The organism is Sphingobacterium sp. xlx-130 (genome assembly GCF_011007405.1).
GTDB classification, from domain to species: domain Bacteria; phylum Bacteroidota; class Bacteroidia; order Sphingobacteriales; family Sphingobacteriaceae; genus Sphingobacterium; species Sphingobacterium luzhongxinii.
Genome location: NZ_WFKN01000001.1, coordinates 1 through 230,686, shown reverse-complemented (window position 1 = coordinate 230,686; position 230,686 = coordinate 1). Strand labels below are relative to the sequence as shown.

At 39.9% G+C, this 230,686-nt stretch carries 185 protein-coding genes, 1 tRNA gene and 2 pseudogenes (1 of these 188 cut by a window edge); 125 read left to right on the top strand and 63 right to left on the bottom strand.

The window, feature by feature from the left end; translation table 11 throughout:
- The 7 genes from G7B18_RS00925 to G7B18_RS00895 all read left to right on the top strand — a co-directional run.
- A protein-coding gene (locus G7B18_RS00925) for a DUF4843 domain-containing protein (protein WP_164121868.1) crosses the window boundary here: on the top strand, window positions 1–672 show its 3' portion. Its footprint begins 138 nt before the window's first position; the window shows 672 of its 810 coding nt (coding positions 139–810); its start codon lies off the left edge, out of view; it ends in the stop codon at window positions 670–672.
- A gap of 14 nt (window positions 673–686) precedes the next feature.
- On the top strand, window positions 687–2,198 hold the full coding sequence (locus G7B18_RS00920) for a PKD-like family lipoprotein (RefSeq protein ID WP_164121867.1): 1,512 nt from the start codon (window positions 687–689) through the stop codon (window positions 2,196–2,198).
- A gap of 89 nt (window positions 2,199–2,287) precedes the next feature.
- Window positions 2,288–2,731, top strand: a complete 444-nt coding sequence (locus G7B18_RS00915) for a TlpA family protein disulfide reductase (protein ID WP_164121866.1) — start codon at window positions 2,288–2,290, stop codon at window positions 2,729–2,731.
- A gap of 329 nt (window positions 2,732–3,060) precedes the next feature.
- Complete coding sequence (locus G7B18_RS00910; RefSeq protein ID WP_164121865.1) at window positions 3,061–4,197, top strand: TlpA family protein disulfide reductase; 1,137 nt, start codon at window positions 3,061–3,063, stop codon at window positions 4,195–4,197.
- 442 nt (window positions 4,198–4,639) lie between these two features.
- On the top strand, window positions 4,640–5,875 hold the full coding sequence (locus G7B18_RS00905) for a PQQ-binding-like beta-propeller repeat protein (protein WP_317164370.1): 1,236 nt from the start codon (window positions 4,640–4,642) through the stop codon (window positions 5,873–5,875).
- A gap of 386 nt (window positions 5,876–6,261) precedes the next feature.
- Complete coding sequence (locus tag G7B18_RS00900) at window positions 6,262–6,963, top strand: Crp/Fnr family transcriptional regulator (RefSeq protein ID WP_164121864.1); 702 nt, start codon at window positions 6,262–6,264, stop codon at window positions 6,961–6,963.
- Between the two features lie 8 nt (window positions 6,964–6,971).
- On the top strand, window positions 6,972–7,331 hold the full coding sequence (locus G7B18_RS00895) for a DUF2200 domain-containing protein (RefSeq protein ID WP_164111961.1): 360 nt from the start codon (window positions 6,972–6,974) through the stop codon (window positions 7,329–7,331).
- Window positions 7,332–7,374: 43 nt separating this feature from the next.
- On the opposite strand, the gene G7B18_RS00890 is transcribed toward G7B18_RS00895, so the two are convergent.
- The gene (locus G7B18_RS00890) at window positions 7,375–8,157 is read right to left on the bottom strand and encodes a leucyl/phenylalanyl-tRNA--protein transferase (RefSeq protein WP_164111960.1); all 783 of its coding nucleotides are present in this window, start codon (window positions 8,155–8,157) and stop codon (window positions 7,375–7,377) included.
- A gap of 307 nt (window positions 8,158–8,464) precedes the next feature.
- Between G7B18_RS00890 and G7B18_RS00885 the strand changes: the two genes are divergently transcribed.
- From G7B18_RS00885 to G7B18_RS00875, 3 genes are all read left to right on the top strand, one after another.
- Complete coding sequence (locus G7B18_RS00885) at window positions 8,465–11,809, top strand: SusC/RagA family TonB-linked outer membrane protein (RefSeq protein WP_164111959.1); 3,345 nt, start codon at window positions 8,465–8,467, stop codon at window positions 11,807–11,809.
- A gap of 48 nt (window positions 11,810–11,857) precedes the next feature.
- Window positions 11,858–13,489, top strand: coding sequence for a SusD/RagB family nutrient-binding outer membrane lipoprotein (locus G7B18_RS00880; RefSeq protein WP_164121863.1), 1,632 nt, complete (start codon window positions 11,858–11,860; stop codon window positions 13,487–13,489).
- A 292-nt stretch (window positions 13,490–13,781) separates the two neighbouring features.
- Window positions 13,782–16,217, top strand: coding sequence for a glycosyl hydrolase family 95 catalytic domain-containing protein (locus G7B18_RS00875; RefSeq protein ID WP_164121862.1), 2,436 nt, complete (start codon window positions 13,782–13,784; stop codon window positions 16,215–16,217).
- Between the two features lie 243 nt (window positions 16,218–16,460).
- On the opposite strand, the gene G7B18_RS00870 is transcribed toward G7B18_RS00875, so the two are convergent.
- Window positions 16,461–16,533, bottom strand: a tRNA-Lys gene (locus G7B18_RS00870).
- Window positions 16,534–16,690: 157 nt separating this feature from the next.
- On the bottom strand, window positions 16,691–17,557 hold the full coding sequence (prmC, locus tag G7B18_RS00865) for a peptide chain release factor N(5)-glutamine methyltransferase (RefSeq protein ID WP_164111956.1): 867 nt from the start codon (window positions 17,555–17,557) through the stop codon (window positions 16,691–16,693).
- A gap of 215 nt (window positions 17,558–17,772) precedes the next feature.
- Between prmC and ribD the strand changes: the two genes are divergently transcribed.
- Window positions 17,773–18,834: a bifunctional diaminohydroxyphosphoribosylaminopyrimidine deaminase/5-amino-6-(5-phosphoribosylamino)uracil reductase RibD gene (gene ribD, locus G7B18_RS00860; protein WP_164121861.1), complete on the top strand. Its 1,062-nt coding sequence runs from the start codon at window positions 17,773–17,775 to the stop codon at window positions 18,832–18,834.
- A gap of 67 nt (window positions 18,835–18,901) precedes the next feature.
- Window positions 18,902–20,185 carry a DUF2851 family protein gene (locus G7B18_RS00855; RefSeq protein WP_164121860.1) on the top strand — a complete coding sequence of 428 codons (1,284 nt, stop codon included), beginning with the start codon at window positions 18,902–18,904 and terminating at the stop codon, window positions 20,183–20,185.
- 2 nt (window positions 20,186–20,187) lie between these two features.
- Here the strand turns inward: G7B18_RS00855 and G7B18_RS00850 are convergent, their stop codons facing one another.
- Window positions 20,188–20,838 carry an ankyrin repeat domain-containing protein gene (locus tag G7B18_RS00850; protein WP_164121859.1) on the bottom strand — a complete coding sequence of 217 codons (651 nt, stop codon included), beginning with the start codon at window positions 20,836–20,838 and terminating at the stop codon, window positions 20,188–20,190.
- Between the two features lie 429 nt (window positions 20,839–21,267).
- Between G7B18_RS00850 and G7B18_RS00845 the strand changes: the two genes are divergently transcribed.
- The 9 genes from G7B18_RS00845 to G7B18_RS00805 all read left to right on the top strand — a co-directional run bounded on the left by G7B18_RS00845 (window position 21,268) and on the right by G7B18_RS00805 (window position 27,893).
- Entirely contained in the window at window positions 21,268–21,831 is a 564-nt protein-coding gene (locus G7B18_RS00845; protein ID WP_164111952.1) for a UbiX family flavin prenyltransferase, read from the top strand.
- Window positions 21,832–22,065: 234 nt separating this feature from the next.
- Window positions 22,066–23,331: a dihydroorotase gene (locus tag G7B18_RS00840; protein WP_164121858.1), complete on the top strand. Its 1,266-nt coding sequence runs from the start codon at window positions 22,066–22,068 to the stop codon at window positions 23,329–23,331.
- Between the two features lie 7 nt (window positions 23,332–23,338).
- Window positions 23,339–24,007: a hypothetical protein gene (locus G7B18_RS00835; RefSeq protein ID WP_164111950.1), complete on the top strand. Its 669-nt coding sequence runs from the start codon at window positions 23,339–23,341 to the stop codon at window positions 24,005–24,007.
- 9 nt (window positions 24,008–24,016) lie between these two features.
- Window positions 24,017–24,586, top strand: coding sequence for a DUF4199 domain-containing protein (locus G7B18_RS00830; protein ID WP_164111949.1), 570 nt, complete (start codon window positions 24,017–24,019; stop codon window positions 24,584–24,586).
- A gap of 15 nt (window positions 24,587–24,601) precedes the next feature.
- Window positions 24,602–25,552, top strand: coding sequence for a glycosyltransferase family 2 protein (locus G7B18_RS00825; protein ID WP_164111948.1), 951 nt, complete (start codon window positions 24,602–24,604; stop codon window positions 25,550–25,552).
- 2 nt (window positions 25,553–25,554) lie between these two features.
- Window positions 25,555–26,562, top strand: a complete 1,008-nt coding sequence (locus tag G7B18_RS00820) for a glycosyltransferase (protein WP_164111947.1) — start codon at window positions 25,555–25,557, stop codon at window positions 26,560–26,562.
- 51 nt (window positions 26,563–26,613) lie between these two features.
- On the top strand, window positions 26,614–26,880 hold the full coding sequence (locus tag G7B18_RS00815; protein WP_164111946.1) for a hypothetical protein: 267 nt from the start codon (window positions 26,614–26,616) through the stop codon (window positions 26,878–26,880).
- Window positions 26,881–26,883: 3 nt separating this feature from the next.
- Window positions 26,884–27,654 (top strand): MBL fold metallo-hydrolase, encoded by a 771-nt coding sequence (locus tag G7B18_RS00810; protein WP_164111945.1) that lies wholly within the window; start codon window positions 26,884–26,886, stop codon window positions 27,652–27,654.
- Window positions 27,655–27,740: 86 nt separating this feature from the next.
- Window positions 27,741–27,893 (top strand): lmo0937 family membrane protein, encoded by a 153-nt coding sequence (locus tag G7B18_RS00805; RefSeq protein ID WP_164111944.1) that lies wholly within the window; start codon window positions 27,741–27,743, stop codon window positions 27,891–27,893.
- A gap of 42 nt (window positions 27,894–27,935) precedes the next feature.
- Here the strand turns inward: G7B18_RS00805 and G7B18_RS00800 are convergent, their stop codons facing one another.
- The 4 genes from G7B18_RS00800 to G7B18_RS00785 form a co-directional block, all read right to left on the bottom strand.
- On the bottom strand, window positions 27,936–28,628 hold the full coding sequence (locus G7B18_RS00800; protein WP_164111943.1) for a 2-C-methyl-D-erythritol 4-phosphate cytidylyltransferase: 693 nt from the start codon (window positions 28,626–28,628) through the stop codon (window positions 27,936–27,938).
- Between the two features lie 65 nt (window positions 28,629–28,693).
- Window positions 28,694–29,743, bottom strand: coding sequence for a tRNA preQ1(34) S-adenosylmethionine ribosyltransferase-isomerase QueA (queA, locus tag G7B18_RS00795; RefSeq protein WP_164111942.1), 1,050 nt, complete (start codon window positions 29,741–29,743; stop codon window positions 28,694–28,696).
- 203 nt (window positions 29,744–29,946) lie between these two features.
- Entirely contained in the window at window positions 29,947–31,152 is a 1,206-nt protein-coding gene (locus G7B18_RS00790) for a pyridoxal phosphate-dependent aminotransferase (protein WP_240452731.1), read from the bottom strand.
- A gap of 151 nt (window positions 31,153–31,303) precedes the next feature.
- Entirely contained in the window at window positions 31,304–32,179 is an 876-nt protein-coding gene (locus G7B18_RS00785) for a PPK2 family polyphosphate kinase (protein WP_164111941.1), read from the bottom strand.
- Window positions 32,180–32,331: 152 nt separating this feature from the next.
- Here G7B18_RS00785 and G7B18_RS00780 point away from each other — a divergent pair, with 152 nt between their 5' ends.
- The 6 genes from G7B18_RS00780 to G7B18_RS00755 all read left to right on the top strand — a co-directional run bounded on the left by G7B18_RS00780 (window position 32,332) and on the right by G7B18_RS00755 (window position 36,384).
- Window positions 32,332–32,934: a hypothetical protein gene (locus G7B18_RS00780; protein ID WP_164111940.1), complete on the top strand. Its 603-nt coding sequence runs from the start codon at window positions 32,332–32,334 to the stop codon at window positions 32,932–32,934.
- The gene (locus G7B18_RS00775) at window positions 32,928–33,656 is read left to right on the top strand and encodes a DUF3307 domain-containing protein (RefSeq protein ID WP_164111939.1); all 729 of its coding nucleotides are present in this window, start codon (window positions 32,928–32,930) and stop codon (window positions 33,654–33,656) included. The genes G7B18_RS00780 and G7B18_RS00775 overlap by 7 nt, the downstream gene beginning before the upstream one ends.
- A gap of 73 nt (window positions 33,657–33,729) precedes the next feature.
- Window positions 33,730–34,857 carry a serine hydrolase domain-containing protein gene (locus G7B18_RS00770; RefSeq protein ID WP_164111938.1) on the top strand — a complete coding sequence of 376 codons (1,128 nt, stop codon included), beginning with the start codon at window positions 33,730–33,732 and terminating at the stop codon, window positions 34,855–34,857.
- Window positions 34,858–34,924: 67 nt separating this feature from the next.
- Window positions 34,925–35,425, top strand: a complete 501-nt coding sequence (locus G7B18_RS00765; RefSeq protein WP_164121857.1) for a hypothetical protein — start codon at window positions 34,925–34,927, stop codon at window positions 35,423–35,425.
- Window positions 35,426–35,437: 12 nt separating this feature from the next.
- The gene (locus tag G7B18_RS00760) at window positions 35,438–36,115 is read left to right on the top strand and encodes a head GIN domain-containing protein (RefSeq protein WP_164121856.1); all 678 of its coding nucleotides are present in this window, start codon (window positions 35,438–35,440) and stop codon (window positions 36,113–36,115) included.
- Between the two features lie 47 nt (window positions 36,116–36,162).
- Window positions 36,163–36,384 carry a hypothetical protein gene (locus tag G7B18_RS00755; RefSeq protein WP_164111935.1) on the top strand — a complete coding sequence of 74 codons (222 nt, stop codon included), beginning with the start codon at window positions 36,163–36,165 and terminating at the stop codon, window positions 36,382–36,384.
- Between the two features lies 1 nt (window position 36,385).
- Here the strand turns inward: G7B18_RS00755 and G7B18_RS00750 are convergent, their stop codons facing one another.
- On the bottom strand, window positions 36,386–36,859 hold the full coding sequence (locus G7B18_RS00750) for an OsmC family protein (protein WP_205600221.1): 474 nt from the start codon (window positions 36,857–36,859) through the stop codon (window positions 36,386–36,388).
- Window positions 36,860–37,112: 253 nt separating this feature from the next.
- On the opposite strand from G7B18_RS00750, the gene G7B18_RS19030 reads away from it, so the two are divergent.
- Together G7B18_RS19030 and G7B18_RS19025 are read left to right on the top strand one after the other, a co-directional pair.
- Complete coding sequence (locus G7B18_RS19030) at window positions 37,113–37,334, top strand: hypothetical protein (protein ID WP_240452730.1); 222 nt, start codon at window positions 37,113–37,115, stop codon at window positions 37,332–37,334.
- Between the two features lie 18 nt (window positions 37,335–37,352).
- The gene (locus G7B18_RS19025; RefSeq protein WP_240452729.1) at window positions 37,353–37,559 is read left to right on the top strand and encodes a GNAT family N-acetyltransferase; all 207 of its coding nucleotides are present in this window, start codon (window positions 37,353–37,355) and stop codon (window positions 37,557–37,559) included.
- Window positions 37,560–37,865: 306 nt separating this feature from the next.
- Here the strand turns inward: G7B18_RS19025 and G7B18_RS00740 are convergent, their stop codons facing one another.
- Complete coding sequence (locus G7B18_RS00740) at window positions 37,866–39,782, bottom strand: cation acetate symporter (RefSeq protein WP_164121855.1); 1,917 nt, start codon at window positions 39,780–39,782, stop codon at window positions 37,866–37,868.
- Window positions 39,779–40,075 carry a DUF485 domain-containing protein gene (locus G7B18_RS00735; RefSeq protein ID WP_164121854.1) on the bottom strand — a complete coding sequence of 99 codons (297 nt, stop codon included), beginning with the start codon at window positions 40,073–40,075 and terminating at the stop codon, window positions 39,779–39,781. The genes G7B18_RS00740 and G7B18_RS00735 overlap by 4 nt, the downstream gene beginning before the upstream one ends.
- Before the next feature lie 237 nt (window positions 40,076–40,312).
- Here G7B18_RS00735 and G7B18_RS00730 point away from each other — a divergent pair, with 237 nt between their 5' ends.
- Both G7B18_RS00730 and G7B18_RS00725 read left to right on the top strand, forming a co-directional pair.
- On the top strand, window positions 40,313–40,909 hold the full coding sequence (locus G7B18_RS00730; RefSeq protein ID WP_164121853.1) for a phosphatase PAP2 family protein: 597 nt from the start codon (window positions 40,313–40,315) through the stop codon (window positions 40,907–40,909).
- A 155-nt stretch (window positions 40,910–41,064) separates the two neighbouring features.
- On the top strand, window positions 41,065–42,288 hold the full coding sequence (locus tag G7B18_RS00725) for a hypothetical protein (RefSeq protein WP_164121852.1): 1,224 nt from the start codon (window positions 41,065–41,067) through the stop codon (window positions 42,286–42,288).
- Between the two features lie 27 nt (window positions 42,289–42,315).
- Here G7B18_RS00725 and G7B18_RS00720 read toward each other — a convergent pair whose 3' ends face one another.
- The 14 genes from G7B18_RS00720 to G7B18_RS00655 form a co-directional block, all read right to left on the bottom strand.
- A complete protein-coding gene (locus G7B18_RS00720) occupies window positions 42,316–42,990 on the bottom strand; it encodes an anaerobic ribonucleoside-triphosphate reductase activating protein (RefSeq protein ID WP_164121851.1) in 675 nt (224 codons plus the stop codon).
- Entirely contained in the window at window positions 42,971–43,156 is a 186-nt protein-coding gene (gene nrdD / locus G7B18_RS19175) for an anaerobic ribonucleoside-triphosphate reductase (RefSeq protein WP_164111928.1), read from the bottom strand. The genes G7B18_RS00720 and nrdD overlap by 20 nt, the downstream gene beginning before the upstream one ends.
- A complete protein-coding gene (locus G7B18_RS00710; protein ID WP_164111927.1) occupies window positions 43,153–45,258 on the bottom strand; it encodes a ribonucleoside triphosphate reductase in 2,106 nt (701 codons plus the stop codon). The genes nrdD and G7B18_RS00710 overlap by 4 nt, the downstream gene beginning before the upstream one ends.
- 105 nt (window positions 45,259–45,363) lie before the next feature.
- Window positions 45,364–45,693 carry a metal-sulfur cluster assembly factor gene (locus G7B18_RS00705; RefSeq protein WP_164121850.1) on the bottom strand — a complete coding sequence of 110 codons (330 nt, stop codon included), beginning with the start codon at window positions 45,691–45,693 and terminating at the stop codon, window positions 45,364–45,366.
- A complete protein-coding gene (locus tag G7B18_RS00700) occupies window positions 45,690–46,955 on the bottom strand; it encodes a hypothetical protein (protein WP_164121849.1) in 1,266 nt (421 codons plus the stop codon). Before G7B18_RS00700 ends, G7B18_RS00705 begins: the two co-directional genes overlap by 4 nt.
- A gap of 10 nt (window positions 46,956–46,965) precedes the next feature.
- On the bottom strand, window positions 46,966–47,805 hold the full coding sequence (locus tag G7B18_RS00695) for a DUF2249 domain-containing protein (protein WP_164121848.1): 840 nt from the start codon (window positions 47,803–47,805) through the stop codon (window positions 46,966–46,968).
- Between the two features lie 12 nt (window positions 47,806–47,817).
- Window positions 47,818–48,741 (bottom strand): iron-sulfur cluster repair di-iron protein, encoded by a 924-nt coding sequence (gene ric, locus G7B18_RS00690; protein ID WP_164111923.1) that lies wholly within the window; start codon window positions 48,739–48,741, stop codon window positions 47,818–47,820.
- 160 nt (window positions 48,742–48,901) lie between these two features.
- Window positions 48,902–49,669, bottom strand: a complete 768-nt coding sequence (locus tag G7B18_RS00685) for an ABC transporter permease subunit (RefSeq protein ID WP_164111922.1) — start codon at window positions 49,667–49,669, stop codon at window positions 48,902–48,904.
- A complete protein-coding gene (locus G7B18_RS00680) occupies window positions 49,662–50,387 on the bottom strand; it encodes an ABC transporter ATP-binding protein (protein ID WP_164111921.1) in 726 nt (241 codons plus the stop codon). The genes G7B18_RS00685 and G7B18_RS00680 overlap by 8 nt, the downstream gene beginning before the upstream one ends.
- The gene (locus tag G7B18_RS00675) at window positions 50,384–51,637 is read right to left on the bottom strand and encodes a nitrous oxide reductase family maturation protein NosD (RefSeq protein WP_164111920.1); all 1,254 of its coding nucleotides are present in this window, start codon (window positions 51,635–51,637) and stop codon (window positions 50,384–50,386) included. The genes G7B18_RS00680 and G7B18_RS00675 overlap by 4 nt, the downstream gene beginning before the upstream one ends.
- A gap of 4 nt (window positions 51,638–51,641) precedes the next feature.
- Window positions 51,642–52,094: a nitrous oxide reductase accessory protein NosL gene (locus G7B18_RS00670; RefSeq protein WP_164111919.1), complete on the bottom strand. Its 453-nt coding sequence runs from the start codon at window positions 52,092–52,094 to the stop codon at window positions 51,642–51,644.
- Window positions 52,094–52,684 carry a hypothetical protein gene (locus G7B18_RS00665; protein ID WP_164111918.1) on the bottom strand — a complete coding sequence of 197 codons (591 nt, stop codon included), beginning with the start codon at window positions 52,682–52,684 and terminating at the stop codon, window positions 52,094–52,096. Before G7B18_RS00665 ends, G7B18_RS00670 begins: the two co-directional genes overlap by 1 nt.
- A 7-nt stretch (window positions 52,685–52,691) precedes the next feature.
- Window positions 52,692–54,671 carry a Sec-dependent nitrous-oxide reductase gene (gene nosZ / locus G7B18_RS00660; protein ID WP_164111917.1) on the bottom strand — a complete coding sequence of 660 codons (1,980 nt, stop codon included), beginning with the start codon at window positions 54,669–54,671 and terminating at the stop codon, window positions 52,692–52,694.
- Window positions 54,672–54,721: 50 nt separating this feature from the next.
- Window positions 54,722–55,201, bottom strand: a complete 480-nt coding sequence (locus tag G7B18_RS00655) for a c-type cytochrome (RefSeq protein ID WP_164111916.1) — start codon at window positions 55,199–55,201, stop codon at window positions 54,722–54,724.
- 279 nt (window positions 55,202–55,480) lie between these two features.
- Between G7B18_RS00655 and G7B18_RS00650 the strand changes: the two genes are divergently transcribed.
- The 48 genes from G7B18_RS00650 to G7B18_RS00415 all read left to right on the top strand — a co-directional run bounded on the left by G7B18_RS00650 (window position 55,481) and on the right by G7B18_RS00415 (window position 127,465).
- Window positions 55,481–56,098 carry a Crp/Fnr family transcriptional regulator gene (locus tag G7B18_RS00650; protein ID WP_164111915.1) on the top strand — a complete coding sequence of 206 codons (618 nt, stop codon included), beginning with the start codon at window positions 55,481–55,483 and terminating at the stop codon, window positions 56,096–56,098.
- A gap of 9 nt (window positions 56,099–56,107) precedes the next feature.
- Entirely contained in the window at window positions 56,108–57,919 is a 1,812-nt protein-coding gene (locus G7B18_RS00645; RefSeq protein ID WP_164111914.1) for a hypothetical protein, read from the top strand.
- A gap of 873 nt (window positions 57,920–58,792) precedes the next feature.
- The gene (locus tag G7B18_RS00640) at window positions 58,793–59,395 is read left to right on the top strand and encodes an RNA polymerase sigma factor (protein ID WP_164111913.1); all 603 of its coding nucleotides are present in this window, start codon (window positions 58,793–58,795) and stop codon (window positions 59,393–59,395) included.
- A 69-nt stretch (window positions 59,396–59,464) separates the two neighbouring features.
- Window positions 59,465–60,658 carry a FecR family protein gene (locus tag G7B18_RS00635; protein ID WP_164121847.1) on the top strand — a complete coding sequence of 398 codons (1,194 nt, stop codon included), beginning with the start codon at window positions 59,465–59,467 and terminating at the stop codon, window positions 60,656–60,658.
- A gap of 42 nt (window positions 60,659–60,700) precedes the next feature.
- Window positions 60,701–64,300, top strand: a complete 3,600-nt coding sequence (locus G7B18_RS00630; protein ID WP_164111911.1) for a SusC/RagA family TonB-linked outer membrane protein — start codon at window positions 60,701–60,703, stop codon at window positions 64,298–64,300.
- A gap of 11 nt (window positions 64,301–64,311) precedes the next feature.
- On the top strand, window positions 64,312–65,736 hold the full coding sequence (locus G7B18_RS00625) for a RagB/SusD family nutrient uptake outer membrane protein (protein WP_164121846.1): 1,425 nt from the start codon (window positions 64,312–64,314) through the stop codon (window positions 65,734–65,736).
- Window positions 65,723–66,811, top strand: a complete 1,089-nt coding sequence (locus G7B18_RS00620) for a hypothetical protein (RefSeq protein WP_164111909.1) — start codon at window positions 65,723–65,725, stop codon at window positions 66,809–66,811. The genes G7B18_RS00625 and G7B18_RS00620 overlap by 14 nt, the downstream gene beginning before the upstream one ends.
- A gap of 5 nt (window positions 66,812–66,816) precedes the next feature.
- On the top strand, window positions 66,817–68,250 hold the full coding sequence (locus tag G7B18_RS00615) for a hypothetical protein (protein WP_164121845.1): 1,434 nt from the start codon (window positions 66,817–66,819) through the stop codon (window positions 68,248–68,250).
- An 89-nt stretch (window positions 68,251–68,339) separates the two neighbouring features.
- Window positions 68,340–69,665, top strand: a complete 1,326-nt coding sequence (locus tag G7B18_RS00610) for a thioredoxin family protein (RefSeq protein ID WP_164121844.1) — start codon at window positions 68,340–68,342, stop codon at window positions 69,663–69,665.
- Between the two features lie 4 nt (window positions 69,666–69,669).
- The gene (locus tag G7B18_RS00605; RefSeq protein ID WP_164121843.1) at window positions 69,670–70,974 is read left to right on the top strand and encodes a thioredoxin family protein; all 1,305 of its coding nucleotides are present in this window, start codon (window positions 69,670–69,672) and stop codon (window positions 70,972–70,974) included.
- Window positions 70,974–73,649 carry a M16 family metallopeptidase gene (locus G7B18_RS00600; RefSeq protein WP_164111905.1) on the top strand — a complete coding sequence of 892 codons (2,676 nt, stop codon included), beginning with the start codon at window positions 70,974–70,976 and terminating at the stop codon, window positions 73,647–73,649. Before G7B18_RS00605 ends, G7B18_RS00600 begins: the two co-directional genes overlap by 1 nt.
- A gap of 58 nt (window positions 73,650–73,707) precedes the next feature.
- Window positions 73,708–74,913 carry a thioredoxin family protein gene (locus G7B18_RS00595; RefSeq protein WP_164121842.1) on the top strand — a complete coding sequence of 402 codons (1,206 nt, stop codon included), beginning with the start codon at window positions 73,708–73,710 and terminating at the stop codon, window positions 74,911–74,913.
- A gap of 82 nt (window positions 74,914–74,995) precedes the next feature.
- Entirely contained in the window at window positions 74,996–77,734 is a 2,739-nt protein-coding gene (locus G7B18_RS00590; protein ID WP_164121841.1) for a prolyl oligopeptidase family serine peptidase, read from the top strand.
- Between the two features lie 170 nt (window positions 77,735–77,904).
- Entirely contained in the window at window positions 77,905–78,522 is a 618-nt protein-coding gene (locus tag G7B18_RS00585; protein WP_164111902.1) for an RNA polymerase sigma factor, read from the top strand.
- 55 nt (window positions 78,523–78,577) lie between these two features.
- On the top strand, window positions 78,578–79,696 hold the full coding sequence (locus G7B18_RS00580; RefSeq protein ID WP_164111901.1) for a FecR family protein: 1,119 nt from the start codon (window positions 78,578–78,580) through the stop codon (window positions 79,694–79,696).
- A 39-nt stretch (window positions 79,697–79,735) separates the two neighbouring features.
- On the top strand, window positions 79,736–83,065 hold the full coding sequence (locus G7B18_RS00575) for a SusC/RagA family TonB-linked outer membrane protein (RefSeq protein ID WP_164121840.1): 3,330 nt from the start codon (window positions 79,736–79,738) through the stop codon (window positions 83,063–83,065).
- Between the two features lie 101 nt (window positions 83,066–83,166).
- The gene (locus tag G7B18_RS00570) at window positions 83,167–84,573 is read left to right on the top strand and encodes a RagB/SusD family nutrient uptake outer membrane protein (RefSeq protein WP_164121839.1); all 1,407 of its coding nucleotides are present in this window, start codon (window positions 83,167–83,169) and stop codon (window positions 84,571–84,573) included.
- A gap of 2 nt (window positions 84,574–84,575) precedes the next feature.
- The gene (locus G7B18_RS00565) at window positions 84,576–85,280 is read left to right on the top strand and encodes a DUF4843 domain-containing protein (protein ID WP_164111898.1); all 705 of its coding nucleotides are present in this window, start codon (window positions 84,576–84,578) and stop codon (window positions 85,278–85,280) included.
- Window positions 85,281–85,291: 11 nt separating this feature from the next.
- Window positions 85,292–86,734 carry a PKD-like family lipoprotein gene (locus G7B18_RS00560; RefSeq protein WP_164111897.1) on the top strand — a complete coding sequence of 481 codons (1,443 nt, stop codon included), beginning with the start codon at window positions 85,292–85,294 and terminating at the stop codon, window positions 86,732–86,734.
- Window positions 86,735–86,754: 20 nt separating this feature from the next.
- Window positions 86,755–87,954 (top strand): thioredoxin family protein, encoded by a 1,200-nt coding sequence (locus tag G7B18_RS00555; RefSeq protein ID WP_164121838.1) that lies wholly within the window; start codon window positions 86,755–86,757, stop codon window positions 87,952–87,954.
- Window positions 87,955–88,809: 855 nt separating this feature from the next.
- Window positions 88,810–89,352, top strand: a complete 543-nt coding sequence (locus G7B18_RS00550; RefSeq protein WP_164111895.1) for an RNA polymerase sigma-70 factor — start codon at window positions 88,810–88,812, stop codon at window positions 89,350–89,352.
- A 105-nt stretch (window positions 89,353–89,457) separates the two neighbouring features.
- Window positions 89,458–90,675 (top strand): FecR family protein, encoded by a 1,218-nt coding sequence (locus G7B18_RS00545; protein WP_164111894.1) that lies wholly within the window; start codon window positions 89,458–89,460, stop codon window positions 90,673–90,675.
- Between the two features lie 283 nt (window positions 90,676–90,958).
- Window positions 90,959–94,855, top strand: coding sequence for a SusC/RagA family TonB-linked outer membrane protein (locus G7B18_RS00540; protein ID WP_164121837.1), 3,897 nt, complete (start codon window positions 90,959–90,961; stop codon window positions 94,853–94,855).
- A 13-nt stretch (window positions 94,856–94,868) separates the two neighbouring features.
- A complete protein-coding gene (locus tag G7B18_RS00535; RefSeq protein ID WP_164121836.1) occupies window positions 94,869–96,302 on the top strand; it encodes a RagB/SusD family nutrient uptake outer membrane protein in 1,434 nt (477 codons plus the stop codon).
- Window positions 96,303–96,309: 7 nt separating this feature from the next.
- Window positions 96,310–97,740, top strand: a complete 1,431-nt coding sequence (locus G7B18_RS00530) for a BT_3987 domain-containing protein (protein ID WP_164111891.1) — start codon at window positions 96,310–96,312, stop codon at window positions 97,738–97,740.
- A gap of 47 nt (window positions 97,741–97,787) precedes the next feature.
- Window positions 97,788–99,125: a TlpA family protein disulfide reductase gene (locus G7B18_RS00525; protein ID WP_164111890.1), complete on the top strand. Its 1,338-nt coding sequence runs from the start codon at window positions 97,788–97,790 to the stop codon at window positions 99,123–99,125.
- Between the two features lie 4 nt (window positions 99,126–99,129).
- Window positions 99,130–100,476 carry a TlpA family protein disulfide reductase gene (locus G7B18_RS00520; RefSeq protein WP_164121835.1) on the top strand — a complete coding sequence of 449 codons (1,347 nt, stop codon included), beginning with the start codon at window positions 99,130–99,132 and terminating at the stop codon, window positions 100,474–100,476.
- Between the two features lie 1,011 nt (window positions 100,477–101,487).
- Window positions 101,488–102,066: an RNA polymerase sigma factor gene (locus G7B18_RS00515; protein ID WP_164111888.1), complete on the top strand. Its 579-nt coding sequence runs from the start codon at window positions 101,488–101,490 to the stop codon at window positions 102,064–102,066.
- A gap of 148 nt (window positions 102,067–102,214) precedes the next feature.
- A complete protein-coding gene (locus G7B18_RS00510) occupies window positions 102,215–103,375 on the top strand; it encodes a FecR family protein (RefSeq protein WP_164121834.1) in 1,161 nt (386 codons plus the stop codon).
- Between the two features lie 183 nt (window positions 103,376–103,558).
- A complete protein-coding gene (locus G7B18_RS00505) occupies window positions 103,559–107,101 on the top strand; it encodes a SusC/RagA family TonB-linked outer membrane protein (RefSeq protein WP_164121833.1) in 3,543 nt (1,180 codons plus the stop codon).
- Window positions 107,102–107,113: 12 nt separating this feature from the next.
- On the top strand, window positions 107,114–108,496 hold the full coding sequence (locus G7B18_RS00500) for a RagB/SusD family nutrient uptake outer membrane protein (RefSeq protein ID WP_164121832.1): 1,383 nt from the start codon (window positions 107,114–107,116) through the stop codon (window positions 108,494–108,496).
- Window positions 108,497–108,618: 122 nt separating this feature from the next.
- Entirely contained in the window at window positions 108,619–109,881 is a 1,263-nt protein-coding gene (locus G7B18_RS00495; protein WP_164121831.1) for an FG-GAP repeat domain-containing protein, read from the top strand.
- Between the two features lie 5 nt (window positions 109,882–109,886).
- On the top strand, window positions 109,887–110,411 hold the full coding sequence (locus G7B18_RS00490) for a protein-disulfide reductase DsbD domain-containing protein (protein ID WP_164121830.1): 525 nt from the start codon (window positions 109,887–109,889) through the stop codon (window positions 110,409–110,411).
- A gap of 27 nt (window positions 110,412–110,438) precedes the next feature.
- Window positions 110,439–111,587 carry a TlpA disulfide reductase family protein gene (locus tag G7B18_RS00485; RefSeq protein ID WP_164121829.1) on the top strand — a complete coding sequence of 383 codons (1,149 nt, stop codon included), beginning with the start codon at window positions 110,439–110,441 and terminating at the stop codon, window positions 111,585–111,587.
- Between the two features lie 285 nt (window positions 111,588–111,872).
- Window positions 111,873–115,754 carry a carboxypeptidase-like regulatory domain-containing protein gene (locus G7B18_RS00480; protein ID WP_205601683.1) on the top strand — a complete coding sequence of 1,294 codons (3,882 nt, stop codon included), beginning with the start codon at window positions 111,873–111,875 and terminating at the stop codon, window positions 115,752–115,754.
- Window positions 115,755–115,764: 10 nt separating this feature from the next.
- Window positions 115,765–117,228, top strand: coding sequence for a RagB/SusD family nutrient uptake outer membrane protein (locus tag G7B18_RS00475; protein WP_164121827.1), 1,464 nt, complete (start codon window positions 115,765–115,767; stop codon window positions 117,226–117,228).
- Window positions 117,229–117,234: 6 nt separating this feature from the next.
- Window positions 117,235–118,659: a BT_3987 domain-containing protein gene (locus G7B18_RS00470; RefSeq protein WP_164121826.1), complete on the top strand. Its 1,425-nt coding sequence runs from the start codon at window positions 117,235–117,237 to the stop codon at window positions 118,657–118,659.
- Between the two features lie 91 nt (window positions 118,660–118,750).
- The gene (locus G7B18_RS00465; protein WP_164122006.1) at window positions 118,751–118,927 is read left to right on the top strand and encodes a transposase; all 177 of its coding nucleotides are present in this window, start codon (window positions 118,751–118,753) and stop codon (window positions 118,925–118,927) included.
- A 279-nt stretch (window positions 118,928–119,206) separates the two neighbouring features.
- Window positions 119,207–120,244, top strand: coding sequence for a sensor histidine kinase (locus G7B18_RS00460; protein ID WP_164111878.1), 1,038 nt, complete (start codon window positions 119,207–119,209; stop codon window positions 120,242–120,244).
- Between the two features lie 6 nt (window positions 120,245–120,250).
- Window positions 120,251–121,003 (top strand): LytR/AlgR family response regulator transcription factor, encoded by a 753-nt coding sequence (locus G7B18_RS00455; RefSeq protein ID WP_164111877.1) that lies wholly within the window; start codon window positions 120,251–120,253, stop codon window positions 121,001–121,003.
- A 103-nt stretch (window positions 121,004–121,106) separates the two neighbouring features.
- Window positions 121,107–121,613 (top strand): hypothetical protein, encoded by a 507-nt coding sequence (locus G7B18_RS00450; protein ID WP_164121825.1) that lies wholly within the window; start codon window positions 121,107–121,109, stop codon window positions 121,611–121,613.
- Window positions 121,614–121,623: 10 nt separating this feature from the next.
- Complete coding sequence (locus tag G7B18_RS00445; protein WP_164111875.1) at window positions 121,624–122,709, top strand: alpha/beta hydrolase; 1,086 nt, start codon at window positions 121,624–121,626, stop codon at window positions 122,707–122,709.
- A 19-nt stretch (window positions 122,710–122,728) separates the two neighbouring features.
- Window positions 122,729–123,358: a flavodoxin gene (locus G7B18_RS00440; protein WP_164111874.1), complete on the top strand. Its 630-nt coding sequence runs from the start codon at window positions 122,729–122,731 to the stop codon at window positions 123,356–123,358.
- A 44-nt stretch (window positions 123,359–123,402) separates the two neighbouring features.
- Window positions 123,403–124,260 (top strand): DUF4440 domain-containing protein, encoded by an 858-nt coding sequence (locus tag G7B18_RS19020; RefSeq protein WP_164121824.1) that lies wholly within the window; start codon window positions 123,403–123,405, stop codon window positions 124,258–124,260.
- The gene (locus G7B18_RS00430; protein WP_164111872.1) at window positions 124,253–124,972 is read left to right on the top strand and encodes a carboxymuconolactone decarboxylase family protein; all 720 of its coding nucleotides are present in this window, start codon (window positions 124,253–124,255) and stop codon (window positions 124,970–124,972) included. Before G7B18_RS19020 ends, G7B18_RS00430 begins: the two co-directional genes overlap by 8 nt.
- Before the next feature lie 39 nt (window positions 124,973–125,011).
- Window positions 125,012–125,863: an aldo/keto reductase gene (locus G7B18_RS00425; protein ID WP_164111871.1), complete on the top strand. Its 852-nt coding sequence runs from the start codon at window positions 125,012–125,014 to the stop codon at window positions 125,861–125,863.
- 64 nt (window positions 125,864–125,927) lie between these two features.
- On the top strand, window positions 125,928–126,986 hold the full coding sequence (locus G7B18_RS00420) for an alpha/beta hydrolase (RefSeq protein ID WP_164121823.1): 1,059 nt from the start codon (window positions 125,928–125,930) through the stop codon (window positions 126,984–126,986).
- A complete protein-coding gene (locus tag G7B18_RS00415; RefSeq protein WP_240452728.1) occupies window positions 126,986–127,465 on the top strand; it encodes a cupin domain-containing protein in 480 nt (159 codons plus the stop codon). Before G7B18_RS00420 ends, G7B18_RS00415 begins: the two co-directional genes overlap by 1 nt.
- A gap of 347 nt (window positions 127,466–127,812) precedes the next feature.
- Here G7B18_RS00415 and G7B18_RS00410 read toward each other — a convergent pair whose 3' ends face one another.
- On the bottom strand, window positions 127,813–129,939 hold the full coding sequence (locus G7B18_RS00410) for a catalase (protein ID WP_164121822.1): 2,127 nt from the start codon (window positions 129,937–129,939) through the stop codon (window positions 127,813–127,815).
- A gap of 498 nt (window positions 129,940–130,437) precedes the next feature.
- Here G7B18_RS00410 and G7B18_RS00405 point away from each other — a divergent pair, with 498 nt between their 5' ends.
- Window positions 130,438–131,142 carry a DUF1003 domain-containing protein gene (locus tag G7B18_RS00405; RefSeq protein WP_164111867.1) on the top strand — a complete coding sequence of 235 codons (705 nt, stop codon included), beginning with the start codon at window positions 130,438–130,440 and terminating at the stop codon, window positions 131,140–131,142.
- A 97-nt stretch (window positions 131,143–131,239) separates the two neighbouring features.
- Complete coding sequence (locus G7B18_RS00400) at window positions 131,240–131,788, top strand: class I SAM-dependent methyltransferase (protein WP_205600302.1); 549 nt, start codon at window positions 131,240–131,242, stop codon at window positions 131,786–131,788.
- A 525-nt stretch (window positions 131,789–132,313) separates the two neighbouring features.
- On the opposite strand, the gene G7B18_RS00395 is transcribed toward G7B18_RS00400, so the two are convergent.
- The 5 genes from G7B18_RS00395 to G7B18_RS00375 all read right to left on the bottom strand — a co-directional run bounded on the left by G7B18_RS00395 (window position 132,314) and on the right by G7B18_RS00375 (window position 135,574).
- Window positions 132,314–133,300 carry an aldo/keto reductase gene (locus G7B18_RS00395; RefSeq protein WP_164121821.1) on the bottom strand — a complete coding sequence of 329 codons (987 nt, stop codon included), beginning with the start codon at window positions 133,298–133,300 and terminating at the stop codon, window positions 132,314–132,316.
- 87 nt (window positions 133,301–133,387) lie between these two features.
- Window positions 133,388–134,002, bottom strand: coding sequence for a MarR family winged helix-turn-helix transcriptional regulator (locus tag G7B18_RS00390; protein ID WP_164111865.1), 615 nt, complete (start codon window positions 134,000–134,002; stop codon window positions 133,388–133,390).
- A gap of 13 nt (window positions 134,003–134,015) precedes the next feature.
- On the bottom strand, window positions 134,016–134,279 hold the full coding sequence (locus tag G7B18_RS00385; protein WP_164111864.1) for a DUF2024 family protein: 264 nt from the start codon (window positions 134,277–134,279) through the stop codon (window positions 134,016–134,018).
- Window positions 134,280–134,361: 82 nt separating this feature from the next.
- On the bottom strand, window positions 134,362–134,595 hold the full coding sequence (locus G7B18_RS00380) for a thioredoxin family protein (protein ID WP_164121820.1): 234 nt from the start codon (window positions 134,593–134,595) through the stop codon (window positions 134,362–134,364).
- Between the two features lie 193 nt (window positions 134,596–134,788).
- The gene (locus G7B18_RS00375; protein WP_164111862.1) at window positions 134,789–135,574 is read right to left on the bottom strand and encodes a DUF4382 domain-containing protein; all 786 of its coding nucleotides are present in this window, start codon (window positions 135,572–135,574) and stop codon (window positions 134,789–134,791) included.
- Window positions 135,575–136,312: 738 nt separating this feature from the next.
- On the opposite strand from G7B18_RS00375, the gene G7B18_RS00370 reads away from it, so the two are divergent.
- The 16 genes from G7B18_RS00370 to G7B18_RS00295 all read left to right on the top strand — a co-directional run bounded on the left by G7B18_RS00370 (window position 136,313) and on the right by G7B18_RS00295 (window position 151,024).
- Window positions 136,313–137,605, top strand: coding sequence for a TolC family protein (locus tag G7B18_RS00370; protein ID WP_164121819.1), 1,293 nt, complete (start codon window positions 136,313–136,315; stop codon window positions 137,603–137,605).
- Between the two features lie 16 nt (window positions 137,606–137,621).
- On the top strand, window positions 137,622–138,521 hold the full coding sequence (locus G7B18_RS00365; RefSeq protein WP_164121818.1) for an HlyD family secretion protein: 900 nt from the start codon (window positions 137,622–137,624) through the stop codon (window positions 138,519–138,521).
- Window positions 138,522–138,526: 5 nt separating this feature from the next.
- Entirely contained in the window at window positions 138,527–139,453 is a 927-nt protein-coding gene (locus G7B18_RS00360; protein WP_164111859.1) for an ABC transporter ATP-binding protein, read from the top strand.
- Window positions 139,443–140,189, top strand: coding sequence for an ABC transporter ATP-binding protein (locus tag G7B18_RS00355; protein WP_164111858.1), 747 nt, complete (start codon window positions 139,443–139,445; stop codon window positions 140,187–140,189). The genes G7B18_RS00360 and G7B18_RS00355 overlap by 11 nt, the downstream gene beginning before the upstream one ends.
- A gap of 3 nt (window positions 140,190–140,192) precedes the next feature.
- Window positions 140,193–141,299, top strand: coding sequence for an ABC transporter permease (locus G7B18_RS00350; protein WP_164111857.1), 1,107 nt, complete (start codon window positions 140,193–140,195; stop codon window positions 141,297–141,299).
- On the top strand, window positions 141,296–142,417 hold the full coding sequence (locus G7B18_RS00345) for an ABC-2 transporter permease (RefSeq protein ID WP_164111856.1): 1,122 nt from the start codon (window positions 141,296–141,298) through the stop codon (window positions 142,415–142,417). The genes G7B18_RS00350 and G7B18_RS00345 overlap by 4 nt, the downstream gene beginning before the upstream one ends.
- Before the next feature lie 294 nt (window positions 142,418–142,711).
- Window positions 142,712–143,146, top strand: coding sequence for a c-type cytochrome (locus G7B18_RS00340; RefSeq protein WP_164111855.1), 435 nt, complete (start codon window positions 142,712–142,714; stop codon window positions 143,144–143,146).
- Between the two features lie 15 nt (window positions 143,147–143,161).
- Window positions 143,162–144,499, top strand: a complete 1,338-nt coding sequence (locus tag G7B18_RS00335; RefSeq protein ID WP_164111854.1) for a cbb3-type cytochrome c oxidase subunit I — start codon at window positions 143,162–143,164, stop codon at window positions 144,497–144,499.
- Window positions 144,500–144,522: 23 nt separating this feature from the next.
- Window positions 144,523–145,311 (top strand): CbbQ/NirQ/NorQ/GpvN family protein, encoded by a 789-nt coding sequence (locus tag G7B18_RS00330; RefSeq protein WP_164111853.1) that lies wholly within the window; start codon window positions 144,523–144,525, stop codon window positions 145,309–145,311.
- 6 nt (window positions 145,312–145,317) lie between these two features.
- On the top strand, window positions 145,318–147,087 hold the full coding sequence (locus tag G7B18_RS00325; RefSeq protein ID WP_164111852.1) for a nitric oxide reductase activation protein NorD: 1,770 nt from the start codon (window positions 145,318–145,320) through the stop codon (window positions 147,085–147,087).
- A gap of 13 nt (window positions 147,088–147,100) precedes the next feature.
- Window positions 147,101–147,679 (top strand): cytochrome c oxidase subunit 3, encoded by a 579-nt coding sequence (locus G7B18_RS00320; protein ID WP_164121817.1) that lies wholly within the window; start codon window positions 147,101–147,103, stop codon window positions 147,677–147,679.
- A 2-nt stretch (window positions 147,680–147,681) separates the two neighbouring features.
- Window positions 147,682–147,927 (top strand): cytochrome C oxidase subunit IV family protein, encoded by a 246-nt coding sequence (locus G7B18_RS00315; RefSeq protein WP_164111850.1) that lies wholly within the window; start codon window positions 147,682–147,684, stop codon window positions 147,925–147,927.
- Between the two features lie 145 nt (window positions 147,928–148,072).
- A complete protein-coding gene (gene nirK, locus G7B18_RS00310) occupies window positions 148,073–149,107 on the top strand; it encodes a copper-containing nitrite reductase (RefSeq protein ID WP_164111849.1) in 1,035 nt (344 codons plus the stop codon).
- 27 nt (window positions 149,108–149,134) lie between these two features.
- Window positions 149,135–149,995 carry a formylglycine-generating enzyme family protein gene (locus G7B18_RS00305; protein ID WP_164121816.1) on the top strand — a complete coding sequence of 287 codons (861 nt, stop codon included), beginning with the start codon at window positions 149,135–149,137 and terminating at the stop codon, window positions 149,993–149,995.
- Between the two features lie 19 nt (window positions 149,996–150,014).
- Entirely contained in the window at window positions 150,015–150,596 is a 582-nt protein-coding gene (locus G7B18_RS00300) for an SCO family protein (RefSeq protein ID WP_205600219.1), read from the top strand.
- A 62-nt stretch (window positions 150,597–150,658) separates the two neighbouring features.
- Window positions 150,659–151,024 (top strand): group III truncated hemoglobin, encoded by a 366-nt coding sequence (locus G7B18_RS00295; RefSeq protein ID WP_164111847.1) that lies wholly within the window; start codon window positions 150,659–150,661, stop codon window positions 151,022–151,024.
- 2 nt (window positions 151,025–151,026) lie between these two features.
- Here G7B18_RS00295 and G7B18_RS00290 read toward each other — a convergent pair whose 3' ends face one another.
- From G7B18_RS00290 to G7B18_RS00200, 20 genes and pseudogenes are all read right to left on the bottom strand, one after another.
- Entirely contained in the window at window positions 151,027–151,620 is a 594-nt protein-coding gene (locus G7B18_RS00290; RefSeq protein ID WP_164111846.1) for a Crp/Fnr family transcriptional regulator, read from the bottom strand.
- Between the two features lie 63 nt (window positions 151,621–151,683).
- The gene (locus tag G7B18_RS00285; protein ID WP_164111845.1) at window positions 151,684–152,211 is read right to left on the bottom strand and encodes a plastocyanin/azurin family copper-binding protein; all 528 of its coding nucleotides are present in this window, start codon (window positions 152,209–152,211) and stop codon (window positions 151,684–151,686) included.
- A 625-nt stretch (window positions 152,212–152,836) separates the two neighbouring features.
- On the bottom strand, window positions 152,837–155,071 hold the full coding sequence (locus G7B18_RS00280) for a redoxin domain-containing protein (RefSeq protein ID WP_164121815.1): 2,235 nt from the start codon (window positions 155,069–155,071) through the stop codon (window positions 152,837–152,839).
- 11 nt (window positions 155,072–155,082) lie between these two features.
- On the bottom strand, window positions 155,083–156,258 hold the full coding sequence (locus tag G7B18_RS00275) for a hypothetical protein (RefSeq protein WP_164111843.1): 1,176 nt from the start codon (window positions 156,256–156,258) through the stop codon (window positions 155,083–155,085).
- Window positions 156,259–156,296: 38 nt separating this feature from the next.
- Complete coding sequence (locus G7B18_RS00270; protein ID WP_164111842.1) at window positions 156,297–157,778, bottom strand: RagB/SusD family nutrient uptake outer membrane protein; 1,482 nt, start codon at window positions 157,776–157,778, stop codon at window positions 156,297–156,299.
- A 31-nt stretch (window positions 157,779–157,809) separates the two neighbouring features.
- A complete protein-coding gene (locus G7B18_RS00265; RefSeq protein WP_164121814.1) occupies window positions 157,810–161,208 on the bottom strand; it encodes a SusC/RagA family TonB-linked outer membrane protein in 3,399 nt (1,132 codons plus the stop codon).
- Between the two features lie 218 nt (window positions 161,209–161,426).
- Complete coding sequence (locus tag G7B18_RS00260) at window positions 161,427–162,554, bottom strand: FecR family protein (protein WP_164111840.1); 1,128 nt, start codon at window positions 162,552–162,554, stop codon at window positions 161,427–161,429.
- 77 nt (window positions 162,555–162,631) lie between these two features.
- On the bottom strand, window positions 162,632–163,234 hold the full coding sequence (locus tag G7B18_RS00255; protein WP_164111839.1) for an RNA polymerase sigma factor: 603 nt from the start codon (window positions 163,232–163,234) through the stop codon (window positions 162,632–162,634).
- A gap of 289 nt (window positions 163,235–163,523) precedes the next feature.
- A complete protein-coding gene (locus G7B18_RS19335) occupies window positions 163,524–163,736 on the bottom strand; it encodes a PLDc N-terminal domain-containing protein (RefSeq protein ID WP_164111838.1) in 213 nt (70 codons plus the stop codon).
- A 283-nt stretch (window positions 163,737–164,019) separates the two neighbouring features.
- Window positions 164,020–165,009: pseudogene (locus G7B18_RS00245) on the bottom strand (SusD/RagB family nutrient-binding outer membrane lipoprotein).
- Window positions 164,981–165,208, bottom strand: coding sequence for a SusD/RagB family nutrient-binding outer membrane lipoprotein (locus G7B18_RS19170; protein ID WP_262886565.1), 228 nt, complete (start codon window positions 165,206–165,208; stop codon window positions 164,981–164,983). The pseudogene G7B18_RS00245 and the gene G7B18_RS19170 overlap by 29 nt, the downstream one beginning before the upstream one ends.
- 194 nt (window positions 165,209–165,402) lie before the next feature.
- The gene (locus G7B18_RS00240) at window positions 165,403–165,705 is read right to left on the bottom strand and encodes a hypothetical protein (protein ID WP_164121813.1); all 303 of its coding nucleotides are present in this window, start codon (window positions 165,703–165,705) and stop codon (window positions 165,403–165,405) included.
- Window positions 165,706–165,737: 32 nt separating this feature from the next.
- Window positions 165,738–166,148 carry a sigma-70 family RNA polymerase sigma factor gene (locus G7B18_RS00235; protein WP_240452749.1) on the bottom strand — a complete coding sequence of 137 codons (411 nt, stop codon included), beginning with the start codon at window positions 166,146–166,148 and terminating at the stop codon, window positions 165,738–165,740.
- A 446-nt stretch (window positions 166,149–166,594) separates the two neighbouring features.
- Window positions 166,595–166,993, bottom strand: coding sequence for a RidA family protein (locus G7B18_RS00230; protein WP_164121812.1), 399 nt, complete (start codon window positions 166,991–166,993; stop codon window positions 166,595–166,597).
- 99 nt (window positions 166,994–167,092) lie between these two features.
- On the bottom strand, window positions 167,093–167,887 hold the full coding sequence (locus G7B18_RS00225) for a helix-turn-helix domain-containing protein (protein ID WP_164111835.1): 795 nt from the start codon (window positions 167,885–167,887) through the stop codon (window positions 167,093–167,095).
- Window positions 167,888–167,997: 110 nt separating this feature from the next.
- Window positions 167,998–168,561 carry a biliverdin-producing heme oxygenase gene (locus G7B18_RS00220; RefSeq protein ID WP_164121811.1) on the bottom strand — a complete coding sequence of 188 codons (564 nt, stop codon included), beginning with the start codon at window positions 168,559–168,561 and terminating at the stop codon, window positions 167,998–168,000.
- Between the two features lie 173 nt (window positions 168,562–168,734).
- The gene (locus G7B18_RS00215) at window positions 168,735–169,055 is read right to left on the bottom strand and encodes a hypothetical protein (RefSeq protein WP_164121810.1); all 321 of its coding nucleotides are present in this window, start codon (window positions 169,053–169,055) and stop codon (window positions 168,735–168,737) included.
- A 39-nt stretch (window positions 169,056–169,094) separates the two neighbouring features.
- The gene (locus tag G7B18_RS00210; RefSeq protein ID WP_164111832.1) at window positions 169,095–169,319 is read right to left on the bottom strand and encodes a hypothetical protein; all 225 of its coding nucleotides are present in this window, start codon (window positions 169,317–169,319) and stop codon (window positions 169,095–169,097) included.
- Window positions 169,320–169,344: 25 nt separating this feature from the next.
- Window positions 169,345–170,100: an HmuY family protein gene (locus G7B18_RS00205; protein WP_164111831.1), complete on the bottom strand. Its 756-nt coding sequence runs from the start codon at window positions 170,098–170,100 to the stop codon at window positions 169,345–169,347.
- 46 nt (window positions 170,101–170,146) lie between these two features.
- Complete coding sequence (locus G7B18_RS00200; protein ID WP_240452727.1) at window positions 170,147–172,519, bottom strand: TonB-dependent receptor; 2,373 nt, start codon at window positions 172,517–172,519, stop codon at window positions 170,147–170,149.
- 330 nt (window positions 172,520–172,849) lie between these two features.
- On the opposite strand from G7B18_RS00200, the gene G7B18_RS00195 reads away from it, so the two are divergent.
- The 7 genes from G7B18_RS00195 (at window position 172,850) to bioB (ending at window position 180,674) form a co-directional block, all read left to right on the top strand.
- A complete protein-coding gene (locus tag G7B18_RS00195) occupies window positions 172,850–173,704 on the top strand; it encodes a hemin ABC transporter substrate-binding protein (protein ID WP_164111830.1) in 855 nt (284 codons plus the stop codon).
- Window positions 173,705–173,713: 9 nt separating this feature from the next.
- Window positions 173,714–174,745 (top strand): FecCD family ABC transporter permease, encoded by a 1,032-nt coding sequence (locus G7B18_RS00190; protein WP_240452726.1) that lies wholly within the window; start codon window positions 173,714–173,716, stop codon window positions 174,743–174,745.
- 15 nt (window positions 174,746–174,760) lie between these two features.
- Entirely contained in the window at window positions 174,761–176,476 is a 1,716-nt protein-coding gene (locus tag G7B18_RS00185; protein WP_164121809.1) for a heme ABC transporter ATP-binding protein, read from the top strand.
- 70 nt (window positions 176,477–176,546) lie between these two features.
- On the top strand, window positions 176,547–177,509 hold the full coding sequence (locus G7B18_RS00180; protein WP_164111828.1) for a helix-turn-helix transcriptional regulator: 963 nt from the start codon (window positions 176,547–176,549) through the stop codon (window positions 177,507–177,509).
- Window positions 177,510–177,757: 248 nt separating this feature from the next.
- A complete protein-coding gene (locus tag G7B18_RS00175) occupies window positions 177,758–177,970 on the top strand; it encodes a hypothetical protein (protein WP_164111827.1) in 213 nt (70 codons plus the stop codon).
- A gap of 254 nt (window positions 177,971–178,224) precedes the next feature.
- Complete coding sequence (locus G7B18_RS00170; RefSeq protein WP_240452725.1) at window positions 178,225–179,607, top strand: arylsulfatase; 1,383 nt, start codon at window positions 178,225–178,227, stop codon at window positions 179,605–179,607.
- Window positions 179,608–179,687: 80 nt separating this feature from the next.
- Window positions 179,688–180,674: a biotin synthase BioB gene (gene bioB / locus G7B18_RS00165; RefSeq protein WP_205600218.1), complete on the top strand. Its 987-nt coding sequence runs from the start codon at window positions 179,688–179,690 to the stop codon at window positions 180,672–180,674.
- Here the strand turns inward: bioB and G7B18_RS00160 are convergent.
- Together G7B18_RS00160 and G7B18_RS00155 are read right to left on the bottom strand one after the other, a co-directional pair.
- Window positions 180,667–181,227 carry a DUF4230 domain-containing protein gene (locus G7B18_RS00160; RefSeq protein WP_164121807.1) on the bottom strand — a complete coding sequence of 187 codons (561 nt, stop codon included), beginning with the start codon at window positions 181,225–181,227 and terminating at the stop codon, window positions 180,667–180,669. The genes bioB and G7B18_RS00160 overlap by 8 nt on opposite strands.
- A 126-nt stretch (window positions 181,228–181,353) precedes the next feature.
- Window positions 181,354–181,728 (bottom strand): annotated as a pseudogene (locus G7B18_RS00155) (hypothetical protein); the annotation flags it as partial.
- Between the two features lie 255 nt (window positions 181,729–181,983).
- On the opposite strand from G7B18_RS00155, the gene G7B18_RS19330 reads away from it, so the two are divergent.
- The 4 genes from G7B18_RS19330 to G7B18_RS00135 all read left to right on the top strand — a co-directional run bounded on the left by G7B18_RS19330 (window position 181,984) and on the right by G7B18_RS00135 (window position 190,222).
- Window positions 181,984–182,337 carry a DUF6660 family protein gene (locus G7B18_RS19330; protein WP_164121806.1) on the top strand — a complete coding sequence of 118 codons (354 nt, stop codon included), beginning with the start codon at window positions 181,984–181,986 and terminating at the stop codon, window positions 182,335–182,337.
- Between the two features lie 190 nt (window positions 182,338–182,527).
- Window positions 182,528–186,838, top strand: a complete 4,311-nt coding sequence (locus G7B18_RS00145; RefSeq protein WP_164111824.1) for a CusA/CzcA family heavy metal efflux RND transporter — start codon at window positions 182,528–182,530, stop codon at window positions 186,836–186,838.
- 8 nt (window positions 186,839–186,846) lie between these two features.
- A complete protein-coding gene (locus G7B18_RS00140) occupies window positions 186,847–188,130 on the top strand; it encodes an efflux RND transporter periplasmic adaptor subunit (protein ID WP_164111823.1) in 1,284 nt (427 codons plus the stop codon).
- A gap of 28 nt (window positions 188,131–188,158) precedes the next feature.
- Window positions 188,159–190,222, top strand: a complete 2,064-nt coding sequence (locus G7B18_RS00135) for a heavy metal translocating P-type ATPase (RefSeq protein WP_164111822.1) — start codon at window positions 188,159–188,161, stop codon at window positions 190,220–190,222.
- A 354-nt stretch (window positions 190,223–190,576) separates the two neighbouring features.
- Here G7B18_RS00135 and G7B18_RS19015 read toward each other — a convergent pair whose 3' ends face one another.
- The 6 genes from G7B18_RS19015 to G7B18_RS00110 form a co-directional block, all read right to left on the bottom strand.
- Window positions 190,577–191,053, bottom strand: coding sequence for an EamA family transporter (locus G7B18_RS19015; RefSeq protein WP_240452724.1), 477 nt, complete (start codon window positions 191,051–191,053; stop codon window positions 190,577–190,579).
- Window positions 191,007–191,282, bottom strand: a complete 276-nt coding sequence (locus G7B18_RS19010) for a hypothetical protein (RefSeq protein ID WP_240452723.1) — start codon at window positions 191,280–191,282, stop codon at window positions 191,007–191,009. The genes G7B18_RS19015 and G7B18_RS19010 overlap by 47 nt, the downstream gene beginning before the upstream one ends.
- 496 nt (window positions 191,283–191,778) lie before the next feature.
- The gene (locus tag G7B18_RS00125) at window positions 191,779–191,949 is read right to left on the bottom strand and encodes a hypothetical protein (protein WP_164111821.1); all 171 of its coding nucleotides are present in this window, start codon (window positions 191,947–191,949) and stop codon (window positions 191,779–191,781) included.
- Between the two features lie 99 nt (window positions 191,950–192,048).
- Window positions 192,049–192,747, bottom strand: a complete 699-nt coding sequence (locus tag G7B18_RS00120) for a DinB family protein (RefSeq protein ID WP_164111820.1) — start codon at window positions 192,745–192,747, stop codon at window positions 192,049–192,051.
- 83 nt (window positions 192,748–192,830) lie between these two features.
- Window positions 192,831–195,005, bottom strand: coding sequence for a S9 family peptidase (locus tag G7B18_RS00115; protein WP_164121805.1), 2,175 nt, complete (start codon window positions 195,003–195,005; stop codon window positions 192,831–192,833).
- Window positions 194,995–196,389, bottom strand: coding sequence for an aminopeptidase P family protein (locus G7B18_RS00110; protein WP_164121804.1), 1,395 nt, complete (start codon window positions 196,387–196,389; stop codon window positions 194,995–194,997). The genes G7B18_RS00115 and G7B18_RS00110 overlap by 11 nt, the downstream gene beginning before the upstream one ends.
- A 464-nt stretch (window positions 196,390–196,853) precedes the next feature.
- On the opposite strand from G7B18_RS00110, the gene G7B18_RS00105 reads away from it, so the two are divergent.
- The 14 genes from G7B18_RS00105 (at window position 196,854) to G7B18_RS00040 (ending at window position 223,939) form a co-directional block, all read left to right on the top strand.
- Window positions 196,854–197,315 carry a lipocalin family protein gene (locus G7B18_RS00105; protein ID WP_164121803.1) on the top strand — a complete coding sequence of 154 codons (462 nt, stop codon included), beginning with the start codon at window positions 196,854–196,856 and terminating at the stop codon, window positions 197,313–197,315.
- Window positions 197,316–197,783: 468 nt separating this feature from the next.
- Window positions 197,784–202,256, top strand: a complete 4,473-nt coding sequence (locus tag G7B18_RS00100; protein WP_164121802.1) for a hypothetical protein — start codon at window positions 197,784–197,786, stop codon at window positions 202,254–202,256.
- 6 nt (window positions 202,257–202,262) lie between these two features.
- Window positions 202,263–204,332: a fibronectin type III domain-containing protein gene (locus G7B18_RS00095; protein WP_164121801.1), complete on the top strand. Its 2,070-nt coding sequence runs from the start codon at window positions 202,263–202,265 to the stop codon at window positions 204,330–204,332.
- Window positions 204,333–204,337: 5 nt separating this feature from the next.
- Window positions 204,338–210,055 (top strand): SprB repeat-containing protein, encoded by a 5,718-nt coding sequence (locus G7B18_RS00090; protein WP_164121800.1) that lies wholly within the window; start codon window positions 204,338–204,340, stop codon window positions 210,053–210,055.
- Window positions 210,052–211,401, top strand: coding sequence for a PKD domain-containing protein (locus G7B18_RS00085; protein ID WP_164121799.1), 1,350 nt, complete (start codon window positions 210,052–210,054; stop codon window positions 211,399–211,401). The genes G7B18_RS00090 and G7B18_RS00085 overlap by 4 nt, the downstream gene beginning before the upstream one ends.
- A 5-nt stretch (window positions 211,402–211,406) precedes the next feature.
- Window positions 211,407–214,325 (top strand): brain acid soluble protein 1, encoded by a 2,919-nt coding sequence (locus tag G7B18_RS00080; RefSeq protein WP_164121798.1) that lies wholly within the window; start codon window positions 211,407–211,409, stop codon window positions 214,323–214,325.
- Window positions 214,322–215,401: a type IX secretion system outer membrane channel protein PorV gene (porV, locus tag G7B18_RS00075; RefSeq protein WP_164121797.1), complete on the top strand. Its 1,080-nt coding sequence runs from the start codon at window positions 214,322–214,324 to the stop codon at window positions 215,399–215,401. Before G7B18_RS00080 ends, porV begins: the two co-directional genes overlap by 4 nt.
- Before the next feature lie 40 nt (window positions 215,402–215,441).
- A complete protein-coding gene (locus tag G7B18_RS00070; RefSeq protein WP_164121796.1) occupies window positions 215,442–219,290 on the top strand; it encodes a fibronectin type III domain-containing protein in 3,849 nt (1,282 codons plus the stop codon).
- A gap of 1 nt (window position 219,291) precedes the next feature.
- A complete protein-coding gene (locus tag G7B18_RS00065) occupies window positions 219,292–220,251 on the top strand; it encodes a hypothetical protein (protein ID WP_164111814.1) in 960 nt (319 codons plus the stop codon).
- 275 nt (window positions 220,252–220,526) lie between these two features.
- Window positions 220,527–221,285, top strand: a complete 759-nt coding sequence (locus G7B18_RS00060; protein ID WP_164121795.1) for a hypothetical protein — start codon at window positions 220,527–220,529, stop codon at window positions 221,283–221,285.
- Window positions 221,286–221,779: 494 nt separating this feature from the next.
- Entirely contained in the window at window positions 221,780–222,166 is a 387-nt protein-coding gene (locus tag G7B18_RS00055) for a hypothetical protein (RefSeq protein ID WP_164121794.1), read from the top strand.
- Window positions 222,159–222,626: a hypothetical protein gene (locus G7B18_RS00050; protein ID WP_164121793.1), complete on the top strand. Its 468-nt coding sequence runs from the start codon at window positions 222,159–222,161 to the stop codon at window positions 222,624–222,626. The genes G7B18_RS00055 and G7B18_RS00050 overlap by 8 nt, the downstream gene beginning before the upstream one ends.
- A gap of 310 nt (window positions 222,627–222,936) precedes the next feature.
- Complete coding sequence (locus tag G7B18_RS00045; RefSeq protein WP_164121792.1) at window positions 222,937–223,500, top strand: hypothetical protein; 564 nt, start codon at window positions 222,937–222,939, stop codon at window positions 223,498–223,500.
- Between the two features lie 7 nt (window positions 223,501–223,507).
- Window positions 223,508–223,939 (top strand): hypothetical protein, encoded by a 432-nt coding sequence (locus G7B18_RS00040; RefSeq protein ID WP_164121791.1) that lies wholly within the window; start codon window positions 223,508–223,510, stop codon window positions 223,937–223,939.
- 173 nt (window positions 223,940–224,112) lie between these two features.
- Here the strand turns inward: G7B18_RS00040 and G7B18_RS00035 are convergent, their stop codons facing one another.
- From G7B18_RS00035 to G7B18_RS00025, 3 genes are all read right to left on the bottom strand, one after another.
- Entirely contained in the window at window positions 224,113–224,283 is a 171-nt protein-coding gene (locus G7B18_RS00035; protein WP_164121790.1) for a hypothetical protein, read from the bottom strand.
- A gap of 86 nt (window positions 224,284–224,369) precedes the next feature.
- Entirely contained in the window at window positions 224,370–224,618 is a 249-nt protein-coding gene (locus G7B18_RS19325; RefSeq protein ID WP_410528452.1) for a type II toxin-antitoxin system RelE/ParE family toxin, read from the bottom strand.
- Between the two features lie 24 nt (window positions 224,619–224,642).
- Window positions 224,643–224,873 (bottom strand): hypothetical protein, encoded by a 231-nt coding sequence (locus tag G7B18_RS00025; protein WP_164111816.1) that lies wholly within the window; start codon window positions 224,871–224,873, stop codon window positions 224,643–224,645.
- 323 nt (window positions 224,874–225,196) lie between these two features.
- Between G7B18_RS00025 and G7B18_RS00020 the strand changes: the two genes are divergently transcribed.
- Together G7B18_RS00020 and G7B18_RS00015 are read left to right on the top strand one after the other, a co-directional pair.
- Window positions 225,197–227,980 carry an AHH domain-containing protein gene (locus tag G7B18_RS00020; protein WP_164121788.1) on the top strand — a complete coding sequence of 928 codons (2,784 nt, stop codon included), beginning with the start codon at window positions 225,197–225,199 and terminating at the stop codon, window positions 227,978–227,980.
- 3 nt (window positions 227,981–227,983) lie between these two features.
- Complete coding sequence (locus tag G7B18_RS00015; RefSeq protein WP_164121787.1) at window positions 227,984–228,664, top strand: hypothetical protein; 681 nt, start codon at window positions 227,984–227,986, stop codon at window positions 228,662–228,664.
- Window positions 228,665–229,176: 512 nt separating this feature from the next.
- On the opposite strand, the gene G7B18_RS00010 is transcribed toward G7B18_RS00015, so the two are convergent.
- A complete protein-coding gene (locus G7B18_RS00010) occupies window positions 229,177–229,725 on the bottom strand; it encodes a hypothetical protein (RefSeq protein WP_164121786.1) in 549 nt (182 codons plus the stop codon).
- Between the two features lie 618 nt (window positions 229,726–230,343).
- Between G7B18_RS00010 and G7B18_RS00005 the strand changes: the two genes are divergently transcribed.
- Window positions 230,344–230,686 (top strand): hypothetical protein (locus G7B18_RS00005; RefSeq protein ID WP_164121785.1); only part of this gene is annotated, 343 nt, incomplete at its 3' end.

The window sequence follows — 230,686 nt, the reverse complement described above, 5'->3', positions numbered from 1 at the left end:
CCCTTTAGCGATTACTTTTATTCTTTTGGATACACCAATACAGAAATAAAAGTAGATACTTTCAATATTCATGTTATGGCGACCGGTGAAGTGAAAAATAGGGATAGAACGTACTTGATAGAATTTGATCCTGCGAGTACCCTTAAGGAAGGTAGGGATTACGAATTCGTGAATAAAGAGTTTGCGATAAAAGCCAACAAGGTGTCGGATACAGTACAGATTAGACTTTTGAGAAATAATGTAATGACAATGGAAGCCTTGAATTTGAAAATGCGCTTAAAGGCTAACGCTAATTTTGTTACAGATTTTCAACCGGAGGATATCGAAACCACAACTGCCTCTCCATCCACAACATTTAATGATTTTACCTTATATGTGGATGATATCGCTGGAGCACCTTTTTTCTGGGATAAAAAAATTAATCCAAGTGGCGCTCAAATAATGATCACGTATTTGGGAGAATATAGCTCTAAGAAATTTCAGCTACTGATTGATAGATATGATTTGGATATTCCAACAGTAACATCTCCTGGTTTTAGACCTAGTATTCCTATGGTTTTTTCTTGGGCTTTTGGAACTCAGGGGTACCTTAATGAAATGAAAGCGAAGGGGACGACGGTTTACGAAGCCGATGGCGTTACGGAGATGAGGATGGGACAAGCTGTAAAATAATAAATGATACGAAGATGAAAAATAAAATATTATACCTACTGTTAATGGTTCTTTCTGTATTTACTTCTTGCAGAAAAGATTTGGGTAATTATGAATATACAGAGTTGGATAGTTTGGTGATTTCTGGTGTTGAAGAAAGTTATACCGGTTATTTAGAGATCAACTTAGAAATTAATCCTGAACTTAATTTTGCAAACGGGAGAGATTTTAAAGATAAAGAGTACAGCTATGAATGGTTTACCATCGTTGGAGCGGATAAGAAAGTACTGGCCCAGACCCAAAAATTAAATAAAAAGTTGAACGAGCTGGAGCCGGGCAAACATGAATTGTACTTTCGAGTTACAGAATTAAGTACCAAACGGTTTTGGGAGATTTCGTCCGAACTGACTATAACGACCAGAATTGCCGATGGCTGGTTGGTGCTGAATAACATCAGCGATACGGCAAGATTAGATATGCTCCATTTTAATAGTACGACCAAAAATTATGAATATAATAAGAACATACTTGCTGAATGGAGTAAAATAGCATTAAAGGGAAAACCTAAATTGGTTTATTTCGTCTATAACTACGATCCATTTACATCAAAACCTACAGCACGGATCTATGTGGGTAGTGATCAGGAGACGTATAGCATTGACAACACCAACAGGGTCTGGACTTCATACCGCAATTTAAAAGAAGAAGTATTCAGACCCACAAAGGTAGGTTATCATGCACAAGTTATTCGAGGAATGGGAAGTAGCAATAGAGTGTATATGTTGGATAGTGATGGCGTGGTTGGATATGAATACCCAATAAATGGTTATACTTATGGTCCGACAATTAATCGATTGAATACGGGGGTACAGCTTAAAGTTTCAAAGTATATTGCTGAAAAATACACGAATACGAATCCGTATTTATTGATGTACGATACGGATAATAAGCGCTTTATTACCCATGAAGGAACTAATCGAGCTAGCTTGGTGCCTTCATCTTCATTGCCTGATGTTTTAAATCCAGCTAATGTCGGTGATGATCTGCTTTATATGGAATCCGTTCGTTTATCCAGTATTCAGTTTTATGCATTATTTCAAAATCCTACAACAAAAAAGTTGCGCTTGTTGCGTGCTACAAATCCAAGTAGCGGTGTTCTTAGACCATTAGCATTTGATGATGTGGAAAGTACGTTCGGTATTGAATCGGCCGACTTTTATGCGGTTGATCCAAATTATGGATATTTAATATTTGCTAAGGGGAACAAAGTCTTTCAATACGATCCTTTTAATAAGGTGTTTAAAACACTACTCGATGTAGGAAATCGCTCCATATCGCTAATTAAATTTCAACGTATATTACAGGTTTTCAATAATGTCCGTTACAATGAGTTCGGGTCTAAGTTAATGGTTTGTACTTACGATCAAGCTAATCCGAACAGCTCTGGAAAAATGGAGTTTTATAAAATTAATCTTTCGGACACTCCTGTATTGAATGAAGTATACGAAGGGTTTGGGAAGATTGTAGATGTATCTTATAGACAGTAAACAATTGAAATATCAACGAGTTTTGTACATAAAAACGAACGCATAAAGGCTAGCTATTTTATAGGAAAACTGAATCATACTATTCACAAATGAAAAAAGGTATTGAGATGTTAGAAGCAGAACTGGCCCTAATCAAGAATGATACATTAAAAGGTGATGCTTTGTTGTCGTATTTAAAGATGCAAAAAGAGTATCCCAATTATAAAATTGCACAAGATAAATATAAGCAGTACCTATTGACTGAAAGTCAGGTTAAGCAAAATAGGCATATACGAAACGAAATGGCTCAACTCCAACCAGGAGATCCAGGCTTGAATTTCAAATTTGCTGATCATAAGGGTAATGAAGTGCAATTTTCGGACTTGAAGGGGAAAGTGGTGTTGGTCAATGTATGGGCAACATACTATAAAATTACGGGGATTCCTAGATTTATGATTTTTGATAAAAAAGGCGAAATAGTGACGATCAACTCTCCACGTCCATCAAATCCTCAATTGAAGGAATTATTGGAAGAATTATTAAAAGAAGATTAGTCGTATGATGTACTCCTGTTTAGTGCGAAGCACAGGAACTCATGGGTACCACATATGACATTTAAGAACAAATAAAACTACATATGAAATATCCATGTAGCAGTAGCTGCACAAACACGAATAACCGCGGAGTAGCATGCCTACCTTTTCGTTATAAAAGCGTGCATAATATACTTTGGATATTCCATATGACAGATAAAAATCAAACCGAGCTTGCGAGCTCATGAAATAAATGCGAAGCATTCATGAGTTCCATCAAGAAAACAATTAAATGCACGAATAATTATACACATATGAAAAAATGCACAGATATTATTAAAGTTGTAATTATGATAATAGTATTGCCTTTTAATTTGTTGGGACAGACTGACAGCATTCTTGTAAAAGGCATATTGAAAGCACCAAAAGATGAACCAATAGTCAATGTGGTAATTTCTTTTATCGACTATAGCGGAAAACAACATAGCTACGTAGCCAAACCAGAGGTGGATAGGTTCGAAATTAAGGTACCCAAGCAAGAATTGGTAGTCGACGCTACTGTAAGGGCTATTGGAACAGATCGGACAAAAATTATGCAACAGCGGCCCTTGAATATATTTATTCAACATAGTAACATTTTTATCAAGGGCACCAGTGATGAACTACAGCTTGCCTTCGTAAAAGGGGGAGAGGAAAACAACCTTTACAATAAGTTGCGTAAATCTTATCGTAGGGCCACTCAAGAAATGGCTTATATTTATGCGGATCTTTTAAAAAATCCGAATCAGACAGACTCTCCAGTTTGGACAGAGCGCAATAAGAGGATGGTGAAGTTGAGAGACCAGGAAAGAATAGCGCAAAAGGAATTTATAGCTAAAAACCCCAAATCCTTCGTAAGTTTATTCTTGCTTCATCGGATGAAGAATTTGTATACCTCGGATGACTATGCACAAGCATTTTCAGATTTACAACTCCCTGATTTTGAAGGTACAAAAAAGTACTTGGAAATTAAAGCTATTGTTGCGAATGACCTTGTAACCGCCAAAGGTATGCAGGCTATCAATTTTGAGCGTACGACAGCTGATGGCAAGCCATTTACATTGAATGATCTGCGTGGTCGTGTTTTTTTGCTTGATTTTTGGGGAAGCTGGTGTGCCCCATGTAAGGCCTCAATGCCTCATTTGAAAGAACTTCGAGAGAAATATAAGGAAAAGGGCTTCGAAATTGTAGGGGTAGCACAGGAGTTTGGAAAGACAGAGGTTATTTCTAAAACGACCTGGTTAAAATCTATCGATGAATTGGGGATACATTGGATCAATGTATTAAATAATGAGAACAGTGCAAAATTGGATATTGTAAAGTCTTATAACGTGACTGGTTTTCCAACAAAAATCCTAATTGATGCAGAAGGAAAAGTAATTCTCCGTGTAGTTGCTTCGGCAACTGATGATATTGATATTGCTTTAAAAAAGATTTACGGATATTAGGGAGCAAATTGAAAACTAAAAACAAAGAAAGCGCTTCTTGATTATAGAAGCGCTTTTCTATTTTCTACCTTTTTTTACCACCATATTTTGGAGAGAAAAAAATCTCCATTACTCATGTGCGCAACCGCTTCCTTGTAATTTGCTTGATTCAACTCAGCTTCTTCGCTGGAGTATATCACACGTCTAGAATTTTGTCGATTAGTGGATGATGATGTTAATATTGGATTATTTATTGAGATAAGCCATAGACATTTAAGAGAGAGAAGGATTTATCGAGTGGACAAGATAGCTGGAATTTGAATATATTTCCGCTGTAAAAGAATCTAAAGGGATGAGGAGAACTCGAAATTCCATTTTATAGTACCTCTTTATATTACGTCACAATTGTATTGCGGGTAAAGGCGAATTTATGTAGGTTTGTGTTAATCAACGCCTTAATTATATGACCTTCAATTTGTTTATTTCAGCAATATGCCTAGTGATGATGCAACAGGCTGTCCTTGCAAGACCGTTGGAACGGGGCCATTCTGTATACCCAAAAGAGACGACGCATGAATTGCCGCTCAAATGGAAGGTACAGACTAAAGGCAAGGTATTCTCCTCGCCCGTAGTGCAGGATGGCATCCTGTATGTGGGCTCTTGTGATAGCTCGCTCTATGCGATAGAGGCAGCGCAGGGAAATGTGCTGTGGCAATACAGAACGGGAGGCGAGATCCGGTCTGCAGTGGCGGTCGGTGCCGGTCTAGTCTATGTATTGGCCACGGATGGCCATCTATATGCACTGGATGCAAAATCGGGCCTGCTCCGATGGAAGTACCAGACAGAGGGCGAGCAGGTCTACGATGCCTGGGACTATTATCTTTCTGCTCCAGTGCTGGATAGGGGCTTTGTTTACTTTGGCTCGGGCGATGGCCACGTGTACGCGCTCCATGCGCATGACGGTTCGCTGCACTGGCGCTATAAGACAGGCGGCATTGTACATGCCAGCCCGGTTGTGGCGGATGGGGCTATTTTTATTGGTAGTTTTGATGGTTTTTTTTATTGCCTGGAGCGGGACGGAAGCCTGCGCTGGAAGTTTGATACCCTGGGTGAATCGTATTTTCCTAAAGGTGAAGTGCAGTTCCATGCCGTAGTATCGGAGGGGAGGGTGTATTTTGGAGCTAGGGATTTTAATCTGTATGCCCTGAATACCAAAGACGGAACGGGCCACTGGGTGTATCATCAGCAGGGGAGCTGGATAAGTGTGCCGAATGTGTATAAAGACCGATTGGTAGTGACGATGTCGGACTCGTTCTCCGCATTGGTAGTCGATAAGGCGACGGGTAAGGTGCTGGCCGAACCTGCTGTACCCCTGAATGTGTTTGCTAGTCCCTCCCTAAGCGGAGACTTCGCTTATTTTGGTGCGATAGATGGTGTACTGTACCGATTGGCTATGGAAGGGCAGCAGCTGAAGCCTGTTTTTCAGACGGAATGGAGTAAAAGACACCGGTCCGATTTTTTTGGCGCCAATGGTGCCCAGAAAGAGGGACTGCTGTCGGATTATAACGGCGATATAAACCGGCTGTTTGATGCCTACCACGAGATGGGAAGTATTTTCTCTACGGTGTGCATAGAACAAGATAGGCTATATTTTGGCGCAAGCGACGGTATCATCTACGCGTTGCAGAAACTACAATAACTTTAATCTTTTTTACTGTTCATTATTTCCTGCGTAGGCTCTTGCAGTAAGGGGTATTGTCTAAATGATTTTACTTTATTGCCGAGATTTCTGCGGTCTTTGCCTGTGTAACTGCTTGTAGTACAGCTTCTTTTTTGTTGTTTTTTACATTGTCCCCTTTTTGTCCCTAGTGATAATAGCAGTTTTCATAGACGAATTTGTAACATTGTCTATCCAAAGACACCAAACAAAGACAAATATATGAACAAAGAATATTGTAAGACTGTGGTACAACACCGGTTGCCGCATTCGATTATGAGCTCATACATTTTTGCAAGAACAAGAACCGTAGGTGTATCTCATTCAAAATTAAAAGAGGAAAAACTTTTATCAGATACCGACTAATTATGCCTGCAACAACACACTACCGGACTACTGGATGTAAAGAAATTGTTCATTTCTTCAACAGGATAAATCCGGTATCGCCCGAAGCCGCCCTTTTCTTATTAAAAAATACAAAGTATGTATCCATCAAAAAGGGAAAGTTCATTCGAAGCCCTATAGACCAGCCCGATATGGTGCATTTTGTTGTCAAAGGACTCATCCGGAGGTTTTTCAAAGATGAAGGAGAGGAGGTTACCACCTGGATCAACGGGGAGAGCAATATTATAGGGAGTATCCGTAATCTGGATTTGGATGATGAGACCAATGAATATCTACAGACCTTAGAGGATACGCTGTTGATTGAGATTAGTCGTAAATCGCTCGAAACACTATATGAAAAATTCTATGAAGCAAATATCATCGGTCGTAGAATTCTCGAAATGTATTATAGAGATGCTGAGGAACGGGCTTTCCTATGTCGATTGCCTTCGGCAGAAAAACGCTATCGGAGATTTGAGATGACCTGTCCGGGGATGATCGGCCTGAGGAGGATAGCGCAGGCTAGGTTGATTAAGTGGTCCGAAAATGCTATATTAGGTTGTTGTTTGTTATTCAAACTGCTTGTTTTCCGTCTTTACGTCTGTCAGCCCGCGGACGTAAAGATAAAAATCAAACCGAGTGTAACGAGCTCTTTAATACAGATGAGATCAAATACGCTCAAATAATTAAATATATGAACAATTCCGATGCTCAGGACGAACGTATCGCAAAAATGGTATTCGCATCCGTTTATCCGCACTATGTAGCCAAAGTGGAGAAAAAGGGACGGACGGAGGAGGAGCTCCATCAAGTCATCACCTGGTTGACGGGGTTTGGTACCGCTGATTTGCAACGGTGCATAGCTGATCGCATTACCTTTGAAGAGTTTTTTGAGAAGGCGAGCCTCCATCCCAATGCAGGACTGATTACCGGTGTTATCTGCGGATACCGGGTAGAAAATATCGAAAACGTATTGACACAAAAGGTAAGATACCTGGACAAATTGGTGGATGAGCTGGCTAAAGGTAAGAAGATGGAGAAGATTTTGCGATGATGGTCGAAAGCCTGTCCCGGGGTAGGAACAGGCTTCTTGTAGGCTATAATGCTAGTTCCGGAATTCTGGTACTGAAAGTAACGGGGGAGGTGATGGCTGTAATCAGCTCCTTCTTAAAGTCTTCTTTTGACACGTTGACTGCCCCGAACTGTGTAAACCAACTGTCTGCTGCTCCGCTAATGTGCAGCTTAAACCCATCTTCTTTAAGTTTGGTCAATAGATAACAAAAAGCCACTTTACTCGCATTATCGATCGTTCTGAAGAGACTTAATGTCACGAAGTACCCGTTTAGAGATACCCCCAAAACACCACCGACAAGCTTGCCATTTTGGTAGGTTTCGACGCTATGGGCTATGCCCATGTCGTGAAGTTCTAACATCACCTTGATATATTCAGGCGTTATCCATGTTGTCGTTTTCTCTCCCCGGGGTTTGGCGCAGTTTCTTATGGTCTGTTCAAAATTCATGTTCAACCTGACTTCAAAGCGCTTGTCTTCGTCCTGTAGTCTGTCTTTTTTCAAACAACGTAACAGATCATTTCTTATCTTAAAATCGGCTATGGGGATAATACCCCGGGGATCGGGATCAAACCAGATAAACACCTTGTTGTTATCGACTTTAGGCATAGGAAATGTACCTTGTAAAAAGCCCTGAACCATGGTGTATGCTGTTAGTTTGGCCTGTGCATAGGCCCAGAACAAGGCTTCTTCTTCTCCGCCAGATACCTTTACCAAACCGCCGTGAAATGCTTTTTGAAATAGCCGGAGGGTAGAATTTTTATACTTTCCCGGGATAACAGATGACACTATCTTTCGAAATACTCCCATAATCCATGTTGTTAGTTAACGAATTGATTAGTTGTGTTTTACTCAAATTTAGCAGAATTTATTTAATAGAAGTGATAAAAGTTTACTACATACAGGTGATTTATCTTTCTATGGTTGTCATAATTGCATAATCAACCCGCAGAAATCAAATCGCTGCTATCGAAATAATCCATCTTAATTGTAAAATAATCCATTTTTGTAATAAGGTTCTATCTGTAGATTTATTATAACAATTATGTTGATCGATTTTTTTTGTCTTTTGGCTTGACTAGTTAGCATCGATTATTGCACACCTAAAAACTAATATATGAACTACACACAAATTATGTCAAAGAGAGAGAGAAGTTGGCTCTCGGAAAAACCAATGGGGATTGTGAAATTAACCGCTGTTATGATGTGCTTGTTCGGGCTGCATGCCAATGCAGAGGAAATGGCGCTTAAAAACGAATACCCAAAGTCAATAGAAGCATCAAATAAAATGCTTGTGGATATAAGGGGGCGAGTTGTAGACGAAGCCGGCCAACCTATATCGGGCGTTAGTGTTAAGATTAAGGGCACATCCTTAGTTACTCAAACCAATGAAAATGGAACATTTTCCATTCAAAATGCGGGTAGCGGAACTGTAGTTTTAGAGTTTGTTTTTATTGGTTACAATAGAGAGGAAGTTCGAACAGATGGTTCGGCTCCTGTCAACATTCGACTGACCCGAAGCACCTTAGAATTAACCGATGTTGTAGTAACTGCTTTAGGTATAAGCCGCCAAAAACGCTCATTAAGTTATGCTGTGAGTGATATTAAAGGCGAGGACATCGTGCATGCGGGTAGCAGTAATTTAGGTACATCCTTAATGGGAAAGCTTGCTGGGGTAGATGTTTCCAATATGTCTGGTGGACCAATGACGGGTACCCGTATCAACATAAGAGGTATCAATAGTTTGGATGGTAGCGCTCGTCCCTTAATTGTTTTAGACGGTATACCTGTAAATGATAACGATGATGGTTTTACTGGTCGTGGTGCCGGGGGGACAGCTAATGGATCTTTGTTGAATACGATAAATCCGGAGGATATCGCATCCCTAACTGTTTTACGTGGGGCCAATGCCGCAGCGCTTTATGGTTCACAAGCAATAAACGGAGCGATTGTGATTACAACTAAAAAAGGTGTTGTGAATAAAGGGATAGGAATTTCTTTTAACAGCAGCTACACTGTTGACCAGATAACAGGATTGCCAGAGTATCAGAATGAATATGGTAACGGTACTACACCTTATTTTACGACATTTGCTGCCGATGGCGTTACCCCAACTTATGTGAGTACGTCGACGCAAAACTTTGGTCCCAAACTGGAAGGTCAAACGGTACAGTGGTGGGACGGTGTGGCCCGCCCGTGGGTTGCTCAGCCCAATAACTTTAGAGATATCTTTAATGAAGGGTATACAAACAGCAATACATTGGGTATTTCTGGTGCTAACGAGAAAGGTAATTTTCGTTTATCAGCCACAAACTTTAATTATGGTGGCTTTTTGCCCAACATGAAACAGAAGCGTAATTCTATAAGTTTTGCTTCGGGGTATAATTTTACGGATAAATTAACAGTGGATGCACAGATTATATACAACAGCATCAATAACCAAAATCCTGCACAAAGGATTGATAGAGCATCCAATTATCCGATTCCTAGAAATGAAATCATTAGCTTATACGAAGATAACTACAAAAACAGTTTAGGTTATTACCTTACAGATGAAATAAGTACGATCTCAGGAAATTTTAGAGACAATATTTTACGTCCTTTATTTTGGGATCAAAGAGAGAACCGCTATACAAGTGATCAACAACAGTTTTTAGCGAGTATTACTGGTACCTATAAAGTCAGTGATTTATTAAGCTTTCGTATACGGGGGGGCACCGACAGGTATTTTAATTTAAATGAAACTAAAGAACGTTGGTTAGCATTCTCTAACCCGACTGATGCTTCGAGCTTACAAGGAAATTATTCAAGAGTTATTGGTCAAAGCTTTCGTAATTACGGTGAATTTTTGGCTTTATTCACTAAAGATATTAATCCGGATTTTAAACTTGGTGTAAATCTAGGTGCTTCAATTGATGATAGCTATGGATATTCCAACAATCTAGCGACAAGAGGACTACGCTTCAATGACGTGTTTAGTTTTAACAACAGTAAATCAACTGTAGGATTACCTAAACCTTCGGGTTCATCTGGTGGTGAACGTTATGATGCATTATTTGGTTCTGCTTCGTTATCTTTTAGAGATTACCTGTATTTAGATGTTACAGCCAGAAATGACTGGTCATCAAAATTGCCAAGCTACAGTCGGAGTTACTTTTATCCATCCGTCGGTTTAAGTTTAATTTTATCCGATGTAGTTAAAATGCCTGCTTTTATAAGCTATGCTAAGTTAAGAGGTTCTTATGCACAAGTCGGGAACACAGTACCAAGTAGATACTTCGCCAATTCGTCCTATGCTATTGGTTCCTATTTGCAAGGTAACGGAACGTCGGCTGTGACAAGCAGCATTCCTGCAAGTGTGCCACCAACCTCAATCAAGGCGGAGAAAAACTATTCCAATGAATATGGTTTAGAATTGTCGTTTTTGAAGAATAGGATTAATTTAGATGTAACTTATTATAACAATCGCGGGGTAGATCTAATTGCATCTACAAGTGTCGCGCCATCTAGCGGTGCTTCTAATTTAAGAATCAACTCAGGTAGTTTAGCAAACAAAGGTCTTGAAGTTTCATTAAGCGCAGATGCTGTAAGATCAGATGAATTTAGATGGCGTATAAGTGCCAATACCAGTATCGTAAAAAGAAAGGTTATCTCTTTATCAGAGGGAATTGAAGAGCGTATTCTAGGTAATCCGTTCAACACCGTATTTAAAGCTGTAGTGGGAGACTCTCCTTATGATATCTATATGTACAAATTGGCTCGTAATGAAGATGGTAAACTAATCGTTGATGCCAATGGGAATGTAACTTTCGAATCTGAATTGTCTAAAGTTGGAAATGCGTTGCCAAAGATGTATGGAGGTTTATTCAATACTTTTAGTTATAAAGGATTTGATCTGCAAGTTTCAATGAATTACCGCTTAGGGGGTAACATCGTTTCTTATACGAATCAATTCATGAAATCTTCGGGTGTTTCCAAAGAGACTTTGTTTGGCCGTGACGCAGAGCATGGGGGTATAGCATTTTATACGCAAGGAGGTAAAAATATTATTTTGAAGAATGGAGAAACGCCTCCTACAGGGGTAATTGTGAGGAATGATGGTATTTTGGTAGATGGCGTTAAAGCAGATGGCACACCAAATGAAAATGTAATTGCTGCAAACGTTTATTATGGAAATCGTTATGGTGGTTTTAGTACGGAAGATGCTGTTTATAAAAATAACTATTTATACTTAGGTGAATTATCGTTAAACTACAACGTGCCCAACAAATTTGTGGCAAATGCAGGTTTCACTGATCTTAAAATAGGACTAATAGGTCGTAATCTATTCTATATTTATAAATCATTGCCGAATGTATCTCCAAACTCAGCAATTGGTACTGGAGGTACCAATGCAGGCTATGAATATACAGCATATCCAACAGCAAGGAATATTGGTTTTTCTGTAACAGCTAAATTTTAACAGAAATTAAAGTAGCGCTTAATTAATTCACGAAAAATACTTACGACAATGAAAACAAGTAAAATATATATATCGGGTATTTGTGCGATAGCACTTTCCTTAACTTTAGCTTCTTGTGAGAAAAGGTTAGACGATTTATTTCAAAACCCAGAATCCAATACGGAGACAAAAATAGAATACCTTTTACCTACGGCAATAGATAAAACGCTACGTCAGGATTATTCGGATATTTATACTAATCACATGCCCGTTATTAGCCAGCTAGTACAGGTTTTAGGTTCGACGACTGATCACGTTACGAGTAATGTCTATACCTGGACAAATGCGGCAGATAAAGGTCGTTGGGGGGATTATTATACCGGTAAAATGGTCGACCTTAAAGGGATGGAGCAGTTATACAATTATACCTTAACTGATGCTCAAAAAGAAGAGTATAAACCTTATTATATGATGGCCAAAATCTTAATGGCTTACAATACTGCAAAGCAAACAGATCTGTTTGATGATATGCCTTATAGCGAAGCTTTCAAAGCACAAAACTCTTTATTTGGTCAGCCCGTGGTTCTGTATCCAAAGTATGATGATCAAAAGTCTATTTATTATGCTATTTTAGCAGATCTAAAAGAAGCTGCAAGTTCATTGGCCGCTACCACTTTACAACCAACATTGTACACCTCTCATGCCGCATTTCCACAACAGGATATTTTGTTTCAAGGAAATTTAAGTAAGTGGGTCAAATTTGCTAATTCACTAAGACTGCGTTATGCGATTCGTATCGCTGCTAAAGATGATGCCAAGACCAAGCTGGAGATTAATGATTTATTGAGTACAAATGCACCTTTGGTAACAACCAATGCTGATAATGTCTATTTATATTTAGGCGACCAGACGGCGGTGGCTGGTGGTGGTGGTAACACGCAAACGCGTGCATTTAATGAGCAATCTAATTTTAGCTTCGCACCAAAACTAATGGTCGATAAAATGGTAGCCGCTAATGACCCCCGGTTGCCGATATTTTTCAAAAAACCGGCAACAAATCCGATTTATGAAGGTATGCCAGCAGCTGAGGATGCCAAAGCTACATTAGGGTTGAATGCAACTACAATTCCTTTGCGTATTGCGCGCTTAGATTCGACAACTTTTGTAAGAAATACCAAGCTGCCGACCGGGGTAGGTATAACAGCTGCCGATGTTGATTTCTTGTTGGCCGAAGCAGCTTTGAAAGGATACATTACGGGGGGAGATTTTGCCATGGCCAAATCATATTATGATGAAGGTATTAAAAGGTCTATTGAAGCCTATTATGACATCTATATTAAAAGTGGTGCACCCACTAAAGTACCTAGCTTGGCTGTGCAACCAACGACAGCTGTAAAAGTAGCTTTGGTAAATTCGTCTACTTACACACTTAATCCAAGTACTGCATTAGAACAAATTGGTATTCAGAAATGGATGAACACTAATATATTAGAGAGTTATGAAACCTATGCTGAATATCGCAGGTTAGACTTTCCGGTATTACACCCCGATGTGCAAGATGGAATTCAGCTCAACACCGCTGATAAATTACCCGTGCGTTTACTTTATCCAGCTTCAGAAATTGCGAGTAATGGGACTAATTTTAATGCTGTTGCCCCTAAAAACAATCAAAATACAAAAGTTTGGTGGGATGTTAACTAAAAAAATATAGATCTGATGAACGATACCTCCTCGTGAATACGGGGAGGTAAGTTATTTAACAAGTACTGAAATTAGTCTGCAGTTTTCAACGGTTACATGCACGGTCAATTGAAATGAAACCAATTAATAGCAGGAAATAAAACACTACTAGTCTATTGATTCAGCTAAATAATCTATTTATTTGGCTGAATTGTTCATTGGCATAAGTTGATTTTAGGAATAGTTTCTTAAGTTAAACAAAGATTTCTTATTATAAATATCCGTTAGGAATAGGGTTGTAAACTGAAAAAGTATGAATAAGATTAAATTATGGGTTTGGTGTATCGGATTGCTGTTTGTAGGTTCCTTGCAATTGAAAGCACAGGAATCAAAAATAAATAAAATTTGGTTTAATAGCCCTGCTGATGCATTAGCCAAAGATAGGCCATATGTATGGGATAGTGATCCAGAATGGTTGAAGGCGCTTCCCATAGGCAATGGTTCATTAGGCGCTATGGTTTTCGGAGATGTTAATCAAGAGCGGATACAGCTTAATGAAATGACGCTATGGAGTGGGAGTAGGGATGATGAGGCAGATAATCCTGATGCTTCCCGTCACCTGGGAAAGATAAGAGAGCTGCTGTTTCAGGGTAAGTATAAAGAAGCTACTGAGTTGACAGTTCGTACTCAAATTACTAAAGGATTAGGTTCGGGAAGAGCCAATGGCGCCAATCTGCCTTTTGGATGTTTTCAGACCTTAGGAGACCTTCGGTTGGATTTTGGAACGAAAGCTACTTATGACGATTATTATCGAGAATTGGACTTAATGACTGGAGTTTCCTTGACTAGGTTCTCTCAAAATGGAGTTAATTTTATTAGAGAGGTGTTTGCAAGTCATCCTGACCAAGCGATTATTATTCGCCTGACTGCTGATAGGCCGGGGGCTATTAATGTGAGGCTAACGATGGATAGACCTGAGCGATTTAATACAGTTGCACTTAAAGATGAGCTCCGGATGGTTGGTCGCATGGATAATGGAAAGGGTGGGGATGGAATGCGGTATATGGCTCGGGTTATTCCTGTATTGGACGGAGGACAGATGGATAGTCAGGGAGAGTCAATTCAAATAAATGCTGCAAATGCCGTAACATTGGTTGTAGCTGCCAAAACTGATTATAAACAACAATATCCTGAATTTGTAAATCCAAACTTTGAAAAGGAGCTTGAAGCTGTTGTAAAAAAGGCTACTTCAAAAGCATATAATAAATTAAAAAGCCGACATGTGGAGGACTTTTCTTCGTTTATGAAAAGAGTGGATTTTCGCTTGGGGAATGGTTTAAATAATGTTCCTACAAATGAGCTGATGTTCAATAATCAACTATCAAGTGGTAATCAAGATTTGTACCCTTTATACTTCCAATACGGCAGGTATCTTCTTCTTTCTTCTTCCAGAGAAGGGGGATTACCAACGAATCTGCAAGGGATATGGGCGAATAAAATACAGACTCCTTGGAATGGCGATTATCATACAGATATCAATGTACAGATGAGTTATTGGCCAGCAGAAGTGACTAATTTATCAGAAACTCATAGACCACTTTTTGATCTTATGGCTTCACTGTCTATACCTGGCAAAAAGACAGCGGCGGTTCAATACCAAATGCAGGGATGGGTTTTACATCCGATTACTAACGTATGGGGCTATACGTCTCCAGGTGAAAGCGCAAGATGGGGAATGCATGTCGGGGGTGGAGGCTGGATTGCACAACATCTTTGGGAACACTATGCTTTTACTCAAAACAAGGCGCATTTGAATAGCGCATATCCTATGCTTAAGGAGGCTTGCTTATTCTATTTAGATTGGCTGGCAGAAGATCCCAAGACAGGTAAATTAGTTTCAGGTCCTTCTCCTTCACCAGAAAACTCCTTTAGAACTTCAGATGGATATGTGTCTCAGATTAGTATGGGGTCTTCACATGATCAACAAGTTATTTTTAATCTTTTTGAAAATACGCTCAATACGATAGCTGTTTTAGGGATTAATGATGCTGCTTTTAGGAAGAGGTTGCAGACTGCAAAAGATAAGTTAGCTCGGCCAAAGATAGGGAGTGATGGACGACTAATGGAGTGGGCAGAAGAGTTTGAGGAGGTAGAACCCACGCATAGGCATATGTCTCATTTATTTGCCATGTATCCTGGCAATGAAATTACGCTTTATAAAACGCCTGAATTAGCCAATGCTGTTCAGAAGTCGTTGGAGGTGAGAGGCGATAGTGGAGTTGGTTGGACATTTGGATGGAAGATGGGACTCTGGGCTAGGTTGCATAATGGTGATCGTGCGCTTAAACTTTTGGATAGGCAACTAAGACCAAAGTTTGACCATAGCAGCAAAACAAGTGGCGGCGGCGGCGGAACGTACTATAACTTGTTTAATGAAGGGCCTCCCTTTCAAATAGATGGAAATTTTGGAGTCGTTGCAGGTGTGGCAGAAATGTTGCTTCAAAGCCATGAAGAATTTATTGAATTGCTTCCTGCTTTACCAAAGAGCTGGAGCGATGGAGAAGTATCGGGCCTGGTAGCTCGGGGTGCAATGGAAATAGATATGAAATGGGAGGATGGAATATTGAAAGATGCATTTATTAAAGCTAAGTATAAAACACCGTGCAAAATAAAATATAATAACAAATTTATTGAACTGAAACTTTCTCCAGGAAAAAGAATTAACCTGAAAAAGGTTTTGGCTTCTTGAATCGAACCCTTGGGTTCGCCCCTAAAGGGCACAAAAAAAAGCCCAATCTTTCGATTGAGCTTTCTTTGTGATCCCGCTGGGATTTGTTCAGCCCCACATGGCCCGAACTCGACCCTGAACGAGGTAGTTGGCTCAGCCCCACATGGCCCGAACACCAAAGCCTGAGCCTTCTTGAATCGAACCCTTGTGTTCGCCCCTAAAGGGCACAAAAAAAAGCCCAATCTTTCGATTGAGCTTTCTTTGTGATCCCGCTGGGATTCGAACCCAGGACCCATACATTAAAAGTGTATTGCTCTACCAGCTGAGCTACGGAATCCTAATTCTTTATTTGAATTATCCTTCGTTGTTTGAAGTGATGCAAAGGTAGAAAAAACCTTGATACATGCCAAATCTTTGGTAGCTTATTTTGTGTGTTTGGTTTTAACCTGTTGTTTATCAGTAAAAAAAAGTGCATTTAAAGGGCTGTATATGCATCATGAAGGGGCATTGGCTCTGATCATGCGCTTTGCGCCGTTGATATCATGGAATAATTGAACGTTTTTAAATCCTTTTTTTGAAAGTAGGTCTGCTGTCTCTTCAGCGAGGTATTGATTGATTTCAAAATAGAGGTGTCCTGTGGAGGTTAAATGTTCTTTGGCAAAATCGCCTATGTAATCGTAAAATAGCAATGGTGCGCTGTCTTCAACGAATAAAGCGCTATGGGGTTCAAAAGCGAGCACATTTTGGTGCATTTCTTCTTTTTCAATCGTAGTGATGTATGGAGGATTGCTGACTATAACGTCAAACTTAAGTTCTGCTGCGAAAACTAAATCCCATTCTAAAATATCCATTTGTATAAACTGGATGTCGACCTCATTTTTTTGGGCATTGCGCTTCGCTACTTCGAGCGCCTCTTTGGATATATCGACCGCCCAGTAATTGTGCTGTGGCATACATTTGGCCAAGGAGATCGGTATACAGCCCGTCCCGGTGCCGATATCGATGCAGGATAGGTTGTTTTTGTTTTGATAATCTTGGCGGATAAGGTGTACGAGTTCTTCGGTTTCGGGGCGCGGAATTAAGGTGTGTTCGGACACTTCGAAGATATGGCCGTAGAAATGGGCATAACCCAATATATGCTGGATGGGTCTTCCGGTCTTGAGCTGGGCTAAAATGTTTTTAATTCCGGCTGAGGCCGCAACAGTAGGCCGCTCGTTTTTATGGAAAATAAATTGATTGCTTCTAATGCCGCTGAGGTGCTCTACCGATAGGGAAAACAGCACTTTGATTTCAGCGGAAGGATACAGTTCGCTCAGCTCGTTGTGGAATATTTCGGCTATCTCTTGCCAGGTATTGTTCATCGTACAAACATACATAAATTCGCTTTTATGCGGGATATAATAGCGTTGTAATATAAAACGGATTATTCATCATCGTATGCTTTCAAAGGTATTCATGAGCACTCCGTGGTTTATTTCGCTCTCCTCATCCATTCAGATTCTTTTATAGAGGAAATTTAGTGATTTTTTAAGTTTAGCTTGTCCGCTCTTTTTAGATAAAATGTTAAGTTTGTGGTATGACTGAAGATCAAAGGTTCATGAGTCGCTGTATTGCGTTGGCGCAATTGGGGGCCGGTACTACAAGTCCTAATCCCATGGTGGGGGCAGTGATTGTATATGAAGGAAAGATATTGGGTGAGGGCTATACGTCGCCTTACGGAGGGGCGCATGCGGAGGTGAATGCTGTAGAGGCGGTGAAGACTAATTATGGTGACGGGCAGGCCAACGAACTATTGAAGCAAAGTACGGTGTATGTTTCGCTGGAGCCTTGCGCGCATTATGGCAAGACGCCTCCATGTGCAGATATGCTCGTAAGACATGGTGTCCGTAGGGTTGTCGTAGGCTGTGAAGATCCTTTTGCGAAGGTCAATGGTTTAGGGATAGCCAAGTTGAGGGATGCTGGTATTGATGTGGAGGTCGGCGTGCTGGAGGAGGAATGCCGCTTTGTGAACCGTCGCTTCTTTACGCGTATAGGACAGCATCGTCCGTATGTTATCTTGAAATGGGCGGAAACAAAGGATGGGTATTTTGCGCCGATAGGAGACAGACAGGCATGGATAAGTAACCGGGCAAGCAGGCAGCTGTCGCACAAATGGCGTTCCGAAGAGGATGCTATTATGGTAGGTGCTGCTACTGCGCTGATAGATGATCCGATGCTGAATAATAGACTTTGGTCCGGTAAGTCTCCGAAGCGTGTGCTGATCGATCGAAATCTCGCGGTGCCCAAAACCGCTCGCTTGTTAATGGACGACAGCACGGATCTGATCATTTTTAATGAGGAGAAAGCTGCGTGGGATGGGCATTTGAAATATATTGCATTAGAAAATTATGACCTGTATCTGCCACATAACATTTTGTATCAACTCTATCTTATGGATGTGCAATCTCTGATTATCGAAGGGGGGGGCAAAACATTGAATCGGTTTATTGAGGCCGGTCTTTGGGATGAGGCTCGTGTTTTTGTAGGGGAATGTGTGTGGGGAGAGGGGATTGCAGCGCCGCGTATGGAGGGTGCAGTCGGTGAAGAGATCGCTGTGGCCTCAGATCGATTGAAACTGTACTATAAAGCGTCTTCTTAGTTTTCTCGTATTTCTTCTTTTTTTTGTAATCATTTGTTTTTCAGGATGTTGTTTTTTAATTTTAAAAATGGTTTATCCTGAAGAATTGTTGCATTTTATCTGGCGTTATAGATTATATGGACAAACAGACTTAAAGACGAGGGATGGAGAAGAGCTTAAGGTCATACATACAGGTGTTAATAATCATAACGCAGGGCCTGATTTTGAACTGGCTAAAATTCAGATCGGTAAAACTGTCTGGTCCGGTCATGTAGAAATACATTTTCGGGAAGACGATTGGTTCCAGCATAAGCATGATACCGATCCGGCGTATTGTGCTACGATATTGCATGTGGTCTGGGAAGAAGGGAGCAGGGCAGGCCAAAGACAGGACGAAACTCAAATACCCACACTTCGATTAAAAGATTATGTCGATCCGCAAATGCTGGCTCGTTATGCTTCATTAACGAAGCAACAGAAAGGTATTGCCTGTGAAGGGCGTATGAAAAAGGCTTGGGCAGCTATGGCACCGGGATGGCTGGAGCGCCTAGCTATAGAGCGTCTGCAGGATATGTACGGTCGATGTGAGGATTGGTTGGTACGGACCAACAAGGATTGGGAAGCGGTGTTTCTAATTAATCTAGGACGGGCGTTTGGGACCAATGTGAATGCGCAGGCTTTTGAAGAGTTGATGTGGAAAGTGCCTCCTCAATTGCTTTATCGGTATTATGGGGACTCCCAAAAAATATCCGCATTATTGTTCGGTACAGCAGGATTCTTAGAGGCTGATTGTACGGATGAGTACTTTGTTCGATTGAAAGGCGTATATCAACACCTCAAGAAATTACATGGTCTGGACCGTATGTCGGCAGTGAATTGGAAGTTTATGCGTATGCGCCCTCACAACTTTCCTACCTATAGACTTGCGCAGCTGTCTGCCCTGATCTCTACAACTGTTTATTGGTTTGACATGATTTGCAATGTATCGAGCTTGGATGCGCTGTTCGCTACGGTCAAAAAGGGGAGACTTGATGCCTACTGGCAGTCGCATTTTCATTTCGCCTCGGCGACGGAGCAACACGGTACAGGCTGGACAGATGCTCATCTCTATCATTTGGCCATAAATTGTTTTATTCCAATGTTGTTTTCCTATGGACAATTTATGGGCAGGGAGGATCTTAAAGAACGTGCATTGGGGTGGTTGGCACAAATTCCGGCTGAGAATAACCATGTGGTACGGTATTATAAACAGCAGGGTGTAGTATGCTATAATGCCGGTGATTCACAGGCGCTACTGGCCTTGAGAAGGAATTACTGTGATCCAAAGAAATGCTTGGATTGTGCTGTCGGCATGGAAGTTTTGAAAAGCTAAAACTATACCCTCAAAATGGTTGCAATTTCATTAAAACCTTTGTCGGCAGCGATATCCGAAGCTGACTGTCCTGCATTCGTACGTATCGTGATATCAGCACCTTGTTCCAGTAATGCGATGATGAGGTCTATATTGCCATGTCCTGCTGCCTGGTGTATAGGCGCAATACCTCCGTATTGTAGTACATTGACCTCGGCACCGGCTTCGATAAGCATTTTTGAAATGTCGCTGTGGTTGATCGCCAGTGCTGCATGTAATGGATAGGTACTGTATCCGTTTTGTGAACATATGTTGGGGTTGGCGTGGTGTAAAAGAAGTAGGCGTACAATCTCTTCTTTTCCAAAATGCGCAGCGATACCTAATGGTGTGAATCCATGATCAGATAACTCGTTGACGACGTCTTTTTTGTGTTCGATCATCATCTGTATGTGCGACGTCAGACCGGTGGCACATGCTTCATGTATGGTAATGGTTGAGATGAATTTTAAAATGACCTGTGTAATCTGAGGCTTCTGGTAGTAACATGATAAGAGAAGGGGAGAAATATCATGACTTGTCTTTTGATTTACTACGGAAGGGTCTTGACTTAATAATAACTCAAGATCTTGGTGGTTTCCGGTTTCGATATACTCTTCTATTATTGTCGAGTTCATATTGGGGGTAATTCGTTGTTACTGGTTTCGAAATAAATAAAAAAAAAGTGGAATCTTTCAAAATGTTAGTAATATTTCAAATGTTAATTAATTCAGACAAGGGAACTTACTCGAAAATAAAGTTGGCAAAACTCCCTAATAGGGCCGCTGAAAAAACCTTTGTAGTAGAACAACTACAAATAAATGAAAACTAGCTACAATAAGATGTACGGATCGATGCAAATCTACTTTCTCTTAGTACATTTGTAGTGCCCTCCCCAAGGGCATGTTTTTCATAGGTAGATGTAGGGTCGAATATTTCTTATTCGACCCTTTTTTATTTTTATGTCTTTTATGCTACTTTGGTGACTTTCGTTGGAAGCAGTTGCTGGAGAATTTAGTTAGATTTGTCGGATAAAATTAGGTCAGTTAAAAATAAGTTATACACATATGCAACGTAAAATAGTAGTAGCTGTAACCGGGGCTTCCGGATCATTATATGCTAAAGTATTATTGGATAAATTGAAAACCTTAGGGGATCAGGTGTCTCAGGTAGGCGTGGTGATGTCTGATAATGCAAAAGATGTATGGCGGTTTGAATTGCAGAATGAAGCTTATAATGAATACAAGGATTTTACTTTTTACTCAAAAAATGATTTTATGGCACCTTTTGCTTCCGGGTCGGCCAATTATGATACCATGATCGTATGCCCTTGTTCGATGGGGACACTGGCTCGTATAGCTAATGGTACTTCATCTGATCTGACCACGAGGGCTGCGGACGTCATTCTCAAAGAGCGAAGAAAACTTATCTTGGTGACCCGGGAAACGCCACTGAGCCTGATCCATATCAATAACATGTCCAGTGTGACACAGGCGGGGGGGATCATTTGCCCGGCCAGTCCGTCATTTTACAGCCTGCCTAAGACGATGGAGGACCTTGCGGCAACCGTGGTAGATCGGATATTATCCCTCGCAGATTTAAAAATCGACTCTTACCGATGGGGGGAGTAAATGAAATCTAAATGGATAAGGAGAGCTACAAAATTCGCTTTATGTTACCGCGCAATTATATTGCGTATAAAGGAGAATTTATGTAGGTTTGTCTTTTAATGAAGCGACTTATAGTATCATGCTACTTGATGATTTTATGTAGGGCAAGACTTATCTCCGCGCTCTTTTGCTTAGTTTTGGTCGTTTCACTCTCACTTGAATTTCTACAACAAATTAAATATTAGCAAAATATCCATGAATACAGTCTTAATTTCTTCAGCTAGGTTAATACTACCTAATCATCCACTGAACGGTCAGGAAATCGATATCTTGATCAAAGAAGGTAAAATTGCTGATCTAGGTAAGAAGCTAAAAGCTGCAGATTCCGATTTGCAAGTGATTTCGGCCAAAGGATGTATCGTAAGTCCGGGTTTTTTTGATTTGAATGCCAATATCGGAGAACCGGGCTATGAAACCAAAGAAGATATGAAGACGGGAACTGCTGCCGCTGCAGCCGGAGGCTTTACAGCGATTGCAGTTCATCCGAATACGAACCCTGCGGTACACAGTAGAGCTGAAGTGTCGCTATTGGTCAATCTTGCCAAAGGTAATCTCGTGGATGTTTATCCTGTCGGGGCGATATCTAAAAAGCGGGAGGGGCATGAAATGGCTGAGCTGTATGATATGAAATTGAATGGCGCAGTCGCTTTTTCGGATGGTAATCGCAGCGTGCAACAGGCGGGATTGATGGGAAGAGCACTATTGTATGCCAAAGGTTTTGAGGGGTTAATTATATCTTTTGCGCAGGATGAATCTATGGTTGGGGATAATCAGATGAATGAGGGGGTGATGAGCACTTATTTAGGTATGAAGGGAATCCCTAATCTGGCCGAATCATTGATGGTGTCCAGAGATCTTTTTCTCGCTGAATATAATGATGCTCCGATCCATTTTACGACGATCTCGACAGCAGAATCTGTAGATTTGATTAAAAAGGCAAAAAGCAAAGGTATTAAGGTGACTTGTGATGTGGCGGCACATCAGCTGGTATTTACCGATGAAAATATCGCAAGCTTTGATTCTAACTATAAAGTGAGTCCGCCGCTGCGTACAAATAAGGATGTAAAGGCTTTACTGAAAGGGATTAAAGATGGTGTAATTGATGCGATAGTTTCGCAGCACACACCGCAGGAAATTGAGTACAAAAATGTCGAATTTCACATAGCCAAGAATGGAATAACGGGATTTCAGACGGCGCTCCCTTTGGCGATAAGGTCTGGGATCACGGCGGAGGATATTGTCGAAAAGATGGCGGTAGGACCTAGAAGGGTATTGGGATTGGATATTCCGAAGTTTGAAATAGGAGAGTTGGCAAATCTTGTTGTTTTTGACATGGAGACAACCTGGACTTTCGATGCGCAGTCTAATAGATCGAAAGGGGCCAACAATCCATTAATGGGGCAGGAATTAACAGGGAAAGTAAATCTTGTTATAAATAATAATAAATTGATTATTAATTAATAATGGTATGGATGTTAAAGTAAAAAATGCGATAACTGCTGCGGCAAATACGTATGCAGGTATAGAAAATATAGATAGTCAAGAATTTTTAGACTCGTTGTCGGGTGTTTTTGATTTGGAGTTACCTTTTATGGATAAGGTAGAGCGTATGGATGCGGTTTTTGACGATTACCAAGGCTTTGAGGAGCTGCGTGAAATCAGCTTTGACCTGCTCATGATAAACTTCTTTGCGGAAGATGTGCAGAAACTCGAAGAGGATTACTTGGACTCCGAGGAATGGGAGCGCATTGAAGAAGAAACATTAGACCGTGGTACGGAATTGCTCAATGTATTTTTGTATTTGAGAGAATGTGCTGATGATGAGATCAAACCTTCACTGGAAGATTATTTGAAGGAGTTCTTATTGGTTGAAGAGGACGAGTTTCAGGATGAGTATAGTATTTATGAAAAGGTGATAGCAAACCAGATTCTGGTAGAAAGCGATTACTCGGAAATTGCAAAAGTATCCAAAACAATGAATACCCAAGACGAGTTGTTTGAGTTGTTCTATCCGTTGGTATCTTTCTTTTTCGAGCAGAATCCATCCGAAAGCCAGTTGCGCGAATTTGAAGATCATACTTCAAACAAGGCTTATGAAACTGCTGTATATCAAGTTATTGTCTATTTTAGTAAATAAGGGCTGAGTATGACAAATGAATTGACAAAGGTAGAGAAAAAGGACGCGCTGATTTATGGTGCTATCGCGGGTGCATTGACGATCGTATTTTCTATTATCGGTATCTATCACAGCCGTACGGTAGATAGCTATAGTACGCTATATATCGTGAGTATTGCTTTGAAACTTGTTGGATCTGTGTTGATACCTGTTGTAATGGTCTACTTTTTAAAGAAGAGAAATGGAACGGACTGGACCTTCAGCAGGGCATTGAAGACTATTTATATCTTTCTGGCAGCCAGTATCGTAGTAAGTGCTATAGGGCTTACGGTCTATCAAAAAATGATAATGGATAAGACTGTTTTGGAGGAAAGTTATCAAAATCTTATGAACTTAAAGATTGTGGATATGGAGAGCCGTGGTGCTACAGAGGATGAAATCGATCAACAGATGGAGATTATCGAACAGGATCGCGCTTTTGCATTTTCCGAAATATCGTTTCGAAGCACAGTACCCCCGACCTTTATTAGTTTGTTGGTCAATTTTGTTTTCGCGATGGTATTAGCGTTCTTGTTTCGTTCAAAAATTGTCAAAAAATAATCGATAGTATAGTATATGGATATTTCAGTTGTAGTCCCATTGTACAATGAAGCCGAGTCATTGCCCGAACTAACCGAATGGATCCGTCGTGTGATGGTAGCGCATAATTTCAGTTACGAGATTATTTTGGTAGACGATGGCAGTAAAGACGCATCTTGGTCTGTCCTGTTGGATCTGAAAAAGCAACATGATCAGATTTCTGGTATTAAGTTTAGGAGGAATTATGGGAAGTCTGCTGCACTAAATGTTGGCTTTGCGGCTGCTCAAGGGGATGTGGTCATCACCATGGATGCCGACCTGCAGGATAGCCCGGACGAAATCCCAGAGCTGTACGATCGTGTCAAGAATCAAGGCGCTGACCTGGTGTCGGGATGGAAGCAAAAACGTTACGATCCGATAACAAAAACACTACCCACCAAACTGTTTAATGCGGTAACACGAGGTATGTCTGGTATCAACAACCTGCACGACTTCAATTGCGGGCTTAAGGCCTATAGGAAGGACGTGGTCAAGAGCATTGAGGTCTACGGCGAAATGCATCGATATATACCTGTCATTGCTAAATGGGCGGGATTTTCGAATATACAGGAGCAGGTCGTACAGCATTATCCGAGAAAGTATGGTACGACCAAGTTTGGCGCAGGGCGGTTTGTGAAAGGATTTTTGGATCTGATGTCTATTTTCTTTGTCGGCAAGTTTGGTAAGCGGCCGATGCATTTTTTTGGACCTATTGGCGTAATTAGTTTTTTGATAGGCTTTTTTATCACCGTGTATTTAATTGCTGATAAGTTGATGAGCATTGCAAATGGTACGGTATATCGTAATGTCACCGATCAACCCTTGTTTTACCTATCATTGTTGGCTATTATGATCGGTACACAATTGTTTCTTACAGGATTTATTGCTGAGCTTCTATCGAGAAATAGTTCGGAGCGGAATAAGTATCATATTGAACAGGTCGTATAGCTATGTTGTTTTCCATCGTTATCCCTTTGTATAATAGGCCCGAAGAAATAAAGGAGCTTTTGCAGTCGCTGCAAAAGCAGTCTTTTAAAGAGTTCGAGGTTATCATTGTCGAAGATGGATCTTCATTACCTGCAGGGGGGATCGTAGAAGGGTTTAAGGATAGTCTGAATGTTCATTATTTCTCAAAGCGTAACGAAGGACAGGGATTTGCCCGAAACTATGGCTTTGCGCGTGCTAAAGGTGAATATTTTATTGTCTTTGACTCGGACGTTTTAGTACCCGAAAATTACCTGGAAATAGTAAAGGAAGCTATCGAACGGCATGGTTGGGATGCTTTTGGGGGGCCTGATGCAGCTCATGAGTCTTTTACGCCGATACAGAAAGCTATCAGTTACTCCATGACGAGTCCCTTTACGACGGGCGGGATACGGGGTAATAAAAATCATATCGGTGAATTCCACCCCCGTAGTTTCAATATGGGGATTTCTCGGGCGGTGTGGGAACGGACCGGAGGCTATAGGCTGTCAAGGCGATCTGAAGATATTGAATTCAGTATCCGGATGATCAACGAGGGTTTTCGGGTAGGGCTAATTCCGGACGCGTTTGTATTCCACAAGAGACGCACCAGTTTAAGCCAGTTTTATAAACAGATTTATAACTTTGGAAAAGGACGGATTGATATTTCATTGCTCTACCCTGGGGAATTAAAACCGGTACATGCATTGCCTGCAATATTTACAGTGGGCGTTTTGGGCTTAGTGGTATTGAATATTATGGATCTGCTGTTATTTAGCGATGTGATGCTATTGCACTACCTCGTGTGGTGTGGAGATATGGTTTTGTTTTCCTTTGCAACATTACTTTTATTGCACGCTATCTTTACGACCAATAGCCTTCGGGTAGGAGCTCTTGCTGTGCTTACTGCTTTTACGCAGTTGTTTGCATATGGTTTTGGTTTTATGCGCAACTACATTGATCGTATGCTATTGAAGAAGGATACATCGCATTAATGGCCGATATTTGGGGTGAATTTTGTTATATTAGAAATTTAGAATTCAATAGTGGTATCGAGTACACAATATAATCTAGATAAAATAGAAAATCTATTGGCTGATATAGGCTATAAGGTAAGGTATGAAAAAGGTAACTTTAAGACTGGAGCATGTGTGATCCAGAATTCGAAAGTTATCGTGGTGAATAAGTTCTCTAATCTGGAGATCAAAATAAATTCTTTGGTACAGCTTATTAAAGAGTTTGAATTTGAGAAGGAGCAGTTGGATGAGAAGCAATGGACATTTTATAAATCATTAATAAAACCAAACGATTAGAAATTGAAAGTTCATTTTTTAGGAACAGGGACATCGCAGGGCGTACCTGTCATCGCATGTAGGTGTCCGGTCTGTCAATCGACAGATCCCCGGGATAAGCGCTTGCGTACCTCCGTTCTTATAGAGATGGACAATGGGTATAATATTGCTATTGACACCGGTCCTGATTTTAGATACCAGATGCTGCGCGAGCAGGTCGATCATCTCGATGCGATATTAATGACGCACTCCCATAAAGATCATATAGCGGGTTTGGATGATGTGCGGGCCTTCAACTATCATCAACAACAGTCTATTTCTATCTATGCTGACGCAGCTACCTTAGAGGCGTTGCAACGGGAGTTTTATTACGCCTTCTCGGCGGTAAAGTATCCGGGCGTCCCGCAGTTGGACCTAGAGGAGATCAAGCCTGAGCTGGCTTTTGATCTATTCGATCAGGAGGTAATACCTTTTGAGGTGTTGCATTACAAAATGCCGGTGATGGGGTATCGTATAGGTGATTTCGCTTATATAACCGACGCAAAGACGGTTTCGAAGGAGAGTAGAAACTTGCTGGAGGGATTGGATGTATTGGTGGTCAATGCGTTGCAAGAAGCTCCCCATGTCTCGCACTTTACCTTACAGGAGGCTTTATCCTTTATAGCAGATGTAAAGCCTAAAAGAGCCTACCTTACCCACATAAGCCATAGATTCGGTAAACACGAATATATTGAATCCCTTCTCCCCGAGGGGGTCTTTGTCGCATATGACGAACTTGCTATTGAGGTAAAATAATTTATTGTGTTACAAAACTTTTTCGGATATACACTGTTCATATCTGTGAAATATTAGTGTTACATAAATAATTAAACTTTAAAGCTATGGGAAATTTACTTTATTTGATTGCAGTGATTTTGGTTATTATCTGGGCTATTAGTTTTTTAGGTGGATTTGCTACCGGAAGTATTATCCATGTGCTGTTGGTGATAGCCATAATCGTGGTTCTACTGCGTGTTATCAGGGGAAATGCTTAGGACGTGCGGTTTTCTATACGTTGCATTTTAGCGGAAAAAGAATCATGGCCTGGCTTTGAGGTGTGATAGGGCTATTTCGAAATCTTCGGCATAGGTAAGTTTGATGTTTCGAGCTGTACTTTCAAGAAGATGTATCGTATGCCCTTTCTGCTCGACCACAGAGGCATCATCTGTAAATGTAGGCAGTTCATCTTGTTCGAATGCTTCGATCAATAATGGAGCAGGAAACGATTGTGGGGTCTGTACCTGCCAGACACGGCTACGATCTACTGATGTAGAGCTGCACTTGTCTCCGATACGGATAGAGTCTGTACTCGGTACTGCAAGAACATTGCAATCGCCTGCCAGAGCCTTTTCAAACGAGTCGGATATAAGCTTTCGCTCTACCAGTGGTCGGGCCGCGTCATGTATAGCGATTGCTGTGGAGTGGTCCAAAGGATCTACCGCAGTACCGGTAATATGCCGTATGGCATTTTGGACACTTTGAAAGCGGCTGTCGCCGCCTGCTACCAACTCATGGGGGATAGCAAAATGATGTGTGGTACAGAGACTTTGCCAGGTTGGGATCATCTGAGCACTGAGGACGACAATAATACGATCCGCTATACCTACAAATGCTTGTATGGTATGCATGAGTACAGGCTTACCGTTAAGCAAAAGATATTGCTTGGGTAAGTCTGATCGAAGACGGGATCCGGAACCGCCTGCGGCTATGATAACAATCTTATTTGGCATAATGTGAAAAAAGCGTGGATTCAAGATATCCACGCTTCAAAAATATTGAAATATTATTACAATACTTAAATAATAAGCATGGCATCACCGTAGCTATAAAAACGGTATTTTTCTTTAACAGCTACTTCATACGCGTTCATTACATTTTCGTACCCTCCGAATGCTGCTATCATGACAAGTAATGTAGATTCGGGTGTGTGGAAGTTTGTAATCATTGAGTTCGCGATACTAAACTCGTATGGAGGATAGATAAACTTACTCGTCCAATCTGTACCTGCTTTTAAGTGCTTGTCTGCAGAGACAGACGATTCGATAGCACGCATCGATGTCGTACCGACTGAACATATACGGCGCTTATTATCAATGGCGCGATTGACTGTTTTTGCCGCCTCTTCTGTAATTATAAATTGTTCAGAGTCCATCTTATGTTTGGTAAGATCTTCCACTTCGACCGTACGGAATGTACCCAAACCTACGTGCAACGTGATCTCTGCGAAGTCGACACCTTTAAGCTCCAAACGCTTCATTAACTCTCTGGAGAAGTGAAGTCCTGCTGTAGGCGCAGCAACAGCACCTTCATTTTTAGCATATATTGTTTGGTAGCGGAATTTATCTTCGGGAGTCGCCTTACGCTTGATGTATTTTGGTAGAGGTGTCTCTCCTAAAATCTCGATGTTGCGACGGAATTCTTCGTCAGTACCTTCGAAAAGGAATCGGATTGTACGCCCTCTTGAAGTGGTGTTATCAACAACTTCGGCAACTAATAGATCGTCATCGCCAAAGTATAATTTATTGCCTACTCTGATTTTGCGTGCCGGGTCAACTAATACGTCCCATAATCTCAATTCTTTATTGAGTTCACGTAAAAGAAACACTTCGATAGTGGCTCCTGTTTTCTCCTTATTGCCATACATACGGGCAGGGAAAACTTTTGTATCGTTCAATATCATCACGTCTTTATCATCAAAATAATCTAAGACGTCTTTAAAGATTTTATGTTCAATCTCGCCAGTATCTTTATGTAAGACCATTAAACGTGATTCGTCACGTTGTTCAGAAGGCTCGGATGCCAAAAGAGATTCAGGTAAGTTGAATTTAAATTGTGATAATTTCATGTGCAATCAGTGTTTATGTTTTTTAACTGTCCTAAATAGGGCTAAAAAAGCACACAAAGGTATGCATTTTTATTCGAAATAGTGTTAAAATCTTTTAACAGTGCTTGATTTTGATACGGTGTCCCTTGTCTTTCTAACACTTCTTTTGGGGGTTGGATTTAATTAGAAAAGCTCCCTTTGCGGAAGGGAGCTTTTCTAAATTTTTAAACCAATTTGGCTAATGCTTCTTTAATTCTTCGAAGTGCTTCTTTTAAATTTTCGTCCGAAGCAGCATAAGACAAGCGGATGTACTTGTCATTTCCAAAGGAATTACCGTCTACAGTAGCTACATGACCTTGGTTTAGAAGGTATAGTGCTAGATCGCCGGAGTTATTAATGGTATTTCCTTCTTGATCTTTCTTGCCGAAAAACGAGCTTATCTCCGGGAAAAAGTAGAATGCACCTTCTGGAAGATTGGTTTTTACACCCGGGATATCGTTCAACAGGTCATAGACTAATTGACGACGGCGCGCAAAAGCCTCTTTCATTTTGTGGACGCTTTCTAAGCCTCCTTCATAGGCGGCAATTCCGGCACGCTGCGCAATGGAGCAGGTTCCGGATGTTGTCTGCCCTTGCATCTTATCGTTGGCAGCTGCTATTTCCTTGTTTGCGGCGATATAACCTAACCGCCAGCCCGTCATGGCAAAGGCCTTTGAGAAACCATTCACGATGATAACGCGGTCTTTTATTGCTGCAAACTGGGCAATAGATTCATGTTTGTCTACAAAATTGATGTGTTCGTAGATTTCGTCCGAAATAATGAAAATATTGGGATGTTTTTCAAATACTTTGGCCAGAGCTTCTAGTTCATCTTTGCTATACACGGATCCTGTAGGATTGCACGGAGATGAAAACATAAATACTTTTGTTTTCGGTGTTATAGCTGCTTCTAGTTGGGCTGGAGTGATTTTGAAATTGCTTTCAATATCGGTATCGATAAAAACTGATTTACCTTCTGCTAATACGACCATCTCCGAGTAGGATACCCAGTAGGGGGTAGGGATGATGACTTCATCGCCTGGATTGATCAATGTTAATATGACATTGGATAGGGACTGCTTAGCGCCTGTAGATACGACAATCTGAGAAATGTCATAGTCTAGTCCATTTTCATTTTTCAACTTCTCGACGATTGCTTTCCGCAACTCCGGATATCCGGGTACCGGGGTATAGCGTGTATAGTTTTCATCCAACGCCTTCTTGGCAGCATCCTTAACAAGATCTGGGGTGTTGAAATCCGGTTCTCCAACGCTTAAACTGATTACATTGATGCCTTTGGCTGCTAGCTCGCGACCTAGTTTGGTCATCTTTAGGGTAGCCGACTCAGAAAGGCTATTGATTCTATCTGATAAATATGATGTTGTGCTCATGGTGCTACAAATATATTATATATACTTCATTTTCAAACCTAATTTTTTGATAAATCCTGATGGAAATAGCATCAGGCTTATCAACTTGGTAATAATCTATAGTTTTTATTGGAATTGATGTTTATCAGACAGAGGCAGCCTTGTAGATGCGCTATTTTTCTTTTTCGAGTTCTCTGCGGTATAGCGCAAGATGCTTCTCGATCTCGGGAGAAAGATCAGGGTATTTTATATCCTTATATTTCTTGAGTTCTTCAAGTATAGTCTGCGCTACAAGGTATCGGGCTATGTCCTTATTGTCGGCAGGGACGACGTACCAGGGGGCATGGGGCTTGGATGTTTTTTGTATCGCTTCTTCGTAATAGGTCATATACTCGTCCCATCGTGTACGCTCTTTGAGGTCTCCTGGAGAAAATTTCCAATTATGGTCTCCTTTGTCTAGCCGCCGCAGTAATCTATTTTTTTGTTCGGACTTACTGAGGTGAAGGTAAAACTTCAAAATGATGGTGCCGTTCTCGTGGATATGGTTTTCGAAATCGATGATCTGTTGGTATCTTTTTTGCCAAAACTCGTTGGTTATATCTTTTACATCCTTTATACCAGGGATGTTTTCCTGTAATATGTATGCTGGATGTACCCGTGTGACCAATACATTTTCATAATGGGTGCGGTTAAATACGGAAAATTTACCTCTTTCAGGTAACGCTATGTAGTGACGCCATAAGTAGTCATGTTGTAGCTCTTCATAGGACGGTGTTTTGAAGCTCTCTACGACGACACCGCGCACATTAAAATCTTTAAATACTTCACGTATCAGAGAATCTTTACCTGCCGTATCCATACCTTGTAAACATATTAGTACGGAATACTTGTTGTGGGCATATAATACTTCTTGTATTTTAGCTATGTCCCGGCGTACGAGTTTCATCTCCCTTTTCGCTTCTTCTGGATTGATATTGTCCAGATATGTCGGGAAGTCGTTCAATTTGAATTTAGAATTTGCCCGGAGTTGCTTTTGAAATTTGCTCATATATCCAAAACCCGTTTATTTATAATTTTGTTTTAAAGCTATCTAATAAAAATTTAATTGGAACAAGAATGCATGATAAATTTGATTATCATCAATATTAGTGATAAATTTGATTATCACTCGATTTGATGATAAAATAAAAAGAAAGGAATATGCAATTACATGCAATTATTACAGGTGATATCGTAGACTCGCGCTCCAAAGACGTGAAGGAATGGATGCCGATTTTGGAATCTACCCTGACTGAATGTTCCGAAAAGTTTGATATCTTTAGAGGAGATAGCTTTCAGCTTATGGTAGACCTGGAACAAGCTATACGTAGCCTGTTTTATATCAAATCCCGTATGAAGACCATTAGTCAGCTTGATGTACGTATGGGGTTGGGGATCGGTACAGTGGATTATATGGACAACCATATTAAAAACTCATGGGGACAGGCTTTTGTTCGTTCTGGGGAGGTTTTTGAAAGTCTGCACAAAGAGCTGATTGCGGTAAGCTCGCCATGGCCGGATTGGGATGAAGCGACTAATATAATATTGGGGCTTTGTGTGGAGATTGCCAATAAATGGACTGTGAATATGGCGGAAACCGTTGCCGAGTCGTTACGACAGCCTAATGCTAATCAGCAGGAATTAGCGAAGGTATTGCAGCGAAAGCATCAGAGCCAGATCAGTACCGAACTGACAAAGGCCAACTGGAACAAGATTAATAAAGCAATAATATATAGTACAGAACAATTGTTGAAAAAATGCTAACATTATTTCTAAAGCTACTTCTAGCACATCTCGTAGGAGATTTTTTACTACAGCCAAAGAGTTGGATAGTCAAACGTAAAGACAATATATTATATCTATTGCTTCATATATTGGTCCATATGTTGATTCTAGCTATTGTATTCGCTCCAAAACTGACCGATTACTGGATCATGATACTTTCGATCGGGTGTGCACATCTTGCTATAGACAGCCTTAAGATCTGGTGGGAGAAACTGTGGCCCTGTAAGCCCGTTTTCCTGTTTACATTAGACCAATTTCTACATATAGGGGTATTAACAGGGATTACATTTTATCATTTTGGTATGCCCACCGGATTTTTGGACATTCTTTGTTCGGATCGGACGCTTCTATATGTCATTGCTTTCTTGCTTGTGGCCGTCGTAAGTCCGATTTTTTTAAAGATATTCTTTAGTAGGTGGAATCAGGAGAATGAATTCAATAGTAAGAGAAATGATACATTGATGGATGCAGGGATGCTCATCGGTATTATGGAAAGACTTGTTATCGTTTTGTTTATTCAGGTGGGATTTCTCTCCGGGATAGGATTTCTATTAGCAGCCAAATCAATATTCCGTTTTGGTGATTTGAGCAATGCGAAAGACACAAAATTTACAGAGTATATCTTAGTGGGCACATTGGCAAGCTTTGTCATTGCCATTGTGATCGGTTATCTATTACGGATAGGCCTTAAGCAAGTATAATCTCATTCTTATAAGGATATCCATCTAACAAAAACTGTACAAATACGAATGACTACCAGGTAATTAAATACATATGAAAAAAATAGTCTTGTTACTTTTTCTCGGGATCTGTACATCTGTATTCGCACAAGACCTGAAAAGGGAGATAGATGCTATTGCAAAGGCTTACAGTGCTGTAGGAGTAGCATATGCCGTTGTGAAAGAGGGAAAGATTATACACAGCGATGCTATCGGATATAAGGATTTAGCGCGGGATGTTAAACTGGATCCAGCAAATGACCTGTTTCGAATAGCCTCTATATCTAAATCATTTACTGCTACTGCACTCATGCAGCTAGTCTCTGATAAGAAGTTGTCGCTGGACACGGACTTTGGAACCTTAGTAGGATATCCTGTTCGTAATCCGAAATTTCCTGAAAAGATCATCACCTTAAGGATGGTACTCTCCCATACCTCCAGTATTAACGACCGCAATGGTTATTTCAATCTAGATGCCATCAATCCCCAGAAAAATCCTGAATGGTATAAAGGGTACAACGATTACGAACCAGGGACTAATTACGAATATTGTAACTTAAACTTTAATATGGCCGGAGCAGCTTTAGAACGTGCTGTGGGTGTGCGGTTTGATACCTATATAAAACAGCGCATTTTAGAACCCTTGGGCCTGAAAGGAGGGTACTGTGTCGATTCACTTGATCAAAAGGCATTTGCTCAGCTATATGTGTACGATAGTACAGCTGTGGGATTTGTCCCACAGCCTGCCGCATATGCGCCCCGGAGGGAGGAAATAAAGCATTATGTCATGGGGTATAGCACGCCTGTATTTTCTCCCACAGGAGGGATGAAAATTTCGGCAGAAGATCTGGCGCGTTATATGATCATGCATATGAATTACGGTCATTCGGATGGGGTGAAAATTATGGATAGAAAGGCTGCTAAAATGATGCAGACTCCGGTGAACAAAGAAGCGGGATATGGTTTGGCTCTTCGTGTAAGTAAGGACTTTGTGAACAACAGGGTGATGGTCGGTCATACCGGGTCGGCTTATGGATTGTATAGCGCTATGTTTTTTGAGCCTAAACAACGTTTTGGGATAGTGGTCATTACAAATGGATGCCGGCCTAAGTATCAAGATAATGAACCTACGATCTTAAGTGAAATAGCAAACAGCCTGTATGATCATTTGGTTAAAAAATAAATTTCCTTCTCGTACTTGGCTTGCTTTTTGTAATTTAATGACGGGTAACCATTGTAAGTATTTATTTATGAAAGGGATTTTGATTTGTATTGCCATTATTGGATTGGCCGTTGTAGCCAACGCACAGCAGCTAAATCTCCATGATGTCCGTAGAGACTTTAATAAAGGGGTAAAAGACCAGGATTTATGCGAAAAGCATTTGGAAGTGCTCGAGAAGCATGCTAAAACATCGGTAGAAAAAGGTTATGAAGCGGCTTTTCATATGTTTATGGCCAAACATACAGGGAATCCTATCAAGAAGATGAGTTATTTTAATGGAGGCAAAAAGATGCTTGAAAAGCAAATAGAGGTAGATCCCAATAATATTGAGCTTCGGTTTATCCGTTTATGTATTCAATATTATATTCCGTCCTATTTGGGGTATCGTGACGATATCGAACAGGACAAGGATTTCTTGGTCAGCAATCTTTACAAGCTTAATGATGAAAAAACCAAAGACGTCCTTTACAATTATCTGAAGGGGGCGAAGATGTATACAGAGCAGGAATTACTACAGTTAGGAAGATAGAAACATAGTTTTATGAAACAGGTATTTTTAGTGGTTTTTTTAGTGGCAGTTACTGTTTTACAAGTGCATGCCCAATTGTCCAGGACCTTGTCTCCGTTTAGAGAGCTTGATGTCACGGACAAGATACGGGTACGGCTTTTGGAAGGCAACGAAGATAAAATTGTGATCGAAGGAGAATTGGCCAATCAGATGGAATTAACACAGACCGGTGATGTATTGCGATTGAAAATGACAACTAATTATATCCTGCAGGGACATAAAGTGGATGTGAGTCTGTATACCACAAACCTGTCTAGTATCATAGCAAGAAAGGGAGCACAGGTAACTACAGATAGTTATGAAATTGATATGGATTCTATTTACGTCTCTGCCAATGAGGGCGCACGTATAGATCTACGTATACATACGGATGAGATCGAGGCCTGGACTACAGCGGGGGCAGTGATCCGTGTAGAAGGACAGGCACGAGATCAATCGGTAAATTGTACATTCGGAGGCTTTTATGAGGCCAAAGATCTGCTTTCCGATCATGCCTACGTACGGACAAATGCTGGTGGTAAATGTCAGGTTAATGTAGGTAAAAGCGTTGATGCCCAGACCCGGGCAGGTGGAGTGATCGAAATCTATGGAAACCCTCCTGAAAGAAAGCAAAGACGACTGGCAGGGGGGAAGATTAATTTTATGGAATAGTTAAACTAATTTGATCTGTATTTGTTTTAGTGGCAAAAGTAGAACTTATGAAAAGAGAACAAATACAGAAGTGGATCGATGAAGGCTACCATATTTTGAAAGATGGGCGGCCACAGGGCATCGAAGGGCAGCTATGGGATAATGTAGACCACTTAAACGATGAGGAACCTCAGGTTTATTTTTTATCAGACCTTTTAAATCGATCTGATGAAGAACTGGATCAATTACAGGGATTCACTGATGATCAGATACAAGCTATGGACAGCTGATTCATAGAGCCGCACAGGTCGGATAGTGATTTATGGGAAAGTTACAGGAATTTGCGATAAAGCAAAGCTGATTTGCGCTGTTGTGAAGTGATAGTGCTAGTTCTATTTTTGTCGGATCAGAAATTATTACCCGTGGATTTAAATTAGCCTCCACAAACCGTCCACTGCCCCCGGAAGTCGTCTCCAACAGCGCCTCGGCAGTATCCCTATACGAGATGACCTCAATATTATTTTGTGAACAGACATAGAGGTATGACATCATGTGGCAGGATGTCAAGCTACTCAATAGTAAGTCTTCTGGATTGTAAAGATTGGGATCTCCCTTGAATGCCTTTGCTGCTGACACCTGTATATCAGGCTTCCCTTCTATGCAGATACGATGGCTTTTATGGTATATCTGCGACGTGGCAGGCTTTGCTTCTTCGCTATTGCCCATCCAATTTAGCGTAGCTTTAAAAAGATGTTTAAAAATCATGCCTTTTATTTCATGTTATTTTATGATTGTCCTTTACGTTAACGTTTAGGGCTGGATCGATATTATAAATGTTGTCTGCTGACAGGAATGTCATACAGACGCGAATATCTGAAAATTTGCAGGCTTTTTAATATTATTTTACCTTTTGTGTTTGCGTTTTGAATGCTGGATCAGATAATATTTGAAATCTGGACCATAGACCTCCGTTAGATATGAAATACATTTGCGGCATTATACCAAACAATCAAAATACATGAGCTATATCATCAAGAAAGCAAGTTTAGAAGATCTAAATGAGACTGCAGAGTTGTTTAACCTTTACCGTATTTTCTATCGTCAGGAATCAGATCTGGAGAGCGGAAAGACATTTTTGAAAGAACGTTTTTTAAACGGAGAGTCAGAAGTTTTTTTGGCGATAGTAAATGGTAAAGCTGTGGGATTCGTACAGTTGTATAAACTCTTTCACTATACCTGATTACAAAAGCAATGGTTATTGAGTGATCTTTTTGTACATGCAGATTATAGAGGACAGGGGCTCTCGGTGGCCTTGATCAATCGCTGTAAACAGTGGAGTAAAGAGACAGGAGCCTGTGGTCTGATGCTGGAAACGGAGAAGACAAACGATATCGGAAATAGGCTTTACCCAAGATGTGACTTTGAGTACGATGGTTTGCACAATTATTACCACTGGTGGGGGTAAATGTATTTGGAGGCTAGTCGTGATAGACAGATGGGATTGTACCACATTTTTCAAAACATCTATTTTTTGTTTCAAGGTTGATGATTTCACATGCTTATGCACAAAGTATCGACGCTGTACCCACATCCAAATCTCGGTTTGAACTTGATTCGGAAGTAATAAAGTAGGTCGAAGTATATTTTTAGGAGTCGGACTTGGCTTGGATTTAGGAAAATAATCAATTGTTGTTACCACAAGCTGATTTATGGTCAGTATATTGACATAGCCATCAAAAATGGCTATGTCAATAAAAAAGTGCATTAGTGGTTACTGTGACAATAAGCTATTATCTTTTTTAGGGTACAATTTACTAAAGATATACACTGTCAGCACCGCCAGTGGAAATGATACTAACGCCGGGTTTTCCAGTTGATGTATCGCATTCGCAGCGCCCAACCCATATTTGTCCCACATGGTCGGCGAGGTCAGGATAATGGCAAGCGAGGCAACAATCCCAACAACTATCGAAGCAGATATTCCTGTAGCGGATGTTTTTTTCCAGAATAATAAAAATAAAATAGCCGGTAGATTTGCGGATGCGGCAATCGCAAATGCCCAACCAACTAAAAACGAAACGTTAATGCCTTGGAAAGCCATACCTAAGAGTATGGCCACAATTCCTACTATTACAGCGGCAATCTTCCCAACCTTAACTTTTTTGTCATCATCCAAGTTTTTCTTCAGGTATACATCTATAAAATCATGAGCAATCGCTCCTGACGACGCAACAATAAGTCCAGCTACAGTGCCCAACACGGTTGCAAACGCTACGGCAGATATAATAGAGAATAGTGCCGCACCGAAAGCTCTCGCTAGTAACGGCGCCGCCATATTACTGGATTCGACATCCATTACGCCATTAACACCGGCTCCAAGTCCAATAAACAAGGTTAAGATATAGAAGCCTCCGATAGCAGCAATCGCTAAAATTGTTGATTTTCTGGCATCTTTTGGTGTCTTCACCGTATAATATCGAATTAAGATATGGGGGAGTGCCGCGGTGCCCAAAAACAGAGCCAGCATAAGTGAAACAAAATCCATCTTACTCCAAAGATTTGCATCACTACCAATTTTATATTTTAGTCCGGGTAACATAAATTTAGACCCAGAGGTTACTTCCGGATAATAGATAGAAACTTGATCATTTCCATCAACCAATTTCACCTGGAGGAATCGAACTACCTCACTTTCTCGGATGGTCGATAAGAATTGAAACGGGCTGAGTGGACCAGTGCTTGAGACTTCCTTTCCATTAACTATAATTTTGCTTAGGTGACCTACCTGATAAAACTTCCTATTCTCTTTCGGTTCTCCGTTATAGAGCAACTCGCCATTGATTTTTTGGGTGATGCTTAGTGTTTCTTTCAATAAATTATTGTCACCTTCTTTTGTCCAGGCGAACCATCTTTCTATTCCGTTTTGTGCTAACTTGACAAATGTTTTATCCCCAACCTGCTGTTGCGTCACAATATTCCAGTTCTGCACAGAACTGATCTTATCCTCTTTTACCTGAGGTACCAGCACTATAAAGGAATGGTATTTATTCCCTTCAGCATCAGGCGGACTGGATAGACCGTTTTTTAGGATATAAAAGGTGAGCGCCAAAGATAGAATGATCAGCAATCCGCCTTTAAGAAACTGCACATAGGTTGTAGAGGCCATACCGGCACTTGCGACGATAGCTATAACAATAGCACCGACCAGTATTACCCCAGCCCAATGTGGCAATCCTAATAGGGGCATGACCAAGTCGCCTGCACCGACCATCTGCGGTATAAGGTAAAAAATAGAGATGATCAACGTACTTATAGAGGCTGTTAACGTAATTGCGCGCGAGTTGAATTTTGCATTCAAGGCATCTGTAAAGGTGTATTTTCCTAGCCGTTTGAAGGGTTCGGCAATGAGAAACAATGCTACAATCCATCCGGCTAAAAAGCCAATTGCATATAGGAAACCGTCGAATCCGGCAACGGCAATCATCCCGCATATTCCGAGAAAAGAAGCTGCCGAGAGATAATCTCCAGCGAAAGCAATCCCATTGACCGCCCAGTGTATCTGTCCTCCCGCAGCGTAGTATGACGATGAAGAGCTTTTTTTTCGACCAAAGTAAAAAGAAAGCCCTAATACCAATCCGACGAAAATGAAGAAAAATGCTAAAGCAGTGAAAGAAATATCATATATCATCTGTTATCTCCCTCCTTTAGATTTTCCTGTAGTTCAGCGTCGTCTTCATATTTCGTGCAGTAGTAGTTATAAATCACACCTAAGACCACCGCAAAAACGATCAGTCCTATGCCATAGGCTACCGCTAAATTTAGTCCTGCAAATACAGTAGTCGCTAATAATTCGTACTTGAATACGCCTAAAATAACAAAGCCGGCGTAGCAGATTAAATAAACAAAAAATAGGCGTACTCCCAATTTTGACTTCTGCTGAGTTACAATTTCTTTTTCTTCAGCTGTGTTGTTGACATGCATAAGTTGAAGGTTTACAAAATGTATAATTTGGTTTAAGTTTTTTAGAAATCGAAATCGATCCCACTACAATTCTACAAAAAAAAAAGAAATTTTAACTGAATATAGCCAAAATATAAAGTCTTTAATTTCAATTGACTTACATAAGGAAGACGGAGTGACCACAGCACCTAACAAAGGTTCTCCGAAAAATATAACATTGCCCTAAAATGTTTATATTTCAGCTCTAAATTGTCGATTATGCTTTGGAAGAGATTTTTTTTATTGTTTTTTTGTTGGGTAGCTTATTCCACTGGGACATTCGGACAGGAAGTTTTTCCGCAAGAAAATTTTGATATAACTACGCTAAGGAATATTGCCCGTACACGCAGCGATACAAAGAGCCATATGTTTCGAGCTATATCAGATGCCAATAATTACGTAAATATTGGAGTTCCCATCGGGTTGTTTGCTGTAGGGGCGATCAATGGCGACAAGACTATGCGTCAGAACGCCTTGTATATAGGTACCAGTACTGCAATTACGGCTGTGGTTAACTATGGCATAAAGCAGCTGTTTAAACGAAAAAGACCTTTTCGGAAATATAACAATTTTGTAGCGGTGACGCAGCCTAGCGGTTACGCATTCCCATCAGGACATACTTCTTCTGCGTTTTCTACTGCAGTCTCTTTATCAGGGGTATATCCAAAGTGGTATGTAATCGCCCCGGCTCTTGTGTGGTCCTCCAGCGTAGCTTATTCTAGAATGTATCTAGGGGTGCATTATCCTTCGGATATAGCCGCAGGAGCTTTGTTGGGGAGTGGCTTAGCGACTGGTGTTCATTTGATCCGTAAATAGAAAAAGGAAGGTATACTGTTGAAAATCGTCCAGCTGCGACTAAATAGATTGCTGAAAAGATATGATTTTCATAAGCACTGCACTACAATACATTCCTAGATGTTTGTGCGTTTGATCATAAAATTTTTGTATTCAGGAAGCTAATTTTGTCTCCCATGACAGGATACGGATGGACCACCACTGTAAAACAATGGGCAGGAATAGGACTTTTCAACCTGGGATTGGTTGCTTCTATGGGAATCTTGATGCGATTAAAATTCATCATCCCAATGTCCTTTATTAATTTAAAGTATATGCAACATGCGCATTCGCATTTCGCATTTGCTGGATGGGTTACTCAGACACTGATGTTATGTTTGGTGGTTGTGACCTTTCGACTTCAGAAGGTCGGCCGATTACCGCGACATTATGTGTGTATATTTTGGGCAAATCTCATCTGTTCTTTGGGTATGTTGTTTAGTTTTCTGTATCAGGGCTATGGGGGTATTTCGATTACATTTTCCAGTTTGAGTATTTTAGTGTCTTTCTGGTTTGTGGTGGCGTTATGGCGGGATATGGAAAAGCAGCAGTTGGATCAAAAGATTGCGCGCTGGTTTCGGTTGGCCATGATATTTCTGGCTCTCTCCGCTATCGGAACTTTCTACTTAGCATATATAATGTCTACGCATCAGGCCAATGTACAAAATCAATTAGCTTCAGTTTACTTCTATCTGCATTTTCAATATAATGGTTGGTTTTTCTTTGCCATATTGGGACTTGCTTGTCACGTACTGAAACAATACGGCGTTATATTGCCTTCGACGGACCTACTTTATAAAGTCCTTTCTATCGTGACGGTACCTTTATATCTGCTTTCTGTACTTTGGTGGGATATGGGGGATATAGTGTACATATTACTTGTTTTGGCAGCAATTGGGCAATGTTGTGTGTGGGGGTACTGGATGATCAGTCTCTATAAAGGAAATAGGAAATCTTCCATACCGATTCATGGCCGTATCAAAGTCATTTTGTGGTTGGTTTGTTGGGCGATATTGTTAAAAGTTCTTTTACAGAGCCTGTCTGTTATTCCTTCTTTAAGCCATTTCGTTTATGGTTTCCGTCCTGTCATCGTAGGTTACCTCCACTTAGTGCTTTTGTTGATTGTCTCCATTTTTATTTTAAGTTTTCTATATAAGGAATCTTTAATAGAGTATAATAGGTATGCGATGTTTTCTTTTAATATATTTATTTTGGGCGCAGTGATGAATGAGATTTTTTTAGCACTACAAGCTCTCCTTGCACTTGGCGGAACTTCACTTCCGTATGCTCATTTTTTGCTATTAGCGGCATCTATAGTGATAGGTATCGGCTTAACGGGCATGATGGCTCACCGATCATAATGATGATAAATTTATGAGGGCAATGAATTAACGAATTATGATGCGTATATCAGGAGACGTTAGCTGACTGAGGTCTAGATGTGTATTACTACGGGACAATTTGCTCAGCGTGGGTACTTCGTTGACAAATCGCTGTATATAATAATTACCTTTGTATTTTATTTTTTCAAGAAAATGTATCATTTCCTGGAGATCTTTGGTGTTAAGCAATTCACTATGCCAAGTAGTGCGTATTTCAAACTGAATTTGGGAATCTTGGATGATTTGTAGGCTTTGCGTAAAAGTAGTCCAGGTATCCGATTGGGTAATATCAGCATGCTTATGTGGTGGAGCCTTAAAATCCAATGCAATGTAATCCACCAGATTCTCTTGGAGTAACTTGTCTATACGGCGGGGCTGGGTCCCGTTGGTGTCAATTTTAACAAGATAATTTCTCTTTTTTGCTTCTCGTGCAAGCGTAACTATAGAAGGATGTAATGTACATTCTCCACCGCTGAGAACCACGGCTTCTAATAGTTGCTGTCTCGAATGTAAAAAAGCCACTGCACTATCAATAGTTAGTTTTCCTTTTCCAAGCACTATATCTGGATTATAGCAGTATTGGCAGCGCATATTACAGCCTGCAAACCATATGATGCAGGCTGTATGCTCCGGATAGTCTAGTAGCGTAAATGGTGTAATGTTATATATTGACCTTCGCATCTTCGTATCGAAAGTGGGCTCGTTGTTTATGTTCCCCCTTTTTGCCGATGTTAAAACTTTCAACAGGACGGTGATAGCCCATAACACGCGTGTATACTAAACATTTGCTTCGTTCTTCTTGATATTGCTTTAATATCAAATCATGATTTGTGGAATTTGTTGTCATAATGATGAAATTTGAGTGTGTTTAACGATAAGTATGTCATCACATTGCGGACAGTATTCGTGCTCTCCGGTAAGGTAGCCATGAATAGGGCAGATACTGAAAACTGGTGTAACCGTGATGTAAGGTAGTTTGAAGTTTGATAATACCGTCTTTACGAAGGATGAGCAGGCTTCCGCTGTCCCTATCCGCTCGTTCATATAGAGATGCAAGACGGTACCTCCCGTATATTTGCACTGTAATTTGTCTTGCAGTAAGAGTGCTTCAAATGGATCTTCGCAATAATCTACCTGGAGCTGGGAGCTGTTTGTGTAATAGATGTTTTCGCCAGATCCGGCTTGGAGTATTGTTGGAAATCTCTTTTTATCTTCTTTAGCGAATCGATAAGTAGTTCCCTCGGCAGGAGTAGCTTCGAGATTATAGAGATTACCTGTCGTTTCTTGAAAATTAATGAGTTTTAACCGGATGTGTTCGAGTATCTCCATTGCAAACTTAATGCCCCAAGGTGTCGAGATGTCTTCTTTGTCGCCGGTATAGTTGCGGATCATCTCATTGATTCCATTGACACCAATAGTAGAGAAATGATTACGGAAATGTGGCAGATAACGTTTGGTGTAAGGGTATAATCCACTGTCGTATCGTTCTTGAACAAATACACGTTTCTTTTCCAGCGTAGATTTGGCAATTTCCAGCCAGTAATCTAGCCGCTGGTAGAGTGCTTTTTTTTCAGCCTGAAAGAGAAATCCGAGCCTTGCCATGTTGATGGTTACTACCCCAATACTTCCTGTCATCTCCGCACTACCGAATAGTCCATTGCCTCGTTTTAATAATTCACGTAGATCTAACTGTAGACGACAGCACATACTTCGTACTGCATTGGGCTTGTACGCTTCTGGATTTTCAATCCGCTGCCCATCCTCATCTAATATGTATTGGCTGCCGATGAAGTTTTGAAAATAGGAAGATCCGATTTTTGCCGTATTCTCAAATAGAAGACGTGCATTTTCACTATGCCAATCAAAATCTTCAGTTATATTGACCGTCGGAATTGGAAAAGTAAAAGGTTGCCCATGTGCATCACCTTCGGTCATTACGGTATAATAAGCTTTATTGATCATATCCATTTCCGGTTGAAAATGGCAGTAACACAGATCTTGTAGTGTGTCTATACCCCTTTGTTTTGCTTTTGCTAATAACAAAGGGTTTTCCAGATCTTCAAATAGATGGCGTTGGTTTCGTGTAGGTGTTTGGTTTTTGAGATCTTCAGGGACGTTCCAGTCTAGCGTGATATTGGTAAACGGCGATTGCCCCCATCGGGCAGGTACATTGAGATTATAAACAAAACTTCGGATCGCTTTGAGCACATCTGTATAATGTAACTGATCTTTAAATACGTAAGGAGCAAGATATGTATCAAACGAACTGAAGGCCTGTGCACCCGCCCACTCGCTCTGCAAGATACCGAGAAAATTAGCCATTTGACCTAATGCTTCTCTAAAATGAGACGGGGGGCGGCTTTCAATACGGCCGCGAACCCCATTGAACCCCTCGTCCAACAGTACCCGTAGACTCCATCCTGCACAGTAGCCTGTGAGACAATCGAGATCGTGGATATGGATATCGGCATTTCGGTGGGCATATCCCTCTTCTTTGGTATAGACCTTATCCAACCAGTAGTTAGCGATGATCTTTCCAGCAGTATTGTTGACCAATCCAGCATTCGAAAATGAGGTGTTGGCGTTGGCGTTTATACGCCAGTCTGTCTGACGGATGTATTCTTCTACCGTCTGCGTGCTGTCGATGTAGGTCGTGTCATCTAATAGATGATCAACGTGTTCACGCTGCATTTTACGCGTATGGCGGTACAGCATAAAGGATTTCATTGACTCGAAGTATCCCGATTCATAAAATGAATGTTCTATAATGTTTTGAATATCTTCTACCGCCCAAGTATCTTGTTTGTCGAGCTCTTTAACAACATTATCGAGCACCTGCTCATCGATAGGATGTTGGGTACTCTGAAATCCCTTTTCGATAGCATCTTTTATTTTGAAAAATTGGAACGGTTCAAACTGACCATTTCTTTTGATAACATATTTCTCCATAGCATAACTTCTTTGTGTACAGTTTTTATTGAGGGGTTACGACAAATTTAAAGGCTAGTTTCTCCTTTTTTTATGATCTTAGGCATAATAAAATAATGATTTTTTTTAGGTTATACCTAGAGCTAACTTTCCTTCTTCCGTGATCATATCGTAGTTCCATTCAGGTTCCCATACGATCTTGATATCGATATGCCGTTCAGGGAAAGCTACAGAAAGGACATGGACGACTCCCTGTTGGATGGCATCTCCTAATGGACAGTGTGGTGTAGAGAAAGTCATCGTTACTACAATAGTCTCTACGTTTGAAAAGTCTAGTTCATATACTAAGCCCAGATCAATAATGTTGATACCTAGTTCTGGGTCAATAACCTGTAGCAATGCTGTCTGTGCTTTCATTTGCTCCTTTGCAAATGGACCATTTAAACTAATGTTCATTTCTCCAATTTTGATTGATGTAATACTACAGTGCCTACATTATAACAGTATAATAAAGCCAGTGCTATCCAGGATGCTGTTGCTACCTGCAATAGCCATTTTCGGTCGACTAACAGGGCTAAACACAGCAATAGTAGAGCAGTGATAAACAGAAATGTTTGGTACGTTACGAGCTTCTTACTATAGAGATTCTTGGGAAGAGGTATATTTGCATTACCATGGATATTTCTGTAAAGATTATTCCAGATGATGAATGGAAGTGTTTTAAAAGTTTTGCTGATAATTATACCTGTTATCCAACCTAGAAAGATGAGCGTACCGTAGAGGGTGATCCATTTGCTTTCGGTACTGATAAACGTAATCCCGAGCACAATTACTGCTAGTAATTTGATGTAGAGTGAATAAATAGCTTGTTTCATCAGCAAGTCTATTTTTTTTCGAATTCTTGTCTTTACAGCCTCCCAGATGTACCAACACCACAATAGTGTGCCGATAATAATTAGTGCAATATATATGGCGGCTACTAGGTCTATTTTTTTGAAAAAGGCATGTGTAATAAATAAAACGAGTCCCGTATTTTGAAGTATTAAGGCTGCATGTAACAAATAGGTCCTTTTGGCTTTCCCTAACAGAAACATAGGAATTAGTTTAGCTCCGACTCCACAGATTAATTGTAAAAACCAACCGACAATACCTGCGTGCGCATGAAGTTTGAGGAGGTCTAGATGATCTCTTGGAATAAAGTTGTAAACGAGATTGATAGCTAAAAGTAATCCGGCTGATGTGGTGAGCACCAACCATATAGCGGAGCTGATTATGAAATATTGATAAGGACTGCTCTTGGTCGCTTTGATAATGGTCGTGCAGATATTGAGCAGAAAACATAATGCCGAAAAAACAACAATACTTCCACCGATAATCAGGAGGGGCCCAATGTGGAATCTCCAAAAACAGTAGATTAGCATAGAACTGCCCATCAATAAAGTAAGATAAGAAAGAAAGGCTAGTTTACAGCTGTAAAGCTCGTTCTCGCATAATACGGGTAGTAATTGGTACACTGCTCCAAAAATTATCATGGTGCACCAGCCCAATACTAACCCATGTACAATAGCTAAAATATGGGGATTAAAATGATGGCCGGTCAGTTCTGCAGAGGAAATAAACAAAAGTATACTGCATCCTAAAAAGAAAACAGCTGCTGTTATGTAAAATGGGATGACAGCCAGCGATTTAGGGGCTCGGTGAACGAATAGATCAGCCATGTAGGATTATTTAATGTACCTCTTGATGGATGAGAAGTCGTATATCGTCTCGTCCAAACTCACAAATTCGGATTGCAAAGTCACTGTCTTCAAGTTCTTCCATCAAATGTAAGGGTACACGTTTGTGATAAACATAAAGTAATTCATCTTCATTTAATTCTGCCAGGGCTTGAAGAATAGTCTCCATGGGTAAAGGCATGGGCAAATGCCTGACATCCAGTGTTATTATCTGCTTTTTAGTGTGTTTTGACAAGATCGCTTCAAATTCTTGGGTGTCAAGCATATTAATGCTGCTACTATTATGGTTGTCAGTAATTGATCCTTGTAACTCTTTTTTTAAAAACCAGGTGTGATGGAGATCTGGAGATAAGGTTTCGACGTGATATTGAGCTCCCTTTTTGCCTATTACCGATATTAAAGGGTAAGGGATAAAGCTGTTTACAATGCACAACGCATGTCCCTCTGGTAGCGAATGATAATGTTGAAGTATCATCTTTAAAGGATCTTCACCATTATCAATTAATTCGCGTACATCAAATAGGTTTTGGGCATGAGGGGGGAGGTTCGTCAACCAATCCGGTCTCATGGTCGCTGCTTCCGCATGTTCATGTTTTATCGGTAATGTTTCAAAAACAAATCCGAGAGGAACCAACACACGTTCAAAGTCTGCAATTTCACAGCCTCCCATAGCAGCAGCTTCCGCAATAGTAACCCGCGAAGCTAGCAAACGCCGAAGAAGTGGGTTTTTAAGCTTATGTAATGGCTTGGCTAAAGATGCTATGGCTGTAATACTTTCTGGATTTGCTTTGATGATTGCGGCGATTTTGGTATGTTGGTTTACACTAATCATGATGTTTTGTTGTTAATTCAAGGCAAGCGCTTTTGGAAATAGTATGTTGTTTTCCAGATGTATATGTTGTAAAAGATCGTTTTCAAATTCTTTAATTTTTTCGAAAAGATAAGTGTAAGAATTGCACGCATTTTCCGGTAATTTGTAGTTATCTGTCCATGTTCTAAAAAGACTCAGATTTTCACCGGCTTGTTCGTGCTCTTCTTCCAGATACTGAATAGCACTTTCTAGCTCCTTTAAATCGATATCCGTACCAGAGCTTAGTTGCTTCACCACAGTGAAAATCTTTTGGTCTTCATGTAGGATATGTTTGTAGAGATCTTCCATAAAGTCATGTATACCGGTTGCTAACTTAAAGAGTTCTTTTCTTTCTGATCCATGTCTCATAGCTACTTTATTCGCCAACTGGGTTATAATCGGCCCTTGTTCACGGATATAGTGGTGGTGTACATTGGTGATGTAGTCAGCCAAAAAGCCAGGCTCCCAAGAGTTAAAATCATGCTGAATACCCGCTGAACTGCTCGATTTAGCATTCTCCAGTTCATACTGCAACTGTTCAGGATCCATGCCAATAGATTGCGCAGCTTCTTGTATTGTTTTCTTGCCACCACAACAAAAGTCAATTCCTAGTTTTTTGAACACTTCGACTTTTTTTATATCCTGTGCCGCGATTTCTCCCACAGTAGGATGATTTTTATCCTTTTTTATTGGTTTGTAAATACGCACACGCCACCATTCTGGCCCGTGTTCAAGATATTCCCAAGTAAAGATATTTCCACGTTCACCCAATAATTGATAGTACAATGGCTTAGGATCATGGTCATTCAAAATTTCGAATCCTTCTCCTTCTACTAGACTATCAAAATGCTCGAAAATTGTAGGATGCTTAAATCTCGGTTCAATAGTAGTTACATCCAGTGTTGTAGTCTTTATCATAATAATCAACTTTATTTAAAATGTTATTTTATCATATGTCACCGATTTCCCTTATTCGGTATAGTACAAATTTACCCCACTTAGAGTCGCTATTTTATGACTTTGCTCATAGCGTCCGTTAAAATTGTTAATGGATTGTCAGCATTTGGTATTCAGTGTGTTATAAGTCTTTTTTTGTGAAGTATCTTGTTGACAAAAGGAGAGGGAGAGCTATCCACAAAAAAGAAATGATTATCGTCAAAATCATTCCTCCGCCTGTACCGAAGAATTTTTGGAAAATCGCTCCGGTATAGCCCATCATGGCGGATAGATCCACTTGCAACAATATAATAATCCGTGTGATATCAATTGGATTGAGCATTGTGAATGCGACCATTGCGTTTTCAATCGGATAATCCGAAAATTGGAACATCACAAAGAGCACTATAGCATCGAATAACAAGGCAAAATATAACCATATCAAAATGGCTAAACCTATCCCTTTTGCTTTGTCTCGGATACGTACTGAAGTCCATAAGGCTACGGAAACAAAAATCATAGAAAGTGCAGCTCCACATGCCAATAAGAGTACACCCGAAGGTATCCAAGCGAAGATAATTATCGGTATACCTACACCTAATAAAAAGGCAAATGTAGTGGCGCCAGATAGCCCTAAGAAAATACTAGTCCATATTTTTGTGCGTTTTAACGGTTGGCTGACTAATAGTTCGATAAACTCTGCGCTATTGTAAAGATAGACCGTCGAAAAGATGATACTTACTAAAGGTACGACAAACAACACAATGTTCATTAAGCTCACTATCCCTTTTTCAGCATTGTTTTCCATCCCTAGTATACTAAAAGAGAGGGCAAAAAGGATCAAAGTGTATGCGATAATCGTTTTGCTACGTAGGATATCACTGATAACATATTTAATGATTTTATGCATAATCCTTGGTATTAGAAGATAACATGATTTGGGCAATAGCTTTTCCCAATTTTTCTGTTCCCGTTTCCTGCTTCAAAGCATCAATGTTTTTATGGAATCGAAGCTGGCCATCTTCCATATAAATAATCTCGGAGACTAACTCGTCCAAATCACTAAGAATGTGGGAGGTAATTATGATCAGTTTGTTGTTGTCCTGTTCTCTTCGTATTTTATCTTTGAGGATCTCCGTAGATATCGGGTCTAATCCTGCAGTAGGTTCGTCCAATATCAAGATCTGTGGTTTGAACATAAAGGCAATACAGGCACTCACCTTTTGTCGCGTCCCCCCAGATAATGTGCTCATTCTTTTCGTTAACAATTCTTCCATTTTGAATTCGCGGTAAAGCTCTGTGTCGCAATCCTGGTGGAGATCGGCACGTATGTCTTTCATCATATCCAATACTTGTCCGATAGTCATATTGTCTGGGTATCGGCCTATTTGGGGCATGTATCCAATGTCTTTACGGTATTCCCAAGCTTGTTTAATACTTTTGTTCTGGACTAGAATGGTACCCGATGAAGGTACGACCATACCCAATATCGATTTTATCAGTGTGGTTTTACCACAGCCATTGGGGCCTATTAATGCAATGCATTGCCCGCGGTCAAAATTTAGGTTTATCTCTTTTAGTACTTTTATTTTACCAAAACTTTTACAGATATTTTCAATTTTTATCATACGGCAATAGGTTTCATATGAGGGGTGTCGTCCTTTAATTTTTCTGGGGTAAGACTAGGCATTACCCGTTCTGTACGGTCCAGTAATTTAGACATGAAGCTCCGGAACAATAGCATGGCCATAGGGTATTGTTCTACGATGACAGAGAATAGACTTACTGGACGATAGGGGACATCGCCTATACCGTCCCTGTCCAGATCGTAACCTTCATATTTGTCCCAAAAATTAAGCTTGAAGGTGTTTTCCATCAACGTCATATTGTTCGTTGCTACGTCAAAAGTGTTGTTTATGAAGTTGTTGTTGATTAGCATATTATCTGTGCAGCTGGCCTGTATTTTTAAGGCCCATCCATTATGTTCGATTTGATTGTTTTCGATATGAATCCGGTTGCTGCCCTCCATGAAAATGGCAGTTGTGTTTTTACTGAATTTGTTGTGTTTGATTTCACTATCGGTGATGTCCTTTAGTAAGAGGCCATAGGCAGAATCACCCCAGTTTTCATTGAAAACATTGTATTCCATACGGACACGTTTCGTATACATCACTGCGACTCCTGCTCCGTTATGCGTAAATTCGTTTTGGATATAGGCATTATCATGTGAAAACATAAAATGTAGGCCGTATCTGATGTTATTTTTAGATAGATTTTTTTCTACATGTGTATGGGTTACAAATTCAAGGTATATGCCATCGCGATGCCCCAATATTTTATTGTGATAGATAGAGAGGCTGTCACTATTCCAGGCATGTATGCCGTTCCCGCTGAGCTGTTCTGTCGACCCATAGGCTGTGATCGAATTGTTCTCTGCTATACAGTTTTTTGAGGCTTGAAAATAAATTCCAAAATAGTTGTCTTCTAAAACATTGTTGCTTATGGTGACGCGTTCGGTATTATATACCTTGATGCCGGCAATATCCGTAAGCGAGGAGTGGCCAGAGGATTTGATCAGAAATCCTTTTACTATGACGTCAGGTGATTTTATCGAAATAGGTTCATATTTTTTTTCGCCATCAAGAGTTGGAAGATTATTCCCAATTAGAGTTAACGGCTTATCGATGGTGATATTCCCTTTGTACACACCTTTTTCGACGACGACAGTATCTCCTTGTTTAGCTATCTGGATAGCTTTCCGAATTGATTTTATAGACTCCTTGTTTCCTACCTTAATGGTGTCGGCATATAGATTGCCGCTCACCATTAGGTAGGTAAGTAAAAAAAAAAGTTGCTTAAGTAAATAGAAATTTCTCATTTCCTTATTTCCAGATTTCTTTCCAGGCCAGCTGTTTTCCTCCTAATTCTTTCTGTACGCGCTTTAAGTCAGCTTCATTTTTAAAAGCAGCAATATCTCCACGCATAGGGCTTTTCAGACTTTCACTCTTTAAGAAAAACATTTCGTTGGCTGGATATAACTTTTTGTCTTGGCTGTAATCCGGTACGTACAGGTTTTCGATATCTTGTTTTGAGACGGTACCTTCAGCAGCGAAAGCTACCATGCAAGATAAATCATCAAAATTATAGGTGCGGCCTTTTTTTGTTAGTAGCTGCGTCCCGAATCTAGCGTCAGAGATGGTCATTTTACAATACACACACTGATCTTTACCATAGTTTATGGGTTTTGGTCCGCTAGCGTTACAAGCTTGTAACCCCACGACCAACAAAACTAAAGTCCAGATCTTTGCTATATTTTTTTGTATAGGATTAGTCATTATATATTTTTTTTAGTTGATTTCCATTCTGCCCCTAAGCAATATAAAAGCACAACGCCGACCCCAACGATAATCCACCCACCAATATCCGGTATAGAGTAAGCCCCAAAATTTAACAATTGTTTAAATCCGATAAGGGGTGGTTGGTAAGCCATGCCAGGTACTTTGATAGCAGCGTTGGGATCTAGATCGTGCCCATAATTATATTCCCAGATCCAAAAATCCACCATGGCTATAATTCCAAATAGTACAAAGGCGGTGAAGAGTATTTTTAGAGCCTTCAGCTTGCCAAATATACCTACAGCGATGAAGGCCAAGGCGAACATCCCCAGTATATAAGGGAGAATGGTGAACTCAATAAAATCCGCTGCATGTAGCGTCTTCATTCCTATGTAATGGTTTAAACCATTAATTATGTCGACCTGTCCTGCCAGTTTATTACTGTAGATGAGTAGTTCTAGGCCTTCGGGATACTGAGCTGCATCCAGCTCGATTCTCCATATCGGGAAAAAAATGGTCGTAAAGAGCAGCAAACCTGATGAAACTAGGAGCACACGGTGGATTTTTTTAATTGAACCTGGATTTCTCACAATCTTGTTATTTAGTTGTCAATTTATCTCCTGTACCATATGAAATAGGAACATTACTGCCTTTAGGTGATACGCGTACATAGCCGGCCATCTCCTGGTGTAATGCACTACAAAAATCTGTACAGTAAATAGGGAATATTCCGGTGCGGTCTGGTACCCATTTTAACGTTTGAGTTTCTCCAGGCATAACCAGCAATTCACCATTACTGGCTCCTTTGATAGCAAAACCATGCGGCATATCCCAATCTTGCTCAATATTGGTAACGTGGAAAAGAACCTCATCTCCCAGTTTAACACCTTCGATTTTATCCGGTGTAAAATGAGATCGTATTGTAGTTAGATAAACATGAACTGTATTGCCTTTTCTTTCTACCCGGGCATCGGCCTCACCTTTAGCAAAGTTAGGATGCTTATTTGCCTCCAATTTGTAAATCTTGACCGATTTGTCTTTAATTTTTTCGGCTTTTATAGCTTGCGCATAGTGAGGTTCTCCGATGGTCGGAAAGTCGAGCAGCAACTGCATTTTATCTCCTGATATATCATATAACTGCGCACTGTGTGCCAGTTCAGGTCCAGTTGGTAAAAAACGATCTTTCGTAATTTTGTTATATGCCACTACATATTTTCCATCAGGCGATTTGGTGTCGCCTCCCGGAATCATCAAGTGACCTACGGAGTAAAAGGTAGGTGCCCTATCTAATATTTTAAGGTCTTTGATATTCCATTTTACTAATTCGGATGATACAAAGAACGAGGTAATTGCATTTCCTTTGCCATCAAATTCGGTATGTAATGGGCCTAAGCCGGGTTTCTCCACCTCTCCATACAAAGCCGACTCGTATTTGATAATCGGGATACCTTCAAATGTGCCTTCAAAAGATTTATCTTTAATAGCTTTCTGGATTTTAGTGAATGAAAATACAGGAATCAAGGCTGCTAATTTTCCACTTCCTACGATATACTCGCCCGTAGGATCCACGTCAACGCCGTGAGGAGATTTAGGGCATGGAATATAGTAGCACAATCCTTCTAATTCGGCAGAATTTAGTATCACTACCTCATTTTTAATCGTAGATTTTGAAGTGTGTGCGTGTTCGTCATATATATTGTGTGCATATTTTAGATTACTTACTTTTTTGCCCTTGCCGGCCTTTAAGTATTCTTCAGCTTTTTTCCAGTTTACGGCCAAAATAAAGTCCTTGTCATTTTTAGAAGCATTGACTTCCAGAAGTGTATTCGCCTGTTCGGTATTGTATGTCGAAAAGAAGAACCATCCATGTGAAGCTTCTTTTCCTGCTCTACTCAAATCGTAATTAACACCAGGTGTCTCAATTTGGAAAGCGATGTCCATATTTCCACTTTCCTTGTTCACACTTACAAAGCTCAATGTTCCTTTAAAGTTTTTCTTGTATGTATCTATAGAAACGTCGCTATTGGCACCATCCATAGGTACGCTGAACCTTGTGCCTGTTACTACATATTCTGTATTTTGTGTGATGAATGGCGAGGAGTGATTCCCTCCGCTATTGGGAAGTTCTAAAATTTCGGCCGTTCTAAAAGTAGTAAGATCCACACGGGCAATACGCGGGGTATTGTTGGCGTTGACAAACACCCACTTGCCGTCATATTCGCCATTGGTTTTTGACAACTGGACGTGGTGAAGATCGTCCCAAGGTACGCTGCCATGCGATGTTTCCAACATAGGTTTAGTTTCTTCGCTGTATCCCCATCCCTTTTCAGGATCTACAGAGAATACAGGTATGACACGAAACAATCTACCTGAAGGCAATCCATAGACAGACAATTGGCCGCTAAATCCACCTGAAGTAAACGTGTAGAATTCGTCGTATTTTCCTGGAGCTACATAAACTTTTTCTGCCGCATTTGCGCTAACAGCGTTTTCAGTACCCTTAGGCTTACAGGCCTGAAAGGATACTGTACCGGCTAAAATAGCCATGGCACATAAGAGTTGATTTTTAATCTTCATAACATATTGCTGATTAAACTTGTTAAGGTAATTTTGTTGTTGTTCTGCGTTTATTTAAGACCATCGTTTTTACGCATAAACTCCAGGATATCACGGGCATCTTTATCGGAAAGATTCTGGTTTGGCATGCGCACTAAACAAAGTTCTAGTTGAGCTTGTAGTTTTGGGTCTTTGTCGATCATAGGATCTGGGTTGGTTATAAAATTCATAATCCATTCAGGAGCATGTCTTTTAGACACTCCGGCCCAACCTGGACCTACCAATTTTTCATCAGAGTACTTATGACAACTAGCACATTTAAGATTTGCAATTGATTCTCCACTTGTTGCCATTTTCTGATCTAATTTTTCTTCTATTTCCACTTTCTCATACTTGCCCTCACCTCGTTTAGGGTCATAGCTTGATGTCGCTGCTGAAGTGTTTTCAGATTCTACTTCGTTTGAAGAGGTCTCGTTTTGGTTTTGGTTGTTGCTTTGTGAACATGCATATACAATGATGCAGATTGTAAATAGGTAAATTAGCTTTTTCATTTTCTTATGGATTAATTTTTCTACTCAATTATTTTTATCTTCTTGACAAATTTAGTGCTGTCCAGATTGGCATTTTATGCGTCAAATCATAAACATAAAATAGTTGAGCAAACATGAGATTATTTTATTTTGTAATCGCTTTTATATCAATCGGTTGGAGTGTTGTTTTGATAATTTATGATTCATATCATCTGAATTTGTGATGAATATCAATAATGGTTTGAGAATGAGGCGTTACCTTTGGATATCAAGATTCGCCGACTATAAAAACTTACAACGATGATCCCTTTAGAAATACTTTTAGAAAAAGGAGCTGTTTATAGGCAGGTATCTCCCGGAGAAGCTATTTTTCAGGTAGGAAGTCATGCTTCATTTTATTATCAATTGGTTTCAGGAAGAATTCGTTGGTGCAATGTTTTGGATGATGGAAAAGAAGTCCTTCATGAATTGGTTGAGCCTGGAGACGCATTTGGCGAACTCCCTTTGTTCGATAATCGGGTGTATGCCGCTACTGCTGTAGCAGAGACACCATCTGTAGTGCTTAGACTATGTGTATCTAGTTTCAATATTATTTTACAAGAATATAGTGATTTACATTTTGCCTTTACATCATCTATCGTGCAAAAGCTTCGATTTAAGTTTTTATTAACTGAATTACTGGCAAGTAACGATCCTGTGTATATTGTTTCGCAATTAATTACCTACTTCAATGATAATGGTAAGTTTATATGCGAGGATTGCCGACGATTGATGTTGACGCGACAACAGCTGGCAAATATGATTGGTTGTAGGGTCGAAACAGTGATCCGTGCCATACGCCAAATGCAAAAGGATGAACAATTGGATATTGTAAAAGGCAAGGTATTCATTCCTTCCGATGGTATTTTCCCACATTAAATTTAATTTATGCATCATAAATTTCACCTTCCGGTATTAGGATTAGCATTTTCAATAGATAGTCCGCTAAAAGTAGGCAAATATGGAATTTCTTCTGTCGTCTCCATTGTGGATGATGAGCTAATCGAAAATATCCGTAAGTACCATGCATTGTGTAATGGTGTAGAGTTCGAACGTATTAATAAGAGTAAAGACGATGCCAGAGCGCTGCGTATTACAGCCTATCTGAATTTGCTTAAAGATCTTTTAGATAAGCAAATATGTAGTTTGCGGGAAAGGGATCTTTATGCTGATCCTGAGGTTAAAAAATATTTTAACTTATTACCCTCTTCCGCTATAGCGAGACAGCTCTATGATCGTTTTGTCGATGAAAAAGATCCCAAAACGGCATCGGAACTGAGAGAGCTCGTCAAAAATCAGATCGTGGCGGGATCTATAGACGTGAACATTATGGCTAAGGTCGATAGAATGGTACAAGATACTAAAGGGAACGGTGCTGGCGGCTTATCTTCAGATGCCCTGTCTGCTTTGAGGGGCTTTGCTAATAGCAATTTATCTTCATCATTAGTACTTTCTGCTGGCTTAAATCCTAGACTTTATCAGTATCTAAGTGAACTTCCAGCTTTCTTTCCTGATTATAATGGTAATATCCAAAAGCAGGTAATTCTGAAAGTGAGCGACTATAGATCGGCTATGATCCAAGCAAAATACCTTGCTAAAAAGGGGGTTTGGGTGTCTGAATTTCGTGTCGAATCGGGCTTGAATTGTGGAGGTCACGCTTTTGCTACAGAAGGTTACTTATTAGGGCCTATTCTTGAAGAATTTAAAGAAAGAAGGGGCGGGCTGGAGCAAGAGTTGTTGGCCATTTATAAGCAGGCACTCGGCGAAAAAGGGATAGCCAAATACAATTTGCCTCAGCCGATTAGATTGACCGTTCAAGGTGGAATCGGGACAGCCGCCGAACAACAATTTTTAATGGAGTACTATCGAGTAGATGGTACAGGATGGGGTTCTCCATTTCTTTTAGTACCCGAAGCAACAACTGTGGATAAAGATACGTTAACCTTATTGGCGGGGGCTACAGCTTCCGATTTTTATATAAGCGATGCTTCACCTCTAGGCGTACCTTTTAACAACTTTAGGAAAAGTTCTGCTGAAAAAAATAGACTTGAGCGTATTGAAAAAGGTAGGCCAGGGGCGCCTTGTACCAAGAAATACCTCGTTTCTAATACTGAATTTACCAAAGAACCTATTTGCACAGCATCCCGTAAATATCAATCAAAAAAAATCAAAGAATTAGCCAATAGCCAATTGTCAGGGGATCAGCTTCAGAAGGCTTACGATTACGTTTTGGAAAAGACTTGTCTTTGTGAAGGTCTGGCTTCATCTGCTTATTTGAAATATGATATTGATGAATCCATTAAAGATTTATCTGTCGCCATATGTCCAGGTCCAAACCTTTCTTATTTTAACCGAATCTACAATTTAGAAGAAATGGTTTCCCATATCTATGGACGGCTTGATCTTTTGAAGGATGTGGAAAGGCCATCTATGTTTATTAATGAACTTCAACTGTATATACAATACATAGAAAAGCAGATTAAGGAAAGTGTTCAGGATATGAACATCAAGAAAAGTAAATACATTCAAAGTTTTGTTGATCAGGTTTTTACAGGTATAGAGTATTATAGTGACTTGACTAAGAGACTGGTTAGTTTTACTTTAACAAACAATGACGAATTTACGGCTAGTCTTCAGTCATTACGAGAGAAGTTACATTCTATTGCATGTAAATATAAAATAAAACCATACTATAGCTAAGGGCATTAACCTTTGGACACCATGTGCTAGCTCGCTTTTTTTATTTCTATGTTTCTGTTAATTATCGATGGACTATGGGTTCATGCTAGTTGACAGGAACATTTTTTGATTAACGTAATCTGTCCTATGTGATGTAGTGCTCGATGATTCCTTCAATGTTCTATAAATATGTTCCGCATTTTTCGATAAAAATGGTTCTTCAAAAATATAATTTTCCATTGGCTACACTTCCGGCAAATGTTTCATTTTTTTAACAAATTATGAGACTAGTTTTTTCCATACTGTTTCGGAGGTGATCGGAGGAGGCTCTGACCTACATTGGTCACTTATTCCAAGCCTTCCGTTTTCAATAGCTCTTAAGACCTCCTCTAGATAATAGTTAGTTTTTCGTCCAATGTTTTCACGGCCATATGTATACCGTAGTGCTGACTGGAAGCAGCAGCGCCTAGCAACGGGATTGCTTTTAGGATAGCTCGTATTTATTGTGGGACATTTTGGGTATAAAATCCTGTTTTCTGGGCGAAAAAAAATCTTGTGATGCTTTAATATAATGTAGCAAAAAATAGAAAAAACTATGATCTTTTAGTCGGTTTAGTCAGGGATGTCGCTTATCGGTTTATTTGAGACCGGGATAATTCAGCAACTGCCGGAGCTCTACCTGAAAGGTGGAATGGCTAAGTAGACTAGCGAATGTGTGCTTGTTAAAAAGTGCACAAATCTATTTGACGCTTCCGGAAGATATTATTATACACAATGGTTAGCTCTCTCAGCTTACTGTGAACCGCTGTATTGCTTGGCGTATTGTTGAAAAAAAACAGATTGTATTTTTGATTCTGCCCTTTATTTATAATCTTTGACTAAACAATACTGATCTTGAATACTACGACTAATAATGATGACAGCCAGCTTCTAGATCTGTTAAGATCGGGAGATCATCATGCATTTGAGATCCTTTATAACAAATACAGTTCTATGATATCTGGCAATATTTTCAAAATTGTAAAATCTGAAGAAATAGCCGCTGAAATTCTCCAACAGTTATTTGTGAAAATATGGGATAGTAGATCTACTATTGAATCCGATAAATCTTTTAAATCCTATTTATTTAGAGTGGCTCAAAATCTTGTGATGGATTATTTTAGAAAGGTCGCTATAGACACGAGATACAAAGAATATGCAATCAAAACATATTCTGATTTTTATGCGCATGTAGAAGAGAATATAATCGAAAAGCAATCAAAAGAAGAATTTTTACGATTATTGGAGAGGCTGCCAGAAAAGTGTAAAAATGTATATATACTTTCTAAAGTAGAGGGTTTTAGTCATAAAGAAATTAGCGAGAAGCTCGGGATTTCTCTACCTACGGTGAACAACCATCTTACTAAAGCTCATAAAATGCTCAAGGATTTAATAAAGAAGGGAGATGCTAATGGTTTGATATCGTTTGTTTTATGTCTTTCGTTAATAAATTGTTAAAAAAAAGTAAAATTAGATAGTTATTTCTTTGCCTTCAAAACGTATTAGCTCTAAACAAGAGAAATTGGTTTGAAGAATATTAATGATTTTAAAGTTTTATATAAAAAGTATCTAGCAGGGAATTGCTCGAATGCTGAGCTTCGTGTTTTACTTGAAGCATTGTCGGATAGCAAGTATATGGCTGCTTTGGAAGAACTGGTTGCGAACTCGCTGCAACAAGAAAAGCTTTCTATGGATGAATTAAATCATGGTAAGCAAATAGCTGAACAAACTGCATCCTCGATTTTTGCCATTACTCAACCTAAGCCCAAGATTCGTCTATTCAGTAGATCTTATTTAAGATATGCTGCAATATTGGTTTTATGCTTAGTTCCGTTGTTATGGTATGTCCGTCACTTCTATTTGGCTCCCGTCGATCAGGATCTGAAAACTTCAATCGTGAGCCCCAATAATATGGAGAGGTCGGATGTACCTACATTAGAATTGTCGAATGGAGAAATTGTATACTTGGATAAAGAAGGCCTTCAACGAGTCGAGCAGTATGAGGTGAACGCTGATCGAGATGAAATAACTATTCTTGAGTACCTTCCCAAACAAGAACAAATTGATGAACCACAGTTTCACACCATTCGTACGCCTAAGGGGCAACGTCTTAATTTGACATTACCTGATGGGAGCAAAGTACATCTTAGTGTAGGCAGTTCATTGCGGTATCCTACACGATTTGTCGGAAATAGGAGATCGGTAGAGCTGGAAGGGGAAGCTTTATTTGAAGTTGTGAAGGATCAAGCGCATAGTTCATTTACTGTTATCAGTGATCATCAAGAGGTGACTGTTCTCGGAACAGTGTTCAATGTAAAAGCCTATGCTGGAAACAAAAATATCATGACGACCTTGTTGGAGGGAAGCGTTCGTGTTTCTACAGCTTCTATGCAAACGGTTATCAAACCAGGGGAGCAATCCGTAGTGGACATCGTGTCAGGCAGGATTAAGAAAAGCACTGTGGATACGGATCGGATAACAGCTTGGCAACGCGATTATCTAGACTTCGACGGGTTGTCTGTTGAGTCCCTGCTGGATCTGTTGCGATGTTGGTATCCTGTTGAATTCCAATTAAATGATTTAGGGAGCGCTAATATTAAGCTTCAGGGAGGGGTGAGTTATGATAAGGATATCTGGAAAGTGTTAGGGATCCTCGAGCGTACAGGGGATATTTCCTTTGTAAAGAAGAATGATCAAGTAATAAAAGTAGTAGTAAAGTAGACTGCTAATCAATTTTTTAATTTAATAAAACCTAAAGAGTACATGAAAATCAGAATTAATCTAGGGATGGCTAGGTACTTCCTGTTGTTTTTCGTAGTCTGCATTAGTCATATGGCAAGGGTCTATGCGCAGCAAGAGAATCAGAAGAATAGCGTTACATTCAAACAAGCCTGTGAGCTGATCAAAAAGGACTTTAAGTGTGAAGTTATCTATAATGAAACGCTCACTAAAGGAAGTAAACAGATAAAATATGTGAAGAGCAGCACAGTAAATGCTACTGTCCAGAATATCATCAATCAATCTGGATTGGATCTCTCTTTTACATTTAAGGACAACACTGTTGTATTTCGAAAAGAAAACAAACCCATTGTCAAGTTTTATGAGGTTAATGGGACTGTGAAGGATACCCGTGGTTATCCAATTAGTGGTGTGTCTATTCGAGTGCTGCCAATGGGACGGCAAATTAGCACAGATAAAGAAGGTCGCTATAAGCTATATGTTGAAACGCTCAATTCTACACTTCAATATTCTTACATAGGCAAAGTGAATAAGCAGGTTAAATTCTCCAACCAGTCAAATATCGATGTCGTGTTGGATGATGATATGAATAATCTGGAAGAAGTGGTACTTACGGGATACCAAAAGATCGATAAGAGGGAGTTGACAAGTTCTATAGAAACGATCAAAGGTTCTGATTTAGATCGCGTTGGAGCATTGACTTTGGATCAGATGTTAGAAGGAAAGGCGAGTGGATTGATGGTCACTACATTGAGTACCACACCAGGAGCAGCTTCAAAAGTTCGTGTGCGCTCTGGTGGTACGTTCACAGGTTCCCGGGCCCCACTTTGGGTGGTTGATGGGGTTATATACGAAGATCCTGTCCCGCTTTCGGCCGATGATATCAATAGTTTTGATAAAGTAAATTTGATAGGTAATGCACTTACAGGTATCAATCCACAAGATATAGAAACTATTAATATTCTAAAAGATGCTTCGGCTACTGCTATCTATGGTGTCCGTGCTGCCAATGGTGTTATTGTGGTAACGACAAAGCGTGGAAAAAAAGAACGCGCAAATTTGTCCTATTCAGGTAGTAGCAGTGTTGTCGATAGACCAAGATATAGCAACTTCAATCTGATGAATTCGAAAGAACGAGTAGACGTTTCTAGAGAAATTGAACAAAAGAATTTAGGTTATCCCAATAGTATTTTTACGTATTTGGGGTATGAGAAGGCATTGTATGAATTTAGGAAAGGAATGATCACTTTTGAAGAATTTCAACGTCAAGTAAGTCAGGCGGAAACGCGGAATACAGACTGGTTTGGTGAGCTTTATCGTCCTGCTGTTAATACAGCCCACAACGTTAATCTTTCAGGAGGAACGGATAGTTTACGTTATTATTTTTCAGTAGGTTACAATGATAATAAGGGAACTGAAAAAGGAGTAGACCTTAATAGGATTACAGCTCGTAGTAATATAGACCTGAATCTTCGTAAGAATTTGCTGATATCCGTCAGTATGAGTGGTTCTATCCAAGAAGGAAAGTATAACCATTCTTCTATTAATCTTTTTAATACTGCCTATTACAATTCGCGTACTACGCCTTTTCGTAATGAGGATGGATCGTTGTTTTATGTTGATACCCGTTTAATGGAGCAGTCTGGCATTATCAATAAAGGTAAATATAATGTGATGCACGAGATGAATAACTCCCAAAAATCGGTGGATAATAAAGATTTGAATATCAGCGCACAATTGAATTGGGATATTTTTCGTGGTGTCAAGTTAAGGGCTTTTGCTTCGACAAGAAATACGACGAATCTTCAAGACGAATGGATTGCTGAAAACACAAATTTCATAGCTAATCTACGTACCTACGACGGCGTGGAGGATAAAATTGATGCATGGGTAAAGCAGTATGCAACTGTTCCGTTTGGTGGCGTATATTCTGCCGCTATGACACAGCAGAGTGCGAGTAGAGGGCAGTTACAGCTGAATTATACTAAAACCATAGCGCGACATGTCTTCAATGCTAATGTTGGGTATGAGTTGAATTCTATCAAGTATAAGGGATCCAGCGGTTGGGCTTCACCGGGCTATAGCCATGAGTACGGACGTAGTTTTATTCCGCTAAAGAATATTGTATATGCAACTGGTACCAATGAGATCGTGGGGTATGAATATGCTAATGCATTAAAGTGGATGACAGGGCAGGGGGGATATAGTATTTATCCAACCATTACGGATAGACTTAGTAATTCTGTTTCAGCTTTTTTAATTTTTAATTATTCTTACGACAATCGTTACATATTTAATTTTAATATGCGTAGTGATGGATCTAATAGTTTCGGGCAGTACGAAAGATATAAGTTCAAACCTACGTGGTCAGTATCTGGACGTTGGAATATCCACCAAGAGAAATTTTTCAATCTTGGTGACGCAGCAGATGAGTTAGCTTTGCGTGTTTCCTATGGGTTTCGGGGTAATCCTCCTTCGGCAACACCTTATATGGTATTGAGAAATTATCAGTATGATGCTGATTTTGGCGAAATGAGATCCAATATGGCCTCCTTCCCGAATGCTAGTCTAACTTGGGAAAAAACATCGACACTAAATATCGGTTTAAATCATTCCTGGTTGGAAGGACGCTTGAGTGGAGCGTTTGATTTTGCATATTCACACGGTTCGGACCTATTGCTGTCGAGACCTGTTTCCTTGGTCAATGGTCGCGCGACGCAGTTGTATAATGGTGGGGAGAAAAAAGATTACAGTTACGAAGCATCACTGCGTGGTGTTATCCTGAAGACGAAGAAATGGGGAGTTTCATTTGGTGGAAATGCAACCATGACCAGAGAAAAGGTGTTGGCTGGATATGAAGCGGAGTCGGCTGCCTTGAATGTCAATAACTATTTGGGAGGCAGCATTTATTTGACAGGCTTCCCGGTTGATGCATTTTATGCATATCAGTTTGATGGACTAGACAATAGTGGTCTGCCTAAATATAAAAACCTGGAGAAACGCTCGGAAACAATAGCCGGCTATTTTAATGAGGTTTTGAGTTATATGGGCCGCAGATCCCCACAGGTATATGGTGGCTTCAATACCGAAGTACGTTATAGTAGACTGACACTTCGTGCAGGCTTCTCTTACAAATTTGGTCATAAAGTGCGTTTGTTACCACTTTATAACGGTTCACAGAATATGCCAATGCCTGAGGAGAATATGAGTGCCGAATTTAACGATCGCTGGCGGAACCCTGGTGATGAGGCATGGGCTACGATACCTGGACTAAGTAATAATCGCCTGGTGATTAATAGTACCGGAAATAATGCACATTATACTGTTCAATATAGCAGCATTATTCCTCCGGGATCTAATGGCTACAATTTGTACGACCTAAGCGACCAACGTGTCGTAAGTGGTAATCATATACGTTGGCAGTCATTAAGTCTGAACTATAACCTTAACGATCGATTTACAAAACGTATAGGGCTGAGATCTACCAATGTAGGGTTTTCTGCTAATAGTTTGGGGGTATGGACCTTTGACCGCAGGTTAAAAGGGCAAGATCCTGAGCAGGTTACGGGCATAGGTATGCCGGCATTACCGACATATTCCTTTAGCTTAAGTTTCTCACTTTAACCTTTAGAATCATGAAAAAGATATTTATATATATATTGACTTTAAACTTATTCACAGGATGTTCCGGTTTTTTGGATGAAGTGGATAAAGATCAACTGATACCTACGAAGACGGAGCATTTTAGTTCGGTCTTGCTAAATGAGTTTAGTAAAGAGGTGGCTCGCTTTGGCGCTGTAGACTATATGGCAGACAATATAGTGGAGTACATCTATTCTTCAGAAAATACCCGAAGACCTTATAAGCCGATATATAGTTGGCAAAAGGAAATCGAATTGGATGAGAACGGCGTTCGTGCTACCAATAATAATAAAGCCTGGGAAGATATGTACAAGGATGTTGGTATTGCCAATTACGTAATAGAACTTGTGGAAGAGGCAGAAGGTGCTCAGTCTGAACGTGATTTTATAAAAGGTGAGGCTTATTTTGTACGTGCCTGGAGCTTTTTTAATTTGACCAATCTATATGCCAAGCCGTATTCTAAGGAAAATGCGAATGTCGAATTAGGTATTCCGTTGCGCATAGATAATGGCCTGGAACAGACTTATGATCGTGCAACCTTAAAGGAAAGTTACGAACAGATAATAGCCGATCTTCAAATGGCGCAGGATTTTTTGATGAAGAGTGGTATCACAAAGACTAAATATCATCCTACCGTGGATGCCTGTAATCTATTGTTTTCCAGAATATACTTGTATATGAATGATTGGGAAAATGCAGACGCCTATGCTTCAAAAGTTATCGCAAACAATCCTTTGTCAATGATGGTAGAAAGTGGCCCTTATGTTACGGAAGATCGTACAGACATATTGTATAGTTCAGGATTATTAGCACCGTCTATATCGGAGTCAGCTTTTGATGCGGGCTGGCAAGTGAATCCAGCTTTTATCAGGCTCTTCGATAAGACGAATGATTTACGTTTTAATGCTTTTTTTACCCGCATGGACAAAAAGATTGGCGAAGTTTATTACCCCCAAAAGCAAGGTTTATTTACGAAATTAGGTTTTGTAAACCTGCGGGTAGCGGAAGCCTATTTGAATCGTGCTGAGGCTCGCTATCATTTAGGAGGTGATGCTATGGCTGATTTAAATGCGTTAGTTGCTAAACGATATCGCGCACCTAGCGCGGTGCAAATCCCCGCTAGCGGACCTTCTCTGTTGGATTTTATTCTATTGGAGCGCCGTAAAGAACTTTGCTTTGAGGATCACCACCGCTGGTTTGACTTACGTCGTATGAAAAATAGACCAGCTATTGAGCACCGGTATACATTGACCGACGATGCGGGTAATAAGGTAGGTACAGAAAAATATGTGCTGTTGAGTAATGATCCCAACTACACGCTTCCTATCCCATTAAAGGAAAGAGATAATAATCCTTTGATACGAAACAATGAGCGCTATGAGAAATTGCCTGAAACGACAATTGATGATAATATTTAAAGATATGATGATGAAAAATATTGGATTATTATTTCTGCTTACTTTGTTGATACTATCGTGTAGCAAAGAAGAAAAGCTCCAACCGTCTTACAGTGAATCGGATAGATTAGCCGCACAGCTTGATCTTTCTAAACCATTGGTAAAGGAATATAAGGAAAAATACGGTGTAAACATATTATTGAACTTTAGTGACACTTTAGATTTCAAGTTTGGCATGTGGAAGAGTAGTACCCGCGACTTGTGGGCTAATTTTAACATAAGTCATATTGCAGCCGATGAGGCCGATGCTAATTTAGCTTTATTCGATGAATTGGTATTACAGTCGTTTAAGGATGAAATTACTACGCCAGCAAAGTTGGGTGCGAAGACCTACACATCGACTTTCAAGCGCGACTATTTTCCACATAAACTTCTGTTGGCCGACACGGTAACAACAGACGGTAATAAAAACAGTCCTGATCTTATTCTTGCAGAAGCAGAGGTGATGGCTGTTTCCGAAGATACTTGGTATGCGCTGTATAATGGTTATGAACAGTTGTTTGCCGTTAGTAAGCCGCAATACGATAGGTTGTCCACTACGAATAAAAGTAATGTTAGAAAACGTATGCTATTCGGTTTTTTAGTGAATATGATTCATGAGAACAATCTCTATAATGCTATTCCTGGAGAATTTTATGAACCTGCGGTAAGCCTTTACAATACAGATATCAATGCTTTGGCTGTGGCTGAAAAAGCACCTACGCATCCTTCGGATACGAGTGTAATTAACGCACAATGGTATATTGATAAGGGGATGGTACTTTCAAAACGGTCTCCTAGTGTAACGAGTTCAAGTTTTGCCTATAGATTAAACAAAGGAAGTTCTTTGTACTTTCCTTCCAAAATGGTAGATGTGCGCAACTTCTTAAACGTCATTATTTGTGAGAGTGCTACTAACAGTACCGGGCCAATACGCGGGTATTACTTAAAATCCCCATTGTTCAAAAAGAGGATGAAAATTATGATCGAGACCTTATACAGTTGGGGAATTGATGTATTTCAGATTAATCCAGTTATGGAAGAATTTTATAATTAATCGTTATGAAAAAGTTAAAATATTTAAGTCTATTCTTGCTTATGGCAGTCCTAATAGGCTCCTGCCGGAAAGAACCTCAATTTCCAGATCCTGGATTAGATGCAACTAAGGATGTCCGCGATACCGTGCGCAGAGACACGATAGACACATATCCTTTGTCTATGCATATTAAGGCACCCAATGGTGTCGCTCAGATACAAGTATTGGATGGTACTAGCTATGAACCGATTGCCTCATTCGACAATGAGTACAGGGGCCAGAAGGACTTTACATTTATCTATGATGCAGATTTAAAGTCAATCAACCGGGATACCACACTACATTTCATCGTCAAAGTAATAGACCAGAATCTCCGATCGTATAATAAGGGATTCTCATTGACAGTACTGGATTTTTCTAAACCTATCATCACGGTGGGAGGTATTTCAGGTGATGGCCGTATCTCTTTGACCAATAACTATATCATGTTTAAGGCGCGATTTGCTACAGGTATGAATACGGTAAAAAGTTATACGTTGAGTCTTGATGGAACAGTGTTTGATACACACACGTATGACCTACCTGCATCTGTCGTGGTACATAAGAAGGGGTATGTGTTGGAAGAAATGACGGTCAAAAATAAGGATTATACGCTGCGTGTAGAGCTGGAAGATAGTAAAGGCACCAAGGCTTACAAAGATATCATATTACGAATGGTAGATCTAGATAAACCTTACCGCGTGAAAATGAATTCGTATACCTCGAATTCACCTCAATTGACGCGTGAACTCAACTTTGTATATAATAGCTTAAATCCTGATCGTTTGGACGCCATAGACGGTGTGATGCATTATTACAACATCAACGGTGTATTGACTAGTAAGGAGAACTTCAGATATGATTTTAAGTATAACAATTTTGGGAAAGTATACGAGTTTAGTATGACTTGGAAAAACCCGGGTGCAGCACGAACTAATTTTAAATATGCATTGACTTATGATGCGCAGGGCAAATTATTGTCTTGGGCTGGCGGGCAGCTGAATCAAGAAAAAAGTTGGACCGTCACGGATTGGATAGATGGTGATCGCTTATTAGGTTTTCAAAGGGAGACCTCCGTTAATAAGTGGTTATGGTCTTACGAAGATGGTCTCTTTGCAGAATATGATCTTTCTGCATCCAGTGAGAGTAATCGGGTCAAAGCCGCTGGTGTTACCACTTGGGCTATTCCTACATTTTTGGAGGGTTTGCCACCGATTGAGTTTTACAATCCTGCCTTCAATTCGGATATACTTGAACTATTGATGTACAAAAATGGATTCGAACGACTTGTAAAAGGTACAACAGAAACTTCAATTTACGTATATACTTCGGATGAGAAAGGGAGACTGCAGAGTATGCGAAGAAGAACTAGCGTAACTGCTCCTGCAGGAAGAGAGTATATCTTTGAATACCGTAATTAATAACATACAAGAATCTCGTAGCTGATCAATATCGGCTACGGGATTTTTTTTCTTAATGAACCACCAAATAAAGAACTATAAATAATTATATGAAGTCAATATGTATAAGCGTTTTTTTGCTTTTATTAAATTTTGCGGCAACCTATGCCCAAGGGATTAAGTTTGACAAAATAAGTTTTGAAGAAGCAACAGAGCGCGCTAAAAAGGAAGGTAAAATAGTTTTTATAGATTTCTATACAGACTGGTGTGTACCCTGTAAGGTGTTAGATAAAGAAGTGTTCAGCCAGACTTTGGTTGGTGATTTCTTTAATGACAAATTTGTGTCCATAAAAATGGATGCAGAGAAAGAAGGAAAAGAATATGCACAAAGATTTAAAGTAGCGGCCTATCCAACAATGACTTTTACAAACGGTCAGGGGGAGTTGGTGAATAAGGTTGTAGGTTCTATCAAAGCAGAAAAATTATTGGATGAGGCACAGAAGTCTCTGGATATGCAAAATGATCCAAATAGTTATTTCAATCTGAAGAAGCAGTACGAAACAAAAAAGAACGATCCTGTCTTTCTACAAAATTATATCGCTAAAATGATCAGTTTTTCGGAGAGTCCAAGGGTTCAGATTGAGGATTTTCTTAAAAACCAACGGCATATAAAGGAAAAATCGGCCGATATGATGGAGTTTTTCTTAGCCTATTATAATCATATGACATGTGGTGGTGAAGCGGAAAGAATTTTAAATCAAAACTATGAGGAGTATATAGATATAGCTACTCGAAAAGAAGAACGTACTTTGAAATCTATGCCTGATCGCTTAATTCAGAATACCTATCGCGTGGCAGTAGCTAATCAAGATCCAAAATTGTTTGAAGTCTTTTTGGATAGATGGGTTAAAATGCCTGAGAAGCCCTACTATTCTGACTATAATGCTTATAAGTTAGAATTAATAGCTTTAAAAAAGGAGGATGGTCTTTATAAAAAAGAAGCCGTTAAATATTTAGATAGTTTGACTACACATAAATCAATCGCTGAAATAAAGCTTAAAGATTCTATCCGATACGCTGATTATGTAAAGGCTAATCCAGTTAGTGTTGGGTTTTATGCGGAAGCAAGCCGTTTGGCGCAGAAGGATTTGGACGCAGGAATATTGGTGCGTAATATGAATAAAGCCTTGGAAAAGTATGTTACTTTAATTACTAAAAAAGGCGAATTTAAAAACGTTGAGAAGTGGGCTAAATATGGTTTACAGTTGGTTCCTACAGATATTGCATTGACGAATTTTGCAGTGGAAGCATTGGTCAGACAAAATAAGAAAAAGGAGGCGATTCAGGTAAAAGAAAAACTTATAAAAGCCATGAATCCGAAGGATAAGGGGTATAATGATCAAGTGGTTGAATTAGAGAATCTTAAAAACAGTTAATGCTATGAAAAAGTTATGTATAATACTAGGGGTTCTATGCTGTTCATTGTCGGCTTTGGCTCAAGGTATAAATTTTGAGAAAGGAAATTTTGCTGAGGCTTTGGCTAAGGCATCTCGTGAAAATAAGATGTTGTTCGTCGATGCGTATGCCGTGTGGTGTGCGCCCTGTAAAAAAATGGACGCTACGGTGTTTAAAGATCCTGAAGTAGGAGCTTATTTTGATAAACATATTGTCGCCTTTAAGATGGACGTAGAACGTGGTGAAGGGATAGAACTTAAACGTAAATACGCTATTGAAGGCCTGCCGGGCTATGTTTTTTTAGATGGCGATGGAAATGTCGTATTTCGTGATCAAAGTGCCAAGCCTACAGCTGCGTTTATGGCAGTAGTAAAAAAGGCGTACCAGTCTATGTTAGATCCGAATAGTATCGGTAGATTGGCGGCTCGCTATGAAAAAGAAAAGACTAATGAGGATTTTTTAAGCTTATACCTGGATAAATTAAAGGAGAGTAAATCTAAAGGATACACGGATGTATTGGAGCAATATCTGCTTATTCAGAAAGGTGTAGCTGAGGAAAGTGCTGCAATGGCAAAATTAATTGATGACCATTGGACTGCGGTTATTTATGGCGGAAAGGCTGACGACATAATTATGAAGAATCTAAAATCAGATGCTTGGCAATCGTATGTACGTAAAGATGTGCGTGAACGATTCCAAGAGGCGAACAAGACGATGGCCGAAAATACTTCTGATTATGCTATTTTAAAACAAGATACTACTTATATCGACTTGGCTTTGCAGCGTGCAAAACAGGGGGGAATGAATGTCTCAGAGAATCAACGTAATTCCTTGTTAATGCACTATTATAAAAGTACATACATGGGGCCTTCATTTTTGAGGTTATTAGAGCCTGAGATAAACGCAATAGTAGAAAATATGGATATCGATGCGCTGTATAGATCTCACTTGTCCACCGTAAAAAAATATGAGAATGAGCCAAACACGCGTTTTCGTAGTAATGCGATGATACATTCTGATAAGTTGAAATTTATGATCAAAGATTATAGCCTGTTTGCTTCATCCGAACGTGAAGCTCAGAATGTAGTAAAATGGTCAAAGATGGTGTTTGAGCTGACGCAAGATTCTACGGATGCATTGAGTTTTTATGCAAATGCAGAATATATGTTTGGTGATCGCAATAAAGGTATCCGATTGAAGGAGGAAGTGTTAAAGAATATGAAAGGTTCTAATCCAGCTGTATCAGCTGACTTGGAATTGATGCGTAAAGGAGAGGATATTAGTTTATAATGAGAAATTTGTTGTTAGTTATTCTAGTAGCTATTTGTGGGACTTCTACTGGATATGCGCAAGGCGATTTTGCTGCCCGCAAGGATGCGACACAAGGTAAGTTAGCGAATGGAATACAATATTATACATTGTCGACTCCTTGGATAAAGGGAAAGATGGCGATTGGTATGATCGTTAAAACGGGGTCTTTATATGAGACGCAAGACGAGGTAGGTATTGCCCATTTTTTGGAACATTTGGTTTCTACTTCGGTACCCGGATTTGATCGCCGTAAGTCATTGGATTTGGTATATGACGGTGGGCTTAATCTGTTTCAAGACTGGCAGGCGTTTACATCTGAAGTGCGGACTATTTATAATTACACGTATTCAAAGGAGAATAAAGATACCGAAGATAAGTTGATTCAGTATATTCGAGGGGTTTTAGGGCATATGCAATTCACGCAGCGTGAAGTCGATATTGAAAGGCCGGCTATTTTGGCGGAGACTAAAACATCCTATTCCAGCGGGGGGCTTTCCAATTTGCGTGGTGGTTATTTTGAGAAACATACTATCTTAGGAGATTCGGCCCAGATTGCTGCAATAACACCGCAAAAGGTAGAAAATTTTTACCGTAAGTGGTATCGTCCTGAAAATATTGCATTGGTATTGATTGGTGATGCTGGTGCGATGGAGTTAGAACAAAAGCTGAAAAGTGCTTTCTCTGATGCCAAATGTGTTGTTGACTCGGCATTGCCACAAGCCTTCTTGCCGGTACACGAGGATAACGTTGCTTTGTTTAGTCCTTCGGAGGTAGAGGTCGATAAGCGTAAAGGATTTATGGGAAGATTGATTTATCGTTTTCCATTGATCGACCTGACACAACGTAAAGAGTTGCGAAAAGCAATAGCTGTGGAGTTAATTACGGATATCTTCAAAGGGATGTTGGAAGGCTATAAAACGGGTATGGAGGTCACTGCCGCTATTCCGTCAAATATGCCAACCGCTTCGGTACTCAATGTGAAATTTAATTTTCAGGACACGAGTGCGTTTCAAAATAGGTTAAAAGAAATAGGTGGTGCAATTTCGCATTTGCGGTATGGCGATGTTGATGTAGATTTTTTACAATCGCTATGGAAGTCTCGCTCTTCAGTCTATAAATATAAGGTAAAACTGTCCGACTCACACAGTCCTAGTGTAATATTGAATAGTATATATTCTAATTTTACGGCAAACCTGCCCATAGCAGATCCAACGGTTTTTGCGCAGGCATTGGACGAAGCAGCTGCGCAGCTTACTCCGGAAGATATCAGGGCTGCTGCAGAGATAGTATTCACGAATTCTAGGGCTTTTTTAGCAGGCTTGCCAGATTATGGTAAAGGATTTGAAGTACGCATGGTTAATTTGCTCGACGAATCTTCGAATCAGCCAGATGTCCGCATCGCTTATCAATTGCCAACGGCTCGTCATCGCATGGGATCTAAATCTTCGGGTGAAGTTAAAGCTTTGCTTCAAAGTGATCGTCCTCGGTACAAAAAATCTATGCTCCAACATCAAACTCTTCTTCCTAATGGGATGCAACTGTATCGTTTGAAAAATGGTATGGAAATTATCTGGAATAAGTCGGACCGACGTAATTCTATTTCTTTAGAAACAGACGCTGGTACGGTCCTATTGAAAAAGGAAGAACAACCATTTGCGAGTCAATTTAAAGAGATTCGTGATCCTGTTTTTGCCAACAAGTCTTTGTCAGAGCTTGATGCACTGAAAAGGGCTTGGGGTAGTCCTAGTTTGACACTGAAGTATCAAGGGTATAAATCAGGGGTAGAAACTACTTTTACAGCAGATAACTTTGAATTTGTGATCCAGTATCTAGCCAACTTATACAAGGGCTTTGCAATAGATGAGAAGACCTTTTCTAAGGAATTGGAAAAATTTAATAAGTCTAAAGAGGGAGCAAAAGGGGCTAATTCTGTTGTAATGGATAAAAACGAACTAGAGATTAAACTAAATAGTTTGCTTATTCCTGGCCAAACACGCCTCTTCATTCAAGGGGATATCGATATCGAACAAGTGATTGCTTATTTATCGGAGATTCCGGTAAAAGATAAATTGCGTTTTGTAGGCGTAACTGCAGATGATCAAGCAGAAGACACGATAGAACTCGCTGAAGCTCCGAAAGGACGTACTTATTTGGTTAATCGTATGACCAAAGATAATGTACAGGCCATTACGTTAAAACGCTATATCTTACAAGGTATGGTGGAAGAGTATATGAGTCGTAATATGTTACTACACCTGAGAAATGAGAAAGGGTTGATTTATGCATGGGGAACTACACCATCATTTGGTGTGCATCCTTCGCCACATGTATCGTTAAGTCTCCGCTTTCGTGTTATTCCTGAATTATTGGATACGGCATTGGTTGAATTCAATATGCTATGTGAAAAAGTGGCAAGAGAGGGGATTGATCAATCTAGTCTCAAGGGGTTGAAGCGTAGAGAATGGAACAGGTATGTCGATTATTATAATGATCCTGATCAGGTGATGTTGTTCGTATCAAATCAGCTTAAATGGACAGGTAAGGTCTGGAAGGAAAAGGAATTCAAAAATATAATTGAATCTATTACGTTAAATGAAGTAAACGCTTATATCAAGAGGTATATGGCCTTACCATCACATATTAAAACATATTAGTAATATATAATGGACTATTATTGGTTACTAAGAAAAACAAATATACAGTTATAAAACTATGAAAAATATACTATTATTAATAATGCTTCTGTTATCCTCGGTTGCTTCCAAAGCGCAAGGAATTGTCTTTAAAGATAACCAAAAATGGGATGAGGTGCTGGCTATCGCAGATAAGGAAAATAAACTGATTTTTATAGATTGCTATACAGAATGGTGTGGTCCTTGTAAAGGGTTGGAACGAAATATATTTCCACAGAAGGAAATGGGAGACTTTTATAATGAACACTTCATCAACGTGAAGTATGATATGGAAAAGGAGAATGGACTTGAATTGGACGCATTCTTCCCGGAACAAATCAAAAGGTATCCTACGTTATTGTATGTGGATCCCAAAAGTAAGCGTATCGTGCATAAGCTGATCGGTACCCGGAGTGTGGACGAGTTTGTTCAAGAAGCTAAAAAAGCTATTAAAGGGGTAGGTATAGTCACACAAAAAATAAAATATGAAGATGGAAATAGAGAGCTGCCATTTTTGACAGAATATGTTAAATCGCTTAACAATATCCTTGATAAAGAGGGGGTAGTAAAGGTAATAGATGATTACTTGACGGTAAATGGTTATGATCAGTTATTGCAAGAACCTGTTTGGGCTATGGTTGCTCCTTATATGTATGACTATGAATCCAAATATTTAAGATATGTGCTGGATAACAAGAGTAAATTTAGTCGTTTGAAATTTGTAGATCAGAATAATTTAGATGGACAATTGACGAATACTATAGGTTTGACCATTAGTAGAATGATACAGCTTCCTACGGATCTAACAACAATGGAGACAACGTTTGATGCACAAGAGGATACTTTTAATAAACTGAAAAAGGATATCAATCTGTTTTCAAGAAATCAAATTTTTCAGGAGTTCTCCTCTAAGCTCTATATTTATGAACAGTTGATGAATAGGAATTGGGAGGAGGCTTATAATGCTGTAACGTATGCGCAGAAGTTTGGTTTTAAATATACAGACAGGTTGAAGTTGGCTATGTCTAACTATATTATTCAAGAATCCAAAGATAAAAAAATGTTGGTTAGAATCTTGGGCGATTTAGAACTTGCACAACAGAATGGGCAGAAGCAGTTTACTAGTTTCAACTATTACCCGTATATGCGCCGTGCAGCTGAAAAATTAGGGCGACATAAAGTTGCAAAAGATTTTAATAACAAAGCTAAAGAAATACAAAGCAAAAAATCTTCAGCAAAGAAATAATTAAATCTTCTTCGATTAAATATTCTTATTTAGTTAAATAATGAAATTCTATTTTACATTATTCATAGCTATGTATATAGCTATGAATAATTATGCTCTAGCGCAAAATAAACAGGCTCTTAATTGGGATAATATTTCGTCATTGGTGCACGTGCGTACTGAGAAGACTGATTTTTCTGCAGATGGGCAGTGGTTTTCTTCGGTAATGGGACCTCTTAAGGGGAATCTCAAGCTTATCCTTCAACATACTTCAGATACCACCAAATATGTATATAATCTAGGTGGATATTATTCAGATTTAAAATTTTCTCCATCATCGGACTATGTTGGCTTTTATACTTTTCCGGATTTTAAGACTATGGAAAGCAATTCTAAAGCTAAGAAACCTAGTTATCCAAGATTATGGTTAATCAACTTGAAGGATTCTGCTAAAGTGTATTATGATTTAGTGTCAAATTTTGAATTTTCGAGCAATCCCAATAATCCGTGGGTGGCGATAAAAATAGTGGATGCTAATAAAAATACGAAAGTAGCAGGTGGGGGTAAGGGTAGTGACTTAATTCTCTATAATACAAAAACTAAGAAGCAGTATGCTATTGGTAATGTATCTACTTATTCATTTAGCGCTAAAGGCGATGTCATAGCTTATACAATAGATGCCAATGGTGCACAAGGTAACGGTTTGTATCTGATGCAATTGAATAATGGTGTAACTCATTCACTGGATGTAGGACGAGCGGAGTATTCTCATTTGAAATGGTCTGACGATGGGAGGGCATTGACGGGCATGAAGACGACCAAAGTCAAAAATATTGGAACTCAACATGACATTATTCTCGTACGTAATAATAAAGAATCGTTGTGGGAAGTTAGTGTATTGGTTAATATCGCTAAAGAATTAGGAAAGGGCAAGGCTATATCTCCGCATTTTATACCGTATCTTTCAAAAGATAAAAGATTTCTATTTTTTGGATGTATACCAAAAGCTTCTAGCAAGTCCACAGATAACATAGCGGCAAAGTCAACTGCTGCTGGAGCACAACCGCCAACCGCCCCTGCTGCTGCTGATGTGTCGAATGTTGTGATTTGGAATTGGCAAGATACCATTTTACAGTCACAACGTAAAGTGATGTTTGCAAAGGGGGATAAGAGATCTATATTGTATCGATATGATACCAATACCGCTAAATTGTCCGCAATAGGGGATACTACATTCAAGACTATATATTTGTCTCCCAATCAACAATTTGCTGTTGAGGTGGATAAGGGGCCGTATGATTATGAAGCTAGCATGTCTGGACAGTCTTATGCAGATATTTCTGTAATTGACTTGATAGGGGGTAAAACCCATCTTTTGAAACATAAGTATTATTTGACAGGGAGTGTTGGTATTAAGATTTCTCCTGTAGGATCTCATTTGGTTTATTATGAAAATGGTGATTATTTTTCTTATGATGTCAAAACTAAACATACGATTAATTTAACTTCAGCATTGTCTACTACTTTCGTAGATAACTCGCGTGATCATAACGTTCAGTCTCCACCTACGCCATTTATAGGTTGGTCGGCTGATGGTAGATTTGTTTTTATCAGGGATAATTATGACCTGTGGAAAGTTAATGTTAGTAATAGTAAAAGCCAAAGAATAACACCGAATTTTGAGGAAAGCAAGCTTAAAGTAGCGAGTTGGGAAAGTATTTATGTAGAAGATGTGGGTATTGATTTGTCAAAAGACCAATATTTTCTAGTGCGTGATGAAAGATCTAAAAAGAGCGGTGTGGCATTGTTACCTTCTGGTAGTGAGAAGCTCGAACTACTTTTTATGGATGATGCTAAGTACGGTAGTTTGAGGAAGTCAAAATTAACCAACCGTTATTTCCTGACGCGAGAAACCTCTACTGATCCACGGGATGTATATACCAGTGCTGATAGACGGTTGTCCGGATTAAAACGACTAACGCAAAATATACCCAATAGAAATAAGTTTGCATGGTCTGCGGGTGTTCGATTGATTGACTATGTGAGTGATCACGGAGATACACTTCAAGCTGCTTTGTTTTTGCCGGCTGGGTATAAAGAAGGACAATCGTATCCTACTATTACGTATATATATGAGCGTCTTTCTGATGGTATGAATGAATTCGCATTGCCTTATTATCCGGGTGGTGGATTTAATAGTTCTGTTTATACGAGTCAGGGGTATGCGGTACTGATGCCTGATATTAAATATCGTCTTGATGATCCCGGGAATTCGGCTGTGGCTTGTGTAGTACCAGCGGTGAAATCTGCAATAGCAACTGGAATTGTAGATGCTGATAATGTTGGATTACAAGGCCACTCTTGGGGTGGGTATCAAACTGCTTTTTTGATAACGCAGAGTAACCTTTTTAAAGCGGCATCTGCGGGAGCTCCTGTTACTAACCTTATTTCTATGTATAATTTGATTTATTGGAATACGGGAGGAAGTAATCAAGCTATTTTTGAAGCTAATCAAGCTAGACTAACTAAGCCTTATTGGCAGATGATGGACCCGTATTATAATAACTCGCCTGTATTTCATCTTGAAAAGATTAATACGCCATTGTTGCTGATGCATAATGATAAAGATGGTGCTGTTGATTATACCCAGGGTATTGAGCTTTATCAGGGGTTGAGGAAATTGAAAAAACCATCTGTCTTGCTCTCTTATCCTGGAGAAAATCATAATTTGGCTAAAGAAGTAAACCGAAAAGACTATGCCGAGCGTATGTTACAGTATTTTGATTATTTTCTGAAAGGAAAGCGTGCGCCTACATGGTGGAGTAAGGGATTGGAGGATTAGAAGACCATAGGTTAGGCTCTTTAACAATCTTTTTAACCTATCAGCAATAGTTTGGGTAGATCTACTATTTCATAACAATGCAATGGTTGATTTATCCAAACTATGCAATGAGTAGATGAAGACTTATCATGCTTGGTGATTTTTTATTTTTTACCTAATATTGCACTGATATGTATTCTTTTCCTAACCAAGAGAGCGCAGATTGTCTTGATACAGAGCTAGCGCGTAGGCTTTTTAAAGCGGATCATAGTGCCTATACTGCTATATATAATAAGTATAGTAAAGGCTTATATATTTTCGCCTTACGAAGACTAGGAGACGCTGAGGAATCCCAAGACATCATCCACGACGTTTTTTTATCGCTTTGGAATCGTAAGGAACAGGTAGATCTTACCGATAATTTATCCGGATATTTATTTCGTGCCGTCCGAAACAAAATAATAACCGCAATAGCTAAGCGAAAAGTAACGGAAGATTTTGTAAGCAGTTTTAATCAGTTTGTTGAAGAAAAAGTATATGATGCGGACCACATACTCCGTTACAAAGAACTCGCAGATATTATTCAAGAGGAAATAGATAAGCTCCCCAACAAGATGCGGATGGTTTTTGAACTTAGCAGGAAAGCTGAGCTCTCCCGGAAAGAAATAGCTATTCAACTGGGGCTATCTGAACAGACTGTAAAAAGTCACTTGCATCATGCTTTATCCATATTAAAGAAAAAGCTCGGATTGACCGCCCATATTATGATAGCATTTTTCTACATTGAAAAAATTTTCAAAAACTTTTAACCCCTACACCCCCTTTTCGAGATTGTATTCATGTTAAGCAGTGTAAGCCTATACAATGATGAACCGAAAAGAATTTGAAAAGTTACTGCAGCGATACCAAGACCAGCAATGTTCTGCCGATGAACAAAAGCTTGTAGAAGATTGGTTGACCTTTGGCAGTTTTCCTGAATTAGCGCGAAGTACCGAGCAAATAGAAGCAGATTTAAAAAGCATTAGTCGACGGTTGCCTATAAAACCTAAGATTAGTTCGATTAAGCGGTGGTCACTTATTGCCGCAGTCGCAGCAGTAGCCGTTTTGATCGGTTTTGTGATGACTCCGTATTTTGTCAATGACGAATCTCTATCTATGAAAGAAGCTGAAATTGGTGCGGGCAGCAATAAAGCAACGTTAAGGCTCAGCAGTGGGGAGCGAATAACACTTCGTGATCCTCAATCTGAAATAAAATGGGACGCATTGATACCTTCGTATTCGGATGGAACGGAGGTTTTGGAAGACGAGTCTATCTTAGAAATTAATAAAACCCAAGTCTTGGAAACGCCAAGAGGGGGGCAGTATAAAATGACACTGCAAGATGGCACAGAAGTATGGCTAAATGCCGCTTCGTCCTTGTCTTTTCCTGCTAGTTTTGAAGGACTTAGTGAGCGTAGGGTGTTTCTGGATGGCGAGGCCTATTTCGAAGTCAAAAAAGATGAACATAAAAGATTTATTGTAGCCACACGGGGACAGGAGGTTGAAGTTCACGGCACTAAATTCAACATTAAAAGCTATAAATCTTCAGTAGAAGAGCGAACCACTTTACTAGAAGGAGCTGTATCTGTCAACATCCCACACTCGGATGCGACATATCGATTGAAACCTGGGCAAGAAGCAATTATTCTTCATGATGGCGTACGGGTGAAGGATGGGAATACAAAAGGTGCAGCAGCTTGGAAAGATGGTTTGATCGTATTTCAAAACGAATTGTTAGTGAATGTGTTGGAAGATATTTCCAGGTGGTACGATATTCAAATAATTTACGAAGATGATATTTCTGATATTGCTCTTTACGGTAGATTGAGTAGAAATAAACCTCTATTGTCTGCAATAAAAGCGTTGGAACTTTCGGCCAAAGTACATCTACGCTTAAAAGACAGAAATCTTTACGTATCGAGACCGAAAAACACGAAGTACTAGCAAGCTATAATAAGTAATTAATAACTAACCAATAATTTTATGAAACACTATTATGCATCTCGAAAGAGGTGGCTTTATTTTGTTTGGACATTAGCTTTGATTGTAGCCTCAAAATTAGAGCTCCAAGCGCAAAATCTATTAAATATTCAGATGCGGGAAGCCCCGGTAGAGCTTATTTTGTCAAAGATAAGCGAACAGTCAAATTACGACTTTACAATTAACACGCAGTTGCTGAAGACTCTTCCTAAAAGAAATGTCAATATCAAGAATATGACGTTAGAGCAGGCTTTGGAATACTGTTTGAAAGATCTTCCCCTTGATTATGTCATTTCGGATAAGACCGTTATCATAAAAGAAAAGATAAAACGAGATAGCCCTACAAGTTATCGGCCCAACACGTATTCGATAACTGGAATTGTGAAAAATGAAAAAGGGAACAATTTAGCCGATGTGACAGTAAGGGTGAAAAATAATTCCTCTCGTGTGCTTACTAAAGCTAATGGATCGTTTGAAATAGTACTTCCTTCTAATGAGAAAGCCTTGATTTTTAATTGTATAGGTTATGAACCTTTAGAAGTAGAAGTAAGCAACTCCAATAAGGTATTAAGCATTACGATGAAAGAAATCCAAAATGAGATAGATGAGGTCGCGGTTACGGTTAACACGGGGTACTTTGAGAAATCTAAACAGACATTTACAGGGGCAGCTTCCTCCTTTTCAGGTGCAGAACTAAGAGCTGTTTCCAATCAGAATGTGCTAACTATGTTAAACATACTAGATCCTTCTTTTAAACTAATCGAGAATAACCAAATGGGGTCAAATCCCAATGAGATGCCTGATTTTCAAATCAGAGGATCAAGCAGTATAGCTAGCAATCTCGAAGAAAATTTTAAAGGGAAGCCTAATTTGCCCACTTTTATGTTGGATGGATTCGAAGTTAGTATCGAAAAAATATATGATCTGGATCCGCAACGTATCAGTGGAGTTACTATTCTGAAAGATGCTGCTGCTCTTGCAATATATGGCTCTCGAGGTGCCAATGGTGTGGTTGTCATTTCAACTTACCCGCCAAAAAGTGGGAAGATAAAAATAAACTACTCTGGGAGTGTGGATCTTGACTTTGCAGATTTATCGGGGTATAACCTGTTGAATGCGCGTGAGAAATTAGACTATGAGGTATTAGCCGGTATTTATAATCCCAATCCTTACATTTATATTGGCGAGCGGCATAGAGAGCTTTACAATGAACGGTTAAAAATGGTTCAGCAGGGGATAAATACAGATTGGATAAAAAAACCGGTCAAATCCCTTGGTATAAATTCGAAGCAATCCCTTACATTAGAGGGCGGAGATCAGGCTATTCGCTATGCCGTGGATTTATCTTATAACCCATCTGAGGGGGTGATGAAAGGTTCATCGCGTAACAGAAAAGGAATAGGCGTGAGATTGGCCTATAATTATAAGAATCTAAAATTTTCTAATAATCTAAGTTTTGACAATGTCACCTCCAAAAATTCTCCCTATGGGAGTTTTCAAAAATATGCATACCTGAATCCCTATTATTCCCCTTATGACGACGAGGGAAATGTCAAAAAAATATTATTTGTATTAGAATCGGTCAATTCACCTAAAGTGACTATTCCTAACCCTTTATATAATACAATATTAAATACAAGAGATGAAAGTGCTTATGATAATTTTATCAATAACTTCGGTTTGGAATGGCGCATAGGCAAAAGGATCAGGCTTTCTGGAGACTTCTCTTTAAATAAGAAAACACAGACTTCGGACGTTTTTAAGCCAGCTGATCATATAGATTTTATGAACGCTACAAAAAAGGGCAGCTATCAAAAAGTAACTTCACAAAATTTGCGTTATGAAGGACGGTTTGGCATAGCTTATACGGAATCTTTTGATAAGCATTTGATGGTTATGAATGCTAATTATAATATCCTGGAAGCTCGCTCTGATTCTTATACCATCTTAGCTTCAGGTTTTCCTAATGATCGAATGGACCATGTCGGAATGGGGTTAGAATATCTGGCCGGTTCTAAGCCAACAGGCGTTGAAGCTACGAGTAGACTTATCGGCGGATTAGCCAATATGAATTATAGCTATGACGGGAAATACCTTGCTGATTTTGCTTTTCGTCTAGATGGGTCTTCCCAATTCGGATCCAATAAGCGTTTTGGAACTTTTTGGTCATCAGGAATAGGGTGGAATCTGCATAACGAATCTTTTATAAAGAATTTTACATTTATCAATTTACTAAAGCTTAGAGGTTCGATCGGTTATACGGGCAGTCAAAACTTTTACCCGTATCAGGCACAGCTAACTTATGGGTACCTCACCGATGTAGTTTACGATGATTACATAGGTACGGTGGCCAAGTCTTATGGCAATACCGACCTACAATGGCAGAAAACTTATAAAAGAAATGTTGGGGTTGACTTTGAATTGGCCAGCGGAAGAATATCCGGATATTTTAACTATTATTCAGATTATTCCAAAGATGTGTTAACTGATGTCACCATGCCGCCATCGCTAGGGTTTAATACCTATAAAGCAAATTTAGGAGAGGTGCAGAACAAAGGCCTCGAGCTGTCACTACGCGGTTCAGTGTACAGAAATACGGAGAAGAAAATATTTGTTAATATCCAAGGTGTAGCTGTACGCAATGAGAATACACTAAAAAAGATTTCGAATGCTTTGCAAAGCTATAATAATACAGCCGATGCGAATGTAGGCAATAAACCAACGGTTAGATACTTTGAAGGACAATCCATGAATACACTTTGGGTCGTACGTTCTCAGGGAATCGATCCAGCCACAGGTCAGGAAGTATTTATGACCCGAGATGGTCGTTTAACTTCAATGTGGAGCGCAGCAGATTATATTCCTTTTGCAACTACCGATCCTACGCTAGAAGGAACATTTGGTTTAAATATGGGGTATAAAGGCTTGCAGGTGGGCTGTATTTTCAGGTATCAATTTGGCGGATATACGTATAACCAGACTTTGGTAGACCGTATTGAAAATGTAAATCCAAATGACAATGTGGATAGGAGAGTATTTTACGAAAGATGGAAGTATGAAGGTGATATAGCCGCTTTTAAAGCCGTGTCAAATACAACTACTACTAGACCTACTTCTAGGTTTGTTCAAAAAAATGATCTCGTAGAGTTAAAATCGCTAAATATATCTTATATCCTCAGAAGTGATAGACTCAAACAACGATATAAATTTGATAATATGAGGTTTAGTCTATTCGCAAACGATATCTTTCGTTCCTCAACGGTCAAGCTAGAGAGAGGGTTAGATTATCCATTTGCAAGGCACATTGCTTTTACTGTACAAGCCACTTTTTAGTAGGGATGTTTGATCTATCTATATAAAGTGTTTTGGAGCAAAGGCTAAAAAGTATAAATATGCCGTGAGCTATATGATCAATTAAAACTAAAATTATAAAAATGAAAATATTAAGTTCTTTACTATTAACATTACTACTGTTGATGACAGTATCTTGTGATAAGTGGCTGGATGTAACACCCAAATCGGAAATGAAAGCGGAGCAGCTTTTTTCGTCACAAGCTGGGTTCAGAGATGCGTTAATAGGTATTTATGCCCTAATGACGGATAAAAATTCCTATGGTGTCAATTTGACTTATGGTGCTGCCGATGTGTTGGCTCAGACCTACGATAATGTGCGTAGCACCTCTGGTCACAGTTATGAATTCTTTTCTAAATATGAGTATGACAATGCGAATGTGGAAAGTACATTGGCCGCAATATGGAAGCAACAGTATAGAGGTATTGTAAACGCTAATATAATACTGAGCCAGATTGATGAAAAGGAATCGGTATTTCGAGGCAACGGGTATCAAATTATAAAAGGCGAAACTTTGGCCTTACGCGCATTGTTGCATTTTGATCTATTGCGTTTGTTTAGTTTACCCCCCTCATTAGGCCTTGGAAGCCCTGGCATACCCTATGCGGATAAATATACCAATGTACCCTTCCCGCAAAGTACAGTAGAAGAAAACTTAAATCGAATTATTGCTGATCTGAAAAATGCGCAATCCTTACTTCGAGCGGTCGATCCATTTGGACCAAATGCTACAAACATTGATTTAGAAGACCAACTTTTGAAGAATCGGCATTATAGGCTTAATTACTATGCTGTCACCACTTTGTTAGCACGGGTATATTTGTACCAAGGAAATAACAATATGGCAGTAGAAGCAGCAAATGAAGTTATCAATTCGGGTTTTTTTAAGTTATTTGAAGCCACGGGAGGTATACCTAGCTCGCAATTCATATTTCCCCAAGAGCTTATGTTTTCTATACATATACCCGGTATTAAGACCAAATACTTAGATACTTATTTTCCAGAGATTACACAGACTACAAATGCAAAGTCCTTTACAATAAATAACAGTACGATAGATGCTATCTATCCCGCAGGATTGAATACCGATTTTCGTAAGTATTGGTTTGATATAGCCACGACTAATAGTATGCGTATCGTGAAATTTAATTATTCAAACCTCGTTCCTATTTTAAAGTTTTCAGAATGTTATTTGATAGCAGCAGAGTGTTCCATAGATCCTAAGCAGGGGGGCGAATATCTTAACACCCTACGGGCGCATAGAGGCAACGCTCCTTTGGCTATAGAAAATATAACTGCAGAAACATTGGACGCTGAAATACAAAAAGAGTACAGAAGAGAGTTTATTGGAGAAGGCCAATTATTTTTCACGTATAAAAGATTGGCCCTTTCAAAATTGCCTAATATACTGGCATTTGATGACCTCACCAAGATTTACAGTATGCCTATTCCACAGGTTGAAATTGAGTTTGGAAATATAAAAGAATGATCATGGTAAAGAAATATTATATGTTTGTTATTGTAGCATTTATGCTGATAACAAGTTGCAAAAATGAAAATCTAGACACCTATGTCGATGCAAGTCGGGTATATTTTGCGGCCTATTCAAGCAAGGATAGTTTGGTTCATTCCCTGATCTCAGCTGCCGGCAGTACAGATACCGTTTGGATTAAAGTTAATGTTCTGGGAAGAAAGTTGAATAAAATGGGGCAATTGCGGTTAAAGGTTGACCAGGGTCAATCAACGGCAGTAGAAGGAGTGCATTTTGAGCCACTAAAAGAGTTTTACGCCATTGAGGAAGGGCGATTTAGTGCTGAGGTCCCGCTGGTTCTAATCAAGAATGGTCCTGGTCTTTCAGATGGGTATAAAAGTGTACATCTCCAACTCGAGGAGACCTCTGATTTTAAATTGGGGTATTCAGACCGACTTTCTGCACGAATCTATTTTACAGATGAATATGTAAAACCCGAATATTGGGAATCTTTTTTGAAGAATTATTATGGTGAATACTCCTTGGTAAAACACAAGCGCTGTGTCCAAATTCAAAAGTTTGATTTTCCTCCAAAACGTTCCGATATAGCTAATAATCAAATCGGACTTTTTATGAGTTATGGTAGAATAGTATGTCAATATTATATCGATAATATCGAGTATGACGAGAACGGGAATCGTATTATGCCTTGGGCAGCATTTTAAAAATAATATCCATGAAAAAAATAGTAATAATAGTTTTTGCATTTATTAGCCTTTGCGTCCTAGGTTGCATTAAAGATAATTCAGTCCTGAAAGATTATGAAATAGGAGATGTTGTAATTACAGGGTTGGAGAACGGCTATACAATAGGTGTAGGCGATCGGTTGAATATTAACCCGGAATTGCAACTTTCTTCTTTGAAGGAAAGCGATCTTAAATTTATATGGTATGTATACACTACTAGAAGTACTTATATTGCCGATACCATATCATACGAGAGGAATTTATCCACTAATATAGCGCTTATTCCGGGCGAATATACATTAGTCCTAAAAGTTCAAGATAACGCTACTAAAGTGTTTTTTCGGAAAGAAGCTGGATTGGTTGTTACAGACGATTTTACACCGGGTTTTTTAATACTCTCTGAAAAAAATAAAAATGCGAGCTTGCAGTTTTATAATACGAACAACAATAAATTTATTGAGGATATTTACGAAATCGCAAATAATGAACAACAGATCGGTAAAAACCCGATAGACATCGCATTTTATCCAAGAAAATCATCCATGCCTTCCGAAATACTAATACTTTGTAAAGATCAGCAAGGCGGCGTAGTTTTGGATCCCTTGACAATGCAGCGGGCTCGCTTCCTAAAAGAGTCTTTTCTTGTGCCTTGGTCAGGCACCGGAGAGATGTCGATGCAGGCATATATACCGCGGTCTACTCTGGGTCTTCAGGATTATTTAATAATAGATGGACGTGCATATAACCGAGCTGCCAATTCAGGAGAGACGCTGTTTAAACCAGATATGATTGGTGATTATTATTTGAGTCCCTATTATTTTTATCATACGAGTGGAAGAGCGGCATTTTATGATAATAAAAACAAACGGTTTATGTGCCATAATACTACTTCTGGATCTCTAAACTTATTTTTAAAAGATGCAGCAACATTAAATATTATTGATCCTACGAATGTGGGATTGAAAATGCTTTATGGTGGGCATGTGAATGCAGGCAATTTTTTTGGACTATTTGAAGACGATAATTCAAAGAAGTATATATTACGCTATTTGATAAGCGCTCAAAGCCAGATTTTTAGAGCTACGGAAAAATATGCAATTAATGCCCCTGGGATAAATGAAGCGACTGTATTTACATCGGGCTCAGGCCTGCCGAACTATCTCTTTTATTCGGTTCAAAGTAAGATATACGCTTATAACATTTTAACAAAAGTTGGCGGCGAATTATTTTCTCTAGGTTCTGATAAGCGTGTCGATAAATTGATGATGGAAGGTACGCAACTTTTAGTCGGGTATTCTAGCGTCAATAGTGGAGCAAATACCGGCAGCTTTGCACTCTACAATTTTTCTACGACCGGAGGGCTGGCTGTGAGTGAAGTGTTTAAGAAAGAAAATTTCAGTGATAAAGTAGTGGATTTTAGCTACAAGTTTTAAATAATAAATATATTCTAAAAATGAAAAATAGTGGTTTAGGAATAATCTTCCTGATTTTTACAACCCTCTCAAGCTATGCGCAGGGAATAGCTTTTAAAGATTTGGATTACGAGACGGCACTTACTCTTGCAAAAAAGGAAAATAAAAATATTTTCGTAGATGTATATACATCTTGGTGTGGGCCTTGTAAAAAAATGACAGCTGATGTTTTTCCTTTAAAGGAAGTAGGCGATTACTTTAACCCTAACTTTATAAGCCTCAAATTGGATGCAGAGAAGCAAGCTTCACATGGTGTTTTCCAAAAGTTTAAACCTTCAGCTTATCCAACTTATTTTTGGATTGATAGTAACGGCAATTTGTTAGGTGTCGAAACAGGCATGATGTCCCCTAAAGGTTTAATTCAATCCAGTGAGCGTGCTGTTTTATCAAATATTTCTAATGAGTTGGCTGAATATGAAAAGCAATGGAATGCGGGAGATCGGAGCTATGCTTTAACTACGAAATATACCAGGCTTTTGGGGAAAACCGCCCCAGAGAAAGTGATGCCTATAATGGAAGAGTATCTTAAATCTTTAAGCGAAGAGGAAATACAGAAAAAAGAGGTAACATCTATATTAAGTGGATTTATGCGTACCCCTAAAAAAGGTATAGCGCTTGATTATATATTAAAGTATCCAGAGGCAATGGAAAAAAATATGACCTCAGCAACGTATAATACTTCGATGTATAGAATGATAATCCGGACTGGCAATGTTGCATTGAGCCAAAAAAATTTAGAGAGGTATAACAATCATATTGCACTGATGAAGGCTTCAGAATTGCCCAATAAACAAATGTATTTGGATCTGTTGGATGCTGAATACCAACTTAATAATGGACTGTACAGTCAAGGGTTTGATAATGTGGTTCAGATTCTTAATACCTATGGCGAAAAATTTCCTTATTTATACCGGGAATTGTATTACTCATTATTACCATCCGGTTTTTTGAGCAAATACGAAATCACCAAGAAGCAATCTGACGAGTTGATTGCTATGGCTAAAAATGCATTTAAATATGCACCTACTAAAGAAGCGATTACTTTTTTAGCTTCTGCATATGCAAAAGCTGGTGATTATAAGTTGGCATACGAGGTCTCGTCAACCAGCCAGTTTTATGAGGATCCCATTCTTCCAGGGATATTATTTAAACATATGAATTTGAAAACAAGAGTTAAATAGATATTGTTGCCATACCCCTAATGCAGAAAACGTTAGGGGTATTCATTATTTTAATAAGCAACAGACTTGTTGATATCCAGCCATCATTTGATCCCAATATACACAGCCGTTATTAGTTTGGTTGTACTTTGATGAGATGAGAATCTAGAAGGGATGGTTAGAGCTACATTTGAGACAGGAACTTATCCAGAACTTATTATTTCACTAGGCAGAAGATGTTATCTAAGAGTTCAGGGAGAATAAAAGCTCCAAGGTATTGAAATAAGGGTTGTATCGCTAGAGAAAGTCATGAGTAAATCTGCGAAGCTTTCTTACAGTTTGTACGCTAGTGCACTACCTTCCTGGAAAAAGATAACTGTCTACTTTCGAGTTTTTTGGTTTGTTCGTGCTGACCTATCCCTCCCTAATCAATAGTTGTGTTTTTTTCGTCTTTGCCTCAAGTTTCCCGATTCTGTAATAGTCGTCATTACCTTATAAAGTTTAGGCATCGTTTTTGGATTTCCTGTTGTCGCTATGTGGTGTCTTGCATGAGCTAAAAACAAAAAGTTTTAAAATTATCAAGATTGGATAAGGAAATGGAGGTGCAAAAAATATTAACCACCAATGAAAAATAGATATGCGTTGCCATTTTTTAATGCTGCGATCCAGAGATATGATATGAAGCAAAATGAGCGATAGAGGAGCGAGCAGTAACCACGGTCTTGGGATCTGATTTCCTAAATGGATCGAGTACAGTAGATGTGGTGATGTATTAAAATATGCGTAAAAATGGCTTGTTGTAAAGACTTATTCAAATAGCATAAATATTTTGTAGTTTTACTCCGAAAAGATTAAAGTACATCAATTGCTAACCGTGTGACCGACGAAAAATTCATACCTGATAACTTTGAAGAGCTTTTTCATAAAAACTATGAAAAGCTTTGTATGATCGCCGTACGGTACGTGCAGGATATAGATCTGGCTCGCGATTTGGTGCAGGAATTTTTTGTTTATGTCTGGAGCAGAAGAATGATTATTCAGCTTCAGTCTACATTTGAAGCTTATGCTGCCCGATCGATACGTAATATTTGTATCACCTATACGAAACGTCAAAAAAAACATGTCCTTTATTACGGTGATTCATTGCCTGATATTGGCTTTGATTTGCAGCAGAGCCAACAAGAACAGTCCGAGAGAGAAAAGATATACCAAGCACTTAACACGGCTATTCAGAAACTTCCAGAACAACGTCGAAAAATATTTCTGATGAGCAATCTAGAAGGATTGACCTACTTAGAAATAGCGCTGCGAAATAACATTTCCGTCAATACCGTTAAAGCGCAGATTAAAAAAGCATATGCTACTTTGCGGAGTGAATTGCCTAAAGGTATACTCGTTTTTATATTTTTAATGCGTTGATTTACTGTGTTTTTATTTTTATTTTATTTTTTTTTAATAAACCGATAACCCTATTTCCTGATTTGTGCTACTTAATAGTACATGACCAAGCATCATTCCCATAAAATGAATAGAGACAATAAATGGATTCAACAGCTTTTGGACGAACCAATGGCCGGAGGTGAGCCTTTAGATCTTAAGAAGACTGATGCGGAGATTGAAGCTGAAGAAGATGCACTATTAAGAGCGTCAGATGTGCGTGTGAAATATGGAGGGATATTTGATTCAATTACTGGATGGCAAGAGTTTAAGGACAAAGTGAATAGTCTTGAACCTCTAGAGACTAAGATTCTTCGCTGGAGAAGAACCTTTCGGTTGGCGGTGGCTTCAATTTTAGTAATTGGATTTACGACAAGTATCTATTTTTATTACTCTAAGTTAGCAACGGGGTGGGACGATAGACTAGTGAATACAGACGTATCTCCTGGAGGTAACCGTGCCACTCTTACATTAGCAAACGGGATAAGTATCGATTTAAGAGAGGGAAAGAATGGGATTGTGATAGGAGGAGATTCGATTTTATATAGTGATGGAAGTACTGTGACGGCGGATGAATCTTTTTCTGGTAAGCAGGCAAGTAGTCAAGTACTGGTGCTCACGACACCCAAGGGGGGGCAATATCAAGTCAGTCTATCCGATGGTACCAAAGTGTGGTTAAATGCCGGTTCGACCTTAAGGTACCCGACGCGCTTTGATGGCAAAAGTCGTAAAGTCCAGTTAGTTGGTGAAGCTTATTTTGAGGTTGCTAAAACTAGGTCAGAAAAGGGGAGTCAATCGTTAGTCCCTTTTGTGGTAGAGAGTGCGGGTCAGGAGGTTACCGTATTGGGGACACATTTTAACGTTAATGCCTATCCAGAGCCGGGAGAGATACGTACAACATTGATTGAGGGCTCTGTGCAAGTATCAGTGGTAGCCGAGGGTTCTAATCCTGGTACTGTTGTTAACAAAGTAATACTGAATCCTAATGAGCAGTCCATAGTTTCTGGTTCATTTTTGAAAGTAGAAGCTGTTGATGCGGAGTATAGCATGGCATGGAAAAATGGTGTTTTTATGTTTAATTATGAAAAAATCGAAGATATTATGACCGAAATTAGCCGTTGGTATGATATCGATGTGGTATACGAGGATAAGGAAATCAAACAAATTACCTTATTTGGGACTATCAGTAAGTTTGAAAATATTTCAAAAGTACTGGACATGTTTGAACGTACTGGCGTAGTGAAATTTCAACTAAAGGATAAGATACTAACCGTCCAATCTACTGTAAGTAAAACAAGAAAGTAGATAATTCCTTTAGTTATATATATACTTAATAAATGACCTAAATATGAAGCTATTAGAAGACGACTCTTGAGAAAGATTAGGATAAGATGAAAAAGGGCCTCGACGCCAATCGAAGCCCTCTAAGTCTGATTTTTTATGATTATAAACCAAAATTATTGAATAAAGCGCCTTGTCTAGTTCGACTAAAACGTACGTGGCGCTAAAAACCAGATAACAAATGTATAAAAAATTTATTGGATTTTTTTGTACGCCTTCAAGCTACATTTATAAATTTATTTTGCTTATGAAGCTCACGGCTATTTTGATTTGTCTTGCTCTTATGCAGGTGAGTGCCAGTACCTTTGGGCAAAAAGTTACCCTGAGAAAAAGTAATATCACATTAGAGAAACTTTTTTGGGAACTGCGAAAGCAAACCGGTTATGATATATTGCTTACAACGTCAAAAGCTAAAAACTCGCAAACGCTGACGGTAGATTTTAAGGATACTCCAATTGATCAAGTCATGGCACAAATTGCCGAGGACAGTTCTTTATCGTATACGATAGGAGAAAAAAACGTCGTTGTTAAAGAAAAGGTAGAGGCGGTTGCGAAGGATATTTTCAATAAGGAGCATATTGCTGTCGCGGCTATCGATGTTCGGGGAAAGATAACGGACAGTCATGGACATCCCATTAGGGGAGCCAGTATAAAACTAAAAGGATCAAAGCGTTCGACAGTAACACGCGAAGGTGGACTTTTCTTATTTAGACAGCTCAAAGAAGGAAGTATCTTGTTGATTTCCTGTATTGGTTTTGAGGAAAGAGAAGTTAAGGCTAAGTCGGATATGGGTACGATTATATTGCACGCTAGTCAGTCCAGCTTGGAGGAGGTTGATATTTTTTTTAAAAAGAAATTGGGAACTCAGGTGGATTTGAAACATAAATTTCATCTCAATCTAGGACAGGTGCTAGAGGGAGGTGTACCTGGACTGACTTTGAAACCAGCGATTACTACTAAGGAGGGGGAAGTAGAGTATTTATCTCCTTTGTGGGAAGGCTCAACGGCAAAGAATTTGCGTGAAGAGTATGAGCGTATAATTAATGGCCCCGGTGCACAAGAGTTTTTAAGTCGTTATCCTACCTATGAAGATTGGGAGAAAAGTACGAATTGGCTAAGTATGTCTAATGCCACAAAGGGAGCATCAAAGACTGTTGATGGTGGCTTGGTGCCAGAATTACAAGGGGCTAGTAACTTTGGTGCTGCAACATCTGGTATGTTGATTGTCATTGATGGATTTCCGCAAGAGAATTTTCCGAGTGACTATCCTATGAATAATGTGGAATCTGTCGAAGTGGTAAGTGATCCTGAAGAATGTCTAAAGTGGGGCCCAAAGGCTGCCGGAGGTATTGTTTTTATCACTACCAAACGGGGACAATCGGGTAAAATTCAGGTAAATTACACATCAAACTTGTATTTTTCTACACCTCCCGATAATAGTGCAGAGAAATTGCAATTGGCTTCTAGTGCTGATATATTAAGTTATTACAAAGAGGTGTATGATCGAGGTTTTGCGAAATATGATCCACGTACGATGCCTGAAAAACCTGGAACACTCCGTCCGGCCGAGTCATTGTTATTTGATTTAGGTAAAAAGAAGTTATCTCAAGAGGAGTTTCAATCAAAATGGGACTCACTCGGGAGAATTTCCAATCGAAGTCAGTTGCGTTCTTTGCAACAAAATATTTTCAACCAAAATCACTCTTTGCAATTATCAGGAGGTAGCTCGGCCTATCAGTTTTCTGTTAATGGATTGTATCGTAAAAATATGACTACAGATTTGGGGTCAAATAATCAAGAGTTTGGGTTAGGAATTCGTAATAACTTGCGGGTTTTGGAGGGTAAACTTAACGCTCGTTGGTTGATTAATCTCTCTAGAAGTTCTAATTATAGAGGTGATCTAAAGACGGCAGATTTAGATCCCTATCAGCTGTTGTTTGATGATGGTGGAGAGTATGTTTATTTTCAACGGGACGCCCAACTTAATGATCAAATGATGAATGTTGGCTATTATAATAACGGACTAAATCTATATGAAGACTTGATATCTAGTTATACAGAGCGAAAGGCTAATAGGATTGATGGTAATTTCGATGCCGATTATCAAGTGTTGAAGGGGTTAAAGTGGTCAACTGCAATAAAGTTTTCAAAGTCTAAATCAGTGGATGAAAGATTAACAGGAGCGCAATCTAGTACAGCTCGTCAATTGTTTAATGAGTATGGTGTGCCTAGCGTGGATGGCTCTGAAGTGACGTTTTATGTGCCGATAGGAGATTTGTATAAAAAAACACAATCAAGTGCATTAGAGTACCGTATCACTACAGGGCTGAAGTTCAATCATTCTTTTGACAATTACCATGATATTGCGGGTAGTTTAGATATGGGAATCGGAAGTGCCGAGTCAAAAAATAATCCGTTTGCTACGATATATGGATATAGTAGAGCCTTGGGAGTTGGTTTACCTTTGTTGGCAACACAGTCGACTGATTTGAAAAATTATAATGCTAATACGCTTGATTTTAATAAGCTTTTTGTACCAGGGATAAATGTAGAACGGTATGATCGTAATATAAATCTGAATGGTAATTTTTTGTATAGTTTCAAGAAAAAGTATGACTTAAACGTACAATACCTGTCCAGTTACATGCCAAAATATGGTTATGTGCCTGCATATGCTGCTACAGTCAGCAAATTAGCTGGAGTTTCATGGCATGTAGGTCGTGAGAATTTCTTCCGTGACCGATTATCTTTTATAGATGAAATGAAGCTTACGGTATCAGCAAATGAGGTCGGTATCCCAAAACTTTCAGCCAGTCAGGTGTCTGGAAATCGTTTTGAACAACCTGTTTGGGGCAATTCTATGATTTTTATCAGCAGCTTTAATTTTGCACAACAAAGTGGGCAAAAGAATAGAAGTATTTCGGGAGGTATTGATACGCGCTTGTTTGAAAATAAATTCGTGATGAGCTTGAAGTATAATAGGAATACATTGGGCAGTAGCGGATGGAACGGCAGAGTATCGTATGATATAGCTAGTTCGTCGTATTTTAACTCCTCTTGGATTAATATGCTTCGAGTCGGTATGGTATTTCAAAGTTTGAATCCATTTCAAGGAATGGGAATAATGTTGGGGGCGAATTCGGTGACAAATGGTGGAGGTGGAAGTGTACCTATTGGTGGTGCACAAGGGTTGTTGCCGCCTAGTAAAATTAATAAAGAAGCGACTATGGATCTTGGTTTTATGGCCAATAGATATACTCTTTCGGTTAGGTATTATAATAATACTACAGAAGGTCTGGCTCAAGGACTTCTCCCAACTGATCCGTCAACAGGTTTGCAATCTAGACTCAATTACAGTAAAATATCTAACCAAGGTTTTAATATAGGTTTTAGCGCTGCTCTATTCCGAAATATTGATTTTGAGTGGCGTGTCATGATAAATGGAGCTTACAATGTTAATAAGGCATTGGAAGTTCCAAAAGAAGCTTTCTCTTTGAGACCTAGTTATTTGACAGCAGCTAGGAGTGGTTATACCACGGATAATCTTTGGAGCTTTAATTGGGCAGGTTTAGACACGTTGGGCAACCCGCAATATTTTAGAGAAGATGGTTCTGTGGTATCACGACCTGATGAGATGACTTTGGTTTACAGTGGAAAGACTAGAGCTCCTATTTCAGGAGGCGTTTTCAATAATTGGCAGTATAAGAGCGTATTTGTTGGAGCGAGACTCATGTTTAATTTTGGTCATATTATGAGACGATATACGCCTAGTATGACACCTGATATTGATAAGAGTATATGGATAGCCGACCGATGGAGAAAACCAGGAGACGAGAACCTTACGGATATACCTGCAATAGCCAAACATGATGCAACGCGTTCATTTGGACTTCAAAACGCTAGTCATACGATTATGTCTGCTGACAATATTCGTCTGCGAGAAATTCAACTAGGGTGGGAGGTTCCTCCGTCATTTTTACAATCCACCTTTTTGAAACGTTTGACGGTGTCTGGACAGGTAGAAAATGTGGCTCTGTGGACACGTAACAGCATGGATATAGACCCTGATGCGGTAAGTAACAATGGAACTGTCGGGCTTTCTCGACCAACTAACTTTGTTCTCAGCGTCAATATTGGTTTTTAAAAAAAAATGAATTATGAAGAATCTGTTTAAATTATTTTTTCTATTACCAATTGTTATCTTTTCGGGATGCGAAAAGTTTTTGGATGTTCGACCTAATAATACGGGGGCTATAAACCCGAGAACTGTAACTGACTTTGAGGAGATACTGAATAATGCTCAATTAGCCGAGGGTAATTATTTTCTTGCGGATTTAGTCAGTGATGATGTTCATCTGACTGATGGAATTCGTGATAAAGCGGGTAATAATTCTTATCATCTTAACACGTACATGTGGAATGATAAAGTGTGGGATGCTACGGACGAGGATTTGATGTATAATGATACGTATAAATATATTTTGCAAGTAAATATTGTTCTAGATAATATTATGGCTGCGATAGATGGATCTGAAGAACGTAAAGCAATAGCACAAGCACAAGCCTATATTCATAGAGCTTACTATTACAGTCAGTTGGCAGGTATATATGGGCGAGAATATAATCTGTCTACTGCCGATCAAGACTTATCCGTCCCGTTAATTTTACATCCAGATGCGAATGAATTACCTGAGAGGGCTACCGTTAAACAAGTATATAATCAGATTCTGTCGGACTTAAAAAATGCATTGGAAGCAAAAGAATTACCTGATTTTGGTGTGGATATTTTACATCCAGGAAAAGCGGCTGCATATGCACTATTAGCACGAATACATCTTATGATGGGGCATTTTGATGAAGCTTTATTACATGCCGAATCGGCTTTATCCATTAGAGATACGTTGCTAGATTACCGCTTGTTTTCGTTTGTAAATCCTTCAAAGCCGGCTTTGGGAGTGAAAGGGAAATTGACTACACTCGAAGAACAGAAAACCAATCCCGAGTTATTGTTCGGAAAAGTAACTATGGATACTGAATTTTACAATAAATTCACTGAAAATCTAGAGATAAGTAAAGGTTTGCTGGAACTCTATCAGCCTAAAGATCTTAGGTTGGCATATAACTTTGTATATACGGCAACGAATCAAAAAGCGGTTTATCCATTTTTCTCAAAATCCAATACGTGGTATACACCTTTTAACTACAGTATAGGTGTTCCAGAAATGATGCTCATAAAAGCCGAATGTTTAGCACGGACCGGACGGGAAGACGAAGCAATAGCAGTCATAAACCATCTTCGTAAATACCGTTTTAAAACAGTAGATTTTATGGAGATACAAGTTGGTGTTGAAGACCCCTTGAAGCTCGTTTTTGAAGAAAGAAGACGGGAGTTATACTTGAAAGGGGGACTACGTCTGTTCGATCTCAAAAGATTAAATAGGGAAGGAAAATACGTGACGACAATGGAGCGATTAGGAGGGACTCCCCAAACAGTAATCAAAACCTTACCGGCATTATCACCTCGTTATCTAATGCCATTTGCACCAAAATTGATTGCGAATAATAATTTAATTATCCAGAATAATAGATAAGATAGATATGAAAATAAATAAACTGAAATCATTACGATTATCTTTCTACATATTCGTTGGGGTTCTAATTCTGGGTTGCAAAAAAGAAGGAGATCCCAGTAGCCTGATAGAATATGTGAGTAAGAATATGTCTGCATATAAATATATCCCTACCAATAGTGGGGACAACGTTATTATCAATATGAATATTATTGATTTAGGTGCTCAGGAGGCAGGTTTTCGGGTACTTCTAAAAGAAAAGTATACTAGAGATGTTTTCGTTAGTGCTAGGATAGATAACAATCGGGATTTAATTGATGCCTACGATATGCTATATAATTATAAATCCCCTGTATTCGAGTCCGACTTGTTTGAGATTGTCGAACCAGAACTTATGATAAAAGCGGGCGAGGTTCAATCTTCCGATTCGGTTAAAGTTCGATTAAAAGATGTCTCAAGCTTGCCTGTCGGGCAGATGGTTTTTGTGATACCTATTAAACTGGAGAGTAAGGATAGTGGTGTGCAACTCAAAAGTGAACTCATGTTTATACGATTTAATGTTAGTGCTATAAATTTAACTGCATCATTATCGGGCATAAAGGGGGAGTCTGATATGCAGATTTTTGTGAGCAATGGCGATAGTGAAGTTCTTCCTTTACAGGTAAAGCTTAGCCAAGCCATTAATCGTCCGGCCGATGTGTTGGTAGATGATGAGGGGAGGGACGAGCTGGTCGCTGCTTATAATCTTCAACATAACACGAATTATCTCCCTTTTCCGGCAGAGTCTTACAAGCTGTATAACACGGCAACAGTCAAAGCCAATGAGACGGTATCCGCTACAGGTATTCGAGTTGAAATAGTTAACAGCGCACTGTTTAAGTCTCCCAATTTGTACATGGTACCGATAAAAGTGAATTCAAGCGACCCGAAAAATGTACTTGCCGATCCGGAGAAGGATAGGGTTAACATATTTCTGTTTGTTAGCAACATACTTAAAGGAGCTGTCCACGAATTGGTAGGAGATGTTGTCGATCGTAGTATATGGAAGATTAAAGCAGCTTATTCCGCATCGGCTACTTTCTCAATTGAAAAAATATTAGATGGCAAAAATAGCACCTACTGGCTAGGTGATACGAAGAAAGATTTGGGAGTATTTGAGATCGACATGGGAGGCACAGAAACCATTAAAGGATTCAAAATAACGCCGAGTTATGGACCATTCCAAACTTCCAATGTCTTAGAAATGGATATTTTTTCCAGTGAGGATGGCGTCAATTGGAAACAAGAAGGACGATATTTTGGAAGTCCTACCTCCCCTACAACTAATGTAAACAATCCCGATGTTAAGGTGGTAAAGTTTACTAATGCAGTGACAGCACGATACTTTAAGTGTAAAGTGCTAAAAACAACATTTTCAGCAGGACTAACCAGTATTGCAGAGTTTAATGCGATCAAATAGTTTTATTATTAATAATATACAATCATTTTAACAAAAGACAAATTTCTATGAAATACATACTCACCATACTAATGTCTATGATATTGATGGTCAATGCAAAAACACCCTATTCCACTGTAAAGGGGTCTTATAGGCATGAAACAGCCAAGCAGATAAAGTTATTTACTGTGCTCAACGGGGATATGGTTGAATATGCCTCTACGTCTCTTGGTCCAGATGGTTCGTTTGCATTTACACTTATTCCAAATGATTATGGGTTTTATTATATAGGCGATGAAAAGACTTATTTTAGGGTTTACTTGATACCGGATCAGATACTTTCTGTTAAGATCGATTCCGAATCAAATGATATAGCGTTAGTTGGGACGAGCAACCCTGAAAATATACTTGTCAATCAATGGTTTCATATTTTGAAAAAGATGGACAACATGGCAACCAAATCCAAAGGTATACTCACGACTTATATTGATTTTTATCCTGAATTAGAGAAAGTCGTTATTGATTATGGGAAGTATTTGGATCAGATAAAAACCGCAAATATCAAGTTCAATGAGGAAATGAATTACTTGGCTCAAAGTGATATTCGGTTTTTTGCATTAGCCTTCTTGGCATCCGGGCGGACAAAACATCCTGAGAAAGGAAATATTACTTCATTTCATAAAAAGGTCTTAGATGAAAAACCACTTAATTCCCAAATCTTACGACTTCCGTACGCTTGGGAATATTTAAAAGCTTATTCTTCTGTAAAGAGAACCCATATGTCAAAAAATATCGAAGGAAATTATACCGATTATCTTTTAGAACAAATAGATGGTGATGATTTAAAAAGTAGATATTTATTAAAAGAGTTAGCAAAGCAAAAAACGGCAGATAAATACAATGCATTTATGAAGATGTATGGTAGTTATTTTCAATCAGCAGATCAGAAAAACGCTGCTCAAAATTTTGGAGCTCCCTTGATGTCGACATCAAAAGGTAGCCCGGCGATTAATTTCATTTACCCCGATATTACAGGGAAAATGGTGTCGCTAAGTGATTTTGTGGGGAAGGTTGTGGTGGTAGATGTCTGGGCGACTTGGTGTGGGCCATGCATAGGAGAAATCCCTTCTCTTCAGAAATTAGAGCATGAGTTTGAAGGTAAAGATGTTGTTTTTATGAGTGTATCTGTTGATAATATGAAACATAAATGGGAAGAGTATCTTAAAAAGAACAAACTGACCGGCGTACAGCTGTTGGGTGATCAGGCTATCAGGGACAATTACAAGATTACAGGTATCCCCAGATTCATGCTGTTCGATAAGAAAGGCAATATAGTATCGGTCGATGCCCCCAGGCCTTCCAACCGCTTGCTAGGAATAATGATTAATGAAGAACTAAATAAATAAAAAAATGAAAAAAATATTGTGTATCCTAATTGTGATCTTTGCTTTTGCTAATACTTTCGCTCAAGTCAAGATCAGCGGACAATTACCGGGTAAAGGAGTTTTGGCTGTTATCTCTTTTAGCAAAAATAAGCCTTCCCTAGTAGCCAAATCAAACGTAGTCGAAGGTAAATTTGAATTCGATATAAAAAAGGAGATCGAAGCAGGTTTCTATTACATATATACAGATAATCCTCGTGTAAGATGGTATAATATACTTTACCTAAAGCCAGATGACCAGATAGTTTTAAAATTTGAAGATTACAATTCTTCTATGCGATTTGAGGGACTATTATCGAAAGAGAATAAAGCAATCGACGACTGGTATAAGTTGATTAATACGAGCAGAAGTGCAGTTTTGGATGCTACAAAGTCGTTGAATGAGATATTTCCTATACTTAGCGACACGTATCCAAAAATGCAGGAATACATCACACATTACAATAGGACAGGTAATCAATCGTTTGATGATTTCTTTAGCTATTTTATGGCTTTAGAATCCGAATATTACCTGCTACATGCCACCATTTCGGCACGTGCCAATAAAAAAGGAGAAACTATTAATTTTCCAGCGTTTTATGAGACACTTGGTAATGAAAAACTGTATAACGATATAAAACTGTTAGACATTCCTTGGGGGCTAAGATCTATTAACTCTTATTATGGTGCTATGGCTAGGTTGAAACGTAAAGACCTCCAGAATTCGTACAAAATGCCTATGTTATCATTTGTTAACAATAAAAGCATACAGAGTTATTTCCTGATTGACAGAATAATCGAATCCAAAAGTTATGATGAGGTTAATGGGTTTAAAGAAAGATTTAGTACGTTTCTTCTTCCCCAGCATCACGAACTTCTTGCTGAAAAGTTGCTGAAAATAAAAGGCTCAGGATTGTTTAAAGGTGCTGAAGCGAAAGAAATCGTTGGCGAATTAATAGATGGCAGCACAAAAAAACTATCCGATTACCTAGGTAAGCTTGTATTGGTAGATGTTTGGGCAACCTGGTGTGGACCTTGTAAACAGGAAATGCCTTATTTTGAAACATTGGCCCAAGAGATGAAAGGCAAAGATGTCGTGTTTTTATCTGTATCTATTGATAGAAATAAGTCCAAGTGGGAGGAGTACGTCCGAGATTACAAAGGGCTCAGCACCCAAGTGAGGGATGTGAAGAATCAAATTTCTACCGATTACCAGATCGAAGGTATCCCCCGTTTTATGCTTTTTGACAAACAAGGTAAAATAGTCTCTACATACGCACCTCGACCATCTGACCCAGCATTGAAACTGTTGTTGGAGAAGCAGTTGACAAAATGATGTAGAAAATAGCGGTATTTTTGAGAGCGGAGAATAAATGTATTATTCTCCGCTCTTTTATTGTAACAGTAGGCCGTTACATCTAGAAGATCTTTCCGAAGCATGGTCTTCGCTCGCTACTGAGATCTGAGTTTTTGTCAGTGAAAAAGTTGATATTATTCGTTTTAAACGTAACGTGTCAACAAAATACTTTTTTTAACAGTATGTTCATCTTTCCATAACAAACTATTTTTAGCTTTGGTCATTATTAATCCTAACTGGATGAATCGAAAATTAGATATTCAGTCTGCGGATTCGTCACGTTTAGTCAAGAGAGATTTTGATTCATTGTATGATCCACTTTAAAATATGTCAAAAATACATAGACATTCTGTGTCAGATTCGCTAAGATCAAGAATCCAACTCTATTATTGCCATAATAACATTGCGCCATAACACGATCGGATGTACCGCTCAAATAGCTGGACACGTATACGAGAAAGATTACAAAAAAAATAGAATAATGCCAGTTAATCTTAGGAATGTGTATTTCTTTGGCCTGTTATCCTGACATAATTTAGCAAAAGGAATCGTGGTCAATGCATCCAGTCCAATTAGATAGAGATACCAGCGGATATATTCGGGATGACCTTCAAGATTTAGAAAAGAGTTTAGAGGTCGTTTGGAACGGGATAAAAAGAAGACAAGGCCAATTATTCTAAAGCCATACCAAACGGTTTGACCGGCTAATTTTTGATCTGCTAATTGTTACCAAAAGAAGAGAAATTTCAAAGACGAATTTAAGTAATTAAAACGGACTTTATAAGTATCTTACGCGTATTGTCATCATAGATATAGCAGACAAGAGTATCTACATAGAGTTTTTTGATCATTTGAACAACGTTTTTTTTACAATTGACAAACTGTAAACCGCTAAATTACTAATTTGCAATAGCGTCAAAATTCGTGGTAAATACTTGTTTGTAAATCGATTTTTTAATTCTTAATTTTGATAACTCAATTATTTAACCAATGCCAGATTATTCAACACTTTCGGATATGGACCTAGTTGCCCTAGTCAAAGAAGGCAACCAATCGAGCTTTACCGAGATTTTTGAGCGGTACAAATTTGTATTACACTACCACGCTTGCAAAAAAATGGGTAATCGAGAAGATACAAAAGATATTATCCAAGAGGTTTTTGTGAATTTTTGGGAAAAGCGGAAGACCATAACCTGTAACAGTAATCTTTCTGGCTATCTGTATACCTCTTTAAGGAATAGTATACTAAATCATTTTGCACATCAAAAAGTACGGACTAAGTATGTAGATTCGATGATAGAATTTGCTGATGTAAGCACGGTTTTTACGGATCATCTGGTAAGAGAAAGACAATTTTCTGAAATCATAGAGGCTGAAATCGCTGCACTTCCCGATAAGATGAGACTCGTATTTGAGATGAGCAGAAAGTTAAATCTTAGTCATCAGGAAATTGCTGCAGAGTTGGGAATAACGGAGTCTACCGTAAATAGACAAATTTCCAATGCATTAAAGATCCTACGTACTAAACTGGGACTATTTACATATCTTCTATTTCTTATCCAAAGCTAGCTTTTAACCAAAGCCCTATACTTTCTTTTTTAATTTAAATAGCATATTTACAGCTTTTTATAATATTTTTTGTTTTTCATCTACATGTTAGGTCATTGCTTCTTGTCTTGTATACAGTATCGGGTACAAATACCGATCGCCAATAATTATGAAAAGAGAAGAAATAGACCTAATACTGGATAAATATAAGGAAGGTACATGTACGCCTGAAGAAATTGCCTTTATTGAAAGTTGGTACATGGCGTATCGGGATGGAGATTTGCAGGAGTCAATGTCTTTAGCAGAGAGTACGGAAGATCTCGATTTAGTATGGGCTGATATACAAGAGAAATTATTCATGGAGCAATCCGTAAGGCCCAATCGTCAGCTGCTCTCCTGGAGTAGGATTGCTGTAGCGGCATCTGTTTTTGTGTGCGTCAGTATAGGGCTTTACTTTTACCTAGCTGTTAAAAAAGAACTCTCATCTAGCAATGTCCAAGAAATAGTAGCAGATGATATTGCGCCTGTAGGTAATGGTGCATTACTAACACTAGCCGATGGAACTGTTATCAACTTAAATGAGAACCAAGAAGGAATTATCATCGGTTCAGATTCTATTGTTTATACCGATGGCACGGGAGTGCTAGCACATTCGGATGCGATCTCTTCAGCGCAACAAAAGGAACAAATACTCACGCTAAGCACACCAAGGGGGGGGCAATACCAAATTACATTGCCCGATGGTACTAAGGTGTGGCTTAATGCCGCAACGACTATTAAATACCCTTCCCGCTTTACGCAACAGGAACGACGTGTAGAATTGGATGGCGAAGCTTATTTTGAAGTAGCTAAAAAGGAAAAGCAAATGTTTGTGGTAAGTAGTCACGAGCAAGAGATCAAAGTCCTTGGGACACACTTCAATGTAAGCGCATATAGGGAGGATCAGCTCGTGAAGACTACTTTATTGGAAGGGTCGGTTCGGGTTCGCAATAATTATACAAATCAATCTATAAAGCTTTCTCCAGGACAACAAACAATCTTACAAAAGGTAAATGAAAATTTCGAAGTGTGTAAAATTGATCCTTTAACTGCTTTGGAATGGAAAAATGGCTTTTTTAGTTTTAACCAAGCCGATATTCGAACTGTAATGAGGCATTTTGAGCGATGGTATGATGTAGACGTAATTTACAAAGATGTGAACTTAAAGACTACCTTTTCCGGTAAAATTCATAGAAGTGGGAAGATTGAAAAAGTATACGCACTACTTGATTTTTATAGGATTGATTATAAAATAGTAGGCCGAAGTATTATAATCAAGGGGAGAAAATAAACTACATATTCATTAATATTAAAAGTAAAAAGTATGTAAAAGAAGTGCTTTATGTTATTGCGTTTAAAAAAACGCAGAAGTGGTTCGAAGCACTTCTGCGGCATTAGCTAGGCTAATTATAACGCACGGGCAATCTTAAAAAGATGTTTTGATCAATTTTTTACCCTTACAAAACCAAATTAAATGAATTTAATTAAACTTTCCAAAATAGACCGCCAGTATGATGGCTTTCAGACAAGTTATTTGGAAAAGAAAAAGAAGATTATTATGCAAATTAATCTCATTTCACTGTTCGTATTACTTGCATTAATGCAAGTTTACGGTAAAGGTCATAGTCAAGTTAGCCTTCGCGAAAAAAATACTTCATTGGAAAAAATTTTTCGCTCAATAGAAAATCAGAGTGGATATGTGTTTTTTTATAACGATGAAGATGTGAAAAATGCTAGAGTAAGCGTCTTGGTAAACAATGTAACTATTGAAAAGGCACTACAAGAAATATTTAAAGATTTATCGCTAACCTTTAAAATAAATCAAAGAGATATTTTAATCGGTAAGACAGACGAAAAGGCTGTCGTAAGCTATCGCCAACGAATACTTGTTGAAGGAATTGTAATGGATGATTTTAATCGACCATTAGTAGGTGCCACTATTAAAGTAAAAGGAACAAATATCACTACACTAACTAATAATATTGGTGAATTTTCATTGAAAGATATAAATGAAAATGCAGTTTTAGTGGTGTCATTTATGGGATATGAGACAGCTGAAGTTGCAGTATCTAATAAAGTGAAAAAAATTATATTGAAAGCTTTGACTTCACAATTGGATCAAGTTGAGGTAGTGAATACTGGTTATCAGAAATTGCCCAAGGAGCGGTTGACAGGTTCGTTTGGGGTATTGAATTCCCAAGAAATTAATAGAACTCTAACCCCTGACTTTATCTCAAGAATTGAAGGTAAAATTGCAGGAGTTCAAGTTAGGGGGGGGGCAATTACCATTCGCGGAGAAGGTTCAATTATATCTAACACAAGCCCTCTTGTGGTTGTTGATGGGTTTCCAATTGAGGGAGGACTATCTACTGTAAACCCCGATGACATCGAGAATGTGACAGTATTGAAAGATGCCGCGGCGGCATCTATTTGGGGCGTGAGAGCAGCAAATGGCGTTATAGTTATTACAACCAAAAAGGGGCTTAGAAATGGGAGAAATCTATTTGAAGTTTTTAATATACTGACTGTTAGTGCTAAAAGTGATTTTAAGGATTTGCATCTTATGAATGCAACTCAGTCAATCGATCATATGATAGATAATATCGGAATCGGAAATACAAATGTTAATTATGTAAATGATTATCACGAGGCGTTAAATAGAGTTGAGGAGGCATATTACGAAACGCGATTAAATATGCCTAATGCAGATCATGAGACTATTATTTCAAATACTGAGTTTAGAAATAAGATGGAACAACTTAGAAATGCTAACTTTCAGAAGCAGTTTAGTGATTATCTGATGAGGAATTCAATTTTAAATCGATTGAATGTGACATTGAGTGGAGGAGGAGAAAAAAGTGATTATTATCTTTCAGGATTATATAATTATAATAAAGGTGAGATGATTGGTAATAAGGATGATGAAATCGTGGTGAATTTTAAACATAACTATACACTCCGTGACAACCTCATATTCTCTACAGGGATAAATGCAAATTATAATCATGGGAAGCAAAATGGCATTAGTCTTTATTCTGCAACTTATGAAATGCCTTACCATAATTTAGTGGATGATGCTGGCACTCGCATTAGATATTGGATGATTGACAAATGGGAAGGAAGACGTAGAGAAGAGATGGGATATCTGTCCTATTCAAGCAATTTATTGGAAGAACAGGAAATGAATGATATAGAACACATCGGATTTTCTACGAGAATTCAAACTGCTTTGGATTATAGAATCATTGACGGTTTAAATATAGAAACACGATTTCAGTATGAACGTGGATTTAATAAAAGAGAAAATTTTCAAAGAGCTTCTCATCCTGCCATGCGTCAGATAATAAATTCTTTTACCCTGATAAATTCTGATGGAAGTTTAAATTTACAATTTCCTTTGGGAGGTATGTTTGATGTATCGAATTCTCATAGTGAGGCATGGACATGGCGTAATCAATTGAACTTTGAAAAATCGTTTAGGGACAACAGACATCAGCTTGTTAGTGTGTTGGGGCATGAAGTTAGATCATATGGTTCTAAGTCAAATCAAACAATAAAATACGGTTTTGATGAAAACTCTCTCAGTTATATACCAGTGAATGAAGATTTTCTTCGTAGGGGAGAATACTTAGGTTGGGTAGGGTGGTCCCCTTATTCTTTTGGTGCTTTCAATAGCTACAGTGAGGGAGATAATCGCGATTTTTCTTTGTATTCTAATGGAGCCTATACTTTTAAAGGTCGGTATACGGCCTCATTTAGTGGAAGAATGGATCAATCAAATGTTTTCGGTAATGATTCGAAATACAGATATAATATAATATGGTCCTCTGGACTGAGTTGGAATATCAGAGAAGAAGCTTTTATAAGTGCCCCTTGGCTAAATCAGCTTTTGCTTAGAGCAACCTATGGTTTAGGAGGAAATATTAATAAATCATTTTACCCTGTTTTGATGGGATCCAATGAATTGGATTATTGGACTGGCGTGTCCTATATAAATTTGACTAATCCAGCTAATAACACCCTAAAGTGGGAAACTGCAAAAACTTATAATTTAGGATTAGATTTTAAAATTATAAATCATAGATATTCAGGTAGTGTGGATCTATATCATAAAAAGGGAGTCGATTTATTAGGTCGAGTAACGATAGATCCTACCAATGGTTTTAGTGCGGCAACAATGAACTTCGCCTCTGTTTTGAATAAAGGAGTAGAATTGACATTTAACGCGATACCTGTTAAGAGAGATAAAATATCTTGGAGTGTTGGAATGAACATCAGCTATAACAATAATAATGTGATAAAGGTTGATGATCAAGGTATAAGTGCGCAACAATATTTACAGCCTAGACCTCCTGGAAGAGGTTCGGCAATAATGGGTAAGGCACTTAGCCGAATGTACAGTTATCAGTACGCAGGTTTGGATAATAAAGGAGAACCTATGTTATGGGAAAAAGGGAAGAAGGTAAGTTGGGATGACTACTCTGAGAATAAAGATGATTTAGTATATGTAGGGGTTGCAGACGCTCCTTATTTTGGTGGTATGAATACTTCTCTAAGATACTCTAATTTTACATTTTCTGCGCAAGCAATATATGAGTTTGGCCATAAATTCAGAAAGCCAGCCTCTGATCCTAAGTACGGTGTTTATACCGATGTAGCTGACAGGTGGCGGCAGCCTGGCGATGAAAATCATACCAATGTCCCTTTATTGACCAGTGATTATTGGGTGTCAAGCGCAGTGGGTAATTATTACAAATTTGCGGATACCCACATTAGAGATGCATCATACATAAAACTAAGTGAGGTAAGTTTATCTTATGCTTTACCACAAGGAGTCATGGGGAAATCTGTCAATGACGTTAGCATTACTTTTCAAGCTCGTAATTTATATCAATGGAATGCTAACAAAGAAAATATAAACCCACAGTCAGTTAATATGAGTGCCTATTCGGGGATGACGGATTATGGTTATAATCAGCCAAGTAGCTTAATTTTTGGAATTAAAGCTCGTTTTTAAAAATTTAAAATTATGAAACTTATAACGATATATTGCACAATTAGTTTGGTGCTGTTCGCCTCATGTAATGATTTTTTAGACGTAAAACCAAAAGGGATGAGCATTCCTCAAACTGTTGAAGATTACAATCTAATATTAAACATGACAAATGGAGCAGTTGGAAATACATATTCATCACCTGAAACTTATTTTCCTCTCCAGGAAATGTCCAGTTTGTCATTGGTCACTATACTGTCCTATTCTTGGGCTGAGTATATTTACCCTGAGAATGAGTCCAGTAGTCACTGGAATGGACTTTATTCAAGAATTTATGCTTGCAATGAAATTCTTGAAAATGTGGAAAATGCTACTTCAGTCAATAGTCTTAATGAAACATTAAGAAAAAATGTTAAAGGACAAGCTCATGCAGAAAGGGCACGTTGCTATTTTGTTTTAATAAATACTTATGCAAAGCACTATACTGCTGAAAGCATTAATGAATTGGGCGTACCTTTAATATTAAAGAACGATATCTCACAAAAGAGTAAGCGTGCAACTATTGGTGAAGTTTATAAGCAGATTCAGTCTGATTTGAATCAAGCGATCGACTTGGTTCCTGAAAAGGTCGAGGATAATGAAAAAGCTAAACCTACGAAACAGGGCGTTTATGTCTTAATGGCAAAGGTAGGTCTGTTCATGAATGATATTGAAGCAGCTACTAAAGCAATAAATAGAGCTTTTGAATTTCCTTCTTTACTATTGAAATATAGTAATTATATACGAGCTAATCCTAAGGATTTATATGATAGGTCAACTTTACCTACTACATATAATATGATTTCCGAAACTTTATGGCAGGGGAATACATCTTCTAATTTTTGGGCTGCTAAAGCCTTTTATGCCGATAATTTATTAAATGAATTTGATAAAGAGAATGATCTTAGATTTTACTTTTTTTCTTGCAACACAGATAGGAGAAATGAAAATATTGTTTTTGAGGATTATCGTTATGTTAATCGGATATCAAGGACTCACGCGGCTTCTACTCCAGAAATGTATTTAATAAGAGCTGAGTGTAATGCACGTGTAGGCAATAAAGACTTAGCAATGAAGGATATTAATATTCTACGTGCTCATCGGTTCCGAGAAAATTCAAATTATGAATTATCAGCATCTAATAAAGAAGAAGCGATTGTTCATGTTAAGAAAGAGAGACTTAGAGAATTAGCCTTCACAGGACTAAATTGGTTTGATCTAAGACGTTATCACGCGTATGGTGAAAATGTCCCAACTTTTGAAAGGATTCTTAATAATGGACAGACTGCTACTCTAACTCCTGGCAGTAATAGATATGTAGCAGAAATTCCTAGGTATATAATTAGTTTAAATCCTAATATTGAACAAAATCCGAGGTAGGGGAGTAAGAACACGCTACCCTTGAAATCAAGAGAATATAAATCATTAGCATTTATTTTATACACAAGACAAGGTGAATCCTGGGCTCATGCTAGTTTCATCTCTATTTAAAAAACATTCAAATGAAAAAACTATTAATAATTACCGGTCTTTCTATTTTTGCCAACTTTGGGCTCGCTCAACAATTTGAGAAACCTGTTCCTTTGAAATTAACGAATGGTGAGTTGCTCATAGTGGAAAGCACCCATGCTTCACCATATATCTATGATTTTAATAAGGATGGTTTAGATGATTTGCTGGTCGGAGAATTTGGTAATGAACCAACAAAAGGGGGGACCACTGCTTCATATGTGAAGTCTAAATGTAGAATTTATATAAATAAAGGGAGCAACGAAAAACCCGCATATGAAGATTTCTTTTATCTGCAGGCAGATGGTGAGGATGCTTTTGTACCAGTTACATGTTGCATAGCATTTAATCCTCGAATCGCAGATTTAGATGGTGATGGGATTGACGATCTGATGACTGGTGACTACAACGGTAATATATATTTATTCCGCGGACTAGGTAATCAGAAATTTGCAGCAAAAGAGATTATAGCCAAGATTGAAAACGTGTACGCCATCTGTGTGGAGCCGATAGATTGGGACAATGATGGTGTTTTAGATTTGTTGGTGAGTTCTCGTGGGGATAACCCGCGCTTAGTCAAAAATGAGGGAGACGATAAGCAATTTAAATTTGCGGAGCCATCTCTGTTGCAATTGGAAAAATGCCCCTATATCTATGAGCCTTTGAAACAAAACCGCACCAGTAATCCCGTCCACGTATCTCCTGGCGATTTAGATGGAGATGGTTTATTTGATCTGGTTTGTTCAGATGAAAGCGGGAATGTTTTTTGGTTCAAGAATACTGGTAGCATTACCAGTCCACAATTTAGTGAAGCTATTGTAATATTTGATAATAATGACTACGAACGTATTGCAGATAATGTAGAGGCTGTCGGCAATAGACCAAAGGTTTGGGTAAATGATTATAATAGGGATGGAAAAGCTGACATTCTATTAGGTGACATTTATGGTGATAAACGAAAAGTAAGAGACTTGACTCCTGAGGAGGAAATGATTAAGGCTAAACTTGATGATAGAGCGGCCAAAGCTATGGAAAATTTTGATTCTTTGCGCAAAGAATCCAGCGAGTTGCTTTCTAAACTATCTATTGATAATACCGAATCATATGCTGATAGGATGAAAAAAATGCCAAAAAGTTTTCAAAAAAAATTAGAAGATAATCAAAAGGAAATGTCTGAAGTATACGGCACATTACGGAAGTATGATGTGTATAACTATCAAGACAGAGGTTATGTATGGTTGTTTACTCAAAAATAAAAATAATGAACAGTATTAAAAATATCATTACTAGTATATGTTTGTTTTTTGTTTGTCAATGTGCTTTTTCTCAGCAGGTTTGGGATATTAACGTTTATAAGTTGAAATCACATGGTGATGATCAGTTAAAAATAAGAGTGGGAAGCAATTACGATTCTGTTAAAGGAGGTAAAATATTCAGAATCGGTTTTTTCTTTGATCTTGGTTTAGGCTGGTATACATATAATAACGAACCAAGCGATAAGAATCCGAGCACCAATATTCAATTGAAATTACCCGAAGGTTTTGAAGTTGTGAATATAATTTGGCCTAAAGCAAATAATGAACATGGACACTATACCAAGGACTTTCTTGTCATTTATGAAATCCAAGCAAGCAAGCCCATTCCTGAAAAGTATGAAATAGAAGGAAACGCTTCTTGGCAAGTGTGTGATGGAAATATATGCAATATGAATGAAGTTTTTTTTGACGTTGAACTCAAAGGAGGTAAAAATGTTAAATCAAAAACTTACAAGATTTTGAATAAATAATCTTTTAGGCAATTGAAAATTATCTATATGAAAAATTTAAGAATTAATTTATTACTGTATCTTATTATTATAACCCCATTACTGATTAGCAGTAAGCTAGGTACAGGTTCTTTTACGATAAAAGGAAGGGTTGAGGCAGTGTATGAAGGGGGGACTGTAGCGGTGTTAGTCAACTATAAGTTTGACACTTTAGCTACTTCCATTATACAAAATGGAGAGTTTCAATTTACAGGAAATATTGTGGAACCAACCAAAGCAATGGTTTTTATAAAAAATATTAGAGGTGAGTTTATCCTTGAGAATGACACCTACGAAGTCGAATTTAAAGGCTCCGATGTAAAAATATTAGGGGGGCAGATTAATAGTATTGTTTACGGATACAAGCTAGATAAAGATTTTCTGCAAATAAATCGTGAAGCTGCTGAAGCAGAAAAGGTATTTAACGGATTAAACATGATGGATGAGAAGGCGGTTTTAAATGCACGAGCTTCATATAACGAAAAGCAAAGGCCTGTAATGAAATTTATAGAAGATTATCAGCACGGTATTATTGAAGGAAACTATTCGGTTTGGGCTAAATTATTTACTCTTAGTAATAATAATAATTGGAGAAGTTATGACAGCGACAAGCGACTATATCTTTATGATCAATATGAAAAGCAAATAGGTAAGAATGATTTTATAGCAAAGCTAAGAGAACGTATTGATAATATGATAAAATCTGAAAACGCTAGAAAAGCCGTTGCCGCCGGACAACCTTTTAGAGAAGTCCTTTCCAAAATGAAAGATGGGAAAGAGATTAAACTATCTGATGTCGTTGCCCGTAACCAATATACACTACTAGAGTTTTGGGCCTCTTGGTGCGGTCCATGTCGAGGAGAATTCCCTCATCTGAAAAAGTCTTACGAAAAATATAAAAATAGAGGTTTTGAAATTTATGCACTGTCCCTAGATGAAAAGCATTCGGATTGGCTAAGGGCATTGGAAGAGGAGCAAGTGCCATGGATAAACACAGTAGATCCTGCTGGATTCAAATCAAAATCAGCTAGTTCTTATGTGATCCACGGTATACCTGCAAGCTTTTTGATTTCTAAAGATGGAACTATTGTAGCATCTGGAAGTGAGATAAGAGGGTTTGCACTGGATCGTAAACTGAAAGAGTTGTTTGAGGGATAATTCAACTCTAAGTGATCAAAAAATAAAACAAAGCTTCGAGTAGTGATCGAAGCTTTGAAAATATTGGTTGCAATTCGTCGTTTTAGCAAATAACAAATTATTAACCCAAGTTTCAAACTTAAATAAAATTGAATGGAGTAACAATAGTGAATTTCATATGTGCTGGAATTCTGCTAGTTAATTAACTCTATTAGTTTTTTAATACAGAGTTTGATTCATTAATGTAAAATAGTGTTTAATATAGATATAAATATATGCAGGAATCGAATCGATAGAAATGCATTGTTGGGAAGTAAAATTACCTTAAGTTTAATGATATCTACGGTTATGCAAGTGGATGCTGCTGTTGTTGCAAAAACCGCCACTATCTTTAAAAATGATAATTCTCTAAATACCACAGTCGAAGAAGTGTATACACTGAACAAGACTACGACTTTAAAAGAGCTGGATTATTTCTATGGTCCAAGATTAACTCATGCTTATACTGAAGCATACAAATCAAAATCACCAGATTTTTTTGGAGACAATACAGCAAAAAATCATTTTGAAACCGAAAGAATAGAATGGATGAAAGCTACTGATGATTTAGCAGTTATTGATGTATCTGGGAAAGTGGTGGATGAAAATGGTAAGCCAATCAGCGGAGCGATAATTAAAGTAAAGGGAACAAAATTGGTTACGACTACTAGACAAGCAGGCGTATTCCAATTCAAAAATCTAGATGATAAAAGTATATTGGTTATTTCATGTCTAGGATTTGAAGAAAGAGAAGTAAAAGCAAAAGAAAAACTTGGCGATATTGAGCTAAAAGTAAGTAATACAAATATCGATCAGGTTGATGTTACGGTTAAAAAACAGGTTGGAACAATGGTAGATCTAAAGAATAGATCTCACCAAAATCTTGGACAAATATTGGAAGGTGGTGTACCTGGACTTACTTTAAAGCCGGCTATCACAACAGTGGAAGGTGAAATAGATATTGTGGGAGCAGGAAATTCAAGATACAAGACTGTGAGAGAGATGTATGAATTTTCTGCAAATAATCCTGCGACAACACAAGAGTTCCTCGCCGAGTATCCTACATATGAAGAATACAAGCGAAAGCTAAATCTTACAAGTAATCCAAGTGCTTATCGGCAAGGGGCCTCTAGTACTGTAAACAGTGGTTTAGTGCCCCAATTGAGAGGTGTTACAAATTTTGCTACTGGTCCATCGGGTATGTTAGTTGTAATTGATGGATTTCCTCAGGAAGATTTCCCTAGCGACTACCCTATGAATAATGTAGAATCTATTGAAGTTGTAAGCGATCCTGAAGAGTGTTTGAAGTGGGGGCCAAAAGCTTCAGGCGGTGTTATATTTATTACAACGAAGCAAGGAGAATCTGGAAAAGTTCAAATCAATTATAGCTCTAATTATTATTATTCAACTCCATCCGATAATAGTGCTAAAAAGCTTCAGCTAGCATCTTCAGCTGATGTTCTTGATTATTACAAAGAGGTTTATGATAGGGGACTAGCCAGTTATGACCCCAACACCATTTCTGTAAAGCCAGGTTCTCTTAGGCCTGCGGAATCATATCTATTTGATTTGGGGAAAGGATATCTATCAGAAGAGGCCTTTCAACACAAATGGGATTCTTTGGGGCTGATTTCTAACCGCCAACAATTGCGCTCTCTTCAACAGAATGTACTTAATCAAAATCACTCTCTAATCGTTTCTGGGGGGAGTCCTATTTATCAATTCTCTTTAAATGGGATGTACCGAAAAAATATGCAAACAGAGCTGGGATCTAAGGATAGAGATCTTGGTCTTGATATTAAAAATAATCTGAGATTATTACAGGGAAAGATTAAGGCAAGATGGCTTGTGAATGTAAATAACAGTCAGGGTTACAAAGGAGACCACAATATGATCGAAATGGATCCTTATCAATTATTTTTTGATGAATATGGAGATTATGTTTATTACTATAAAGATGCAGCACTGGATACTAGAATGCGTCATGCTGGATATTTTAATACAGGTTTAAATCTTTATGAGGATCTTATATCTAACCGCACAGAACGTAATACAAATAAAATAAATACTAGTCTTAATGTGGATTATCAAATATTTAAGAGTTTGTCTTGGACTACTGATTTTAAATTATCTAAATCCAAAACGGTTGAGGGAAAATTAACCAAAAGGAATTCTAGTGTAGCTCGTGAATTATTTAATGAGTACGGAGTGCCTCAATTTAATGATCCAAATGATTTATCCAAGGCAACTGACGTTAACTTCTATGTGCCGATAGGAGATTTTTATAAAGCAAGTAATTCTGATGAATTTGAGTATCGTATTACTTCTGGTTTATCTTTCAAACAGCAATTTTTGACTAATCATAGTTTGTATAGTACCTTAAACTTAGGCTTAGGAAGTGTAGAATCAAAAAATATTCCTAGAAGAACTATATACGGATATAATCTAAATAGAGAGTACGGAATTCCTTTTTTAAATTCCCAAACATCAGATCTTAGGAATTTCACATCCAATACGTTGGATTTTAATAAATTAAATCTTTCTGGGATAGATGTGTTAAGATATGAAAGAAAAATAAATCTTAATGGTGATTTAGGCTATAGTTTTAAAAATCGTTATGGTCTAAATTTTCAATATTTGTCCAGCTATACTCCAAACTATGGGCATAATCCTTCTTATGCTGCTACAAGCAGCAAACAGCTTGCCCTTTCTTGGAATCTTGGCTTGGAGAATTTCATTGTTAATAACATGAAATTTATCGATGATCTGAAATTTACTTTGTCTGCAACGGACGTTTCAATTCCAAAGCTTTCCGCTGATCAAGTTTCAGGCAGTAGATTTGAGCAACCTTTATGGAATAATTCTACGATTATTATCAACAGCTTCAATTTTGCCGAACAAAGTGGTCAAACGAATAGAAGTGTCTCAGGAGAGGTTGAATCTGGAATGTTTGGCAATTTACTTTCGTTGAAATTGAAGTATAGCCAACATACCTTAGGCGAGCCCGAATGGAATGGGCGGTTAAGTTATGATATTGCAAAATCACCCTATTTTAAGTTTCCCTTGATCAGTACACTTCGATTTAATATGGCTTTGCAAAATATAAATCCTTATCAAGGAATGAGGATAATGATGGAGGCGAACTCAGTTACTAACGGAGGAGGTGGAAGTGTACCGATTACGGGAGTACAAGGATTATTACCTCCAAGTAAATTAAATAAAGAGGCGAGTTTAGAGTTGGGATTACTTGACGATCAGTATACAGTTTCCTTGAGTTATTACAATCAAACTACTGCAGGATTAGCACAAGGCAGACTTCCGACTGATCCTTCCTCAGGACTTCAATCTAAAGTGAACTACAGTCGAATTTCAAATGAAGGAATTACCTTGGGTGTGAATGCTTATTTAATAAAGAGACCAGATTTTGAATGGCGATTAACAATAAATGGATCGTACAATGTAAATAAAGCATTACAGGTGCCTGAAGAGCCCTTTAGCTTATCTGCGACATATCTGACAGCTTCCCGAAACGGGTATACCACAGACAATTTATGGAGTTTTCATTGGGCGGGGTTAGACTCTTTAGGTAATCCACAATTTTACAATAGCCAAATGGAAAAGGTTGCTGAGCCGGATGTAACCTCTGTTATTTATAGTGGCAATACAAGAGCCCCTTATTCTGGAGGAATCTTCAACGATTGGCAATATAAAAATGTATTCTTTTCTGCAAGATTAGTTTTTAATTATGGTCATGTTATGCGAAGATATATGCCTAAATTAACTCCCGAGATTGATAGAAACATTCTAATTGCTAGTCGCTGGCGTAAACCTGGAGATGAATATCACACGGATGTACCTGCTATAGCAAAATATAATGAAACACGTGCAATTGTAACTCAAAACTCCAGTAATAATATTTTGTCTGCTGATAATATTCGATTTACTGAAGTCCAAGTAGGTTATGACATACCCTCACATTTATTAAAATCTTTATTTTTCAAAAATCTGACTATTTCTGCACAAGTTGAAAATCTAGCCTTATGGACACGAAACAAATTTGGTATTGATCCCGATGCAGTAAGTAATAATGGTACAGTGGGTTTATCTAGACCTACCAATTATATATTGAGTATTAAATTTGGTTTATAGAAACGAGATTATGAATATGTTTAAAATTTTTGCCAATTGTCTTTTAATTTTATTGGCTTTTTGTAGCTGTGAAAAGTTTTTAAATGTTCGGACTAATAACAGCGATTCAATAAATCCGCGAACGGTGGATGATTTTGAAGAAATCCTAAATAACGCCCAACTCGCTGGGAGAAATTATTTCTTAGCCGACCTGGTTACTGACGACGTATATTTAACCGATGGTATTGTGGATAAGGGGGGAGCAAGTTCATTTTATGTAAATGCATATTTGTGGAATGATGAGGTGTGGGGATCTGCTGAGGACGATTATATGTATAATGAAACCTATAAATCTATTCTTCAAGTAAACATTGTCGTTGATAATATCATGACAGCTCTAGATGGGTCATTCGAAAACAAGGCAAGAATTCAAGCTCAGGCCAAAATACATAGAGCTTATTATTATAGTCAGTTGGTTGGTATTTACGGGTTAGATTATCATAATATCTCTGCAAATAGTGATTTGGCCGTTCCTTTAATACTTCACCCTGATGCAAATGGAGTTTTTCCAAGGTCTACAGTACAGCAGGTATATGATCAGATACTTGTAGATTTAAATGATGCTATAAATACGCAGTCATTACCTGATTTTGGTGTCGATGTTCTTCATCCCGGGAAAGCGGTGGCATATGGTCTTTTGGCTAGAGTATATTTGATTATGGGAGACTTCCAAAAAGCATTGTTTAATGCTGAAGAGGCATTAAAAATACGAGATACATTACTTGATTATCGCATTTTTTCTTTTGTGAATGGCTCAAATGCATCGAATGGGATTCAAGGAAAGCTAATTACACTGGAAGAACAGAAAAATAATCCTGAAGTTTTGTTAGCGAAAGTAGTACTTGATAGTGATTTTTATAATAAATTTAATGAAAACCTACAAATAAGCGCGGATTTGCTAGGTCTTTATGACCCCGAGGATTTAAGATTGGTTTATAATTTTGAATATAATGCGACAAACTCCACAGCTAAATATCCTTTTCACACCCAGCGATATGTTCAATATACTCCTTTTAATTATAGTATCGGAGTTCCAGAAGTAATGCTTATAAAAGCAGAATGCTTAGCGCGATCAGGTGAAGGTGCGGATGCAGTGGAGACTGTTAATAAACTTAGAAAGTTTCGCTTCAAACCCAGTGACTATGCAGACCTTGAAGTTGGTGAAGATGCATTGGCTATTGTTTTGGATGAGAGAAGGAGAGAGTTGACTTTGAAAGGTGGATTAAGATTATTTGATCTAAAGCGCTTGAATCGAGAGGGTAAATATGTAAAAACAATTGAAAGACAAGGTCCAGCTACAATTGAAGAAATTTTAGCCGGTTCGCCTCCTATTAAGGTAATTAAAAGCTTGCCACCTTTGTCTCCTCGGTATTTAATTCCTTTTTCACCAAAGTTAATTGCAAGTAATAGTTTGATTATTCAGAATGAAAGATAAAAAAATATGAAAATTGTAAATTTTAATATTACCCCACTATTCATTTATGTATGTATTGGTGTGGTATTTCTAGGGTGTAAAAAAAATGAAATTGATCATAATATTTTGGAATATGTGAGCAATAATATTTCTGCTTATGACCATATTCCCATAAACAGTGGAGACAATGTAATTATTAATATGGATATCATAAAGCCAAGCGAAAATACGGCAGGATTTAAGGTTTTTTTGAAAGAGAAAGCTATTAAGGATATGATTGTTAGTGCGGAGATAGATTATAATAGAGATTTGATTTCGGCATATGATAGTATTTATTTGTCTAATTCACCAATTCTTACTGATGGGTTATTTGAGATCGAAAAGCCGAAAATTTTAATAAAGGCTGGTGATATTCAGTCAACTGATTCTGTTACAGTTAATCTTAAAGATATTTCCAGTTTGCCTTTTGGTCAAACGGTTTTTGTAGTTCCTATTAAATTAATAACCAATACTAAAGGAGGTATGCTAAAAAGTAATTTAATGTTTGTACGTTTCAAGGTAAATGTAGTTAATTTAACAGCTTCAGTTGTAACAGAAACTGGGGATTCTGATGCCAGTATAATGCTTATTCAAGGTGTGCCAAATAAAAAAATCCCGTTACAGGTACGATTAAATCAAGGCATTGATCAGAATGTTCATGTCGTTATTGAAAATGAGATCAGCAATGATTTAGTAGCTCAATATAATTCAAAAAATAATACAAACTACCTTCCTTTTCCCAAAGGCTCATATATTCTACACAATACTACCCTCAATTTGAATAACAATCAAACTGTTGCAAGAGGACTGGAACTAGAATTAGTTAATAAAGATCTTTTTACGGAATTAGATTCTTATATACTTCCAGTAAGGGTTAATTCAAGCGATGCAAAAAAAGTTCTTGCAGACCCTAAGAAAGGAGTTTTTAACTTTCTTTTGACGCTTAATAATATTTCCAAAAATTCAAAGAATGAATTAAATGGGGAGGTCATTAATCGCGAAAAATGGAAAGCAAAGAGTGATAGAACCATAGGACCTTGGCCGGTCGCAAATCTTATGGATGGAAACAATTCTTCTTTTTGGATTGGTCTTGCACCACCAGACAAGTTTGAGATTGATATGGGACAAAATGAAACTGTTAAAGGATTTAAAATAGTTCCAAATTACACTTTCGGCTACAGAGATTGTGATATTTTAGAAATGGATGTTTTTTCGAGTATAGATGGCGTAAAGTGGAAACATGAAGGAAGATATTTTGGCAGTATTACTGACCCCAACTCTAATTTGAGTAATCCCGATATTAAGATCGTAAAATTTAATAAGCCAGTAACAGCACGACACTTTAGATATCAAGTGCTAATGACTACTCTTACTGGGCTGTCTAGTATTGCTGAGATTAATGCAATTAAGTAAGTTTTTGGAAAGAGGCATCGACTTAATGTACAACTTAAATATTATTGTCTCCACTATTATTTAGAATTATATTTAAGACCTAACATGCAGGCTGAAGGTTTGTGTTGTCCATCAGATCCGAAATGCCTGCAGATATGTTCTATGGAAAGACAAAAAGTCGTTAACAGCTGACATGAAGCCTATCTACGATGTTCCGAACAAACAGGGCGCACAGGCTGCTCTGGACGATTTTGTTGAAAGATGGGAATCCAAATATCCCTATTACTAACTGGAGCATTATCCTAAAACAGTTTTTGCTTTATTTGAAAATAGAGTTCAGTTATAAGAAAAATAACTGAACTCTGTAGTTTTTATTTACATACTTAGTGGGACAATCCCCTGTAAAGATACATAGCCGTTACTAAATCACTTCGGAACGGCTTTTTAGTATCTGATATTTTTTGTTTGTTTTAGAAAGGTGAGAAAGCGTTTTTCGCTTTAAAGATGCATTTATTCGTTTTAATCCAGGATTTTTTATTTTGAGGACACAAATTTGTAATTTTATTACATGCGAGATACCTCAGTAGACAATACCTACAACGTATTGAGTAGATTCAAGACCTGGCAGTTACTAGCTTTAGGGCTATTGTCGGCACTTTTTGTAATCTATCCCGATATTACTTGGTTGCCCTATGAATTAAAAGAGCTAGTCGGATCAGCGAAGTCCGAGCGGATCATCTTATTGCTGATCCGGTACAGTTTACTTTCTACATTAATCTTTTTATTGGTGGGGTATAACTTAAAATCACTGCATAGCATATCACTTCGCAAACGATTCTTTATCAATTTAATGATTACTCTTATAACATTTGCCATTTACGGAGGCATTTGTTATCTGCTTCTGGTCAGAGTCCGTCATTATGGCAGCCTCGTACTTTTTCAGTTTTTCATTGTGGCCGTATTGAGTACGTTGGTTGGTCACATTGCTATGCTGTATCTGGACCAAAGGAAGAAAAACAAAGAAATCCAAGAATTGCGTGTTCAAAATTTGCAAAGCAGCTACGACGCATTGACCAATCAGATCAACCCCCATTTCTTCTTTAATTCGCTCAATGGTTTAGCGTCCCTCATTCGCAAGAAGGAGGATCGTGTGACATTGACCTATTTAGATAAGTTGTCTGATGTATTCCGCTACATTCTGCAAAGTCATAAGAAAGGTCTTGTTACACTAGCTGAAGAATTAGCCTTTGTCAGTTCTTTTCAATACATGATGGAAGTGCGCTTTTCGGACAAGCTACAGTATAGTATCGAAATTGAAAAGAGTAAACTTACGCTAAAGCTTCCTGTACTTTCCGTTCTCCCTTTGCTAGACAATATTGTAGTCCACAATGTGGTAGACAGCGATCACAAAATGTTGGTCAAGATATGGTTGAACGAACAAGATGAACTGTGTATTTCTAATCCCATCTATTCAAAGTTGGTCCGTCCTACGACCAATGGGACAGGACTCGACAATTTGGAGAGCCGTTTCAAGTTATTGTTAGGGCAATCGATACGTGTACAAGATGATGGACAGTTATTTACAGTCATATTACCTTTAAAATAAAAAGCTATGAAAATCCTGATTGTCGAAGACGAAACTGCAGCATATGAAACCCTGTTCGAGATACTAAAGGAAATAGATTCTACTATTGAGATAATCGGAAATACGGAAAGTGTATCGCAGACCATTAAATGGTTGAACGATAATCAGACACCTGATCTCATATTGATGGATATTCATCTTTCGGATGGTTCTTCCTTTTTGATATTCGATTATATTACCGTAGAGGTGCCTATTATATTTACAACTGCATATGATGAGTACGCTATCGAAGCATTCAAGGTCAATAGTATAGACTATCTATTAAAGCCTATAAAGAACCATGAGTTGCAACGTGCATTGGACAAGTTTAAGAAGTTTTCGCAACCCGATATTCTTGCCTATATATCACAAATAAGCAATTTGAGCCCTACAAAAAGTTATAGCGAACGGCTCCTGATTCCTGTAAAAGATAAATTGTTGCCAATTCTGCTAGCAGAAATTTCCTATTTCTATACCACAGACAAAAATACTGTAATACAGCTGCAAGGGGGGGCACAATATCCCTACAGCAAGACTTTGGATCAGATCTTTCAGACGCTCGACCCAGCACTATTCTACCGTGCTAATAAGCAGTTTATCATCTCGCGGTATGCGATCAAGGATATCACTATTTGGTTTGATAGTCGTCTATTGGTTACTTTGAGTACAGATGTACCTGAGCCTATCTATATCAGCAAAAATAAAGCGGCAGCCTTTAAGGACTGGATGATAACTGGTTAAGATTTTCGCCTTTAGCCACAAATTTTTCGCTTTGGTCGGCGTATATATAAATAGAGTTACTATTATTTCGAAGTTTGTCTTAGTTTAAAAAAGATAAATAGATATGAAAAAGTACATTTATACAGTAGCATCGATAGTCGTATTGACGATAATAGTTGGTTTTACAAGCCGTCACTTAAAGGATATGCACTGTACCGAAGCTGCAATGTTTACTGATTTAGCAGAAGCTCCAATTGATTCCAAAAAGCTTCAAGGGCAAGGTGTATTTCAAGGACTGACAACAGATTCATTATATACAGACATTCGAGTGTCGAACTATCAATTAGCTGCAGGTAGTTATTTTAATTGGCAGTCATTACCAGGAGGTAGAGTTTTAATAGTAACGGAAGGGGAAGGATACTATCAATCTAAAGGCAAGGAAGCTATAGCCATACGCAAAGGCGATCGTATAGAGACTATCCCAGGACTATACCATTGGGTTGGAGCTGCGCCTGATTCCCAACTTACATTTATTAGTGTGACTTCGCAAAAGTCTAATGATTTGATTAACTGGCATGAAGCTGTTTCAGCGGAAGAATATAAACAAGTAGCATCTATTGTAAACAAATAATTTAATTTTCATGAAAAATCGGACAAGAAAATATCTTTTTTTATTGATCGGTATTTGTGGTTTCATTAAACCTCTTACAGCACAACAGAAAACAGGAATATTGCTTATTGCTGAACAAGGAAGCTTTATGGTTGGCGGCACGCAGATGGTTGTTCCTGGAAGATTTTCAGTAGAAAATGCGTTGGCTTCGACTGGACAGACCTTTCATGGCGACCATGCTTATGTGTTCTATCAAAAACCTGTAAAGGCTCGTAAACTTCCACTAGTTTTCCTGCATGGTGCGGGACAGTCCAAGAAGACATGGGAGACTACAGCAGATGGTCGAGAGGGTTTCCAAAATATATTTTTACGTCGCAACTATGCCGTTTATTTGCTGGATCAACCGAGACGAGGTGAAGCTGGTAAAAGTATGGTTGAAGGGACTGTAAAACCGACTGGCGATGAGCAGTTTTGGTTCACGCAGTTTAGACTAGGTAACTATCCAGACTATTTTCCAAATGTTCAATTTCCGAAAGAGTCGCAATCTCTCGAGCAGTTTTATAGACAGATGACTCCTAATACAGGAGCTTTTGATACAAAAGTCGTAAGCGATGCGATCTCTTCCTTATTTGATAAAATAGGCGAAGGGATATTGGTTACGCACTCGCAAGGTGGCGGTCCCGGTTGGATGACAACCATCCAAAACGATAAGGTAAAAGGTATTGTCGCTTATGAGCCTTACAGCGGTTTTGTGTTTCCAAAAGGGGAGCTTCCTGCTGCAATTCCGTCTAGTGGGTTGTTTGGAGAATTGAAAGGAGTAGAAATTTCGTTAGAAGATTTTAAAAAACTAACTAAGCTTCCAATTGTTGTTTATTACGGTGATAATATTGCTAAAGAGCCAAGTAAGGTTTGGAATATGGATCATTGGCGCTCAGGTTTAGAGATGGCTAGATTATGGGCTGCTACTATTAATAAACATGGTGGAGACGCTCAGGTGGTACACCTTCCCGAAGTCGGTATCAAAGGTAATACACACTTTCCTTTTTCAGATCTCAATAATATCCAAGTGGCCGATGAATTATCGAAATGGCTAAAGGAAAAAGGTTTAAGTAAGTAATCAAAAAATAAAGAGTAGGATGAAAATTATTCAAAACTATAGCCTTTGGATAGGCGTCATATTTTTGATGCTCACCTCTTGTTCCAGAGCTTCAGAGTTACCTGTAGGAAAAGGCGAGCTTATTAATGATAAGAAACTATTGATTGTATACTTGTCAAGAACAAAAAACACTAAAGCTGTCGCTGAGATGATCAATAAAAAGGTTGGTAGTGACCTAGTTGAGTTGGAGTTACAAACACCTTATCCAGTAGATTATAAAACGACGGTAGATCAGGTCGTAAGTGAAAATGCAAGAGGCTTTTTACCTCCTTTGAAAACGAAAATTGACAGTATTAAAAAATACGATATCATTTTCATTGGATTTCCGACCTGGGGCATGCAACTGCCCCCTCCGATGAAAAGCTTTTTGAATCAATATGATTTAAGCGGCAAAACAGTCATTCCATTTAATACCAATGCGGGGTATGGAATTGGGAGTAGTTTTGAAACGGTGAAGCAGTTGTGTTCAAATAGTAAAGTATTGAACGGTTTTTCTACTAAAGGAGGGATCGAACGAGACGGTGTTTTTTATGTGATGGAAGGTGATAGAGAAGTTCAGGTGAAGCAAGAAATAGACAAATGGTTGATTCGTATAGGGGTGGTCAAATAGGGTAGACAGCATTAATTGGAAAAATATTAAAAGCAGTAGATATCATGAAGAAATTAATCTATTTAACAGTATTGCTATTAACCGTTAGTACGGTAAATGTAATGGCGCAAGATCAGTCCATTTTTACATTGGGTGAAAAGGCTAAAAATGTAAATCATACAGGCGATGTATGGTTACGCGAATTAAATGCTGCCGATAAAGATATTAATTCGCAAATATCACTCGCTGTTTTTGCGCCCAATGCGAAGCTGAATTGGCATACGCATTCTGCTGGCCAAATATTATTAATTACAGATGGAGCAGGCTATTATCAGGAAAAAGGTAAAGCTGCACAATTGGTAAAGAAAGGTGATGTCGTGAAGTGTCTTCCAGGTGTGGAGCATTGGCATGGTTCTACACCGACTACAGGTGTTACTTATGTAGCTGTTTCTCCTAAGAGTAGCACGACTTGGTTACAGTCAGTAGATGAACAAACCTATTTAAACTTAGAAAGAACAAAAGATAATGCGATGAATGATGAAGAACAGCTAAAAGCCCTTTCAGCATCGAAATGGACTTGGATGGCCGATAAAAATACAGACGAACTGAATAAGCTATTTCATGAGAAATCTATGTTTGTTCATATGGGCGGATCATGGGGCAAGCAACGTGAGCTCGATGTAATTAAGAGCGGTGGGATATGGTATAAGAAAGCAGAGGTATATTCGGTGACGCTCAATGTAATTGGTAATACGGCTATTTTGCTTAATGATATAGATCTAGAAGCAGTCGTCGGAGGCAATACCGTTATGAATCCTTTTATGGTGGCAGAAGTATATGTCAAGGAAAATGGTGAATGGAAAATGGGATCACTTACATTTTCAAAGTTAGCAAGATCAGTTAAGATGAATAATAATGATTAAAGGAATACAATTATTACTGTTTACACTATTTATTACTACAACTCTAACAAATGCACAGGTACTGGATAGGTTGAGTAAACAGCAGCAGTCTATCGTGCAAATAGCTGCATTGACGGGTAAAGGTTCTTTGCCTAACTTAGCTATTCAATTGCATGCAGGCTTAGATGCCGGATTGACTATCAATCAGATCAAAGAAGTTATTATTCATACCTATGCTTATGCTGGTTTCCCGCGTAGTATCCGTGGATTACAAACCTTCATGACTGTTCTAGATGACCGAGAAGCTAGAGGAATAAAAGATAAGTTAGGAGCAGAGGCATCGCCTATATGTTATGATGCTAGTAAATACGACAGAGGTAAAGCAGTTTTAGACTCCCTATTAGGTGCAACTCAAAATGGACCACAGACAGGCTATTCGGCATTTGCTCCTACAATAGAGATTTTTCTCAAAGAGCATCTTTTTGCAGATATTTTTGAACGTGATGTACTGACCTATGCCGAAAGAGAATTGGTAACTATTGCAGTATTGAGCAGCATTGGCGGTGTTGAGCCAATGCTCCGATCGCATTTTGGTATCTGTTTGAATGTAGGTTTATCAGGCAAACAGTTGAAGCAATTTATAACAGTTATAGAATCTACAGTTGGCAAAAAGGAATCTGAAGATGCGAAGATAGTTTTGGACGAAGTGCTTAAGAGCCGTCAGAAGAAATAAGAAAAATATAATGTTCAACAGCATTAAATCATAAAAAAAATGGAGAAAGTAACATTAAATAACGGAGTAGAAATGCCGATTTTGGGTTTTGGCGTTTTTCAGATAACAAACCTGGAGGAGTGCGAGCAAAGCGTCTTAACAGCAATAGAATCAGGGTATCGTCTTGTAGACACGGCTACATCTTATCAAAACGAAACGGCAGTTGGTAAAGCAATCAAAAGAAGTGCAGTACCGAGGGAAGAGTTGTTTATTACGACCAAACTTTGGATTGAAGATACAGGCTACGAAAAAACAAAGGAAGCAATTGAAAGATCCCTCAATAAGTTGCAATTAGATTATTTGGATCTGTATTTAATTCATCAACCTTATGGTGATATTCACGGCTCTTGGCGCGCGATGGAAGAACTATACAAAGCAGGGAAAATCCGAGCTATCGGTATTAGCAATTTTCATCCAGATCGAGTTGTAGATTTAATGGCTTTTAATGAAATTGTACCAGCGGTAAATCAGATCGAAACACACCCATTCTATCAGCAGATTGAAACGCAAAAATTCTTAACGGAAAACAATATCCAAATACAGTCTTGGGCTTCCTTTGCAGAAGGTAAGAACGACCTTTTTAATAACGAATTATTGACTTCCATTGGCAAGAAGTATAATAAGAGCGTAGCGCAGGTTGTACTGCGTTGGCTTACCCAAAGAGGGGTGGCTGTAATTCCAAAATCAGTAAATAGAGGAAGAATGATTGAAAATATAGACGTTTTTGATTTTGAATTGACTGCAGAGGATATGCTTACTATTCAATCGCTAGACACGAAAGAAAGTCTATTTTTCAGCCATCGCGATCCCGAAATTGTTAAATGGTTGACAAGCCGCAGACTTCCTAAATAGCATTTATAAGGAATATACCAAGCTCAGGTTTGACAAATACTATTCATCCTAAAATAATACAACAATGAACAAGTTAGCATCAATCATCGCATTGACAACACTTTCCTTTATGAATATAGTAAACGCACAAACTATACAAAAGCGATATGAACAAAATCCTTTCACATTGGTGTATGACGGTGCTATTACCAAAAATGAAAAAGGTAAAGTAAATATCCAACCCGTAACCTATAAATTAAACGGGAACGACATCGCTGCAAATGTATATTTGCCTGCCAACTATGCCCCACAAAAGAAGTATGTTGCTATAACTGTAGCGCACCCCAATGGCGGTATCAAAGAGCAGACAGCAGGTTTGTATGCGCAACGATTGGCAGAAGCTGGGTTCATCGCTATAGCAGCTGATGCTACTTTTCAAGGAGCAAGCGGAGGAGAACCTCGTCATACGGACAAACCTTTCTTCCGTGTTGAAGATATTCGTGGCATGGCCGATTATATCAGCCAATTTCCTGGCGTCGATACCGAGCGTATAGGAGCTTTGGGTATATGTGGTGGTGGCGGTTATACGTTAAAAGCTGCGCAGTCAGATAAAAGGTTAAAAGCCGTGGCGACATTGAGTATGTTTAACTCGGGCGAAGTACGTCGTAATGGTTTTCAGAACTCACAAATAAATACGGTGGCGCAACGAATGAAACAGGCTTCCGATGCGCGTAAACAAGAGGCTGCGGGCGGAGAAGTGCTTTTTTCTGGTGTCGCTAGTATCACGGACGAAGAGATCGCTAAGACCAGTACCGATCTGTATCGTGAGGGCTACGAATACTACTACAGATCACATGCACATCCGAATTCTACCTTTCTGTATACGACCAGTAGTCTCATGGAATTGATGACTTGGGACGCTACGGATCAAATAGAGCTTTTAGATCAACCTTTGTTAATGATATCTGGAAGTAAGTCAGATACCAAATACATGACCGACGAGGCATTTCCTAAAGCGATAAATGCGAAAAGTAAAGAGATGTTTCTAATCGATGGGGCTACCCATATACAAACATATTGGAAACCTGAGTATGTAGCGCAAGCGGTTGATAAACTAGTAGAATTTTACCATAAAAACTTATAATGATGAAGCTTCCTTTTAATTATTTATTCTTTGCTTTACCCGTTTTATTTACGGCTTGTTGTAATGTACAGACTTCAGCATTGAAAACGAATGAAGAGCCTGTTTTTGCTAGAGGAGAAAAAGTAGTGAGCGAAAATTTTGTGGGAACAGTTTGGCTTCACTATTTAGCGGAGAGTGATACGACCTTTAATGTCAATATCGGATCGGTGACTTTTGCTCCTGGTGCTAGAACCAATTGGCATTACCACAAAGGAGGGCAGATATTATTGGTTACCGAGGGTAAAGGTTTATACCAAGAGAAGGGGAAGCCTGTAGAGATTATTGAAAAAGGACAGGTTGTCAAGTGTCCTCCTCATATAGAACATTGGCACGGCGCTACGACTACCGACACCATGACGCATGTAGCTATAGGGACAAATACCAATATAGGTGGTGCTGTATGGTTGAAACAGGTTACTGATGAGGAGTATCTCCAATAGTTTAATTTTTGTATTTTTCTCCCGAATTGTCAATTGGAGAAGGATCCGAGTGGTTTAAAATCATCTTGGCAATTTCGTTTTTCCGTATAGATACGATACTTTTTTTCTCCCGTATTTTTGAGAAAATCTCACACTAGGGATAGGAGGGTATACCTAGTGATTATATATTGGATTTGACCTTTTGTAAGGGTGCAGGCAAAACTACTGCTAGCTATACCGTATTGCCCGAAATTTTTAATTGTGGATAGGAATTTTTAACGGCCATATTAATGAAAGTAGGAATAGTCATGTACACAAAAAATAAAGTAGCTATCTTCTAATGTACACAACCAAAGCTCCTAAAAAAATCAGACAGCTACTTTACGATCATCTTCACGTTCCCATATACGATGACCTTTCAAGATAGTTATGAAACGATCTGTAATTTCACCTTCTGATTCCAGTATAACTCCTTTGTCTATTTTTTTTGTAGTAATCAATGTCAATTTCATTAATTCTTCTGCTCGCTTTGCAAAAGCTATAGCTTTACAGTGTCTGAAACCTTCATTTATAAATTGTACATAATCCTGTTCTTGTGCCAACACGTTTATAGAGTCCCCCTCCGGTGTATAGAAAGCGTCAAAACATACCGAAGCGTCAGTGAGATAGGTATGTTGTATTTCTTCTTGGCCACCTTCTTTATAGGTCAGTGTACCGACGTTTGTACTCACCAATACCACTTCTGCCCCTTCTTTTTCCAGAGGTAATTTTAATTTATCTATACTTTTTTTACTGACGCCATCAGCCACTAAAAAAGCAATCTTCCTCGTGGCGATTGTTCCTTGGCCGGGCTTGGTGGCCATACTAAGTGCATTAGACGTAGTAACTTCTGGTTTTTGAGCTTTAACGGGGTATTCTGGATGGTTCGCTTTAGCAAATTGTAAGGTCAATTCGTCTAAAGTCTTAGAAGGCTCTAAGCCGATATTCCTACCCACGGCACTTGCTAGTTCCGGCTCTACTTGATATAGTATCGCTAGTTCCCTTTGTCTCACACCGACATCTTTCACCTTAGAAAGTTCAAAGCTAAATGCACTGACGATATGTTTCTGTTCAGGCGGAGTTTGAGAATTATAGAAAAGCCTAGCTTGCGTAAAGTGATCAGCAAACGAAGAGCTCCTTCCTCTGATTTTTTTCGCATCTATCTTCTCATTATGCGATTCAAATCCCTTATCACCTTTGAGCATTGCATGGTATGGACATCCTCCGCCAAGACTGTTTGGGAAATAGGATACTTTACCTTTTAGTATATCCTGTCTACCAAAACCATCTTTTTGGTTGTTGAATTTTCCTTCTACGGGTCTATTTATTGGTAACTCATGAAAGTTGGGGCCGCCCAATCGATAGTTTTGTGTATCTGCATACGAAAACACGCGCCCTTGCAATAACGGATCATTACTGAAATCTATTCCCGGTACCAGACGACCTGGATCAAAGGCAACCTGTTCTGTCTCGGCAAAGAAATTTTCAGGATTCCTGTTTAGTGTCATCGTACCGATTAGTTTTACCGGAACTAGTTCTTCAGGAATTAATTTGGTCGGATCCAGTATATCAAAAGAGTATTTTAATTCATCTTCTTCAGGGATAAGTTGTACACCTAAGTCCCATTGAGGGTAGTTTCCTTTTTCTACAGCTTCCCATAAATCTCTGCGATGGAAATCCGCATCATAACCCGATATCTTTTGAGCTTCCTGCCAGGCCACCTGATGGACGCCTAGCCTAGGTTTCCATTGAAATTTTACGAACGTGGCTTTGCCTTTATCGTTCACGAATTTGAATGTATGTACCCCAAATCCCTCCATCATACGTAAAGAGCGGGGAATGGCCCTATCAGACATTACCCATAGGGACATGTGTGCGGCTTCAGGCATCAAGGATATAAAGTCCCAAAAAGTGTCGTGAGCAGAAGCCGCTTGTGGCATTTCATTGTTGGGTTCCGGCTTTACGGCGTGTACGACATCCGGAAAATTCATTGCATCTTGAATGAAAAATACGGGTATATTATTGCCAACAAGATCGTAATTACCTTCATCTGTGTAAAATTTGACCGAAAATCCCCTCACATCCCGCGCTAAATCTGTAGAACCTTTGAAACCAGCTACTGTCGAAAAACGCACAAATACAGGAGTTGTGGTCCCTTTTTTTAAAAACTGAGCCTTGGTATAAGCTGACATATCTGCTGTAGCTTCGAAAATTCCATGTGCACCTGATCCCCTTGCATGTACTACGCGTTCTGGAATTCGTTCTCTGTCAAAGTGGGCAAGTTTGTCCTGATAGATAAAATCTTCTAATAGCGACGGCCCCCTTTCTCCGGCTTTTAGGGTATTGTTGTTATCATGGATAAGGACCCCATCATTAGTTGTCATATGCTTGCCACTATTATCGATGACATTTCTAGCGATGATTTCCGTTTTTTTGTTTGAGTTTTTATTTTTCATATTACAACGTGTATATGTTGATAGATAGTTTGTTGAATATTATATTATTTGGTATTACAATTTATATCGCACACTAAGAAGCGTTCAGTTTATAACAGTTTATTGTTTTTTCGATTTGTTGCGTGTATTTTTGACTACAATCAGTGTTGTATAAATAACAAATATTAGAAGAAAAAGTTTTCGAGTGCTAATACGCTAATTGGCAGTATCACTAAGCCCTTTTTCTTAGTATATTTTAATCTTACTTATATAAACTTGTAGTCATTTTTCTGGCCAGTACTATGATATAATTAATGTTTTATAGCATCCTGAAGTCAATTTTTCGAAACCAGAGAAACAAGCAGGAAAAAGAACCCATTAAATCCTTGTTGTCTAAATCCTTGAAGATATGTGCTTATAATTTCTTATTTTTAGTAAAATTAGTTCACCCCATTTCGGGTACATGTTTTATTACTGGAAAGAAAATTAAGAATAAATCAGCCTAACAAAAAATAACCTATGGAAACTATCAGTTATATCAGCAAACAGGAAATCGGAAATGGCGAAGAAGTACAATGTAAAGATATAAGAGAAGGTGTGTTTAGCTTGTTATTATTGGACCACCCCGAATTATCCAAAGAAGATTATATATCTATTGACGAATTGAACCATTACAGACGACTTTATGTTACTTCACTTATTAGTCAGGAGAAAGGAGAACTTGCAGTCATAGATATTGATGTAATGAATGCGATCAGAAATAACTCTATTCTCTCAGAAGATATACAGGAGGAGCTGGAGTCACAGCTAACTATCGGTCAAAAACTAGCTGATCGAGTGGCTGGTTTCGGAGGCAGCTGGATATTTATCATTGCTTTTTTTTTATTTATCGTTTTATGGATGATTGTTAATATTGTCATTCTAAAAAGCCAACCTTTCGATCCTTTTCCTTTTATCCTCCTCAATCTACTTCTCTCATGTTTGGCGGCAATTCAAGCTCCGATCATCATGATGAGTCAAAATAGGCAAGAACAAAAAGATCGGGTAAGAGGCGAACACGATTATAAGATCAATTTGAAAGCAGAATTGGAAATAAAATTGCTGAGCGAAAAAATAGACCATCTGCTCATTCATCAAAACAAAAAGCTTTTGGAAATCCAAGAAGTGCAAACCGACTATTTGGAGGATCTGCTTAAAGAGCTGAAGAAAAACTTAAGTAAATAAGTAGAACTCAACAGATAGGCAACTGTGAAAATACCCGTATAACTCCATCTTTTCCATCTCTCCGATTGGATTCTCGTGATCATAAACGAGTACAGCTTTGCTTTTTTTATTATGTTTAATTAAGGTTTTGCGTATTTTAATCGTTTTATCAATTGTGTGCTGTGGTAACCATCAAGTGCTGAACCTGCAATGGTTCCAGCCTTTTCTAAAAAATAAGTTATCAGAAAGGCTGACTGGCATTGTAAATGCGCTTCCCATAAACGATGAAACAAGAATTTTGGAAATCGGATGTGGATCTGGAGCAATGGCGAGGGAAATATCCAGACAATTAAAGAATGGGCATATACTTGCTATCGATCGCTCTGCGAAAGCCATTAGCCAAGCCATTTCACTTTCAAGAAATGAACTAGAAAGTGGCAAACTCACGTTCAGGCAAATTGCCATGGAAGATTTTGATATGAATGCTGATGAACAGCCTTTTGATATTGCTATTGCTGTGAGGGTCGGAGCTTTAGATGGTAGGCATCCTAACATTGAAAAGCAGACGTTACGTAAAATTGCTGAATCCCTGACTAAATCGGGAAAGCTCTTCATCGACGGAGGAAATCCTTTAAAAGAAATTTTTCTCGATGAATACAGACTGTAAACTAAAATTAACCTTACCCACAATGAAAAGCATTAAACCCGTGGGTGATTATTTAACATAGGTTCCTTGGCTACTTTCTTTATTTACGACTTTATAACTAAAGCAAAGTAAAGAAACGATCCACTTTGGCAAAGGTTTTGAACTGCAAAAAAAATCATCGTTAGACCTAGTTTGCAGTACGATAACGGATCATTATTAAACTAGTTTAACAAACTGTATCAATTATGGTGTGGTGGTGTAATTATCTTAAACATTGTTTGTATATCAATAGATCTATAAATATTAATTAGGCAATCCAGTCGAAATGAATATGATAGAGAATAGCGGCTTTAGAAGACTTATTGGTGTTTGGGTGAGAACTGGCGATATAAAATCAGATCAGGACAACCAAATATTAATCGGCATTGACAGTTACGAATTGATACTTGACCTAAATTATATTGTGCATAACGCAGAAGTAAAATACGCAGACGTGTTTGAATTATTTCCGATATCTCAGCCGTCAATATGTGTGAGAAGGTTCGCTTATTCTGTTTTTAAAATATCATCGATTTTCGTTAGTAGCTCCCCATCAAAATGGGTGTTTTGAAGGCTTTTTAAAGAGTCTAACAACTGTTCTCTATTTCGAGCGCCTACTAATACGGACGTAACTCTTTCATCTTTTAAAATCCAGGAAAGCGCCATTTGAGCCAGCGATTGTCCACGGGAGGCTGCTATTTCATTTAGCTTCTTAAGCTTCTCAATTAAATCAGGTGTAATATTTGATGATTTGAGAAAATGTTCGCGTGAAGCTCTGGAATTATTGGGTATCCCATTAAGGTATTTATTGGTCAGAAGACCCTGTGCAAGTGGCGAAAATGCGATGCAGCCAACGCCTTCATCCTGTAATACATCAAGTAGACCTTCTTCTGGTGTCCGTACTAACATGGAGTATTTGGGTTGGTGTATTAGACACGGGGTACCGAAAGAATTCAACAAGTCTATTGCTTTTTTTGCTAGATCGGGAGGGTAGTTGGATAGACCAACATATAAAGCTTTTCCTTGCCGCACTATGAGATCAAGGGCAGCCATTGTTTCTTCTAACGGTGTTAATGGATCGGGTCTATGGTGATAAAATATGTCTACATACTCTAAATCCAGTCGTTTAAGACTTTGGTCTAAACTAGAAACTAAATATTTTTTACTTCCCCAATCGCCGTAAGGACCGCCCCACATAGTATACCCTGCTTTAGTAGAAATCAGAAGTTCGTCCCGATAGCCGCTGAAATTGTCTTTTAATATTCTTCCGAAATTACGTTCCGCAGAACCCGGAGGGGGGCCATAATTGTTGGCTAAGTCAAAGTGGGTTATTCCGTTATCAAAGGCAGTTATCAAAGTCTCTTTAAAGATCGAACTGTCATCTACATCTCCAAAATTTTGCCATAGCCCCAATGACAGTGCCGGTAAGAAAAGACCACTGTGCCCACAGCGGCGATAGGGGGTTGTTGAATATCTTTCTGTGCTAAATTCCATTTTATGTATGTTTACTACCGCAAGATACAAAAAGAAGGATCGTAAATTTATTTTTTTAAGGAGTGAGTTAGCCAGCATTTTAATTTCTTAGCCGGCTTTTGCTTGATGTTCGGGACAATCGATGCGCAGTTCAGTTGTATGAAGTACTTGATTTAATAAATTACAGAAATGGATGGCGCCATCTGCTCTCGACTCGTAGTGCGAACAGTTTATACACATGCGTTGTACACTAATTACTCCTGTCTGATTGAGGTGCGTTATAATGCCCAGGAGACTAGCGAGCAAGTTCTCTTTGTCAATAGCGCTAAGTTTGTCGATGGGAGTTCGAATCTCTTTCGTGAACAGGGAAGTGTTCTCGGCGATATTTTTACCTTTCTCGGTGAGATTGATGGAATAAGTCCTGCTGTCCTGTCCCTTGAAATCTTTTATGATGAGTTGCTTTTGCTCCAGTGTTTTGACCGTATCGCTTATGGTCGCTTTGGTCAGGTTGAATTCTTCGGCTAGATAACTTACTTTTCTTTTTTCACTACTGTGATGGAGGAGGAAAATCAATAGCTGTATCTGTATAGGGGACAAAGGAAATTCTTTGCTTTGCTGCCACAATAAAACACGAAAAGATTGGGCTATTCTTTCTAGTGAAGCTATAATTTTGCCCTCTACATTATTATTCTGTTCTTCCGGATCAAAATCAGATCTACCCATAGATTGTATATGTCTAATTACAGTTTTCCATCTCATGGATGAAAAAGCCTTTATTGTTTATTTCATTTTCCCATTCCGGTTGTACACGCTCTATGTGACAAAATTGGCATTCATGTGAGGTCAAAGGTTGGCCTCCCTGATTTTTGTATTTTAAATATGTCTTCCCATAGGTATAAATTACGGAAGCGTCATTGATATGTGACGGTACTATAATATCAAAGTGCATAATTGTTCCATCTTTTTTTGTGACATAGGTATCCCAAACTGCTACTTGCATTGTTTATTTGTTTATTATGATTGATTCTGTTTAATAATTAATGCCCCACAAAGGTAGTTATACTACCTAAATGGGGCAAATTTTAACCTTTTACATCGGCAAGGGAAGCGCCAAAGTTGATATGCAGTACATTTCCTTGGGACGTAACTAAAGCAGGAACGGATTTTACACCGGCTTGCTCGGCCTCCTCAATGCGATTCCTAGTCTCGCCTAAATGCACGACCTCTACGTTGTCTGCTCCAATAAGATTGATAATGTCATGCTCTGCGCTAACGCATACGGGGCATCCAGCGTGATAGAAAATTGATTTTGACATGTTCGTATAGTTTATTTATCCTACGGTAATATTACCTTCAACAAATATAGTTAGGATACCTAACTTTATCAATGGGAGGATGTGATAAAATGGACTGGTATACTGTTGTTTTTAGATTCTGGACTGGTTGAAAAAAGGCTACCTGTATTACGGTAGCCTTATAAGATAGGGGGGTATTCTAAAAATTACGAAGTTATTTAGCGACTAAATTGATTGTACCAAGGTCTTTAACCACCCCTTTCTCGATTACCACACTTTCGATGGTATATGGGGCGTACGTAGGCACAGTAGGTTCTATAAGTATTTTATAGTTTCCTTGTGGAATACCCGGAAAGAAAAAGTTGCCAACTTCATTTGGAATAGTTCCTATGGTATCTGTACCTGTTATTGCATAGATTTTTGGATAAGCGGCCACAGGTAGTACGATTCCTTTGGCTGTGCCTGATACAGCTACAGGGATGGCTCTGATTACCGGTTTTAGAAGGTATTTTCCATTACCTGTTTCGACAATAGATTTTGATGCGTCAAAGTCAAGTAGGAGGGTATAGGCGACATCTGGAAGGAGCTCTTCCTGTATTTTTATTTTTACGCCTGAAGATTGCCCGCTCGGTGTGGTTAACGGATACGTTTTGCCATCGACAACGATGGTGTTGCCGGTATCTTCTAATTTTAGTCTAATTTCTTGAATAAACCCCGATGGTACATCGTGACTCGCCAGTACTGTGTCTTTGCCAAGTCGATACTGAAGAATGTCGAAAGGAAGACCATCAATATCGATTTCCTCTTTTCCACCACTGGTTCTTATTTCAATCTCATCGATATTAAGATGTATTGCATCGTAATTTGCAGGAGCATCTGTTATCTTGACTGTTAGAGGAGTTCTACCTGTTGAAGGGCCGTTCTCAGAGCTGCAAGCAGACAAGAAACCTAACGCTAGGATGCCAAGGCCTAATTTGTAAATGTTAAAAGCAGTTTTCATATGTATTTAATTTTATTTTCTTGATTTTCATTTGTCATCCGCCAGCTGGTAGTTCCGAACCGATAGTAACGAGCTTATGATATAATTTTCTAGTAGTGGGCATGCTTTGCGGACATTCGTATTTGGATAGTTCTGCTATGCGGCTATTTTTTATTTTAATCTTTTAATTGTTCAAACAAAACTAATGCCACACATATGTTACTTAAGCTAATTCTGCAAAATTAGATGTGTTCGGAACAAGGCTCTGCAGTTGATAGTGGCATGTATAATTTCAACTTAGAATGAGAAAGAAACTTAACAAACGTGTTGCAGAATATTTCCAGTTGTCAATAATGATAGACTTAAATGAATGAAAATCTTACAACGATTGCTGAAAATTATATCAACCTGTTGATATAAAATCCTGATTTGCCTATTTTTATAAGGAGCTAGAGCAAGAGCAGAGCCGAAGGTTTTAAAGCAAATGCATTTACAAAAGATGTAAGAGAACTTTTCCCTCGTCCGTAAGATAAAGAGAAAAGAGTTGAATTAGAGCCTGTAGACCTTTTAATTTACCTTTTAGACATGACCTTTTTTTGTAAGGGGCTTAGCCTAGCCTGTTTTCGGACCCGGTAAATTTCAATGTCCTAATGGAGTAAAGAAAGCCTTGATTGCAATATGGGCAATAGGTATTTTGGATACATAGTGTGTTTTTTGCCTGTCAATTAATCAAAAGGTTAAAACAAAACAATTAATGCGATGATTAAAAAGAGAAAAAAAGTAATATTTCGAAATGCGTTGACAGCTATCAGTTGCTTCTTATTAACAAACAGTTTTGGCATTGCTCAAAATGCGAAGTCGCTTACTTTGAATGGCTGTTATCAACTTGCGCAAAGCAACTATCCGTTGGTTCGGCAATATGCCCTTATTGCTAAGACAAAAGAGTATTCGATTACCAATGCTTCAAAAGGATTGTTACCACAAATTCAAATTTTAGGACAAGGTAGTTATCAATCAGACGTTACTCAAATCCCCATTTCACTGCCCGGTATTGATATTCCTATGATTAGTAAAGACCAGTACAAACTGTATGGAGAGATTTCTCAACCCATTACAGACTTCTTTACAGTCCAGCACCAAAGGGAATTTATAAATGCTAATACGGTTGCGGAACAACAAAAAGTCGAAGTTGAGCTCTACAAGTTGAAAGAACGTATCAACCAATTGTATTTCGGTATTCTTCTGATTGACGCACAGTTGGTCCAAACCGAAATCCTTAAAAAGGACATTGTTTCTGGTGTAGAAAAAAGCAAAGTTGCGATAGCAAATGGTATAGCTTTAAAAAGTAGTGCCGATATACTGAAAGCGGAATTGCTGAAAGCCGAGCAACGCTGTATTGAACAGAAAGCTACACGCAAAGGTTACACAGATATGCTTTCACTTTTCATAAACCAGACCGTCGATGAAAATATTGTGCTGGAAAAGCCTTACCCGCCTTCGTTGGTTACAGAAATCAATCGTCCCGAACTAAAATTATTTGACGTACAAAAGAAAATTTTTGATGTTCAGAACAAGCTTATCGATGATCGAACTCTGCCACGTTTCGGTGTTTTCGTAAACGGTGGTTATGGTAGGCCTGGATTGAATATGCTGAACAATGATTTTGATTTGTATTATATTGGCGGTGTACGCCTCTCGTGGAATGTAACTAATTTTTATACACAAAAGCAAGATAAGAAATTGATTTCGCTCAATCAAAATTCATTGGATGTACAAAAGGAAACATTCTTGTTCAATACGAACTTAACTCTCAAACAGCAGAATAATGAAATCGCAAAACTGCAAGAGTTGATACAGACCGACTACGATATCATCCGTTTGAGAGAAAATGTAAAACTATCTGCTCAAAAACAATTGGAGTACGGTACGTCAACGACTAACGATTACCTCACGTATATCAACGCAGAAGACCAGGCAAAGCAAAATTTGATTTTACATGAAATACAGCTTTTAATGGCCCGGTACAATTTCAAAACAACAGCAGGCAATTAACAAAACAATAGATACAATGAAACATCTTCTAATATCAATCATCATAGCAGGTAATTTATTAACAACGGTTTCCTGTAATAATAAGCAGGAAACGTTTGATGCTTCTGGTTCCTTTGAAGCAGAGGAAACCATTATATCAGCTGAAGCACAGGGTGTATTGAAAACTTTTGATATACAGGAAGGGCAAGCCTTGCAAGCCGGACAAAACATAGGATATATAGACAGTATTCAGTTGTATCTGAAGAAAAAGCAACTGGAAACACAGGTCACAGCATTGTTGGGTAAAAAGCCAAATATTCCGGTACAACTATCCGCGTTGCAGGAACAATTACGGACCGCCGAAAGAGAAAAAAACCGGATAGAAAATCTGGTAAAGGGGGATGCCGCAACGCCAAAACATTTGGATGACATCAAAGCGCAAGTAGAGGTATTGAAGAAACAAATCGAAGCCCAAAAATCATCGTTGAGCATATTAAGTGATGGTATTAGCAAAGACGTTGTTCCTTTGCAGGTACAGATTGAACAATTGGAAGATCAATTGAGCAAATGCAAACTTATCAATCCGATCAATGGAACCGTGCTGACAAAGTATGCTGAAGCTAATGAGATGGCAAGCATAGGTAAGCCGTTGTACAAAATTGCCGACCTCTCCAATGTTATGCTTAGGGCATATGTTACCGGAAATCAGTTGCCGCAAATCAAGCTCAATCAGCAAGTAAACGTGTTGACTGATGACGGAAAAGCTGGATATCGCCAAGTCGAAGGAATTGTAACCTGGATTAGTGACAAAGCTGAGTTTACACCAAAAACCATTCAAACCAAAGACGAACGCGCAAATATGGTTTATGCCATTAAAGTGAAAGTAAAGAATGATGGTTTATTCAAAATCGGAATGTATGGCGAAATTAAGTTCTAATAATTATGACAGACGTTGTTCTTAATGGTATTTCTAAGTCCTACAACAAAGGAGCGGTCCAAGCTGTAAAAGGTATTTCTTTTGAAGTTGGAAAAGGCGAACTGTTTGGTTTGATTGGTCCTGACGGAGCCGGCAAGACCAGTATTTTCCGCATACTCACCACTTTGCTGTTACCTGATGCGGGAACAGCTTCCATAAGCGGTTTAGATGTGGTTAATGATTATAAAATCATCCGTAAGAGAGTAGGATATATGCCAGGAAAATTCTCTTTGTACCAAGATTTGTCTGTTGAAGAAAACCTCAACTTTTTTGCAACGGTATTCAACACCCGAATCGAGGAAAACTATCATCTTATCAAAGATATTTACGCGCAGTTAGAACCTTTCAAAAACCGCAGAGCCGGAAAATTATCCGGAGGAATGAAACAGAAATTGGCTTTGTGCTGTGCTTTAATCCATCGTCCTACCGTATTGTTTCTAGACGAACCTACCACAGGAGTTGATGTGGTTTCGAGAAAGGAATTTTGGGAAATGCTGAAACAGCTCAAAAAACAAGATATTACCATTTTGGTTTCCACACCCTATATGGATGAAGCTATACTCTGTGAACGCATTGCCCTGATACAGAACGGTAGCATCTTGTCCATTGATAAGCCTGAAAACGTTATCCAACAATATGCCGAAAAGTTATTTGCCGTAAGGTCGGACAATATGGGAAAATTGTTGGATGATTTAAGGAAAATTGAAATTATTAAAAGCTGTAACGCTTTTGGAGCTTATCATCACATAACTTTTTCAAACGATGAAAATGAGCAACAACATGAACTTGTCTATCTTTTGAAGGATCGACAACATACTAGTATTGAGCTAAAGCCAATCAAACCAACTATTGAAGATTGCTTTATTAAACTGATGAATGGAAATGACCGATGAAATTGTAATCCATACCGACAAGCTTACAAAATGTTTTGGCGATTTCATCGCTGCAAACGAAATAACTTTTGATGTGTGCAGAGGAGAAATATTCGGTTTTCTCGGCGCGAATGGAGCAGGAAAAACAACTGCCATGCGGATGCTGTGCGGATTGTCAAAACCCACTTCGGGAACGGCTACCATTGCAGGGTTTGATATTTATAAACAGACCGAAGCAATCAAAAAGAACATTGGTTATATGAGCCAAAAGTTTTCTTTGTACGAAGATTTGACGGTCCTTGAAAATATCCACTTTTTTGGGGGTATTTACGGATTATCTGATAGACAACTGAAAGTCAAAAGTGAGGAACTTATTACAAAATTAGGAATGGGAGGTGAAGCAAAAAAAATGGTAGGCTCATTGCCTTTAGGGTGGAAGCAAAAGCTATCTTTTTCAGTAGCTATTCTCCATGAACCCAAGATTGTTTTTTTGGACGAACCTACCGGAGGCGTGGACCCGGTTACAAGACGGCAGTTTTGGGATTTGATCTATCAGGCAGCTGATAATGACATTACTGTATTTGTAACAACGCATTATATGGATGAAGCTGAATACTGCAACCGTATTTCGATGATGGTAGACGGCGAAATCAAAGCGCTGGATACACCTGCTAATCTGAAACAACAATATACTGTAGCTTCAATGGATGAGGTATTTTATGAACTGGCAAGAGGAGCTAAAAGAAAATCAGACTAAATAATGAAACAGTTCATCACATTCGTAAAAAAGGAATTTCTACATGTTTTTCGCGACCGGAAGACTCTGTTGATGCTGTTTGGTCTGCCCATTGTGCAGATTATACTTTTTGGTTTTGCCCTTACCAATGAAATCAAAAATGCAAAAATCGCTATCTGCGATTATGCAAAAGATAATGCTTCTCAACAAATTATTGGAAAATTTGAAGTAAGTCGGCAATTTGAAATTGAGCAATCGCTGTTAAGCCATCAACAAATCGAAAAAGCTTTCAAACAAGGGGAAATAAAAATGGCAATTGTTTTCCCCGCCAATTTCAACAAGGATTTACTGCACCAAAACAAAGCACAGGTACAATTGATTACCGATGCTTCCGATCCGAATACAGCTACTACATTAAGTAGTTACGCCTCTCAAGTTATTATGGATTATCAGAATGAAATCTTACAATTGCAACAACTGCCCTACCATATAAATACAGAAGTGCGAATGATTTACAACCCCGAACTAAGGGCATCGGTAAATTTTGTTCCCGGTATTATGGCCCTCATTTTACTGTTAATTTGTGTGTTGATGACCTCCGTTTCCATCGTGAAGGAAAAGGAAACAGGAACGATGGAAGTTTTATTGGTATCGCCGTTTAATCCCTTTTTGGTCATTATTTCGAAAGCCATACCGTATTTTGTTTTATCTCTTATAAACCTGACAGTCATATTGTTATTGAGTGTTTTTGTGTTGGGAATGCCGGTGAACGGCAGTATAATATTGCTATACGGAGTGAGTATGCTTTTTATCATTACTGCACTTTGTTTAGGTTTACTGATTTCCAATGTAACCGCTTCTCAACAATCTGCAATGTTGATTTCGCTTATGGGCATGTTAGTGCCGTCTATACTGTTTACAGGGTTCATGTTTCCGTTAGAGAATATGCCTTATCCTTTACAGCTTGTATCACATATTATTCCTGCAAAATGGTATTACATCATTATCAAATCCATTATGGTAAAAGGGCTGGGATTTGCGGCTATATGGAAAGAGACACTTATCCTGTCGGGAATGACCTTTGTTTTGCTTTTAATTAATATCAAAAAATTTAAAATCAGATTGGTATGAGAACACTACGATTTTTATTGCAGAAAGAGTTTCGGCAGATATTCCGTAACAAAGGATTATTGCCGTTACTGTTCGTAGTACCCATAATACAACTGTTGATACTTCCCTTGGCGGCCGATTACGAAGTAAAGAACATTAATATTGCCATCGTTGATCACGATCATTCCACATATTCACACCAACTAGTAGCTAAAATTGGCGCATCCAGTTATTTCAAATTAACAGATTATACCAACGGGTTCGCTGAGGCATTTAAGCAAATGGAAAATGACGAAGCTGATCTGATTTTGGAAATACCGCAGGATTTTGAACGTAATCTGATACGGCAAGACGAACAACAATTGTTTTTAGCGGTCAATGCCATTAATGGTGTGAAAGCCAATCTTGGTGGTACCTACCTCAATCGGATTATTGCCGATTATAATATAGATATTCGTTTGAAATGGATCCAGTTACCAAGATTGACTCCCGTGCCAACTATTGCAGTGACGACTTCAAATTGGTTTAACTCCTCAATGAATTACCACTTTTATATGGTTCCGGGGATTTTGGTCTTGTTGGTTACAATGATTGGCGCTTATATGTGTGCCTTGAATATCGTAAAGGAAAAAGAAGTCGGTACAATCGAACAAATCAATGTAGCACCTATCAAAAAATATCAGTTTATTTTGGGCAAACTTATCCCATTTTGGGTTATCGGTTTAGTCGTGTTTAGTGGTGGACTTTTCGGTGTCGGTTGGCTGATTTACGGTATAGTTCCGGCGGGCAATCTACTGTTGTTATATACCTATTTAGCCATTTACCTGATTGCGGTATTGGGCTTGGGTTTGCTGATTTCTACCTATTCCGAAACACAGCAACAGGCTATGTCCGTAGCGTTTTTCTTTATGATGATTTTTATCCTTATGAGTGGACTATTTACACCCATTGATAGTATGCCACGTTGGGCCTATAACATCGCACAAATCAGCCCGATAACATACTTCATAGAAGTTATGCGGATGATTGTACTAAAGGGAAGCGGTTTTGCTAACATTCAATACCATTTCTTGATAATGATTGGATTTGCGGTTTTCCTTAATGGTTGGGCGATTTTGAACCATAAAAAGACCAGTTAAACTTAACATATACCATTGAACATTTTTTTGTATAGACGATCGTTACGAAAAATAATGTGGGGGATTTGTTGGTCTTTCTTTTTAGTACCGTAGTCTCTGCTATTTTATAGATTATATAAGCATCCAGACCAGAACCGGCAAAAGGCAAATAGTTTGCATACGCTTTACATATTTCGTAACAAAAAATTAAAAATATTGCAGGATATGAGTAAGGTCATAAAGAAGGAAATCCTTTGTCTTTACTTTTGTTGGACGAAACAAACAGATTTTCTACGTTTTCCAAACTTATGACTCATGTTATCTAAATCACAAGCAAGAACATTTTTTCTAGGAGGTACTGTCGTGACATTTTTGGTCTTTATCGGGCTATCAATTTATTCGCTTCAACCTTCCAATGACCAAACCCATCACGAGAATATAACACCTCAAGTGGTAAAAGGCAAAGAGCTCTGGGAAGCCAATAATTGCATGGGATGCCATACTATATTGGGAGAAGGGGGCTACTACGCTCCTGAGTTGACGAAGGTGATAGACCGCCGCGGCGAAGAATATGTAAAGGCTGTACTCAATTCGCCTATACCATGGGGGCCGCGTGGCCGCAAGATGGTCAAATATGATATGAGCCCCGAAGAGGTGCAAGCCATGGTGGAATACCTCAAATGGATCGGTAATATTGATCTCAATGGTTTCGATCGCGTGGTATCACCACTTGCAAAAGATAAAAAATAATCTAAAAATAATATTATGAAGTATAAGTCTCAAAAAGTTGCATACTGGTTTTTTGGATTATGTATGCTGTTATTTGCCCTTCAGATCGTCTATGGTTTTATTATGGGTTTTGCCCGCATTGGCATGGATGGATTGCACGATTTTATTCCTTTTAATACAGCGCGCGCAGTCCATACTAATTTGTTAGTAGTCTGGTTACTCACAGGTTTTATGGGGGCAGCATATTATATTATTCCAGAAGAAGCACAACGTGAGCTCGTGAGTGTCAAGCTAGCTTATGTACAGCTTATTTCATTGGCTTTGGTGGGGGTTTTAGCCGTGGTCGGATATCACTTTAACCACTGGGAAGGACGTAAGTTTCTGGAGATACCGCGTGAGCTGGATTACCTTGTCGTTGTAAATGTACTGCTGTTTTTAGGGCTCATCTTGACCACACTTTACAAAGGTAAACGTAGGACTACAACGGCCGTTGTATTGACCATGGGCCTCGTGTTTGCTGCGTTGCTCTACCTGCCTGGGATGATTTGGTTTGATAGCCAGGTGACAGACTCTTTTTTCAGATGGTGGGTAGTGCATCTTTGGGTTGAAGGTGTATGGGAGCTTATTATGGGCGGTATTCTATCGTATTTACTTATCAAACTTACTGGTGTAGATCGCGAGGTTATCGAAAAATGGTTGTATGTTATAGTCGGGTTAACCTTCTTGTCGGGATTACTGGGTACGGGACACCACTACTATTATATTGGGGTAAACAAGATTTGGCTGGTTGTTGGTGGTGTCTTCTCTGCCTTGGAGCCGTTGGCATTTTTGGGGATGGCTCTCTTTGCGGTGTACATGTATCGCAAGGGAGAACGATCACATCCTAATAAAGTAGCGTTGTTTTGGACCATAGGGGCATCCATCGTTTCTTTTATTGGAGCAGGATTGTTAGGATTTGCGCATACACTGCCGCAGACTAATATTTATACTCATGGGACATTGGTTACTGCTATGCATGGACATTATGCTTTCTGGGGTGCTTATGCTATGATCGTATTGGCAATCATCAGTTATGCGCTTCCAAATATCACAGGTAGAAAGCGGTATGACACCACTAGGGGGCATATGGCCTTTTGGTTGTCGAATATCGGTATGTTGGGGATGACCGTTGCTTTTGGTGTGGCCGGTGTCGCTCAGGTATATATGGAGCGCAAGCTGAAAATGGAATTCATGGAGGTACAGAATGAGATCAGTATACACTTTGTTGTCCTTTTACTTTGCGCCACGTTGTTTGCCACTGGGATAATACTGTATATCATTGAATTTTTAAAATTCGGACGACCTACGGATGAAGCACTTGAAGTGGAAGAGTAACGTGAAGATTTGATTTTTTTGATATGATAATAGCTGAAGATAAAATAGTATACTATAAACCTATAGGCCAAGAGGTCGCGGTATTTAATCAGATCAGTGAGCTTAAGCTTCCGTTACTGATCAAAGGGCCTACTGGTTCAGGTAAATCTCGATTTGTCGAGTATATGGCTAGTGAGATGGACAGACAGCTCATTACAGTGAGCTGCCATGAGGAGACTTCGTCAACGGATCTAATAGGTAGGTTTATTATCAAAGGCGCCGAAACCATATGGGTAGATGGGCCTCTATCTGTTGCGGTAAAAAATGGTTGTATCCTATATCTGGACGAGATAGCTGAGGCTCGTCCAGATGTTATTGTGGCTATACACTCGCTAACAGATCATCGGCGTGAGCTTTTTATTGACAAGCTCGGTCAGACGATAAAGGCACATTCCGATTTTCTATTGATCGCTTCATTTAACCCCGGCTATCAACAGGGATTTAAGGAACTGAAGCCCTCTACTCGACAGCGCTTCGTAGCCTTATCGTTCGGTTATGCCCAGCCTAGGGTAGAAGCGGAAATACTCATTACCGAATCGGGGGTACAGCTCGAGATAGCTCAAAAGCTAATAGCTATCGGAAACAAAATCCGTAATCTTACAGAATTGGGATTGACCGAGACGGTGTCTACACGGTTATTGGTAGATGCTGCCAAGCTTATTCATAATGGACTGCCCAAGCGATTGGCAGTACATGTTGCTGTAATAGAACCGCTCACAGACGAGGCGGATACATTGACCGCACTCAAAGATCTCTGTGATCTAATGATATAGTAGGATATGGGATTGGAGCTGGACGAAATTTTATATTCTTGGATGTTGAGGGTGGTGAAAAGACGACGACTCAATGATAAGGAAATCCTAAGCCGACAGGTGAAGCTTGTCGATATTAAGCCCCGTCTTACGTTACTGGCGAGAGCAATCTGTGGGGAGCCGATAGATATTTTTCCAGCCGAACGGGAAGGAGGATACAAGAATCAAAATTTTTTTTTACCGATCGAATGTGCGTTATTCCCATCGAAAACGTTAAACCTACAGTTTTACTTGTTTAGGGTAGTCTATCTTGGATTGCAACGAAAGCTGGGATATAATTGGAAAGATAATAAGGCTACCGACAACCAGTTGTCTATTTTAACAGCACGTGAGACAGCGAGCAAGGTATTACAAATGTTATTTACAGATTATCCAGGTTTGCGTTCGTGGTATGATGAGGCTGTGGTAATCCTCCAAAATAACACAAAAAAAGGAGAAGCAGACTTGTCTTGGCTGTATGGACGATGGATGACAGACACTGCGGAAATATCGGCTATTGACAAATTGACAAATTTTGATAACACTCTGCAGCCCAAAACTAGTAAAATTGAGGTACAGACTACCCTGCATGCGAAGGCGGTGGAAGAGATCGAATCGCTAACGATTGACAAACAGCAACAGGAAGATTATGTATTGATGCACAGCTTTGAAAAGATTGAGACGGCCGAGGAGTTTAACGGTAATTGGCGAGATTTTGATAGCAAAGATGAACTCAAAAATCATCAGGAAGCGCTAGAGGAAATGAGGATGCGATTTACGGTGAGGGTAGACGATACGGTACATTCAGTGTATCAGGCAGATTTTGTGGAGAACACCTCGGTCGCTGAAAGCGTAGAGATGGAAGAAAAAGGGTATTATATCTCCTACGATGAATGGGATTACAAAAAGCGGACTTACATTCCTGATTTCTGTAAAGTGTATCCTCGATGTCAAAGACGAATAAATCAACAATATTATTCTAATACGCGGACAAAATATAAGACAATTTTGAATGGTCTACGAAAGATATTGGCCAACGTAAATAACAAGCAGCAGCAACAACGACGACAACTCCAGGGAGAAATGTTTGATCTGGATGCACTGACAGACTTATACACGGATATACACTCTGGGATCTCGCCCGATGAAAGGGTATATCTATCCAATAGAAAAAAAAAGAAGGATATTGCAATACTGGTGTTGCTAGATATAAGTCTGTCAAGTGATGGTTATGTGGCAGGTAACCGCGTAATTGATGTGGAAAAGGAAGCTTCAATTTTGTTCGGAGAGATACTTGACGAGTTTGATATCACTTTCGCAATAGATGGGTTCTACTCGAAGACACGTAATTTTTCCACCTATCTGACAGTAAAAGATTTTGATGAAAACTGGCAACGGGCCAAATATAAAGTTGGTGCTGTCGAGCCTAGTGGGTATACACGTATAGGACCAGCGTTACGTCATGCTGGAGCCAGGATGAATGCTATAGATTCAAAAAATAAGTGGATTATCCTATTATCGGACGGCAAACCAAATGATTATGATAGGTACGAAGGGAAGTATGGAATACAGGACATTAAGCAGGCGCTGCGCGAGCTCAACGAATGTAAAATAAATACCTACGCCTTGGCTATCGAGGCGCAGGCACGATACTACCTACCCCAAATGTTTGGACAGAACCATTATCAGATATTGACATCGCCTGAGGAGCTGCTTAAAGCGCTAGCGAAGCTATATGAGAAGATAAGACGTGGATGACAATTTGAATAAAATGGAACATACAAAGGAGAAGTCTATTTTTTACCCACCAGGTGGGATTTTGATATGGATTGTGATCTATCTTGAATTGATCACTTTTGGCTTAGCTATCATTGCTTTAGCAATGAGTGGAGCAGCGGACAGGGAGGCTTTTCATCAGGATAGTGAACAGTTAAACCGAACGATCGCATTGATCAATACGATATTACTACTTACTGCGGGGTATTTAGCGGCAAAGGGAGTACAACAGTTCAAGTTGCAGCAGATTCAGAAAAGTGAGCGTAACTTGTTATGGGCTATTTTGTGTGGGTGTGGTTTTTTACTGTTGAAATGCTTCGAGTATTTTCAGAAACTAGAATTGGGCTTGGGTATGGATGCGAGCACTTTCTATATGTTTTATTGGTTGCTTACCGGGTTTCATTGGGTACACGTGTTGGTAGGTCTCGTTATACTGGTCGCCATACGTCGTAATATAATTAAGATAAAAGCAGATGCTGTAGCAATAGAGGATGTAGAAGCGGGAGTTACTTTCTGGCATTTGTGTGATTTGATATGGTTATTTCTGTTTCCTGTGCTTTATATGCTGTTTTAACTATGATGCAAAAATCCCTAACATATACTTATATTCTCTTGGTGCTATTGACCATTGGGGGAGTTGCACTTGGATCTATGCCCGTATCGGGTGTTATCGTGATTTTTATACTAAGTTTGTCTTTTTTAAAGGCAATGCTCGTTGCTTTTCAGTTTATGGAGCTAAAAATTGCGCATTCGTTTTGGAAGTATGCGATGCTTTTATTCGGGTTGATAGTTGTAGTGACGGTAGCTATATTACTCGTTTAGAAAAGTGTTTTTACCGAATAATAAGTTAAAAAAAAACATCAAAATATGATTTTAATCATATTACGTAGTATAAGGTAATTCGTTCCTTTGTATTGGAATAAAGATATTTTTTGAAATTGAATAATCACAGTTAAATTATATTCCAATGAAACTAAAACAATTATTGCTTTGTGTATCTACTGCGGCTTTGGTGGTTGTAACCGTTAGTTGTAAACAGAAATCCGAAACGACCAAAGATTCTACGACAATGGAGGTAATTGGTGAACCGCAAATCGCAGAAGTGACCGCTGCCCCTAACGTACCTGCGCCTGTCGGTAAGCGTGGCCCTCAAAAATGGATTGTGAATCTCGAGACGACCGAGATAGAAACCGAGATTGCCGATGGTGTCAACTATACATTCTGGACGTTCAACAATGTTGTACCCGGCAGTTTTATACGTATTCGGGTGGGCGATGAGGTCGAGCTGAGGTTGAAAAATGCTTCTAACAGTGTTTTACCTCACAATATTGACCTTCATGCCGTGACTGGCCCTGGAGGGGGGGCGGAAGCATCCACTGCTGCTCCAGGTAAAGAGGCGTTGTTCCACTTTAAAGCGATAAACCCCGGTCTGTACGTATACCACTGTGCGGCGCCTCCTGTGCCGATGCATATCGGTAACGGGATGTACGGATTGATCCTCGTAGAACCCGAGGGTGGATTGGAGCCTGTAGATAGAGAATACTATATTATGCAGGGAGATTTCTACACTAAGGCTTCAGCAGCTAAGGCAGGACTGTTAGAGTTTGATAATGATAAAGCTGTACTCGAGCATCCTGACTATGTGTTGTTTAATGGAAAGAAGGGGTCCTTGCTGGGTAAGAATATGTTGGAAGCCAAAGTTGGAGAGACAGTACGGTTGTTTGTGGGAAATGGTGGACCTAATCTTACATCTTCTTTTCACGTAATTGGTGAGATATTCGATAATGTGTATCAAGAGGGTGGAACGAAGGTAACACACAACGTTCAGACAACGATGGTGCCTGCCGGTGGATCTGCTATCGTAGAATTTAAGGTTGAGGTGCCAGGCGAATATGTACTGGTAGACCACTCTTTATCAAGAGCCTTTGATAAAGGCGCTATTGGTAAACTTAAAGTAACAGGAGACGAAAATCCGAAAGTATTTGAGAAGCTGGGTAAGTAATTAGCTTATCATAGATCGCCGTATAAAATGACTAACCGCGTTTTGTTTTTCTGCTTTATCCTTGGCTTGTCTTCTTGTGGTAGGAAGGATAGTTCGCACACGGTAGATGCTGAGCTGCGATCAGATCAGACTGCGACAATATTGCCAATAACCCCCACCGTGAATATGCGCTATATTCCCGGTGGGGAATACTTGCCTTTTTACGGAGCAATTGATACCAACAGAGTTAAAGTTCCTCCATTTCTGATCGATGAACGGGCTGTTACAAATCAGGAGTTTTTAGATTTTGTAACGGTTAACCCGAAGTGGAGAAAATCACAGGTGATGAAGATTTATGCGGATACAGCTTACCTGACCAAATGGCCTTCTGATCTGGAACTACCTAAAGGAGCCAAACCTGATGCTCCGGTGTGCTATGTTTCGTGGTTCGCCGCCAAGGCGTTCGCTAAGAGTGTGGGCAAGCGATTGCCCAAGTTGGACGAGTGGGAGTTTATAGCGATGGCCGATACGGACACGCCTAATGCGAGAAGTAAAAAAGAATATTCTACGGGGATTATAGACTTATATCTAGTTAAAAATAGACAGTACCAGTCCGTGAAGAAGGGGGTGCCAAACTATTGGGGGGTCTATGATATGTTTGATTTGATCTGGGAGTGGACCGATGATTTCAATTCCATATTGAGTGTCGGTGATTCTAGGACAGGTGCGATAGAGGGAGGAAGCCTATTCTGTGCGGCAGGAGCAACAAGTGCTACTGATGTCTCTAACTATGCGGCATTTATGCGTTTTGCTATGCGTACTTCGGTAAAGGCAAACTACGCTATCGCTAACCTTGGATTCCGATGTGCCAAGGACACGATATTAGCTCCGATCGTAAATGTGGAATGACTAATAACATGATAAAATAATGATGATGAAGCAAACGATATTTATATTACTTTCTGTTTTATTGCTTACGGCCTGTACCAATAGCGAGAGCAAGGAACAATCTTCAAGTTCTATTTTCAATCTGACCTCGGAATGGAAAAATCAAAATGATGTGTGTTTACAGCTTAAGGATCTCAAGGGTAAGACGCTGGTGGTGGTTATGATTTACACCTCTTGTAAGACAGCTTGTCCTATCTTGGTTTCGAAGATGAAGCAGATCGATGAGAAGATTGATAGATCGATGATTGACGATGTTTCTTTGGTATTGGTATCGATAGACCCGAAGACGGATACACCGGAACACCTAAAGAAGTTTGCAATTGCTAACGATATGTATGCCTCGCAATGGGTATTCCTGACATCGGACGAAGATAATACACAGGAGTTTGCAAATGTACTATCAATGAAGTACAAGCAGATTTCGCCAATCGATTTTTCACATTCTAATATTATTTCAGTATTCGATTCTTCAGGAGAATTAGTGAAGCAAGAAGAGGGATTAGAAATAGATGTAGACAAGGTTGTAACAGTCGTGAGCAAAACTGTTAAAGGAGAGCTGTAACGGACTTTATAACAGATGAGATGGTTGTTCATTTATAACCTTAGAAAACAAATGATTTACATATGAAACGAGATATTCTAAACCGAGGGGATATTGAACTGGTGGTGACACAGTTTTATGAAAAGGTGAGGGCTGAACCTATTATTAATTCATTCTTTACAGAGGTGGTGCAGGTCGATTGGGATAAGCACAATGCGTTGATGTGTGATTTTTGGGAAAATATACTGTTTTATACAGGTGACTATGGGGGTAATCCGCTAGAGACACACAAGCGGATAAATGCAATACGAAAGACAGAAGATACACATTTTAGAAAATGGGAAAGCCTTTTTTTTGATACTGTCGATAGTCTTTTCGAGGGGGCGAACTGTCAAAAGATAAAGTTACATGCAAGGGGTATTGCAGGAATAATGCAACAAAAGATATAGCGTTAGTTATAAAATAACTTATGCTTTTTGATAACGATTTTGCCCTCTTCGGACATTCGTCTCAATGTACGGATTACGGTTTCGGTACGTAGGCCAGTAAAATGGGCGATTTCTTGTCTGGTATAAGGTATTGGGCAATTATTGTTCAGATTATCGCGTTCTTTTATGATCGTAAGGATACGAATTATTTTTTCTTCCGGTGTCCGAGCGAGCCATATTTGTGCAAATGAGGCCTTGGTGTAGATACGTTCGGCAAAGGTATATAGAAAATTTTCCTTTATTTCGGGGAAGTCATGCAGAATATTAAAAAAGGTTTCTCTGCGAAGCCTAATGATGATACTATCTTTGGTTGCTTGAGCGGTGCAAGGATAGGGCAAACCTAAAAGCAATGGGGGTTCACCGAAACTTTGTCCGTCAGTGAATGTTCCTTGCACGAGCTCTTTATCGGACTCATTGGTCGAGTATAATTTTACATTTCCCTCAACAAGTTGATAGTAATGATAGGCCGGATCTCCTTCCCAAAATAGGTATTCGTTCTTCTTGATTTTCTTGGCGATACCGCCATATGTTATTAAAATATCTTGGTTTATTTGCACGGTACGAATCTTCTAATGGAGGGACTTACCGTGTTTATGTTTCAAAACACGGTAAGTATCTGTCTATTCAACAATAAAATTTCCTTTCATAATCGCGGCGTGCCCCGGAAAAGAACATAAGAAAGTATATGTTCCTTTGGGAGGAGCAACAAATTCTATTTCTGTAGTCTCTCCTCCACCAATGGTTTTGGTGTGAGCGATCACATCGCTTTGCATCGATGCAGGGATATAGTCGTTGTCTTTTGCTGCTACGGCTTCAGCAGCAAATTTCGTGGCGTCTGTACCGGCTGCTAATAGGACAAAATTATGCCCCATACCAGTAACTGGGGCTTTGCCACTATGGGTTAAAGTTAGTTTTACGGTTTGTCCTTCTTTTACTAAGATTTCGGTTTTGTCAAACTTCATGTCATCCCCACCCGAGATTGCTACAGTTGCAATGCTACCCGCGTCTGCAGGTGTGGCGCTTTCGGTACTCTCAGTGCTTTCTGTTGGTGTACTTTCCTGGGTTGCAGTCTCTTCATTTTTCGTGGCATTGTTGCAAGCTGTGAAAAGCAAAGCTAAGGTTGCGACTGTTAAAATTGTTTTTTTCATTGGAATTAATTGTTGGGTTTTAATGTACTCCTTAAAATTGACAAAGCTTCTTTTTTTGAAGCTAGATATAGTACAAAGTTAGTTGTGTGCATCTAACTCTATTATGACCTCAATCATAAAGCAAAGAATTTTTTTATGAATTTCGGATAGATGGATTAGATCTCCAACCAGTGTAACTAGTAAATGCTCTCAATGTTGAAATGCAAGAGAGTTTAAAGTAATCTTCGAATAGTGTGGTTTCTTATCCGTTGCGGATAAGGGCATTGATATTCTGCACTAGATGTAGAAGTTGACTTTTTTTATAACGCCTCTTTGGAAAGTGGAGCTATAGACAGCGCTAACATGGGGAAATATTGTTATAATAGCATAAATAATATTAGTTTTATCCCATTTCCTTCTTTGAATGAATAATGTATGAGCGTCGGATTCTTTCAATATGCAGTTGTTTGGCGTAATAAAAATGCTAATTTATCTAATATCGAATCGAAAATAAAGAATGAAAAATTCGATTTGTTGGTCTTGCCAGTGGCACTTGTAGTCGTAGAGAAAGTAGAGGAGATTAGGGGATCGATTCGAACAATAAGGCCGTATCGTACATGGTTGATACGGCCTTTTTTAGAAGGTTTTACTTTTTTTGCATCACCTTTTCTAGTTCGTGTTCTACTGCTTCGCCACGCAGGTTTTTAGCAATTATCGTACCGTCTGGTGCGATAAGGTAATTGGATGGAATGGCTTTAACAGCATATTTGTCTGCGGTATTATTTGGGGATGTAGGAGCCGAATCAATAAGTTGAGGCCAGCTCATTTTATCGTTTTTTATAGCTTTGAGCCATTTGTCCCGGTCTTTTTCGTTGTCTATCGAGATACCGATGATCGTAAAGTTGTTGTTTTTGTACTTATCGTACGCTTTGACCAGTGTAGGGTTCTCGGCACGGCATGGACCACACCAAGATGCCCAAAAATCTATTAGGACATAGCTCCCGGCATAATCGGCTAAGCTCAATTGTTTATTATTGCAATCATAAAGCGTAAATTCTGGAGCGCGTTGGCCTACCGCTGTCGCTTTTGTAGCTGCAATAGCCTGTGTCAGTGCCTGTGCGGCTTTAGATTCTCGAAGAGAAGGTGATAGTATGTCTATCAATGGCTGTATCTTGGCGATATCTATCCGATAGCCGGCAATATCTTCTATAGCCTGAAGAGAGAAAAATGAATTTGGATTCATGTTGATATACCTTATCTGCGCACCTTCTTTGTCCTGTTTGATGTTTTGGATTTTAACCTCTAAAGTTGAGATTAGTACCTTATCTTCCTTTTGATCAGAAGAAAGTTTTCGGTAGGTCGCTTGAAGTTCCTGCAGTTTTTGTTCGTAAGGGGCTAGAATGTTTTTGTAACGGTTGTATTCAGCATTGATCCGGGCACCGCTAATGTGGGCGGTGCTTATAGAATCTTCGATCGTTAAGGTCACTGTTCCTCGGTCTAGGTAAAGGGATCTTGCATCTACACCTTTGGACGATCCTCCTTTTACAAGATCCGATTGGAATCGCAGATAGGCCTGTTGTACCCCCTCGGTGACACCCGAAAATATAAAAAGTCCTTTTTTTACTGCTGTGGTATCGTTCTGTAATTTACCATCTTGGTAAAAACTCATATAGACCTTACCCGAAACGGTGGTATCTCTGAACTGTCCTTTGAGCTGATATTTGTTTTCGGGCATCATAATACCACTCATGAATGTAACGATGTCCTTATCTTGTTCTGTGGTTAGTTCCTTGGCTTTATGGAATGCTGTACGCATCTTGTCCGGATCACCTAGATAATGGTAAGCCAAAGCGAGTGTAAACAGGTTACCGAAATCCTTCGAACTTTCGATCTGCGGATAGTTCACGACCCATGATGTTACTTTACGCTGTAGCTCGGGCTGAAGCCCCTCTTGTATCAAAAGTCCCATAGCGGATGAAAGGCGTATCTTTGTATCGATATACTGACAGGTATCCAGAAAGTTAACTTTCATCTTGTAAAAATCTTGTTCGCGCGGAATGTTGAAGAGATAGGTGGACTGCTGTGCACCCGGTTTGTCAAAATACTTGGGGATCTGGTTGAGCACGTCTACAAATGCATCGACATTCTTGGCTGTAATCGCTGCTTGGAGATCGGGAAATAAGGCATATGCCATCTTGGACTCCAGTGAACTACCAAATTTGTTCTTATAAATACCGTAATTTTCTTTGAAGTGTTTTAGGTATTTAGGTGGTATCTCGTAGGTTCGTAGCACGGCCCATGAGGTCTCGGAAAATAGGTCTTTTTGTCGGTCTAGGTATTTTTGGACAGTTGTGGAATCAGCTTTTTCTTGCTCACTTTTAGGTCCGAATGACCGGAGATAAAAGTCGGGATAGTTTACGTATTTCTTGAGAGAGAATCCAGACAGGTACTGTTGCGGTTGTTGGACGGCATCGAGCAGCCATTGATTAAAAAGTGGAGCATCTTTGTATCCCGCATCCATACGGTGGACTCTGAAAGAAGGCTCTATTATAAGAAATGTAGGATACGAACGGATGATATACCGCGCAGCCAGCACTTTGCCCAACGCATCTTTCTCGGCGTCGAGCTTGACCACAACATAATGATCCTGTAATGTCTTGCTGACCGTAGGATCTGGAAAGACATGGGCATCCATCATTTTGCAGGGACCGCACCAAGAAGTATAGAAATCGATAAGGATCAATTTGCGCTCTCGCTTGGCTTGGTCTAAAATGGTGATCCACTGCTTATCGACAGACTTGCTCGGCTTTTGGGCATGTAGCACTGTGCTACATGCCATAATAAAAAAGCATATCGTTAATAGTCTATGTATTAAATTCATGAATAGTCTGTTTAATTAAATTGTCGTAATGGGCAGTTTGCAATGACTTTACGGATGCGTAATACCTGCTCGTAACTGACCGTAGAAGAGGCAGTCGTCTCGTCCATAATATTGAAGGAGTCGTAATAGATTTTAGTAGGGCTACTGGCCGAAGTAACCGTCCATTTCTCAGGTCTGATGGACGAAACCTGGTAGGTATAGGTATCGCTGCAGAAATCTACATCTTCTTTGCCAACAGGGAGTGTTGCCCCGCTTTGTTTGGTCGGTAAAAGACCAAAAAACTGTCCTATAACATTTTCAATACGTGGGCTTTCGCCACCTGCGATATTAAAGATATTATTAATATTTAACATAATACCTGCCTGAATTGGATTGGTAAAAGTGATTTTTGACGGATCTGCTGAATAGGTCAAGTTTAGCCCTTCAATAGTGGCTGTAGTATTGCTCTTGTAAGCAGGTAGTGTAGTGTATGTCGATGTATTGGTGTTGCACAACCAGACATTAAGGGTTTTCAGTGGTTCTGTGACAGAATTTGTCAGAATATACTTATTTACCTCAGGCGGAGTCAGTACACCCACATTTTTAACAATCCGTTGTTTGAGGACAAATTTTATTTTAGAATCGACACCAACAGGATTTGGGGAATGAGTATTGGAAAATACCTTGTTCAGCCGATCGACCATTCCCTGTAAAAATTCTGTGGAAATACCATTGGCCATATCCATTTGCGCAGGTGTATGCAATATGTGAAAATTGATGGGTACAGTGATGTTCGTAAAATTGTTCGTGGGTTTATTGACCAATTTTACGGCTACGGGCTTACTTGTTATACTACCAATGTTGGCCGTAAAGCTGATGGATCCATTGTCTATTTGACTGGTTTTGTAAACTGTCCCTTCGATACGCTCATTTTTTGAACTAGTGATCTCGATTTGTTCGGGTTTTAGTTTGTCGATGTTAAAGGCTACGGTATCTTTTTTACCTTCACTATCGATAATCTCCATAAAAGCTTTTACTTTGAATGTAAGTGCAGCCTGACCATCGGCGATCAGGACGGGAGAGTTGGGATGTAACTGTACTTCGATGATCTTTTCTGGTCCTGCCGATTCGAGGTATGAGGTGAAAGCCTCTTTCTTACAGGAATATAATGTTGTGGCGAGCACGATGAACGTGGCAATTTTTTTCATGTTTTCTAAATTAAAAATAGTGTACATACAAATTTGATTTACAGATTGCCCCAACCTGGATTCTGCTGGATTTTATTGTACTGTAGTTCCTCTTCTAATGGGATGGGAAAACAAAAACGGTGATCTCCATCTGCTAAGGTGTACATACTGTTGTCGTTTTTGTCTAATGCTTTTCGCTGCCATCCTTTTTGGGTACGGGTCAGGTCTAGCCAGCGCATGTCATCTTCAAAGCAAAATTCTTTTCTGCGTTCAGTCATGATTGCACTTAATACATCTTCGCCCTTATATTGATAGTCTTGTACACGAGTTTTCATGAAATTTTCGTACCAGCTTTTAGCTTCAGTAGCATCGCCTTTGCGCGCATAAGACTCCGCTATAATAAGATGGAGTTCTGCCATTCTGAAAATAAAGTTCATGTCAAGGCCATAGGAATCTGGGTGCTCAAACTTGGTGATACCTTTCTTGTCATTAAAAAAGTAGGTTTTGCGTATATCCTTCTCATCGTATAGTTCATAAAGCTGTTGTGTCGAATACATAATTGTACTTGCTCCATACATGGGGATACCTATGATACTTTGTAATCCTTTGCTAGGAGTGGAGTAAACATGTACCATCAGAGCAAATGGCTGATCTTTGTAGAATCCTGTCCCACTCGAGGACGACATAGGGTCGTAGTTGTCAAGCGTCTCCAGCTGTCTGCCTTCCATGGCTTTCTTAGCGTGGGCAATGGCTAGATCGTAATCTCCGCTAACACCAGCTGCAGAACCGCCTTTGTAATGATAGACCTGGGCAAGTATAGCATTTATTATCTTTTTGTCGTAGTAAATCGAATAGCTATCTTTGGGAGCTGTGCTGTAGTTCAATACTTCATTGAGCTCGGCTATAATGATGTTGTAGGTCTCGGCCTGTGTCTTACGGTTGGACTCGTAGTTTCCGACAGCTTCGGCGTCCAGGTTTATCGGGAGTCCCAGTTCGGCTACTTGATAAGGAGCGAAATACTGCATCAGCTTAAATAGGTATCTTGCTCGAAGTACCTTTGCCTCGCCAGCGATCAGATTGTATTCATCCTGACTGATATTCTTTAGACGTCCCAGTTCGGTGAGGATGGTATTGAAAAAACCGATATTCTTATAATATTCTTTCCATATAATACCAGGAGAAGTAGGTTCTTGCCAGTTCAGACTGTTATTAAATATCGCACGGTTATTCCGGCCAAAGGGATTGGTTAAGTAGCGCTCGTAGTCCAAGTCGTCACTATAAAACTGGAAGACCATCTTTGCCGTATTGTTTTTGTAAGGAATAGTGGTTCCAGCCAAAGTATGGTTCATGGTTACAAAGCCTTTGAGATAGGATCCCATAAGTGCTTTGACATCGTCGTAGGTTTTGATGGCTAATACATTCGTCGGTTCTACTTCGAGGTATTTTTCGCAAGAAGTACTTAAACTTAGTATAATAATCATCAGAAAACCAATGCCTGATTTTATCTTATTTTTGATAATTAGGTGATTTATTGTTTTCATCTTCATTTCGTGTTAATCAAACGTTGCTAATTTAGAAGCCTATATTTAATGTAGCCGTGTATTGACGTGTGACAGGGTAATTGAATTCGCCCATTAAAGATGGATCTATACCTGCATAACTGGATAGGGTGAATAGGTTCCTGCCATTGAGACTGATTCTCGCGGTGTTGAATCCCCATTTTTTGAGAAGGTCTGGCTTGATATTATAGCCTAGTGTAACAACACTGGCACGTAGGTAATTCCCTTTTTCAAGCTGTACATCATACATATAGCGATTGAATGCATTGTTGATTGTCCCAATCTCCGGTACATTGGTGTGATCGCCAGGTTGTCTCCAATGATAAATATCATTAGTATGTCTGTTTTTCGAGTTTAACGTTTGGAAGGTATTGAATGAACGTATTTTATGACCTACTTTAAACTCGAAGTTAGTACTGAATAGAAACTGCTTCCAGTTTACCGATGTACCGAATCCACCCACTATTGGCGGATGTTGATTGCCAAGGTGGCTTGCTGCAGGAGCAGGGAGATTAAGCGTGACATTTCTTAACAATTCCATATCAAATAATGCCCCTTCTCTATCGTATATCATGGTGTGTCCATTTGCGGGGTTTACGCCAGCAAACTGATAACCGAACCAACTTCCTACGGAATAACCTTCGACAAACTCGCGTCCATTGGAAGGTGTCCGCAGCGGTAGATTTTCTAGAGAGGTGTAGTAAGTTTTTGAAAGTCTGTTGGTATTGAAAGCTACATTTCCTCGTACAAACCATTGAAGGTCTTTTTTGCGAATCAGTGTAGCGCCTAGATCGATCTCCAGTCCTCTGTTTAAGATATCAGCCACATTCTCGATGGCGTCATCTCTTCCCGAAGATAGCGGTAGGGCACGCTTATCTAATACATCTTGTGTGGTGTTGTGATAGTAATTGACCCCAAGCTCGATACGGCGATCAAAGGCAGCTATGTTAGCACCGAAGTTTATATCTTGTTTGGTCTGCCACTTGACATTGGGATTGGCAAAAATAAAGCTGCTAGGAACGGTCTGTCCATCATAAATTACGCTTTGTCCCAGTCGCATAACCACAAACGGGAATGCATTTTTATCGATGCTTCCAGTATAACCAAATCCTGCGCGTAGAGATAATTCATTGATAATGTCTATGTTATGGAAGAAGTGCTCGTTATGTAGGTTCCAGCGACCACCGATGTTCCAAAGTGGCGTAAACTGATTTTTGTTGCCAATGATATCTGATCCATCATAACGTATTGCTCCGGTCAATATATAGCGGTCCGCATAGGAATATGACGCGTTAGCAAAAAAGGATGTCAATTTGTTGATGATCTTTCCTGTACCACCTAGATCGCTGTATTTGATGGATTCTGGATTGACCCCGCCCATCTCTGGAAATCCTATGATACGGTGGTCTCCATCGAATATAGGGGAGTAGTTGAAGGAGTTATATGCTGTTCTCGAGGTGATTTCCTGTCCTCCAAAGAGGGTCAAAAAGTGTTTCTCCTGAAAGGATTTACTGTATTGCAAGGTATTGCGAAAAGTATAGCCATCGGAGTAGGCGGTCCCTTCATTCAATGAACCACGTACATACTGTGGCGCTGTCTCGCCATTGTAGGTAAACCAATTGCGGATAAAATTGGTGTAGGTCTGTTCACCTTCGGCCACACGGCTGTTGTTTGAATTTACGTTGTACGTGCCATGTGTGATAAATTGTAGGCCGGGGATGATTTCGTACTCCAATTTTAACGATACATCGGCGTCGATATACCTGCTTGTACTGGTATTGCGGTTTAAATCATCCAATATATTGAACTTGGGCCAAGCCAAGCCTGGGCGCAAGTTGCTAAGGGTCATGTCGTAACTTTGATCGTATGCATAGCTTCCGTCTGCATTGTATAATTTTTCGTAAGGATTGGCAAACATTGCATAGTTCAATGGGTTAATAGCACTTGCAGAGCTACGGTCATTTTTTAATGTAGAGGCCAAGCTACCCGTAATTCTAATCTTATCGCTGGGATCATGTGTCAATTTAATGCTCATCCCGGTACGGTCAAACTTATTATTGGGCTGTATGCCTTCTTCCTGTAGATGGTTTACGGATAGGTAGTGTTGTGTTTTTTCGGAACCACCAGACATGCTGAAACCGAGTTGGGTGTTTCTAGCAGGACTGAATATCTCTTTAAACCAGTCTGTGTTTGTCTTTGCGAGTTCGGCTATTTGCTGCTCGGCGTGGGCACTGCTAATGACACCGAGATCACTTTGTCTTAAAAGTTCGCTGACGCGTCCTGTTTTGCTCGCATTTAGGTCATTATGGATTTCGCGCTCAAATTGGATTTTTTGGTACGAGTTCATCATGCTGATATTGTTAATCGGGGCTGCCGTCACGCCATAATTCAAGGAGCCTGTAAACCGGGTTTTGCCGACTGTGCCTGATTTGGTCGTTACGACAATCACGCCGTTGGCGGCACGGGCTCCATAAATCGCCGTTGCAGCTGCATCTTTCAGAATAGTGATAGATGCGATATCATCGGGAGCTAAATTTCCGATACCTGTCGTAAATATAGTGGTCTGTAAATCTGTTGATCCGGAACGGATACTAGGTATCTCTCCTTGCATAGGCATACCATCTACGATCCAGATAGGTTCGGTATTTCCGGTCAAAGAATTGACCCCACGTATCTGAATCCTTGAGTCTTGGCCCGGACGACCGCTAGGGGTGGCGTTCAATCCGGAGACTGTTCCGATCAATATGTCATCAATACTGGTGAAGCCTTTGCCTTGGATATCGGCCGCTTTGATGGTCGATACAGTACCCGTCATGCGCTGTCTGTTGACCTGTTGGTAACCGGTGACTACTACTTGGTCAAGGCTTTCTTCAACTTGCTCCATTCTTACTGAAAAGTGTTCGTACTTCCTGACTGTAATTTCCTGAGTTTTGTACCCTACAGATGTAATGACTAGGACGGCATCAGGGGGCAAAGTGTTTAACACAAAATTTCCACTGGCATCGGACTGGGTGGTGATATTAGTCCCTTTGACTTTGATCGTAGCGCCAAGTATCACACTGCCATCTGTTCGGTTGTATACAGTCCCAGTAATACGCTGATATGATTGTGTAGGGGTACTTTTGGCTGTTAAAATTATGGTTTTGCTCTTTATTTCATAATTTAAAGGCTGATCTTTAAAACAGTGTTCTAACACATCGGGCAATGACATATTGTTGCTGTAGATGGAGACAGGCTTTGCCTTCTTTAATAATTGCTTATTATAGAAGAAGTCATATCCACTTTGTTTACCGATTTCAGTAATCACTGACTCCAGTGATTCGTTGGTCTTGTTAAGGTTGATTTTTTGCGCATATGTATTTGCGCTGACCTGAAATAAGGCTGTTGTTAGAAAAAAAAGAATTAACTTCATTGTCAACATAAATTTAATTAGGCCTTGATTCCTCCTGTCACACCTAATTAGTGGTTTAAAATTCATAATTTTGGATTACTTGGGTTTTATCTTTAATATATAGTCTATTTTTAGTTTTTCCCATTTTATATGGGAAGGGTAGGCCCAGGTCTTTAGCCAGGGGTGTTGGAAGCACCCTTGGTATCATTGAAGAGTCCACCTGTATTCGATTGTTGAAATTATTTCATAACGATAACACTCCTTCCTTTAATTTTTAAATGTACATTCCCGGTTGATTCTAGGATGCCGAATATTTCATCTATATGCTTATCTCGTGATATCTTGCCAAAATATGTCATGTTAGGGTCTGGCTTTGTTTCATAAACGATCTCGAAGTCATACCAGCGTGACAGTTTCATCATTATACTTTCCAAATTTTCATTAAACTTGAAATAGCCGTTTTTCCAGGCGATAATCTCTTCTAGATCTATATCTGAGGATATACTCATACGTCCATCTATGATTCGGAGCTGCTGTCCAGGTGCTAACGTTTTAGTATGCAGGTTGTTGGATACGGTTACTGCTCCTTCGAATAATGTCGTTCTGAATATAGATTCGGTATTGGGGTAAGCCATTACATTGAAGTGGGTACCAAGTACTTTTATTTCACCCATATCGGTCTTCACCATAAATGGACGGGCTTTGTCTGGGCTAACTTCAAAATAGGCTTCGCCTACTAGTTCGATGGTTCTACGGTCTGCTGCAAATTGAGTTGGATACCGGAGAGATGAAGCGGCATTGAGCCAAACTCGTGTACCATCTGATAATACCAGTTGATACTGCCCGCCACGAGGGGTGCTAAGGGTGAGTATTTGTGGAGATTGTCCCGGTAGGTCGGAGATTTGTGGCACTACACTTCCGTCATTGTAATTGACGGAGTTTTCAGAAAGAACGATGCCGCTCTGATCCGAATTTAGTACTATTGTACTACCATCGGCTAGTGTTAGGGTAGCTTTATTGCCACCTGGAACTATGGCTATGGGCGCTGCTACTCTGTTACTTTGGATAGCAGGGGTGGGCTGTTGGTACTTGTGTATTACCAAACCGATTACAGCGAGCAGAGAGGCCGCTGCGAATATCTTTTTCCACGTTGCTATACGTGAATTTTTTGGCTTTAGTGTTACTTCTGCGATATAACACCAACTTTCTTGACCTATACGGATTATATCTAGATGATCGTCATTTAACCTTTTGTCTTGTGTTTTTTTAACATAAGTCCGCTCGATAAGATTGCGCTCTTGTTCGGTACAGTTTTCTGAAAGATATCGATCAAATAGTTCTTTGGCTAGTTGCTTTTTTTCTTGCATAATTATAGTTAGTCACTATAAGGACACTTGACAGCAAGAGAGGGAGTACCTCACAGTAAAATAAAACTAGAATACAGCTAAAGCTTGCGGACGATTTCGGAAAGAACTATCCCAAGAGACAGGCTGTATTTGTCTAGGTTTGTTCGTAACTGCTTGATAGAGTTGGATATTTGTTTTTTTATTGTAGATTCTGAAGTGCCTAGCCTGGCGGCGATCTCTTTGTTGCTCATCATCTCCTTCCGACTCATTTCAAACACCTGTTTCATCCGGGGAGGCAATAGATTTATTTCTTCATCAATGATAGTCATCAATTCGCGTTCGCTTATGGCTTCTATCGTACTGTTGTCTATGTCGTTTAGCGATTCGGCTATAGTGTCAATGAATGCCGTTCCTATTTTGTTTTTTCGGATACGATTGAGTATTCGGTGCCTTGCTGATACATAGAGATACGCTCTTAGATTGGTCTTGATCTCGAGATGATCGGACTTATCCCAAAGGGTGATGAATAACTCCTGGATCACGTCTTTTGCCTCCTCCTCATTCTCTAAGATCTTATAAGCATGTAAGTATAGACTGTGCCAGTGTCTGACATAGATCTCCGTATACGCGCCCTCATTCTTCATTTTCAGCAGAAGGATGAGTTCCTGATCGGATATCTTTTCGTACCTATTTGTATTCATAAATTTTTCCAAATCCCTGTTCATCGCATTCTGTAGCATCCATCGCTTTGGGGTATGTTGTGGTTAGATATTATTAGTCGGCTAAGTTAAATATTTTTTACCAAAATAGTATTAATTGGAATGTTGTCGACCAAATGGTGTCGGTCTTTGAAATAAGTGAAGAAAGTTAGGGAGATACTGTCAAAGGCGTTCGGAATTGAGGGACTAAAGAAGGCTTTATACATCAGGTCTCGAGCGGATCGGGAGGTGAGCTTGTAAAAAGAGCGACTAAGGAAGTGGTTAATTGCAATTATTTTGATCTGTTGCTGCCATTCCTGCCAAAGGTCCAATAGGCAATCCATCCGAAGATTGTAGCTAGGAGTATGATCAGTATCCAGAGTAAGCGTTGTGTACTATAGAGTTTGGTGTTGTTTATGGCATGATACACGGTGTATATAAAAAAACACAACAGGGAAGTAAATAGGGCGAAAAGCGCTATAGAGTAAATGAATAGTATATCCATTTTTAAAATTATTTTTAAAATGTAAGATATTGACCGACAAAGGTAATGTTTAGATCTCAATGGAAGTACGGGAAACCGGAATTGATCAATGGATTGGTGATTAGGAGTACAAGATAGTTTTTTTGTGTCAATGCTTTTTTGTTGTATATATAGGCGTTTAAAAGATTTTTATGGATATTTTAATAAGTTTAAGACGCAGGGTGTTAACGTACAGGGGATTAATTCGTTCGAAGTAATAAAAGGGGCTATCTAACCTTTTTGGACAGACCCTTCAACATCAATCTTATCTTTTATCCCACCATACTTTGGAGAGAAAAGAATCGCTATTGCTCATGCGGCTCACAGCTTCCTTGTAATTAGCTTGATTCAACTCCGCGTCTTCGCTGGAGTTGATCCCACGTCTAGGAATCTGTCCGTTTGTAGAACCAGGATTTGGTCCTGGTGTAAGCTGCGGATACCCCATTCTACGCCATTCGGCAAATGCCTCCATATTACGACCGAAAAGATGTATCCATTTCTGCGTGAATATCTTCTCCATCTTCTCGGCATCGATTAGGTTGGTAAAACTTAAAGTGCCTTGCTCATAGGCGACAGGTAGCGTGGATAGATTGTAGGGAGGCAATGCAAAAGCAGCTTTTACCCCATCTACAAATAGGCCGTGCGCTTGACGCTTAGTGGATCCCCAACCTAGCAGCGCGGCTTCTGCTTTTTAAAAACAGATATCCGAATAGGTCAGTGCGTAGCTTGGAATAGGTGCAAAAGTCAAACTGAACCAGGTGTTTCTATTGGCAGTGGAGTAGTTTGCCCGGACGAGTTGTGATAGCTGATTGTCGGTAAGTGCGACTCCTATACCTTGGTAGGTAGTAGATCCCCTCATCGTGATCGGATGAGCCAATAAAGAAAGGCGTGGATTGTCATAAGCTTTTAACTTGTCGATCAACGTATTGGTTAGGTAGCGTAGATCGGCACTGCCCGTAGTAAATTGACGCAAAATTGGATTTTGGTTTTCGGCTTGCGCATTGTTAAAGGTTGCTACGGCAGCATTGTCTGAATTACTGGCTAGTAATCCGTAACTGGACGATAAGGCCGACGTTACGGTCTGTTGGGCTAGGCTAGCATTAGCATAGCGGATACGCATGTCAATACGAAGCTTGAGCGAGTTACCGAATTTTTTCCACTTGTCGATATTACCACCATAGAAAAAATCGGCTGTACCATAACTGATATCACCGGTTGTAAGTCTGTCAAGTGACTGATTTAGAGGTTGTACCAATACGGGGGTAGATATCTTCTTGTTTATCAAATTTGGGTGTACGATTGATAGCTTCGCTATTTTGGGTGACTCCGGAGAAGGGAATGTCGCCAAAGAGGTCGGTGAGACGTTGGTACAGATACACTTCGTAGATTTCGGCAATAGCTATCTTGCTATGTCCTGTGGGATCATTTTTTAGCCCTTTGAGTTCCTGTTTGATCTGACTGATGTTGCGGAGGAGCTAAAAATGTTGGCTTCAGATCGAATTTTCAGGTCGTTCAAAATACCGCGAAGCCGGAACAACTGGTCCGCCTGCCCAATGCTGTATCCAGGATCCGAATTTACTATTAGCAAGTTCACCGGACTCTTGAAATGTACAATCACGAAGGATGCGGGATAATAAAAGCGCGAGATCTACCGTAGTGACCGAGGTAGGGGGAGTATTGAGTCGCTCGAAATCTTTGGTGCAGGAGCTGTTGCTTGTAAATATCGCATCGGTATTTTTGGCCTTGGGTGGATCTGTCGTGCCAAATGTTGATAGGCTTCATCTTGTCCTTCGTAGAATTTATCGATAGGACTGTTATACCACTCAGCTTTGGGGAAGAAATTGTCCAGTGCTGTCGGTTTTTTTTCCAAATGACTTTCGATAGTAGCAGCCTCATGAGCGGTACATTCGCCTTTTAAATAGCGGTCTACGAGTTGTTTGGTTATCTTCATCGTATAGAATACGACGCAAATTTCCAATACCCCTAAAAGAAAATGAAAATAATTATAAATTGTAGAAGAAAGTGATAAAAAGCCTTATTTAAAGTTTGTAGGGCGAGGGAAATATGATTTTCGACAGTCTTGGGTGAAATTGATAATTGTTGTGCGATCTCTTTGTAACTCATGTTCTCATCCCTACTCATTCGGAATATAGTTCTTCGAACTTTGGGCATCTTATCGATGATACCATCTAGTTGCTGTTCTAATTCTTTGACGCAGTATATCGCTGACGGAGTGTCGTCGTGTGCCATAGGGTAGTCGGAATCGAGTGAGGGGCACTGTCTACGACGTTCTTCTTTTACGATGTCCAATAACACGCTTTTGGCAATACAAAAGAGTTGGGCTTCGACTTCTATGTCAATCTTTTTATGATATAAATTATTCCAAATTTTGATAAATTTGCGTTGTACGGTCTCTTCGGCAATTAAAAGTAGAACCCGTCTTGGATAGCGAATAATGATAGACCTTTCTGTTCCAAATCAGAAATATGTCTTGAAAATATGTTACTGTTATAGCGTCATTTTCACTCATGTTTCTAGACAGTGAATGTTTGCCGAAATTAGGCATAAGAACTGTTTTTCGATGACGCGCACGGATTAATTTTATATGAACTTTGTGTAAATTGGTATGTTTTAAGTTAGCAACTTTAAATTTATTAGCTTAAATTTTATTTTGAAATAGAAGAGGGGTTGTATTCTGCTTCTAGAAAATTTGTCGCCATAAATAGCGACTTTTTTCCGTTTGTCTGCTTAGCGATAAAGGTTTTTCTAATTTTTATTAGAGGTTTTATAATTGATTGACAACACCGCCTGTTTTCTTTCTAGGAATACAGGCGGTATGTTTACTTGGCGGCCCAGATTTCTATTTCTAAGTCGATTTCGGGTAATCCCAGTGCAGTGATGTAGGCGATCGTCATGGAAGGATTGTCTCCTACAAAAAACACATTCCATATCATGTCAAAATAGTTCCAGTCTATTTCTCTCGTGGCCCAGATGTTTACTTTGATTATATCTCTACTAGTTAAGTCTTGACTTTCAAGAAGTGCCTTGATGTTAGTAAAGGTGTTTCTTACTTGCTGATTGAAGTCTGCAGGAATACGTCCTTGCAGATCCGTTCCAATCTGACCGGAGAAAGTGTAGATGTCCGCATTTTTTGGAACTCGAGTTACGTGCGAATAATTGCCTACCGGTGCCGAGACAGTAAGTGGATTAGTCCGATGTACTTGTTTAACATTGTTCATATATTGTCTGAATTATGATTTAGAACAAAAGTAGATATATCATAATTGCCAAAATTGGATAAAACCGACAAACTTTGTGGATAGCTTGAAGTTTGTGCGCTATTTTTTCCATTGTGGAAAATTTGGTAGCTTTTCTTCGCTGTTTTGAAGGAAAAAATGGGGACTACTACCCGTAAATGTTTTAAATTCTCGGATAAAATGGGATTGATCGAAGTAATTGGATTGATAAGCTACAGTGCTCAGATTATGGAATGAACTGTGGCGTAAAATCGATAAACTGGATTGGAATCGCATTATTCTAGCATATAATTTAGGGGACATTCCAATGTATTGTTTGGAGAGTCTCTCCAAGGAACGTTCCGATAAATTCATTTGCTGTTGTATTTCAGGGAGTGTCTTGCCGTTTTGTATCAGAAAGGAGGCATATCGCGCTTTTTCATCGTGGTATTTTGCATGATTAATTCTATCGAGTATAAAGTTGGATATGATTGTTATTTTTTCGGCTGCGCTGCTGGCATTGACAAGTTGTTCCAGTATCAAGTCCGAGACTAAATCTTCCAAAGCAATGTTTTGGTTACTCAATTCAAAGGCGTCGAGATGGAATAAGGTCTTTAATACTGTAGGTTCAAGAAAGGCACCAATTATCCGGAATTTCCCAGAGACCTTATGTTCGCTATGTTGTGTAAATTGCCCATAGATATATAGCTGAGGCATGGCTTGATCATCTTGATCAAAAAACTGGTTTGGCTGATCCTGAAATATCAAGGCTGGTAGAGCATCAGGCAGAATTTTAAAATGCTGAGGTTGTTTAAAGGTCGGCGTATCCTCCAATACCCAAAAGTAACGGACGTGCTGTTGTAGCGCTTTGATTGGAGATATTTCCTGATAATACATTAATTTATTCTTTATCTTGCTAGATCCAAGGTAAAGATAAGCAATCGAATTTGGATTGGGTTGATCTAGACAATTAAGCAGCTTTTAAAGCTGCTTAATGTTATTACTTATTAATTTGTTGACAGTATTCCAGAAAAAACTTCTCCAAATTGTTCAAATGTCTGATTGGCCATATCAATAGCTATCTGATGTGTTTCTGGATTTTCACCATGTTGGTTTAATACGGAAGTGAATCCGGCCCACATCTGTCCGCTATTGGCACCGTAGCCTTCGAAAAATGACGTGCCTCGCTCGATACCATATTTGTTGAGCATCTGCACAATATAAGGGCCTCCCATAACAGATCCCTCAAGTACGTATAAGGAGCTTAGGGCTTCCAACACATTTTTCACGGTTGGAGCAGTAGCCTCTGGGAGGTTATCTACGTTGCCCCCGAGAGCTTCAATATCATTTTTGATATAAGAAGAGTTACGACGGTCACCAAGATCTGGTAATATTGCTGTAGTTACGAAAGGAACAATATTGTCTTCTACAGCGCGGAAATAGGCGTAAAATCCTTTTAAGACTTCCGCATAGTCCGCTTCCGAACGGATTGCTTTCAATTGACGTACCACGATACCCTCTGTTTTTTGGTGAGCGGCATGCGTGCTTTCTTTGATATTTTGACTTAACATAGTTTTCTGTTTTATTTTACAACGATCCTATACAAAGATTCGTATTTATTTCTTTCCTTTTAAGCTGATTTTTGATTTATCGTGTATGAAAAGCGATAGTATATATCTTTCGCTATCGTCGATTAATTTAAACTTCGAGTCAACGAAAACACGACTATGTATTCTGTCAATTACTATTTTGTGAACTTCTTAAAGTTTAGATTGTAAGTCGCATTACCATTGATGGTAGTGATACCTGCAGTTTGGATCATGTAAAGCTCATCAGCGTTATCGTTCAGTTTTTCTCCCTTATACATAACAATGTATTGATTCGGTGTAGGGTAGACTGCACGATTGTTCTTAAAGTTGTAGATAATCCACGTTGGTCCAGTAGCAGGGGTTCCTGCACTGGATGCGTCAATATTTAGTTTATCTGTAGCTGAAATATCTGAACTTAACACCGCAGATAGTGTCAACTTTTCTATACTTATATTTTCCTTATCAAAATAAGCCATTTTATAATTTCCAGCTGAGCTGTTATATAAGGTAGAGCCCTACATGCCTGAAAGGTTTATCATACTTTTGTCTTCTTCCTGTTTAGAATTTGTTTTGAAATCGTAATAAACCTTGACTCCTGATGGCAGCTGTGTAGTGGCTGTTGCTGTAGTAGCAGTAGCATCGCTCAGCTTTTTCTGGTGGCTTACGTCATCCTTACTACATGAGGTAAATCCTACGACCAAAGCACATAACAGTGCTGCCGCTTTAAATAATCTGTTCATGGTTTTATATAATTTTTAAATTGTTCTATAATGTTCTTGTGTCTAAGTTTTTACTTCCGTCCTGTTGTACATAATATTTAAATGTAAAGTAGGGGGCTGGCCAGTTCATATTGGTCACGGCGCTCGGATTGCCTTTGTAAGCGTTTATCAGTTGTAGCTTAGCATATCTTCCATCCGGAAGTCGTATTGCATAGGTACGATTGGGTAGTGCCTGCATGAGATGTGTAGAGATGCTGTACTGAAACCATCCGAGTGATTCAGGATTGGAGGCCCATCCGATTTTGCCAGTCTCATTTTCGTCAAATTCTTGATCTGAAGGAGCTTGGTTTACACTTTGATAAGATTGTTTTAACAGGATCACTGCTGTACAATCTGCACTTCCGCCATGACCGGGGTTGAAGGGATCGTGGCTATTATTAATAAAGATCTCCGAGTTGTAAGGGCCGGTAAATGCTATATCCCATTCTTTTGATTTCAACCACTGAGCCGAATCGCTCTTTGTTTTGATCCATATCTGCTTTTGGTCTCGAAAGCGAAAGAGAAAGGTTTGAAAAGGACGTTTTTCCTTGCCGTCTGTACCTTCGCTCATGGATGCGTCGACATCGCCGGGTAGATCTTTGATGACGGTACTGTTACCATCTTCCAGTCCGATGCTGTAATCTTTGTCCTTGCCGCATGAGCCTAGAAGAAAGATAAAAGAGACAGCGAATAGACATTGTCCGATTTTCCGGTAAGAAAGCCATACTGCACATTCCGCTATGATTAATGTTATCGTTTTCATTTTTAATAGTTCTTTTCTTTACAACTCATTTTCGACATAATTTAGATTACTTCTTCATCCAGCGGTAGCTAATTCCACTCATGAGTACTCTCCCTGGCTGTCCCAGTAGATAACGACTCGTAAAGTCGAATAGGTTATCACCGATCAGACGAAATGTAAGCCTTCTGTCCATAATGCTTTTTTCGAAGGTTACGTTGACCAGCGTGAGGTAGGGGACAAAGATGTCATAACGATCTATAAATTGGTTGCCATTAAATTCTTGAAAAGGGGTACTGCTTCTGAAGTTTATACGGGTATTGATATGAAGCCCCCATGGTCTGTATTCATACTGTGCCTTCAGATTGAACATATGTCTGGATCGATCCTCAATACCCCAATAATCCGATTTTTCACTTCTTCGGTATTCACCTGTAGCAGGGGCATTGATCTGATTGTAAGGATAGTTTCCAGCTGCGATGCTATCAAGAACACTCAGATCTTTTGAAATAAGGTATTGATAACCCGCGGATAACTGTAAGTTCTTTGTCATCTGATATGTTATAGATGCTTCAAAACCTTTATTTATCGCTTTGGGGAGATTACGGTAACTATAAATCTTTGCGATGTTCGTGCCATTTCCTACTGCTACCGTATTGATTTGATTATTGATACGGTGGTAAAATAAGGAAAAATCAGTGTGTAATTTTGACGAAGGATTCCAGCTAAAGCCAACATGGTTGGAGAGGCTGGTCTCTGCCTTGAGATTGCCAGACACCAAGTTCAACATATACGTGTTTTGATAACTTAGTTCCCCATTTTGATCCATGTTCTGTAAAATATCATTAACACGCTCCGTACCTACAACTAGATAATTGGCGGCAGGATTAAAAAATACCTGATAGCGCATTTTATAATCAGGGGCTTTAAATCCAGCACCGGTACCCGCTTTAAGTAAGAATGTGGGGCTAAGCTGGTATTGCAGCCCTAAGCTAGGACTGAGATGACCATTATAAACATTGGACTGATCGTATCGTAAGCCTAGGGTAGTGAACAACTTATCTACGGGTTTCCATTCGCTCTGAAGGTAAACAAATGCACTGTTAAGAGATCGCTTCTCATCGAGGGACTGATTGTCCATGATCTCTAAGCTGGCGCCTAGGCCACCTGTAACTTTTAAATGAGTCAAAGGACTATAAGCAAACTGTTGTTCGATACGCTGTACATTCTGTCCAAATTCTTCGGCGGATGCGAGCCCCCCCTGTTGTAACCATTGTGCTGTAACCTCCGAATGAAATCTTGAATAATAATAGCGTGTCATACTACGTAGACCAGATTTGAAATTATAGTCATAGCTAGCTGATAGATTAATGTCTTGATCGCGTTGTTTGTCCTGAAGAGCCGATTGTTCGGACCAAGCATTGATCATCTCGGATTCACGAGCTGCAAATCGCCCGGCAAATCCTAAGGTACCGTTCTTACTGGTGCGATAACGGGATCTGCCCTGTATACTATAGTTTGTATAAGGAGGGTAGGTCGTACTCTTGCTATCGAGATGTTTGCTATCTGTATTAAAGCCATCGGTGCGGTAGTAATTTCCAGATACGACGACACTACCCCGTTGATTTACAAAAGGAGTTTCCGCTTCTAAAGTAGCGTCTATAGTGTTGAGCGTACCGTATAAGAAGGATGCATGAGCCTGAGGTGTCAAAGCGCCGTGTCTAGTGACTATGTTGATAGCTCCACCTAAGGCATCGCTACCATACAAGCAGGAAGAAGCACCTTTGATAATCTCGATACGTTCAATATTGGTTACAGAGATGCGGGAGAGATCAAAACTACCGCCGGTTCGACCCAGCATAGGTTGGCCATCCACTAGTACCATCACGTAATTGCTGCTGAAGCCCTGTATCTGTACACCCACAGCTCTCGAACCTCCTGTTATATCATTGACAATAGCTACTCCGGTTTGCTCTTTCATCACTTCGTCGAGTCTACGGCTCCCCATAAGTTCTATTTCACGTTTTGTGATGATTTTGACAGGCATAGCGGCCTGTTCAGGCTTTATGAGGTTGTCTACCGCACGTATTTTGGTACTGACACCTACCTCTTCTATCGAATTTGAAAGGTTTAGGAGCTGGAGACGTCTATATTGATTAGTATCTTCCAGATCGAGCGAATCGGTCAAAGATTGATACCCCATCATGCTCACAGAAAACCGGTAGCTTCCCGCATAGAGCTTGTCGAAACAGAAGAGTCCATCTGAGCCGGTTTTATAGATTTTATTGTCTGGGAATAAGGTTATTGTAGCACCTTGTAAAGGTTTGTTTAGGCTATCGACAATAGTTCCAGTGAAACTTAACCGCTGTTGTCCATAAGTTAAAGAAGCATATGTGACCGAAAGCGTACAAATGAAAAAATAAAGTATAATTCGCTTGTTCAAGAATGTTGTTTTTATTTTTACTAATTCTAAATAGTATAACAAAAGAACTAAAACATATTCAATAATCGTCTATGAAAAATGTCAAAAATTATATTCAATTCGTTTCAGAATAAGTCTATTATCTCTGTTTTATTTTTTTCAATTATTTGTTTTATAGTTGTTTAGGGTTGATTTTAGCAGGTTTGTTGTTAAAGCGGCATTATTATAATTATTTGTATTTAGACTTATTATTGATTTGCTTTGTAGCAGGTTTGGAGTAGGAAAGACTTTGTCGCAAATAAACTTGTTTAGGAATGAACATAAAAAATAGAAGATATAAAATAGATTTAAATGAGAAGATTTGTTATTGTGTGGGTTTGTTTACTATGTGTGCTTGCTGTTAAAGCAGATTATGCACGGGTAATTACGTTAAGTAGTTCGATTACAGAAACAGTATATGCCTTGGGATTAGGTAATTCGGTGGTAGCAACAGATGTGACCAGTGTATCACCTAAAGCTGCTGCTGCACTTCCCCGTGTCAGTAAAAACCGTTCGATCTCGGCAGAAGGTATATTGGCTTCCAAGCCTACCTTAGTATTAGCGATTGAAGGAGAAGTCTCGACTGCCGTTGTACAGCAGATCCGTAAATCGGGAATAAAATTTGTGGCACTGAAGCAAGAATACGCTGTCAAGGGAGCATTTAAATTTATTCAGGATATAGCAGATGCACTTGGAAAAACGGCCGAGGGCAAAGTCGTGGTAGAACGGACGAGATTGAGTCTCGATCGTACATTGGAAGTGGTTGTTGACGAGGGAAAAGGATCGCCAAAACCAAAGATTCTATTTATATATGCGAGAGGTACAGGGACGATGAGTGTAGCGGGTAAGGGGAGTAGTCTGGATGCGATGATTGAATTGGCTGGAGCAAAAAATGCAGTTCAGGAATTTTCTGATTTTAAACCCTATACCACCGAATCGCTGGTCGATGCGAATCCCGACATTATCCTAATGTTTGATTTTGGCTTAAGTAGCATCGGTGGTAAAGAAGCGATGCTGAAGTTACCAGGAGTACGCATTACAGAAGCTGGAAAATATAAGCGTATTTTGGTTATGAACCCCTCGTTACTTGTCAATTTTAGTACACGTCTGCCCGAAGCTGTTATGGAACTACACAAGGGGATAGTCGATATGATGAATTTAAGATAAGGAGATGCAGTGGAGAGAAAGCAGCGTATTATTTTAATCGTATTGGCTGTAGTTACTATGGTGATTGCCATAGTTGCTCTAGGATTAGGAGCTTATTATATTCCGGTCGACGATATTCTTCGTCTTATTGCTAGCAGATCGGGTTTGCTTCAAGATATAGGTCTTGATGTGACACATGACAATGTACTCTTTATAATCCGTATGCCGAGAGTGTTGCTAGGCTTGTTGGTCGGCGCTGCACTAGGTGTATCAGGAGCTGCTATTCAAGGGATATTTCGTAATCCATTGGCAGAGCCGGGACTAATTGGGATCTCTTCCGGAGCGTCTTTATTTGCCGTGATGATTATTGCTATGGAAACGTTGGTATTCCATAGTCTTGCCAAATGGTTAGGTTATTACTTATTAGCTTTCGGAGCTTTCTTTGGGGCTGGGCTTACGGCATTTGTGGTCTATCAGATAGCCCGTAAGGAAGGTAAGACCAATGTAACCACCATGTTGTTGGCTGGTATTGCTATCAATGCTTTTGCTGGAGCGCTAACAGGGCTGATGACTTATATGGCGACCGAACAACAGCTGCGAACTATCACTTTCTGGATGTTAGGGAGTTTGGGTGGTGCTACCTGGGACAATGTGATGGCAATTCTTCCTTTTATAGCGATTCCGCTCATCGTCCTACCGTTTTATGGTAAGGCTTTGAATGCTTTTGCTTTAGGGGAGTTACAAGCAGATCTGCTGGGGATGCGTACAGATCGGGTAAAGCTTTGGGTAATCGTGTTGTCGACATTAGCTGTCGGAGCTTCGGTGGCGGTATCGGGTATCATTGGTTTTGTGGGTCTACTGGTACCTCATATCATACGTCTAATGGGTGGTTCAGACCATAAATACGTACTCACAGGATCTATGTTACTGGGAGCGGTGGTACTGACCCTAGCAGATGTACTCTCTCGGGTGTTGATCGCTCCGATTGAATTGCCCATAGGTGTGATTACTGCATTATTGGGAACACCTGTATTTTTATATATTTTAATAAAGGATAAATAATAAAATAAGCAGCTTATGCTACGTGTTGAAAAGCTATCATATGAGATAAAAGGCAGAAGGCTGCTCAAAGATATCTCCTTTCAGATGAGGAAAGGAGAAGTATTGGCTATACTTGGTGCTAATGGGGCAGGAAAGTCTACATTGATGGGCGTGCTTTGTGGTGATAAGAAGCCAACGGAGGGAGCTGTGCTGTTGAATGGCAAGACATTGGATCAATATGACATGAAAGAACTGTCCCGGTGTCGCGCTATGCTGAGCCAGCAGCAACAGATGACACTGGCCTTCAAGGTGAGCGAGATCGTGATGATGGGACGCTATCCTCATTTTAAATCCAGTCCATCTGCTAATGACATACTGATCGTCGAAGAGGTGATGAATTTGTGTGGGGTGAAATCATTGGAAGATCGTACTTTTTTGAGTTTGTCGGGAGGTGAGCAACAACGCGTTCAGCTAGCGCGAGTGCTTGCCCAAATCTGGGATAATAAGGATAGTTTGTTGTTATTGGATGAGCCCATATCGGCGTTGGATCTGAGGTACCAACAGAAAGTTTTAGCTATTGCCAAGGCATTGGCCCGACGTGGATTTATGGTCGTATTGATTGTACATGATGTCAATTTTGCTGCTATATATGCCGATCGGATAATTATGTTGAAGAATGGTCGAAAGCTCCTTGACGGAACTCCAATAGAAGTTCTCAATACAAAAGATATCTATACTATCTTTTCTGTAGAATCTGTTGTGGAGCTGAGTTCCAAGACACTCAAACCTTATGTGAAGCTAGAAGAACTAGTACTTGATGCATTAGTTTTTAATTCCTTATTGACAAGTGAGTCAAATATGACAACGGAAAGGACGTTAGATTTGTTGATTGATAAGTCACCCTATTTGTCAGCAGAAGAGTTGGCTTGCCAAGTCGGTATCTCGGAGTTTGAAATCTGGCGTCTTGACAAGAGAAATAACACGAAAGTATTTAGAACCGATTTTGATCTGTTAACTGAAATATTGCCAACCTTAGGTAAGGTACGTATATGTTCAGGTGCTAAGGGAGTCAAGCATACGTTGGTTGGTGGTTATACCTTACATAGCTATGAATCCGGAAAAAAGGCAGTATTTGCAGGAGATTTTGACTTAGCTTTTCTTTTTAACCATTGGCATATAGGTCTATTGATCGAAAATGAAAGCGGAAGGGCATTGCGTTTTTTTAATAAAAATGGCATGGAGCTACATGCTATTTCTTTGTCCGATGAGCAGAATGATGCAGATCGTTCTGAGGGAATGAAAGACCTGATTCTTACTGAAAACGGGGACAATGGATGGGAGCACTGTTTTTCGGATCGCACCATAGAAGTATCCAAACCAAAGAAGGATCAATATTATCAATCTATGAGTCAATTTCGCAAGATTTTAGCATTATGTGCTGCCAAAAAGACTCCCGTGTCCATCAAACTGCTCAATGGAGGATGCGAACAGTCGTATACAGGGGTAGTGTTCAACCTGATTGACCAAGGAAGTAGATATATCATTAAGGAACCGACATTCGAGTTGGAAATCGTATGGCAAAATATAGGAAGGATCGTGTCTCGGGAGGATGATCATTTCAAAGGTCCGGTAGTCATCGAGCTTTTTAATAACTATGACGATCTTATCCTAACACTTCAGGCAAGTTACATTATAATACAGGAGAATTGGGATGAAGTGTTAGGTAAATGTAATAAGAACTCTGTTGTTTAGAAAGAATTTAAATAAGAGTGTTTTGTTATAGGAAAAACGATATCTTTATCGCACTAGGAATTGCTTGGGTATGTTGATAAAAAGTAAAATAGTAGAATTTGATGAATGGCTTTTTATTGAAGAAATTCCGGATAGTTATGTGCCGGATAAACCTTTGGTAGAACAGCGTTTGGATATAGATCGAAAGCCCGTTCGTATGCATAATTTTCAACTATCTACGAGCGGTCTTTTTATTTTACATAGTCGTATGTATTTTGAACAACCCGTACAGGTACATACTGAGGTGGAGGGGGAGGCCATTACCAGTCAGTTTATTTTCTATAAAGCGATAGACGATAAGATGCCATTTGGTATGAGCAGACATAATATACGCTATATTCCATCCGTGCAGTCTGTCCATGAGGTAAAGGAAGGTATCGAATACAATTATTTTATTGCGGTTATCTCCAAAGCTTACTATCTTAACCTGATTAAAAGAGATTCGGTATTACATCGGGATTTTGTTACTGCTATAGAAAAGGGGGAGTATGTCAGTTTTTCGGAAGATGACCTAATGGCGACTTATGAAATGCAACACACGATCTCTGAGCTTATCGAATCGAAAAAGACAGGCGAAATAAGGCGATTACATACCGAATCCCGCATTGTCGAACTGTTAATGTATCAGTTTGAACAATATAATGAGAGATCCAGTCAGGTGCCGACACAGTTCAACGATAGCGATGTCGAACGTCTGGAGCTAGCCAGACAAATTTTAGAGCAGCGCATTGCTAATCCGCCGACCCAACGGGAGTTAGCCTGTGAAGTGCTTACGAGTGAAAGCAAACTCCGAAAGGATTTTAAAGAGTACTTTTCAGTCACTATACACGATTACCTCACGCGCGTGCGTATGGAGAAAGCAAGGTCATATCTTCTGGAAGATAAGCTATCTGTTTATGAAGTCGCATTCCTTACGGGCTATGGACACCAAAATAACTTTAGCAGTGCCTTCAAGAAATACTATGGTATTTCTCCTGGGAAGCTCAAGACCTGATATTATTCTTTATTTTAATGTTCTTCATAGGGATATAATCAATAGTAGCTTGGTGATTTTTTTAACTATAGACCAGTGGAACTTTTGATTTTTGGAAGTAAACGCTAGTCATAGATCGTTTTTTCCTTTTCCATTAAATCTAATGGAAACTTATCGATGAACATAAAAAATCCCAAAAAAATACAGCCAAGTAGGTATTGTAGCAGCTTTTTTGGAGTTTCAGTATCACATCTTGTCATACAGATGACTTGTTTGTTGGACAGAAGCCACAGGTGGAGAATGGTCAAGACAGACTTTACGGACAGAAGCCGATAGAAAGAAATTGGATCTTGGTAGTCGACAAAATAGTTCTACTACAGACATCTGGTGGGGAAGAATATGTCTATGTCGAAGAGAGTCTATTGCCGGTACTTACCCAAGTACTGGATCTGATACAGGATGAGACACATATTCAACCTTAGTATTATAAGAATAAAGAATTTGCTTATATCAAAGAAAGGACGTATGAAGGCGTAAAGGAGTATCCTGTACAATTGAATAAGCTCCTGGCGGTGAGTGCCGTATAGACGCTTTATGACGATAGTATATTTCGTTAACTGGACGACTCCTCTAAATTGTTATTAGGCCGACGCTAGGGAAAAACTCGCGATAGTATGAACTAGGAGCATTATGGTAAATTGTGTATATTCGAACAATGGAAATACTTAAACCTTTTATGTCATTAGTAGCCCTCTTGATACTAATTTCTCCACTTCAAGCACAAAAAAAGGCTATAAAGCCCAATATTATTTTTATTCTGGCAGATGATATGGGCTATGGCGATATCGGGAGCTATGGACAAAAATATATTAAAACACCAGTTCTTGACCGTTTGGCTGCAGAGGGCAGAAGATATACCCAGTTTTATGCCGGTAGCACGGTATGTGCACCATCTAGAGCAAGTTTGATGACAGGACAGCATACCGGAAAGGTATACATCCGTGGAAATGGTGAGATCCCTCTTAGAAGTCAAGACACCATTATCACGCAGGTACTGAAACGGGCTGGTTATACCAACGGTATGGTCGGGAAATGGGGGTTGGGATTAGCAGGAACTACTGGTGCACCCGAAAATAAAAACTGGGATTTCTTTACCGGATTTTTACACCATGTAGAAGGGCATTTTCAATTGAGTGACTCTATATGGAGCCTTCAAAATGGACATAGCGTTAAGGTAAAGTTAGATAAAGATACCTATGTGAATGAACTTTTCGCCAAAGAAGCTGTAAGTTTTATAGAGCGAAATAAGGATAATCCATTCTTTCTGTATGTATCATTTACGGTACCTCATGCCGAACTCAAGGTGCCTGAAAGATATTTACAACCTTATCTAGATGTGGATGGTACCAGCGTGTTTGCTCCAGAGAAGGCACAACCTGCTGGACAGCATTACGGGGAGCAGCGCTATCCAAAAGCTGCCTATGCTGCGATGGTGACGAGTATGGATGATTATACAGGATGGATATTGGCCAAGCTTGACGAATTAGGAATATCAGACAATACCCTAGTGATCTTTAGCAGTGATAACGGCACTCATAAAGAGGGAGGAAGGACTATGGACGATATCATACGGGTATTCGAGAGCACTGGGGGACTGCGTGGTGTAAAGCGAGATCTTTATGAAGGAGGTATCCGTACACCTTTTATAGCCAAATGGCCGGGACATATTAAGCCCGGCACGGTAAGTGACTACATGGCTACGTTTTGGGACATCTTGCCTACATTTGCCGATATAGCACAAACGCAGGTACCAACCAATGTAGATGGGATCTCCTTTTCGAAGGAACTCACATCTCGTAGGCAAAAAGTAAACAGGCCACTGTACTGGGAATTTAATGAAGGTGGATTTAAGCAAGCTGTTCGCTTGGGCGATTGGAAAGCTATTCGCTTTTATAAGGATGGCAAACCTCAAAGGACAGAACTGTATAATGTCGTTAAAGATAGATCCGAAAAGAATGATCTAAGCGGACAGAATAAGAACAAGGTGAAGGAGTTAGAAAGGCTGATGGAAAAGCTGCGGACCGAATCTGAAAATAAGCTTTTTGAGAAGAAGAGCTAAAACTAGTTATACCGGACTATCTGAAATCTCAAAAGTGGATCAGCATCTTTATGGGCAATGATTGTAGATTTGCGGCTATAATGAAGAAAATACTACAAAAACAGCTTTTAAGACACGATTGGACTAGAGCAGAACTACTTGCCATCTACAATAAGCCACTAATGGAGCTGGTCTACGAAGCGGCTTCGGTACACCGTATGTGGCATGATCCGCAAGAGGTACAGGTATCAACGCTTCTCTCGGTAAAAACAGGTGGCTGTCCAGAAGACTGCTCATATTGCGGACAGGCAGCCCGCTATCATACGGACATCAAGGTACAGGCGCTTCTGCCTACAGAGACGGTGCTGTCACATGCACGAAAGGCCAAGGAAAATGGTTCCTCACGATTCTGTATGGCTGCCGCTTGGCGCGAGGTACGTGACAATCGGGATTTTGACCGTATTATCGATATGGTGAAAGGGGTGAATGCTATCGGTCTAGAAGTATGTTGCACCTTGGGAATGTTGACAGAAAGTCAAGCAAAAAGACTGCAGGAAGCCGGCTTGTACGCCTATAACCACAATCTGGATACTTCAGAAGAGTACTACGATGAGATTATCTCTACCCGGACCTTCGACAATAGGATCAATACGATCAACAATGTACGAAAGGCTGGCGTTACGGTTTGTTCGGGAGGTATTATCGGCCTGGGAGAGACCACAGCCGACCGAATAGCGATGCTGCTCACCTTGGCCACAATGGAATTGCATCCCGAATCAGTTCCAATTAATGCATTGGCGCGTGTCAAAGGGACTCCGTTGGAGAATAATCCGAAAGTAGAGATCTGGGATATGGTAAGAATGATAGCTACAGCACGTATCATTATGCCCGCATCGACCGTGAGACTCAGCGCCGGTCGTGTCGAAATGACCGAAACCGAACAGGCCTGGTGTTTTATGGCAGGAGCCAACTCTATTTTCAGTGGAGAAAGGGAAACGCTACTCGTAACCCCTAATCCCGGAATGTCGGAAGATATGACGATGTTTGCACGTCTAGGTCTGAAACCTAAAGTATGTAAAACTACTTGAAAGTAAGGTTTACTTTTTTAAATCCAAGTCCTTCTAGCAGAGGTTGTAATACATGTTGCGCATTGGACTGTGTTTGTGCGAGTATGTCTGATTTTTGAACCTGTTTGGTGATCTCGACCTCTGCACCTTTGAATGCTTCATCTACTAAGTCCGCCTCTCTAAAGAAAGCCATTTTAGTGTCGTATACTTTAGACGCCTTGTGGTCAATCCTAACATAACAAAGTTCTGCCTTTGGCAGGGTGATAGACGCAGATTCTCCGGACACTACGACATCTTCTGCTTTAAGTTTCCTGAGATCGATACAACCGACTGCGTCCGCTTTTACGATAAGTAAGACACTGGCTTCCGGTAGATAGGTGCTTATATTTTTGTGCTCGATTACGTCGCTAAATCGGTATTTGACCAATTCCAGTTTTCCCATCGCTTCAATTCGTTCTACTAGAATCTGATGTTTGCTTTCTACCTTGGTATTTGGTGAAAATTTGTCTTTTATTAGCCACACAATAATCCCGATCAAAACAAGAGGGACAAGAAATCTTAGTAATGTTTTCATCTGCTTATATTTGTTTCTCATTTGTGATGAAGCTATCAGATTTAATTAGCGCTTTGCTTGAGTTTTTCGGAAAACTGTAACAATCTCTTCAAGCTCTTTGGTGCTAAGTTGCGAACTTATCTCTAGTTAGTTTATAAAATACAAGATTTCTTCTGGTGCAGCAGGGTAGCCCATATTTTGTCCCTTTGTAGTCAATGTGGCACCTTGAGGTCTGCTTTGCGGGTCTGCAATCAAATTTTTCTTGTTGTCAAAGACAAGCCGGCTTTGCAAACCTTGATCAGCATTGTTGTATTTTTTCAGGAGATCAGTGGCTCTGGTTTTTTCTAGGTTTTCTTTCTCTTTTCTCTCGTATACCGTAAAATCTGCAACGACATAGTTTTTGTCGAAGTAGGCTTTTATGGCTGGATGATTCGGACTAGGTTTCATCTTATGGCACCATCCGCACCAAGATACGTGAAATAAGGTCTGCACATTTTTGTTTTCCTTTGCAGCTTTCGCAACAGCGGAATTTAATACCTCTTCTGTCGAAGCAGATTGTACGAAATTGCTTTATAACTTAAGACTCATACGAAGCTTAATACTAGTGTTTTCATGTGTAATATTGTTTACTTTTATAGTAAGCAATATTTAATCACAGTTATATATGTTATTCTATTGTTACATATCTGGTTTTTTCTCACTCTAATGGGTTGTCATCCTTGTTTGGACGATGTAAACTAAGCTATTGATCGTGTGGGATAGGCGTTTATTATTTGGATGTTTTGTGAGAAATATGTAATATTGTTCGTGTTGAGATGGTTGACCTCTATATTGTCCATTTATATCTTTGTACTGGCTATGGTGCCCTGTACAGACCAGCTCTCTGCACAAACACCAACACACTTAACACATTTAGATTCCGATTCTCATGATCACGAACAAGGCGATACTTGTACCCCCTTGTGCGGTTGTTCTTGCTGTGGAGCTCACATTACAGAAGTATCTTGCTTTTGGTACGAGAGCCCTGAACAACCCTTGATTTATCAGATCGAAGATCAATTTTTCAAAAAGGAAACATCCATTTTTGACTATAGTGGAAGTGTTTGGCAACCTCCTAAATTTCAAGTCTAGTCAAATCTTAAGATATACATACACCTGTATGTACGGAGTCAATTTTATTGAAATTTAATATACGATACTTTCAACAATATTTAGTATTAATTGTTGTCTTCTTATAGGTTCATTCAATAGTTATTATCCGCAAAGATTTGATGCTCATAATTTCGTTTATAATAGGGTTAAAGACTTAATTTGAATTATCGTGTTAGATAGTATTATCCGATTTAGTATAAAGAATAAAATCATCATAGGGTTGATGACCTTGTCGCTCATTATTTGGGGAAGCTGGAGTGCGACAAAATTGCCTATAGATGCGGTGCCTGATATCACGAATAATCAGGTGCAGATATTTACTTCTGTGCCAACACTGGCAGGTCAGGAGGTAGAACAATTGGTCACATTTCCGATCGAACAGAGTATAGCCAACGTCCCCAATGTGGAGGAGATCCGGAGTATTTCCAGATTCGGTCTATCGGTGATCACCGTTGTGTTTCAAGAAGAAGTAGATATCTACTTCGCCAGGCAGCTGATCAATGAAAAACTAAAAGAAGCCGTTGAAAAGATACCGGAAGGTGTTGGTAGTCCCGAGATGGCTCCTGTGAGTACGGGGCTAGGTGAGGTGTATCAGTATATTATCCATCCCAAGAAAGGAAGCGAAAGTAAATACGATGCCAAGAGTCTTCGCGAAATGCAGGATTGGATTGTCGCTAGGCAATTGTATGGTACGCCTGGTATTGCGGAAATTAACAGTTTCGGTGGACAGTTGAAACAATACGAGGTCGCTGTCAATCCCGATCGGTTGCGAGCGATGAATGTGAGCATCCCTGAGCTTTTCATTGCACTTGAAAAGAACAACCAGAACACGGGTGGTGCTTATATCGATAAACAGCCCAATGCTTATTTTATACGCGGTGTAGGATTGGTCACCTCATTGGAAGATGTAGGAAATATTGCGATCAAGACGGTAGGTGAAGTGCCGGTATATATAAAGGATGTGGCTGATGTGCGATTTGGAAGCGCCGTACGTTATGGTGCACTGACCTACAATGGGGAGGTGGACGCGGTTGGAGGAGTGGTCATGATGCTCAAGGGAGAAAATAGTAATGAAGTGGTTCAGCGTATCAAGGAGAAGCTACCTACGATTCAGAAATCTCTCCCTGATGATGTAGTAATAGAGGCTTATCTCGATCGTACTGATTTGGTAGATAGGGCTATACAAACTGTTGAAAAGAACCTTATTGAGGGGGCTCTTATTGTTATATTCGTATTGGTGTTGTTCTTAGGAAACCTAAGAGCAGGGTTGATAGTAGCATCGGCTATTCCATTGTCCTTACTATTTGCTCTTGGGATGATGAATGTATTCGGGGTGAGTGCGAATTTGATGAGTCTAGGCGCTATTGATTTTGGCTTGATTGTGGACGGAGCGGTCATCGTGGTAGAGGCTACGCTACATCATCTGGGATTACGTAAGACAACAGAGCGACTTACTCAGACACAGATGGACGACGAAGTATTCGAGTCGGCATCGAAAATAAGGACAAGTGCGGCTTTTGGGGAGATTATTATCCTTATTGTATACATTCCGATCTTAACTTTAGTTGGGGTAGAAGGTAAAATGTTTACGCCAATGGCCAAAACAGTGGGCTTTGCAATCTTTGGAGCGTTGATTCTTTCGTTGACGTATATTCCTATGATGTGTGCCCTGTACTTACCGAAAAAGAACAGCCGTAAGAATACGTTTAGCGATAAGATGATTGCCAAACTTCAGGGCTGGTATAAACCAGTATTGGAAAATGTAATTAAGGTTAAGTATATTGTAGTAGGGTTGACTGTATTGGTGTTTGGATTTTCTATGTTTCTATTCAGTAGAATGGGAGGTGAATTTATTCCACAGCTGGAAGAGGGGGATTATGCCTTTCACTGTATCTTACCTCAGGGGAGTTCGCTTAATCAGAGTATTGAAACCTCTATGAAGGCCTCCCGCATTATTAAAGAATTTGAGGAGGTGCGCATGGTCGTCGGTAAGACAGGAGCGGCCGAGGTACCTACCGACCCGATGCCTCCTGAGGCTACCGATATGATGGTAATCCTGAAACCGCAGAGTGAATGGAAATCGGGTAGGACGTATAAAGAACTCGGTGATGCTATTCTAGAAAAACTGGAGGTAATCCCTGGAGTCTTCTTCGAGAAAAACCAACCGATACAGATGCGTTTTAACGAACTGATGACCGGTATCCGTCAGGATGTCGCTGTGAAAATTTTTGGTGAGAATATGGATACTTTGGCAACTTATGCCAATCAGGTAGGCGCTGTCATACAGACTGTAGAGGGGGCTACGCCACCACAGATCGAACGAGTAAGTGGTCTACCGCAAATCAATATCGTCTATGACCGTACCCGTATTGCCAATTATGGATTGACAATCCAAGATGTCAACGATATTGTAAGTACGGCTTTTGCGGGCAAGAGTACTGGAAGTGTCTACGAAAATGAACGTCGCTTTGATTTGGTTGTCCGGTTGGATAGTACGCATAGAAGCAGTATTGACGATGTTAGAAATCTGTTGGTGCCGACTTCTAGTGGTGTGCAAGTCCCTTTATTCCAATTGGCGGATATAGATTACAAACTTGGTCCTGCTCAGATCAGTAGAGAATCCGGAAAGCGAAGGATCGTCGTTGGATTTAATGTGTCGGGGCGTGATGTGCAGTCTGTAGTCGAAGATATACAACAGAAGTTGGAGACGGTGAAGCTACCTCCGGGATACTATTTTACCTATGGCGGTCAGTTTGAAAATCTCCAGAAAGCGTCCGCTCGTCTATTGATTGCCGTGCCAATAGCTTTATTGTTGATATTTATGTTATTGTATTTTACTTTTCACTCTTTCAAACAGGCAATATTAATATTTACCGCTATCCCAATGAGTGCTATCGGTGGAGTCTTTGCACTTTTACTACGAGATATGCCTTTCAGTATCAGCGCCGGAATCGGTTTCATCGCCCTATTTGGAGTAGCTGTGTTAAATGGAATAGTGCTGATAGGCACATTCAATCAACTGCAAAAAGATGGAGTTACTGATGTGTTGCAACGTGTACGGGAAGGGACTTTAATCCGATTGCGTCCGGTATTGATGACTGCCACTGTAGCTTCTCTCGGTTTTTTACCGATGGCCATCAGTACGAGCGCTGGTGCCGAAGTCCAAAAGCCTTTGGCGACGGTGGTCATTGGAGGGCTGGTCACTGCAACCTTCTTGACTTTGTTTGTGCTCCCTTTATTATATATTATATTTAATTCAAAATTAAAAATACGCAAGCAGGATGTTATGAAAACCACTATGACTATTTTCTTCGTGGGCATGGGCTTGTTATTTGCAAATGCTCAGAATCGGGTTTCTGTGGATGTTTTGATCGATAGTGCCTTAAAAAACAATTTACAGTATAAAATGAATCAAGCCGAAGTAGAAGTGGCAGGATATACGGTAAAGACAGCAAACGATATCGCAAAAGTCAATATTTTTGCTCAGAACGAGGAAATGCAACCTTCGAATAAAAATGGAAACTTTAATATTGGTATATCACAGGATATTGCTTGGCCGGGATTGTACGCCGCGCGAAGGAAGTATTTTATCGAACAGCTGAAGTATGTGGAACTAAATAGGGATTTACTATCTGCAATAATAAGACGAGATGTCCGGACTGCGTATTTTCAACTGTGGTATTTGCAGGACCGACAGCAGCTACTTATTCAATTGGATAGCATTTATAATAATTTATTTAAAGCTACTGATCTGCGTGTAAGGACGGGAGATGTGGCTATGCTAGATCGTATCGCGGCAGAAGCAAAGCTGAATGAACTTCGTGCGCAGATCGAACAGAATAAGAAAGATATGGTGGTAGAGCAGCAACAGTTAATGTTATTGACCAACCGCAATGAATGGATACTTCCGGTCGCAGAACCTATGCAAAAGATCAAAATGGTGACTTTAGAAGAAGGTGTATTGCATCCGATATTAGCGATACAACAACAAAGTATTGCTGTCGCATCCTCTAATGTTCAGTTACAAAAAAACAGTAATATGCCCGATTTTTCAGGCCGTTTTTTTTCCCAGCGGTTTTTAGGGATGAACGACCCGATAACGGGCTTCTCAGTAGGTGCCTCTTTCCCGTTATTTGGTATTTCGGCGGCCCGTAATAAAGTACGTGCGGCACAGGCTGAAGTCAAAGCTCAAGAAGAGACTTTGCTTTATGCCAAACAGCAGTTACGGACTGATCAATCGGTCGCATTGGCCGAAATGGATAAAAATAATGCATTGCTTAAGTTTTATGAAACTTCAGGACTTAGGCAAGCCAATGAAATTATTAAAGCTGCAACATTGAGTTACAATACAGGCGAAATTGCTTTTGCTGAACTCAGCCAATTTTTAGGGCAGGCCATTGCGATTCGACAAAATCATCTCGATGCGTTGAACCTGTACAATAAGTCGGCTATACAGATTAATTATTTGACTAATAAATAGAGACACGGATGAAATTAAATATAAAAATATTACCGGTTATTGCTGTTCTGTTATTGGCAGTTGCTTGTAAGGGAAATAAATCGGAGAATACAGGTAACGAACACACGGGGACTGAAGAGAAGGAGGCCGGAGGGCATGATGAAGAGGAGTCACTTATAGCGTCTCTAAATATGGAACAGATCGCTTCGGTAGGTATCACATGGTCTGGACTGGAATATCGAAACCTATCTTCCACGATCAAGGTCAATGGCCAATTGAGTGTGCCCAATAGTAATAAGGCTAATGCGACATCATTGTACGGTGGAGTCATCAAGAGCCTTACGGTACAGTTGGGGGATTATGTGCGGAAAGGACAAACCATCGCCACTATCACTAACCCACAATTTATTCAGCTACAAGAAGAGTACCTGACGGTGTCAAGTCAGATTATATTGGCCGAGCAGGAATTGCAACGGCAAGAGGAGCTAAACGCTTCAAATGCAGGAGCAGGTAAGAACTTACAGTCAGCAAAGACGACAATGAATACGCTACGTACCCGAAGAGCGTCTTTACAGCAGCAGATTGAATTGATGGGGATTGACGCAAAGAACCTTTCTAATAGCAATTTAAGATCTTCTTTATTGGTCAAAAGTCCTATAAACGGAACAGTTAGCAATGTCTTTGCCAAGATAGGTAGCTATGTCGACGTCTCTTCCCCCGTGATAGAAATTGTTGATAATAGTCTGCTTCATCTCGACTTGCAGGTGTTTGAAAAAGACTTGCCGAATGTGAAGATTGGTCAAGTTATTGATTTTACACTGACTAATAATCCTGGATTGACGTATAAAGCAAAGGTTTTCAGAATAGGTGCTTCATTTGAAAATGAGAGCAAGTCTGTTGCCGTGCATTGTGACGTATTAGGCAATAAGGATGGGTTGATTGATGGTATGAATACGATCGGTGTATTGGATTTGAATACAAAAAAATCACTTGCGGTTCCCAATGATGCCCTCGTCGAAGCGGATGGTAAGTATTATATTTTTATAATGACCGATAAAGAAGGTGAGGTCCATCACGAAGAAGAGGGGCATGAACATAAAGAGGGAGAAGGCCATGAACATAATCATGCGAAAGGAGAAAAGGAAGGAGATGGAGTCAATTTTGAAAAGATTGAAGTCGCCATAGGTGTGTCTGATTTGGGGTACACTGCGATAACTCCAGTCTCTGATCTGGCGAAGGATACACAGGTAGTCACTAAAGGAGCTTTCTTTATCAATGCAAAATTAAGTAATACAGGCGGACATTCACATTAATACAACAAAATTTGATGAAATTAACAGTATGGACGAACATAAACATCGATATGACGAAATGGGGAGACAGCTTTGTTGTACACAAAGTCAGAAAATATACGACAAAGCGGGGGCTTCCGAACTTGTAGGTTCAAAAAATAGAAAGGAGAAAGGCGATTGCTGCACGCATGATGTCGAAGCGGATTCTCACGACGAAGATCACGACCATAGTCATGATTTGGGGACTGGGAATTATTTAAGGCTATTTATACCAGCTATTATGAGTTTGGTCTTATTGTTGGTAGCTCTAGGTATCGATAATTATTATCCGAAGGAATGGTTCAAAGGTTGGGTTAGGGTACTTTGGTATCTAGTCGCTTATGTCCCGGTGGGACTCCCCGTTTTAAAGGATGCTGTGGTAAGTATATTTAGGGGTAATTTTTTCTCTGAGTTTTTCCTGATGGGGATTGCGACATTAGGTGCTTTTGCGATTAGTGAATACCCGGAAGGCGTTGCTGTGATGTTATTTTATGCCGTTGGAGAGAGCTTTCAGACACTGGCAGTGTCGCGTGCTAAATCTAATATTAAGTCTTTGCTAGACCAAAGGCCTGATCAAGCTACAGTGATGCGTAATGGAGTAGCGTTGCAGATCAAAGCGAAAGATGTACGAATCAATGATGTCATACAGCTTAAAGCTGGTGAAAAACTAGGTTTGGATGGTATCCTGATGAATGAAAAAGCAGTATTTAATACCGCTGCCCTCACTGGAGAGAGTAAACCTGATACCAAATATGAGGGCGAAGTAGTACTGGCAGGAATGATCAATCTAGATACCCTAGTTAATGTGCTGGTTACTACGGCTTATGCAGATAGCAAATTGAGTAGGATTTTGGAGATGGTGCAGAATGCCAGTAACAAAAAAGCACCTACAGAATTGTTTATCTCCAGGTTTGCCAAGATTTATACGCCTATTGTTGTCTTTTTGGCTGTCGCCATAGCCTTATTACCCGCACTCTTCGTTACGGATTATCAGTTTACTGTATGGCTTTATAGGGCATTGGTGTTTTTAGTGATCTCCTGTCCTTGTGCTTTAGTAATATCAATTCCGTTGGGATACTTTGGAGGGATTGGAGCTGCTAGCCGCAATGGAATCTTAATTAAAGGATCCAACTTTTTAGATGTTCTATCAGACATACAGAACGTGGTGATGGACAAAACCGGCACTATGACGGAAGGTGTTTTCGAAGTACAGAAGCTCGAGTTAGCAGATGGATTTGACAGAAAGGAAATCCTAGCTATGGTCAATAGCTTGGAAAGTAAAAGTTCGCATCCTGTGGCGACAGCTATCCATAATTATGTAGGTGATCTGGATCATAGTCTTGTGCTCGAAGAGGTAGAGGAGATAGCTGGACATGGGTTGAAGGCCTCCGTAAAAGGCAGGGAGCTGTTGGTGGGTAATTTTAGATTGATGGACAAGTTTTCTATCGATTACGATATCGATCCTGCTTCTATCGTCTTCACAGTCATCGCAATCGCTTACGGAGGGCAGTTTGCGGGATATATCACTATTTCGGATCGGATCAAAGACGACGCGTTAAAGACGATTAGACAATTACATAGGAGCGGAGTCAAAGCTACTATGTTAAGTGGTGATAAGAGCTCGGTAGTGCAGTATGTCGCTAAGGAACTTGGTATAGACCATGCTTTCGGAGATTTGTTGCCAGAAGACAAAGTAAAGCGAGTTGAGGAGATTAAAAGTAAGGGCGAATCGGTGGCATTCGTTGGTGATGGTGTCAATGATGCTCCGGTAGTGGCGCTCAGTGATGTGGGGATAGCAATGGGCGGATTGGGCAGTGATGCTACTATTGAGACGGCCGATGTGGTCATACAAGATGATAGACCGAGTAAAATTCCTATTGCTATACGTATTGGCAAGAAAACTAAACGTATCGTATGGCAAAATATTGTACTGGCTTTTGTGGTAAAGGCTATTGTTCTTGTGCTAGGAGCAGGAGGTCTGGCTACGATGTGGGAAGCGGTATTTGCAGATGTAGGGGTAGCTTTATTGGCGATTCTGAATGCGGTACGGATACAGCGCTTTAATTTTGAATAAATAGAGATCTACGAGGAATTTATTCAAGTTGCGGTAGAATGAAATCTGCTCGCTGTGCTACGGATAGCTTGGGTACTTCAATTAGGGGTACCCCAAGCTTTCATAGGTTGCGCACATCGATTTATAAGTTGCTGCTACCACCGGAATGGATTGTTTTCGTTCGGTATTATTGATGTAGATAGCCTCCCATGGAAGGGTAATAAAAACAGTTTCCGAATATATGTGCTGTAAACAGCCCTCACATATGTTGTCAGGCACTGCCAAGTCAGAGAGGATTAACTATCCCACAACATCGAGGATTCCTTTATAAAAAAGATTGGACACTTTTGAATCGCGGTTTCTCTACACATATAATCAACAATAGCCTGTTCTTACATCGCTATAGCAAAAGCTATTGGATCTATGCATTGTAACTTGTGTCCCCGCAGAAGCTAACTGTGGCCATATGATCTGGCGTCTTATCTCTGGTATACAGGTATAGCATTTGACCGTTATAACAAAACAGATGGATAGCCATTGTGAAAATGTAAGGGCTTCTTGCAGAAAAAGCAATCCTAAAAAAGCTGCAAAAGCTGGTTCTAGACTTGTTAAGATACTGAAAGTCCTATAAGTTAGATGCTTAACCGCGACGAGGTCTAAAGAAAATGGGAGCGCACTAGAGAAAATAGCGGCACCAAATCCATTAAATAGTAATAGAGGGGTAACCTGAAATATAGCGCCATCCCAAAGGGAGAATGGAATGATGATTAACGTCGCAAATAGCATACCTGTTGTTACTGCGTCTTTACTCTCCATGACTTTCGATACTTTGCTTCCCACGACGATATACATGGCCCAGAACGTACCTGCTAATAAAGCTAATACCAGATCCTATGAGGTCTACATCACTATTTGTCCAGGGAACGATCAGTAATATACCTATACAGGCTAGGAGAGCCCAAGCGGTATCAAGTAGCTTGCGTGAAAGGGATAAAGACAAGAAAAGAGGTCCTACAAATTCGACAGTGACGGCTAGACCTAATGGAATACGTTGTATGGACATATAAAAAATAAGGTTCATCGCCGCGATACCGATTCTATACAATGCAGCGTACCACCATTATTGTCCGGTGAATTTAGAAAACTGAGGACGGTTGATTAATGTAAGTAATATAGCAGATAATCCAATGCGTAAGGTGTTGGTACCAATGGCACCTATAGCTGGAAATCATTGCTTTGCAATAGAGGCTCCGCCTTGTAAACAAGCTATAGATAGAAGCGGCGCAGGAAGGGCTATTTTCGTGTTTTTAGTTGGCATAAATATTTACCCCTATAATATGATCGTTAGATACTGTTCCATGATCATTAAATAATAAAAAACTGAAAGAACATCGGAAGCACAAGACTACAAAATTTTCTTCATAGGATATAGGTGATGAAGAAATATTAAATAGTCGTAGGGGCTATGAATCAGTAAGTTGATGTACCTATAACCAATGGTGCATAGGCAAGTTAAGGTTTAGATGGGCTATAGCACAGTGAGTGCTGCAAAAAAGCACCATAGAATATCCAAGATACTATTCCTTGTTTTTAATCTGTTGGGTATTAATTAGTAGAGCCGTGAAATTTAGAAGGATAGATACACCCATCAATGTAAACTTGATATAGGTTTCATTGCTTGTTATTCCAAAAACTAATAATAACATGGCTATAGGTACCAATGTCCGATCTAATTTAAATTTTCTCATGTACTTAGATTTATATCAAGGTGATACGACTGGAATAGAGATATCACCTTGATAATAAAGATACAAGCTTTCAATTAAATTGTCAAGAATAATCCGCAATTACTTTGGGAAATTGGCGTTGGATTTTATTTCTTGAATCTGGGCGGTATGTCTGGCGGTATGAGCAGCTAGAAATAGCAGACTTTGATACCCATCAGCTACGCCTGTAGGGTATTTACTCAAATGACTACGTAACTTAACAATATCAGCACTTTTTATGTAATCTATTATTAACTTACGCTCTTTGTCGAAATCTGCCCAAGCCACACTGGTATTTTCGTATTGACCTTTGGGTTGTAACATTTCTGGAGCCTGAAATTTTTGACTTCGATTAGTAATTGTTTTTAAAATTTCTTCATCAGTCTGACTACGTTGATTTGTAGGATCTGATTGAGAATCTTTTCCTAGCTGTTGTTGTATCATGTCAAAGAGCATTTTTTCAGTGAGTATGATATGTTCTAGGCATTGACTAACAGACCAGTGGTTTTGATCGGGTTTAAATTGTAGCTGTTCGTTACTCAGCCCAGAAATGCTCTTTTGCAAAGCTAGACTGGTATCCTCATAGTATTGTATAAGCTTGCTAATATCACCACTATCTTGCCTGACAAGGATTTGTGTACTATAGTTTTGAGGTATTTGATCTAAAATGTCTTTGCTCGTAGATGCAAAAGATTGTGGTAATGATAGGACGAGCAGACTACTTATGGCTATTACCAATTTTAGACGAGGCTGACAGTATTCCTTAAATAGCTTTTTCATTGTTGTGTTTTTTTTGGTAACACAATAATAGTCAGTATAAAACAAATAAAACTTGCCATCTGACAAGTTTTATTTGTTTTTTGCTATTTAGCGCCTGGTGGACAGTGTTGCTTTAGGTATCGCGTGTACAGTCTAGCTAAATGTTCCGATGTACCTTCCCCTTCGTTGATCGAATGACTACGGTTCGGATAGGCCATCATGTCAAAGGCGATACCATGTTTGATAAGCTCATTGATATATACTTCCGCATTCTGATAGTGTACATTATCATCACCCGTACCATGAATCAGTAGGAGATTGCCCCGTACATTTTTGGCATAGGTCAGTGCCGATCCTTTTATAAAATCAGCTTCATTTTCCTGAGGCAATCCCATGTATCGTTCCTGGTAGATATTATCGTACAAGAGTTGATTCGTCACGGGTGCTACGGAGATCCCCGTTTGGTATATATCCGGATACTGCCCCAATAGATTGAGGGTAGAAGCCCCACCTCCGGACCATCCCCATACAGCCACACGGTCCGTATCTATAAATCCCCACTTGAAAATTTCTTTGGCACCCATAGCCTGGTCCCTGATGTTGATTACACCTATGTTTTTATAGATGGATTTACGCCACTCACGTCCCTTAGGAGCAGGAGCACCACGGTTTTCCAGCGAGATGTAGACATAACCATCCTCGGTCATATCACCAGCATACAGAAAGTTCTTACCTGCGTAAAAGTTATCCGTCACTGTTTGCGAAGCAGGCTCACCGTATACGTAAAAGACTACCGGGTATTTCTTCTGCGGGTCAAAGTTTTTAGGCTTCACCATCCAGCCATCCAGTGTCACTCCATCCACCGTTGTCACCTGGAAAAATTCCGTTTGTGGTATGGTTTTGTCCGCTTGCATCTCCCGCGTAGGAGGGATGAGCTGCGAATGAGCAGGCAGGGATACTACGGAACCATTACTATAAGCCGTGGTGCTATTTTGGGTAAAAATAGCCAGTTTTCCATTAGGCGAGATCGTATAGGTATTCGTACCTTTCAGTTCAGCCGGTGTAATCCGTTTTGCTTTACCTCCTGCAAAAGACAACTGATAAAGATGCTTTTGGGTTGCGTTGAGCGGAGAAGCACTGAAATAAATACTTTTGGATAGGGGATCAATTCGGTCTATCTGGATCACATCAAAGTTGTCTTTACTTAACAACGTCTCCTTACCTTGAAGATCGATTTTATAGATCTGTCTCCATCCTGATTTTTCCGAGAGCCAGATAAAGGCTTTGCCTCCGTCCATCCAGTCCCATCCACTGGGATCACCGTCATTCCAACGTGCTTTGATATCTATCCAAGCAGGGTCAGTTTCGGTATGTATTGTATGGCTAGTTCCTGTATTAGCATCGCTAAGCATGATTTTACTCTCGTTCTGTTTGCGGTTCAGCTGTTGTAATATCACAGACTTCGCATCCAGCGTCCATTCCATGCGTGGGATATAATGCTGGCTGGGATCACCAGGGATATCCATCGTCTTGTTGGTGCTATTATTTAGGTCATACACCCATATACTGGTAGCTGAAGGCTTGAGTCCTACCTTCGGATACTCCACAGGAATGATAAACGAATACAGGCTATCTGTATTATTGATCATGTAGAAATGGCGTGTATCTTTCGCATCCTGCTTCCAGTAGGCTATTTTTTTTCCATCCGGAGACCATCTGAAACCGTCCTTCGTGCCAAATTCCTCTTCATAGGCCCAGTCGAAGGTACCATTGATCATACGATCAGTGCCATCCTGCGTTATCTGTTTATAGTCTAGCGTATTGGTATCTTCTATGTAGATATTATGTTTAGAGACATAAGCCACCTGTTTTCCATCGGGCGAGAATTTAGCAAACATCAATGACGATTCCGGCAGTCCCTTGCCCAACTGTGTCAGCGCTTTATTGTTCAGGTTGTACAGCCAATAGTCACCTCTCGTATTTTCGCGCCATACCCGTTTGGTATTTGCAAATAACAAGAGCGTCTTTTTGTCTGGTGACAATTGAAAGCTCTGCACTTCCAGTGGTGAGCGTTGTCCTGTTGGAGTAAGGTCTTTGGCCGCAAGAAATACTTCTCGTTTGTTGGCGTGCAAGAGGTCGACAATGACGATACCATCTTTAGAGAAATCGTAGTATCCATTGCCATCTTCAGTCCATTGCGTCTGCGCTGCCGCCGACGCCAGACAAAAGAGCTGAACTGCGAATAAGGCTAGTAAAATGCGTGTGATCTTATTGTACATGATTGGTTCTATAGTTTTCTATATCTTCTACTGATTTGATTAACTCGGGGCCTAACATACGGAAACCCTCATTGGTAATTAAGAAATTATCTTCTATCCGTATACCGCCAAAATCACGGTACGACTCCAGCAGGTCATAATTAATGAACTGGGACAGCTTATTTTCCTTCTTCCACATATCGATAAGTTCCGGTATGATGTAGATCCCCGGTTCGACAGTTAGCACGAATCCTGTTTGTAGTTCACGTCCCAGGCGTAGAGATTTAAGACCAAATGTACTCGTATCCTTAGGCTCTTGCTCGGTGTATCCCACATACTGCTCGCCCAGATCTTCCATATCATGTACATCGAGCCCCATCATATGGCCTAATCCACATTGAAAGAATAGGGTGTGTGCATGTGCCTGTACAGCCTCTTCCGGATCTCCCTTCATCAGTCCTACGTCCACAAGACCTTCGACAAGATGTCTTGCTGCAAGCAGATGTACATCCTTAAACTGTACCCCTGGTTTCAGACGCTCTCTCGCTCCCTCGAAAGCTTTTAGTACGACATTATATAAGTCCCGTTGGCGTGCAGTGAAGCGCCCCGAAACCGGGAAAGTCCGGGTGAGATCTGCTGCATAGCCCATAGCCGTCTCCGCACCCGAATCGTTCAGTATCATATCGCCTTCTTTTAGGAAGTTCTGTTGATAAGCATTGTGAAGTATCTCTCCATGTACCGTCACTATTGGTGGATAAGCAAAGTTACAGTTGTGGTCATACGCGTAGTGTTGGATGGCAACGGCGATATGGCGTTCCTGTATACCGACCTGAGCCGTACGCATAGCTAATAGATGCATTTCTGTAGAGACTGTCAATGCTTTTTCGATTTCAGCTATCTCTTGGTTCTCTTTGATCGATCGTTGTGCTACCACGGCTTTGATAAATGGAACAGAGGGATTTATTTCCTTCGGGTTGACCTGCAATAATTCGCCAAGCAATAGTTTGTTGCTGGATTGATACGGCGGAAGGTAGTGTATAGTCCTACCAATTTTTTTAGCTTGTTGTAGGTATGATGCCAATTGTGCGAAAGGAAGCGTTTCCTGCACTCCACATTTTAAGGATTTATCTTTCAGCGACTCCTGCTGTCCGGTCCATACGATATCATCTATACTCAGCTCATTGCCAAAAATGATCGTTTTATCATTGTCTATATCGATAATGGCAGCTAGATAAGGAGCAGGAATGCCAAAGTAATATAAAAAAGTACTATCCTGACGAAAAGGATAGGTGTTATGCTCGAAATTAATAGGATTCTCAATATTCCCTAAGAAGAGCAGGACACCACTGGAGATTTGCTTTTGAAGCGCTGCTCTTCGGGATTGATAAGTCTGTACCGAAAACATAGTAATACCTAGATTAAGTGTTTGAAATAATGGAGGTAAAGTTTGGAAAAAAAAGTGAGACTTCTAGGGAGGGGTGTGGAGATATCCTATGACTTTGCCCTCCATCTTTTGTACCTGTTGGTTTTTTCAATGGGGAAGTAGGAGGAGTCTATGGTGTAGATGATATATTACATGGATTGTGTGGTTTTTTCCTTAGTCATTTGTTACGATCCTTATGGGGATAGCAGTGTGTCTCCAATGCTTGCACGAGCGTCCTCGCTCGTGTGTTATTTATTTAGAAAGGTATGTAGATGGATACGAACGAGGACGCTCGCTCAACAAGGGGAGAGTAACCTAACAGATGTGTAAGTTTCAGGTAGTTAAATCACTACATAATAAAAGATGATTTTACGGTTTCCCGTAATAAAGCGGGCTGTAATATGTCTAATTTTGATTATTCAAATTATTTATAAAAATAAAATACTATGAACATTAAACATTTACTATTACTATTTACAATTGCTTTAGCGTCATTCTCCTGTTCAAAAGACAAAGATGAAAATTCTCCTTCTATTGTTGGCAAATGGGAGTTTGTTACTGATACTTATCAGTATTATGATGCGAAGGGGGTAGAATTAGTGGAAGAGAGAGAAGTTAAAAATTATGATGGTTGGGTTAAAAAACCATATTTTGACATCAGGAGTAATGGGACAATGACGCTTGTTGACTTCGATGCAGATGGGAAATCTGCTGATCCTATTGAGTTTACGTATACGATAAAAGGTGATAAGATTATCATGACTCGTGATACTAAAGAGGTTGGAAAAGTCGTGATCGAAGCGCCATTTACTATTAAGAATGATGTTCTTACTATAGTCGTCGTCGAGGAAGAGTTTGAAGACGGTGGTAAAGAAGTGATGACTTCAGTTTCTAAACGAATTAAGTAAATTATAGCTATCAGTCTATATACATAAAGGAGTACCGTTCTTAGATCGGTGCTCTTTTTTATTATGATTGTTCTACAAAAATTTGCTTCAAGCACAAGAAAATAGTTACAAATAATGTTTTTTTTGTACGTCAACATGATGTATGTAGCGCTTTAACTACCACATTAAGAGAATATAATCTATAATACGGTTTCCCGTAAAATAAGTTGAACACTCTATTTAGTTTTGTGTCGATTTAGCAATTTTTTTGGAATATAAAGTTTAGGATTATCAATACCTGGTCTTTTAATCAGGCAATTAAAATTATTGCCAAACTAGTTTAAAATATATAATAGGTCGTCAAATCTGTTTTCCTTATTAAAATATCCCGCAGGTACATTTTGCATGGTGCCGTTATCCATCCTCAAAGTTGAGAAAAGCGCAAGCTTTCAATAGAATTCAGTAAAGAGAAACGTCTAAATACAAAGAATGAAAAATAAAAATCTATCCCTCATTATCGTAAGTTTAGTTTTCGGTTTTTTCTTCTTTGTTGAAACCCAAGTCTGTTATGCACAGTCTTTTTTAGACTCAGCTCGATCCGTCTTAGATAAGGTAGAAGGAGCGAAGCGGTTTGTAAACCAGATCGATGTCAATGAACTTAGCGAGTTACCGTTAGCAATTCGATCGGATGTCGGGATAGATGGTAACTCAAAATTGGTTCTTGCGGTGGGGCAGGTCAATTTTATGCCTGATTTTGCGGAGGTCACCCTTTTTGCCAGACTGCGCATCCCTCAGAACAATCAAATATTAGAATTTGGCGCTAGGGGGATTAAGCTCTCTTATTCAGGAGGAATTCTTGGAGACGGTCGCTTGGCGCTTTTGCGGGATATTACCATCCCTATGGGGGGCATGTCTGTTACGCTGAAAGGATCGGGCCTACATACCCCTTATGACCTCACTTACGTAGATGTAGACTGTAACGGTTTTCGTGAGCTAGGCCTATCAGCCGAGATCACCCTTCCGCAGACATTTTTTCCGCTGGACGTTAATGGAAAAAAGCTAACAGGATCGGTTTCTGCCTATTTCTCTACTGTCGTGAGAGACTGGAATGATATACTCGTAGAGATCAGTCTGCCAGATTTTGGTGTCAAGGGCCTGGACGACTTTGGCTTTCGGTTGAAAAATGCAATTGTTGACATGAGCGATAGGCGAAATTCTCCGTACATGGTTTTCCCTCAATCCTATATGTCCAATGCATTTGGAGGAGAGGACCTGGCGCTTTGGAGAGGGCTATATGTCGAACAGCTTTATGTCACCTTACCGCCTCAGTTTAAAGACAGGGGTTCACAGCAGCGTATTGGTTTTGAAGCCAGCCATATGCTCATTGATGGGAATGGACTTAGTGGGAGTTTTTATGCAGACAATATCCTTTCCATTGATCGGGGTACAGCTTCTGGCTGGCGGTTCTCTGTTAATAGTTTTCGTTTAGACATCGAGGCCAATCGTATCAAGGGAGCTGGTTTCGATGGACAGATTGGCCTTCCATCATCTCAGGGACAGTTACTTAATTATTCCGCGTTTATCGCTGCGAATAATGAGTATCTCTTACGGGTTGCATCTACCGACGAAATAAGCTTTGATATCTGGAAGGCTAAATTAATTATTGATGAAAGTTCCTATGCAGAATTAAAAGTTTCGGGTGGTGAGTTTCTGCCTTCCGTATTACTCAATGGGCGTATGTCCATTTTGTCAGGGGAGGGGCAGCAGGTCGCTCATGTTGAAGATATCGTTTTTCAGGAATTAAAGTTACAGACCGAGCAACCTTATATCTCCGTCCGCCATATGGGGTACAAAGGCAAAGCCAGTATAAAGGGATTTCCGATTAGCATCTCTAGTATCGATGTCGTTAGCAGTGCCGACATATTTAGTTTGGTGTTTGGAGTTGAACTAGAGCTTTCTAAATCACAGATTATTGCGCAGACACAGTTGCGTGTCAACGGAAAAGTGGGAAAAGACCAAGGGCTACTAAAGATGGACTTCGAAAAGGTTGATCTCTCAGGTATACGTATCAACGCTAATATTGCTAATCAGCTTAAGCTCAGTGGGGGGATCGAGATGTATGACCGGCACCCTATTTATGGGGATGGTTTTGGAGGCGATTTAAAGATGGGAATCACATCACTCCGTGCCAGTGTCGATGCTAAAATTCATTTCGGAAAGAAAGAGTTCAGCTATTGGTATGTCGACGCTAAGGTTGACTTAGGCCTAGGAATACCTATTGGTCCTTTAATGCTCCGTGGATTTTCGGGGGGAGCCTATAATCGTATGGTTATGGATAGCGATCAGCGAGGTTCTATAAATTACAATCCTTCTGAGATGCGCTATGTTCCAGATGAAAATGCGGGTTTTGGTATACGTTTAGGAGTATTGATGCATGTTGCCCGACCTGAGGTAGTTGATATTGAGGCTAGTTTCGAGACTTCTTTCAATCGGCATGGTGGCGTCAACTATATTGGCATTTACGGCTCGGCTTCCGTGATGGGCAAGATCCCAGGGGTCGATAAGATAGGTAGTTTTCTGGATGACAAAATTGCTGCTGTGAGCCAAAAAGCCAAAGAGTTGGGCATTAATGATGAACGCGTCAGAACCGTTTTTGATGAAAAGGCCACCGCAGAGCCTACGGCTACAGCGAAGCTACTAGCTTCAGGTCCCCAGGTACAGCAACCGGGTAAGCCAGGACTTATCGCCCAATTGGGTATCTTGTTCGATTTTGCCAATAATACATTTCAGTCGAATTTCGATTTGCATATCAATTTCTTAGGTGGTGTGATCAGTGGTATTGGACCCGAGCATCGGGCGGGATATAGTGTAGCTCGCTTTTCTCCCGGCGAGTGGTATGTTCTGGCCGGAACACCTGAAGACCCTATGGGGGTACAGTTTGGAATAGGGTCTTTCCGTATTAAGACACAGAGCTATTTTATGATGGGGAGCAAGATTCCGGGGTCGCCGCCACCACCGCGACAGGTTGCCGATATTTTGGGTAAAGATGTCGCCCAACTGGATTATATGCGAGACCTGAATGCGCTGAATACCGGAGGAGGCTTTGCTTTTGGCTCCCAACTGAGCCTGTCTACAGGCGAGTTCCGATTCCTGATACTTTATGCAAGCCTGGAGGCCGGTCTTGGCTTTGATATTATGCTCAAGAATTACGGTATTATGGCCCATTGCGAAGGCAATAATGAGCCAATTGGTATTAATGGCTGGTATGCCAATGGGCAGTCCTATGCTTATTTACAGGGAGAGGTCGGGCTTCGGGTCAAATTGTTCCGCAGAGTTCGACGGTTTTCAATACTAAAAGCTGGAACAGCCGTGTTAATGCAGGCAAAACTCCCCAATCCAGCCTGGTTCAAGGGGCATATGGCGGTCAAGTATAGCGTACTTGGCGGTTTGGTCAAGGGACGGATCAATATGGCCGTCACCATAGGCAAAGAGTGTAAGATCGTAGGTGCCGCATTAGATGAAGAATTGCCTATCATATCGAGTATCAGCCCAGATAATAACGCAAAGGATGTGGATGTATTTGCCGCACCACAGGCCGCATTCAATATGCCTATAGATCAGGAGATCACCACAGAAGAAGAGGGAGGACCACAGACGTTCCGCATCAAACTAGAAGAATTTAAGCTTACGCATCAAGGACAGGTTATCGATGGAGCAATGCGTTGGAACGAATCTAAAAATTTAGTATCCTTCTATTCCAAAGAGATTTTACCACCTCATAGTGATATTACAGCCACCGTCCGTGTGGCGATGCAGCAGTTGAATGGTGGCAGTTGGCAGACACAGTACGAAAATGGCACCAAGATAGAAGAAACAAAGACAATCACCTTCAAAACAGGTGATGCACCCTATTATGTCCCGTTGCATAATATTGAGTATATGTATCCGGTTAAGGATCAGCAAAGCTATTATATTGGCGAGAGCAAGAGTGGCTTTGTCCAGTTAAAGCGTGGGCAGCAGTATCTTTTTACCGACCCACAGTCCATTGCTTTAGTGGTAGCCGATAAGGGCCAGGAGAAAGAAGCGGCTGTAAAGTATGACATTTCTAAGTCCAGGTTGAGTTTCAATATGCCAGAGATGCGCGCTAGTCAGTCTTACAAAGCACTATTGGTCAATAAAAATCCAGATCCAGAGAAGATATCTTCATCTTCTGCCGAGTACGTATCCAAGACTGATGAGCAGGGCAACCAAATGAAGGTCTCCAATCGACAGGCACAGTCAGCTACGCGGAATGATCTGCGACATACCTATTTAGAGTACGATTTTAAAAGTAGTCAGTACAATACATTAAGTAAGAAGTTGGATGCCATCCCGGGTAAAAAGCCTTCGTTTGGAATCATGGGGATAGACATTATAGATTTACATGTTAAAACTGATGCCTACGAATCCTTTGAAAGTGTCGAGCTGATCGGTTCCGAATTTACAGGAGGGCAGGCATTGATACAGGTAGAGGCAAAACCTGCAGGCGAGAAATATTACGAAAACGTCATTTATCCATTACTCTACAAAAATTATCCAATAGATAGCTATGTCACGATTACCCACCGGGATGTCAGCGAGTTGGGAATAATTCCTGTCAAGGGAATCCGGGTCGATAACACCGTGCTGTCTGATATCGTCGCGGGCAAGTCCAGTGGATACCATACGGGCTACCTCCCGTGGGTATATAACCTTTTCTTTTACTATAAACAGGATTTTCTGGATGTACAGAACAAGGCCGTCAACCGTTATTTAGGCCAGCCTGAGGGCAGTCGTTTCAAACACTTGATTGAGGGTACATTTACCTATCCATTCCAGGGTAAATACCGTACTCAATATCGCTATGTGTTACCTGATGGCACTGTAGGTACCACCAAAGATATATCTTATGAGAATGAAGTCCGATCCCCAATAAAAAACTAAGTCCGTATGAATCGATTGTTATATTTTATTTTAACCCTTATTTTCAGTAGCTACGGAGCTTACGTATTTGCACAGGAACGCTCTTCGGCAGTGGCTATGATTGGACGGGTAGACAAGGCGCAGCCAGGTATACTTTTACGTTGGGCTCCGACCAGTTCCGAGCAATGGTTACGGGCTATCCGTTATGGCTTCCGTTTGGAACGTTATACGGTATTAGAAGATGGGCGTCCTATGGCTACCCCCCACGTAAAATTATTGGGAGCATCCATTCTGCCACGTCCCGTAGGCGAGTGGGAATCCTTGGCTGATCAAGATGATCATGCCGCCGTGATTGCTGAGGCTATTTACGGCGAAGATTTTGAGATACAGGCCGACGGCGGGGCATTAGCTGAGATTACTGCCAAATCATCTGCCTTAGATCAGCGCTTTTCACTTTCCCTGTATGCCGCTGATCATAGCTTTTCGGCAGCCAAGCTCGCGGGATGGGCTTGGGAAGATCGTGATATATCCACCCGGGACAAATATCTGTATCGGGTGATATTGCTCAACAAACCAGAGCAATCTTCAGATACCGCCTCGGTGTATATGGGGTATCAGGATTGGAGTGCGCCACCGAAACCTGTGGGGTTAGCCGGGGTTTATGGAGATCATACCGCTACACTATCTTGGAATTACCGTTTGTTATCGTCTGTATACCACAGTTATGTTATCGAAAAATCAACAGATGGGCGGAGCTTTGCTGCTCTGGAGGGACCTGGTATTACCGATATTGCCGCAACCGAAGAAGGACCGCAGGAGTTGGTGTATTATATAGATTCTTTAGATAATAACCAGCAGACATACTATTACCGTATAAAGGGAATAACCGCTTTCGGCGACACAGGCCCTTATTCCGATACCATACAGGGTATGGGCGAGCCCCCATTTACCTACGTGCCACGTATACGACGTGTCGCTATTGACGCGCAGCAGCAGGCATCCCTTGTGTGGGACAGCCCTTCTGTAAATCCACATGCTATCGATCACTTTCGTATATTACAGGCGATCCAGGATGGTACCCCTTATCAGGAAATCGGTAGAGCCTCTTCGGCAGACACCACTTTTGTAATCCCTCAGACAGGACTTGGTAACTATTACAAGGTGGCTGTACATGCACGAAATGGTACAGTCAAGACCTCCCAATCCTATTTTTATCAGGCGATAGACTCCGTTCCTCCTGCTGCACCTATAGGTCTTCAAGGAGTTGCAGATACCAGTGGACGTATACATTTACAATGGACCGCCAATACCGAACCCGATTTATTAGGATATCGTATATACCGGAGCCAGCACAAAGGGGAGGTGCCCATGTTGTTGCAGGATTCCGTGTACACGCTTAGCGCCTTTACGGATAGTGTCAGCCTTCATACCCTCAATAGCCACATGTACTATGCTGTTGCAGCCTTAGATCAGCGTTACAATTCTTCCAGTCTCTCTGAAGTTGTTGAAATTAAAAAGCCCGACCGTATACCACCCGTGTCCCCTTTGATATTAGGGTATGATGTCCGTGATGGAGTGGTGCACTTAAGCTATAAAGCGAGCAACAGCAGCGATGTATCGAGGCATAAGCTATTGCGTAAAGTAGTAGGAGCCTCCCAATGGGATACCATCCTTGACTATGACAATAAAAAACTGCCTCAGGACACGCTTATAGACGCTACGGCAGCGGCAATGACAGGCTACCTATACACAATTATCGCGCTAGATGATAGTCATAACCAATCAGATATCATCCGCGAAGTAGCTATAGATGTGGGGGCTGTTACGACCAAGATAGCAACAGGTTTCCGTAGCTATGTTGACCGTGAGGCCCGTACTATAGAACTCGAATGGCGGAAGCGGTCCGATGTGCAAACGTATCAGCTGTATAGGGGACTGAACGATAACCCGCCCAGTTTATGGAAAGAGTTGCCGGGCGACACCCATCATATTGTAGACGATACGGCATTGGAGAATAGTCGGTATCGCTACGGACTACGGATTATAAAAAAAGATGGTAGTCAGGGGAAACTGGAATGGTTGGACGTTAAGTATTAGGTGTTATGAGGAAGTTTTTTTTAGTTCTATCTGTATTTATATTGTGCGTTAATCAGTTTGTCATAGGGCAAGGGCAGGGAGAATATATCGTCGTTGTTGAGGGGAAGGTATATGATGGAATACCGAATCATAATCCTAGTAGGTGTACTAACGAGGTGTTCATGTGGCTGACGGCAGATCGTCAGGAATTTTTCTTGGGTAATACCCGTATTGTAAAAAGTGGCAGAGATAAGGAAAATTTCCGATATCAAATTACTATCCCCAATAATGTCGCAATAACTGGGATCAAATCGCGAGGTGTTAGGCAGTGGTCATCTTGGGGTGGGTGTAAAGGTAATGATGAAACAAGAACAACAAATTACAATTTTAATTTAGCGAATACTGCATGTGTTAACCAATCGATAGGAGGGTTTATTCCGCAATGGAATACCGAAGGTGTAACTATCAGGTTTTATCCCAAAGAGGTCCTGATTCAATCCAATAGCGGTAATCATCTTGGAGTTGATAGGCCTATATCATTAGGTGCTACCCGAGGGTTTGCTAACTCAACTTACAGGTGGCAATACTCTTTAGATGGGTTTAACTGGATTAGTTTTCCTTTCGCTATCACCAATAAGCAACAAGCATCTTTTACTGGATTACAGTTATTGGGGGCTGATATCTATAAAAATATAGGGAAGAATATTTTTTTCCGTATAGATTACCAATGTGGGAATCTTTATTCTAACACCATCACGGCTAATATTATTATGGACGCTCCCCAGGTTTTAGCTACTACTCCAATAGCTCCAACCTGTCATGGAGGGACCGATGGATCTGTCAAGTTTAAGTTTAACCGTGACCTGTACCCCGGAGAGATTATGCAGATTCAGTTTTTTGAGCCTGGTGCTACGCTGCCTTATACAACGGTTTTAAATCTAGACCGTTTTGATACCGGCAATAGCTATACACCAAAGATGGGCGACTACGGTTTTCAAGGATTGAAGGCAGGAAATTATACCGTAAAGTTTCAGGGTAAGATTAATGGAAATGATGTGACCAATCCACCCGATCCTATACAGGTTACAATTACCGACCCACCTCCTGTAGCATTTAACCTATCTTCGAGAGATATACTTTGTTACGGAGCCAACGATGGGCAGCTGGATATTACCGCTACAGGTGGCACAGGACAGTATCAAGTCAGTATTAATGGTGCGGCATTTATTCCTTTCAATAGCGGATCCGTACATCGTCTTACCGGATTAATGCCCAATACTTACTCCGTTCGTATCATGGATACCAATGGCTGTATTCCAAAACTGCCCAATGGCAATGAAGAGATCAAGGATGTAACCCTAAAACAGCCCGCAACCGCGCTCCGATTTGATTTCGATCAGATTACACATCCACGTGCTTACGGCTATAGTGACGGGACGATAGAAGCCATTGTACATGGTGGTACACCGCTCAGCGGTGGATCTTATACCTATCGTTGGCGCAATGCACAGGGGCAAGAACTCAGCACGCATACAGCGGCGGTTATCAATCAGGGCAATGCCTATCGTATACTACTTCAGCAGGTACCAGCAGGTACCTATACCCTAGAAGTATGGGATGCCAATACCAATCCAACAACCAATCAGGCAGCCTGCTACCTTTATAAGGAGTATATCCTTGTACAGCCTGATCTACTTACCGTATCCTTAGGGAGTGAAGGCACTATTGCCTGTCACGATCAGAAAACGGCGACCTTACGGGCTACAGCCGCAGGAGGGGTCGTCGTCAATAATAATTACGATTACCAGTGGCAGCTGTTGCAGGGAGGTCAATATACAACCATAGCTCAGGGAGCTTCCAATTCCTTATTTAATAACGGAGCCGGTACCTATCGCGTTATTGTTAGGGATAATAATCAGATCACAGCTACCTCTTCTGAGGTTACGATAACCGAACCAGCCCCCTTAAGGCCACAGTTCTCCAAAGTCGACGTCAGCTGTTTTCAGGCTAATAATGGAACCATTACCATTCAGATGACGGGCGGTGTCGGTGGGTATCAGGTTTTGGTGCAGGCTCCTGGCATGGCGTCCGGTAGCTGGCAACCCTTTACTGATGGTGCGGCACATCGACTGCAAAATCTAACCCCCGGGCGCTATAGCTTCCAATTCCGCGATGCCAATGGTTGCTCTCCATGCGATGATCAGGGGCAGGAAATACCCTACGAAGTAGCTATCAGCGAACCCGCAGCACTTGCTGTAGACAAATCTATATTACGCAACCCGATTGAGTTTGGCGCTACTGATGGATCTATTGAGGTGCATCTCACAGGAGGAACTGCCGATGCACAGGGGCGTTATCAGGTCGAATGGCGCAATGCTCAGCAACAGCTTTTGCAACCCAGTACCAGTCAGACTCTAGACGGTATGCATCAGACCATTATTAGTCAGCTTTCCGAGGGCAAATACTATCTTAAAGTCACCGATGTTAATGGCTGTATTCTCCAACAGGAGTATGAACTTACTCAGCCCCGGCAACTCACTATATCGATCGAACAGCAGGTAAAGATTCTGTGCCATGGCGATGCTTCAGGCCAACTCGTTGCTATTGGAGAGGGAGGTATACCCATACCTCAACGCAAATACGATTATGTATGGTATCGGATAGATGCAGGTGTCCAGACCGCTATAGGGCAGACCGACGCTGTGGCTCGTAATCTTCCAGCTGGAACCTATACCGTCGCTATTACCGATGCCAATGGTATCCGTAGAGTAGCTACACCTTTTGTTGTCAGCCAGCCCACGGCACTACAGAGCAGTGTCCTGCAGATAGATATGGTCAACTGTTACGGTGCCGCCGATGGACGTATTCGTATACAGGCCTCAGGTGGTACAGCGACTTATCAGATCGGCATCCGTAAAGAAGGAGAGTCCCTTAGCCAATGGGTCGATTTTAACGAATCAAACCAGCATCTGCTCCGTGACCTTGCACCAGCTACCTATCATATACAGGTGCGCGATGCCCATGGATGTCAGGAACTTGATTCATCGGCCCCAAAAACCTATAGCATAACTATTACACAGCCGGCCCAGCCGCTTACTGTTCAGGACGTACGCATTACAGAACCTTTAGGTCATGGGCGATCAGATGGAAATATCCGCTTACGTATACAAGGAGGGACAGCCAAGAGTGATGGCACGTATAGTGTCCTTTGGAAAGACGAATCCGGAACCGTATTACATACCGTACAGGGAGAGTCCACAGCCCAGGGATATATCACAACATTGACGGATATCCCTGCCGGAAAATATACCCTAGCGGTAAGTGATGCCGCTCGAGAAGCCTGTTCGATCAGTGCTACTTATACCGTCAGGCAGCCCGATCCACTGTTGATCTTTATCGATGAACAGGAAGATGTCCAATGTCATAATGGACAGGATGGGCGAATTTCCGTTCGCGTTACAGGAGGCGTTATTCCTACCAATGGTTACCGTTATCAGTGGTTCCGTTATGATGGTGCGGACTCCGTACAGTTGACCTCCACGAGGAATTATGCTGACGGCTTACGTGCAGGAGGTTATCGCCTCTATGTAACCGACCAGAACCAGATTGTCACCCGTACAGATTTGATCAGCATCAATCAGCCCGATCCGCTCATTGCGGTAGTAGTCCCTACAGCAGTACATTGTTACGGTGGGCTGGATGGTACTTTAGGGATTACAGTGACAGGAGGGACAGCTCCCTATCAGATCGGGATACGTCTGCCAGATAGCAGTGCCGAGCAGTGGATCCCCTTCAGTGATGGTCTTAAACATATGGAGAAGGGGCTTTATGCCGGAACCTATACTTTACGTATACGTGATGGGCATGGCTGTACACCTGTCGATGCACAAGGAAACGAGATAGTTTTTAGTACAACCATAACCCAGCCTGCCAAAGCACTGACCATGGTATCCAATGAGCTTGTGCAGCCTTTGGGACATGGATTATCCAACGGGGCTATACATGTCATAGTCGATGGAGGAACTCCATCATCAACAGGTACCTACCGATACACCTGGTTAGACGGGCAGGGTGTACAGGTTAGTACACATCGCGCTCAGGCCGATGCCGGAAAGTATAAAATCAGTTTAGAACATATCCCGGCTGGCGACTATACCTTGATTGTCGAAGATACAGCATTTGATCTTACGACAGCCGACAACCAGCATGGATGTACATTCAGCCAGCGTTTCAGGCTCCCACAACCGGACCCTATACGCATCGAGATCACACAGGTTGCTTTTGTCTCCTGTTTTGAGATGACCGATGCGGGGCTGGCCGCCCACGTTACAGGCGGTGTACTCAGTGCTGCACAACAAGACTACCGCTATGCCTGGTTTAAAATGGAAGCAGGCACAGCACAACCTCTGTCGAGTCAGGAGAATACCTTGACGTCTATCGGTGCAGGAATATATAAACTTCGGGTTACCGATGCCAATAATATCATTGCCGAACAATTGTTTGAAGTCAAGCAGCCCGATCTACTACAGGTTACAGCAACAGGAAGCATCATCGAATGTGGCGACAGTCAGAACGGTACCGTGCGCAGCGTAGTGACAGGTGGTACTGCTCCCTATACCTATGCTTGGTCCAATGGTATGCAGTCGGCACACCTGCAGGGGATGGGAATAGGTAAGTATATTGTGATTGTGACCGATGCCAATGGCTGTACAGCCGAGGCACAGGCACAGATTACGACACCATCAGGTATGACTGTAGATGTCGATATTAAGCATCCTATATGCTACGGTGCAGCCAATGGAGCGATTCATCTTCAGGTCACAGGTGGCGTTGCGCCTATACGTTATCAATGGAGTACCAGGGCGACCACTTCCGGTATCACCGACCTTAGGGCCGGAACTTACGAAGTGACCCTGACCGATGGTAATGGTTGCGTATTCAGGCAGAGTTATCAGCTTCAGGAGCCACCACAGTTGCAGGTCGTCGCGGGCGAAGATGTCACGCTCTGTAAAGATCAGCGTCATACAGCCGTGGCCAAGAGTACCGAATCATCTGTACGCTATAGCTGGACAGGGCCGGGCAATTTTAAAAGTAGCAAAGCATACATCGAAGTCAATCAGGTCGGTACGTACACCGTAACCGTCACCAATGCAGACGGCTGTACGGCCAGCGATAGCTTCGAGCTACGGTATAGCGATGTCGATCTACAGGCCGATTTTGTCGCTACTACCCAGCTGTTCGAGGGGCAGACCTCTACGCTGGTCAATATCAGTACTACAGAGGCCGATCGTGTCGAGTGGATCTGGGATCAGAATCTACCTATCCAAGAGATCGCATCGTCCAAACAGCACATCGAACTACGGTTTGATAAACCAGGCAACTACACCATTACCATGCGTACACACCTTGGAGACTGCAGTAAGGAATTCAGTAAATCGATGACCGTACTACCGGCCGAGGATATGGGCACTTGGGAAGGCGAAAAAAGCGCTTTTATCAGTGGTTTTATTGCTTATCCGAATCCCAATAGTGGACAGTTTACGGCCAAAGTAGGACTGGCAGAAGTAGCAGAAATACGCTTACGCTTAGTGAATCTGTCCACAGGGCGCACGATAGACGACAGGCGGTTTACAGGACAGTCTCTCTATGAAATCCCGTACAATCTCCAGCTCAGCCCGGATATATACGTATTGATGCTAGAGGCGCGCAACGAACACCGTACATTCAAAATCATGGCACAATGAGAAAAATAGAACTATTAAGACCTCTGTTTCTCTTATTGATGCCCATACTGCTGTGGCAGGCATGCGTCAAGAAAGAGCAGGATATAAAGGTGTCTATAGATTTCGCGACCTTTTACGAGAGCAGCAATCAGACGGTTCCAGCCCGCGTACGTATAGAAAACCATACCCGAGGAGCAGAGACCTATCGATGGACTTTCGAGGGCGGGCAGCCGGCGGTATCAGACCGTCGCGACCCCGGGGTGATTGTTTACGAACAGGCTGGCGAGTACCGTATTATATTGGAAGCTTCCAATCCCGAGCATGAGGAGCGTAAGGAAATCACCATTCGTATCGACTCCGCAGTCCGCATCGCCTTTGACTTGGATACTGTCATCAACGTATACGCTCCAGCCGAGTTTGTGGTACGCAATCAGACCGATGGAGCATCTTCCTACAAGTGGAACTTTCATGGCGCGGCACCTTCCGGTTCTACAGCCCGTGATCCCGGTACCATCCTATATGATGTACCGGGCGATTACACCGTGGCACTCGAAGTCACCAATGGCAGCCGTACCTATAAGTTAGATCGGCATATTACTGTTCTACCTACATTGGAGGCTGATTTTGAAATCCTACCCATGTTGGGAGACGAGGATTATGAAGCCCCATTTACAGCATTGCTTAAGGCTTCCGGAACTAGCGTACACCATTACAACTGGACGGCTCCTGGTGGACAGCTTCAGCATGCAGATCAAAAAGAAGCCCAGCTCTACATCGAGCGGCCGGGGAGGTACGCCATTACACTTGTTGCCGACAATGGCAAAACAAAAAAGATCATAACCAAAGACATTACCATTACTGCCAATAGCAACCTCTATCATTTTTCCAATATTAAGCTGGGGATTAACAGTGCCCATGCGACAATCGGAAGTTTTTATTCCACACGGTTGCAGCGCGTTTTTGCAGCAGGCGAGGTTACTCCCCAGCAGGGCAACCTTATCGATATTGTATTCTTTGGTATCAATAATACCTTCACCCAGAATAGATTTGTATCACCCGATCAGGCAGGAGATCTCACCTTTCAGGATATTCCCGGGGCAGGCAGAACACGATGGATCAATCAGCCTCAGGGAGTCGGAACTAGCGATGCCCTCTTCGAGTCTATGCAGGACGATAGCTGGTTGCGTACCGTCGATATCGGGGCAGGTGATCAGAAGCCTATTTATTTCGATCTACAGACAGTTCCTCACTTTGCACTGTTCCAGCATGCCAGTGGATATAAAGGCATAGTCCGCGTACGTTCTGTTCACCGTGCTGGCCCGACAGATTCCTACATTGTTGTCGATATCAAAGTTCAAAAGCAATAAAGAGCATGTTGGAGCGTAGAAATAGCAGATATCCCGTGTTTCGTTTATGGTTTTGGACCGTATTCCTGACTTTGTCCAGTCTCAATGGGATGGTCTATGCCCAGCAGGTCGATATCCATAGTATTCGCGAGCAGTTTAAAAACAGTCAGCCGGTCAAGGTTACAGGCAATATTTCAGCCAGTGCCGTAGGGTATACCGGCGACAGCCAGTATGGCCGCGATCCGTTCAACTATCATTTCAATGGCAACCTACAGGTCAGTCTGTTCCAACGGATCAATATGCCTTTTTCTTTCAATTTCACCAACGCAGGAACACGGTACAACTATCCCACACTTCCCAACAGACTGAGTCTACATCCTACGTACAAGTCCGTGCGTGGACATATCGGCGATGTATCGATGACCTTCTCACCCTATACGCTCAGTGCGGTACAGTTTAGAGGGGCAGGTGTCGATATCGAACCCACTTCGGGGCCATGGCGCGTCAGTGCCATGTATGGTCGGTTGCAGCGGGCTGTTGCCTACAATCCAGATCAGCCCTTTGTGATGCCGACCTATAAGCGTATAGGTTACGGTACCAAGGTCGGATACGAAGCTACCAGATTTCAGGTAGGGGGTACCGTATTTATCGCTACCGACAAGGAAAACTCATTGCCCTTACCGCCCGACAGTCTGGGCATAGTGCCTTCGCACAATGTGGCCCTGTCGGCCAATGCTTCTTTTCAGATAAACCCCAAGATGAAATGGAGCGGCGAGTATGGGATCAGTATCCTGCAGCGGGATATCCGCGACGGGAATATGGAGGCCGCCGATCCTTTGCTGGGCGGAGTAGATCAGGGAGCCGGTACCTATCACGCCTGGAAGACCAGCTTAGATTATAGTTTTAGACGATCCGTAGTTGGCCTGGGTTACGAACGTATAGCTCCAGGTTATCAGACTCTTGGTGCTTACTACTTCAATAATGACTTAGAGAATATGACGCTCAATTATATGCAACCCTTATTCCGTGACAAGGTTCATCTCGGACTTAACTTAGGCTTGCAACGAGATGATCTAGATCGTAAGAAGGCATCCCGTACCAGCAGATTTGTAGGGGCGGTCAACCTTAATATTACACCTTCCGATAGGCTCAATGCCACGGTCAATTATTCCAACTTTCAGACACACGTCAATATCAAGCCACAGTTTGATTACATCAACGCGGCAGATCCCATGTTTCAGGCAGATACCTTGAGCTTTATACAGCTTTCGCAGAATGCCAATACCAATATCAGTTACGTCCTCTCACAGAGGGAGACCTTAGGGCAGAATTTACAGCTCAATCTCAACTACCAGGTTGCCAGCGATGAGCAGGGAGGTGTCGTGCAGCGGGGCAGTGGATCTGGCTTCTATTCCGGTATGGCTACTTACAGTCTTAGTATGCCCCAGAAGAGCATGCAGGTCTCTACTTCGTTCAATTATACCCACAATACCATCGGTAGACAAGATACCCGGACATTAGGGCCTACTGTTGCGGTCAATAAGAAATTCTTAAGCAATACCTTAAGCAGCTCATTGAGCAGTTCCTATAATACCAGTACCGGCTCCGCCAGTGGACAGGGAATATCTGTTTTCAATGTCCGGATGTCCCTGGGCTATGTGTTATTCAAGCGGCATATGTTGGGGTTACATGTTATACATCAACAGCGCAGTACACCGGTATTAGGGCGCAGACAGGATCTGACGGCAACGATGAGCTATAACTACGCCTTTGTTGTAGACAAATTTAAGGTCAAATTGCCCGCTATCAACTTTTGGAAAGGAAAAAATAAGAAAGAACGAAAGCAAAAAGAGGATCCGGTCGAGGAAGTGCCCGACAGCCCTAAGGAGGTACAGCGTGATATCGTTCCAAGAGAAAAACAGTTGCCTACAGGCAAAGAGGCAGTACCTGTACAGGAGACCGGACAGCAGCAGTCAGCAGGTACTAATCCGCCAGCAGCAGCTGTCCAGAATAGCAAACCCGAAGCTAAGAAAACAGAACCTTCGGTAGCTACCCAGTCCCCTGTTAAGGAGGATTTAAGTACGTCACCGTTGGCCAAGGCCTTGGAGAGCGATCCTGCACAGGTCAAAAAGACTACAGAGCCAGCGAAGGACAATGCTGCGGTCACTGATCCGCAGGCCAAAGCCGTTCAGGATAGCAAGCCCGAAGCTAAGAAAGTAACACCTGTAATACCTACAAAGCCAGTTGCCGAGGCGCAGACAGGTACACCGGTAGCGCGTGCTAAGACGGCAGAAGCTGCGCAAGCAGCAAAAACTGTAGAGTCCATAGACAAGCCCTTAGCAGTAGACGGTACAAAAACTATAGAAACGGAAAAGCACAGCGTAGAATCGCCACCCGAGGTCAGCATACTTCCGGCCATGCGCGAGTTGCGTCATATTGCCCAGCGGTATGCTGCAGATCCCAAAGGGCGCCCCGAAGACTTAGCCTTGGAGTTGCAGAAGATACATATCGATTTTGGACCTAATCCTTACCTTGGTCTGAATATCTTTCCAGAAAACAGCACCTACTACTACGTCATTAATGTTTTCGATTGGCGTATCAACATGCCTCCGAGCAGATACGGTCTGGGGCAGTTCAATCGTAACCGACGTCGGGATCGTACTATCAATCATTATGTCAAAGATGTGAATCAAGAACATCAGTTCCTTTATGTGGGGCCATTCCCGGCCCGGAATGATGTACTGGATTACGAGCGTCATATCTCCCCCTTCATTACCGAGATAATGAAAGTGCCTGAGGACATGTACAATCTGTTGATCATGACCAAGGATAATCTGGACAAGATGGAGAATAGCATACAATTGTTCCACTATTACCAATACTATCTGGAGCAGCGTGCACGCATGCATGCATCCGATAGTGCAACAGAGGAGGTACGGCCATGAACAGACTGATTCGTTACCTTGCACTATTGATTAGCAGTCTGGTCCACTGGTTATACCTACTGCTTTCGCCCTTATATGGGCAGGTTCTGCCCGATGGGGGCGACCGCGGCAATGTACGCATAGCAGTTCCCTTTTTACGGATAGCACCCGATACGCGCAGCTCCGGTATGGGCGATGTTGGTGTGGCTACCCGTCCCGATGTCAACAGTATCTTTTGGAACAGCGCCAAATATGGTGCTATCGAAGATAAATTTGCCATAGCTGCCCACTATACCCCATGGCTACGTAATGTGGTCTCTGATGTCCGCCTGATGTCCATGGCCAGCCACTATCGGCTGTCCGAGCGTCACACCTTGGCTGGAGGGCTGCGCTTTTTCTCTTGGGGCGATATCAATTTTACCGATCAGCAAGGACAGTACGTGCAGTTGGTAAAGCCCACCGAATTTGCAATAGATATTGCCTATGCCTACCGATTGACCGATGGACTGGCACTATCGATCACCCCTCGGTACATACATTCCCGGTTGAGCGCCCAGGATATCGGGTATGATATCGGAGGGAGCAGTGCCTTCGCTATGGATCTTGGATTCTACGCGCACCATGCGTTGTCTTTGGGACAGCGTGCATCACGGATGAATTATGGCCTTTCCGTATCCAATATCGGTAGTCCGATGACGTACGGTATGGACAAAGAAGCGCTGCCTACCAATCTGAAAGCCGGTGCCGGTCTGGACTATGGGCTCGATGAGGCATCGAGATTATCTTTCAGTGTCGATATCAATCGCCTGTTGGTGGCAGACAATGACCGTCAGGCAGAAAAAGCCTCCGAATTATCCCGCTATAGCTTAGCGACAGGGGTAGAATGGGATTATAACAATCAGTTTGCCCTGCGTGCAGGCTACTTCCATAGCCAGCCTCAGTACGGCAACCGAAAATATTTTACGGCCGGCGCCACGATAGGCTATGGCGAGTGGAGCTTTGGTACATCCTATGTTCTGCCTACCGGGCGGATCAATCCGTTGGCCAATACACTGCGGTTTACAATCAGTTACAGATGGAGCGAATATGGATTATAAAACGAAGGGAGCGTATTTACCCTGTATTACGATATAAAAGATGAAGAGACAGTTATATATGATAATAGGTCTGTTATGGACACTGCTGTTAGTGGGCTCGGTCTCCTATGGACAGCAGTTTCCGGTGCAGTCTATTACGCAGATTATACCGCCTTACAGCCCGAGGCTGGCCGATTATTACAGCGGTACCCATGAGCGTCTTGTGGCGACACTGACCAATCAGGATATGCGCAAACCCGTATTACGGGTGCGTCTGCGTATGCAGATCGAAGGGCAGCAGGTCAGTCTGCGCTCGCGCGATGATGGTTACTATCCAGAGATAATACTCGAGGCCGGTATTCCATTGCGCCTCAGTCTACAGGATCTGGCGCCCTATTTTGCGGTAGATAATCTACTGCTCAAAGGCATGTCCAGAGCCCAGTACATTCAGGGGGCGCTGCTTCCCGATGGTTATTATCGCTTTTCATTCGATGCTATAGAGATTACAACAGGGCAGATGCTCTCTAAGGGACAGTTTGCGATGGCCTGGCTCACGCTGGCTGAACCGCCACTGCTCAATCTTCCCCTGCGGGGCAGCACCGTACCGTACCGCGATCCGCAGCATATCGTTTTTCAATGGACCCCACGCCACCTGGCCTCGCCCAATGCGGCTTTCGCCGGCGAGTACGAATTTACCCTAGTCGAGATCTGGGATTCAGGGATACCACCCGATGCGGCCTTTCATAGCAGTATGCCCCTGTATCAGACCACCTCACGTAGTACTACCCTGCTATATGGTCCGGGCGAACCGGCGCTATTGCCGGGCAAGCAGTACGCCTGGCGCGTACGTGCCATAGGCCGTGCAGGGGTAGAGGAGATACCGCTGTTCAAGAACAATGGGTTCAGCGAGATCTATACCTTCCTGCATCAGGCACCCTGTATGGCCCCGATGTCGGTACGTATCACACCACTGCCGCATGGGCGTGCCGAGGTACAGTGGGCTGCCGACCCGCAGATCAAAGCCTACCGCGTCGAGTACCGGGTCGCTGGTAATCCGGCCAATGCCTGGTTTGGCTACGATAGCGAGGGTAGCACTTATACCCTCACAGGTCTTCAGGAGAATACGGCTTACGAAGTGCGTGTAGGTACCGTCTGTGACCAGGCGCGTACGGTATTCAGTGATCCCACCACCTTTACAACACTGATGACCCGCAAGGTCGATCTGGCCGACTGTGGTGTCAGACCTGATATCCGCATCAGCAACCGCGAGCCTATGGAGCTACTCCGTCAGGGCGATGTGGTGATGGCAGGCGATTTTGCCGTTACCCTCTTACGTGTACAGGGCGGTAATGGCCGGTTCAGCGGTATTGGCTATGTGGATGTCCCATTCCTGGGCTTTGTACGTCTGGCAGTTAAATTTGATAATATCGAAGTCAATACCGAAGGACAGCTGATCGGTGGCTTTTTCAATTCTATATTCGATGTTGATTGGGAGGAGAAGGATGCGCCGACCTTTAGTGAGATTGGTAATGAAGTGAAGGAGATCGGAGAATTGCTGTTTGATGTTGTGACCAAGCTTTTGGATAAAAAAGATAAGTTGAAAGAGCTTGCACAAGATCCGGAGAAGAATAAAGAAGAGCTCTTGGGTCTCTTAGAAGATGTATTCGATTCCGAAGGTTTTGTCGAAAAGATACAAAAAAGCAAGCTGCCGGAGGAGAAGAAACAAGATATTATATCTAAATACGAAGACGCGAAGAAACAGACGCGAACAGCCTCTACTTCAAAAGACTCCAAAGATATCGATAACGCTGTAAAAGCCACCGAGTCACTATTCGAAGTTGTGGAGGGAGCTCGTGAAGAGATAGAACGTCTCGCAGCGAAAGATAATTCGGAAGCGGGATCAAAAGCTAAGGCACTGAATGAATTGACCAGTCATATAGATTACGATAAACTCCTAGGTTGGCTTCGAGACAATTTTGGCAAAACAGTAGATTATGACTATCGACTTTTCCTTAGCAAAGAGTTCGAAGAGATTATCCGGGAGCATGTCATAACCAGTATTCCTATAGACAAGAAGTATACAGCGGTTATCGATGGAAAACCCCATACTTTCAATCTGGAAGGAAAGCTATCACTTGAAAAAGGAAAGGTGAGATTGACGAGAGATCGGATTTCAGGCTCGGTTGAGGTCTTGGACAATACTGTTCACTTTGGACTGTTTTATTATTTTGAAACCGGGGATAGTGTTGCCATCAGTCTTTCTACAAAGCGGCATAAGGAAATGCAGCACATATTTGAGCAGCAAGGTATCCGATATACCGATCATTATAGTGAGGAAATTGTTTCAGGGTTCAAGAGTGCTTTACGTCAGACGAATACGATAGATTATATTCTTGCTGAAGCTCCGGATTTTGTACTGAAAACTTTCAGTGACGAGGAGAAATGGGCGTTTATTAAGAAGCTTGAATCCGGAACATTTGTTACCGATCGAAAAGAGAGAGCAATATTAAATGTCGTTGCACATATAACTCCTTCTTTCCTGGCGTCGAGAGTCAATGAGGATATACGTTTTGCGATGCGCCTATTAAAACGTTTTGACAGACAGGACGATTTTATAGCGGTTTTTGTAAATGCATTATCGACAACCTGGACAGGTCAAGAGGAGCCTAGACGTGTCATTACCTCTTTGGATAATGAAGTGTCTAAAAACATGTATGTGGTTACCTGTCTCTCGACAGCAGATAATACCATTAAGTTTGGTAGCGGTCTTATTGATTTAAATAAAAGTACTGTAGCAGACTGTAACGAAGCTACGGTGCAGCATTTTACGGGAACATACCCTACGGTACTCAGCTTCGGCGGGGATGATATCATTGTGCCAGCATTTATTTCGGCAGAAATATTAGCACAGTCTATAGAAAAAGGATACCGCGAATTACTATCTTTGAATGTAGGACTGCTGCTCCCTGAGTTGTTGATAGCGCCGAGCAAACTAGCTGGTTATACTAAGTTCCTGAAAGGTAAAAAAGAGGGGACTGTCAATGTCGATAAGACTCTTGGCAACATAGATGGATTCCTTAGGGAGTTAGATTGGACAGATGCAACAAGAAACTTATTAAGAAGTGATCTTGACAACAGTAAAGTTCTAAAAGAGTTATTCGAGAATGCTTCGGTATCTGAAAGAACTGCTTTAGCTAAGAGCTGGAATGCCTTAAATGATGCAGGACATACCAATCTCAGAAAAACTAATGATGCGCTAATAAAGCTCACAGATCTTTCTACGAATAAAAAGCTGATCGAGTTAAAGGTGGATATACGGCATCTGGCAGAGATATCGGGCGTCTCGGGTAAATCTTATACCGATGTTTTGGATAATATCAGTAAAGTGATAGATAATCTGGATGTAAAAGGCATCAAACTTGAAAATTTTGATGATCTTGTAAAAAGCTTAGGAAGGGATTATAATTTCAGGGACGGTGCAAATTGGACTTTAGAATATATAGGCAAAAACCTCGATGATTTTAGTGGTAAGAAACTGACCTTTGAAGATATGTTCAAAACCGATGCTGGCAGGAGATATGTGGATGTAAGTGTCACTGAAACTAGCGGTCGTAAAGTTCTTTATGAGTTTAAGTCTGTACAAGAAGTACCTCCTAATAATTTTTCTGAACAGTTTTTAAAAGATTTAAGTAATAGAGAAGTGACATCTTTAGATCAGATAAGATGGGTCTTTGATGGGAAGAAAAATCCTGCTAATTTCAAGCAGAATATGGAAAGAGCAATTGATAATATGGATACTATAACCAAGGATCTTGCAGAGAAGTTTATAGGTGAAAGAAATATCAATAAGTTTAAGAAAACCTTGAAGGAAAATTTAGAAAATGTTTTTATCAAAATAGATGTTAAATAGTATGAAATTAATTGATCGTAGGAGTAAGATTGCGAAAGTGTTTATGTCGAATGGTATATACACAGTTACTGATACTATGTTAAATAGGTATGATATTAAGGGAGATATAAGTGTGATAGATGATTTTACGGACATTTATGAAAGACACTCTGTTATATATGTTAGTAAAGGCGAACGTTTTTATTATTTAGATCAAGATGATAATAAGCTTTTTTTGTTGATTACAGTTGAAGCTAATTTTATAGAGCCTATTGATAATAGGCAGACAATAGTTTGTAAAGGAAGCGAGGATGAAGTCTTACAGTTGTATGATGGTAGTGTCTTAATATGGTCAATTCCATACAGTTTTGCTTATTTCAATTTGTTGGATAAAAATGTCCTTTTACTTAGAGATAGTTTCAATACCAAACAACTAATAAGAATCGATTTAGTCACAACTAAGAGGATTTGGCACTACACTTTACCCGATGGTTTTAAGATTTTTGGCTCAGTGCAGGCTATAGACGATATATTGTTTTTTAGCTGTACGGATGCTAACGTAAGCAACTCCAAAATCATCGGCTTAAGTGTCAAAACTGGAGAGATGTTATGGGAGTTTGATAATCTTGTGGATTTTCAGATCGATTATAAGCATAAGTTGTTGAGGGGATATGGAGGCCGGTATTACCAAGTAATAGATCCTTTTGAAGGAAAATTATTGGTTAATAAAGATTTAAAAGAATACTGGGATTCTGGAATTTCTCCATTCGCGCCTAACAATACCATTACGGATGACAAGCTTTGGTTTGTATCTGGCCGTGGAGAGAATGCCAAGTTTGGCGCTCTTGATCTGAATACTTCCGAGATAGATTTTATACAGGATTTTCCTTTAGAGGAAGATGCCCAGTTTGACAAACCAGTATACCACGAAGGTAAATTGTACCTGCGAGATTCTAACAATGTTCTGTACGTTTTGGAATAATATTTAGATACGAGATGTCATACGACCAATAAATCGTCGTAGCATATATCGAGCACTATTCGAATGATTAGTGCTTTTTCATATCTGCTATTTTCTGTTTATTTTTAGGAAGATGAGTGTGAGAGCATCCCAGTCGTATAGGAGGCCAAAGATTCGAAAGGATAATGTGAAACGAGCTTAAAGCTCGCACCAACGGGGGGTAAGGAATCTGTTTAAAGATAACGGAATAAAGATTGAAGTGATTTATGCGCCTCAAATTAAAACAATGAAGTAAAATGGCAAGAAATATTTTTAGTTTATCATTTGTACTATCACCGGAGGTGTTAACAATTAAAGAAACAGCTATCAAGATAATATCATTATTAGATATCTTGAGAAGCTATGATGAAGTGTTTTCCAAATTTACTTATTCAAAATTGGATTTTCCAAGAACAGATTTTAATTTAACTAAAGATGATTTGAATGAACTTGTTGATAAACTGTCAGATACTATGTTGAGTATGAATTTGTCTGATATTCAGCAGTATAACAATGTCATAAATCCGATAATCAATTTTGGTAGAGATTTTGGATTCAGCTTTTTACTGGATTTTGATGATACTAGTAAAAAGCACTTTTCCATTACTGGAAATATCTCCTCTAGTAAGTTCTCTTCATTTTCGATCAAGCATTTTCCTTTTGAAAATAGTGATTATGATTTTGACTGGTATTTTAGTGTGCTAAAATTAATTAATATGAACTTGCGTCCTCTGTATAGTGGTGTAAAGATCACTATTGAACAGTACATGGATTTGTATCTTCCTCTTAAGATTAAATATCCTCTTGGCTGGATCACATATTTCTCCGATGATAGTAAAATAAAAACTCCTGATGATATAGGCTTTGAGGTGCTTAAAGTAGAAGGTGGATGTTATATTATAGCCACCCGAAATGATTTTACTCAGTCCAAGGAAGAGTTTTTAGAAATTAAAGATAAACTTATTGAGGCAACCAAGAAACTGAAAAAATATTCTCCAGAATACTCGGAAGGATGATTTTTATAAAGGAGAGAGTGTGAAATAAACTAATGTCTGTCAAGGAGATTGTTTCTAGCACCATTCATTCGAATGGTGCTTTTTCATATCTGCTATTTTCTGTTTATTTTTAGGAAGATGAGTGTGAGAGCATCCCAGTCGTATAGGAGACTAAAGATTCGAAAGCCTAATGTGGATACGAGCTTAAAGCTCGCACCAGCGGGGGATCAAAGCCACCTCTGTTCTGAACAAGAAATTACTTACTTGGACGATATTGGCCGATGGTACAATAGATTTCGGGAAAAATAGCGGTCTGCTAAGGTAGGTATTGGGTATAACCGATAAAGCACTACAAGCCCATAATATCATTCCGTGGACAGCAATGTTCAAAAATCATAACATAGTTCAAAAAAGCTAAAGAGACTGGATTAATTGACGCTGATGTCCTTGAAAGCGGGATAAACGAACTTAACGACATTGCTGCTAAAAAAGGCAATAAGTTATCCTGGGAAGAAGTGCAACAATTCTTTAAACGTGGAAATGATTTTAATAGAAAAGCAAAAGAAAACAGATGGTATCAATTTGATGAGATTTATTTATCAAATGGAAAGCGATTGGACTCATATGATGCGATCAAGGAAGAAATCTTTTCTCGAAAGGCGACAACTTTATCGGAAATAAAAGAGGATACTTTTAAAGGATACTTAAAAGAGATGCAGAGTAAATACTCGGCAGGAACTATCATTCGTTCGAATAAATATCCTGAGATTGATGGTCAAAAATTAGTTGGTAGACAAATTTTAGAAATTCCATCAAGTAATAAGACGTTTGATAAGATATCTAAGTATAAAGATATTGCGAAAAAGGATTATAACATTGAAATAAGATTTAGAGATGAATAGATTAAATGAGACAATGAAAGATCTTTATGAAAGAATAGATCTATATAAAATAGTTAAGAACTTAAGTGAAAAATATCAATTCGAAGATAGGTTATACAGCTATTCTAATGAGAAGATTTTAGATCTTATAGAAGCATTGGGCTATAACGCTAAATTTATAAAAAAAGAAAACTTTTTTAAAATCATAGAAAAGAGGAATAATTACGATTTCTATTTTCATTTGTCTTTAAAATATGGGTTGGTTGAAATCATGTTTGGGACAATCGATAAAACAAAAAGGCACATTTCTGGTGGAGCTATATCAACAATTTGTAAGTTAATCGAAATAGAAAATGGAATCGACGACAATGGTTATTTAAAATATCCAAATTTTCGAGATTATGATGATCTAACTGAAATTCTTAAAGTTTACTTCAATTTGTATGAAGGTTATAAAATGAATTTTCCAGATGATTATTAATACAGCCTCGTCCATAATGAACGATAAATCTACCTTGGCGTGTGTTATTTGCTCTCTGATAAACATCATCCTGAGATAGTTGAGCCTAAGGATAGCATAAAACTATTGATGGAATGAACTTGTATTATGTTGATTTTCTAGAGGTTTTGTAATGTGTTGTAAATTAGTCGTAAAGCATGAAAAAAAAGATAACAATTAACGGCGTCAATGTTAACAGAATAGAGACGATGCAGAATGAGATTCTAGAGAGATTGATATTGATAATAATAAGATCACTGCTGTCGTTGGTTCTGAAAAGAGCTTGGATGAGTTGGGGAAGATCAAAGAGATCAAAGCGATTGTTGATGTACTATTATCCGAATTCATTACCAAACCATTGGATGAAAATCTATCTTTGATAGCTAAATCTTGGGAAAAGTACTATCCGGAGATCTTTATAGAGCGGTCTTGGTTCGAGGATGCGATGGGATACTATCGTTATACGCCAAAAGACGGCTGGAGCCATACGGCCTATATTGCTGATAATTTTAAAGCCATAGACTTCTATAAGAAGACTGGAGAGGTAGGGAACAATATTTTTGCAGAAACAGTTGTGTCTATGAAAACAACCACTACTAAAAATGTTGAGGATTGGTTGAAGACAAATAGCATTAAAAATAATATATCAAATTTGCAAAATTCAATTGGCGGGGGGCTAAATAAAGGCATAACTTGGAATGGTAAAAATATACAATACAATAGAGCAGAAGTGCATATTTATATGCGTAAAGAGAATATTACACTAGAGTTGGAGTCTAGTTGGTTAAATAAGTTGAAGAAAGAGTATCCAAACATTAGTTTTGAGATAAATGCACTTGAAAATTTTGTTAAATAAAATTGTTATGAGAAAAATTAAAGATCCTTGGATTGCGAAACAGAAATTCAAGAATATTAATTTAATTCAAGGAAAGTTAGATTTTATCAAGTGGGTAGACTTTGTTGAACTTAATAACGATTACTTTACTTGGTATGAAAATACACAAGATGGAATCCATTTGTTAGAAAATTTAGATAAAGTTCCGGTTTGGGCAAGAGAAGGAATTTTGAATTCTTCAAAACGAAAGGCGTTAGCTGAATTTAATAATAAAAAAGGTTATTATGAGGTCGTGATTAGTTTTAATAATGAACTAAATGTAATTGGTACAACCTTTCAAAAGAAAATAACCAAAAAGCACCTGTACAAGTTATTAGAGATGGCAAACTATTTAGATGCTTTTCTGTTGAATAATGGAACAGAAATCATTGACGAAAAAGTAATAGAAAGTTTAACCTGAGTAAGCGGTAATCTTTATTGTCAGATAGAATAACCTATAGGAAAAAGCACCATTCATTCGAATGGTGCTTTTTCCTATCTAATGTTTTCTGTTTATTTTTAGGGAGATGAATGCGGAGAGTATATCCATCGTATAAGAGACTAAAGATTCGAAAGGATAATGTGGATACGAGCTTAAAGCTCGCACCAGCGGGGGAATCTGTTCTTGTCACTGGGTTTAACGATGAAGCCAAAGACGTAATTATTGGGTTTTCCAAGGAGTAATGAAAGCTCATCATCACTCATACCGATTTCGTTGAGTCTTTCGATTACCTGACAGATGATCACATAGTCCATCCGTGCCATGACCACGTCTGGTTTTTCAGGTTTGCGTACCGATACTATGTATTCGACTTCGATCATCTGTCAAAAATATCAATAATAGAATGATCTTAAAGAATGGTCTCCCTGCTGGTGTGAAATATAGATATCACGAAAACTGTTTTCAGACTTTCGTCATGCCAGTAGATAATTAAGAAAGGAAATTTTTTTAGAGGTGCACAACGAATGTTGCCATCGCCTTGAGTCTGGTATAACTGGGGAGTTTTTGTTATCAACTTAAAACGTGTGTCCAGCTCTTTAAGAAAACGTCGGGCCAATCCCTTTTTTTGCTCTTCGTACCAATCGCAGGAATTTAACAGCTCGTTTCAGCTCTCTTTAGTAGCTTAAGAGTGTACACTATTAAGCTCTTTTTTTATGTCATCCCAAGTTTTGGCAGTAGATTTTCCCTCTAAAAACTCTTTTTGCGTCTTTTCAAAATCAGCAATCTGAGCTTTCGAAAGTTTATAATCTTCAGGGGATTCATTGACGACATACGATATACCGAAACGCTCTAAGATTTCTCTAAGAACTTTTACATCCTTCTCGTTCGATATTTTTGCAGTAATTGTAGTCATACTCTGTTGAATTTAAGTAGTATAGCAAATTTACATAAATTCTCCATGATACGCAATATAATTGCGTTGTAATCTAAGGCGAATTTTGTAACTCTCCTCATCCATTTTAATGCTTTTATAGAGGAAATATACAGATTATTTCTTGAACTCCTCCCACACTTTAGTAACGACGGCTACCTCTTCAGGATTCTTACTGGTCAGTGCCAGATGCTTCAAAAGCTCTTTTATATCGTTAAGCACATAGGCTTTAGGGCTTGCGTGTATTCCAGTTATGACTTCTCAGAATCTATACCTTCCTGCATCAGGCCCCCTGTATGGCCCCGATGTCGGTAAGTATCACACCACTGCCACATGGGCGTGCCGAGGTACAGTGGGCTGCCGACCCGCAGATCAAAGCCTACCGCGTCGAGTACCGGGTCGTCGGTAATCCGGCCAATGCCTGGTTTGGCTATGATAGCGAGGGCAGCACCTATACCCTCACAGGTCTTCAGGAGAATACAGCTTACGAAGTACGTGTAGGTACCGTCTGTGACCAGGCGCGTACGGTATTCAGTGATCCCACCACCTTTACAACACTGATGACCCGCAAGGTCGATCTGACCGACTGTGGTGTCAGACCTGATATCCGCATCAGCAACCGCGAGCCTATGGAGCTACTCCGTCAGGGCGATGTGGTGATGGCAGGCGATTTTGCCGTTACGCTCTTACGTGTACAGGGCGGTCATGGCCGGTTCAGCGGTATCGGCTATGTGGATGTCCCATTCCTAGGCTTTGTACGTCTGGCAGTTAAATTTGATAATATCGAAGTCAATACCGAAGGACAGCTGATCGGTGGCTTTTTCAATTCGATATTCGATGTCGATTGGGAGGAGAAGGATGCGCCGACCTTTAGTGAGATTGGTAATGAAGTGAAGGAGATCGGAGAATTGCTGTTTGATGTTGTGACCAAGCTTTTGGATAAAAAAGATAAGTTAAAAGAGCTTGCACAAGATCCGGAGAAGAATAAAGAAGAGCTCTTGGGTCTCTTAGAAGATGTATTCGATTCCGAAGGTTTTGTCGAAAAGATACAAAAAAGCAAGCTGCCGGAGGAGAAGAAACAAGATATTATATCTAAATACGAAGACGCGAAGAAACAGACGCGAACAGCCTCTACTTCAAAAGACTCCAAAGATATCGATAACGCTGTAAAAGCCACCGAGTCACTATTCGAAGTTGTTGAGGGAGCTCGTGAAGAGATAGAACGTGCTGCAAACTCAGGTGGATTATGGCTTCAAGATGAACTATTCTCTGATGAGATGCAATCGATAGAGAAGGAAGACGATGGTGGTGTCAGATTGACTATAACATTCAAAAGTGGTCACCGATATATAGTTACAGTCTATTCGGAAGATGCAGAACTTCTCAGAGATGGAGATATTTCGTTTAAAGATAAAGGGAAATCTGTAACCGCTAGAGTGGTTTTTGGTCTTAGTGGTAAAGACAACGAAATAGATTATAGTGCTCCTAAACTCGTGTACAAAGAATCTATGAAAGAGGATGGAAGTGTAACAGGTAGCCGTACCAAGAAGAAGCATGTTACATATACAGTCGAAGCGGTTCCAAGTCGACTGTATTCTATAGTTGTTGATAATTCATCTACGGCGAATACTGAAAATATCAAGAAAGGTTTCTTGTCTGAGTTTAAGAATAAAACAGGAGTAGAGCTAGCTGTTGAAGATAGAATTTATGTTATTGATACCAATGGTGAGTTAAAGCAGATTGAAAAACCGCTCAGCGATGCTCAGATTACCAATGGTGAGTGGAGTGATAAAGAAGACAGGAGAGTTCGCTACGAAATAAACAGTAACGGTGTAGTTCAGATGAAATCTTTTGGTATTAGAAAAGATCTTCCGCTGCTAGCAACGAAGAAAGCCGATTTACCAGCTATCTCAAAATCGATTCAGACTTCCACCAACGAGTTTCTCGCAAAGAATAATGTTATTGCATTCGATTCCAAATCACCAAACTTTGTAGATGAAAATGAAGTCTTTGCCGATGGTAAAAAGATTAGAATAGGTAATGGCTCAACCTTCGTTGAAATAATTGATGAAGGGACATCGGTTGTTGTCGGATTACTGAAGACAGGTGAATTCCAGCAGAAGACTTATCTGGAAAGTACAGAGAATAGTTCTGTTATTCATGCACCAGGAGTAGTGACTGGTACTACGGAAGTCGTGGCGATGAAAGTCACTGATCTTACGAGCCTCGCTACTGGAGTATACACTTTGGTGACTGATAAACAGGCACGGACTGATGTATACAATGGACTAAAAGACATTAAAGAGGCTATTGGCAAAGACTCAAAGGCTATAGTACCAATATTGGTTGATGTGGTTACAACGACTGCAACAGGTAATACAGAGGGAGAGTGGAAGGAACTGAAAAATTCAAATACCGATTTTGGTAGACGTAGTCACCTTGGTACGCGAGGGGTTGGCAACTCCGTAGTTACAGTTATGGCTGGAGTCGCTTTTGTCAAAGAGCTCCCCGAGATAGCTGAAAAATTGGGAGAAGCAATAAAGAAAGGGAAGAAAATATTTGGTTCTGCTAAAGAGTTGTTTGAGGACATCAATAAGAACCGACATAAAATCAGAAAGGTTTTAGACTCGGATGTAGGAAAAGAGTATGCGAAAAAATATTTTGATAAGGTTGTAAAGAATGGCAATTTTGAAGATTGGTATAACAATGTATTTAAGGAGTATAAACTCGGTGAGCCACTGAACTTCGAAGTACATCATGTGATACCGGTCAAAGTACTAGAAGGGAATAAAGAATTACAAGAATTACTTTTGTGGGCAGAGAAGAACGGGAAAAAGTTTGATTTTAATGATATAGAAAATGGAATACCTTTGCCAAAGAAGAGTTTAAAATTTGAGCAGACGGGACATGCTAATCATCCAGCGTATGACAATTTGATGTCACAAAAGATTAATGATATTTTGGAGAGATCACCAAATCAAGAAAAGGCATTTGAAAGAATTCAAAATCTTATTGATAATACAAAAAAAGAATTAGAAAGAGAGGTTTTGCTAGGAATAAAAGATGTGAATCATATAATGAATATGTAGTTTATGAAGTGTTATAGAATAAAAATACAAGCTAACTTTCCAGAAAGTGGGCGGATTAATAGTAGTGCAAATGGAAGGAATGTTCCCAACCATGAAGATTTTTTCGACAGGATAAGAGCTGGAGAACTCTTAAGTCATCCGCCTGTCTTCGATTATTTTGTGTTAGAGAGTTACGATGAAAAAAAATATTGGGAGTGGAGCCTATTTGATGTGTTTAGTGGTATTGGAGACTTTCCTCATAACGGAAATTGGTATGTTTCGAACAAGTTAAAGGAGTTATTGCAACTTTTTCGTATTGCTCCAGATTATCGATTCTACGAAACGAAGCTTTTGTTTCATGAAAATAAGATGACATATTGGATTTTTCAATTTGTCGCAACGTATCGACGTTTGAATAAAATGAAGTATATTGATTTTGAAAAAAGTAGCTTTTTATTGAACGATACTGTACAGAGTTTTAGTTCTTATGAGGCATGGTCTGAATTCAATGAACAAGCATTTGATGAATATGGAAAGGATATGATTTTAGATAGAATATGTTTAAAAGAAAAATTTGATTTTGTACCACTAAATCCGTTGAATTCAGATGTTATTTGCTCTAGCGAATTAAAGTTGAGAATAGAAGAAAGCGGGATAACGGGATTTGAATTTTCGGAGTTAGATTATGAAGTTGTAGTAGGGTAGATATTCCATGGACTTTCCCTAGGATAGAGGGTGTAAATCAAACTGTGCCATTTATAATAATTGAATATATTATTTTGACATAGCTTTTATGATATCGATTTCATAAACAAACCTCGAATTATCATCCTTCTTCTTGTTGATCTTTGGCAGTCCTTTTGTTCTGTTGCAGGATTTCAGAGCGTTGGCGAGGAATAGGGGACGGATTGGTTGTTCCAGTTCTGCTTCGTAGTTCTTGAGTATTTGGAGGGCTGTTTTGGATGTATTGAAGTATTCTGTATGGCATTTTGCTAATACCTAATTTATGATTTCTTACTCACTATTTAACCAGTGTGACAAATTGAGCGATATGTTGGTGCGGACTTTTTATAAAATTAATTAACAGTTAGGACACAATATAGTTACGCTAGGCATATAGGGCAAACGCATAAGCGGTTTTCACCATACTAATCAATCGATTTCAAGGATATATTGTAGTAAGGTTGTGGTAATATAATCCCGCTTAGAGAGCAGGACTAGCGTGAATTAGAATGAGATTGTTTTTTATTTCTGTTTTTTTCTCTTTCCTTCTCTCTTAATTCATTTTGTTTTTCGGGAGAATTTAACTGAATATTTTTAAATTTTATTTTAAAAAGACAGCCAATTGGTGCATTTGAGGCTAATTCTATTAAGTATAATTCATGTGCTTTGGGTTTGACTGAACCTTTTCTAATAAATTTAAGTCTATCAACAACGATTCCTGTAAGTTTAAAAATTTTAGATAATGCCTTTTCTTCAATATACAAGAAAAAATCCTCTACTGATTCTGAATCTTCAATCTTAGTTTTACTATTATTTAATATTAAGGTAGGATATGTATTAATTAGCATCTCCTCAATTGGTATATCAGCACTTTTTGCAATTAATACAAAATCCTCCGCATCAATGCTTTTTAGAGTGCCATTTCTTAACTGACTTAACTTACTAGTTGAAATTGAAGTCTTGACATAAATATCAATATTTTGAATTCCTTTTTTCGTTAAAAAAGAACCTAAACTATTTGGAACATCATCTTTATTATCCATATAAAACCTAAAATAGCAATGGGAATAGTGTTTACTTAATTTTTGATATTTACTTTAGAAACTAAAGTTGATTTTGTGTTTGATTCTAAAGTTTTAATGATTACCTTTGATTATGAGTAGCAATTAAAATTGCTCATGCATTAAACAAAAAGAGTCTCGGCTGTGAATTCCGACTTTCAATTGGACGAGGCGATAGGTTTAATGCCCATTACGATATTTTGTATATCTTTGATATACCTATAGCGTATGGGCCCTATCGTTTTCCGTTCCAAAGCCGTCGGAAGCTAACAGTGCGGTTGGTAGGAGCCCGCTATAGTATTTTCTTACCTTCCTGGAGACTCATAACATAAACAAGTTATGAGAAAACAACTGCAAAAAAACATTATTTCGGCCCCCGAGTAGCTTCGGATGCTTAGTCATCTAGGATGACTTTTCTATTTCTTGCGGTGTGCATTATAAACCGATTATATTACTTGAACTCTCATTTGGCACATCCTTGATATTCAGTTAACTATTTTATTGAACCGTGTGGCCTAATCAAGGATTAGGTACGGTAGGTTATTGATTGGATAAGCTCTCAGTTCCGCCTTCATTAGGTCACACTAATGAATCCAAAAAATGAAGAATTTTAATGGGGGTGGAAGAGGTATGGCCGTTGGCCAAAGTGACAAAGTAACGGAGTTACAGAGTGACAAAGATCTTTCTAGTCGCCCGATAGAACAAAACAATAGATTATCTACGATGAGCCCTTCGGGGTTGCTTATTCGCGAAGCTCATCGCAATGACGAGCGGGAGGTAGGGCGCAGTGCCGGTAGAACGGGCGAAGACAGGGGGAGTCTTCGTTCTGCCCAAGGCCTGCCTTTGTCCGGCCTTGATTCTTTCAAAACACGGTCGATCCCCGATGGATCCCCGATGAATCCCCGGTCACCATCGGGGCGCGATCGGAGAACGATCGGAAGTT

What these genes read in the sequence shown, in the direction of transcription:
- G7B18_RS00225 (WP_164111835.1), bottom strand. Translation starts at nt 167,887, where the DNA reads ATGTATTATCAGGAAATATCTCCAATCAAAGCGCTACAACAGCACGTC.
- G7B18_RS00160 (WP_164121807.1), bottom strand. Translation starts at nt 181,227, where the DNA reads ATGAAAACATTACTAAGATTTCTTGTCCCTCTTGTTTTGATCGGGATT.
- G7B18_RS00625 (WP_164121846.1), top strand. Translation starts at nt 64,312, where the DNA reads ATGAAAAAGATATTTATATATATATTGACTTTAAACTTATTCACAGGA.
- G7B18_RS00085 (WP_164121799.1), top strand. Translation starts at nt 210,052, where the DNA reads ATGAGAAAAATAGAACTATTAAGACCTCTGTTTCTCTTATTGATGCCC.
- G7B18_RS00540 (WP_164121837.1), top strand. Translation starts at nt 90,959, where the DNA reads ATGAAGCTCACGGCTATTTTGATTTGTCTTGCTCTTATGCAGGTGAGT.
- G7B18_RS00415 (WP_240452728.1), top strand. Translation starts at nt 126,986, where the DNA reads ATGATGAAGCTTCCTTTTAATTATTTATTCTTTGCTTTACCCGTTTTA.
- G7B18_RS00725 (WP_164121852.1), top strand. Translation starts at nt 41,065, where the DNA reads ATGACAGGATACGGATGGACCACCACTGTAAAACAATGGGCAGGAATA.
- G7B18_RS00050 (WP_164121793.1), top strand. Translation starts at nt 222,159, where the DNA reads ATGAATAGATTAAATGAGACAATGAAAGATCTTTATGAAAGAATAGAT.
- G7B18_RS00080 (WP_164121798.1), top strand. Translation starts at nt 211,407, where the DNA reads ATGTTGGAGCGTAGAAATAGCAGATATCCCGTGTTTCGTTTATGGTTT.
- G7B18_RS00645 (WP_164111914.1), top strand. Translation starts at nt 56,108, where the DNA reads ATGCATCATAAATTTCACCTTCCGGTATTAGGATTAGCATTTTCAATA.
- G7B18_RS00610 (WP_164121844.1), top strand. Translation starts at nt 68,340, where the DNA reads ATGAAGTCAATATGTATAAGCGTTTTTTTGCTTTTATTAAATTTTGCG.
- G7B18_RS00650 (WP_164111915.1), top strand. Translation starts at nt 55,481, where the DNA reads ATGATCCCTTTAGAAATACTTTTAGAAAAAGGAGCTGTTTATAGGCAG.
- G7B18_RS00885 (WP_164111959.1), top strand. Translation starts at nt 8,465, where the DNA reads ATGAACTACACACAAATTATGTCAAAGAGAGAGAGAAGTTGGCTCTCG.
- G7B18_RS00905 (WP_317164370.1), top strand. Translation starts at nt 4,640, where the DNA reads ATGACCTTCAATTTGTTTATTTCAGCAATATGCCTAGTGATGATGCAA.
- porV (WP_164121797.1), top strand. Translation starts at nt 214,322, where the DNA reads ATGAACAGACTGATTCGTTACCTTGCACTATTGATTAGCAGTCTGGTC.
- G7B18_RS00420 (WP_164121823.1), top strand. Translation starts at nt 125,928, where the DNA reads ATGAACAAGTTAGCATCAATCATCGCATTGACAACACTTTCCTTTATG.
- G7B18_RS00040 (WP_164121791.1), top strand. Translation starts at nt 223,508, where the DNA reads ATGAGAAAAATTAAAGATCCTTGGATTGCGAAACAGAAATTCAAGAAT.
- G7B18_RS00695 (WP_164121848.1), bottom strand. Translation starts at nt 47,805, where the DNA reads ATGATTAGTGTAAACCAACATACCAAAATCGCCGCAATCATCAAAGCA.
- G7B18_RS00195 (WP_164111830.1), top strand. Translation starts at nt 172,850, where the DNA reads ATGAGAAGATTTGTTATTGTGTGGGTTTGTTTACTATGTGTGCTTGCT.
- G7B18_RS00320 (WP_164121817.1), top strand. Translation starts at nt 147,101, where the DNA reads ATGGAACATACAAAGGAGAAGTCTATTTTTTACCCACCAGGTGGGATT.
- G7B18_RS00110 (WP_164121804.1), bottom strand. Translation starts at nt 196,389, where the DNA reads ATGTTTTCGGTACAGACTTATCAATCCCGAAGAGCAGCGCTTCAAAAG.
- G7B18_RS00545 (WP_164111894.1), top strand. Translation starts at nt 89,458, where the DNA reads ATGAATAGAGACAATAAATGGATTCAACAGCTTTTGGACGAACCAATG.
- G7B18_RS00370 (WP_164121819.1), top strand. Translation starts at nt 136,313, where the DNA reads ATGATTAAAAAGAGAAAAAAAGTAATATTTCGAAATGCGTTGACAGCT.
- G7B18_RS00365 (WP_164121818.1), top strand. Translation starts at nt 137,622, where the DNA reads ATGAAACATCTTCTAATATCAATCATCATAGCAGGTAATTTATTAACA.
- G7B18_RS00820 (WP_164111947.1), top strand. Translation starts at nt 25,555, where the DNA reads ATGTTGTTTTCCATCGTTATCCCTTTGTATAATAGGCCCGAAGAAATA.
- G7B18_RS00825 (WP_164111948.1), top strand. Translation starts at nt 24,602, where the DNA reads ATGGATATTTCAGTTGTAGTCCCATTGTACAATGAAGCCGAGTCATTG.
- G7B18_RS00065 (WP_164111814.1), top strand. Translation starts at nt 219,292, where the DNA reads ATGAAATTAATTGATCGTAGGAGTAAGATTGCGAAAGTGTTTATGTCG.
- G7B18_RS00125 (WP_164111821.1), bottom strand. Translation starts at nt 191,949, where the DNA reads ATGAGAAAATTTAAATTAGATCGGACATTGGTACCTATAGCCATGTTA.
- G7B18_RS00425 (WP_164111871.1), top strand. Translation starts at nt 125,012, where the DNA reads ATGGAGAAAGTAACATTAAATAACGGAGTAGAAATGCCGATTTTGGGT.
- G7B18_RS00275 (WP_164111843.1), bottom strand. Translation starts at nt 156,258, where the DNA reads ATGAAAAAAATTGCCACGTTCATCGTGCTCGCCACAACATTATATTCC.
- G7B18_RS00210 (WP_164111832.1), bottom strand. Translation starts at nt 169,319, where the DNA reads ATGAACAGATTATTTAAAGCGGCAGCACTGTTATGTGCTTTGGTCGTA.
- G7B18_RS00630 (WP_164111911.1), top strand. Translation starts at nt 60,701, where the DNA reads ATGAAAATCAGAATTAATCTAGGGATGGCTAGGTACTTCCTGTTGTTT.
- nosZ (WP_164111917.1), bottom strand. Translation starts at nt 54,671, where the DNA reads ATGAAGATTAAAAATCAACTCTTATGTGCCATGGCTATTTTAGCCGGT.
- G7B18_RS00100 (WP_164121802.1), top strand. Translation starts at nt 197,784, where the DNA reads ATGAAAAATAAAAATCTATCCCTCATTATCGTAAGTTTAGTTTTCGGT.
- G7B18_RS19015 (WP_240452724.1), bottom strand. Translation starts at nt 191,053, where the DNA reads ATGTATATCGTCGTGGGAAGCAAAGTATCGAAAGTCATGGAGAGTAAA.
- G7B18_RS00355 (WP_164111858.1), top strand. Translation starts at nt 139,443, where the DNA reads ATGACCGATGAAATTGTAATCCATACCGACAAGCTTACAAAATGTTTT.
- G7B18_RS00755 (WP_164111935.1), top strand. Translation starts at nt 36,163, where the DNA reads ATGAAAAGAGAACAAATACAGAAGTGGATCGATGAAGGCTACCATATT.
- G7B18_RS00340 (WP_164111855.1), top strand. Translation starts at nt 142,712, where the DNA reads ATGTTATCTAAATCACAAGCAAGAACATTTTTTCTAGGAGGTACTGTC.
- G7B18_RS00180 (WP_164111828.1), top strand. Translation starts at nt 176,547, where the DNA reads ATGTTGATAAAAAGTAAAATAGTAGAATTTGATGAATGGCTTTTTATT.
- G7B18_RS00525 (WP_164111890.1), top strand. Translation starts at nt 97,788, where the DNA reads ATGAAATACATACTCACCATACTAATGTCTATGATATTGATGGTCAAT.
- G7B18_RS00775 (WP_164111939.1), top strand. Translation starts at nt 32,928, where the DNA reads ATGCTAACATTATTTCTAAAGCTACTTCTAGCACATCTCGTAGGAGAT.
- G7B18_RS00015 (WP_164121787.1), top strand. Translation starts at nt 227,984, where the DNA reads ATGAAGTGTTATAGAATAAAAATACAAGCTAACTTTCCAGAAAGTGGG.
- G7B18_RS00120 (WP_164111820.1), bottom strand. Translation starts at nt 192,747, where the DNA reads ATGAAAAAGCTATTTAAGGAATACTGTCAGCCTCGTCTAAAATTGGTA.
- G7B18_RS19330 (WP_164121806.1), top strand. Translation starts at nt 181,984, where the DNA reads ATGTTTTGTGAGAAATATGTAATATTGTTCGTGTTGAGATGGTTGACC.
- G7B18_RS00680 (WP_164111921.1), bottom strand. Translation starts at nt 50,387, where the DNA reads ATGATAAAAATTGAAAATATCTGTAAAAGTTTTGGTAAAATAAAAGTA.
- G7B18_RS00010 (WP_164121786.1), bottom strand. Translation starts at nt 229,725, where the DNA reads ATGGATAATAAAGATGATGTTCCAAATAGTTTAGGTTCTTTTTTAACG.
- G7B18_RS00240 (WP_164121813.1), bottom strand. Translation starts at nt 165,705, where the DNA reads ATGAAGATAACCAAACAACTCGTAGACCGCTATTTAAAAGGCGAATGT.
- G7B18_RS00255 (WP_164111839.1), bottom strand. Translation starts at nt 163,234, where the DNA reads ATGAATACAAATAGGTACGAAAAGATATCCGATCAGGAACTCATCCTT.
- G7B18_RS00360 (WP_164111859.1), top strand. Translation starts at nt 138,527, where the DNA reads ATGACAGACGTTGTTCTTAATGGTATTTCTAAGTCCTACAACAAAGGA.
- G7B18_RS00590 (WP_164121841.1), top strand. Translation starts at nt 74,996, where the DNA reads ATGAATAATTATGCTCTAGCGCAAAATAAACAGGCTCTTAATTGGGAT.
- G7B18_RS00035 (WP_164121790.1), bottom strand. Translation starts at nt 224,283, where the DNA reads ATGGCACGGATGGACTATGTGATCATCTGTCAGGTAATCGAAAGACTC.
- G7B18_RS00430 (WP_164111872.1), top strand. Translation starts at nt 124,253, where the DNA reads ATGATTAAAGGAATACAATTATTACTGTTTACACTATTTATTACTACA.
- G7B18_RS00900 (WP_164121864.1), top strand. Translation starts at nt 6,262, where the DNA reads ATGCCTGCAACAACACACTACCGGACTACTGGATGTAAAGAAATTGTT.
- G7B18_RS00805 (WP_164111944.1), top strand. Translation starts at nt 27,741, where the DNA reads ATGGGAAATTTACTTTATTTGATTGCAGTGATTTTGGTTATTATCTGG.
- G7B18_RS00765 (WP_164121857.1), top strand. Translation starts at nt 34,925, where the DNA reads ATGAAAGGGATTTTGATTTGTATTGCCATTATTGGATTGGCCGTTGTA.
- G7B18_RS00675 (WP_164111920.1), bottom strand. Translation starts at nt 51,637, where the DNA reads ATGAGAAATTTCTATTTACTTAAGCAACTTTTTTTTTTACTTACCTAC.
- nrdD (WP_164111928.1), bottom strand. Translation starts at nt 43,156, where the DNA reads ATGACAACAAATTCCACAAATCATGATTTGATATTAAAGCAATATCAA.
- G7B18_RS00705 (WP_164121850.1), bottom strand. Translation starts at nt 45,693, where the DNA reads ATGAACATTAGTTTAAATGGTCCATTTGCAAAGGAGCAAATGAAAGCA.
- G7B18_RS00140 (WP_164111823.1), top strand. Translation starts at nt 186,847, where the DNA reads ATGAAATTAAATATAAAAATATTACCGGTTATTGCTGTTCTGTTATTG.
- G7B18_RS00910 (WP_164121865.1), top strand. Translation starts at nt 3,061, where the DNA reads ATGATAATAGTATTGCCTTTTAATTTGTTGGGACAGACTGACAGCATT.
- G7B18_RS00280 (WP_164121815.1), bottom strand. Translation starts at nt 155,071, where the DNA reads ATGAATTTAATACATAGACTATTAACGATATGCTTTTTTATTATGGCA.
- G7B18_RS00020 (WP_164121788.1), top strand. Translation starts at nt 225,197, where the DNA reads ATGTCGGTAAGTATCACACCACTGCCACATGGGCGTGCCGAGGTACAG.
- G7B18_RS19010 (WP_240452723.1), bottom strand. Translation starts at nt 191,282, where the DNA reads ATGAACCTTATTTTTTATATGTCCATACAACGTATTCCATTAGGTCTA.
- G7B18_RS00060 (WP_164121795.1), top strand. Translation starts at nt 220,527, where the DNA reads ATGGCAAGAAATATTTTTAGTTTATCATTTGTACTATCACCGGAGGTG.
- G7B18_RS00385 (WP_164111864.1), bottom strand. Translation starts at nt 134,279, where the DNA reads ATGCAAGTAGCAGTTTGGGATACCTATGTCACAAAAAAAGATGGAACA.
- G7B18_RS00735 (WP_164121854.1), bottom strand. Translation starts at nt 40,075, where the DNA reads ATGCATGTCAACAACACAGCTGAAGAAAAAGAAATTGTAACTCAGCAG.
- G7B18_RS00185 (WP_164121809.1), top strand. Translation starts at nt 174,761, where the DNA reads ATGCTACGTGTTGAAAAGCTATCATATGAGATAAAAGGCAGAAGGCTG.
- G7B18_RS00410 (WP_164121822.1), bottom strand. Translation starts at nt 129,939, where the DNA reads ATGAAAAATAAAAACTCAAACAAAAAAACGGAAATCATCGCTAGAAAT.
- G7B18_RS00220 (WP_164121811.1), bottom strand. Translation starts at nt 168,561, where the DNA reads ATGTTAAGTCAAAATATCAAAGAAAGCACGCATGCCGCTCACCAAAAA.
- G7B18_RS19030 (WP_240452730.1), top strand. Translation starts at nt 37,113, where the DNA reads ATGAGCTATATCATCAAGAAAGCAAGTTTAGAAGATCTAAATGAGACT.
- G7B18_RS00305 (WP_164121816.1), top strand. Translation starts at nt 149,135, where the DNA reads ATGACTAACCGCGTTTTGTTTTTCTGCTTTATCCTTGGCTTGTCTTCT.
- G7B18_RS00620 (WP_164111909.1), top strand. Translation starts at nt 65,723, where the DNA reads ATGATAATATTTAAAGATATGATGATGAAAAATATTGGATTATTATTT.
- G7B18_RS00095 (WP_164121801.1), top strand. Translation starts at nt 202,263, where the DNA reads ATGAATCGATTGTTATATTTTATTTTAACCCTTATTTTCAGTAGCTAC.
- G7B18_RS00575 (WP_164121840.1), top strand. Translation starts at nt 79,736, where the DNA reads ATGAAACACTATTATGCATCTCGAAAGAGGTGGCTTTATTTTGTTTGG.
- G7B18_RS00405 (WP_164111867.1), top strand. Translation starts at nt 130,438, where the DNA reads ATGGAAACTATCAGTTATATCAGCAAACAGGAAATCGGAAATGGCGAA.
- G7B18_RS00135 (WP_164111822.1), top strand. Translation starts at nt 188,159, where the DNA reads ATGGACGAACATAAACATCGATATGACGAAATGGGGAGACAGCTTTGT.
- G7B18_RS00855 (WP_164121860.1), top strand. Translation starts at nt 18,902, where the DNA reads ATGGTTTATCCTGAAGAATTGTTGCATTTTATCTGGCGTTATAGATTA.
- G7B18_RS00470 (WP_164121826.1), top strand. Translation starts at nt 117,235, where the DNA reads ATGAAAATTGTAAATTTTAATATTACCCCACTATTCATTTATGTATGT.
- G7B18_RS00565 (WP_164111898.1), top strand. Translation starts at nt 84,576, where the DNA reads ATGGTAAAGAAATATTATATGTTTGTTATTGTAGCATTTATGCTGATA.
- G7B18_RS00115 (WP_164121805.1), bottom strand. Translation starts at nt 195,005, where the DNA reads ATGTACAATAAGATCACACGCATTTTACTAGCCTTATTCGCAGTTCAG.
- G7B18_RS00670 (WP_164111919.1), bottom strand. Translation starts at nt 52,094, where the DNA reads ATGACTAATCCTATACAAAAAAATATAGCAAAGATCTGGACTTTAGTT.
- G7B18_RS00445 (WP_164111875.1), top strand. Translation starts at nt 121,624, where the DNA reads ATGAAAAATCGGACAAGAAAATATCTTTTTTTATTGATCGGTATTTGT.
- prmC (WP_164111956.1), bottom strand. Translation starts at nt 17,557, where the DNA reads ATGAACAATACCTGGCAAGAGATAGCCGAAATATTCCACAACGAGCTG.
- G7B18_RS00730 (WP_164121853.1), top strand. Translation starts at nt 40,313, where the DNA reads ATGCTTTGGAAGAGATTTTTTTTATTGTTTTTTTGTTGGGTAGCTTAT.
- G7B18_RS00780 (WP_164111940.1), top strand. Translation starts at nt 32,332, where the DNA reads ATGCAATTACATGCAATTATTACAGGTGATATCGTAGACTCGCGCTCC.
- G7B18_RS00595 (WP_164121842.1), top strand. Translation starts at nt 73,708, where the DNA reads ATGAAAAATATACTATTATTAATAATGCTTCTGTTATCCTCGGTTGCT.
- G7B18_RS00455 (WP_164111877.1), top strand. Translation starts at nt 120,251, where the DNA reads ATGAAAATCCTGATTGTCGAAGACGAAACTGCAGCATATGAAACCCTG.
- G7B18_RS00580 (WP_164111901.1), top strand. Translation starts at nt 78,578, where the DNA reads ATGATGAACCGAAAAGAATTTGAAAAGTTACTGCAGCGATACCAAGAC.
- G7B18_RS00785 (WP_164111941.1), bottom strand. Translation starts at nt 32,179, where the DNA reads ATGAGCAAATTTCAAAAGCAACTCCGGGCAAATTCTAAATTCAAATTG.
- G7B18_RS00350 (WP_164111857.1), top strand. Translation starts at nt 140,193, where the DNA reads ATGAAACAGTTCATCACATTCGTAAAAAAGGAATTTCTACATGTTTTT.
- G7B18_RS00530 (WP_164111891.1), top strand. Translation starts at nt 96,310, where the DNA reads ATGAAAATAAATAAACTGAAATCATTACGATTATCTTTCTACATATTC.
- bioB (WP_205600218.1), top strand. Translation starts at nt 179,688, where the DNA reads ATGAAGAAAATACTACAAAAACAGCTTTTAAGACACGATTGGACTAGA.
- G7B18_RS00375 (WP_164111862.1), bottom strand. Translation starts at nt 135,574, where the DNA reads ATGAAAACTGCTTTTAACATTTACAAATTAGGCCTTGGCATCCTAGCG.
- G7B18_RS00270 (WP_164111842.1), bottom strand. Translation starts at nt 157,778, where the DNA reads ATGAAAACAATAAATCACCTAATTATCAAAAATAAGATAAAATCAGGC.
- G7B18_RS00555 (WP_164121838.1), top strand. Translation starts at nt 86,755, where the DNA reads ATGAAAAATAGTGGTTTAGGAATAATCTTCCTGATTTTTACAACCCTC.
- G7B18_RS00460 (WP_164111878.1), top strand. Translation starts at nt 119,207, where the DNA reads ATGCGAGATACCTCAGTAGACAATACCTACAACGTATTGAGTAGATTC.
- G7B18_RS00335 (WP_164111854.1), top strand. Translation starts at nt 143,162, where the DNA reads ATGAAGTATAAGTCTCAAAAAGTTGCATACTGGTTTTTTGGATTATGT.
- G7B18_RS00585 (WP_164111902.1), top strand. Translation starts at nt 77,905, where the DNA reads ATGTATTCTTTTCCTAACCAAGAGAGCGCAGATTGTCTTGATACAGAG.
- G7B18_RS00615 (WP_164121845.1), top strand. Translation starts at nt 66,817, where the DNA reads ATGAAAAAGTTAAAATATTTAAGTCTATTCTTGCTTATGGCAGTCCTA.
- G7B18_RS00700 (WP_164121849.1), bottom strand. Translation starts at nt 46,955, where the DNA reads ATGGCTGATCTATTCGTTCACCGAGCCCCTAAATCGCTGGCTGTCATC.
- G7B18_RS00605 (WP_164121843.1), top strand. Translation starts at nt 69,670, where the DNA reads ATGAAAAAGTTATGTATAATACTAGGGGTTCTATGCTGTTCATTGTCG.
- G7B18_RS00500 (WP_164121832.1), top strand. Translation starts at nt 107,114, where the DNA reads ATGAAACTTATAACGATATATTGCACAATTAGTTTGGTGCTGTTCGCC.
- G7B18_RS00325 (WP_164111852.1), top strand. Translation starts at nt 145,318, where the DNA reads ATGGGATTGGAGCTGGACGAAATTTTATATTCTTGGATGTTGAGGGTG.
- G7B18_RS00205 (WP_164111831.1), bottom strand. Translation starts at nt 170,100, where the DNA reads ATGAAAACGATAACATTAATCATAGCGGAATGTGCAGTATGGCTTTCT.
- G7B18_RS00655 (WP_164111916.1), bottom strand. Translation starts at nt 55,201, where the DNA reads ATGAAAAAGCTAATTTACCTATTTACAATCTGCATCATTGTATATGCA.
- G7B18_RS00750 (WP_205600221.1), bottom strand. Translation starts at nt 36,859, where the DNA reads ATGATTTTTAAACATCTTTTTAAAGCTACGCTAAATTGGATGGGCAAT.
- G7B18_RS00830 (WP_164111949.1), top strand. Translation starts at nt 24,017, where the DNA reads ATGACAAATGAATTGACAAAGGTAGAGAAAAAGGACGCGCTGATTTAT.
- G7B18_RS00510 (WP_164121834.1), top strand. Translation starts at nt 102,215, where the DNA reads ATGAAAAGAGAAGAAATAGACCTAATACTGGATAAATATAAGGAAGGT.
- G7B18_RS00840 (WP_164121858.1), top strand. Translation starts at nt 22,066, where the DNA reads ATGAATACAGTCTTAATTTCTTCAGCTAGGTTAATACTACCTAATCAT.
- G7B18_RS00170 (WP_240452725.1), top strand. Translation starts at nt 178,225, where the DNA reads ATGTCATTAGTAGCCCTCTTGATACTAATTTCTCCACTTCAAGCACAA.
- G7B18_RS00440 (WP_164111874.1), top strand. Translation starts at nt 122,729, where the DNA reads ATGAAAATTATTCAAAACTATAGCCTTTGGATAGGCGTCATATTTTTG.
- G7B18_RS00330 (WP_164111853.1), top strand. Translation starts at nt 144,523, where the DNA reads ATGATAATAGCTGAAGATAAAATAGTATACTATAAACCTATAGGCCAA.
- G7B18_RS00710 (WP_164111927.1), bottom strand. Translation starts at nt 45,258, where the DNA reads ATGGAGAAATATGTTATCAAAAGAAATGGTCAGTTTGAACCGTTCCAA.
- G7B18_RS00890 (WP_164111960.1), bottom strand. Translation starts at nt 8,157, where the DNA reads ATGGGAGTATTTCGAAAGATAGTGTCATCTGTTATCCCGGGAAAGTAT.
- G7B18_RS00025 (WP_164111816.1), bottom strand. Translation starts at nt 224,873, where the DNA reads ATGACTACAATTACTGCAAAAATATCGAACGAGAAGGATGTAAAAGTT.
- G7B18_RS00215 (WP_164121810.1), bottom strand. Translation starts at nt 169,055, where the DNA reads ATGGCTTATTTTGATAAGGAAAATATAAGTATAGAAAAGTTGACACTA.
- G7B18_RS00880 (WP_164121863.1), top strand. Translation starts at nt 11,858, where the DNA reads ATGAAAACAAGTAAAATATATATATCGGGTATTTGTGCGATAGCACTT.
- G7B18_RS00915 (WP_164121866.1), top strand. Translation starts at nt 2,288, where the DNA reads ATGAAAAAAGGTATTGAGATGTTAGAAGCAGAACTGGCCCTAATCAAG.
- G7B18_RS00520 (WP_164121835.1), top strand. Translation starts at nt 99,130, where the DNA reads ATGAAAAAAATATTGTGTATCCTAATTGTGATCTTTGCTTTTGCTAAT.
- G7B18_RS00505 (WP_164121833.1), top strand. Translation starts at nt 103,559, where the DNA reads ATGAATTTAATTAAACTTTCCAAAATAGACCGCCAGTATGATGGCTTT.
- G7B18_RS00875 (WP_164121862.1), top strand. Translation starts at nt 13,782, where the DNA reads ATGAATAAGATTAAATTATGGGTTTGGTGTATCGGATTGCTGTTTGTA.
- G7B18_RS00485 (WP_164121829.1), top strand. Translation starts at nt 110,439, where the DNA reads ATGAAAAATTTAAGAATTAATTTATTACTGTATCTTATTATTATAACC.
- G7B18_RS19335 (WP_164111838.1), bottom strand. Translation starts at nt 163,736, where the DNA reads ATGGATATACTATTCATTTACTCTATAGCGCTTTTCGCCCTATTTACT.
- G7B18_RS00895 (WP_164111961.1), top strand. Translation starts at nt 6,972, where the DNA reads ATGAACAATTCCGATGCTCAGGACGAACGTATCGCAAAAATGGTATTC.
- G7B18_RS00090 (WP_164121800.1), top strand. Translation starts at nt 204,338, where the DNA reads ATGAGGAAGTTTTTTTTAGTTCTATCTGTATTTATATTGTGCGTTAAT.
- G7B18_RS00380 (WP_164121820.1), bottom strand. Translation starts at nt 134,595, where the DNA reads ATGTCAAAATCAATTTTCTATCACGCTGGATGCCCCGTATGCGTTAGC.
- G7B18_RS00265 (WP_164121814.1), bottom strand. Translation starts at nt 161,208, where the DNA reads ATGAAGTTAATTCTTTTTTTTCTAACAACAGCCTTATTTCAGGTCAGC.
- G7B18_RS00570 (WP_164121839.1), top strand. Translation starts at nt 83,167, where the DNA reads ATGAAAATATTAAGTTCTTTACTATTAACATTACTACTGTTGATGACA.
- G7B18_RS00720 (WP_164121851.1), bottom strand. Translation starts at nt 42,990, where the DNA reads ATGCGAAGGTCAATATATAACATTACACCATTTACGCTACTAGACTAT.
- G7B18_RS00490 (WP_164121830.1), top strand. Translation starts at nt 109,887, where the DNA reads ATGAACAGTATTAAAAATATCATTACTAGTATATGTTTGTTTTTTGTT.
- G7B18_RS00835 (WP_164111950.1), top strand. Translation starts at nt 23,339, where the DNA reads ATGGATGTTAAAGTAAAAAATGCGATAACTGCTGCGGCAAATACGTAT.
- G7B18_RS00395 (WP_164121821.1), bottom strand. Translation starts at nt 133,300, where the DNA reads ATGGAATTTAGCACAGAAAGATATTCAACAACCCCCTATCGCCGCTGT.
- ric (WP_164111923.1), bottom strand. Translation starts at nt 48,741, where the DNA reads ATGATAAAGACTACAACACTGGATGTAACTACTATTGAACCGAGATTT.
- G7B18_RS00495 (WP_164121831.1), top strand. Translation starts at nt 108,619, where the DNA reads ATGAAAAAACTATTAATAATTACCGGTCTTTCTATTTTTGCCAACTTT.
- G7B18_RS00845 (WP_164111952.1), top strand. Translation starts at nt 21,268, where the DNA reads ATGCAACGTAAAATAGTAGTAGCTGTAACCGGGGCTTCCGGATCATTA.
- G7B18_RS00800 (WP_164111943.1), bottom strand. Translation starts at nt 28,628, where the DNA reads ATGCCAAATAAGATTGTTATCATAGCCGCAGGCGGTTCCGGATCCCGT.
- G7B18_RS00515 (WP_164111888.1), top strand. Translation starts at nt 101,488, where the DNA reads ATGCCAGATTATTCAACACTTTCGGATATGGACCTAGTTGCCCTAGTC.
- G7B18_RS00070 (WP_164121796.1), top strand. Translation starts at nt 215,442, where the DNA reads ATGAAGAGACAGTTATATATGATAATAGGTCTGTTATGGACACTGCTG.
- G7B18_RS00300 (WP_205600219.1), top strand. Translation starts at nt 150,015, where the DNA reads ATGATGATGAAGCAAACGATATTTATATTACTTTCTGTTTTATTGCTT.
- G7B18_RS00345 (WP_164111856.1), top strand. Translation starts at nt 141,296, where the DNA reads ATGAGAACACTACGATTTTTATTGCAGAAAGAGTTTCGGCAGATATTC.
- G7B18_RS00740 (WP_164121855.1), bottom strand. Translation starts at nt 39,782, where the DNA reads ATGATATATGATATTTCTTTCACTGCTTTAGCATTTTTCTTCATTTTC.
- G7B18_RS00285 (WP_164111845.1), bottom strand. Translation starts at nt 152,211, where the DNA reads ATGAAAAAAACAATTTTAACAGTCGCAACCTTAGCTTTGCTTTTCACA.
- nirK (WP_164111849.1), top strand. Translation starts at nt 148,073, where the DNA reads ATGAAACTAAAACAATTATTGCTTTGTGTATCTACTGCGGCTTTGGTG.
- G7B18_RS00760 (WP_164121856.1), top strand. Translation starts at nt 35,438, where the DNA reads ATGAAACAGGTATTTTTAGTGGTTTTTTTAGTGGCAGTTACTGTTTTA.
- G7B18_RS00230 (WP_164121812.1), bottom strand. Translation starts at nt 166,993, where the DNA reads ATGAACAATGTTAAACAAGTACATCGGACTAATCCACTTACTGTCTCG.
- queA (WP_164111942.1), bottom strand. Translation starts at nt 29,743, where the DNA reads ATGAAATTATCACAATTTAAATTCAACTTACCTGAATCTCTTTTGGCA.
- ribD (WP_164121861.1), top strand. Translation starts at nt 17,773, where the DNA reads ATGACTGAAGATCAAAGGTTCATGAGTCGCTGTATTGCGTTGGCGCAA.
- G7B18_RS00315 (WP_164111850.1), top strand. Translation starts at nt 147,682, where the DNA reads ATGATGCAAAAATCCCTAACATATACTTATATTCTCTTGGTGCTATTG.
- G7B18_RS00105 (WP_164121803.1), top strand. Translation starts at nt 196,854, where the DNA reads ATGAACATTAAACATTTACTATTACTATTTACAATTGCTTTAGCGTCA.
- G7B18_RS00390 (WP_164111865.1), bottom strand. Translation starts at nt 134,002, where the DNA reads ATGGGTAGATCTGATTTTGATCCGGAAGAACAGAATAATAATGTAGAG.
- G7B18_RS00600 (WP_164111905.1), top strand. Translation starts at nt 70,974, where the DNA reads ATGAGAAATTTGTTGTTAGTTATTCTAGTAGCTATTTGTGGGACTTCT.
- G7B18_RS00790 (WP_240452731.1), bottom strand. Translation starts at nt 31,152, where the DNA reads ATGAGCACAACATCATATTTATCAGATAGAATCAATAGCCTTTCTGAG.
- G7B18_RS00295 (WP_164111847.1), top strand. Translation starts at nt 150,659, where the DNA reads ATGAAACGAGATATTCTAAACCGAGGGGATATTGAACTGGTGGTGACA.
- G7B18_RS00920 (WP_164121867.1), top strand. Translation starts at nt 687, where the DNA reads ATGAAAAATAAAATATTATACCTACTGTTAATGGTTCTTTCTGTATTT.
- G7B18_RS19020 (WP_164121824.1), top strand. Translation starts at nt 123,403, where the DNA reads ATGAAGAAATTAATCTATTTAACAGTATTGCTATTAACCGTTAGTACG.
- G7B18_RS00850 (WP_164121859.1), bottom strand. Translation starts at nt 20,838, where the DNA reads ATGAACTCGACAATAATAGAAGAGTATATCGAAACCGGAAACCACCAA.
- G7B18_RS00560 (WP_164111897.1), top strand. Translation starts at nt 85,292, where the DNA reads ATGAAAAAAATAGTAATAATAGTTTTTGCATTTATTAGCCTTTGCGTC.
- G7B18_RS00535 (WP_164121836.1), top strand. Translation starts at nt 94,869, where the DNA reads ATGAAGAATCTGTTTAAATTATTTTTTCTATTACCAATTGTTATCTTT.
- G7B18_RS00685 (WP_164111922.1), bottom strand. Translation starts at nt 49,669, where the DNA reads ATGCATAAAATCATTAAATATGTTATCAGTGATATCCTACGTAGCAAA.
- G7B18_RS00475 (WP_164121827.1), top strand. Translation starts at nt 115,765, where the DNA reads ATGAATATGTTTAAAATTTTTGCCAATTGTCTTTTAATTTTATTGGCT.
- G7B18_RS00260 (WP_164111840.1), bottom strand. Translation starts at nt 162,554, where the DNA reads ATGCAAGAAAAAAAGCAACTAGCCAAAGAACTATTTGATCGATATCTT.
- G7B18_RS00770 (WP_164111938.1), top strand. Translation starts at nt 33,730, where the DNA reads ATGAAAAAAATAGTCTTGTTACTTTTTCTCGGGATCTGTACATCTGTA.
- G7B18_RS00450 (WP_164121825.1), top strand. Translation starts at nt 121,107, where the DNA reads ATGAAAAAGTACATTTATACAGTAGCATCGATAGTCGTATTGACGATA.